Annotated in this window: 209 protein-coding genes and 4 pseudogenes; 98 read left to right on the top strand and 115 right to left on the bottom strand. The window is 71.9% G+C overall.

The annotated features are described in order from the left end of the window. Positions 1 to 152: 152 nt before the first annotated feature. Both ACIBEJ_RS24510 and ACIBEJ_RS24505 read left to right on the top strand, forming a co-directional pair. The gene (locus ACIBEJ_RS24510; RefSeq protein WP_397185112.1) at positions 153 to 818 is read left to right on the top strand and encodes a fasciclin domain-containing protein; all 666 of its coding nucleotides are present in this window, start codon (positions 153 to 155) and stop codon (positions 816 to 818) included. 43 nt (positions 819 to 861) lie between these two features. Next, a complete protein-coding gene (locus ACIBEJ_RS24505) occupies positions 862 to 1215 on the top strand; it encodes a hypothetical protein (protein WP_397185111.1) in 354 nt (117 codons plus the stop codon). A 24-nt stretch (positions 1216 to 1239) separates the two neighbouring features. On the opposite strand, the gene ACIBEJ_RS24500 is transcribed toward ACIBEJ_RS24505, so the two are convergent. Further along, positions 1240 to 1656, bottom strand: a complete 417-nt coding sequence (locus ACIBEJ_RS24500) for a hypothetical protein (protein ID WP_397185110.1) — start codon at positions 1654 to 1656, stop codon at positions 1240 to 1242. A 164-nt stretch (positions 1657 to 1820) separates the two neighbouring features. Here ACIBEJ_RS24500 and ACIBEJ_RS24495 point away from each other — a divergent pair, with 164 nt between their 5' ends. Beyond that, complete coding sequence (locus ACIBEJ_RS24495) at positions 1821 to 3071, top strand: FAD-dependent monooxygenase (protein WP_397185109.1); 1251 nt, start codon at positions 1821 to 1823, stop codon at positions 3069 to 3071. 222 nt (positions 3072 to 3293) lie between these two features. Here the strand turns inward: ACIBEJ_RS24495 and ACIBEJ_RS24490 are convergent, their stop codons facing one another. Then, positions 3294 to 4559 carry an arginine deiminase gene (locus ACIBEJ_RS24490; RefSeq protein WP_397185108.1) on the bottom strand — a complete coding sequence of 422 codons (1266 nt, stop codon included), beginning with the start codon at positions 4557 to 4559 and terminating at the stop codon, positions 3294 to 3296. A gap of 104 nt (positions 4560 to 4663) precedes the next feature. Further along, positions 4664 to 5149 (bottom strand): hypothetical protein, encoded by a 486-nt coding sequence (locus ACIBEJ_RS24485; protein WP_397185107.1) that lies wholly within the window; start codon positions 5147 to 5149, stop codon positions 4664 to 4666. Between the two features lie 115 nt (positions 5150 to 5264). On the opposite strand from ACIBEJ_RS24485, the pseudogene ACIBEJ_RS24480 reads away from it, so the two are divergent. Further along, a pseudogene (locus ACIBEJ_RS24480) lies at positions 5265 to 5393 on the top strand (alpha-N-acetylglucosaminidase N-terminal domain-containing protein); the annotation flags it as partial. A gap of 92 nt (positions 5394 to 5485) precedes the next feature. Here ACIBEJ_RS24480 and ACIBEJ_RS24475 read toward each other — a convergent pair. Together ACIBEJ_RS24475 and ACIBEJ_RS24470 are read right to left on the bottom strand one after the other, a co-directional pair. Next, a complete protein-coding gene (locus ACIBEJ_RS24475; protein ID WP_397185106.1) occupies positions 5486 to 6652 on the bottom strand; it encodes an acyl-CoA dehydrogenase family protein in 1167 nt (388 codons plus the stop codon). Then, the gene (locus tag ACIBEJ_RS24470) at positions 6649 to 6891 is read right to left on the bottom strand and encodes a hypothetical protein (RefSeq protein ID WP_397185105.1); all 243 of its coding nucleotides are present in this window, start codon (positions 6889 to 6891) and stop codon (positions 6649 to 6651) included. The genes ACIBEJ_RS24475 and ACIBEJ_RS24470 overlap by 4 nt, the downstream gene beginning before the upstream one ends. 63 nt (positions 6892 to 6954) lie before the next feature. On the opposite strand from ACIBEJ_RS24470, the gene ACIBEJ_RS24465 reads away from it, so the two are divergent. Then, positions 6955 to 7503, top strand: a complete 549-nt coding sequence (locus tag ACIBEJ_RS24465; RefSeq protein ID WP_397185104.1) for a hypothetical protein — start codon at positions 6955 to 6957, stop codon at positions 7501 to 7503. 117 nt (positions 7504 to 7620) lie between these two features. On the opposite strand, the gene dgoD is transcribed toward ACIBEJ_RS24465, so the two are convergent. The 3 genes from dgoD to ACIBEJ_RS24450 all read right to left on the bottom strand — a co-directional run bounded on the left by dgoD (position 7621) and on the right by ACIBEJ_RS24450 (position 10517). Beyond that, positions 7621 to 8766 carry a galactonate dehydratase gene (dgoD, locus tag ACIBEJ_RS24460; RefSeq protein ID WP_397185103.1) on the bottom strand — a complete coding sequence of 382 codons (1146 nt, stop codon included), beginning with the start codon at positions 8764 to 8766 and terminating at the stop codon, positions 7621 to 7623. Further along, entirely contained in the window at positions 8763 to 9494 is a 732-nt protein-coding gene (locus ACIBEJ_RS24455; protein WP_397185102.1) for an SDR family NAD(P)-dependent oxidoreductase, read from the bottom strand. The genes dgoD and ACIBEJ_RS24455 overlap by 4 nt, the downstream gene beginning before the upstream one ends. 291 nt (positions 9495 to 9785) lie before the next feature. Then, positions 9786 to 10517 carry a TetR/AcrR family transcriptional regulator gene (locus ACIBEJ_RS24450; RefSeq protein WP_397185101.1) on the bottom strand — a complete coding sequence of 244 codons (732 nt, stop codon included), beginning with the start codon at positions 10515 to 10517 and terminating at the stop codon, positions 9786 to 9788. Between the two features lie 85 nt (positions 10518 to 10602). Here ACIBEJ_RS24450 and ACIBEJ_RS24445 point away from each other — a divergent pair, with 85 nt between their 5' ends. Beyond that, complete coding sequence (locus ACIBEJ_RS24445) at positions 10603 to 12009, top strand: serine hydrolase domain-containing protein (RefSeq protein ID WP_397185100.1); 1407 nt, start codon at positions 10603 to 10605, stop codon at positions 12007 to 12009. 31 nt (positions 12010 to 12040) lie between these two features. On the opposite strand, the gene ACIBEJ_RS24440 is transcribed toward ACIBEJ_RS24445, so the two are convergent. Together ACIBEJ_RS24440 and ACIBEJ_RS24435 are read right to left on the bottom strand one after the other, a co-directional pair. Continuing rightward, complete coding sequence (locus ACIBEJ_RS24440; protein WP_397185099.1) at positions 12041 to 12670, bottom strand: TetR/AcrR family transcriptional regulator; 630 nt, start codon at positions 12668 to 12670, stop codon at positions 12041 to 12043. Between the two features lie 36 nt (positions 12671 to 12706). Next, entirely contained in the window at positions 12707 to 12850 is a 144-nt protein-coding gene (locus tag ACIBEJ_RS24435) for a hypothetical protein (RefSeq protein ID WP_397185098.1), read from the bottom strand. A 107-nt stretch (positions 12851 to 12957) separates the two neighbouring features. Here ACIBEJ_RS24435 and ACIBEJ_RS24430 point away from each other — a divergent pair, with 107 nt between their 5' ends. Together ACIBEJ_RS24430 and ACIBEJ_RS24425 are read left to right on the top strand one after the other, a co-directional pair. After that, positions 12958 to 13740 (top strand): hypothetical protein, encoded by a 783-nt coding sequence (locus tag ACIBEJ_RS24430; RefSeq protein WP_397185097.1) that lies wholly within the window; start codon positions 12958 to 12960, stop codon positions 13738 to 13740. A gap of 98 nt (positions 13741 to 13838) precedes the next feature. Then, positions 13839 to 15014 (top strand): aspartyl protease family protein, encoded by a 1176-nt coding sequence (locus tag ACIBEJ_RS24425; protein WP_397185096.1) that lies wholly within the window; start codon positions 13839 to 13841, stop codon positions 15012 to 15014. On the opposite strand, the gene ACIBEJ_RS24420 is transcribed toward ACIBEJ_RS24425, so the two are convergent. The 3 genes from ACIBEJ_RS24420 to ACIBEJ_RS24410 all read right to left on the bottom strand — a co-directional run bounded on the left by ACIBEJ_RS24420 (position 15015) and on the right by ACIBEJ_RS24410 (position 17729). Further along, entirely contained in the window at positions 15015 to 15386 is a 372-nt protein-coding gene (locus ACIBEJ_RS24420) for a hypothetical protein (RefSeq protein WP_397185095.1), read from the bottom strand. It abuts the gene before it with no gap. Between the two features lie 70 nt (positions 15387 to 15456). Next, on the bottom strand, positions 15457 to 16131 hold the full coding sequence (locus ACIBEJ_RS24415) for a response regulator (RefSeq protein ID WP_397185094.1): 675 nt from the start codon (positions 16129 to 16131) through the stop codon (positions 15457 to 15459). Further along, positions 16128 to 17729: an ATP-binding protein gene (locus ACIBEJ_RS24410; RefSeq protein WP_397185093.1), complete on the bottom strand. Its 1602-nt coding sequence runs from the start codon at positions 17727 to 17729 to the stop codon at positions 16128 to 16130. The genes ACIBEJ_RS24415 and ACIBEJ_RS24410 overlap by 4 nt, the downstream gene beginning before the upstream one ends. A gap of 103 nt (positions 17730 to 17832) precedes the next feature. Between ACIBEJ_RS24410 and ACIBEJ_RS24405 the strand changes: the two genes are divergently transcribed. Genes ACIBEJ_RS24405 through ACIBEJ_RS24390 form a run of 4 tightly spaced genes read left to right on the top strand, consistent with a single transcriptional unit; the run spans position 17833 to position 21279 of the window. Further along, on the top strand, positions 17833 to 18822 hold the full coding sequence (locus ACIBEJ_RS24405; protein WP_397185092.1) for a Bug family tripartite tricarboxylate transporter substrate binding protein: 990 nt from the start codon (positions 17833 to 17835) through the stop codon (positions 18820 to 18822). Continuing rightward, on the top strand, positions 18819 to 19313 hold the full coding sequence (locus ACIBEJ_RS24400; RefSeq protein ID WP_397185091.1) for a tripartite tricarboxylate transporter TctB family protein: 495 nt from the start codon (positions 18819 to 18821) through the stop codon (positions 19311 to 19313). Before ACIBEJ_RS24405 ends, ACIBEJ_RS24400 begins: the two co-directional genes overlap by 4 nt. A 50-nt stretch (positions 19314 to 19363) precedes the next feature. Further along, entirely contained in the window at positions 19364 to 20782 is a 1419-nt protein-coding gene (locus tag ACIBEJ_RS24395; protein ID WP_397185289.1) for a tripartite tricarboxylate transporter permease, read from the top strand. Continuing rightward, on the top strand, positions 20779 to 21279 hold the full coding sequence (locus tag ACIBEJ_RS24390) for a universal stress protein (protein WP_397185090.1): 501 nt from the start codon (positions 20779 to 20781) through the stop codon (positions 21277 to 21279). The genes ACIBEJ_RS24395 and ACIBEJ_RS24390 overlap by 4 nt, the downstream gene beginning before the upstream one ends. Here ACIBEJ_RS24390 and ACIBEJ_RS24385 read toward each other — a convergent pair. From ACIBEJ_RS24385 to ACIBEJ_RS24365, 5 genes are read right to left on the bottom strand one after another with little or no spacing between them, the layout of a single operon-like run. Further along, on the bottom strand, positions 21246 to 21554 hold the full coding sequence (locus tag ACIBEJ_RS24385) for a hypothetical protein (RefSeq protein WP_397185089.1): 309 nt from the start codon (positions 21552 to 21554) through the stop codon (positions 21246 to 21248). The two genes, ACIBEJ_RS24390 and ACIBEJ_RS24385, sit on opposite strands and share 34 nt — an antisense overlap. Positions 21555 to 21578: 24 nt before the next feature. Next, positions 21579 to 25184: a CHAT domain-containing protein gene (locus ACIBEJ_RS24380; RefSeq protein WP_397185088.1), complete on the bottom strand. Its 3606-nt coding sequence runs from the start codon at positions 25182 to 25184 to the stop codon at positions 21579 to 21581. A gap of 4 nt (positions 25185 to 25188) precedes the next feature. Continuing rightward, the gene (locus ACIBEJ_RS24375) at positions 25189 to 25479 is read right to left on the bottom strand and encodes a hypothetical protein (RefSeq protein ID WP_397185087.1); all 291 of its coding nucleotides are present in this window, start codon (positions 25477 to 25479) and stop codon (positions 25189 to 25191) included. Between the two features lie 10 nt (positions 25480 to 25489). After that, complete coding sequence (locus ACIBEJ_RS24370; protein WP_397185086.1) at positions 25490 to 26875, bottom strand: CATRA conflict system CASPASE/TPR repeat-associated protein; 1386 nt, start codon at positions 26873 to 26875, stop codon at positions 25490 to 25492. Continuing rightward, entirely contained in the window at positions 26872 to 27186 is a 315-nt protein-coding gene (locus ACIBEJ_RS24365; RefSeq protein WP_397185085.1) for a CATRA system-associated protein, read from the bottom strand. Before ACIBEJ_RS24365 ends, ACIBEJ_RS24370 begins: the two co-directional genes overlap by 4 nt. Before the next feature lie 168 nt (positions 27187 to 27354). On the opposite strand from ACIBEJ_RS24365, the gene ACIBEJ_RS24360 reads away from it, so the two are divergent. From ACIBEJ_RS24360 to ACIBEJ_RS24350, 3 genes are read left to right on the top strand one after another with little or no spacing between them, the layout of a single operon-like run. Further along, positions 27355 to 28689, top strand: a complete 1335-nt coding sequence (locus tag ACIBEJ_RS24360; RefSeq protein ID WP_397185084.1) for a macro domain-containing protein — start codon at positions 27355 to 27357, stop codon at positions 28687 to 28689. Positions 28690 to 28706: 17 nt separating this feature from the next. Beyond that, positions 28707 to 29003, top strand: coding sequence for a CATRA system-associated protein (locus tag ACIBEJ_RS24355; protein WP_397185083.1), 297 nt, complete (start codon positions 28707 to 28709; stop codon positions 29001 to 29003). After that, positions 29000 to 30577 carry a CATRA conflict system CASPASE/TPR repeat-associated protein gene (locus ACIBEJ_RS24350; RefSeq protein WP_397185082.1) on the top strand — a complete coding sequence of 526 codons (1578 nt, stop codon included), beginning with the start codon at positions 29000 to 29002 and terminating at the stop codon, positions 30575 to 30577. The genes ACIBEJ_RS24355 and ACIBEJ_RS24350 overlap by 4 nt, the downstream gene beginning before the upstream one ends. Positions 30578 to 30722: 145 nt before the next feature. Here the strand turns inward: ACIBEJ_RS24350 and ACIBEJ_RS24345 are convergent, their stop codons facing one another. Both ACIBEJ_RS24345 and ACIBEJ_RS24340 read right to left on the bottom strand, forming a co-directional pair. Next, the gene (locus tag ACIBEJ_RS24345) at positions 30723 to 31574 is read right to left on the bottom strand and encodes an amidohydrolase family protein (protein ID WP_397185081.1); all 852 of its coding nucleotides are present in this window, start codon (positions 31572 to 31574) and stop codon (positions 30723 to 30725) included. A 106-nt stretch (positions 31575 to 31680) separates the two neighbouring features. Beyond that, positions 31681 to 32250 (bottom strand): RidA family protein, encoded by a 570-nt coding sequence (locus ACIBEJ_RS24340; RefSeq protein ID WP_397185080.1) that lies wholly within the window; start codon positions 32248 to 32250, stop codon positions 31681 to 31683. 45 nt (positions 32251 to 32295) lie between these two features. Here ACIBEJ_RS24340 and ACIBEJ_RS24335 point away from each other — a divergent pair, with 45 nt between their 5' ends. The 14 genes from ACIBEJ_RS24335 (at position 32296) to ACIBEJ_RS24270 (ending at position 49242) form a co-directional block, all read left to right on the top strand. Next, a complete protein-coding gene (locus ACIBEJ_RS24335; protein ID WP_397185079.1) occupies positions 32296 to 33315 on the top strand; it encodes a LacI family DNA-binding transcriptional regulator in 1020 nt (339 codons plus the stop codon). 14 nt (positions 33316 to 33329) lie between these two features. Further along, positions 33330 to 34340 carry an Lrp/AsnC family transcriptional regulator gene (locus ACIBEJ_RS24330; protein ID WP_397185078.1) on the top strand — a complete coding sequence of 337 codons (1011 nt, stop codon included), beginning with the start codon at positions 33330 to 33332 and terminating at the stop codon, positions 34338 to 34340. Between the two features lie 147 nt (positions 34341 to 34487). Further along, the gene (locus ACIBEJ_RS24325) at positions 34488 to 35378 is read left to right on the top strand and encodes an NAD(P)-dependent oxidoreductase (protein WP_397185077.1); all 891 of its coding nucleotides are present in this window, start codon (positions 34488 to 34490) and stop codon (positions 35376 to 35378) included. Next, on the top strand, positions 35375 to 36622 hold the full coding sequence (locus ACIBEJ_RS24320) for a M24 family metallopeptidase (protein ID WP_397185076.1): 1248 nt from the start codon (positions 35375 to 35377) through the stop codon (positions 36620 to 36622). The genes ACIBEJ_RS24325 and ACIBEJ_RS24320 overlap by 4 nt, the downstream gene beginning before the upstream one ends. Positions 36623 to 36656: 34 nt before the next feature. After that, positions 36657 to 37628: a thiamine pyrophosphate-dependent dehydrogenase E1 component subunit alpha gene (locus tag ACIBEJ_RS24315; protein ID WP_397185075.1), complete on the top strand. Its 972-nt coding sequence runs from the start codon at positions 36657 to 36659 to the stop codon at positions 37626 to 37628. Beyond that, on the top strand, positions 37616 to 38590 hold the full coding sequence (locus tag ACIBEJ_RS24310) for an alpha-ketoacid dehydrogenase subunit beta (protein ID WP_397185074.1): 975 nt from the start codon (positions 37616 to 37618) through the stop codon (positions 38588 to 38590). The genes ACIBEJ_RS24315 and ACIBEJ_RS24310 overlap by 13 nt, the downstream gene beginning before the upstream one ends. Next, positions 38587 to 39999 carry an NAD-dependent succinate-semialdehyde dehydrogenase gene (locus ACIBEJ_RS24305; protein WP_397185073.1) on the top strand — a complete coding sequence of 471 codons (1413 nt, stop codon included), beginning with the start codon at positions 38587 to 38589 and terminating at the stop codon, positions 39997 to 39999. The genes ACIBEJ_RS24310 and ACIBEJ_RS24305 overlap by 4 nt, the downstream gene beginning before the upstream one ends. 23 nt (positions 40000 to 40022) lie before the next feature. Further along, positions 40023 to 41246 (top strand): amidohydrolase family protein, encoded by a 1224-nt coding sequence (locus tag ACIBEJ_RS24300; RefSeq protein WP_397185072.1) that lies wholly within the window; start codon positions 40023 to 40025, stop codon positions 41244 to 41246. Then, entirely contained in the window at positions 41243 to 42481 is a 1239-nt protein-coding gene (locus tag ACIBEJ_RS24295) for an amidohydrolase family protein (protein ID WP_397185071.1), read from the top strand. The genes ACIBEJ_RS24300 and ACIBEJ_RS24295 overlap by 4 nt, the downstream gene beginning before the upstream one ends. Then, complete coding sequence (locus tag ACIBEJ_RS24290) at positions 42474 to 44078, top strand: ABC transporter family substrate-binding protein (RefSeq protein WP_397185070.1); 1605 nt, start codon at positions 42474 to 42476, stop codon at positions 44076 to 44078. The genes ACIBEJ_RS24295 and ACIBEJ_RS24290 overlap by 8 nt, the downstream gene beginning before the upstream one ends. Before the next feature lie 2 nt (positions 44079 to 44080). Then, the gene (locus tag ACIBEJ_RS24285) at positions 44081 to 44935 is read left to right on the top strand and encodes an ABC transporter permease (RefSeq protein WP_397185069.1); all 855 of its coding nucleotides are present in this window, start codon (positions 44081 to 44083) and stop codon (positions 44933 to 44935) included. After that, positions 44932 to 45903 carry an ABC transporter permease gene (locus ACIBEJ_RS24280; RefSeq protein WP_397185068.1) on the top strand — a complete coding sequence of 324 codons (972 nt, stop codon included), beginning with the start codon at positions 44932 to 44934 and terminating at the stop codon, positions 45901 to 45903. Before ACIBEJ_RS24285 ends, ACIBEJ_RS24280 begins: the two co-directional genes overlap by 4 nt. Continuing rightward, positions 45896 to 47644, top strand: a complete 1749-nt coding sequence (locus ACIBEJ_RS24275) for a dipeptide ABC transporter ATP-binding protein (protein ID WP_397185067.1) — start codon at positions 45896 to 45898, stop codon at positions 47642 to 47644. Before ACIBEJ_RS24280 ends, ACIBEJ_RS24275 begins: the two co-directional genes overlap by 8 nt. Beyond that, positions 47644 to 49242, top strand: a complete 1599-nt coding sequence (locus ACIBEJ_RS24270) for an LVIVD repeat-containing protein (protein WP_397185066.1) — start codon at positions 47644 to 47646, stop codon at positions 49240 to 49242. The genes ACIBEJ_RS24275 and ACIBEJ_RS24270 overlap by 1 nt, the downstream gene beginning before the upstream one ends. A gap of 7 nt (positions 49243 to 49249) precedes the next feature. Here ACIBEJ_RS24270 and ACIBEJ_RS24265 read toward each other — a convergent pair whose 3' ends face one another. Beyond that, complete coding sequence (locus ACIBEJ_RS24265; RefSeq protein WP_397185065.1) at positions 49250 to 50848, bottom strand: ABC transporter permease; 1599 nt, start codon at positions 50846 to 50848, stop codon at positions 49250 to 49252. Further along, positions 50845 to 51744 (bottom strand): ATP-binding cassette domain-containing protein, encoded by a 900-nt coding sequence (locus ACIBEJ_RS24260; RefSeq protein WP_397185064.1) that lies wholly within the window; start codon positions 51742 to 51744, stop codon positions 50845 to 50847. Before ACIBEJ_RS24260 ends, ACIBEJ_RS24265 begins: the two co-directional genes overlap by 4 nt. Between ACIBEJ_RS24260 and ACIBEJ_RS24255 the strand changes: the two genes are divergently transcribed. Both ACIBEJ_RS24255 and ACIBEJ_RS24250 read left to right on the top strand, forming a co-directional pair. Continuing rightward, a complete protein-coding gene (locus tag ACIBEJ_RS24255) occupies positions 51728 to 52348 on the top strand; it encodes an FAD-dependent monooxygenase (RefSeq protein WP_397185063.1) in 621 nt (206 codons plus the stop codon). The two genes, ACIBEJ_RS24260 and ACIBEJ_RS24255, sit on opposite strands and share 17 nt — an antisense overlap. A gap of 15 nt (positions 52349 to 52363) precedes the next feature. Beyond that, complete coding sequence (locus ACIBEJ_RS24250) at positions 52364 to 52585, top strand: TetR-like C-terminal domain-containing protein (RefSeq protein ID WP_397185062.1); 222 nt, start codon at positions 52364 to 52366, stop codon at positions 52583 to 52585. On the opposite strand, the gene ACIBEJ_RS24245 is transcribed toward ACIBEJ_RS24250, so the two are convergent. Continuing rightward, positions 52572 to 53438, bottom strand: a complete 867-nt coding sequence (locus tag ACIBEJ_RS24245) for an AraC family transcriptional regulator (RefSeq protein ID WP_397185061.1) — start codon at positions 53436 to 53438, stop codon at positions 52572 to 52574. The two genes, ACIBEJ_RS24250 and ACIBEJ_RS24245, sit on opposite strands and share 14 nt — an antisense overlap. Before the next feature lie 84 nt (positions 53439 to 53522). Between ACIBEJ_RS24245 and ACIBEJ_RS24240 the strand changes: the two genes are divergently transcribed. Together ACIBEJ_RS24240 and ACIBEJ_RS24235 are read left to right on the top strand one after the other, a co-directional pair. Next, a complete protein-coding gene (locus ACIBEJ_RS24240) occupies positions 53523 to 54413 on the top strand; it encodes a phytanoyl-CoA dioxygenase family protein (RefSeq protein WP_397185060.1) in 891 nt (296 codons plus the stop codon). Positions 54414 to 54484: 71 nt separating this feature from the next. Then, positions 54485 to 56053, top strand: coding sequence for an RCC1 domain-containing protein (locus ACIBEJ_RS24235; RefSeq protein WP_397185059.1), 1569 nt, complete (start codon positions 54485 to 54487; stop codon positions 56051 to 56053). A 13-nt stretch (positions 56054 to 56066) separates the two neighbouring features. Here ACIBEJ_RS24235 and ACIBEJ_RS24230 read toward each other — a convergent pair whose 3' ends face one another. Together ACIBEJ_RS24230 and ACIBEJ_RS24225 are read right to left on the bottom strand one after the other, a co-directional pair. Beyond that, positions 56067 to 56900: an alpha/beta fold hydrolase gene (locus tag ACIBEJ_RS24230; RefSeq protein WP_397185058.1), complete on the bottom strand. Its 834-nt coding sequence runs from the start codon at positions 56898 to 56900 to the stop codon at positions 56067 to 56069. Between the two features lie 111 nt (positions 56901 to 57011). Further along, positions 57012 to 59783, bottom strand: a complete 2772-nt coding sequence (locus tag ACIBEJ_RS24225) for an AAA family ATPase (protein ID WP_397185057.1) — start codon at positions 59781 to 59783, stop codon at positions 57012 to 57014. A gap of 159 nt (positions 59784 to 59942) precedes the next feature. On the opposite strand from ACIBEJ_RS24225, the gene ACIBEJ_RS24220 reads away from it, so the two are divergent. Further along, a complete protein-coding gene (locus ACIBEJ_RS24220) occupies positions 59943 to 60485 on the top strand; it encodes a hypothetical protein (RefSeq protein ID WP_397185056.1) in 543 nt (180 codons plus the stop codon). On the opposite strand, the gene ACIBEJ_RS24215 is transcribed toward ACIBEJ_RS24220, so the two are convergent. The 8 genes from ACIBEJ_RS24215 to ACIBEJ_RS24180 form a co-directional block, all read right to left on the bottom strand. Then, complete coding sequence (locus ACIBEJ_RS24215) at positions 60475 to 63240, bottom strand: AAA family ATPase (RefSeq protein ID WP_397185055.1); 2766 nt, start codon at positions 63238 to 63240, stop codon at positions 60475 to 60477. The two genes, ACIBEJ_RS24220 and ACIBEJ_RS24215, sit on opposite strands and share 11 nt — an antisense overlap. A gap of 149 nt (positions 63241 to 63389) precedes the next feature. Then, positions 63390 to 64802, bottom strand: a complete 1413-nt coding sequence (locus ACIBEJ_RS24210; RefSeq protein WP_397185054.1) for a dihydrolipoyl dehydrogenase family protein — start codon at positions 64800 to 64802, stop codon at positions 63390 to 63392. 10 nt (positions 64803 to 64812) lie between these two features. Then, the gene (locus tag ACIBEJ_RS24205; protein WP_397185053.1) at positions 64813 to 66000 is read right to left on the bottom strand and encodes a macrolide family glycosyltransferase; all 1188 of its coding nucleotides are present in this window, start codon (positions 65998 to 66000) and stop codon (positions 64813 to 64815) included. A gap of 96 nt (positions 66001 to 66096) precedes the next feature. After that, entirely contained in the window at positions 66097 to 68877 is a 2781-nt protein-coding gene (locus ACIBEJ_RS24200; RefSeq protein ID WP_397185052.1) for a cation-translocating P-type ATPase, read from the bottom strand. Further along, the gene (locus ACIBEJ_RS24195) at positions 68874 to 70097 is read right to left on the bottom strand and encodes a low temperature requirement protein A (RefSeq protein WP_397185051.1); all 1224 of its coding nucleotides are present in this window, start codon (positions 70095 to 70097) and stop codon (positions 68874 to 68876) included. The genes ACIBEJ_RS24200 and ACIBEJ_RS24195 overlap by 4 nt, the downstream gene beginning before the upstream one ends. A gap of 14 nt (positions 70098 to 70111) precedes the next feature. Further along, entirely contained in the window at positions 70112 to 70297 is a 186-nt protein-coding gene (locus ACIBEJ_RS24190; protein ID WP_397185050.1) for a hypothetical protein, read from the bottom strand. Positions 70298 to 70315: 18 nt separating this feature from the next. After that, positions 70316 to 71335, bottom strand: coding sequence for a ferritin-like protein (locus ACIBEJ_RS24185; RefSeq protein ID WP_397185049.1), 1020 nt, complete (start codon positions 71333 to 71335; stop codon positions 70316 to 70318). Positions 71336 to 71452: 117 nt separating this feature from the next. After that, positions 71453 to 71863, bottom strand: a complete 411-nt coding sequence (locus ACIBEJ_RS24180; RefSeq protein ID WP_397185048.1) for a cupin domain-containing protein — start codon at positions 71861 to 71863, stop codon at positions 71453 to 71455. Between the two features lie 250 nt (positions 71864 to 72113). Between ACIBEJ_RS24180 and ACIBEJ_RS24175 the strand changes: the two genes are divergently transcribed. Further along, positions 72114 to 72881, top strand: coding sequence for an SDR family oxidoreductase (locus tag ACIBEJ_RS24175; RefSeq protein ID WP_397185047.1), 768 nt, complete (start codon positions 72114 to 72116; stop codon positions 72879 to 72881). A gap of 233 nt (positions 72882 to 73114) precedes the next feature. Here ACIBEJ_RS24175 and ACIBEJ_RS24170 read toward each other — a convergent pair whose 3' ends face one another. Then, complete coding sequence (locus ACIBEJ_RS24170; protein ID WP_397185046.1) at positions 73115 to 76015, bottom strand: LuxR C-terminal-related transcriptional regulator; 2901 nt, start codon at positions 76013 to 76015, stop codon at positions 73115 to 73117. Between the two features lie 212 nt (positions 76016 to 76227). Further along, positions 76228 to 79089, bottom strand: coding sequence for a LuxR C-terminal-related transcriptional regulator (locus ACIBEJ_RS24165; protein WP_397185045.1), 2862 nt, complete (start codon positions 79087 to 79089; stop codon positions 76228 to 76230). Positions 79090 to 79379: 290 nt separating this feature from the next. On the opposite strand from ACIBEJ_RS24165, the gene ACIBEJ_RS24160 reads away from it, so the two are divergent. Together ACIBEJ_RS24160 and ACIBEJ_RS24155 are read left to right on the top strand one after the other, a co-directional pair. Then, positions 79380 to 79676 carry an STAS domain-containing protein gene (locus tag ACIBEJ_RS24160; RefSeq protein ID WP_397185044.1) on the top strand — a complete coding sequence of 99 codons (297 nt, stop codon included), beginning with the start codon at positions 79380 to 79382 and terminating at the stop codon, positions 79674 to 79676. Then, positions 79673 to 79924 carry a WhiB family transcriptional regulator gene (locus ACIBEJ_RS24155; protein ID WP_397185043.1) on the top strand — a complete coding sequence of 84 codons (252 nt, stop codon included), beginning with the start codon at positions 79673 to 79675 and terminating at the stop codon, positions 79922 to 79924. Before ACIBEJ_RS24160 ends, ACIBEJ_RS24155 begins: the two co-directional genes overlap by 4 nt. Here ACIBEJ_RS24155 and ACIBEJ_RS24150 read toward each other — a convergent pair. The 8 genes from ACIBEJ_RS24150 to ACIBEJ_RS24115 all read right to left on the bottom strand — a co-directional run bounded on the left by ACIBEJ_RS24150 (position 79921) and on the right by ACIBEJ_RS24115 (position 86771). Further along, positions 79921 to 80826: a carbamate kinase gene (locus tag ACIBEJ_RS24150; protein ID WP_397185042.1), complete on the bottom strand. Its 906-nt coding sequence runs from the start codon at positions 80824 to 80826 to the stop codon at positions 79921 to 79923. The two genes, ACIBEJ_RS24155 and ACIBEJ_RS24150, sit on opposite strands and share 4 nt — an antisense overlap. Before the next feature lies 1 nt (position 80827). Continuing rightward, positions 80828 to 81814, bottom strand: a complete 987-nt coding sequence (gene argF, locus ACIBEJ_RS24145; protein WP_397185041.1) for an ornithine carbamoyltransferase — start codon at positions 81812 to 81814, stop codon at positions 80828 to 80830. Next, complete coding sequence (locus ACIBEJ_RS24140; protein WP_397185040.1) at positions 81811 to 83088, bottom strand: arginine deiminase; 1278 nt, start codon at positions 83086 to 83088, stop codon at positions 81811 to 81813. Before ACIBEJ_RS24140 ends, argF begins: the two co-directional genes overlap by 4 nt. Then, positions 83085 to 84431 carry an amino acid permease gene (locus ACIBEJ_RS24135; protein ID WP_397185039.1) on the bottom strand — a complete coding sequence of 449 codons (1347 nt, stop codon included), beginning with the start codon at positions 84429 to 84431 and terminating at the stop codon, positions 83085 to 83087. The genes ACIBEJ_RS24140 and ACIBEJ_RS24135 overlap by 4 nt, the downstream gene beginning before the upstream one ends. Then, on the bottom strand, positions 84431 to 85072 hold the full coding sequence (locus ACIBEJ_RS24130; RefSeq protein ID WP_397185038.1) for a sigma-70 family RNA polymerase sigma factor: 642 nt from the start codon (positions 85070 to 85072) through the stop codon (positions 84431 to 84433). Before ACIBEJ_RS24130 ends, ACIBEJ_RS24135 begins: the two co-directional genes overlap by 1 nt. A gap of 291 nt (positions 85073 to 85363) precedes the next feature. Then, positions 85364 to 85849 (bottom strand): Ohr family peroxiredoxin, encoded by a 486-nt coding sequence (locus tag ACIBEJ_RS24125; protein ID WP_397185037.1) that lies wholly within the window; start codon positions 85847 to 85849, stop codon positions 85364 to 85366. Between the two features lie 18 nt (positions 85850 to 85867). Continuing rightward, complete coding sequence (locus ACIBEJ_RS24120; protein ID WP_397185036.1) at positions 85868 to 86098, bottom strand: hypothetical protein; 231 nt, start codon at positions 86096 to 86098, stop codon at positions 85868 to 85870. A 94-nt stretch (positions 86099 to 86192) separates the two neighbouring features. Next, on the bottom strand, positions 86193 to 86771 hold the full coding sequence (locus tag ACIBEJ_RS24115) for a YceI family protein (RefSeq protein ID WP_397185035.1): 579 nt from the start codon (positions 86769 to 86771) through the stop codon (positions 86193 to 86195). A gap of 160 nt (positions 86772 to 86931) precedes the next feature. Here ACIBEJ_RS24115 and ACIBEJ_RS24110 point away from each other — a divergent pair, with 160 nt between their 5' ends. Further along, positions 86932 to 87744: an alpha/beta hydrolase gene (locus ACIBEJ_RS24110; protein WP_397185034.1), complete on the top strand. Its 813-nt coding sequence runs from the start codon at positions 86932 to 86934 to the stop codon at positions 87742 to 87744. Positions 87745 to 87901: 157 nt separating this feature from the next. Here ACIBEJ_RS24110 and ACIBEJ_RS24105 read toward each other — a convergent pair whose 3' ends face one another. The 3 genes from ACIBEJ_RS24105 to ACIBEJ_RS24095 form a co-directional block, all read right to left on the bottom strand. Then, on the bottom strand, positions 87902 to 91027 hold the full coding sequence (locus tag ACIBEJ_RS24105) for a GH92 family glycosyl hydrolase (RefSeq protein ID WP_397185033.1): 3126 nt from the start codon (positions 91025 to 91027) through the stop codon (positions 87902 to 87904). Between the two features lie 168 nt (positions 91028 to 91195). Next, entirely contained in the window at positions 91196 to 91774 is a 579-nt protein-coding gene (locus tag ACIBEJ_RS24100) for a dihydrofolate reductase family protein (RefSeq protein ID WP_397185032.1), read from the bottom strand. A gap of 54 nt (positions 91775 to 91828) precedes the next feature. After that, positions 91829 to 92836, bottom strand: a complete 1008-nt coding sequence (locus tag ACIBEJ_RS24095; protein WP_397185031.1) for an RNA polymerase subunit sigma-70 — start codon at positions 92834 to 92836, stop codon at positions 91829 to 91831. A gap of 480 nt (positions 92837 to 93316) precedes the next feature. On the opposite strand from ACIBEJ_RS24095, the gene ACIBEJ_RS24090 reads away from it, so the two are divergent. Genes ACIBEJ_RS24090 through ACIBEJ_RS24075 form a run of 4 tightly spaced genes read left to right on the top strand, consistent with a single transcriptional unit; the run spans position 93317 to position 97342 of the window. Then, positions 93317 to 94498 (top strand): Gfo/Idh/MocA family protein, encoded by a 1182-nt coding sequence (locus tag ACIBEJ_RS24090; protein ID WP_397185030.1) that lies wholly within the window; start codon positions 93317 to 93319, stop codon positions 94496 to 94498. Next, positions 94495 to 95307, top strand: a complete 813-nt coding sequence (locus ACIBEJ_RS24085; protein WP_397185029.1) for a glucose 1-dehydrogenase — start codon at positions 94495 to 94497, stop codon at positions 95305 to 95307. Before ACIBEJ_RS24090 ends, ACIBEJ_RS24085 begins: the two co-directional genes overlap by 4 nt. A gap of 35 nt (positions 95308 to 95342) precedes the next feature. Next, entirely contained in the window at positions 95343 to 96410 is a 1068-nt protein-coding gene (locus ACIBEJ_RS24080; RefSeq protein ID WP_397185028.1) for a glycosyltransferase family 4 protein, read from the top strand. Continuing rightward, positions 96407 to 97342: a DMT family transporter gene (locus tag ACIBEJ_RS24075; protein WP_397185027.1), complete on the top strand. Its 936-nt coding sequence runs from the start codon at positions 96407 to 96409 to the stop codon at positions 97340 to 97342. The genes ACIBEJ_RS24080 and ACIBEJ_RS24075 overlap by 4 nt, the downstream gene beginning before the upstream one ends. A gap of 7 nt (positions 97343 to 97349) precedes the next feature. On the opposite strand, the gene ACIBEJ_RS24070 is transcribed toward ACIBEJ_RS24075, so the two are convergent. After that, complete coding sequence (locus tag ACIBEJ_RS24070; protein ID WP_397185026.1) at positions 97350 to 97988, bottom strand: transcriptional regulator; 639 nt, start codon at positions 97986 to 97988, stop codon at positions 97350 to 97352. A 75-nt stretch (positions 97989 to 98063) separates the two neighbouring features. Here ACIBEJ_RS24070 and ACIBEJ_RS24065 point away from each other — a divergent pair, with 75 nt between their 5' ends. Genes ACIBEJ_RS24065 through ACIBEJ_RS24050 form a run of 4 tightly spaced genes read left to right on the top strand, consistent with a single transcriptional unit; the run spans position 98064 to position 102020 of the window. After that, a complete protein-coding gene (locus ACIBEJ_RS24065; protein WP_397185025.1) occupies positions 98064 to 99314 on the top strand; it encodes an ABC transporter substrate-binding protein in 1251 nt (416 codons plus the stop codon). Then, positions 99311 to 100174 (top strand): carbohydrate ABC transporter permease, encoded by an 864-nt coding sequence (locus ACIBEJ_RS24060; RefSeq protein ID WP_397185024.1) that lies wholly within the window; start codon positions 99311 to 99313, stop codon positions 100172 to 100174. Before ACIBEJ_RS24065 ends, ACIBEJ_RS24060 begins: the two co-directional genes overlap by 4 nt. Continuing rightward, positions 100168 to 100977, top strand: coding sequence for a carbohydrate ABC transporter permease (locus ACIBEJ_RS24055; protein ID WP_397185023.1), 810 nt, complete (start codon positions 100168 to 100170; stop codon positions 100975 to 100977). Before ACIBEJ_RS24060 ends, ACIBEJ_RS24055 begins: the two co-directional genes overlap by 7 nt. Next, positions 100977 to 102020 (top strand): ABC transporter ATP-binding protein, encoded by a 1044-nt coding sequence (locus ACIBEJ_RS24050; RefSeq protein ID WP_397185022.1) that lies wholly within the window; start codon positions 100977 to 100979, stop codon positions 102018 to 102020. Before ACIBEJ_RS24055 ends, ACIBEJ_RS24050 begins: the two co-directional genes overlap by 1 nt. 130 nt (positions 102021 to 102150) lie before the next feature. Here the strand turns inward: ACIBEJ_RS24050 and ACIBEJ_RS24045 are convergent, their stop codons facing one another. Genes ACIBEJ_RS24045 through ACIBEJ_RS24035 form a run of 3 tightly spaced genes read right to left on the bottom strand, consistent with a single transcriptional unit; the run spans position 102151 to position 103807 of the window. Then, the gene (locus tag ACIBEJ_RS24045) at positions 102151 to 102342 is read right to left on the bottom strand and encodes a hypothetical protein (protein ID WP_397185021.1); all 192 of its coding nucleotides are present in this window, start codon (positions 102340 to 102342) and stop codon (positions 102151 to 102153) included. After that, the gene (locus tag ACIBEJ_RS24040; RefSeq protein WP_397185020.1) at positions 102339 to 102923 is read right to left on the bottom strand and encodes an FAD-binding oxidoreductase; all 585 of its coding nucleotides are present in this window, start codon (positions 102921 to 102923) and stop codon (positions 102339 to 102341) included. Before ACIBEJ_RS24040 ends, ACIBEJ_RS24045 begins: the two co-directional genes overlap by 4 nt. After that, positions 102920 to 103807 (bottom strand): LLM class flavin-dependent oxidoreductase, encoded by an 888-nt coding sequence (locus ACIBEJ_RS24035; protein WP_397185019.1) that lies wholly within the window; start codon positions 103805 to 103807, stop codon positions 102920 to 102922. The genes ACIBEJ_RS24040 and ACIBEJ_RS24035 overlap by 4 nt, the downstream gene beginning before the upstream one ends. A gap of 64 nt (positions 103808 to 103871) precedes the next feature. On the opposite strand from ACIBEJ_RS24035, the gene ACIBEJ_RS24030 reads away from it, so the two are divergent. Beyond that, entirely contained in the window at positions 103872 to 104222 is a 351-nt protein-coding gene (locus ACIBEJ_RS24030; RefSeq protein WP_397185018.1) for a winged helix-turn-helix transcriptional regulator, read from the top strand. A gap of 161 nt (positions 104223 to 104383) precedes the next feature. Here the strand turns inward: ACIBEJ_RS24030 and ACIBEJ_RS24025 are convergent, their stop codons facing one another. Continuing rightward, complete coding sequence (locus ACIBEJ_RS24025) at positions 104384 to 104818, bottom strand: Lrp/AsnC family transcriptional regulator (RefSeq protein WP_397185017.1); 435 nt, start codon at positions 104816 to 104818, stop codon at positions 104384 to 104386. A gap of 143 nt (positions 104819 to 104961) precedes the next feature. Here ACIBEJ_RS24025 and ACIBEJ_RS24020 point away from each other — a divergent pair, with 143 nt between their 5' ends. Together ACIBEJ_RS24020 and ACIBEJ_RS24015 are read left to right on the top strand one after the other, a co-directional pair. Then, on the top strand, positions 104962 to 106128 hold the full coding sequence (locus ACIBEJ_RS24020) for a trans-sulfuration enzyme family protein (RefSeq protein ID WP_397185016.1): 1167 nt from the start codon (positions 104962 to 104964) through the stop codon (positions 106126 to 106128). Positions 106129 to 106144: 16 nt separating this feature from the next. Beyond that, positions 106145 to 107446, top strand: coding sequence for an amidohydrolase family protein (locus ACIBEJ_RS24015; protein WP_397185015.1), 1302 nt, complete (start codon positions 106145 to 106147; stop codon positions 107444 to 107446). On the opposite strand, the gene ACIBEJ_RS24010 is transcribed toward ACIBEJ_RS24015, so the two are convergent. From ACIBEJ_RS24010 to ACIBEJ_RS23965, 10 genes and pseudogenes are all read right to left on the bottom strand, one after another. Continuing rightward, complete coding sequence (locus tag ACIBEJ_RS24010; protein ID WP_397185014.1) at positions 107434 to 109611, bottom strand: ATP-binding protein; 2178 nt, start codon at positions 109609 to 109611, stop codon at positions 107434 to 107436. The genes ACIBEJ_RS24015 and ACIBEJ_RS24010 overlap by 13 nt on opposite strands. Continuing rightward, positions 109611 to 110297, bottom strand: a complete 687-nt coding sequence (locus tag ACIBEJ_RS24005; protein WP_397185013.1) for an alpha/beta fold hydrolase — start codon at positions 110295 to 110297, stop codon at positions 109611 to 109613. The genes ACIBEJ_RS24010 and ACIBEJ_RS24005 overlap by 1 nt, the downstream gene beginning before the upstream one ends. 10 nt (positions 110298 to 110307) lie before the next feature. Next, on the bottom strand, positions 110308 to 113001 hold the full coding sequence (locus tag ACIBEJ_RS24000) for an ATP-binding protein (protein WP_397185012.1): 2694 nt from the start codon (positions 112999 to 113001) through the stop codon (positions 110308 to 110310). Positions 113002 to 113042: 41 nt separating this feature from the next. After that, positions 113043 to 113420, bottom strand: a pseudogene (locus ACIBEJ_RS23995) (alpha/beta fold hydrolase); the annotation flags it as partial. A gap of 215 nt (positions 113421 to 113635) precedes the next feature. Beyond that, on the bottom strand, positions 113636 to 114439 hold the full coding sequence (locus ACIBEJ_RS23990; protein WP_397185011.1) for an alpha/beta fold hydrolase: 804 nt from the start codon (positions 114437 to 114439) through the stop codon (positions 113636 to 113638). 29 nt (positions 114440 to 114468) lie between these two features. Continuing rightward, entirely contained in the window at positions 114469 to 115149 is a 681-nt protein-coding gene (locus ACIBEJ_RS23985; RefSeq protein WP_397185010.1) for an alpha/beta fold hydrolase, read from the bottom strand. 104 nt (positions 115150 to 115253) lie between these two features. Beyond that, a complete protein-coding gene (locus ACIBEJ_RS23980; protein ID WP_397185009.1) occupies positions 115254 to 115985 on the bottom strand; it encodes an FAD:protein FMN transferase in 732 nt (243 codons plus the stop codon). Further along, a complete protein-coding gene (locus ACIBEJ_RS23975; RefSeq protein WP_397185008.1) occupies positions 115982 to 116374 on the bottom strand; it encodes an FMN-binding protein in 393 nt (130 codons plus the stop codon). The genes ACIBEJ_RS23980 and ACIBEJ_RS23975 overlap by 4 nt, the downstream gene beginning before the upstream one ends. Before the next feature lie 9 nt (positions 116375 to 116383). Beyond that, entirely contained in the window at positions 116384 to 117364 is a 981-nt protein-coding gene (locus ACIBEJ_RS23970) for a ferric reductase-like transmembrane domain-containing protein (protein ID WP_397185007.1), read from the bottom strand. Continuing rightward, complete coding sequence (locus tag ACIBEJ_RS23965; RefSeq protein WP_397185006.1) at positions 117286 to 117684, bottom strand: hypothetical protein; 399 nt, start codon at positions 117682 to 117684, stop codon at positions 117286 to 117288. The genes ACIBEJ_RS23970 and ACIBEJ_RS23965 overlap by 79 nt, the downstream gene beginning before the upstream one ends. A 109-nt stretch (positions 117685 to 117793) precedes the next feature. Between ACIBEJ_RS23965 and ACIBEJ_RS23960 the strand changes: the two genes are divergently transcribed. Together ACIBEJ_RS23960 and ACIBEJ_RS23955 are read left to right on the top strand one after the other, a co-directional pair. Next, positions 117794 to 118462: a response regulator transcription factor gene (locus ACIBEJ_RS23960; protein ID WP_397185005.1), complete on the top strand. Its 669-nt coding sequence runs from the start codon at positions 117794 to 117796 to the stop codon at positions 118460 to 118462. After that, positions 118459 to 119490: an ATP-binding protein gene (locus tag ACIBEJ_RS23955; RefSeq protein ID WP_397185004.1), complete on the top strand. Its 1032-nt coding sequence runs from the start codon at positions 118459 to 118461 to the stop codon at positions 119488 to 119490. Before ACIBEJ_RS23960 ends, ACIBEJ_RS23955 begins: the two co-directional genes overlap by 4 nt. 60 nt (positions 119491 to 119550) lie before the next feature. Here ACIBEJ_RS23955 and ACIBEJ_RS23950 read toward each other — a convergent pair whose 3' ends face one another. The 10 genes from ACIBEJ_RS23950 to ACIBEJ_RS23905 form a co-directional block, all read right to left on the bottom strand. After that, positions 119551 to 120228 (bottom strand): 2-phosphosulfolactate phosphatase, encoded by a 678-nt coding sequence (locus tag ACIBEJ_RS23950; protein WP_397185003.1) that lies wholly within the window; start codon positions 120226 to 120228, stop codon positions 119551 to 119553. Between the two features lie 43 nt (positions 120229 to 120271). Continuing rightward, on the bottom strand, positions 120272 to 121285 hold the full coding sequence (locus ACIBEJ_RS23945; protein WP_397185002.1) for a TerC family protein: 1014 nt from the start codon (positions 121283 to 121285) through the stop codon (positions 120272 to 120274). Between the two features lie 212 nt (positions 121286 to 121497). Then, positions 121498 to 122403: an endonuclease/exonuclease/phosphatase family protein gene (locus tag ACIBEJ_RS23940; RefSeq protein ID WP_397185001.1), complete on the bottom strand. Its 906-nt coding sequence runs from the start codon at positions 122401 to 122403 to the stop codon at positions 121498 to 121500. Between the two features lie 32 nt (positions 122404 to 122435). After that, entirely contained in the window at positions 122436 to 123527 is a 1092-nt protein-coding gene (locus tag ACIBEJ_RS23935; RefSeq protein WP_397185000.1) for a Gfo/Idh/MocA family protein, read from the bottom strand. 96 nt (positions 123528 to 123623) lie between these two features. Beyond that, a complete protein-coding gene (locus ACIBEJ_RS23930; protein WP_397184999.1) occupies positions 123624 to 128177 on the bottom strand; it encodes a ThuA domain-containing protein in 4554 nt (1517 codons plus the stop codon). A gap of 24 nt (positions 128178 to 128201) precedes the next feature. Continuing rightward, positions 128202 to 129029, bottom strand: coding sequence for a sugar phosphate isomerase/epimerase family protein (locus ACIBEJ_RS23925; RefSeq protein WP_397184998.1), 828 nt, complete (start codon positions 129027 to 129029; stop codon positions 128202 to 128204). Then, positions 129026 to 130231, bottom strand: coding sequence for an ABC transporter substrate-binding protein (locus tag ACIBEJ_RS23920; protein WP_397184997.1), 1206 nt, complete (start codon positions 130229 to 130231; stop codon positions 129026 to 129028). Before ACIBEJ_RS23920 ends, ACIBEJ_RS23925 begins: the two co-directional genes overlap by 4 nt. After that, the gene (locus ACIBEJ_RS23915) at positions 130218 to 131144 is read right to left on the bottom strand and encodes an ABC transporter permease (RefSeq protein ID WP_397185288.1); all 927 of its coding nucleotides are present in this window, start codon (positions 131142 to 131144) and stop codon (positions 130218 to 130220) included. The genes ACIBEJ_RS23920 and ACIBEJ_RS23915 overlap by 14 nt, the downstream gene beginning before the upstream one ends. A gap of 5 nt (positions 131145 to 131149) precedes the next feature. Further along, positions 131150 to 132406 (bottom strand): ABC transporter permease, encoded by a 1257-nt coding sequence (locus ACIBEJ_RS23910; protein ID WP_397184996.1) that lies wholly within the window; start codon positions 132404 to 132406, stop codon positions 131150 to 131152. Then, positions 132403 to 133839 carry a sugar ABC transporter ATP-binding protein gene (locus ACIBEJ_RS23905; protein ID WP_397185287.1) on the bottom strand — a complete coding sequence of 479 codons (1437 nt, stop codon included), beginning with the start codon at positions 133837 to 133839 and terminating at the stop codon, positions 132403 to 132405. The genes ACIBEJ_RS23910 and ACIBEJ_RS23905 overlap by 4 nt, the downstream gene beginning before the upstream one ends. Before the next feature lie 144 nt (positions 133840 to 133983). Between ACIBEJ_RS23905 and ACIBEJ_RS23900 the strand changes: the two genes are divergently transcribed. Continuing rightward, positions 133984 to 135117, top strand: coding sequence for an ROK family protein (locus ACIBEJ_RS23900; RefSeq protein ID WP_397184995.1), 1134 nt, complete (start codon positions 133984 to 133986; stop codon positions 135115 to 135117). A gap of 44 nt (positions 135118 to 135161) precedes the next feature. Here ACIBEJ_RS23900 and ACIBEJ_RS23895 read toward each other — a convergent pair whose 3' ends face one another. Further along, positions 135162 to 136367: an MFS transporter gene (locus ACIBEJ_RS23895; RefSeq protein ID WP_397184994.1), complete on the bottom strand. Its 1206-nt coding sequence runs from the start codon at positions 136365 to 136367 to the stop codon at positions 135162 to 135164. A 483-nt stretch (positions 136368 to 136850) separates the two neighbouring features. Here ACIBEJ_RS23895 and ACIBEJ_RS23890 point away from each other — a divergent pair, with 483 nt between their 5' ends. Beyond that, positions 136851 to 137822, top strand: a complete 972-nt coding sequence (locus tag ACIBEJ_RS23890) for a winged helix-turn-helix domain-containing protein (RefSeq protein WP_397184993.1) — start codon at positions 136851 to 136853, stop codon at positions 137820 to 137822. A gap of 9 nt (positions 137823 to 137831) precedes the next feature. Here ACIBEJ_RS23890 and ACIBEJ_RS23885 read toward each other — a convergent pair whose 3' ends face one another. From ACIBEJ_RS23885 to ACIBEJ_RS23865, 5 genes are all read right to left on the bottom strand, one after another. Beyond that, on the bottom strand, positions 137832 to 138323 hold the full coding sequence (locus ACIBEJ_RS23885) for a hypothetical protein (protein ID WP_397184992.1): 492 nt from the start codon (positions 138321 to 138323) through the stop codon (positions 137832 to 137834). Positions 138324 to 138418: 95 nt separating this feature from the next. After that, on the bottom strand, positions 138419 to 139417 hold the full coding sequence (locus ACIBEJ_RS23880) for an alpha/beta fold hydrolase (protein ID WP_397184991.1): 999 nt from the start codon (positions 139415 to 139417) through the stop codon (positions 138419 to 138421). Beyond that, entirely contained in the window at positions 139414 to 139857 is a 444-nt protein-coding gene (locus tag ACIBEJ_RS23875) for a MarR family winged helix-turn-helix transcriptional regulator (RefSeq protein ID WP_397184990.1), read from the bottom strand. The genes ACIBEJ_RS23880 and ACIBEJ_RS23875 overlap by 4 nt, the downstream gene beginning before the upstream one ends. A 30-nt stretch (positions 139858 to 139887) precedes the next feature. Next, positions 139888 to 140361: a DUF488 family protein gene (locus ACIBEJ_RS23870; RefSeq protein ID WP_397185286.1), complete on the bottom strand. Its 474-nt coding sequence runs from the start codon at positions 140359 to 140361 to the stop codon at positions 139888 to 139890. Between the two features lie 73 nt (positions 140362 to 140434). Next, positions 140435 to 140830, bottom strand: a complete 396-nt coding sequence (locus ACIBEJ_RS23865; RefSeq protein ID WP_397185285.1) for a RidA family protein — start codon at positions 140828 to 140830, stop codon at positions 140435 to 140437. A 99-nt stretch (positions 140831 to 140929) separates the two neighbouring features. On the opposite strand from ACIBEJ_RS23865, the gene ACIBEJ_RS23860 reads away from it, so the two are divergent. The 4 genes from ACIBEJ_RS23860 (at position 140930) to ACIBEJ_RS23845 (ending at position 144731) form a co-directional block, all read left to right on the top strand. Then, a complete protein-coding gene (locus tag ACIBEJ_RS23860; protein WP_397184989.1) occupies positions 140930 to 141898 on the top strand; it encodes a helix-turn-helix transcriptional regulator in 969 nt (322 codons plus the stop codon). Positions 141899 to 142029: 131 nt separating this feature from the next. Continuing rightward, complete coding sequence (locus ACIBEJ_RS23855; RefSeq protein ID WP_397184988.1) at positions 142030 to 142866, top strand: peptidoglycan-binding protein; 837 nt, start codon at positions 142030 to 142032, stop codon at positions 142864 to 142866. Between the two features lie 39 nt (positions 142867 to 142905). Continuing rightward, a complete protein-coding gene (locus ACIBEJ_RS23850) occupies positions 142906 to 143787 on the top strand; it encodes a peptidase inhibitor family I36 protein (protein ID WP_397184987.1) in 882 nt (293 codons plus the stop codon). Between the two features lie 17 nt (positions 143788 to 143804). Then, positions 143805 to 144731, top strand: a complete 927-nt coding sequence (locus ACIBEJ_RS23845; RefSeq protein ID WP_397184986.1) for a SpoIID/LytB domain-containing protein — start codon at positions 143805 to 143807, stop codon at positions 144729 to 144731. A gap of 43 nt (positions 144732 to 144774) precedes the next feature. On the opposite strand, the gene ACIBEJ_RS23840 is transcribed toward ACIBEJ_RS23845, so the two are convergent. Beyond that, positions 144775 to 145707: an NBR1-Ig-like domain-containing protein gene (locus tag ACIBEJ_RS23840; protein ID WP_397184985.1), complete on the bottom strand. Its 933-nt coding sequence runs from the start codon at positions 145705 to 145707 to the stop codon at positions 144775 to 144777. Between the two features lie 180 nt (positions 145708 to 145887). Then, the gene (gene vanY-N / locus ACIBEJ_RS23835; protein WP_397184984.1) at positions 145888 to 146445 is read right to left on the bottom strand and encodes a D,D-peptidase/D,D-carboxypeptidase VanY-N; all 558 of its coding nucleotides are present in this window, start codon (positions 146443 to 146445) and stop codon (positions 145888 to 145890) included. A 189-nt stretch (positions 146446 to 146634) separates the two neighbouring features. Here vanY-N and ACIBEJ_RS23830 point away from each other — a divergent pair, with 189 nt between their 5' ends. The 3 genes from ACIBEJ_RS23830 to ACIBEJ_RS23820 are packed head-to-tail and all read left to right on the top strand — an operon-like array spanning position 146635 to position 149262. Next, complete coding sequence (locus ACIBEJ_RS23830) at positions 146635 to 147309, top strand: response regulator (RefSeq protein ID WP_397184983.1); 675 nt, start codon at positions 146635 to 146637, stop codon at positions 147307 to 147309. A gap of 7 nt (positions 147310 to 147316) precedes the next feature. Beyond that, the gene (locus ACIBEJ_RS23825; RefSeq protein ID WP_397184982.1) at positions 147317 to 148735 is read left to right on the top strand and encodes an ATP-binding protein; all 1419 of its coding nucleotides are present in this window, start codon (positions 147317 to 147319) and stop codon (positions 148733 to 148735) included. Next, entirely contained in the window at positions 148732 to 149262 is a 531-nt protein-coding gene (locus ACIBEJ_RS23820; protein WP_397184981.1) for a hypothetical protein, read from the top strand. The genes ACIBEJ_RS23825 and ACIBEJ_RS23820 overlap by 4 nt, the downstream gene beginning before the upstream one ends. On the opposite strand, the gene ACIBEJ_RS23815 is transcribed toward ACIBEJ_RS23820, so the two are convergent. From ACIBEJ_RS23815 to ACIBEJ_RS23795, 5 genes are read right to left on the bottom strand one after another with little or no spacing between them, the layout of a single operon-like run. Continuing rightward, complete coding sequence (locus tag ACIBEJ_RS23815; protein ID WP_397184980.1) at positions 149248 to 150351, bottom strand: ABC transporter ATP-binding protein; 1104 nt, start codon at positions 150349 to 150351, stop codon at positions 149248 to 149250. The genes ACIBEJ_RS23820 and ACIBEJ_RS23815 overlap by 15 nt on opposite strands. Continuing rightward, positions 150327 to 151406: an ABC transporter substrate-binding protein gene (locus ACIBEJ_RS23810; RefSeq protein ID WP_397184979.1), complete on the bottom strand. Its 1080-nt coding sequence runs from the start codon at positions 151404 to 151406 to the stop codon at positions 150327 to 150329. The genes ACIBEJ_RS23815 and ACIBEJ_RS23810 overlap by 25 nt, the downstream gene beginning before the upstream one ends. 17 nt (positions 151407 to 151423) lie before the next feature. Further along, entirely contained in the window at positions 151424 to 152236 is an 813-nt protein-coding gene (locus ACIBEJ_RS23805; protein WP_397184978.1) for an ABC transporter permease, read from the bottom strand. Next, complete coding sequence (locus tag ACIBEJ_RS23800; RefSeq protein ID WP_397184977.1) at positions 152233 to 153144, bottom strand: ABC transporter permease; 912 nt, start codon at positions 153142 to 153144, stop codon at positions 152233 to 152235. Before ACIBEJ_RS23800 ends, ACIBEJ_RS23805 begins: the two co-directional genes overlap by 4 nt. A gap of 8 nt (positions 153145 to 153152) precedes the next feature. Beyond that, on the bottom strand, positions 153153 to 154292 hold the full coding sequence (locus ACIBEJ_RS23795) for a M28 family metallopeptidase (RefSeq protein WP_397184976.1): 1140 nt from the start codon (positions 154290 to 154292) through the stop codon (positions 153153 to 153155). A 149-nt stretch (positions 154293 to 154441) separates the two neighbouring features. Here ACIBEJ_RS23795 and ACIBEJ_RS23790 point away from each other — a divergent pair, with 149 nt between their 5' ends. Continuing rightward, positions 154442 to 155080, top strand: coding sequence for a helix-turn-helix domain-containing protein (locus ACIBEJ_RS23790; protein WP_397184975.1), 639 nt, complete (start codon positions 154442 to 154444; stop codon positions 155078 to 155080). Here ACIBEJ_RS23790 and ACIBEJ_RS23785 read toward each other — a convergent pair. Beyond that, complete coding sequence (locus ACIBEJ_RS23785; protein WP_397184974.1) at positions 155077 to 155589, bottom strand: alcohol dehydrogenase catalytic domain-containing protein; 513 nt, start codon at positions 155587 to 155589, stop codon at positions 155077 to 155079. The genes ACIBEJ_RS23790 and ACIBEJ_RS23785 overlap by 4 nt on opposite strands. A 93-nt stretch (positions 155590 to 155682) precedes the next feature. Between ACIBEJ_RS23785 and ACIBEJ_RS23780 the strand changes: the two genes are divergently transcribed. The 3 genes from ACIBEJ_RS23780 (at position 155683) to ACIBEJ_RS23770 (ending at position 157383) form a co-directional block, all read left to right on the top strand. Further along, a complete protein-coding gene (locus tag ACIBEJ_RS23780; protein WP_397184973.1) occupies positions 155683 to 156270 on the top strand; it encodes a TetR family transcriptional regulator C-terminal domain-containing protein in 588 nt (195 codons plus the stop codon). 6 nt (positions 156271 to 156276) lie between these two features. Continuing rightward, a complete protein-coding gene (locus ACIBEJ_RS23775) occupies positions 156277 to 156903 on the top strand; it encodes a VOC family protein (RefSeq protein ID WP_397184972.1) in 627 nt (208 codons plus the stop codon). Positions 156904 to 157053: 150 nt separating this feature from the next. Next, positions 157054 to 157383 carry an STAS domain-containing protein gene (locus ACIBEJ_RS23770; RefSeq protein WP_397184971.1) on the top strand — a complete coding sequence of 110 codons (330 nt, stop codon included), beginning with the start codon at positions 157054 to 157056 and terminating at the stop codon, positions 157381 to 157383. Between the two features lie 7 nt (positions 157384 to 157390). Here the strand turns inward: ACIBEJ_RS23770 and ACIBEJ_RS23765 are convergent, their stop codons facing one another. Genes ACIBEJ_RS23765 through ACIBEJ_RS23750 form a run of 4 tightly spaced genes read right to left on the bottom strand, consistent with a single transcriptional unit; the run spans position 157391 to position 161975 of the window. Continuing rightward, entirely contained in the window at positions 157391 to 159385 is a 1995-nt protein-coding gene (locus ACIBEJ_RS23765) for a hypothetical protein (protein WP_397184970.1), read from the bottom strand. Continuing rightward, entirely contained in the window at positions 159382 to 160518 is a 1137-nt protein-coding gene (locus ACIBEJ_RS23760) for a purine phosphorylase (protein ID WP_397184969.1), read from the bottom strand. The genes ACIBEJ_RS23765 and ACIBEJ_RS23760 overlap by 4 nt, the downstream gene beginning before the upstream one ends. 13 nt (positions 160519 to 160531) lie before the next feature. After that, positions 160532 to 161227, bottom strand: coding sequence for an NUDIX hydrolase (locus tag ACIBEJ_RS23755; RefSeq protein ID WP_397184968.1), 696 nt, complete (start codon positions 161225 to 161227; stop codon positions 160532 to 160534). 43 nt (positions 161228 to 161270) lie between these two features. Next, positions 161271 to 161975, bottom strand: coding sequence for a tRNA-dependent cyclodipeptide synthase (locus ACIBEJ_RS23750; protein WP_397184967.1), 705 nt, complete (start codon positions 161973 to 161975; stop codon positions 161271 to 161273). On the opposite strand from ACIBEJ_RS23750, the gene ACIBEJ_RS23745 reads away from it, so the two are divergent. The 11 genes and pseudogenes from ACIBEJ_RS23745 (at position 161887) to ACIBEJ_RS23695 (ending at position 174063) form a co-directional block, all read left to right on the top strand. After that, the gene (locus ACIBEJ_RS23745; RefSeq protein ID WP_397184966.1) at positions 161887 to 162846 is read left to right on the top strand and encodes a putative PEP-binding protein; all 960 of its coding nucleotides are present in this window, start codon (positions 161887 to 161889) and stop codon (positions 162844 to 162846) included. The genes ACIBEJ_RS23750 and ACIBEJ_RS23745 overlap by 89 nt on opposite strands. After that, positions 162765 to 163160 (top strand): putative PEP-binding protein, encoded by a 396-nt coding sequence (locus ACIBEJ_RS23740; protein WP_397184965.1) that lies wholly within the window; start codon positions 162765 to 162767, stop codon positions 163158 to 163160. The genes ACIBEJ_RS23745 and ACIBEJ_RS23740 overlap by 82 nt, the downstream gene beginning before the upstream one ends. Positions 163161 to 163220: 60 nt before the next feature. After that, positions 163221 to 164195 carry an aldo/keto reductase gene (locus ACIBEJ_RS23735; protein ID WP_397184964.1) on the top strand — a complete coding sequence of 325 codons (975 nt, stop codon included), beginning with the start codon at positions 163221 to 163223 and terminating at the stop codon, positions 164193 to 164195. Between the two features lie 26 nt (positions 164196 to 164221). Next, positions 164222 to 165135: pseudogene (locus ACIBEJ_RS23730) on the top strand (dihydroxyacetone kinase subunit DhaK); the annotation flags it as partial. Next, entirely contained in the window at positions 165118 to 165984 is an 867-nt protein-coding gene (locus tag ACIBEJ_RS23725; protein WP_397185284.1) for a DAK2 domain-containing protein, read from the top strand. The pseudogene ACIBEJ_RS23730 and the gene ACIBEJ_RS23725, both read left to right, overlap by 18 nt. Positions 165985 to 165988: 4 nt before the next feature. Continuing rightward, positions 165989 to 166306 (top strand): DAK2 domain-containing protein, encoded by a 318-nt coding sequence (locus ACIBEJ_RS23720; protein ID WP_397184963.1) that lies wholly within the window; start codon positions 165989 to 165991, stop codon positions 166304 to 166306. A 38-nt stretch (positions 166307 to 166344) separates the two neighbouring features. Then, positions 166345 to 168105 carry a hypothetical protein gene (locus ACIBEJ_RS23715; RefSeq protein WP_397184962.1) on the top strand — a complete coding sequence of 587 codons (1761 nt, stop codon included), beginning with the start codon at positions 166345 to 166347 and terminating at the stop codon, positions 168103 to 168105. Between the two features lie 105 nt (positions 168106 to 168210). Continuing rightward, the gene (locus ACIBEJ_RS23710) at positions 168211 to 169074 is read left to right on the top strand and encodes a hypothetical protein (RefSeq protein WP_397184961.1); all 864 of its coding nucleotides are present in this window, start codon (positions 168211 to 168213) and stop codon (positions 169072 to 169074) included. Further along, complete coding sequence (locus tag ACIBEJ_RS23705; RefSeq protein WP_397184960.1) at positions 169071 to 169664, top strand: hypothetical protein; 594 nt, start codon at positions 169071 to 169073, stop codon at positions 169662 to 169664. Before ACIBEJ_RS23710 ends, ACIBEJ_RS23705 begins: the two co-directional genes overlap by 4 nt. A gap of 157 nt (positions 169665 to 169821) precedes the next feature. Next, positions 169822 to 171192 (top strand): alpha/beta fold hydrolase, encoded by a 1371-nt coding sequence (locus ACIBEJ_RS23700; RefSeq protein WP_397184959.1) that lies wholly within the window; start codon positions 169822 to 169824, stop codon positions 171190 to 171192. A 633-nt stretch (positions 171193 to 171825) separates the two neighbouring features. Next, complete coding sequence (locus ACIBEJ_RS23695) at positions 171826 to 174063, top strand: transglycosylase domain-containing protein (protein ID WP_397184958.1); 2238 nt, start codon at positions 171826 to 171828, stop codon at positions 174061 to 174063. 708 nt (positions 174064 to 174771) lie between these two features. Here the strand turns inward: ACIBEJ_RS23695 and ACIBEJ_RS23690 are convergent. From ACIBEJ_RS23690 to ACIBEJ_RS23680, 3 genes are all read right to left on the bottom strand, one after another. Next, the gene (locus tag ACIBEJ_RS23690) at positions 174772 to 175749 is read right to left on the bottom strand and encodes an alpha/beta hydrolase (RefSeq protein WP_397184957.1); all 978 of its coding nucleotides are present in this window, start codon (positions 175747 to 175749) and stop codon (positions 174772 to 174774) included. A gap of 82 nt (positions 175750 to 175831) precedes the next feature. After that, positions 175832 to 177082 (bottom strand): hypothetical protein, encoded by a 1251-nt coding sequence (locus ACIBEJ_RS23685; RefSeq protein WP_397184956.1) that lies wholly within the window; start codon positions 177080 to 177082, stop codon positions 175832 to 175834. A gap of 40 nt (positions 177083 to 177122) precedes the next feature. After that, entirely contained in the window at positions 177123 to 181241 is a 4119-nt protein-coding gene (locus ACIBEJ_RS23680) for a thioester reductase domain-containing protein (RefSeq protein WP_397184955.1), read from the bottom strand. A 145-nt stretch (positions 181242 to 181386) separates the two neighbouring features. Between ACIBEJ_RS23680 and ACIBEJ_RS23675 the strand changes: the two genes are divergently transcribed. After that, a complete protein-coding gene (locus ACIBEJ_RS23675) occupies positions 181387 to 182943 on the top strand; it encodes a condensation domain-containing protein (RefSeq protein WP_397184954.1) in 1557 nt (518 codons plus the stop codon). A gap of 14 nt (positions 182944 to 182957) precedes the next feature. Here the strand turns inward: ACIBEJ_RS23675 and ACIBEJ_RS23670 are convergent, their stop codons facing one another. The 4 genes from ACIBEJ_RS23670 to ACIBEJ_RS23655 are packed head-to-tail and all read right to left on the bottom strand — an operon-like array spanning position 182958 to position 185555. Beyond that, entirely contained in the window at positions 182958 to 183962 is a 1005-nt protein-coding gene (locus tag ACIBEJ_RS23670; RefSeq protein WP_397184953.1) for a HEAT repeat domain-containing protein, read from the bottom strand. A 6-nt stretch (positions 183963 to 183968) separates the two neighbouring features. After that, positions 183969 to 184619 (bottom strand): HEAT repeat domain-containing protein, encoded by a 651-nt coding sequence (locus ACIBEJ_RS23665; RefSeq protein WP_397184952.1) that lies wholly within the window; start codon positions 184617 to 184619, stop codon positions 183969 to 183971. Positions 184620 to 184653: 34 nt separating this feature from the next. Then, complete coding sequence (locus tag ACIBEJ_RS23660) at positions 184654 to 184917, bottom strand: DUF3040 domain-containing protein (protein WP_397184951.1); 264 nt, start codon at positions 184915 to 184917, stop codon at positions 184654 to 184656. A gap of 44 nt (positions 184918 to 184961) precedes the next feature. Beyond that, positions 184962 to 185555 (bottom strand): TetR/AcrR family transcriptional regulator, encoded by a 594-nt coding sequence (locus ACIBEJ_RS23655; protein ID WP_397184950.1) that lies wholly within the window; start codon positions 185553 to 185555, stop codon positions 184962 to 184964. A 67-nt stretch (positions 185556 to 185622) separates the two neighbouring features. Here ACIBEJ_RS23655 and ACIBEJ_RS23650 point away from each other — a divergent pair. After that, positions 185623 to 185886, top strand: a pseudogene (locus tag ACIBEJ_RS23650) (SDR family NAD(P)-dependent oxidoreductase); the annotation flags it as partial. Between the two features lie 63 nt (positions 185887 to 185949). Here ACIBEJ_RS23650 and ACIBEJ_RS23645 read toward each other — a convergent pair. Continuing rightward, the gene (locus ACIBEJ_RS23645) at positions 185950 to 186297 is read right to left on the bottom strand and encodes a YdeI family protein (protein WP_397184949.1); all 348 of its coding nucleotides are present in this window, start codon (positions 186295 to 186297) and stop codon (positions 185950 to 185952) included. Beyond that, entirely contained in the window at positions 186294 to 186722 is a 429-nt protein-coding gene (locus ACIBEJ_RS23640) for a VOC family protein (protein ID WP_397184948.1), read from the bottom strand. The genes ACIBEJ_RS23645 and ACIBEJ_RS23640 overlap by 4 nt, the downstream gene beginning before the upstream one ends. 87 nt (positions 186723 to 186809) lie before the next feature. On the opposite strand from ACIBEJ_RS23640, the gene ACIBEJ_RS23635 reads away from it, so the two are divergent. Further along, positions 186810 to 187742 (top strand): helix-turn-helix transcriptional regulator, encoded by a 933-nt coding sequence (locus tag ACIBEJ_RS23635; protein ID WP_397184947.1) that lies wholly within the window; start codon positions 186810 to 186812, stop codon positions 187740 to 187742. A gap of 10 nt (positions 187743 to 187752) precedes the next feature. On the opposite strand, the gene ACIBEJ_RS23630 is transcribed toward ACIBEJ_RS23635, so the two are convergent. Next, complete coding sequence (locus ACIBEJ_RS23630; protein WP_397184946.1) at positions 187753 to 188406, bottom strand: TetR/AcrR family transcriptional regulator; 654 nt, start codon at positions 188404 to 188406, stop codon at positions 187753 to 187755. 212 nt (positions 188407 to 188618) lie between these two features. Between ACIBEJ_RS23630 and ACIBEJ_RS23625 the strand changes: the two genes are divergently transcribed. The 8 genes from ACIBEJ_RS23625 (at position 188619) to ACIBEJ_RS23590 (ending at position 196036) form a co-directional block, all read left to right on the top strand. Then, positions 188619 to 188996 carry a hypothetical protein gene (locus ACIBEJ_RS23625; RefSeq protein ID WP_397184945.1) on the top strand — a complete coding sequence of 126 codons (378 nt, stop codon included), beginning with the start codon at positions 188619 to 188621 and terminating at the stop codon, positions 188994 to 188996. A 64-nt stretch (positions 188997 to 189060) separates the two neighbouring features. Then, a complete protein-coding gene (locus tag ACIBEJ_RS23620) occupies positions 189061 to 189351 on the top strand; it encodes a putative quinol monooxygenase (protein ID WP_397184944.1) in 291 nt (96 codons plus the stop codon). Positions 189352 to 189714: 363 nt separating this feature from the next. After that, positions 189715 to 190077 (top strand): nuclear transport factor 2 family protein, encoded by a 363-nt coding sequence (locus ACIBEJ_RS23615; protein ID WP_397184943.1) that lies wholly within the window; start codon positions 189715 to 189717, stop codon positions 190075 to 190077. 326 nt (positions 190078 to 190403) lie between these two features. After that, entirely contained in the window at positions 190404 to 191534 is a 1131-nt protein-coding gene (locus ACIBEJ_RS23610; protein WP_397184942.1) for an N-acetylneuraminate synthase family protein, read from the top strand. Between the two features lie 9 nt (positions 191535 to 191543). Further along, positions 191544 to 192815, top strand: a complete 1272-nt coding sequence (locus ACIBEJ_RS23605; RefSeq protein WP_397184941.1) for an MFS transporter — start codon at positions 191544 to 191546, stop codon at positions 192813 to 192815. After that, positions 192808 to 194151, top strand: coding sequence for a hypothetical protein (locus ACIBEJ_RS23600; RefSeq protein WP_397184940.1), 1344 nt, complete (start codon positions 192808 to 192810; stop codon positions 194149 to 194151). Before ACIBEJ_RS23605 ends, ACIBEJ_RS23600 begins: the two co-directional genes overlap by 8 nt. Then, positions 194148 to 195464 (top strand): hypothetical protein, encoded by a 1317-nt coding sequence (locus ACIBEJ_RS23595; protein ID WP_397184939.1) that lies wholly within the window; start codon positions 194148 to 194150, stop codon positions 195462 to 195464. Before ACIBEJ_RS23600 ends, ACIBEJ_RS23595 begins: the two co-directional genes overlap by 4 nt. Before the next feature lie 98 nt (positions 195465 to 195562). Further along, a complete protein-coding gene (locus ACIBEJ_RS23590) occupies positions 195563 to 196036 on the top strand; it encodes a carboxymuconolactone decarboxylase family protein (protein WP_397184938.1) in 474 nt (157 codons plus the stop codon). Positions 196037 to 196093: 57 nt separating this feature from the next. On the opposite strand, the gene ACIBEJ_RS23585 is transcribed toward ACIBEJ_RS23590, so the two are convergent. Together ACIBEJ_RS23585 and ACIBEJ_RS23580 are read right to left on the bottom strand one after the other, a co-directional pair. Continuing rightward, a complete protein-coding gene (locus ACIBEJ_RS23585; protein ID WP_397184937.1) occupies positions 196094 to 199390 on the bottom strand; it encodes a S8 family serine peptidase in 3297 nt (1098 codons plus the stop codon). Positions 199391 to 199582: 192 nt separating this feature from the next. Then, positions 199583 to 200797 carry a helix-turn-helix domain-containing protein gene (locus ACIBEJ_RS23580; protein WP_397184936.1) on the bottom strand — a complete coding sequence of 405 codons (1215 nt, stop codon included), beginning with the start codon at positions 200795 to 200797 and terminating at the stop codon, positions 199583 to 199585. A 104-nt stretch (positions 200798 to 200901) separates the two neighbouring features. Between ACIBEJ_RS23580 and ACIBEJ_RS23575 the strand changes: the two genes are divergently transcribed. The 3 genes from ACIBEJ_RS23575 to ACIBEJ_RS23565 all read left to right on the top strand — a co-directional run bounded on the left by ACIBEJ_RS23575 (position 200902) and on the right by ACIBEJ_RS23565 (position 202897). Next, positions 200902 to 201198, top strand: coding sequence for a hypothetical protein (locus ACIBEJ_RS23575; RefSeq protein WP_397184935.1), 297 nt, complete (start codon positions 200902 to 200904; stop codon positions 201196 to 201198). 40 nt (positions 201199 to 201238) lie between these two features. Then, on the top strand, positions 201239 to 201676 hold the full coding sequence (locus ACIBEJ_RS23570) for an iron chaperone (RefSeq protein WP_397184934.1): 438 nt from the start codon (positions 201239 to 201241) through the stop codon (positions 201674 to 201676). 90 nt (positions 201677 to 201766) lie between these two features. Continuing rightward, positions 201767 to 202897 carry an MFS transporter gene (locus tag ACIBEJ_RS23565; protein ID WP_397184933.1) on the top strand — a complete coding sequence of 377 codons (1131 nt, stop codon included), beginning with the start codon at positions 201767 to 201769 and terminating at the stop codon, positions 202895 to 202897. 73 nt (positions 202898 to 202970) lie between these two features. On the opposite strand, the gene ACIBEJ_RS23560 is transcribed toward ACIBEJ_RS23565, so the two are convergent. From ACIBEJ_RS23560 to ACIBEJ_RS23550, 3 genes are all read right to left on the bottom strand, one after another. Beyond that, positions 202971 to 205652 carry an AAA family ATPase gene (locus ACIBEJ_RS23560; protein ID WP_397184932.1) on the bottom strand — a complete coding sequence of 894 codons (2682 nt, stop codon included), beginning with the start codon at positions 205650 to 205652 and terminating at the stop codon, positions 202971 to 202973. Positions 205653 to 205687: 35 nt separating this feature from the next. Next, positions 205688 to 206314 carry an isochorismatase family protein gene (locus ACIBEJ_RS23555; protein WP_397184931.1) on the bottom strand — a complete coding sequence of 209 codons (627 nt, stop codon included), beginning with the start codon at positions 206312 to 206314 and terminating at the stop codon, positions 205688 to 205690. Positions 206315 to 206390: 76 nt separating this feature from the next. Then, complete coding sequence (locus ACIBEJ_RS23550) at positions 206391 to 206771, bottom strand: winged helix-turn-helix transcriptional regulator (RefSeq protein WP_397184930.1); 381 nt, start codon at positions 206769 to 206771, stop codon at positions 206391 to 206393. Between the two features lie 96 nt (positions 206772 to 206867). Between ACIBEJ_RS23550 and ACIBEJ_RS23545 the strand changes: the two genes are divergently transcribed. Then, entirely contained in the window at positions 206868 to 207560 is a 693-nt protein-coding gene (locus ACIBEJ_RS23545) for an SDR family NAD(P)-dependent oxidoreductase (protein ID WP_397184929.1), read from the top strand. Positions 207561 to 207566: 6 nt separating this feature from the next. On the opposite strand, the gene ACIBEJ_RS23540 is transcribed toward ACIBEJ_RS23545, so the two are convergent. The 4 genes from ACIBEJ_RS23540 to ACIBEJ_RS23525 form a co-directional block, all read right to left on the bottom strand. Then, positions 207567 to 208151: a GNAT family N-acetyltransferase gene (locus tag ACIBEJ_RS23540; RefSeq protein WP_397184928.1), complete on the bottom strand. Its 585-nt coding sequence runs from the start codon at positions 208149 to 208151 to the stop codon at positions 207567 to 207569. A gap of 23 nt (positions 208152 to 208174) precedes the next feature. Further along, on the bottom strand, positions 208175 to 209641 hold the full coding sequence (locus ACIBEJ_RS23535) for an APC family permease (protein ID WP_397184927.1): 1467 nt from the start codon (positions 209639 to 209641) through the stop codon (positions 208175 to 208177). 20 nt (positions 209642 to 209661) lie between these two features. Next, positions 209662 to 210333 (bottom strand): GPP34 family phosphoprotein, encoded by a 672-nt coding sequence (locus ACIBEJ_RS23530; protein ID WP_397184926.1) that lies wholly within the window; start codon positions 210331 to 210333, stop codon positions 209662 to 209664. Positions 210334 to 210591: 258 nt separating this feature from the next. Next, complete coding sequence (locus tag ACIBEJ_RS23525; RefSeq protein WP_397184925.1) at positions 210592 to 211299, bottom strand: TetR/AcrR family transcriptional regulator; 708 nt, start codon at positions 211297 to 211299, stop codon at positions 210592 to 210594. A gap of 104 nt (positions 211300 to 211403) precedes the next feature. Here ACIBEJ_RS23525 and ACIBEJ_RS23520 point away from each other — a divergent pair, with 104 nt between their 5' ends. Beyond that, the gene (locus ACIBEJ_RS23520) at positions 211404 to 212786 is read left to right on the top strand and encodes a serine hydrolase domain-containing protein (protein ID WP_397184924.1); all 1383 of its coding nucleotides are present in this window, start codon (positions 211404 to 211406) and stop codon (positions 212784 to 212786) included. Positions 212787 to 212788: 2 nt separating this feature from the next. Here the strand turns inward: ACIBEJ_RS23520 and ACIBEJ_RS23515 are convergent, their stop codons facing one another. Both ACIBEJ_RS23515 and ACIBEJ_RS23510 read right to left on the bottom strand, forming a co-directional pair. Continuing rightward, the gene (locus tag ACIBEJ_RS23515; RefSeq protein ID WP_397184923.1) at positions 212789 to 213274 is read right to left on the bottom strand and encodes a pyridoxamine 5'-phosphate oxidase family protein; all 486 of its coding nucleotides are present in this window, start codon (positions 213272 to 213274) and stop codon (positions 212789 to 212791) included. Between the two features lie 26 nt (positions 213275 to 213300). Next, the gene (locus ACIBEJ_RS23510) at positions 213301 to 214248 is read right to left on the bottom strand and encodes an agmatine deiminase family protein (protein ID WP_397184922.1); all 948 of its coding nucleotides are present in this window, start codon (positions 214246 to 214248) and stop codon (positions 213301 to 213303) included. On the opposite strand from ACIBEJ_RS23510, the gene ACIBEJ_RS23505 reads away from it, so the two are divergent. The 3 genes from ACIBEJ_RS23505 to ACIBEJ_RS23495 all read left to right on the top strand — a co-directional run bounded on the left by ACIBEJ_RS23505 (position 214247) and on the right by ACIBEJ_RS23495 (position 215755). Then, positions 214247 to 214405: a hypothetical protein gene (locus ACIBEJ_RS23505; protein WP_397184921.1), complete on the top strand. Its 159-nt coding sequence runs from the start codon at positions 214247 to 214249 to the stop codon at positions 214403 to 214405. The genes ACIBEJ_RS23510 and ACIBEJ_RS23505 overlap by 2 nt on opposite strands. Before the next feature lie 121 nt (positions 214406 to 214526). Next, entirely contained in the window at positions 214527 to 214907 is a 381-nt protein-coding gene (locus ACIBEJ_RS23500; protein WP_397184920.1) for a TetR family transcriptional regulator C-terminal domain-containing protein, read from the top strand. Positions 214908 to 214966: 59 nt separating this feature from the next. After that, on the top strand, positions 214967 to 215755 hold the full coding sequence (locus tag ACIBEJ_RS23495) for an SAM-dependent methyltransferase (RefSeq protein WP_397184919.1): 789 nt from the start codon (positions 214967 to 214969) through the stop codon (positions 215753 to 215755). On the opposite strand, the gene ACIBEJ_RS23490 is transcribed toward ACIBEJ_RS23495, so the two are convergent. Beyond that, positions 215752 to 216156 carry a RidA family protein gene (locus ACIBEJ_RS23490; RefSeq protein ID WP_397184918.1) on the bottom strand — a complete coding sequence of 135 codons (405 nt, stop codon included), beginning with the start codon at positions 216154 to 216156 and terminating at the stop codon, positions 215752 to 215754. The two genes, ACIBEJ_RS23495 and ACIBEJ_RS23490, sit on opposite strands and share 4 nt — an antisense overlap. A 17-nt stretch (positions 216157 to 216173) precedes the next feature. Then, positions 216174 to 216362 carry a hypothetical protein gene (locus ACIBEJ_RS23485; protein ID WP_397184917.1) on the bottom strand — a complete coding sequence of 63 codons (189 nt, stop codon included), beginning with the start codon at positions 216360 to 216362 and terminating at the stop codon, positions 216174 to 216176. A 176-nt stretch (positions 216363 to 216538) separates the two neighbouring features. Between ACIBEJ_RS23485 and ACIBEJ_RS23480 the strand changes: the two genes are divergently transcribed. Next, positions 216539 to 217177, top strand: a complete 639-nt coding sequence (locus tag ACIBEJ_RS23480) for a class I SAM-dependent methyltransferase (protein ID WP_397184916.1) — start codon at positions 216539 to 216541, stop codon at positions 217175 to 217177. Here ACIBEJ_RS23480 and ACIBEJ_RS23475 read toward each other — a convergent pair whose 3' ends face one another. Beyond that, positions 217178 to 217672: a MarR family winged helix-turn-helix transcriptional regulator gene (locus ACIBEJ_RS23475; RefSeq protein WP_397184915.1), complete on the bottom strand. Its 495-nt coding sequence runs from the start codon at positions 217670 to 217672 to the stop codon at positions 217178 to 217180. A gap of 98 nt (positions 217673 to 217770) precedes the next feature. Here ACIBEJ_RS23475 and ACIBEJ_RS23470 point away from each other — a divergent pair, with 98 nt between their 5' ends. Then, positions 217771 to 218712, top strand: coding sequence for an NmrA/HSCARG family protein (locus ACIBEJ_RS23470; RefSeq protein ID WP_397184914.1), 942 nt, complete (start codon positions 217771 to 217773; stop codon positions 218710 to 218712). Positions 218713 to 218761: 49 nt separating this feature from the next. On the opposite strand, the gene ACIBEJ_RS23465 is transcribed toward ACIBEJ_RS23470, so the two are convergent. Beyond that, complete coding sequence (locus ACIBEJ_RS23465; protein ID WP_397184913.1) at positions 218762 to 219376, bottom strand: HAD-IA family hydrolase; 615 nt, start codon at positions 219374 to 219376, stop codon at positions 218762 to 218764. Positions 219377 to 219414: 38 nt separating this feature from the next. On the opposite strand from ACIBEJ_RS23465, the gene ACIBEJ_RS23460 reads away from it, so the two are divergent. Continuing rightward, a complete protein-coding gene (locus tag ACIBEJ_RS23460) occupies positions 219415 to 220635 on the top strand; it encodes an ROK family protein (RefSeq protein WP_397184912.1) in 1221 nt (406 codons plus the stop codon). Here ACIBEJ_RS23460 and ACIBEJ_RS23455 read toward each other — a convergent pair. After that, positions 220583 to 221323, bottom strand: coding sequence for an HAD family hydrolase (locus ACIBEJ_RS23455; RefSeq protein WP_397184911.1), 741 nt, complete (start codon positions 221321 to 221323; stop codon positions 220583 to 220585). The two genes, ACIBEJ_RS23460 and ACIBEJ_RS23455, sit on opposite strands and share 53 nt — an antisense overlap. 163 nt (positions 221324 to 221486) lie before the next feature. Between ACIBEJ_RS23455 and ACIBEJ_RS23450 the strand changes: the two genes are divergently transcribed. After that, the coding region (locus ACIBEJ_RS23450) for a carbohydrate-binding protein (protein ID WP_397184910.1) at positions 221487 to 221781 on the top strand (295 nt) is incomplete at its 3' end.

The following is a 221781-nucleotide window of genomic DNA, read 5'->3' as shown; positions in this document are numbered from 1 at the left end:
AGGGCGGTCTTCTCCGCCCTGATGGCCGCCTGATCCGCGCTGGTCGCGGCCCCGGCCGGGGTGACAGCCTCCTGCTGACGACTGGTTTCTGGAGGTATCCGGCTATGAGTCGAAATATCCGCCTTGCATCGGTTTTCGCGGCCTTTTTCGCGATGACGACCTCCGTGCCGCTCTCCCCGCCGAACCCCGCACCAGAGGTGACGACCGAGGCCCCGCCGGAGTCGACCCCGGAGCCTCCGCCCGAGACTCCGGAGATCACGCCCGACGACCCACCGGATCCCTCCCCCGACATAGTTTCGCCGCCCCCGTGGACCCCGAGGCCCTCTCCCCGCGTCAGCCGTCCCGACGTGGCTCCCATGGGCTGCGACGTCCTTCCGGACAGCGGGCCCGGGAGCCGGGACATGATGGCCGGGCAGCGTGTCGTCGGCGCCATGTCCGGCGTTCCGGAACTGTCCACCTTCGTCTCGGCCATCAACCACGCGTCGTACGCCGCCACGCTCGACACCTCCGGCGACATCACCGTCTTCGCACCGGTGAACTCCGCCTTCGACAAGCTCCCCGAGGAGCGGCTCAACCAGTTGCTGGGCGACCCCGACGCGCTCATCGGCCTGCTCGGCTACCACGTGGTCGACGGCCGCAAGACCCCGGCCGACCTCGAGGACGCCACGCTGACCACGCGGCAGACCGGCACCATCACCACCACGGTCACGGACGACGTGATCAGGCTGAACAACAGGGCCAGGGTGCTGTGCCCGAACATCCAGACGTCCAACGCGACCGTCTACCTCATCAACACCGTCCTGAAGCCGCCGAGCTGACCGGTGAAGTCGAACTGAATGCGGGTCGTGTCACGATGCGTGGATGCGATCCACGGGATTACTCCTGAAGAGGACAGCCGCCGTACTCGGCGGGACGAGCATGCTCATGCTGACCGGCCTGACCTGGAGCGCGAGCGCGGAACAGGCGGGTGGGAGCACGGCGCTGGCGGTGCCCTGCGGGAACGGCCCGTACACCGGCGGCTACTACTACGACTCCTCCTACAACAACCCCAACGCCTGCGGCAAGTGTCAGACGGCGGGCGCCGCCCTGGAGGCCACGGGCCGCTGGCGCGCCTATTGCAAGATGCGCTACAACCCCGCGGGCACCCTCACCCGCGTGGACCTGTACCGATTCTGCGTGGCCTGCCTGAGCGCGCGCGATGACGTGCGTCCATGACGACCACCGCCGCCGCGGGCGGGGTCAGATCGTGCGGGTGACGTACTTGCAGACCGGGTCGGTGGCGTGGTTCGTGTCGAAGACGGCTCCGCCACGCACGTAGATCGGATCCGAGACCGGCCGGCGGAACGAGAGGTTCACCGAGCCGGACCTCGAGACGTCGTTCATCTTGACGACCTTGAGCACGTGGTCCGGGCTGCCGTTCTTCCAGAACTCGAAGTAGACGTCGTTGTCACTGCCGACGGCGCCGGCGATGTTCCAGGTGAGCTTGGTGAAGATGTGCTGGGCTCCCGCGTTGGCGTACGTGATCGACGCGTTGAGCTGGAAGCCGCTCTTGGCGCAGCGGGCGCTGAGCACGGAGGCGGCCGAGGCCGGCGCGGCCGAAAGCGAGAACGCCAACCCCAGGGCGCCGACGGCAGCGGCGGATTTCAGGATTCTCATGCCGCCAGACCCTAGAGATGGGCGGTATGTCGCAGGTATGCCGCGTGACCACACCCCGCCGTGGCGGCGGCGGACGCAGGGGCTCGTCCCGTGACGCGGATTCCAGGTGCGGGCCCCCGCTCTCGGCGGCAACCGCGAGCCGGGCCGGGCCGAACACAGGAAGCATGACGCATCGCTTCGACGAGGTCGCCGACTGTGCCGTCGTGGGGGGCGGGCCCGGCGGCATGATGCTCGCCTATCTGCTGGCCCGCGGCGGCGCGCGGGTGACCCTGCTGGAGTCGCACGGCGACTTCAACCGCCGCTTCCGCGGCGGCTCCCTGGCGCCCGCCGTCCTGGACTTCCTCCACACCCTGGGCCTGGCCGAGCGGATGCTGGCCGATCTGCCGCACACGACCGTGTCGACGTTCGGCTGGCAGGCGGGCGAGCGCCTGTACACGCTGGCCGACTACCGGCGGGCCAGCCGCCGGCACCCCTACTACGCCCTCATCCCGCAGGCCAGGTTCCTGCCGTACCTCGCCGAACGGGCGGCCGCGTACGACGGTTTCGTGCTGCGCACCCGGGCCCGTGCCTGCCGGCTCCTGGAGGACGGCACCGGCCGGGTCACCGGAGTCGCCTATGCCCGCGGGGACGGCGACCGGACCGTCGGCGCCCGCCTGGTCGTGGCCGCGGACGGCCGCAACTCCAAGCTGCGCGCTCTGGGCGGTTTCACCGCGCGGGAACTCGGCGCGAGCCTGGACGTGCTGTGGCATGCGGTCCCCAAGAACGCCACCGATCCCGCCACGTCCGGACTCCGCCTGCACGGCGTGCCCGGCGCGCTGCTGGCCGTACTCGATCAGGACACTCACTGGCAGCTCGGCTACATGATCCCGGCAGGATCGTTCGCGCGGGTGCGCGAGCGAGGAACCGCGCCCATCCGCACCGCGTTCGGCGACGCGCTGCCCTGGCTGACCGGCCGCCTCGAAACCCTGCACGACGTCAACGAGCTCACCCTGCTGCCGGTCCGCATCACCACGGTCGACACCTGGTACCGGCCCGGCCTGCTGCTCATCGGCGACGCCGCCCACGTCATCTCCCCGGTCGGCGGCAACGGCATCAACCTCGCCATCGCCGACGCCGCCCAGACCGCCAACCTCGTTCTCCCCCACCTCCTGAACCCCGGCCAGACCGCCACCCTCGACACCGCCTGCCGCCAGGTGGAACTCCTGCGCCGCCCGCTCACCGACCGGGAGCAGCGCTTCCAGGCACGGGCCGAGCGCGGCGCCCGCGCCCGCCTGGAGTCGGGCCGCACCACTCCCCCGCTCCCGGTACGGCTGATCGCCGCCGTCCCCGGCCTGGCCACCAGGAACGGCCGCCGCAACGCCGCCCTCATCCGCATCCCCGCCCCCCTCGACCAGATCCTGCGCCACTCCCCATGACGCGGAGGCCAGGGCGCCGGGCGGCGGCTCAGGAGTTCAGGCGGGCCAGGACCAGGTCGGTCAAGCCGTTGGCGAACGTGGCGCCGCCCACGGTCAGCGGGAACGCCACCGGGGTGAAGAGGATGGACTGCATGTCGGGTGGCGGACCGGCCGGCTCGGTCTCGGGCCGGTCCAGCCACCGAACAGGATCAGCGCGGAATGGCTCATCGGCGTTCCCGGACCCTAGAGCGGGTCGCGGAGGATGGGGCAGGTCATGCAGTGCCCGCCGCCCCGGCCCTTGCCGAGTTCGAAGCCCTCGATCTCGATGACCTCCACGCCGTGCTCGCGCAGCTTGCGGTTGGTGAACTCGTTCTTGTGGTAGCCGATCACCACCCCGGGAGCCAGGGCGACGAAGTTGCTGCCCGAGTCCCACTGCTCGCGGGCCCGCTGGTAGTCGTCGCCTCCGGTGGGGATGACATCGAGGTGGTTGATGCCGAGCGCGTCCTCCAGCGCGGCGGCCAGGCTCTTGTCGCGGTGGATGTCGAGCGTGCCGTCCTTGTCGCCGGGGCGCAGCGAGTACACGACGGCGTTGTCCACGACGGGCGGGTAGCCGGTGGCCTTGTCGACGTCCAGCAGCGTGAAGACGGTGTCGAGGTGCATGTACGAGCGGTGCGGCGGGATGTTGACCGCGAGGACCCGGTTGGCCGCGCCCGCGGCAAACAGCGACCGGGCCAGTTCCTCGATCATGATGGTGGTGGTGCGCTCGCTCACGCCGATGGCGACCGCGCCGTTGCCGATCGGCATCATGTCGCCGCCCTCCAGGGAGGCGCGGCCGAAGTCCTCCTCGTCGAAGGTGCCGTCGTCGCCCATGGGCGGGTACCAGTAGGCGAACCCGTCGTCGGCGAACATCGGGTGGTGCTGGTAGATGACGCTCTGGTTGATGGTCTCCAGCCTTCTGGCGTGGAAGTAGAGCGGGTTCAGCGACACGCCGCCGTAGAGCCAGGCCGACGGGTCCCGCTGGTAGAGGGAGTTGGGCAGCGGCCTGAGGATGAACGAGCCCGGGTCGTCCATGGCCACGACCAGCGAGCGGGTGTCGAAGGCGCCCTCGGTCTGGTCGGTGAACTCCTGCTTGGTGAGCCCGCCGATCAGGTGCGTGGCCAGCTTCTGCCCGTCCCAGGAGGCCAGCTCGGCGCGGATCTCGTCCACGAGCATCGGGCCGACGGTCAGGTGGGTGACCATCCGCTCCACCGCGTGCCGCTTGGCCTGCTGCCCGGTGTCGAGCGCCTCGGCGAGCAGTTCCTGGTGGTAGAAGACCTCGACGCCGCGCTCGCGCATCACCTCGACGAAGGCGTCGTGTTCGAGCTGCGCCCGCCGGACCCACAGCACGTCGTCGTAGAGCAGGTCGTCCTTGTTGGCCGGAGTCAGCCGCTTGAGGCTGAGCTCCGGGCGGTGCACGATCACCTTCCGCAGCACGCCGACTTCCGAGTGCGCCCCGTACCTGGTCGTCACAAGATCCCCCTACGAGATCGGCCGGATCACCTCAAAGCAGGATCACATGCAAATATGATCATTTATCCCAAGAAGGGGTAGTTTGTCGGTAACGTCGGCCGCCCTCACGAGGACTTGGGCGCGGGGGCCACGGGCACCCTCACCGTGACGGATCCGGCGGTGGGGAAGCGAAAGGTGACCGGGACCGTGGTGTGGCCGAGCTGCCGGTTCACACCCACGAGCCGCAGGTACGGCCGGCCGTCACCCTTCTGCATGGACGTCTCGCCCTTGGGCGGTACGGTCACCCGGATCCGGTCCGCCGGAGCCGCGTCGCCGCCGACGTAGACGACCTTCTTGGCCTCGGTCGTGCTGACCGCGTCCAGGACCTGCTCGCGGTCGCTCTCGTTGACGATCGTGAGGTACAGCGGAAGCTCCCCGCCGACCTGCTGCTGGTCCATGGGCGGCGCCTCGATGTTGAGGTGCAGCAGGCGTACCGGGCCGACCTGGGCGTCGGTGTGGTTGCTTCGCCAGTCCGTCTCGTCGCGGATGGAGCTGGAGCCGCAGGCGGACAGGGCGAGCACGGCGACGATGCCGGAAATGAAGGATTTCATCGGACTCAGATCCCTGCTCGCGGGCTTGCCGGTCGGAATGCTGATACCCGCGGCCCTTCTCAACGCGAACGCGACGTTCGGTAGATCCTTCCGTCCCTGAAGAAGCCTTGACAGGCTGTCGACGGCATGTGCTCACGCCGGCCGGTTCGCCGTCACCGGCCGCAAGGGACGGATCACCATATCGGGCACCACCCCCGCCGTCCTCCTGACCGGCGTCAACGCCTACCTCCCCCAGGTCGCGCACGCCGGCATCACCCGACCGCGAGCAACTCGGCCTGGCCTGGACTCTGGGCACGATCGGCCTCGACGTCTGACCGGCCCGCGCGCGGCGGTTCGTCAGTCCACCAGCTCCATGAACGCCCACGTCTGGCCGGCGGCCAGCCCGGCCAGCTCCCGCCCGCACTCCCGCAGCGCCTGCGGGCCCGAGGTGATGTGCGCGCTGCCCGTGTGCACGTCGCGGAACAGCCGCTGGATCAGCCCGTCGCGCACCGCCGTGGTGCCGCCCGAGTCGTGGACGAACCTGGCCACCTCGGCCACGGTCGAGGTCGCGTGGTTGAGCGTGAGCCGTACCATCGTCTCCTGCCGCACGTCGAGCGCGCGGCCCGCGTCCAGGGTGCGCTCGGCGTCCTCCCAGGTCTCGTTGACCAGGGCCTTCGCCGCGCGGAAGCGGGCCTCCGCGCGGGCGAAGTCCGCGTGGAAGGCCTCGCTGCCGGCGATCTGGCCGGGGCGCCCGGCCTTCGCGACCGCGTACCCGATCAGCTCGTCGAGCAGGCGGCGGCCGACCCCCAGCGCCCAGCCGGTGTGGCAGATCAGCGCCTGGTCGAGCACTCCGAGCCGGTAGAGCGCGCCGCCGCGCAGCGGCCGGTCCGCGGTGAAGACGTGCGACTGAGACTCGGGCACATAGACGCCGTCGAGGCGGTAGTCGATGCTGCCCGTCGCCCGCAGCCCCAGGACGTCCCAGTTCCCGAGCATCTCGGCGTCCTCGATCGGGGTGATGAAGATCCGGACCTCGTCGGTGCCCTCGACCGCGCCGAGGCTGTGGACGTACTGCGCGTGCAACATCCCGGACGCGAAGCTCCACTGACCGCTCAGCCTGAACCCCCCGTTCTCCGGTACGGCCACGCCCGGCCGCGTCCCCTGCCCGGCGAACAGCGGGATCCGCGGTCCCTTGAAGATCCGCTCGACCGCGTCGTCGCCCAGGTAGGCGGCGGCCGTGCCGTTCTCCAGCGTGGTGGCCATGACCACCCAGCCGGTGGACGGATCGGCGTACGAGAGCTCCTCGAAGACGGCGATCAGCTCGCGCGGCGACAGCTCGGACCCGCCGAGCACCGTCGGCACCCAGACGCCGAACAGTCCCGCCTCGTGCAGGGCCTCGATCACGGGCTCGGTGAGCCTTCCCTGTGCCTCGGCGGCGTCCGCCTCGGCCTCGATCAGCGGGCGCAGCGCCCGCGCCCGGTCCAGCGGTCCGGTGCCGGCGGTGTGCAGTCGCGGCATGTCGCTCATGTCCGGTTCCCCTCGTCGTGATCGTCCGGGGCCTGTCCCGGCCCGGATCGGTGCGCGACCCACAGGTCTTCGACGGGCCACCCGGCGGCCCGGTCGTCGGTCGCCGGCTCGTAGGAGGCGTGCGTGGCGGCGTCCGGCGGGGAGTGGAGCTCGTGCGGGGCGTGCCGGTCGGTGTGGGCCGCGCTGACGCGGGTCCATCGGTCGCGGTCGGCCTCGGCATCGTGGTGTCGGCCCGCCATGGTTGGCACGGTAATCCAGACGGGCACGGCATTCCTACCGGTTTCTGTGGTCGAATATGCCGCATGGAACGGGCGCGGCAGTTGGTCGGCGACATGCTCATCTACTGCTTCGTGGTCGTCCTGGTGACCGGCGGGTACCTGGCCTGGTTCCACGTCCCCTCCGACGCCGCGGTGGTCTACGACGGCAGCTACGCGCCCCTGCGCGGCACCCCGATGAGCGAGTCGTACGCCTCCGCCCTGGAGATCAGCTTCGAGGTGCGCGGCGGCCTGCTCTCCCGGCAACTGCACCACACCTCCGCGGTCCTGCTCGGCGTGGGAACCGTCATCTGGGTGGCGCTCGGCCACCTCAGGTACGTGCCCGCGCTGCTCGGGCTCGGGCTGGTGCTCCTCACCGGCCTCGCCGGCTACGGCTCCGTGGACGACGTGCTGTCCGGCACCGTCTTCGGCAGTGTCCCCACCCCGCTGTGGTACGGCCTGCACCTCGTGGCGGCCCTGGCCATGGCCGCCACCCTGGTGGTCTCCGCCGTCCGGGAAGGGGCCCGCAGGCCCAGGACCCCGGGCTTCGTGGCGCTCGGCGTCGTCCTGACCGCGGTGGTGTTCCTCTGGCGCTGACGGGTCGTCATCCCGATCACCGGCTTCGCACGAGTCGGCCGCCGTCCAAGCGGCGTGGGCGGGGCTGCTCCGTCCACCGGCCGCCCCGGGCGAGGTCGAAGCGCGCGGCAAGGGGGATCACCACTCGGCCGGCCCGCCGTCCTCGTGTCTCCAGACCGGGTTGCGCCACGCGTGTCCCGCCTGGTCGGCGCGCCGGACCGCGGCCTCGTCGATCTCCACGCCGAGCCCCGGCGCCTCGGGACGCGCGACGTAGCCGTCGGTGAAGCGGAACACGGCGGGGTCGGCCACGTAGTCGAGCAGGTCGGCGCCCTCGTTGTAGTGCAGGCCGATGGACTGCTCCTGGATGAGGAAGTTCGGCGTGGCGAAGGCGACCTGGAGGCTGGCGGCCAGCGCGAGCGGGCCGAGCGGGCAGTGCGGGGCGAGCTTGGCGTCCCACACCTCGGCGAGCGCGGCGATCCGCCGCGTCTCCGAGATGCCGCCCGCGTGCGACAGGTCCGGCTGCACGACGGCCACCCCGGCCTCCAGCACGGGCCGGAAGTCCCAGCGCGAGTACAGCCGCTCCCCCGTCGCGATCGGGACGCCGCTGGCGGCCACCACGCCGGGCAGCAGGTGCGGGCGGTCGGGCAGCACGGGCTCCTCGGCGAACATCGGCTGGAACTGCGCGACGAGCGGCAGGATCCGCCGGGCGTCCGCCGCGCTGACCCGGCCGTGGAAGTCGAGCGCCAGGTCGCGGGCGGGGCCGAGAAGCTCCCTGGCCAGCGCGACCCGCTCCACGACGCCCGCGAGGTCGGCGGGGGTGGCGAGGGCGGGCATGCGGCCGGTGGCGTTCATCTTGATCGCGGTGAACCCGGCCGCCAGCCTGGCGCCGATGCCGTCGGCGAGTTCGGCGGGCTCGTCGCCGCCGACCCAGGAGTACACGCGGACCCGGTCGCGCACGTGCCCGCCGAGCAGCGCGTGGACCGGCACGCCGTAGGTCTTGCCCGCGATGTCCCACAACGCCTGGTCGAGGCCCGCCAGGGCGCTGGAGAGCACCGGCCCGCCCCGGTAGAAGCCGCCGTTCGCCATGACCTGCCAGTGGTCCTCGACGCGCAGCGGGTCCCGGCCGATCAGATACTCCGCCAGCACGTGTACGGCGGCGCGTACCACCTCGGCACGCCCCTCGACGATCGGCTCACCCCAGCCCACCACGCCCTCGTCGGTCCGCACCCGGCAGAACATCCAGCGCGGCGGCACGAGGAACGTCTCGATTCCCGTGATCTTCACGCGGAGTCCTTCATCGCCGTCCAGCCGCCGTCCACCACCAGGGAGGCGCCGGTGACGAACGAGCTCTCGGCGCAGGCCAGGAACGTCACGGCGGCGGCCACCTCGTCGGGGCGGCCGAAGCGCCCCGCGGGGGTCGCGGCCACGCTGCGCCGCCGGTCCTCCTCGCCGACGCCGTCCCAGGCGGGCGTGAGGATCGGCCCGGGGATCACGGTGTTGACCCGGATCTCCGGCGCGTACTCGACGGCGAGCTGCCTGCCGAGCGAGACGAGCCCGCCCTTGGCCGCCGCGTACGCCGGGTGACCGGGCAGCCCCACCAGCGCGTGCACCGAGGAGGTCAGCACCACGGCGCCCCGGCTCTCCTTCAGCATGCCCGCGCAGGCGGCGACCGCGAGATAGGCGGCCTTCAGGTTGACCGCGAGCTGCCGGTCCCAGTCGTCTTCGGCCAGTTCGTGCACCGGGGCGCGGACCACCGTGCTGGCGTTGCCGTGCAGCACGTCCAGGCGGCCGAACTCGGCCCGCGCCGTGTCGGCGACCCGCCGCCAGGTCGCGGCGTGGGAGACGTCGCCCTGGATCGACCGCACGTCCGGCCGGTCGGGGCCGGGTCCGGTCAGGTCCACGGCGATCACGTGCGCGCCCTCGCGCAGGAAGCGTTCCACCACCTCGGCGCCGATGCCGGAGGCGGCGCCGCTGACCACGGCGACCTTCCCCGGCAACAATCCTCGTCCCACTGTCTCCACCTTTGTCATGTCATCGAGGGTCACGCTTGCGCCGTACCGCCGGCGGGACTTCGCAAAGCGCGTCAGCGCCAGTCAATCTGCGCCCGCCACCCAGGGGAATGTCCGATCACCTGGACGACCGGACGCACCTGACATAACGGGGCGCTGCCGATCCAGGACGGCAACCGCGGCCAATCCCTGGACGATCTGGTGGTGTCATCCGCGCGGCGCCGATTCGGTCACCGGCAGGCAGGCGGAGAGGCGGCTCGGCGAAGCGCCCGCGTACCGGCTATGGAGGGGGTGTCAGCGTCGCGCGAGTTCGGCGCCGATGCCGTCGAGGATGCGGGTGAGGCCGCGCTCGAACTGCTCGTCGCCGGCCGCGCGGTTGTCGAGCCGGCGCACGAAGGCTCCGGCGTCCCCGCCCTCCAGGAGCTGCTGGATGTGCGGGTACTCCCCGGTTTCCAGGCGTGAGGTCACGAAGGCGGCGACGCCGTCGATCCACTCCTCGCCGGGCTCCTCGGCAGCGTCCGCCTGCGCGGTGAAGCCGGCCACGTAGTAGCTGACCAGCGCGATCAGCTCCAGCTTCTCCGCGGCGTCGAAGGGCGTGCCGGCCAGCGAGGCGAGGACCCGCTCAAGGGCGCGCATGCCGTTCGGGCCGATGTCCTTGCTGCCCAGGACCGTGATCGCCCACGGCCGGTGCCGCGAGATCGCGCGCAGTCCCCGCCCGAGCCCGGCGAGGGCCTCTCGCCAGCCGATGTCGGGCTCGGCGTCGGGGCCGACCAGTTCGCCCAGGATCTCGTCGTTCATCAGCGCGAGCAGGTCCTGCTTGCTCGGCACGTAGTGGTAAAGCGTCATCGTGCCCGCGCCGAGCTCCTCGGCGAGCCGCCGCATGGACAGCGCCGCGAACCCCTCCGTCTCGGCGATCGAGATCGCCGCCTTCGCGATCTGCTCCCGCGTGAACCGCGGTTGCCGGACGCCCGGGGCGGGGCGGACCCAGACGGGCGTCCGCGGCTGGTTCTGGTCGTGCGTTGACATCTCGCACAGCGTACCAATACGTTAATCGTACGCAATACGAAGAGCTAGTACAACGTACGGCTAGGAGTGGGAAACGATGGAATCGTTGAAGAGACGTCTTGCCGAGGTGCTCGGGGAGTCGCTGGCCGGCGGAGCCGTGGCGGGCGCGGTCATCGGCGTGGCAGTGGGCGACGAGCGGTTCACCCTGGCGCGCGGAAGCGCCAATCTCAACACCGGTCAGCCGTTCACGGAGGACACCGCGTGGCTGCTCGGCTCGGTCGGCAAGATCCTCACCACGACGCTGCTGCTCCGGCTGGTCGAGCGCGGGTCCGTCGACCTGGACGATCCGGTACGGCGGCACGTGCCCGAGTTCACCCTCCGCGACCCCGCGGCGGCCGACCGGATCACCGTGCGCATGCTGGTCAACCACACCAACGGCATCGACACCGACGGCCTCGTGCCCAGCGCGGTGCGGGGCAGGGACGCCCACCGGGCGTACGTCGAGCACCTGCGCGACCTGGACGTCCTGTTCGAGCCGGGCACGTGCATCCACTACTCGAACCCGGGATTCGTGCTGGCCGGTCGCATCATCGAGGAGCAGACCGGGCTGCCGTACGAGCAGGCGATCCGGCGTGAGCTGTTCGAGCCGTGCGGAATGCGGGACGCCACGGCGGTCCAGACCCAGGCGTTCCTCCGCAGCACGGCCGTCGGCGCCTTCTTCGACATGGAGACGATGGCGCTGCGCGCGACGTCGTTGTTCAGCGTCCCGGAGTCCATCGGGGCCGCCGGCGGGACGCCGATCGTCACCGTCGCGGACATGCTCGCCTTCGGCCGCATGCACCTGAACGCAGGCCTCGCGCCGAACGGCACCCGCGTGCTCGAGGCCGACTCGGTCAAGGCCATGCTGACCCCGACCTTCGACCTGGGCATTCCGCAGGCGCCGCCGGTCGGGCTGGGCTGGTGGCTGGAGCCCATCGCCGGAACCACCGCCGCCTTCCACGGCGGCACCTCACCCGGCGGCAACTCCGCCTTCACGCTCCTGCCGGAGTACGACGCGGTCATCACCAGCTTCGGCACCGGACCGGCCAACATCCTCCTCCAGGACCGGCTGCACCTCGCCGTGATCGAGGAGGTGACCGGGCGCACGGTGACCCCGCCCTTCGGCGGCGCCCCGGACCGCCCCGCGCCCGGCATCGCCGGGGAGTACGGCTCGTTCCAGAGCCGCGTCGTCGTCGAGGTCGAGGCCGACGCGCTGCGGCTGACCAGCCATTTCGAGCCGTACGACGACGACCACCGCGCCACCTACGAGGCCTGCGGGGTTCCGGCCGGCGCCGCCCCGCCGGTCACCTACCGCGGCCTCGCCCCCGGGCTGTACGCGCCGGAGGGCATGGAGGCGTCGGTCTTCTCCGGGGTCATCGGCAGAGGCGCACTGCTGACTCCCCTGCCCGCCACCGCCGGCCGTCCGGCGGGCCTGCACTCTGGACTGCGCTTCACGCCCAGACGCGCGCACTGATACGGCGGCCGCGAACGCGGGCGGGCCGATCTCACGGGCGGCTGAGAAGCTCGCGGGCCAGCGCCTCGCCCCACCACCGCTCGATCCGGTCGGGTGACCAGGAGCGTTCGATGTGCAGGGTGGTGTAGACGTCGATGTTGCACAGGGCGGCGTAGATGTCGACGGCGGTGGGGACGTCGAGCCCGGCGCGCAGGGTGCCGTCGGGCCAGGAGGAGAAGACCTGCACGCGGTGCTCGCCGACCTGCCGCCGGCCCGTCAGGTAGAAGTCCGCGAGGTCGGGTTCGGCACGGCCGGCCTCGCGCAGCAGCGTGATCAGGTCACCGGCGCGTTCGAAGAGCCGCCGGTCGTAGGCGGCCATCGCGGCCAGGTGGCGGCGCGGGTCGGCGGTGGACTCCAGCTCCTCGATCGCCTGGGGCAGGTCGGCGGCCAGGTCCGCGGCGTCGGCCAGCGCCCAGACGAGTCCCGCCTTGTTCTGGTAGGCCGCGTAGACGGTGGGGACGGCGACGCCCGCCTCCCGGGCGACGTCGCGGATGGTGGTGGCCGCCCAGCCCTTGGAGACGAACAGGCGGCGGGCGGCGTCGGCGATCTCGGCTCGCGTCTGGTGCGCCTGGGCCACCCGGCGCAGCGAGGTGTAGCGGCGCCGTCCTGTCTCGTTCTCCATGGTGGCCGCCAATCTATCCAATCGACGGCGGCGGCCTCACTCGTGGCGGATGGCCTCGTGGCGCGTGGCCGCGTTCACCAGGGGCAGCACCAGTGTGGTGATCGCCAGAGCGCCGAGCATCCCGCCGCCGAGCGTGAGACCGGCGGCGCGCGGCAGCAGGACCGCGGCCTGGGCGCACAAGCGTTCCTCGGCGGGGGATCGACATGCTCCCCGGAGAAGTTCCCGCACCGCGGATCGGGCGTGATATCACCTTGGGCGATCACTCATGCACAGAAAGTGAGACCCCCGTGTCGGTCGCCCTCTTCGGACTGCTCGTCGCCGCGACGGTCGCCGCCCTCGTCGGCCTGGCCGCGTACGTCGCCGGCCGTGTCATCCCCGACCAGACCCGCCAGGACTACCGCGACAGCAGCGGCCTGATCACCGGCATCGTCGGCACCCTGTTCGCCGTCAGCATCGGGCTGGTCGTCGTCGCGGCGTGGAACCAGGTCAACACCGCCACCGAGACCAGCGCGACCGAGGCCAGCAACCTGACCGACGTCTTCTGGTACTCCAGGACCCTGCCCACGCCCCAGCGCGCCACCCTGCAAACCCTCGCCACCGGCTACGCCACCACGGTCATCGACGAGGAATGGCCCCTCATGGCCGGGCAGCGCCGCCTGTCGCAGAACGCCTGGCGCGCCTCCGAGCAGCTCCGCAGCTTCTTCCAGACCGTCGAGCCGGAGGGCGGCGGCCCCTCCGCCCGCTACGGGCAGGCCATGGCCCGCATGCAGGCCGTCCTGGACGCCCGCCGCGCCCGCGCCCAGATGGCCGACACCGGCGTGCCGCCGCTGCTGTGGGTAGCGCTGGGCGGCTGCGGGCTGGTGGCGCTGCTGCCCGCGGTCCTGTGCGGCAGCGCCAACCGCAGGGTGCACATCACCCTGGCCGCGGCCGTGGGCGGCATGGTGGGGCTGGTGCTGTTCCTGGTCTACCAGCTCGACTTCCCCTTCAGCGGCGGCATCTCGATCTCCCCCGCCGCCTTCGAGCAGGCTCTCGACCGCTTCGACAGCATCCGCGCGCTCGACGCCGGTTAGCGGTACGCGGTGACGTGACCGTGACACGGCGCGGACGAGGCGGGCACACGGCTCTTCGATAGTGGGGCGGAGGCGGTCACGGAGAGGAGAGGGCCTTGGTGGACGACGGGCATGCGGACGCGCTCTACAGGTGGGGGAAGTTCGAGCGGGCCGGGCGCGCGTACGAGGAGATCCTGCGCAAGGACCCCGGCAACGTACGCGCCGCCCGCCGGCGCGGGCATGTGGCGCTGCTGGGCAACCGGTTCCCCGATGCCGAGAAGTACCTCACGATGGCCCTTGACCTGGCTCCGGGCGACAAGGAGACCAACCGGCTGCTGGCCGACTGCTACACCCGGCAGGACAGGTTCGCCCTCGCCGCGCCCTGCTGGCGGCTGGCCGGCGAGGAGGCGTATGCCAAACAGTTCGCGGCGGTGCGCGGCAGGCCGTACCAGATCCACGGCGACCACGCACGGCTGCCGTGGCTGCGGACCGACCCGTTCCCGCTGGTGGAGGCGTCGGTCAACGGCGGGCCGCCGAAGCGGTTCACCTTCTACACGCGCGTCGGCGGGCTGGGGGTGAGCGCGAAGGTCGCCGCGGAGGCCGGGCTGAGCGCCGTGGCCAAGCAGAGGATCGAGGCGTTCGGCGGCGTCATCTGGCTGTACTACGGGGTGCTGGAGTCGCTCAGGCTGGGCGGCATCGAGCTGCGCAACATCCCCGTGGGGTGGTCGGATCAGGAGGCCGAGGAGCACGACGGCATGATCGGCACGTGGGTCTTCTACCACCTGCTGTCCACGTTCGACTACGCGGGCCGGGCGCTGGTCCTGCGCCGCCGTACCGACGAAGCGGTCAGGAAGGCGCGGGCGGGCGCCAGGCCGCTGCCGCTGTGGCTGGCCGGTGAGCACCTGCTGCACACCGAGGGCAGCGTCGCCGGCTCCGCCACCGGGGTGGTGGCGCTGAACCTGGGCGGCACCGGCGAGCAGGTCGCGGGCATCTCCGCGAACACGGCCAGACGGCTGGGGGTCCGCGTCGACCGCGACCGCCCGATGGCCGGCTACGCCGGGGGTCAGCCGGTCGTCGCCTACCCCTGCTACCCCAAGGAGGTACGGCTCGGCGGGGCCACGGCCGAGGGCGCCTACTGCTACGCGGGCGGCGAGGACACGCTGGGCCAGGAGGGGTTCTACAAGCTGGCCGACATCGCCCACGCCTTCCACAAGCCCTACACCGTCACCCTCGACTTCACCGGCATGAACGTCTACATCGCACCCGGCGGGCGGCGCCGGGCACGTGTTTCCTGATCAGGTGGTGATGGAGCCCTCCACGGCGACCCCGTCGGAGTCGACCTTCACGCTGAACGAGCAGCTGAAGGCCGAGGCGACGGCGGGGACGTCGATGATGCGCACGGCGATGGGGTCACCCTCGCGCAGGGCCCGCGCCACCGGGGCGAAGGTCGAGCGGGTCCGGTCCAGGCGCATCCTGGACAGCCCGGTCTGCTGGGCGGGCGCCAGCGCGAACAGGCGGACGAACAGCAGCCGCGGGTCGCGGTCCAGTTGCTCGGCGACCTGCCCGGCCAGCTCCACGTCCGCGCTGATCTGGTCGACGACGCGCTGCGCGTCCTCGGTGGTGAGCGGGGTGGAGGTGGGGAGTTGCTTGGTCTGTGTCTCGGTCATGGCCATCTTCCTGTCGGTGTGTGGACACCGGTACTTCGGCGACGGCCCCTCCCCCGGATGAACCCTGTTTTCAGCGAGCCTGCCATCGGTAGCGGCGCTCGGGGCGGCCGGTGACGCCGTACTTGAGGGTGACGTCGACCTGGCCGGTGGTCATGAAGTGCTCCAGGTAGCGGCGGGCGCTGACACGCGAGAGGCCGACGAGTTCCGCGCACTCCGTGGCCGACAGCGACTCGTCGCTGCCGCGCAGGGCCTGCCGGACAAGTTCGGCGGTCTCGACGCTCAGGCCCTTGGGGAGGGCCGGGGCGCGGGCGGGGCCGCCTCCGGCCAAAACGCGGTCCACGTCCGCCTGGCAGCCGGCGACCTCGGCCAGGCCGGCGCCGCGCTGGGCCCGGTAGCGTTCGAGCCTGGTCCGCAGGTCGGCGAGGTCGAAGGGCTTGAGCAGGTAGCTGGTGACGCCGTGGCGGGCGGCGCGCCGTACCGTGTCGAGCTCGCGCGCGGCGCTGATCACGATCACGTCGCAGTCGACCTGCCGGGCGCGCAGGTGAGTGATGACGTCCAGCCCGAACACGTCGGGAAGGTACAGGTCGAGCAGCACCAGATCGGGGTGCAGGGTCTCGGCGGCGGCCAGCGCCTCCTTGCCGGTGTGCGCGGTGCCGATCACGCGGAAGCCGTCGACCTGGTCGACGAACGTGCCGTTGATGCGGGCGACCATGAAGTCGTCGTCGACGACGAGCACGTCGATCATCGGGGAACTCCCACGGAGATCCGGGCGGTGAACATGGCGCCGTGGTCGGTGTTGGCGACGGCCACCTCGCCGCCGCGGCGGCGGCAGACGAGCTGGGTGAGCGCCAGGCCGATGCCGCGTTCGCCCTGCTGGGCGGCTTTGGTGGTGAAGCCGCGGGTGAACACCTCGCGGGCGAGTTCGGGTGCGACGCCGGGGCCGGAGTCGCGCACGACGATCTCGACGCTGGAGGCGTCCTGGCGCAGCTCCACCTCGACCCACGCCTCGTCGCCCGCCGCCGCGCCCGCGGCGTCGATGGCGTTGTCGACGAGGTTGCCCGTCACGGTCGCGACGTCGGCGGCGTCGCGCGGGTCGAGCCGGTCCAGCGCGGTGCGCTCCGACAGGCGGAGCTGGACGCGGCGCTCGGCCGCCAGCGAGTACTTGGCCGTCAGCAGCGCGGCCACGGCCGTGTCGCGCACCAGGCTGGGCAGGTGGTGGTCGAGCGACTCGCGGTGCTCGCGCAGGGCGCGGATGTAGCTCACGACCTCGTCGTGCTCCTTCACCTGGATCAACCCGGAGATCACGTGGAGCTGGTTGGCGAACTCGTGCGCCTGCGCCCGCAGCAGCTCGGTGGAGCTGCGGAAGGAGCCCAGCTCGCGCTCCAACTGGGCCAGCTCGGTACGGTCGCGCAGGGTCGTCACGGTCCCGAGGCGGCGCCCGCCCCCGGTGATCGCCATCCGGTTGAGCACCAGGACGCGGCCGCGATGGATGACGATCTCGTCGCGCGCCTCGCCCGCCGAGGTCAGCACGTCGTGCAGGCGGTCCCTGATGCCGAGCGCGGCGAGGCTCCTGCCCACGGAGCGTTCCGGCAGGCCGAGCAGGGTACGCCCGACGTCGTTGACCAGCGTGAGCCGGTGCTGGACGTCGAGCGCCACCACGCCTTCGGCGATGCCGTGCAGCATGGCCTCGCGGTGTTCGGCCAGCCCGGCGATCTCGCGGGGCTCCATGTTCAGCGTCTGCCGCTTGATCCGCCGGGCCACCAGCCACGAGCCCAGCCCGCCCAGCGCGCTGGCGATGCCCAGGAAGATCGCCAGGTGGGAGGAGGCGCCCGCGAGCCGCTGCCAGACCGTGGGCGCGGCCACGCCCACCGACACGGTGCCGAGGTGGCGTCCCTGGGTGCGCGGCGTCGCGCCCAGCACGGGGACCTGCGCGGACAGCTCGTGCTCGCCGTCCAGCACGAGGTAGCCCGACCAGCCGCGCGCCCGGCCGACGCCCGGGTGCCCGAGGGGCAGCGGCGTGCCGATGACCGTGGCGTTGGTGGCCGCGACGATCTTGCCGCGCTCGTCGGCGATGGCCACCGACGAGACCCCCGACTGCGTCAGCACGGACTGCGCGAGCGGCGCGAGCACCTCCGCGGGCGCGGGCTCGTGGATCCGCGCCCGTACCAGCGGGTGGGAGGCCAGCATCTCGGCCAGCGCGGTCACCCGACGGCCCTCCACGCGGTCGAAGGTCACGCTCGACTGCCGCACCGAGATGGCCGCCACGACGGCGAGAACCACCACGACGATGGCCAGTTGCATGATCAACAGCTCGCCGGCGAGGGTGAGATGGCGCGGCTTCACGACCACAATGAACTTTATCTCCGCTGGTCACACAAGGATGACCGGTACATTTCCGGATCCGCACAATCATCGCGCCGGAGTTGCCGACGCGGAAGAGAAGACCGTGAAAATCCGAGCCATCACGCTGACGGCCCTGCTCGTGCTCGCCGTCACCGCCTGCGGGGCGACCGCCGACCGACCATCGGGTACGGCCGGCGAACCCCTGACCGGCCTGCGCATCATGGTGCCCAACACCCCGGGCGGCGGCTACGACACCACCGCGCGGACCGCGGCCAAGGTGATGGAGGAGGCCGGGATCGCCTCGGGGCCGCAGGTGTTCAACCTGCCCGGCGCGGGCGGCACGGTCGGCCTGCAGCGCACCGTCAACGAGCGGGGCAACGGCAAGCTGGCCATGCAGATGGGGCTGGGCGTGGTCGGCTCCTCCTACACCGCCAAGTCGGCCGCCACGCTCACGCAGACCACCCCGATCGCCAAACTGATCGAGGAGGCGGGGGCGATCGTGGTGGCGAAGGGCTCGCCGTACCAGAACATCGGCGACCTCGTCGCGGCGTGGAAGAAGGACCCGAAGAAGGTCACGGTCGGCGGCGGCTCCTCCCCCGGCGGCCCCGACCACCTGCTGCCGATGCGGCTGGCGAAGGCCGTCGGCATCGATCCCAGGCAGGTCGGCTACGTCTCCTACGACGGCGGCGGCGAACTGCTGCCCGCGATCCTCGACTCCAAGGTCGCCTTCGGCGCCAGCGGGTACGGCGAGTTCCTCGACCAGGTCCAGGCCGGGCAGGTACGGGTGCTCGCAGTCACCAGCGAGCGGCCGATCGGCGTGCTGAAGGACGTGCCCACGCTGAAGGACTCGGGCATCGACCTGGTCTTCACCAACTGGCGCGGCGTGGTCGCGCCGCCCGACATCAGCGAGGCCGACAGGAAGAGGTGGATCGACGTCTTCACCCGGATGCACGACGCGCCGCAGTGGAAGGCCGAGCTGACCAGGCGCGGCTGGACCGACTCCTTCCTGACCGGCGACGCGTTCGCCGCCTATCTGGTCGAGCAGGACAAGTCCGTCGCGGCCATCCTGGCCGAGCTCGGGCTGGCCCGGTGACCGCCGCGGTGACCGATCGCGCGCAGTACGGAGTGTGCGCCCTCCTCGCGCTCGCCGGCGCCGCGGTGATCGCCGACGCGACCAGGATCGTCCACCTGACCGGCGGCAACGACCCCGTCGGCCCGCGCCCGGTGCCGATCATCCTGGGCGCGGCGCTGCTCGTCGTGGCCGCCGTCTACGGCGCCGACGTGGCGCGCGGCGGCGCCGGGGAACCCGAGCCCGGCGAGGACGTCGACCTGGGCAGCCGCGCCGACTGGCGCACCGTGCTGCTGCTGGCCGGCGTCTTCCTGGCCAACGCGGCGCTGGTCGAGTGGCTCGGCTGGGTCATCAGCGGCGCCCTGCTGTTCTGGGGCGCCGCCTTCGCCCTCGGCAACCGCCACCACGTGCGCGGGCTCGCCGTCGCCGCGGCCCTGTCGCTGGTCACCTTCTACGCCTTCGCCGTCGGCCTCGGGGCCAACCTGCCGGCCGGCGTGCTCCAGGGAATCCTGTGAACCCGTTGCTGGACGGCTTCGTCCACGTCCTGACGCCGGGCAACCTGCTCATGGCGCTCATCGGGGTCGTCGCGGGCACGGCCGTCGGCGTCCTACCCGGTATCGGCCCCGCGATGACCGTCGCGCTCCTGCTGCCCCTCACCTACGGCCTGGAGCCGGCGCAGGCGTTCATCCTGTTCGCCGGGATCTTCTACGGCGGCATGTATGGCGGCTCCACCACCTCCATCCTCCTCAACACGCCGGGCGAGTCGGCCTCGGTCGTCACCGCCATCGAGGGCAACAAGATGGCGAAGGCGGGCCGGGCCGCCCAGGCGCTGGCGAGCGCGGCGATCGGCTCGTTCGTCGCGGGCACCATCGCCACGCTCCTGCTGGTGCTCGTCGCGCCGCTCGTGGTGAGCTTCGCCGTCAGCCTCGGCGCGCCCGACCACTTCGCGATCATGCTGCTCGCCTTCGCCGCCGTCGCCACCGTCCTCGGCGCCTCCCGCGTACGCGGCTTCGCCTCCCTGCTGGCCGGCCTGGTCATCGGGACGATCGGCATCGACCGCGTCACCGGCCAGCAACGCCTCACGCTGGGCATCCCGCAACTCGCCGACGGCATCGACGTCGTGGTGGTCGCCGTCGGGATCTTCGCGGTCGGCGAGGCCCTGTGGGTGGCCGCCCACCTGCGCCGCAGTCCCCCGCCGGTGATCCCCGTCGGTCGTCCCTGGCTCGGCCGCGACGACTGGCGCCGCTCCTGGCGGCCGTGGCTGCGCGGCACCGCGCTCGGCTTCCCGTTCGGCGCGCTGCCCGCGGGCGGCGCGGAGATCCCCGCCTTCCTCTCGTACGTCACGGAGAAACGCCTGGCCAGAAGGCCGGAGGAGTTCGGCTCCGGGGCGATCGAGGGAGTGGCTGGGCCGGAGGCGGCCAACAACGCCTCGGCCGCGGGCACGCTCGTGCCCATGCTGGCCATCGGGCTGCCGACCACGGCGGTCTCGGCGGTGATGCTGGCCGCGTTCGAGTCCTACGGCATCCAGCCGGGGCCGCTGCTGTTCGAGCGCGAACCGGTGCTTGTCTGGACCCTCATCGCCAGCCTCTTCGTCGGCAACCTGATGCTGCTCGTGCTCAACCTGCCGCTCGCGCCCGCCTGGGCCAGGCTGCTGCGCATCCCACGGCCGTTCCTGTATGCGGGCATCCTGTTCTTCGCCTCCATGGGCGCCTATGCCGTGAACGCGCAGCCGTTCGACCTGGTGCTGCTGTTGCTGCTCGGGCTGATCGGCCTGGGCATGCGCCGCTTCGGGTTCCCGGTGCTGCCGCTGATCGTCGGCGTCATCCTCGGGCCGCGCGCCGAACTCCAGGGCCGGCGCTCGCTGCAGTTGTCCGGCGGGGACCTGTCCGGGCTGCTGGGCGGCCCCGTCTCGTACACCATCTACGCGGTGATCGCGGTCATCCTCCTCTGGCCGCTGCTCACCCGCCTCCGGAGGCCGGCATGACAGTGCTCGTCGGATACATCCCCTCGGCCGAGGGCGAGGCCGCCCTGTGGACCGGAATCGCCGAGTCCTTGCGGCGCGCCGAGCCCCTGGTCGTGGTCAACGCCTCACGCGGCCGCGCTGCGGCGGGGGCGCGGCTGGCGACCGAGGGCGACATCGACCGGGTGGCCCGGGTGCTGGCCGATTCCGGGGTGGAGCACGAGGTCAGGTTGCTGCTGGGCGTGGCGGGCGACGCGGCCCGCGAACTCGTGGACCTGGCCGCTTCGCTGCCGGCCTCGGTGATCGTCATCGGTCTGCGCCGCCGTACGGCCACCGGCCCGCCCACGATGGGCGCCACCGCGCAGCGCGTTTTGCTTGAGGCGTCCTGCCCGGTGCTGACCGTCACCCGCTCGCCGGCGCCGCTCGAACACCTGGGAAAGGGAGCTCCAGCGGCCGTCGAAGCCGCTGGAGACCACTCGTCGTCGAGTCACCAGCCTTCGCGAGCCGATGCCTGCCGGTAGTGGGCGTCCCACCTTTCCGCGGCCATCCTCGAATCCGGATCGGTGGCCTGCCAGCCGCACAGGCACATCACACGCATGAGCCCGAGATTGTCGTCGAAGTCGTAGATGACGTCGTCGGCGCTGTGCCGGAACGCCGCCCGCTCCCTGATCAGGTGAGCCCGCCAGGTCGAGTGCGGGTCCTCGCCCCGCGCTCGCCGGCTCCACCCGCAGGAACAGACGACGTAGACCTTCTGCAGCCCGCCCTCTATCGACAGGTAGTGGCCTACCCATGGCATGATCGTGCCCCTTTCGCTGGTGGATCAAGGCCCCACGTGGACGTAGGGAGCCCATACGTGTGGGTGCGTGGGCTGGCGGGCGCGCAGTTTCGCGACCGCGGCGTGGAGGGCTTCGGCGGCCCTGTCGGAGGAGTGATCGATCTCCTGGTAGACCCAGTCGGCCATCATCGGCGCGAGCCAGTCGTTGATCGTCCACAGGGTCGCGATGACGTGGCGGTATCCGGCGAGTTGGAACGCCGCGGCGAGGTGGATGGCCTCGTCGGGCAGCCTGAGCCCGCCGACGAAGGTGTGGCAGGCGGACAGGTATACGAAGTCCGCGCCGGTCAGGCGGAGTTCGGCGATGTCCAGGACCGGCAGAGGGCCGTCGTGCAAGGTGATCGCGCCCTTCGCCGGATCGGTGACGTCCTGGGTGCCGTGGCAGATGAAATGCACCCACGGGTGCGCTGCCAATGCCGCACTCACCTGGGCACGCGTAGCGTCCTCCTGCAGCATGGTCACGGGCGTCTGGTGCTTGCCGATCCGCTTGATCTCCTCCTCGACGTCCAGGGGATGCTCACCTGGGGTCTCCGGAACGCCCACCACGAGGATCCGCTTCCCGTCACGCTCCGGGGCGGGCGACGCGATCAGCGCGCCGACGGTGGCCGTGTAGGACGAGATCACGTGATCGGGCGCGGCGGCGTGCAGGGGAAGCAGGGCGAGCGCCCCGGTCGGGCACCACCAGACCCGCTGGGGGCCTGGGCCCAGGTGGTCGAGCACCGGACGGACCACGCTGGTGGCGAGCCGGTCGAGGATGTGCGTCAGCAGCCGGTCGATCGGGGCTGGACCTTCGTCGTCGCGCTTGGCGATCGCCGCGTGCAGGTCGGTGGCCTGCCGGACGATGTCGTCATGCCGCAGTTCCGGCAGCGGAACGACCCGCACCGTCTCCTGGTCGATGACCAGCGCGTCGCAGCCGTAGGTGCTGGTGTTCACCATCACGACGACGCCACGCGCGGCGGCCTCACGCAGCTTCTCGAACGGCCGCGCCCGCAGGAAGTTCTCGAAGCCCGGCTTGTCGTGCACCTGCTCGACCAGGGACTCCCACTGTTCCGTGAGGCGACGTGCCGCCATCGCCGTGCGTTCCGCGGACTCGGGAACGGTCGTGACACCCAGGCGCGAGCCAGAGGCGTCGAGCGCGTTTCTCACCGCGTCCAGCGCCGTGCCGAGTTCAGGATCGGCCGCGCACAGGTCGGACAGGTCGGTGCGGGTATGCAGCTTCTGCGCCCAGAGAACCGAGCGGCCCTGTTCGAGAAGCTCCACCGCACGGCGCGGCCGGCCGTCGCGGATGGCCCACGCGGCGGCGTCGCAGGCGACGCCGTCCCAGAGCGCCAACTGCTGCTCCTGAGCCGAGCGTTCCAGCCCGCGCCAGGCCACGAGGGGAAGTAGTTCCACCGCCGCCGCGAAGCCCGTGGCGGCGTTGACCGGGTCGTTCTCGCTCGCCGCGCGACGACCCCAGCTGATCGCGGCGGCGAGCCGGGGCGCGGCGGGCCCGACCTTGGCCGTGGCCGCCATCCGCCAGTTCGCGTAAGCCGCCTGGAGATCCTCCTGCCGTCCGGTCGCCAGGTAGACGTCCGCGTGCGCGTTGGCCAGGTTGGCCAGGTGTGCTGCCCTGTCGTAGTGGTCGGCCGCCGTCTTCTCGACGCTCCTTCCGGCGAGCCGGACCGCCTCCTCCAGGTCCCCGGGGTGACCCCGCCCGCGCAGCGCGAGTCCGAGATTGTTCAGGTATCCGGGCAGAGCCTGGTGTTCCTCGGGTAGGGCTCGGATGGCCGCGTACGACGCCTCGATCACATCGGAGAGGTCTCGTTCCCGTTCCCCGGGAACGGACCTCCCGAGAAAGTCCTTGATCATGATCCGGGAGTAGAGGGCGACGAAGAGGTGCGCCGAGCACATCACCCACAGAGGGTGACGCTCCTGAGTGGCGGCGACGGCCCTCCGCGCCGCCTCGGCGGCCTCGTCGGCGTCACTGAGACAGTCGCCCATGGTGGCGGAGCCGAGGGACGAGCGGGTCTGCAGTGACGTGCTCAGATTGAGGAGGCGGCCGGCCAGCGACGGATGGCCCTGCGGCGTCAGCGCCGAGGCTCTGCGCCCGAGGTGGACCGCCTCGTCGATGTCGTGACGGAGCCAGACCCGTTCGAAGCGCGCCCGCAACATGCCGGCCAGATTGGTGAGGGCGACGAGCCTTCGCTCCTCGTCCTCCTCGAGCGCCTCGGCGTCACGGGAGCATGAGATCGCCTCGTCGAGATCGGCGAGAAGTCCAGAGCTCTGGTAGCTCACCCGCAGACTGTTGGCGAGGTTCCCGAGGAACCTGGGCCTGGCCTCGTGCGACCGGAACCGCTCGGCCACGGCCTCCCTGCCATGGCTGAGCGACTCGGCGAGGTCTTCGGGATCGCCGCCGAGGATGAACCTGTGCTGAAGAGCGACTCCGAGATGGGCTGAGACGGTGGAGTACTCCGCGTGGTCCGGTGGCGGGATGGACAGGGCCTGGCGCCCGGCGAGCACCGCCTCATCGGCGTCGGCGAGGTCGTTGCGATCATCGGCCCGGGCGGCGAGGGCGCCACACAGGTTGCTCAGGAATCCGGCCCGTGGGCCGGTTCTGTCGCACGGCAGCGTGTCCAGGCCGTACTGCCACAGCCTGATCGCTTCGTCGAGGGCGGCTTCGTCCCCGCTCGCCTCGAACCGGGCGGCGAGTCCTGCCGCGGTGACGTTCAGCAGCGCGAGATCCACGTCACCCTCCGCCGGCTCCAGCATCGCGGCCAGAGGGGGAGGCAGCAGCGACGCGTCGACACGGCGGATCACCCGCAGCCACATCATCGCCTGGTCGTGGTCCCAGGCGTCATCCTCGTCGGGCAGCATGCGGTAGCGCTGCATGTGGATCATGGACAGCACCATGGCGGCTTCGGCGTCGCAGCTGTATCGCCCCCCTACAAGCTTGGCGAGCCGCCGGGCCTCCACCACCGCCTCCCGATCGAGGACCCGTGGAGTCCGCGCGCCCGATGACGCGGCTTCCAGGCGGGAGGCCAGTGACGCCAGCAGACCCGCCCGGTCGGCCTGCTCGTCCTTCCGTGGGGTGCGGGGCGTAGGTTCCGCGTCTCCGGCCGCCCGTGCGAAGCTCTCGGCGAGAACCGCGCGGACATCCGCCCAGGCGCCTCCGAGCAGCGTTTCCTGCGCCAGTTCGAGCAGTTCCGCATAGGTCGTGGAGGCGCCCTGGGTCAGGGCCAGAGCAGCGGCGGTGTCCGGCTCCCCCATCAGGCACAGAGCCAGCGCCCCCGGCGGGACCGGCCGCATGCCGGAGCCTTCGCCCAAGACGACCGCCGCCCTGATCGCCGTCGCGCAGGTCGCCGTCACGAGAACCCCGGCCCACCGGCCACCGGCCGCAGGCGCGGGATCGGCGACCGACGCGGCGCTCACCTTGTCGATCCCGCCGAAGTCCAGTGCCAGGCGCTGCCAGTCGGCCGCGGTGTCCAGCAGCATAAGGGCCGTAAGAAGCGCACGCGTGTCCATCGGCCGGCCGCCGCATCGGCGAGCCGCCTCGTCGAGCGCCTCCTGCGCTCTCATCGTGAAGGCCGGGCGCAGGGGCTCCAGGTCGGCGCTCATCGTGTCAGCCCCCTTGGATCTCGTCGAACGCACGGTCGACGCCCACCATCCGGCATCGGGCAAGCAGGATCACCTGTGACTTCAGGAGCCGCTCCCGCCTGGCCCTCGGCATGCCCGGATAGATCCACTCGGCGAACTCCTCGCTCTGCGCATAGATGGAGAGCATTTCCGCCGCGGGAGGGCAGAGCAGTTCCTCCCTGTGGGCCTCGAGGACCTGACGGGTGTCGTCCCACGTGCTCGCGCGGAGAAACGCGACCACGCTGGTGAAGAATCTCTCCGGGAATCCGCCCTGCATCGTGGCCTCCTCAGGTACTGCGGGCAAGGGATCGGGTGAGGCGGTACATGATCGTGAGGCCCAGACCGAAGGCCGGCGCCACGACGACCGTGGTCAGCAGGGGTGCGGTCGGCCCACCGGCCAGCAGCGTGGCGACCAGCCAGGCGCCTGCCGCCGCGAGCAGTCCGGCGGACACCGCGCCGAGCAGGGACCGCCAGCCCCTGCCGTCTGGTGCCGACAGCACCAGCACCAGCGTCGCGAGCCACAGTGCCAGCGCGCTGAGCACGGCGATGAGCGGCCCGATAGCGGCGCGGTTGAGGCCCACCTTGTACTCGAAGGACTGGATCGCGGCCAGCGTCATGAGAACAGCGCCGATCATCGCGCCCTGGAGCAGGTTGACGTGGTCCCGGCGTCGCTGCGACGCCGCTTCCCGTGCCTGGGAAAGTTCCCGCGCCTCCTGCGTTGCGATCTCGGCCTGGACGGTCAGCGTGGTGAGGGCGTCCCGTACGCGGTCCCGGTTGAGCTCCAGATACGTGATCGTGTCGCCGAGCAGGTCGGCGAACCAGTGGGCCAGGGCGAGATCGTCGGCGAACAGGCGGGAAGACCCGTGTCGCCCTATCCGCGCGATCTCCCACTCCATGTTCGCGACCGTGATGCGGACGGTGTGGCGCATCTCCTGGCGGCCGATGATCCGCTCGACCAGGCCGTTGGCCCCGGACGTGAGTGCCAGCAGGCGGCTGTGCCAAGCGGTCAGGTCGCCGGGAGTGGACGTCCTCGCGTCCAGCGCGGCCAGTGCGGCGTCGACCACGGCGGAAACCTCCAGATTGCTTCCCGCGCGTTCGTAGACCCGCAACTGGTGCCTGATCTTGGCGGCTTGGGCGAGGTAACGCGTGAGAGGCGCGGGCGCTGCGCGGCTCTCCTGCCAGACCCAGCCTTCCGTCCGCTTCGGCAGGTCGCCCTCGTTCGGCGCGGTGACGCGGATGCGCCGCAGCCTCCGTCCGTCGGGCGCGTCGTCGGCCTCCTCCTGCAAGGTGACCACGGATGCCGTGCTCTCGTAGGACACGAACAGGCGGACCTCGCCCAGTGTCCACGCCTCGACGTCGCCTGCGGCCGTGGACCAGCGGTGCTCGGCCCTGTCCCAGTCATCGCGTACGGCCAGCGCCACGGACAGGAACAACGCGTCATGGCGACGGTGAACGAACGCCTGATCGTTCGTGGGCGGATCGAGTCGCACCGCAACCAGCCCGGAGGTGGGCAGATCCGCCACGGCGACCGGCAGGTCACAGGGGCCGACTCCCTCGATCGGGACGAATTCTCCGCACAGAGCCTGCCAGGCTTCGCGAAGACCCTGGTAGGCGTCGGCGGCCACAGGAGCGAAGGTGTGGACGATCAGGATCCGCTCGGCGGCGGCGCTCACGTCTCCTCCTCCGGCTTCGCGTCGCTCAGCCAGGTCCGCAGGGTGGCGACTCGATCACGAATCGGCTCCGGAGCCTGCTCGGGGAGTTCGGAGGGCGTGGTCCGGACGCGGCGCGAAGCCGCCGACAGCATCAGCTCGTCCGTGGCGGTGGCGAAGTCCACCGCCGAGCCGACCTGCCACGCCTTGGTCATCGCCACGAGGGAACGGTCCACCCGGTCCCAGCCCGACCGGGAGAGCCGCCATGTCAGAACGGCGTCCAGGAGCCTCAGCGCTTGGATCCGGAGTTCGACTGTGATTGCTTCGTCACCCACGATGAGCAGCCCGGGTATTAGAATCACGGTTTCGCATTTAACGGCCTTGTTACTGGAACGAATGTCATCGGCTGAAGCAGACACCGGATTCCGCTTCCACGGACAGCGCCCGACCGCTTCCGTACTGCTTCCGGTCCGCTTCCGTCGCTTGCCTTTGCGGGAGGCGATATGGCCCTGCCGTACGTGAGACTGTTCGGCAACGCGAGAGTCGAGATCGGCGCGCAGCAGATCAGGCCGCGGCCGACCACGGCCGCGGTTCTGGCCCGCCTGGTGATCGCCGACAACGAACCGGTGACCGTTGAGGAGATTTTCCACGACGTCTGGGCGGCGCGGGGACCCAGGGTTCAGCGCGAAGATCGGGTCTGCGTCCAGAAACGCATTCTCGAATTGCGGCGCATTCTCGATCCCGGGCGGCCTGGCGAGAGTTCCAGGATCCTGCGGACGGAACGCGGGCGGGTCTCGGCATACCGGCTGGTGCTGGATCACGAGCGGGTCGACATCCTGCAGTTCCAGGATCTGGTCAGGCGAGCCGGGCAGGCCGTACCTGCGACCTCGCTGGAACTGCTCACCCGGGCGATCGACCTGTGGCGCGGGCGGCCGCTCTTCGACGTCGCGGACCGCTCTTTCGCGGCTCCTGTGGTGAGCCGTCTAGTCACGCTGCGCCATGCGGCGCGCTGGCAGATGATGGACGCCTACGTCCACCTCGGACTCGCCGACCGGGCGCTGCGGGTCGGGGAGGAACTGTCGCAGGACTCACCGGGAAACAGCGAGCTCAGCGGCGTTCTCAGCGAGTTGCGGGGCAGGCTGCAGGGTGGTTCCGGCGGCGAGGTGCTGCGCCAGGACCTCGCCGGATCGGGCGCCTCGCTCGTCATCGCGCGCGGCGACCTGTTCGCACAGGACGACGCGCACCTCGTGGTCGGGTTCACCGACACCTTCGACACCGCCACCGATCATGACCTGATCATCAGCAGACAGAGCGTGCAGGGCCAGCTACTGCATCGGCTGTACGACGACGACCGTGCCAGGCTCGACCGCGAGCTGAAGACGGCCCTGCGCCATGTCACCCCGGAAGGCGTCGAGACCCGCTCGGCCAAACGGCGCGGCAAGCTCACCCGCTATCCCCCGGGGACCGTGGCCGTACTTCATCAACGGGGACGTTGTGTCTTCGCCGTCGCGTACAGCCACATGGGCAACAACCTCGTCGCGGATTCCAGCCTGGATAGGCTCGAACTCGGGCTCGACCTGCTCTGGAAGGCCGTGTATCTGCACGGTCAGCGAAAGCCCGTGGCTTTACCCTTACTCGGTTCCGGCCTGGCCAGAATCGATGGCGTTGAACGCGAGAAACTGCTCCGCACGATCACTCGATCATTCCTGCGGAGTTCGCGATCGAGGCCTTTCTGTCCAGAACTGCGCATCGTTATTCAGCCGGCGGAGCTCGGAAAGATCAACATGCTCAGCGTGGGAAAGATGATGCGGGAAACGGATAGTGTCCCGGGCCGGTGAATTCTAGTCTGAACGGTATGGACACCTCCGACGCGGCGGAGATTCGGGCCGAGGCCGTCAGCCTTCTGGAGCGCGTCACGCGTCTGAAGGCGACCGAGGCCGGTTGGAACGTTATAGAGACGGGCATCGACGCGCTCGTTCTGGCAGAAGAAGCGGGCGACCTGAAAGAATTCGAGCAGGCGACCAGGGAGCTCGAGATCCTCGCCGGCAACCATCGGGCCAAGGTGGGCACCGTTCCGGCGAAACCCGCGCCTCCGCCGTTACGCGTGCGGGTGGACCACCTGATCCACACCCTCAAGGGCCAGAAGAAGTGAGGATCCTCGACCAGCAACTCGTGATCCACTTGTTCGCGCCCACGGACGGCCCCGACGCGGACGCCGCCTTCCGCGCCCTGCGCGACCTGTGGCGGGGGTGCCAGGACCTGTTCGGCATGCACGACGCCGTAGACGCGACCGGCCTTCCGCGGTCTCTCCCCGAAACGCTCTCCGCCTTGGGCGGGGTCGAGCCGGAGGTGGCGCTTGCCGTACAGGAACGGCGAGACACCGAATGCCAGGCGATCCTACGGCGGCATCACGACGTGCTCGCCCTATCCGTCATGCTGGCCGCACCCTCCCCCGGAGGTTGGAAGGACCTGGACGCCCGCTGGAACGCGCTCGCCTACGGACGCACCGCGCCCATGATCGGCGAGGCCCGCCTCTACCTCGCCAAACACGACGGCGTCCCGTCCGGCGCCGAACTGGCCGACCTTCTGCCGCCCTCCTTCTGCGTCGAGTACGACTGGAGTCACGGCGTCACCGAGGACGGCCGCACGGTCGTGTGGGAACCGTCCGCGAGCCCGGAGGAACGTCAGGAGCGGCGCCTGGTCCTCGCCTTCACCGCTGAGGCGGCCGACGCCGCCGGTGACTGGGCTTGGTCGCGAGGAGACACCGCCATCCCCGCCCTGGCCCGCTATCTGCTCCACGCCGCGAAGCTCCGATACGAACTGCGGGTCTGGCAGCGCGACGGCCACACCGGGGACCTGCGGACCGCCATCGCGTCGATGGCCGGCGAAGCGGGCAGGCCGGATGGGCAGCAGGCCGAACACCTCCGTATCAACGCGTTGCTCATGTCCACCGACCTGCGCGAACTCCACCACACCGTGTCGATCTCCGCGGACAACCTGACCAGGATCGTCGCCCGCCCGGAACTCCTGGCGCCCGGCGGGCCGTTCGCCGACGACCTGGACCTCGCCCAGTGGTTTCTCACGCGACTCGACGACGAGATCGCCTACCTCGCCGCCTCCGCCGACAGGGCCGGGCACCTCGCCTCCATGAGCGGAACCGCCACGCGGCCGGAGGCGCCCTCGGATGACATCACCCGCAACGTCTTCGTGGTGCACGGGCGCGACGGCCAGGCCCGTCGCGCGGTCTTCGACCTGCTGCGCGCCCTCGATCTGCGGCCGCTCGAATGGGAGCAACTGGTCGCCGAGACCGGAAGCGCGGCCCCTTTCCTCGGCGAGGTCATCGCCCACGCGGTGAAACGCGCACAGGCCGTCGTCGTACTGCTCACGCCCGACGACGTCGTGCGGCTCCACCCCGATCTGCACACCTCACGCGAGGACGAGGCGGAAACCCGTTTCGCCATGCAGCCCCGGCCGAACGTCCTGCTGGAGCTGGGCATGGCCCTTTCCGCCTTCCCCGACCGCACGATCATCGTCACGGTCGGCACGCTCCGCCCGATCGCCGACATCGGCGGCCGCAACTATGTGCGGATCGACGACTCCCACGACTACCTCCACAAGATCGCCCTGCGTCTGGAGCGAGCCGGTTGCCGCGTCTCCCAGGTGGGCCAGGACTGGCTCTCCTCCGCCCGCTTCGACGCTCTCGACGCCCACACCCGCACGCCCTGAAACCGACAGCGGCCTGGAGAGGCCGTTCATCAAGCCGCAGACCCGTCGCGACGAACCCCTGTTCAGGTGAGCACGGCCCTCACGTCCTTGGACACGTACCGGCAAGCATCAACGTCTGGGCCGTCAATCCTCCAGGGCTCCATGCTCATGGGAGGAATGGTGAGAGCAGGGCTTGGGCGTTGTGGTGGGTGATGGCGGCGCGTTCGGCGGGGGTGAGGCCGGGGATGGCGGCGATGGTCGCGTGCGGGTTCCGGTCGCCCATCTCGAAGGGGTGGTCGGTGCCCAGCAGCAAGCGGGCGGGGTTCAGGTGGGCGAGCGTCGCCGGGTCGTGCAGGATCGTGTCGAAGTAGAGATCCGACAGGACTTCGCGGGGGCTGCGGGACAGCCTGGGGCCGAACACCTCTGCGCCCCGTTCCAGTCGTCCGATCTGCCAGGGCAGGAAACCGCCGCCGTGCGCCACGCAGACCCGCAGGCCGGGGAAACGGTCGAAGACGCCTCCGAGGATCATCCGGGCTATCGCGGTCGTGGTCTCGGCCGGGTTGCCTACCAGGTTGTCCAGTCCGTACGGCAGCGCGTCGCCGGTCCCCCTCGTCGGGTGGATGAAGACCAGGCAGCCGAGCTCCTCCGCCGCCGCCCAGAGGGTGTCGCGGTGTTCCAGCCCCGGGCCCCTCGGCGAGGCCGCCATCTGGACGCCCGCCATGCCGAGCTGGCGCACCGCGTACTCCAGTTCGCCCGGGCCGCCGTCGGCCGGGACCGTGGCCAGGGCGAGGAAGCGCCGGGGGTTGGCGCGCACGGTCTGCGCCATCGCCTCGTTGAACCTCCGCGCGTACGGCACCGCCGTGGCGGGATCCCGCAGGTCGGCGGAGAGGTTGACGAACGGGGACAGGACCTGGATGGCGATGCCCGCGCGATCCATCGCGAGCATGCGTTCCTCGACGTCCGCCAGCTCGGGCCGGACGGCGATCCCTAGCGAGCCGGGCACGTGATGAGCGTGCACGTCAACACCCCCGGAGCCGGGTGTCACGGACTCAGACGCCGCGGACTCACACGTCACGGGGTCAGACGCCGCGGACTCACGCGTCACGGGGTCAGACGCCGCGGACTCACGCGTCACGATCGCCCCTGCCCGACTCACGGCCGCCCAGGTCACGGGTCTCCGAGTCACGGGTCTCCGAGTCACGGGTCTCCGAGTCGCGGCCGCCCGAGTCACGGGTCCCCGAGTCGCGGCCGCCCGAGTCACGGGTCCCCGAGTCGCGGGCCCCCGAGTCACGCATGCCCGAGCCCAACACCGCGACCGCCTGGATCTCGATCATGGCGTTGAGCGGCATCAGCGACGACACCCCCACCAGGGCGCTGGCCGGGAAGCGGTCGCCGAAGTACTCCTTGCGCAGGCCGGTGAAGACCCGCCCCATCCGGGTGTCGGTCAGGAAGACGGTCATGGTCACGATGTCGTCGAGCACGCCACCGGCCGCCTCGACCGCGAGGCGGACCCGGTCCAGCGCCCGGCGGGCCTGGTCGGCGAAGTCGGGCGAGACGACCTCGTGGTCGTCGCCGAGGCCGCACTGCCCGGCCAGGTAGAGCGTGGGGCCGACCTTCACGCACTGGGAGTAGGCGAAGGGCGTGGAGTCCTCCAGCGCGGGCACCGGGACGATCTCTTTGAACGTGGGAGTCATGCCGAGAGGGTAGCCTGGTTCTACAATCGATTGCACGGGGTGAGGATGACGAAGGTCACGGTGAAGGACGTGGCGCGCCGGGCCGGCGTGCACCCGGCCACGGTCTCCAGGGCGCTGAACCCGGCGACGAGCGGCCTGGTCCGACCGGATACGGTGCGCAGGGTGCGCCAGGCGGCCAAAGCGCTCGGCTACCGGCCCAATCCGGCGGCGCGGACACTGCGGACGAGCCGCACGCACACGGTCGGCATGCTCATCCCCGACCTGACCAACCCGCTGTTCCCGCCGATCGTGCGCGGCGCGGAGTCGGTGCTGGAGGCGCGGGGCTACACCGTGCTGGTGGTCAACACCGACGACGACCGCGACAAGCAGGCCACCCTGCTCACCGCGCTGGCCGACCGGCGGGTCGACGGGCTGATCGTCTGCACGGCCTGGCGCGAGGACGCCGCGCTGGCCGCGACCACGTCCCCGCTGGTCCTGGTCAGCCGGGCGATCGACGGTGTGGCTTTGCCCAAGGTGCTCGCCGACGACGCCGAGGGCGTCGGCCTGTCCGTGGCCCACCTGGCGAGCCTGGGACACCGGCGCATCGCCTACCTCGCCGGCCCCGGCGAAACCTCCCCCGGCCTGGTACGGCTGCGCGCCTTCCGCCAGGCCATGGCCGACCACGGTCTCCCGCAGAACCCCCGGCTGACCGTGGAGTGCGCGGGCTGGAGCGAGCGGCACGGCGCGGCGGCGCTGGCGGCGCTGCTCGACGGCGGGGAGCGGTTCACCGCGGTCATGGCGGGCAACGACCTGCTCGCGCTCGGCTGCCTGGACACCATGGCGGCGCGCGGCCTGAGCTGCCCGGACGATCTCAGCCTGGTCGGCTTCAACGACATGCCGTACGCCGGCCGGCTCAGCCCGCCCCTCACCACGGTCACCGTGCCGCGCCGCGAACTGGGCGCCGAGGCGGGGCGCCTGCTGATCGAGCGCATCGAGGGATCGGACACCCCGGTCAAGGCCGTCACACTGCCCGTCACACTGGCCGCCCGGGGCTCAACAGCACCTTGTAGTGATATTTCGCCATAAATAGGATTCGGGCCATGGAGGACCTCAGCCTCGACGAACGCGATCTGGCCATCGTGGCGGCCCTCCACGTCGACGCCCGCGTCCCCTGGGGCCGCCTGGGCGAGGTGCTCGGGCTGTCCGACCGTACGGTGGCCCGCCGCGCCAGGCGGCTGATGGACCTGGGCGTGGTCCGCGTCGTCGGCGTGGCCAACCCCTACCACTCCGGCTACACCACGCCGATGATCGTCCGCGGCCGGTGCGCGCGGGGCTCGATCGTCACCATGGCCGGCCTGATCGCCCGCCGCCCCGACACGCTGTGGGTGGACATCCTGGTCGGCGGCACGGACCTCTGCTTCGTCACGTACGCGGGCTCGCGCGAGAGCCGCAACGCCTTCCTGCTCAAGGAACTGCCCGGCCTCGACCAGCTCACCGACGTCTCCGTGCACACCATGATGCACACCTTCAGCGACGCCACCCGCTGGTACCCGCGCTTCCTCAGCGACGACCAGTTCGCCGCCCTCGACGCCGAGCGCGAGGCGCACGAACCCGCCCGCCAGCGGCCCCTGACCGCCGACGACGTGGCCATGATGCGCACGCTGGCCCAGGACGGCCGCGCCGGCTACGTCGAACTCGGCGCCGCCGCGTCCTGCTCGGAGTCGACGGCCCGGCGCCGCCTCCGGCTGCTCACCGGCTACGGCGCGATCAACTTCCACACCGACGTCGAACTGTCGCTGCTGGGCTTCGAAGTCGAGGCCATGGTGTGGATGTCGGTCAAGCCGAGGGCGCTCGAACAGGTGGGCCAGGCCCTGGTCACCGACCCCACCGTCCGCTTCGTCGCGGCCACCACGGGCCCGTCGAACCTGGTCTGCTCGGTGGCCTGCCAGGACATCAGCGCGCTGTACCGGTTCATGGTCGAGGTGGTCGGCGGCCTGCCCGCCGTCACGCACGTGGAGGCGACGCCGATCGCCAGGACCATCAAGCGCGCCGGAGTGATCCGCCGCGACCGCAGCCCGCTCGCCGGTATCCGTCCCGTACGGGCGCGTTAGTGGCGCGATCCGGCGGCTGAGCCCGCCGGATGTCGCTTTCCTTCGATTGCCGTCCCGATGGTGGACGCGCCTGCGTGAAGCTCATCAGGATGAGCTGAGAAGGTGATTTCTGCAATCGTTCGCATGACGTTGAGGAGCTGGGTGCGCGTGACGAGCATAGGTTGGGCCGGCACCGGCCGCATGGGGTTCGCGATGGCCTCGCGGCTGCTGGACGCCGGGCACCGGGTGCGGGTCTGGAACCGCACCAGGGCCAAGGCGGAGCCGCTGGCCGGCAAGGGCGCGGTCGTCGTCGGCGAACTCGCCGACCTGGCCGGCTGCGACGTGGTCTTCACGATGGTCTCCGCCTCCGCCGACCTGGAGGAGGTGGTGCTCGGCGACGGCGGCCTGCTCGCCGCCGCGCCGAGGATCCTCGTCGACGGCTCCACCGTCTCCCCCGAGACCTCCCAGCGGGTACGGCAGGCCGCGGCCGACTGCGGCATCCACATGCTGGCCGCCCCGGTCAGCGGCAACGCCAAGGCCGTCACGGCCGGCCAGGCCAGCATGGCGATCTCCGGCCCGCGCGAGGCGTACGACGAGGTCGAGCCGCTCCTGCTGGCCATCGCGAGGTCCGTCACCCACCTCGGCGAGGGCGACGTGGCCAGGCTGGTCAAGATCTGCCACAACCTGCTGCTCGGGGTGGTGACGCAGTCGCTGGCCGAGGTCACCGTCCTGGCCGAGCGCGGCGGCACGAGCAGGGCCGCGTTCCTGGAGTTCGTCAACGGCTCCGTCCTCGGCTCCGACTTCACCCGCTACAAGACCCCGGCCTTCGTCAATCTGGACCTCACCCCCACCTTCACCCCCGAGCTGCTGCGCAAGGACTTCGACCTGGGCATGGCGGCGGGACGCGCGCATGAGGTCCCGATGCCGCTGGCCGCGCTGACCCACCAGCTCGTCCAGGCCTCGGCGGGCGCCCATGCCGGGCCCGTGGACTTCGCCGTGCTCCTGCTGGAGGTGGCCCGCTCGGCCGGCCTCGTTCTCGAGCCGGAAGAAGCCCCGTGAACCGCGTGCTCGCCCCCGCCCCCGCGCCCGGCCGTACCGCCGTCGACTTCGAGGACCGGGTGGACTTCGCCAGGCTGCGCTCCTACCGCCTGGCCAGGGCGCGCGAGGCCCTCCAGAACTCGGAGCTCGGCGCGCTGCTGGCCTTCGACGTCAACAACATCCGCTACCTCACCTCGACCATGATCGGCGAGTGGGCGCGGGACAAGCTCACCCGATACGCGCTGCTGACGCGTAGCGGCGAGCCGATGGTGTGGGACTTCGGCTCGGCGGCCAGGCACCACCGGCTGCACGCGAGCTGGCTGCGCCCGCAGGACTGCCGGGCCGGGCTGCTGGGACTGCGCGGCGCGGTGGCGCCGGAGGCGGGCCTGATGGAGGCCGCCGCCGCCGAGCTCGCGGCGATCCTGCGCGAGCACGGCGTGGCCGGCGCCCCGGTCGGCGTGGACCTGGTGGAGCCGGCGATGCTGTTCGCGCTCCAGCGGCAGGGGCTCGACGTCCGCGACGGGCAGCAGGTCATGCTCGACGCCCGGCTGATCAAGTCGGCGGACGAGATCAGCCTGCTGTCGACGGCGGCCGCGATGGTCGACGGCGTCTACCAGGACATAGCGGAGGCGCTCAAGCCGGGCGTGCGGGAGAACGAGATCGTCGCGCTGGCGAACAAGCGGCTCTACGAGATGGGCTCCGACGACGTCGAGGCCATCAACGCCGTCTCGGGCGAGCGCTGCAACCCGCATCCGCACAACTTCTCCGACCGCCTCATCCGCCCGGGCGACCAGGTGTACTTCGACATCATCCAGTCGTTCAACGGCTACCGCACCTGCTACTACCGGACCTTCGCGGTCGGCAGGTCCACCCCCGCCCAGCGCGACGCCTACACCCGCGCCCGCGAGTGGATCGACGCCGCCATCGACCTGGTCAAGCCGGGGGTCACGACCGACCAGATCGCCGCCGTCTGGCCCGCCGCGCGGGAGTTCGGCTTCGAGAACGAGATGGAGAGCTTCGGCCTGCAGTTCGGCCACGGGCTGGGGCTGGCGCTGCACGAGCGCCCGGTCATCAGCAGGCTCACCTCGCCCGGGCATCCGATGGAGCTGGCCGAGGGCATGGTCTTCGCCCTGGAGACCTTCTGCCCGGCCGCCGACGGCGTCTCCGCCGCGCGGATCGAGGAGGAGGTCGTCGTCACCGCGGAGGGCCCGCAGGTGATCACCCGCTTCCCCGCCGACGAACTCTACGTCGCCAACGCCTACTGAGTCGCCATCACCTACTGATCGGAAAGGAGCGGACATGGACGCGGGGCGGCGGCTGTACCGCATGCAACTGGAGATGCGGCTGTTCGAGAAACGTGCCTACGACCTGTTCCTGCGCGGCCTGGTGAAGGGGACCAGCCACCTGTCCATCGGCCAGGAGGCGATCGCCGCCGGCTTCGGCGCGGCGATGCGGCCGGACGACTGGACGTTCGCCACCTACCGGGGCCACGCCCACACGCTGGCACGCGGCGTGCCGATGGCCGCGGTCATGGCCGAACTGCTCGGCCGCGTGGACGGCCTGATGGCCGGCAAGGGCGGCTCGATGCACCTGACCAGCGTCGAGCACGGGGTCATGGGCTCCTACGCGATCATCGGCGCGCATCTGCCGATCGCCCTCGGCGCGGCCTGGAGCGCCCAGTACCGCGACAGCGGCCAGGTGGCCGTCTGTTTCTTCGGCGACGGCACCACCAACATCGGCGCCTTCCACGAGGCGCTCAACCTGGCCGCCGTCTGGAAGCTGCCCGTGGTCTTCGTCTGCGAGAACAACCTCTACATGGAGTACACGCCGATCGCCGAGGTGACGGCGGTGCCGCGCCCCGCCGCGGACCGGGCGGCCGCCTACGGCCTGGAGCCGCTGACCGTGGACGGCAACGACGCCGACGCGGTCCACGAGGTGGCCGTGACGGCGCTGGCCAGGGCCCGCGCCGGTGAGGGGCCGAGCCTGGTGGAGGCGCTCACCTACCGCCACGGCGGCCACTCGCGGGCCGATCCGGCCGCCTACCGGCCCGCCGCGGAGGTCGAGGAATGGCTGGCCCGCGACCCGGTGCCCGCCTACCGGGCCCGCCTGCTGGCGGCGGGCGTACCGGAGGCGGACCTGGAGGAGATCGAGGCCGGCGTACGGCAGGCCGTCGACGAGGCCACGGAACGGGCGGAACGCTCCGCCGTACCAGGAGAGGACCTGCTGCTCACCGAGCTGTGGGCGGACGGAGGCGTGTCATGGCGCAACTGACCTACAGGGACGCGGCCGCCCGCGCGATCGCCCAGGAGATGCGGCACGACGAGAGCGTGGTCTTCCTCGGCGAGGACGTGGGCGCGGCGGGCGGGGTGTTCAAGGCGACGAAGGGGCTGCTCGCGGAGTTCGGGCCGCGCCGGGTGCGGGACACGCCGATCAGCGAGCAGGCCATCCTCGGCGCGGCCATGGGCGCCGCGATGACGGGGCTGCGGCCGATCGCGGAGATCATGTTCAGCGACTTCTTCGCGGTCTGCTGGGACCTGGTCGTCAACGAGATCGCCAAGAGCCGCTACATGACCAACGGGCAGGTCTCCTTCCCGCTGGTCATCCGCTCGGCCAACGGCGGCGGGCTGCGGTTCGGCGCCCAGCACTCGCAGAGCGTGGAGAACTGGGCGATGGCGGTGCCCGGCCTGAAGGTGGTGGCGCCGTCGACCCCGGCGGACCTGGTCGGCCTCATGGCCGCCGCGGTCCGCGACCCCGACCCCGTGCTGTTCTTCGAGCACAAGGCGCTCTACCCGGTCAGGGGCGAGGTGCCGGACGGCGACCTGCTCGACTCGCTGGGCACCGCCAGGGTGCGGCGCGCCGGCGGTGACGCCACGATCGTCGCGCTGGCCAACATGGTCCCGCGGGCCATGGCCGCCGCCGAGACGCTGGCCGGGCAGGGCATCGAGTGCGCGGTGGTGGACCTGCGCTCGCTGGTGCCGCTCGACACCGCGACCGTGCTGGCCGAGGTCGCCCGCACGGGCCGGCTGTTCACGGTGGAGGAGAACCCGCGCCTGTGCGGGTGGGGCGCCGAGATCGTCTCGATCGTCACGGAGGAGGCGTTCGGCGCGCTGGCGGGCCCGCCGGTCCGCATCACCACACCGCACCTGCCGCTGCCGTCCGCGGCGACCCTGGAGGACCTCGCGCTGCCGTCCGCGGACCGGATCGCGGCCACGATCGCCAAGGCGCTGTCATGAGGACCGAGCTGTTCGTCGGCGGCGAGTGGCGCGCGGGCGCCGAGCGGTTCACCGTGTTCGATCCCGCGACCGAGGAGCCGATCGCCGAGGTCGCGGGGGCGGGCCTCGCGGACGGGCGGGCGGCCGTCGCCCTCGCGCAGGCCGCCCAGCCCGCGTGGGAGGCCACCCCGCCGCGGGTGCGCGGCGAGATCCTCCGGCGCGCCCACGAGCTGATGGTCTCCCGCATCGAGCCGCTGGCCACCCTGATCACCAGGGAGAACGGCAAGACCTTCGCGGACGCGCGGGCCGAGGTGGCCTACGCCGCCGAGTTCCTGCGCTGGTACGCCGAGGAGGCCGTACGCCTGCAGGGCACGATGCAGACCGCGCCGGGCGGCGGCCGGCGCATCCTGGTCACCCGCAAGGCGGTGGGCGTCGCCCTGCTGGTGACGCCGTGGAACTTCCCCGCCGCGATGGCCACGCGGAAGATCGGGCCCGCGCTGGCCGCCGGCTGCGCCGTGGTGCTCAAACCGGCCGGGGAGACCCCGCTGACCGCCCTGGCGATCGGCGGCCTGCTCGCCGAGGCGGGCGTGCCGGACGGCGTGGTCAACGTGCTGCCCACCCGCCGGTCGGCGGAGCTGGTCTCGGCGATGCTCGACGACCCGCGGGTGCGCAAGCTGTCGTTCACCGGCTCCACCGAGGTGGGCCGCATGCTGCTCGCGCAGGCCGCGCGCACGGTGGTGAACTGCTCGATGGAGCTCGGCGGCAACGCGCCCTTCATCGTCTTCGCCGACGCCGACCTCGACGCCGCGCTGGAGGGCGCGATGCTCGCCAAGATGCGCAACGGCGGCGAGGCGTGCACGGCGGCCAACCGCTTCCTGGTGCAGGAGCCCGTCGCCGAGGAGTTCGCCGCGCGGCTGGCCACGGCGATGTCCGAGCTGCGGCTCGGGCCGGGCCTGGCACCGGACAGCCAGGTGGGGCCGCTGGTCAACGCGGACACCAGGGACAAGGTGGCCGCGCTGGTCGAGAGCTCGGCGGGGACCGTGCTGACCGGTGGCCGGGTCCCCCGCAGGCGCGGCCACTACTACGAGCCGACCGTGCTGTCCGGGGTGGAGCCGGGCGACGCCGTACTCGGGGAGGAGATCTTCGGGCCGGTCGCGCCGGTCGTGACGTTCGCGACCACTGACGAGGCGGTGGCGATGGCCAACGACACCGAGTACGGGCTCGTCTCCTACGTCTACACCGGCGACCTCGCGCACGGCCTGCGGGTCTGCGAACGGCTGGAGAGCGGGATGGCCGGGCTCAACCAGGGGTTGGTCTCCGATCCCGCCGCGCCGTTCGGCGGGGTCAAGCAATCGGGGATCGGGCGCGAAGGCGGCCACGACGGCCTGCTGGAGTTCACCGAGAGCCAGTACATCGCGGTCGCATGGTGACCGCAGATCGAAGGAGGACGACAATGTCGCGGCTGGTCTTTCGCGGCGCCAGGGTGTTCGACGGCACCGGCGCCGATCCCTTTCTCGCCGACGTGGCGGTGGAGGACGGCAGGTTCGCCGAGGTCGGCCTCGGCCTGGAGGGCCACGAGGTGGCCGACGTCCACGGGCTGACGCTGCTGCCCGGCCTGATCAACAGCCACGTGCACGTGGTCGGCTGCGCGCCGACGCTGGAGCAGCGGCTGCGCACGCCGTTCTCCTACCAGTTCTACGCGGCGCTGCCGATCCTGGACCACCTGCTGCGCAGCGGGTTCACCACGGTCAGGGATCTGGCGGGCGCGGACGCGGGGGTCAAGAAGGCCATCGAGGACGGCGTGGTTGACGGGCCCCGGCTCCGCATCGCGATCGAGGCCCTGTCCCCCACGGGCGGCCACATCGACGCCTTCCTGCCGAGCGGGGTCGCGGCGTTCGAGTACTACCTGCCGCACCCGGGCCGCCCGCACGGCGTGGTCGACGGCCCGGAGGAGATCAGGCAGGTCGTGCGCCGCCTGGTCAGGGAGGGCGCCGACTGCATCAAGATCTGCACGACGGACGGCGGCGTGTGGCCGCGCAAGGACCACCTGCCCGCCCACTTCAGGGACGACGAGCTGGCGGCCGTCATGGAGGAGGCGCGCAACGCCGGGCTGCCGGTGGCCTCGCACGCCCACAGCGCCAAGGGCGCGGCCAACGCGGTGCGGGCGGGCGTCGACTCCATCGAGCACGGCACCTTCCTCGACCAGGAGACCGTCGACCTGATGGCCGAGCGGGGCACCTGGCTGGTGCCCACGCTGGTACGCACCTTCGGGCTGCTCGAACACGAGGACGTCGCCGAGCGGGTCGGCCCGGAGCACCTGGCGATCGCCAGGGAGACCGCGCAGGCGCACGGCGAGGCGTTCCGGATGGCGGTGAACGCGGGCGTGCCGATCGCCATGGGCACCGACATGCACGGCGGCGAGTTCCTCGACGAGCTGCGCCACATGAACCGGCTGGGCCTGTCCGCCGCGCAGACCATCGTCTCCACCACCTCGGCGGCGGCCGAGCTGCTCGGCGTGGCGGACGAGGTCGGCAGGATCGCCGCCGGGCTGCGCGCGGACCTCGTCGTCCTGGAGGGCGACCCCTACGACTTCACCGGATGGCCGGAGCGCATCCGCGCCGTGGTCAAGGACGGCCGGCTCGTCCGCGGCGGCCTGGACAAGGAGACGAACCGATGACCCGCACCGTTTTCAAGGGCGCCCGGCTGTTCGACGGGACCGGACACGCGCCGTACGCGGCCGACGTGGCCGTGGAGGGCGGCCGGTTCGCGGCGGTCGGCCCCGATCTCGCCGGAGACGTGGTCGTGGACGTGACGGGCCGCACGCTGCTGCCCGGCCTGTTCGACTGCCACGTCCACGTGCTCGGCGTCGCGCCGACGCTGGCGGAACGGCTGAACGAGCCGTTCTCCTTCCAGTTCTACAACGCCATCACCAACCTGGGCCAGCTGCTGGAGTGCGGCATCACCACCGTGCGCGACTGCGCGGGCGCCGACCTCGGCGTGAAGCGGGCGCTGGAGGACGGGCTGATCAAGGGCCCGCGCCTGCAGATCTCGATCACCGCCATCTCGCAGACCGGCGGGCACATGGACGGCGCCACGCCCTCCGGGCACTGGGTCGATCCCTACTACCTGCCGCATCCCGGCCGGCCCTCCTCCGTCGCCGACGGCGTGACCGGCGTGCGCAAGGTGGTGCGCGAGTCGCTGCGGATGGGGGCCGACTTCATCAAGGTGCTGGCCACGCACAGCGGGAACGCCCGCTTCGAGACGACCCGCTTCACCGTCGCCGAGCTGACCGCGATCGCCGAGGAGGCCAGGGCGGCGGGCGTGCCCGTCGCGGTGCACGCCTACGGGCCCGACGCGGTCAAGGACGCCGTCCGGGCGGGCGCCCGCTCCATCGAGCACGTCGCCTACTTCGACGGCGAGGCGCTGGAGCTGATGCGCGCCAGCGGCGCGTGGCTGGTGCCGACCGTCGCGATGGAGATGTACGAGCTGCCCGGCGCGCAGCTCACCACCGCCGAGGGCGAGCGTGAGGCCATCGGCCACCAGAACGACCCGGGCCGCGACACGGTGGCGGCCGCCAGGCGCGCGCTCGCCGAGCTGAAGCGCGCCAGGGACGCCGGCATCCGCATCGCGATGGGCACCGACTTCGGCAACACGGCGGGCGAGAACCTGGACGAGCTGGCCGCCATGGTGATCGCCGGGCTCACCCCGGCGGAGGCGCTGGTCGCCGCCACCTCCTCGGCCGCCGAGCTGCTCGGCCTCGACGGCGAGCTGGGCACGGTCGCCGTCGGCAAGCGGGCCGACCTGATCGTCGTGGACGGCGACCCGTACGACTTCAAGCTCCTCAAGGGCGCCATCGAGGCCGTCTACATGGACGGCGGGCTCGTGCACGCGAGGAACCCCCGCCATGAGTAGGACGCTGATCGTGCTGCTGCTCCTGCTCACCGGCTGCGCCGCGACGCCGCCCGCACGCGGCTCGGGCGGGACCGTCACCGTCGCCACCATCCAGCAGTGGAGCGGATTCAACCCGCACGTGCCCAGCCAGGGCGAGGCGATCGGGCTGGCCATCGGCAACCTCATCTACCCCTCGCCGTTCGTCGTCGGCCCCGACCTCAGCCCAGCGCTCAACACCGACCTGCTTCTCGGCGCGGAGGTGACGGACAAGGACCCGCTGACCGTCGTCTACACGATCAAGCCGGAGGCGGTCTGGTCGGACGGCGCCCCGATCAGCGCGGACGACTTCGTCTACCTGTGGCGGCACATGAGCGGCAGGGTGAAGGACGCCCAGGTCACCAGCGCGCTCGGGTACGAGTCCATCACCTCGGTCACCGGCTCGGAGTCGGGCAAGAAGGTCACGGTCGTGCTGGACAGGCCGTTCGGCGAGTGGCAGTCGCTGTTCGCCCGGCTGCTGCCGGCCCACTTCCTGGCCAAGCAGGGCGCCGAGCCCAAGAGCTGGAACGAGGGGCTCATCTCGGCGACGCCGCCGACGGCGGGGCCGTTCACCGTCTCGGGCCACCAGCGCGGCCAGACACTGACCTTCAGCCGCAACGCCGCGTGGAAGGGCAGCCGCGCGCAGGCCGACACCGTCGTCCTGCGCTACGTGAAGGACCCGCAGGCCGTGGTGCAGGCCATGGCGAGCGGCGAGGTGGACATCGCCACGCTCGACCCCGACCAGAGCGCGCTCACGCAGCTCAAGGCGCTGCCCTCGGTCAGGGCGGAGCTCGTGCCCACGACGACGGTGCAGTTCCTGGCCTTCCAGTTCGGCCGCGCGCCCGCCTCGGAGCTGCCCGTACGAAAGGCCGTCGCCCTCGCGCTGGACGTCAAGACGGTCACCGCCAAGACGCTGGGCGCGGAAGGCCGGTCCTTCCAGTCCGTCCACCACCTGTATCCGGCCGGCTCGCCCGGCTACACCGACAACCTCGGCGGCCGGTACGGCGCCGGCGACGCGGAAGCGGCCCGCGCCGTCCTGGAGAAGGCGGGATACGAGCGCGGCGCCGACGGCTACTACCGCAAGGCGGGCAAGCCCCTCGTGCTGCGCCACGCCCTGTCCTCGGGCGGCGTGACGGAGCAGCAGATCGCCGTGCTGCTGCAGGACATGCTGGCGAGCGCCGGCATCAAGCTCGACATCGTCACCTCGCCGGACAGCACCTACTTCGAACGGGTGCTGATACCGGGCGACTACGACACCCTCGCCTTCGGCTACCCGGGCTCGGCCTTCCCCGTCTCCTGGTCCGAGGCGCTGTACACGTGCGAGGGCGGCTACAACTTCCAGCGCTTCTGCGACCCCGCCGTGGACGAGCTCTTCGCCGCGGCCACCGGCGCGGTCGACGAGCCGGCCAGGCAGGCGGCGGCCGACACGATCGACAAGGAGCTGTGGGCGCGGCTCTCCCTGTTCCCGCTGTTCACCGTCCCCGACGTCGTCGCCCACAGCACCCGGATCGCCGGCTACCGGCCGCATCCGCTGATGGAGTGGCGTCTGGCGGCGGCGGGCTCCTGGTCGCGGCAGAGCTGACCATGAGTGTGCTCGCCGCCGACCAGGTCGTCCTCGGCCGCTTCCTGCGGCGCGGGAGCGCGGTGGCCGCGCTCGCCTTCCTCGTGCTCGTGGCGGCCGCCGCGTTCGCGGGACCGCTGCTGTGGCGCTACGGCTACGCCGACATCACCCCCGACACCCTCTCCCCGCCGAGCCTGGCGCACCCGCTGGGCACCGACGCGCTCGGGCACGACGTGCTGGCCCAGGTGCTGCGCGGCACCCAGCGCTCGCTGGCCATCGCGATGATCGTGGCGCTCGTCTCCACCACGATCGGCTCGGTGGCCGGCCTGCTCGCCGGCTACCTGGGCGGCTGGCTGGACGTGCTGCTCATGCGCCTGGTCGACGTCCTGCTGACGATCCCGCTCGTCGCGGTGCTCGGTCTGGTCGCGGTACGGCTCGGCACCCGCGAGGGCGCCTGGCTGATCGTCGCCTTCGCCGTCTCCGCCTTCTACTGGGCGCCCATCGCCCGGGTCATCAGGGGCATCACGCTGTCCCTGGCCACCCGGGACTTCGTGGCCTCGGCCAGGATCGTCGGCGCGAGCACGTCCCGCATCCTGCTGCGGCACCTGTTCCCGCACGTGATCGGGCCGGTCGCGGTCGTCGTCACGACGTACGTGTCCGCGGCGATCGCGCTGGAGTCGTCGCTGTCCTTCCTCGGGCTCGGCGTGCAGCCGCCGGACATCTCGCTCGGTCAGCTCGTCGGCGCGGGCACCGGCTTCGCGGCCACCGCGCCCTGGTTGTTCTACGCGCCGAGCCTGGTGGTCATCGCAATCGTCTTCGCCGTCTACCTGGTCGGCGAGGGGCTGCGCGGCTCCTACGACGCGGGGACCGCGCCGTGAGCGGGATCGTGCGCAGGGCGCTGCTGGCCGTACCGCTCGCACTCGTCGCGAGCATCGTGGTGTTCACCGCCGTCTCGCTCGCCGGGGATCCGCTGGCGAGCCTGCGCCAGCCCAACGTGCCGCAGGAGACGCTCGACCTGCGCGCCAAGGAGCTGGGCCTGGACCTGCCGCTGCCGGTGCGCTACTGGAACTGGATCACCGGAGTGCTCCGCGGCGACCTGGGCATCGGCGTCGAGGGCCAGGACATCGCCGCCGAGCTGGTCCAGCGCGGCCTCGTCTCGCTGCGGCTGATCACGCTGGCGCTCGTCGTGGCGGTGCTGATGTCGATCGGCGCCGGGTTCTGGGCCGCGGTGCGCGCGGGCCGCCCGGCCGACCGGGTCATCAGCGCGCTGGCGGTGCTCCTGCTCACGCTGCCCACCTTCTGGATGGCGGTCGTGGTCAAGCAGGGCGGCATCGCGCTCAACCAGCTCGCCGGCTCCGACCTGGTGGCCACGCTCGGTGACGCGACGCCCGGGACCGAGGGGCTCAGCCTCCCGGTACGGCTCGCGGACTACGCCGCCCACCTGCTGCTGCCCACGATCGTGCTGGTGCTGAGCCGGCTGCCGGAGTTCACCCTGTACCAGCGCTCGGCCACCGCCGAGGTGCTGGGCAGCGACTACCTGCTGCTTGCCAGGGCCAAGGGGCTGTCGCGGCGCCGCGTGCTGGTCAGGCACGCGTTGCGCACCTCGCTCGTGCCGATCACGACGATGCTCGCGCTGGAGATCCCGTGGCTGCTCGGCGGCCTGGTCGTCATCGAGACGGTCTTCGGCTGGCACGGCCTGGGAGAGATGCTCGTCGACGGCATCAAGCAGCAGGACGTCAACGCCGTCCTGGCCTTCCTGCTGGTCTCCACGGTCCTCATCACCGTGCTCAACCTCGCCGCCGACCTCCTGTACGGCGTGCTCGACCCGAGGGTGTCCCATGACTGACGTACTGGCGGTGGAACGTCTCGACGTGGCCTACGGCGCCACGCCCATCCTGCGCGAGCTGACCTTCTCCGTGTCCGCGGGCGAGACCCTCGCGGTGGTCGGCGAGTCCGGCTCCGGCAAGTCGACGCTCGCCCTGGCCCTGCTCGGACTGCTGCCCGAGCGCGCCCGGGTGGGCGGTTCGATCAGGTTCGGCGGCGCGGAGCTGACCGGCAGGACCGAGTCGGAGCTGCGGCACGTGCGCGGCGGCGGCATCGCCTTCGTGCCGCAGAACCCGCTCGGCTCGCTGAACCCGGTCTACCGCATCGGACACCAACTGGCCGAGGTGCTGCGCGCCCACACCCGGCTGACCAGGGCGGAGATCCCGGGCCGTTGCGCCGAGCTGCTGGCCGCGGTCGGAGTTGGCGACCCAGCCGCCTACCCGCACCAGCTCTCCGGCGGCATGTGCCAGCGCGTGGTGATCGCGATGGCGATGGCGGGCGATCCCGAGCTCATCGTCGCGGACGAGCCGACCAGCGCTTTGGACGTCACCGTCCAGGCGCAGGTGCTGGAGGCGCTGGACGCGGCGCGCGCGGCGACGGGCGCCGCGCTCATGCTGATCACCCACGATCTCGCCGTGGTGGCCAGGCACGCCGACCGGGTCATGGTCATGCGTGACGGGCGCGCCGTGGAGATCGGCGCGGCCGTCGAGGTCTTCGGCCGGCCGCGCATGCCGTACACCAAAGCCCTGCTCGGCGCGCTGCCGGGGGCGGCGCCCGCGCGCGAGCCGGAGGGCGAGGACGAGCCGGTCCTGCGGGTCTCCGGCCTCGTGCGGCACTTCCCGGTACGGCGGGGCCAGGTGCACGCGCTGTGCGAGGTCTCGCTCGACCTGCGCAGGGGCCGCACCCACGCGCTGGTCGGCGAGTCGGGCAGCGGCAAGAGCACGTTCGGCCGGTCGGTGGTGCGGCTGGACACGCCCACCGCGGGATCGATCGTGCACGACGGCGTCGAGGTGGCGCGGGCGAAGGAGCGCGCGCTCAAGGGCTACCGGCGCACCGTGCAGATGGTGATGCAGGACCCGACCGCCGCGCTCAACCCCAAGCTCACCGTCGGCGACCTGCTCGCCGAGCCGCTGCGCGTCCACGGCCACCCGGACCGGGTCGCCGAGCTGCTGGAGCTGGTCGGGCTGCCGCCGGGGCACGCCACCCGCTATCCCCGGCAGCTCTCCGGCGGGCAACGGCAGCGGGTGGCCATCGCCAGGGCGCTGGCGGTGGAGCCGCAGGTGCTGGTGCTCGACGAGCCGCTGTCCGCGCTGGACGCCTCGATCCAGGCGGAGATCCTGGAGCTGCTGGAGAGCCTGCAACGGCGGCTGCGGCTGGCGTACCTGTTCATCACGCACGACCTGGGGCTGGTGCGCCGGAGCGCCGACTGGGTGAGCGTGCTGTACCTCGGCAGGGTCGCCGAGTCGGGTCCGGCGCGCGAGGTGCTCGACCGGCCCGCGCATCCCTACACCCGGGCGCTGCTGGCGGCGGTGCCCCTTCCCGATCCGGTGGCCGAGCGCGGGCGCAGGCGGATCCTGCTGCCCGGCGAGCCGCCCAGCGCCCTGGCGCCGCCGTCCGGCTGCCGTTTCCGCCCGCGCTGCCCCGTCTACGCCGTCGCTCCCGAGACGGCCAGAACGCGCTGCCGCGAGGAGCGGCCAGAGCCCCATCCCCTCGGCACGGCCTCGGTGGCCTGCCATTTCCCGCACCAGGAAGGAGCCGCCTGATGTCTCAGGGCAGATCTGTGGAAGTGAAGGACGTGGGCGTCGGCCCGTTCGCGTACACGGCGGAGAGCACCGTCAGCGGCGCGCCGCGCCGCCCCGTCACCGAGCCGGAGCCGGGCACGTACGGCCTCGACCCCGAGACCGGCCGGTGGCGGCACCCGGAGGCCGCCGAGCCGCGCTGGGGACCGATTCCCAACGAGTGGAGCCTCGACCACTACGACGAGAACACCTACCTGCACAACACCGCGGTCGAGAAGTTCTACCCGATCGTCGTCTGGCCCCGGCACAGCTGGGCCGCGCTCGCCGACTTCGACGGCCGCCGCGTCATGTACCACTACTACCGGCGCAAGCTCGTCGTCATCGACGTCACCCTCCCGCAGGACGCGCGGGTGCTGCTGGAACGCGAGTACGACGACGTCGACGGCTTCGGCCCGATCGTCATCAAGGACAACCCCCGGCTCGGCAAGAAGATCATGATCCAGGCGCTGGAGATCCCGCGGTTCGGCGTGGTCGAGAACAAGTACACCGGCCCCGAGGGGGTCGCCACCGTGCGCGGCGACTGCATGCTGCGCGGCTTCAAGGTCTACGAGCTGCACGGCCCGCTGCCCGAGCAGTGGGAGCTGCTCAGCGAGGTCACCACGGACCCGGCGCGGACCGCGGACGAGCGGCCCCAGGAGGGCTCCGGCGCCATCGACGTCCCGGTCTACTTCGGCGGCGACCTTCTCTACATCGCCGCCGCGCCGGACGACACCTTCCGCCACAACGAGTACAAGACGGTCCTGTGGGCCGGCGCGCAGCTCGTCTACGACCTGCGCGACCCGCGCCACCCCCGCCTGCTGGACACCTGGTGGGCGCCGGGCTCGCGGGCGGGTGAGGAAGAGGAGTACGACCGCAACCCGCGCGCGGGCAACCAGACCTCGTGGATGGGCGCGCGGATGCCGGTCTTCGTGCCGAATGAGCACAGCAGGTACGGCTACGCCGCGATGGGCGGCTTCGGCATGTACGTCCTGGACGTCTCCGACCCGGCCGACCTCAAGGCCGTCGGCCACCTGGAACTGCCGCCCAGCGTGCCGGGCACCGAATGCGACACCGTCGTCGTCTCCCGCGTCGAGGAGACCGGCGTGGTCTACCTCAACGGCTATCCGCTGAACCAGGACGGGCACGAGCCGTACAAGGAGATCTACGCCGTGGACGTGAGCGATCCGGCCAACCCGGTCATCATCTCCACCCTCCCCCGGCCGGTCCCGCCGGAGGAGGCGCCGTTCACCGACTGGGTGCAGCGCGGGGGCATGTTCGGGCCCAAGCGGCCCGGCTACTACCTGAACGACACCGGCACCCCGCACCCCACCGTGATGCCGTACGTCTTCTACAACGCCGGGGTCCAGTTCTTCGACGTGAGCGATCCGCGCGAGGTGAGGATCGCCGGGTGGTTCGTGCCGAAGATGTGCGACCTCTCGGTCTCCGACGACATCGCCAACCCGGTGGGGAGCATGGTCATCGAGTGGGACCGGCGGCTGATCTGGGTCTTCAGCAACCACGGCATGTACCTGATCTCCAGCCCGCTGCTGGGCGAGCCGGTCCTGGGCCCGCCGCCCCGCTGAGGGGGTTTCACCGGCCGAAGTCCCGGCGGCGCAGGGCGTGCAGCCCGCCGTACAGGAGGATCGCGGTGACGGCGAGCAGGGCGGCCAGGGAGCCCGGGTGGAACGGCTCGTCGCCGAAGGGGTTGCGGACGTAGTGGAGCGGTTCCAGCGGACTGCCGCCCCAGAGGCCGTACAGGGGGCCGGCCACCTGGCCGAGGAGGGCGGTCAGGATCCAGGCGATCCAGGAGATCGCGATGCCGGCCCGCGGGAGCAGGCCGTACGCGAGGACGCAGACCGCCCCCACGCACCACGCGGCCGGGACGACGCTCAGCGCGCCCAGCAGGAAGCGGGGCAGGTCGGTGGACAGGTCGCCGACGAGCACGGAGAAGAGGGTGCCGAAGACGAGCCCGGCCACCGCCATCAGCGCGGCCGTGCCGAGCCCGGTCACGACCAGGTGCCCGGCGGCCCAGCGCAGCCGGGTCAGCGGGGTGGCCTGGACGGCTTCGGCCCGTCCCGAGGTCTCCTCCTCGCGCAGCCGCAGCGTCATGAGGACCGGGTAGAGCGTGACGACGTAGGCGAGGATGAGGATCAGGTACCAGGAGTAGCCGCCGACGGCCGCGGACGGCATGCCGAGCATCTTGACGATGCCGTCGGTGACGACGCTGGGCCGGGCGAGCAGGTCCTTGACGAAGGGGCTCAGTCCGGCCGCGGCGGCGGCGAAGAAGGCGATCCCGGCCGCCCAGGAGAGCAGCAGGGTGCGGTGCAGCCGCCAGGCGACGGCGACCGGGCCGCGCAGGCGGGTGGTGGTGGCGGGTCCGAGGCGTTCGGGCAGGAGGCCGGCGCCCAGGTCGCGCCGCTCCAGCAGGCGGTGGGCGAGCGCCAGCAGGGCGGCGCCGGCCAGGAGTGACAGGCCGAGCATCCACCACCTTTCGTCCTGGTACGGGCGCACCAGGTGGCTCCAGCCGATCGGCGACAGGCCCGCCAGCCAGTGCCGGCCCGTGGCGTCGCCGGCGTAGCGCAGCACGTAGGAGACGGCCAGGACGGACAGGCCGATCGTGGTGGCGGTGCGGGCGTTGCGGGCGAGCTGGGCGGCGACGGCGGCGACGCCGCCGAACACCCAGCCGGCCGCCGCCACGGCGCCCGCGTAGGCGAGCGAGCCGACCGGCTCGAACCCGATCCCGATCAGCACGGCGGCGACGGCCAGCCCGCTGGCCAGGCTGACGCCCGTGGCCACCAGGACGGCGGCGGTCAGCGGGGCGTCGCGGCCGACCACGGCCGAGCCGACCAGTTCGGCGCGGCCGCTGTCCTCCTCCCTGCGGGTGTGCCGGACGACGGACATGACCGCGGCCAGGGCGCTGAACACGTACAGGAATCCGCCGCTGCGCCAGGTGGCGAGGACGTCCAGCCGGGGTTCGACGCCGCCGCCGCCGAGCGCGTACAGGAAGGGGCTGCGCAGGATGGTCTGGGTGTATTCGACCTTGAGCGCGTACGTGCCCATGCGGGTGGTGATGTAGTTGACCATGATCAGGGCCAGGGTCACGATGAGCAGCACCCACCAGGGGGCGATGGCCCGTTCGCGGCGTAGGGCCAGGCGGGTGAGCCGGCCGGTGCCGGACAGGGCGCTCACCTGCGGGTCCTGGTGGTGTCGTAGTGGCGCAGGAACAGTTCTTCCAGCGTGGGCGGGTGGCTGACGAGGCCGCGTACGCCGGCCTGGGTGAGGTGGCGCAGCGCGGCGTCCAGCGCGGGCGCGTCGACCTCGAAGCTGACCTGGGCGCCGTCGGCGCGCAGGTCGTGCACGCCGGGCAGGGCGGCCAGCCCGTGCGGCGGCCCGGCCAGCTCGGCCCGAATGCTGGTGCGCGACAGGTGCCGCAGGTCGGCGAGGGTGCCGGTGTCGACCGTGCGGCCGTCGCGGATGATGGTCACCCGGTCGCACAGGGTCTCGACCTCGCTCAGGATGTGGCTCGACAGCAGCACCGTGCGGTCGCCGCGTTCCTTCTCCTCCCGTACGGCTGCGCGGAACACCTCCTCCATGAGCGGGTCGAGCCCGGAGGTGGGCTCGTCCAGGATGAGCAGTTCGGCGTCGCCGGCCAGGGCGGCGACGAGGGCGACCTTCTGCCGGTTGCCCTTGGAGTAGGTGCGGCACTTCTTGCGCGGGTCGAGGTCGAAGCGCTCGACCAGCTCGGCGCGCCGCTTGGGGTCGAGCCCGCCGCGCAGATCGCCGAGCAGGTCGATGACCTCGCCGCCGGACAGGTGCGGCCAGAGGGTGAGGTCACCGGGCACGTACGCGAGCCTGCGGTGCAGCGTGGTCGCCTCGGTCCAGGGGTCGCCGCCCAGCAGCCCGGCGTGACCGGCGTCCGCGCGGACCAGGCCCAGCAGGATCCGGATCGTGGTGCTCTTGCCCGCGCCGTTCGGCCCGAGGAACCCGTGCACCTCACCCGTGCGGACGACCAGGTCGAGCCCGTCCAGCGCCCGCGCGGAGCCGAACGCCTTGACCAGCCCGTCCACCATGACGGCGTCAGTCATCTTTCTTCCTCTTCGACGTGAGGGGTTGGAGCGCGGCCACACGACCACACAGAATGCTTCACGCGAAAGAAGCCTACTACACAGCCGTGTAGTCGTGTTCAGGCCCGGCCGCCCGACATCGTCCGCCCTTTCCTCTCCTTGTCAGGTGACCGGGACGGAGTGGACCGCGCTCTTCCGCATCCACAGCCGGATGGCCGACCGGCTGCGGGCGGGGAACACGTTCCTGGTCGGCGACGCCGCGCACACCCGACCGCGCGTTCGCGCTGGAGGCGACCGGCTCCCCCGTCGTCGCGTGGATCAGGGGCCACCTGGCCGGTCCGCTCATCGGCCCGATCATGCGGCTGAGCCGCCCGAGGGCGCGGGTCTGGCAACTGTTCGCGCAGACGTGGATCACCTACCGGGACAGTCCGATCGGCGCGGGCGCGCGGGCGCGCGGGCGCGCGGGCGCGCGGCCGGGCCGAGCCGGACGCCGTCCCCGCCGACCTCGGGCACCACCTCCTCGTGCCCTCGGCGGAACGGCTCCGCGCCGCGACGGTGGTCGCGTCCCTGCCGTTCGCGGTGCGCGTCCACGACGGCCCGCCGGGCGACCCGCTCGCTCGGCTGATCCGGCCGGGCCGCGATGGGCCAGGGCTACATCGCCACCCGCCGCGAGACGGTCGTGTCGGTGTTCGAGCGCGCGCGGGCGCGGGGGGAGCTGGCCCCGGAGGCCGACGTGGACCTGTTGTGGCAGCTCGCCTCGGCGACGATCTTCTTCCGTGAGTTCGTCAGCGGCGAGAAGGTGGACGACGAGCTGGTGCGGCGCCTGGTCGACAACGTCATCCTGCCCCTCACCCGCGGCTAGCGCGGGGGCCGGGGTTCGCCTGCTTGGTCTGCTCGCGGAAGGCGGCCGGGGACATCGCCACGCGGCGGGTGAACACGCGGGTGAAGTAGGCGTGCTCGGTGTAGCCGACCCGGCGGGCGATCGCGCCGACGGGCAGGTCGGTGTCGGCGAGCATCACCTTCGCGCGGTCCAGGCGGTGCCGGGTGAGGTAGTCGACGGGGGTCTCGCCGGTGACGCCGCGTACCGCCGCGATCAGCGTGTCGCGGGAGACCGACAGCCGCCTCGCCACCTCGCCGATCTTGACGGGGTGCTCCAGGTCCGCGGTGAGCAGGGCGATCGCCCGTTGGCCCAGTTGGGAGGCCGGGGTCCGGGTCGCCGAGGGGCCCTGTCCTGGGCCCACCTCGTGGATCAGGGCGTGGAGCGCGGCGCCCAGCCCTACGTGGTCGGACAGCGAGGTGGCCCGTCCGGTCAGCTCGACCAGGCTCGCCATCGCCGCCTCCACCATCGGCGGGTCGGCCACTCGCACCGGCGCCGCTCCCGCGCCCAGGTAGCCGAGGCTCTCGTAGCCGCCGGCGCCCGGACCCTCGAACAGGATCCAGTGTTCGTCCCAGGTGCCGTCCGAGGGTCCGTAGGTGTGCGGGACGCCGGGTGGGAGCCAGAAGAAGGTGCCGGGTCCGACCGGGTGCCGGCCGGGGCGGTCGTGCAGGGCGACGTGGCCGGCGCCCGCGAAGACCAGGACTCCGGCGTACTCCGTCAGGGTCTTCCTGGTGCAGGAGCGGTCCTGGCCGCGGATGGTTCCGGCGCCGGTGACGGCGAGGCCGAGGGTCCGTACGCCCTCGGGCGGCGTCCGGTAGTGGGCGATCTGTCCCGACATATCCGCCGCCCCCCGACAAAAGTGCAAAAGTCTCCGAAATCACTGCATATCATGGCGGCTCTTGGCGGCCTGAGCATGGGGGTCATGTCCACCATCGAGGCTTCGGCCGCTTCGACAGATGTCCTCACCTCCAACGGGCACCGGCTCGATCCCAGCCCCCGGCGGCTCGGCCGGCTTGAGCCCGTCCCCGACGCCGAGCGCCACGACCGGGCCGCGCTGCGGCGCCGGCTGGCTCGCGACGGCTTCCTCTTCCTGCCCGGGTTCCTCGACCGCGCGGAGATCCTGGAGTTCCGCCGCTACTACTTCGCCGCCCTGGAAGGGACCGGCGTCACCGCGCCGGGCAGCGACCCCCTGCTCGGCAGAGCCGCGTACGGCGGGCTCGACCGCGAGGCGATGCGCCGGGCGCTCTTTCGCGACATCGTCCCCGGCCCCGAGTACGAGGCGCTGTGCCGCCACCCCAGGATCGCCGGCTTCTACCGGTGGCTGCTGGAGGCCGAGGAGGTGCACCTGCACCGCAGGAAGCTGATCCGGCACGTCGGACCCGGCGAGTCGGGCGTCGGCACCGCCACCCAGGCCCACTACGACCTGGTCTACCTGCGCGAGGGCACCGGCAGGGTGCTGTCCTCGTGGATCCCGCTCGGCGACTGCCCGATCGCGCGCGGGCCGCTCATCTACCTGGAGGGCAGCCACCACCGCGTCCTGGCGGAGGAGGCCGCGGGCACGCTCCGGCGCCCCGCCGCCTCGATCACCGCGGACCTGCCCGCGCTGGCCGAGGAGTACGACGCCCGCTGGCTGGTCACCGGTTTCCGGGCCGGCGACATGGTGGTGCACAACGCGTACGTCATCCACGCCTCCCTCGACAACGCCGACCCGGAGGGGCTGGTGCGCCTGTCCACCGACATCCGCTACCAGTCGGCCACCGAGGTCATCGACCCGCGCTGGCAGAACCACTGGGCCTGGGACGACGGGCTGTAGGGGGCCCGTTCCGCGCGGTGGAACGGGGTGGAACGCCTCTCCGGTGATACCGACCGAAAGGCATTCTCTTCATGTCACGAACACCACGCTGGGTCGCCTGCGCGGCGGCCCTGCTCACCGTGGCGGCGCTGGGCGCGGCACCGGCCGGGGCGGCGGCAGCCGTACCGGCGGACACTCTGACCTGGGGCGCCACCCCCATCGCGCTGGGCGACGGCGCCTCCACGAGCAGCACCACGCCGCGTCAGGTGGCGGGCGGCCACGACTTCACCGACCTGGCGCACGGCGTCAGCCACAGCGCCGCGCTCCGCACCGACGGCACCGTCTGGACGTGGGGCGCCGACTGGGACGGGCAGCTCGGCAACGGGGCCGGCACCGTCCACGCGACGGTTCCCGCGCAGGTGCCGGGCCTCGCGCAGGTGCGGCAGGTCGCCACCAAGGCCGGTCACACGCTGGCGCTGCGCGCCGACGGCGAGGTGTACGGCTGGGGCCTCAACACCGCGGGCCAGCTCGGCGACGACACCCGAACGCGGCGCGAGACGCCGGTCCAGGTCAAGGGCCTCACCTTCATGAGCCAGATCGCGACCGGCAACGCGCACAGCCTGTTCCTCGGCTTCGGCAACGTCTACGCCACCGGGTCCAACAGCGTGGGCCAGCTCGGCGACGGCACGACCACGACCCGGCTGCGCCCGGTGTCGACCGTCACCCCGGCGGGCCTGCCGCTCGGCGGCTTCACCCAGATCGCCGCGGGCGGCTTCGGGCACAGCATGGCGTTGCGCAGCGACGGCACGGTCTGGACCTGGGGCAACAACGAGAAGGGCCAGCTCGGCGACGGCACCACCGTCAACAGGCTCACCCCGGTCCGCGTGAACGGGCTGAACGGCGTGGTCCGCATCGCCGCCGGGCTCTCGCACAGCCTGGCGTTGCGCGACGACGGCTCGGTCTGGACCTGGGGCGAGAACCAGATGGGCCAGCTCGGCGACGGCACCGCCGTCAACCGCTCCACGCCGGTACGGGTGAGCGGCCTGAGCGGTGTCACCAGGATCGACGGCGGCGGCGCCATGAGCATGGCCGCCCGCGCCGACGGCACCGCCTGGACCTGGGGGTACAACTTCAGCGGCGAGCTGGGCGACGGCACCACCGTCAACCGGTCCACGCCGGTCCAGGTGCCGGGTCTGTCGGGCGTCGTCGAGGTGGCGGCCGGTTCCGGCGCCCAGAACGGCGCCGTCTCCGCCCCCGGCGCGACACCCGACTTCACGATCACCAGCCCGTACCACCCGAGCGGGAGGTACGACGCCGGACACCGCTTCGCCGTCGGCGCGCTGGTGGCGACGGGCGCGCTCAACGGCTCCAACCAGGTCGTCAACCTCACCGCGAGCGTCAGCCCGCCGGCCCCCGGCATCCGGATCACCCCCAATCCGTCCGCCCTGGTCGCGGGGACGACCTCGACGGTGCAGATCGTGGTCGAGGCCGGCGTCCCGCCCGGGGTCTACACCCTGACCTTCACCGGTACGGCCGGCGCCGCCGTACACACGACCGCCTTCTCGTTCACGCTGGTCCCGGCCCCGCCCCCCGACCCGGAGCCGGAACCCGAGCCGGAGCCGGAGGAGCCGCCCTGCCACCCCAAGCTGGGCTGTCCGTGAGGCCCGGGGAGAGCTAGCCGGCGGTGGCCCTGGCGGCTCGTTCGATCACGCGGGTGACCGTCCTGGGGTCCGTCATCAGCCCGACGTGTCCGGCGTCGAACTCGATGATCGTGGCCCCGGCCTTCTTGGCCATCGCCCGCTGGGCGTTCGGCGGGATGATCCGGTCCTTGGTGCCGATCAGGCTCCAGGACGGGATCGTCCGCCAGGCGGGGGTGCCCGAAGGCTCGTCGATGCCGAGCGTGGCCGGTCGCTGGGTGGCCGCCACGACCGCCTTCTCCTCGCTGCTCAGCCCGAGCCCGAACGAGGTCATGACGACCGACTTCTTGAGGTAGAGGTCGGTCTGGAGGGTGGGCGGGAGGTTCGGCACGAGGTCGAAGACCGTGGCCGGGTCCGCGGCGAGTGCGGAGTCCGGGCCCGCCAGGCCGAGCGCGGACTCGCCGGCGTCGGGCGCGAAGGCGTTGACGTAGACGAGCGCCTTGACGTTCGGGTTGCCGGTGGCCGCGTTCGTGATGACGGCGCCGCCGTAGGAGTGGCCGACGAGGACGATCGGTCCGCTCAGCGTTCCCAGGAAGTCCTTGACCGACTTGGCGTCACCGGACAGCGTCCGCAGGTGGTTGGGGACGGCCCGGACCGTGTAGCCGTCGTAGTGGAGCTTCTTGATGACGCCGTTCCAGCTTGAGGCGTCCGCCCAGGCGCCGTGCACGAGGACGACGGTCGGCTTCGTCCCGCCCTCCTGGGCGACGGCGCCGCCGGCCGGGAAGAGGGCCACCACGCCGAGGGTGGCTGCGGCGAGGAGGGCGGTCACCTTCAACGGCCGCCTGCGGGTACGGGTGAAGCGAGTGTTCATGAGTCTGTCCTGTTCCACGTGAGGGACGGCTCGCCCGCGGAGCCGGAGCCGGGTGTGCTCCCGGCCCATATGTACGACAGGGCAGCGGGTCCGCCACGTGACAGCAGAGGTTCAGGGACGGTCGTGGCCCTGATCGGGCAGCGCCTCGGCGAGCTGGTGGCGGTTGGTGATGGAGAGCTTGGCGAACACCTTGCCCAGGTGGTACTCGACGGTGCGCGGGCTGAGGAACAGCCGGGCGGCGATCTCCGGGTTCGACAGGCCCGTCCTGGCCAGCCGGGCGATCTGGCCCTCCTGCGGGGTGAGCCCGTCGGCGACGGCGGCGCTGCGCCTGCGGACGGTCTCGCCGGTGGCCTGCAGCTCGCGGCGGGCACGCTCGGCGAACGCCTTGGCGCCGAAGCCCTGCAACATCTCGTACGCGGTGCGCAGGTGCTCGCGGGCGTCGACGCGGCGGCTCTCCCGGCGCAGCCACTCGCCGTACACCAGGTGGGCGCGGGCCAGGTGGACGCCGGCCCGGCAGCGTCCCAGGCGCTCGATGGCCTCCCGGTACAGCAGGTCGGCGGCCTCGCCGTACGCCAGCAGGGCCTTTGACCAGGCCAGCAGGCCGAGCGCCCAGTCCGTGCCGCTGGCGGTGGCACGTTCCTCGATCCGGCGCAGCGCGGCCGCGGCCACCTCGGCGGCGTTGCAACGGACCGCGGCCTCGACCAGCTCGACGAGGGCGAACCCGAAGACGCCCAGGTCGTCGTGCTCGCACGCCCGCTCCACGCAGGCGAGGGCCTCCTGGTACTGGCCGAAGCCGTTGTACAGCACGGCCTCCATGTAGTTGCGCACGCCGATCGCCCGGCCCTCGCCCCAGCTGCTGGCCATCTCGCCGCCGGTTTCGAGCATCGCCAGCGCCTCGATCTCGCCTGACCACACGAGGTGCAGGGCCGTGGCGTACAGGAGGAGCGAGTTGCCGGTCACCTTCAGGATCGCGTTGGATTCCTCGATGTACCCGACGGCCGCGTCGAACTCGCCGGCGTACACGTGCTCGGCGGCGCGGTAGGTGAGGGCGTGCGGCAGGAAGTTGAGCGCGCCGGCCTCGCGGGCCGTCCGGATCGCGTGGGTGGTCAGCTCGTGCCAGGTCTCGTCGTCCCACAGGTCCCCGGCGATCAGCCAGGTCAGCCACAGCCAGCGCATGACGTCGTCACCGCTCGCCCCGGCCTCCTGCCGGAACGCCCGCAGCACGCGCTTCAGCCGCGGCGCGCCCGCGACGTGGCCCTCGGCGAACCGTTCCACCAGGCCGTCGAGGAGCCCGTCGACCAGCCGCGGCGGCATCGGTCCCGGGGGCGCGGAACGGGCGGCCTCCGCCACCTTCCGCAGCGCGTCGGGCCCGCCCAGCCTGCCCGAGTGGACCGCCGATCCGATGGCTTCGAGGTACGCCTCGCGCGCCTGCCCCTGGTCGGCGGTTTCGAGCTGACCGGCGGCCTCCAGCAGCAGCGGCACCGCCTCGCCGCCGCGCCTGCGGGCGAAGACGATCTGGGCGCGCAGCCTGGTCAGCCGCCCGCGCTGGAGGTCGTCCAGGGGGCCCAGCCGCGCGTCGGCCAGGAGGTCGAGCGCGGCGTCGGGCGCTCCGGCCTCGAAGGTGGCCTGCGCCGCGGCCAGCACCCTGGACACACGGCCGGCCGGATCGGGCGTCAGCTCGGCCGCCCGCCGCAGGAACGCCGCCGCCGCCGCGAGGCCGCCGCGCGCCTGGGCCCGGCCGGCGGAGCGCTCCAGCTCGCCGGCGACGGCCTCGTCGGGTTCGACCGCCGCGTGGGCACGGTGCCAGGCGCGGCGGTCGGGGTCGGAGCCCGGATCGGTCGCCTCGGCCAGCGCGCGATGCACGTCCCGGCGGTCCTTCCGGTCCGCCGCCCGGTAGACCGCGGAACGCACCAGCGGATGGCGGAAGCGCGTACGGGGATCGAACTCGATGAGCCCCGCGGCCTCGGCCGCCGCCGCGGCGTCCGCACCGATGCCGAGCAGTTCGGCCGCCCGCCACAGCAGGGCGGCGTTCCCGACCGGCTCGGCCGCCGCGGCCAGCAGCAGCCGTTGGGCCGGGGCGGTCAGCCGCTCGATGCGCCGCAGGAAGCTCTGCTCGATCTGGCTGGCCAGCGGTCGCGCGTCGGGGCGGCCGAACCCGCCGGCCAGTTCCGCCACGGTCAGCCCGCGCGGCATCTCCAGCAGGGCCAGCGGGTTGCCGTCGGTCTCGGCGACGATCTGGTCCCTGACCCGCTCGTCCAGCCGCCCGGGAACCACCGAGTCGAGCAGCGCGCGCGCATCGTCGTCGCGCAGCCCGCCGATCACGAGCTCGGGCAGCCCGCGCAGGTCGTCGGCGTTCCCCTGCGCCGAGGTGCGCACCGCGAACACCAGCGCGACCCGCTCCGCGAGCAACCGGCGCGCGACGAAGGCCAGCGTCTGGGCGGAGGCCTGGTCGAGCCACTGCGCGTCGTCCACGACGCAGACGAGCGGGCGTTCCTCCGCCGCTCCGGCCAGCAGGCTGAGCACCGCCAGCCCGACCAGGAACCGGTCCGGCGCCCTGCCCGCGCTGAGGCCGAGCGCGACGGAGAGCGCGTCGCGCTGCGGGCCGTCGAGGTGGCCGACACGTTCGATCATCGGCAGGCACAGTTGGTGCAGCCCGGCGAAGGCCAGCTCCATCTCCGACTCGGTTCCGGAGGCCCGCAGGATCAGGCATCCCGTCGCGCCGGCCACCAGGTGGTCCATCAGCGCGGACTTGCCGACCCCCGCCTCGCCGCGCAGCACGAGCACCTGGCTCTGGCCCGCCGTGGCGTTCTGGAGGAGCCGTTCCAGCGTCTGGCTCTCGTCCCGTCTGCCACGCAGCTCACGACGCGGAGCATCGCTCGACATTCACCACCACCGCGCCGTCCTGATCAATTGGATCGCCCAATTATGCATGGAATGGGCGCTTTGCGGGCGTACTCGGGAGCCGACCGGGGTCTCCCCGATGCGACCGCGTCCGCCGCCCGGCCACAGTCTGGTGGAGATCCCTCGTCGCAAAGGACTCCCATGCACGACGACACCCCCTCCGCACGTCAGAGCCGTCGCGCCACCACCGCCTCGTTCGTCGGCACGGCGCTGGAATGGTATGACTTCTTCATCTACGGCACCGCCGCCGCCCTCGGCGTCGGGGCCAGCGCGCTGGGGATCTCCGCGGCCTACTTCACCAACACGTTCCTCGTGGCATGGGCCACCACCGGCCTCGGCGTCCCCCGCCAGCCGCTCCTGATCACCGTCGCCCTCGCGCTCAGCGTGGTCACCGGGGCGTCGTACTTCGCGTTGCTCGCCGGATTCCTCGCCCAGGTGTTCCCCGTGCGGGTCCGCTACACCGGCATCTCCGTCTCCTACCAGCTCTGCGGCACGATCATCGGCGGTTCCACCCCGCTGATCGCCCAGTGGCTGCTGACGGCCGGCGGCGGCGGCCACTGGCCGGTCGTGGGGCACTACGTCGCCCTGCTCGTCCTCACGCTCGGCTGCGTGCTCGCGCTGGCCCGCCGCACCACGCCGGAGCGGCACCGCGCCGAAAGGCCCGCCGCGCTGGTCAGCTCGTGAGCGGAGGGGCGTGACCGTTGTCGGGCAGCGCCTGGGCGAGCTGGTGGCGGTTGGTGATGGCGAGCTTGCTGAACACCTTGCCCAGGTGGTACTCGACCGTGCGCGGGCTGAGGAACAACTGGGCGGCGATCTCCGGGTTCGACAGGCCCGCCTTGGCCAGGTCGGCGATCTGGCGTTCCTGCGGGGTGAGCGGTTCCGGCGCGTCGGCGGCGCCCTGGCTGACCGCCTCACCGGTGGCCTCCAGTTCGAGGCGGGCGCGTTCCGCGAACGCCTTGGCGCCGAAGCCCCGCAGCATCTCGTGGGCGGTGCGCAGGTGCTCGCGCGCCTCCGGACGCCGCCTCCCCCGGCGCAGCCACTCGCCGTAGACGAGGTGGGTACGCGCGAGGTGTACGGCGGAGCGGCTGCGCTGGAGGTGCGCGATGGCCTCGCGGTAGAGCGGCTCCGCGGCCTTGCCCTCGGTCAGCAACGCCCTCGACCTGGCCAGCAGGCCGAGGGCCCAGTCGGTGCCGCTGGCGGTGGCACGGGCCTCGATCTGCCGCAGCGCGTCCGCGGCCGCCTCGGGCGCGTCGGCGTAGGCGGCCGCCTCGGCCAGTTCGAGCAGGGCGTAGCCGTAGACGCCCAGATCGTCGTGCTCGCACGCGCGCCGCGCACTGGACAGGGCGTCCTGGTAGCGGCCGAGGGCGTTGCTCAGCACCGCCTGCATGTAGTGGGTGCCGCCGATCGCCCGGCCCTCGTGCCAGGTGCTCGCCCAGTCGGCGGCGTCTTCGAGCAGCGCCATCGCCTGCTCCTCGCCGCGCCAGGCGATGAGCAGCGTCGCGGCGAAGCCGAGGGGCGAGTTGCCGGTCACGTTCAGGATCGCGTGGGACTCGTCGACCAGCGCGGCGGCGGCGTCGAACTCGCCGGAGTACACGTGGACCGCCGCCCGGTAGGTGAGCGCCAGGGGCAGGAAGTTGAGCGCGCCGATCCCCCGGGCCGTCCTGAGCGCGTGCGTGGTCAGGACGTACCACGTCTCGTCGTCCCAGAGGTCCGCGGCGACCAGGAAGGTCAGCCAGAGCCAGCGCATGTTGTCGTCGCTGTCGCGCCCGGCCTCCTCCCTGAACACCTCCAGCGCGCGCTTCATCAGCGGGGCGCCGTCGAGGTGGCCGTCGGCGAAGCGGGCCACCAGGCCGTCGAAGAGGATGTCGACCGGCAGCGGCGTCCGCGGCACCGCCGGAATGGCCCGCGCGGCCTCGGCCACCTCCCGCACCGCGCCGGGCTCACCCAGCCTGCCGAAGAAGACCGCCGATCCGATGGCGTCGAGGTAGGTCTCCCGCGCCTGCCCGGCATCGACGCGGGCCAGCCGTCCGGCGGCGTCGAGCAGCGGCGCCAGGGCGTCTCCGCCGCGCCTGCGCGCGAAGACGATCTGGGCGCGGAGCCTGGCCAGCCGCCCGCTCTGGAGCTCGTCGAGCGGACCGGTTTCGGCGGACAGGAGCAGTTCGAGCGCCAGGTCCGGCGTCCCGGCCTCGAAGGCGGCCTGCGCCGCCGCCAGGGCCCTGGCCACGCGGCCGGCCGGATCGGGCGTCAGCTCGGCCGCCCGCCGCAGGAACGCCGCCGCCGCGGCCAGGCCGCCCCGCGCCTGGGCCCGCCCCGCCATGTGCTCCAGTTCCCCGGCCACGGCCTCGTCGGGCTCGCTCGTCGAGTGGGCGCGGTGCCAGGCTCGCCGGTCGGGGTCGGACGCCGGGTCGGTCGCCTCGGCCAGCGCCCCGTGCGCCGCGCGCCGCTCCGCCTGCGACGCCGCCGAGTAGACGGCCGAGCGCACCAGCGGATGCCGGAACCGCGCCCGCATCGCGAACTCCAGCAGCCCGTCGGCCCGCGCCGGCTCCGCCGCGGCGGCGGGCACCCCGAGCCCCGCCGCCGCCCGCCAGATCAGCACCGGGTCGCCGGTGGGCTCGACCGCCGCGACCAGCATCAGCTTGCGCGTCTCGGCCGGGAGCGACGCCAGCCTGCGCAGGAAACCCTCCTCGATCCGCGCGGGCACCGCCTGCGCCTCCAGCCCGAACCCGCCCGCGAGCTGCGTGGGACTCAGCCCGCGCGGCAGCTCCAGCAGGGCCAGCGGGTTGCAGTTCGTCTCGGCCAGGATCCGGTCGCGCACCTGCTCGTCGAGCCGGAAGGGGACCACCGAGCGCAGCAGCGTGTACGCCTCCCGCTCCGGCAGCCCGCGCACCTCCAGGTCGGCCAGGCCGTGGAACTGCTTGCCCGGCTCGCGGGCCGCGAAGATGATCCCCACCCGCTCGGCCAGCAGCCGCCGTGCCACGAACGTCATCACCTGGGCCGACGACTGGTCCAGCCAGTGGGCGTCGTCGATGACGCACAGGAGCGCGCGTTCCTCCGCGGTCTCGGCCAGCAGGGTCAGCACCGCCAGCCCGACCAGGAACCGGTCCGGCGGCTCGCCCTTGCGCAGCCCGAACGCGACCGCCAGCGCCTCGTGCTGCGGGTCCGGCAGGCTCTCGATCCGGTCCAGCAGCGGCGCGCAGAGCAGGTGCAGGCCGGCGAAGGCCAGCTCCATCTCCGACTCCGCGCCCGTGCCGCGGACCACCCGCATGTCCTCGGCCTGCCCCATGGTGTGCCGCAGCAGGGCGGACTTGCCCACTCCCGCCTCGCCCCGCAGCACCAGGGCCCGCCCGCGTCCTGACCGCACGTCGCCGAGCAGGCCGTCGAGCTCGGCCCGCTCACGCTGCCTGTTCAGCAGCGGCATGCGACCGGTCAGCGTCCTCATCCCGTTCACGCCCCCGTTCGCGTGCCAATCCGTCGGCGCGGCCATGTACGCAGCCGTCGGGCGCGTGGACAGGATGTCACTCCTTCCCTTACTCGATCAAGACCCGCCGGCGACAGGCCATCCTTGCGGAGCGGCCGGTCAGAGGCCGGTTACAGGCCGTACTCCTCCAGCAGCCGCAGCCACACCTCGCTGATCGTGGGGAAGGACGGCACCGCGTGCCAGAGCCGTTCGAGAGGCACCTCCGATGTGACGGCGACGGTCGCCGAATGCACTAGCTCCGCCACCCCCGGCCCGACGAACGTGGCCCCGAGCAGCACCTGGCGGTCCTCGTCGACGACCGCCTTCGCGCGGCCCCGGTACGCGGGCTCGCGCACGTAGGCGCCGGAGACCGCCCCGAGGTCGTACTCCACCACGCGGACGTGGTGACCGCGCTTGCGCGCCGCCGCCTCGGTCAGGCCGACGGCGCCGACCTGCGGGTCGGTGAAGATCACCTGCGGCGGGCCGTACGCGGAGGCCACGTCGCGCATGGCGGGCAGGTCGTCCGGCTCACCCTTGGCACGGGCGGCGATCACGTCGCCGCAGACGCGGCCCTGGTACTTGCCCATGTGCGTCAGCCGGGTACGGTCGCCCACGTCGCTGACCGCGTAGAGCCAGCCACCCTCGACACCGGTGGCGCGCATGCTGTCGTCCACCTGGACCGGTGCGCCCGGCTTCAGCCCGACGGTGTCCACGCCGAGGTCCGCGCTGGCGGCGACGCGGCCGGTGGCGACCACCAGCTCGTCGGCCACGATCGGCGGCACGTCGGCCAGGTGGACGGTCACCTCGCCGTTGCCGACCCGCCGCTCGACGCGGGTCACCCCCACCCCGGTACGCAGGTCGATCCCGCCGGCGGCGAAGGAGTCGGCCACGAGCCGCCCGGCGAAGGGCTCCATGTTGCCCAGCGGCGCCCGGCCGCGTACCAGCACGACGGTCTGCTCGGCGCCGAGGCCGTGCAGGAGCTGAGCGATCTCGCAGGCGACGGGCCCGCCGCCGAGGACGGCCACGCGACGCGGCACGGAGCGGACCGCCGTGGCCTCGTGGCTGGTCCAGGGCCGCGCCTCGGCCAGGCCGGGGATGGCGGGGACCAGCGCCCGCGACCCGGTGGCCAGCACGACGGCGTGGCGGGCGGTGAGCCGGGCCGTGCCGCCGCCGGTCAGGTCGACGTCCACCTGTTTCGGGCCGGCCAGCCGGCCGCGCCCGCGGAACAACTGGGCGGGAACCTCCTTGAGCGCCACGGCGGCCCGCGAGTCGTCCAGGTGGGAGACGATCTGGTCCCGCCAGGCGAGCACGGCGCCGGTGTCGACCGGGACGGGCGCGAGGCCGGGCGTCCTGGCCGCCTCCGCGGCCAGCTCGACCGGCCTGAGCAGGGTCTTGCTCGGGACGCAGGCGAAATAGGAGCATTCGCCGCCGACCAGGCTCTCCTCCACGATCGCGACGTCCATTCCGCCTCGCGCGGCGCGGGCGGCGACGTTCTCCCCGGCCGGTCCCGCGCCGATCACGATCACGTCGAACTCTTCACTCATCGGTCTTCTCCTATGCTCGGGCTCGTTCGGTGCTGCCGTGGCCGACCGGCGGCAGGCAGGTCTCAAGCGCGTCGGCGGCGGCGACGAACCCGCCGGTCTCCCGCTGGGCGACCCGCACGCCGTCCGCCGCGGCCAGGAAGCGGGGTTCGTACATCAGCCGGCGGGCCAGCGCGCGCACCCGCCGCACGTCGGCCTCCCTGCGCGAGGCCGACAGGCCCGCGCCGAGCTCGACGACCCTGCGGGCCACGAGCGGCTGGTCGGCGCCGCGCGGGATCAGCAGCATCGGGACCCCTGCGGCCATGGCCTCGTTGACGCTGTTCATCCCGCCGTGGGTGACGAACAGCGCGGCGCGCGACAGCACCTGTAGCTGCGGCACGGTACGGCGGGCGATCACGTTGTCCGGCAGCGGCCCCAGCCCGGCTGGGTCGATCGTCCCGGTGGCGAGGACGACGGCGCCGCCCAGCGGGGCCAGCGCGGTGGCGAGGACACGTGGCAGCCTTCCGCCGCCGTCGTAGTCCGCGCCCAGGGAGGCGTACAGGACGGGGTCGCGCAGCCGCTCGATCGGGAACGCCGGGTCGGGCGGACGGGTGCCGAGGCCGGCGCCGACGAACTGGAACGACCGGCCGAAGGTGTCGGCGCCGGGCTGGAACTCGCGCGGGGTGAAGACCAGGTTGAGCGGCTGGCGCAGGTGCGCGAAGTCCAGCGGCAGCCCGCCGGTGTCGTGCTCGCGGCGCAGCCTCCATCGGGACCGCAGCAGGCCGGCGAGGGCGTGGGGCCTGGCCAGCCACTTCCACGAGACGCGGCTGGGGCTGGGCGCGTAGCGGTTGCCGGCGAAGGTGGTGAAGAGCGACGCCGCCGGTACGCCCAGCTCGCGGGCGGCGAGCGCGCCCCAGAGGCAGGCCGAGTCGTGCACGACGAGGTCGGGCCGGATGCCGCGCAGCTCGGACAGGACGCCGGGCAGCAGGTCCACGGCGGCCCGCGCGAGCCCGTCCAGCATCCTGACCGGCGGACGGGACGGCGTCAGGGCCGACTCGGGGTAGGGGAACACGGTCGCGCCGGTGGCCGCGATCTCCGCGGAGAAGGCGGGCGGGGCGTGGTAGGTGACGGAGTGGCCGCGGCGGACCAGCTCGGCCACCACCGGCACGGTCGGGTCGACGCGGCCGTGGATCGGGACGTTCAGAAACGCGATGGTGCTCATCTCCGGCCGCCATGGCCCGCGGCGTGCGATGTCCTTCCCCCGACTCTCATGTTCTCGCCCTTCTCACCACGACGCCGAATCGGATGTCTTCGCCAGCTATGACCGGGCGGCCGGTGCGGGTGTGACACCTTCCACGGCTCGACGGCGGTCACGGGCACGCAGGACGGCCTTGACGATCTCGCCGATCCACAGGATCACCGAGCCGACGGCCAGGCAGGTCAGCCACTGTCCCGGGGTCAGGTCGGTGGTGGAGAAGAAGCCGTGCAGCACGTCCAGCTCGACGATGAGCACGAGCAGGGCGAGCACCGCGCCGACCGCGAGCAGCGGGTGCGCGTTGCGCAGGCTGTCGAGGTGGAACAGGCTGCGGGTGGGGTGGCGCACGGTCACCAGGTTGAACGCCTGGAAGAAGACGAACGTGACCAGCCCCATCGTGCCCGCCACCCCGGCCTGGCCCGCCCCGCTGGGCGCCCAGGCGAGCACCGCGGCGGTGCAGGTCGCCATGATGGTGCTGGTCAGCACGATGCGGATGAGCCGCTCCCGGGTGAGGATGGGCTCGCGCACGGGCCGCGGCGGGCGGTTCATGGCGTCCGGGCTGACCGGGTCGACGCCGAGCGACATCGCGGGCGGGCCGTCCATGACGAGGTTCACGAAGAGGATCTGCAGGGCGGTGAACGGCGCGCCGCCCGCGATCCCGGTCACCGACGTGATCAGGAATGTGAGCACGAAGCCGAGCGCGGTGGAGACCTGGAAGCGGGTGAACTTGACCAGGTTGTCGTAGACGCCCCGCCCCTCGCGTACGGCCCGCACGATCGTGGCGAAGTTGTCGTCGGTGAGCACCATGGTCGCCGCTTCCTTGGTGACCTCGGTCCCGGTCACGCCCATGGCCACGCCGATGTCGGCCCGGCGCAGCGCGGGCGCGTCGTTGACCCCGTCGCCGGTCATCGCGACGACGTCGCCGCGCGCCTGCAGGGCCTGGACGATGCGGAGCTTGTGCTCGGGCGAGACCCGGGCGACGACGCCGATGCCGTCCAGGCGGCGGGCGAGTTCGGCGTCGCCGGTGATCCGGTCGAGTTCCGCGCCGGTGCTGGTCTCGCCGGGGATGCCGAGGTCGCGGGCGATGGCCGCGGCCGTCACCGCGTGGTCGCCGGTGATCATGCGCACCCGGATGCCCGCGTCGTGGCACTGCTCGACGGCCTGGCGGGCCTCGGGCCGCGGCGGGTCGACGATGCCGGTCAGCGCCATCAGGACGAGGCGGTCCAGCGTCGGCTTCATGTCGGCGCCCGGTTCGAGGCCGTCGGCCGGGAAGTCCTGGCGGGCGACGGCCAGCACCCTGCGGCCCTGCTCGGCGAATTCCGCGTTCGTCTCCTCGTAGCCGCGCCTGGCCTCGGGGGTGATCTCGGCGACGCCGTCCGGGCCGAGGTAGTGGGTGGCCCTGGTGACCAGGACGTCCGGCGCGCCCTTGACGAAGCAGCGCACGATCGGGCGGCCGTCGTCGTCGGTCCAGTCGTGGAAGGTGGCCATGAACTTGTGGTCGGCGTCGAACGGGATCTCGGCCCGGCGCGGGTTGCGCCGCCGCAGCTCCGTGACGTCGAGGCCGCCCTTCTCCGCGAGCACGATCAGCGCGGCCTCGGTGGGGTCGCCGACCACGTCCCCGTCGCGGAGCACGGCGTCCGTGCACAGGGCCATCGCGGTCAGCGCCTGGTCCAGGGTCGGCGGCGGCGGACGCCCGTCGGTGGACAGGATCCGCCCGGCGGTGTCGTAGCCGGAGCCGGAGACCGTGAAGCGGCGGCCCACGAGGGCGAGTTCCCTCGCGGTCATCTGGTTCAGGGTCAGCGTGCCGGTCTTGTCGGTGCAGATCTGCGAGGTGCTGCCGAGGGTCTCGACCGACGACAGCCGCTTAACGATGGCGCCGCGGCGGGTGAGCCGTTCCGTGCCCATGGCCAGGGTGAAGGCCACCACGGCGGGAAGCCCCTCGGGGATGGCGGCCACGGCCAGCGAGACGGCGGTGACGAACAGCACGTCCGGCTCCTGGCCGCGCACCAGCCCGAGCACGATCACGACGGCCACCACGACGGCGGAGATGAGCGCGAGCGTCCGGCTGAGCACGTTGATCTGCCGCTGGAGCGGCGTCGGCGCGGGCTTGGCCGCGGCGATCAGGTCGGCGATCCGGCCGGTCTCGGTCCCCATGCCGGTCGCGGTGACCAGCATCTCGCCCCTGCCTCGGGTGACCGAGGTGTTCATGAACAACACGTTCGACCGGTCGGCCAGCGGCGCGTCCTCCTCGACCTCGGCGGTGGCGGACTTGACCGCCGGCTGCGCCTCCCCGGTCAGCTCCGACTCGCGCACCTCCAGCGAGGCGGCCGACAGAAGTCTGCCGTCCGCCGGCACCCGGTCGCCGGCCTCGACGACGACCACGTCGCCGGGCACGAGTTCCCTGGCGTCCAGGCGGGCGAGCCTGCCCTCCCGCCGGACGGTCGCCGTGGTGACGGTCATCCTGCGCAGCGCCTCCAGCGACGCCTCGGCGCGCGACTCCTGGACGAAGCCGATGGTGGCGTTCAGCAGGACGACCACGGCGATCGCGACCGGCGTCTCCCACTCGTGCGAGATCAGCAGGCTGACCACGGCGGCGATCAGCAGGATCACGATCATCAGGTCCTGGAACTGGCGCAGGAACGCGCGCCAGCGCGGATCCCTGGCCACCTCCGCCAACTGGTTCGGGCCGTGGCGCTCCAGCCGCCGCGCGGCCTCGCCGTCCGGCAGCCCCTGCTCGGGGACCGCCTCCAGCCTGGCGACCACCTCGCCCACCGGCAGCGCGTGCCACGGCGTCAGGGCCTGCGCCGGGGGTGTTTCCGCGGCCGTGACGCTGCGGGCCCTCATCGGCCGTCCGCCAGGACGGGTCCCGGGACCCTGGCCGAGGTGCGGGCGTTGTTGAGGGCGATCGTGACCGCGACCGCCAGCACGCAGACGACCGCGATCGCCGCGACCACGCCGTGCACGCCGATCCAGGGCGTGGCGAGCGGCAGCGCCAGTACGGCCAGCGCGCAGGCCGACAACAGGACGGGGTGGATCACGGCCTGCGCCAGGACCCGGGCGTGCACCAGCCAGGTGAGCACCAGGAACACCCCGACGGGGATCGCGACGGCGTACCCGACGGTGAGCGCTCCCGCCACGACGGCGTGGCCGCTCTGCTCGACGGCGACCTCGAGTCCGGCGCCGAGGGCGGCCAGCGCGGCGAACACGCCGAAGTGCCCGTAGCCCCACAGATACGAACGATCCCGGCGGCCCTTGAGTCCCTTGCCCGCCTCCACCAGGAAGTACAGCCACCACAGCGCGAACAGCACCACCAGGCCGGACACCGCGATGATGACGAAGGGGCTGCTGATCGCGCTGGCGTCCAGCGCCGCCGTCACCCCCCGGGAGGCGGCGAGCACGCTCTCACCCAGCAGGATGATCGTGAACAGGCCGTAACGCTCGGCGATGTGGTGCGGATGCCAGGTGGTGGGCTCGGCCCGCTCCGCCCACAGCGGCACCGACAGCTCCAGGGCCGCCAGGAGGACGAAGAGCGGCAACTCGACGCTCATGGGCGCGACGAACGTGTGGAAGAGCCAGCCCACCGTGACGACGGAGATGCCCGTCGCATACCGCAGTCCGGTACGGCGGCGCGCCGGATCCTCCAGCGCGGCCCGCAGCCACAGGACGACCAGGCCGAGCCGCATGATGACGTAGCCCACGGTGACGAAGGTGTAGTCGGCGTGCTCGGCCGCCATCGGGACGCCCGCCGCCAGGACCAGCACGCCGCCCATCTGCACCATGGCCAGCACCCGGTAGCCGACGTCGTCGGTGGCGAACGACGAGGCGAACCAGGTGAAGTTCATCCACGCCCACCAGATCGAGAAGAACACCTGGAGGAACGGGATGATCCCCGCCACCGCGTGCCCCTCGGCGATCTCGTGGGCGAACTGGGCGGTGACGGCCGCGACCGCGACCACGAAGGTGAGATCGAAGAGCAGCTCCAACTGGCTGGCGACCCGGTGGGGTTCGTCGATGGGTCGTGCAAGCATCCGGATCCGGACGCGGATCCTGGCGAGGTCGTCCACCCGTGCTTCTCCGGTCAGTCTTCGGTGTCGGGCGCCGCGCCGAGCACGGCGATGGCCTGCGCGACGGCGCCGCTCGCGGCCGCGGTGGATCGGATGCGGGAGTGGGCCTCGCCCTCGTCGCGCAGCACGTCGTGCTCGTCGCCGATGACGAACGCCCGCGCGAGCTCCCCGGCGGCCGGTTCCAGGATGTGTCCGTTCATGACCTGCCCTTCTCCTGGTCAGCTACGTGACTGCGGTGCGACGTACTCGAAGGTGGGACCGGCGTCGCCGGGCAGCGCCATGAGGGCCTGCACCTGCGCCTTCAGCGCGAACATCTGGCCCACGGCGGCGCCCAGCCGCGGCTGGTCGCCGTTGAACGCCTGCTCCAGGAGGTGGAGGATCCCGCAGTAGGTGCGGTTGATCTCCTCCTGGGCGGCCCGCGCGGCGCCGCCCTGGCCGGCCGGACGGGGGTTGGCCACCATCGCCGCCACCCCGTCCGGATCCACCACGACCTTCTCCCCCGTGGGCCCGGACCGCGGCGTGTCTCCGCGCTGGAAACGGCGGCCGAGCTTCAGCTCCAGGAAGCGGTAGTAGTGCCCGACCTCCTCCCGCTCGGGGTGGAAGACGTCGTTGTCCCCGTCCCAGACCTCGCCGCGGTCGTTGCCCTCGCCCTGCTCGACGATCTCCGCCAGCGCGGCGAGCGCCGACTTCAGGTCCTTCACCTCGACGAGCCGTCCCGCCGTGTGACGGAACTGGGTGCCGCTCACCTGACGGGCCGGGTCGCCGCCGAAGACGGCCGGCTCGCCGAGCCGGTCGCACAGCTCCCGCATCCCCTGCTCGATCGCGGCGTAGAACTGGCCGATCGTCCGGTACCCGTCGTCCTGCGGCGCGTCGTTCGGCTGCGCGGGCCGTTCCAGCCGCAGGAACATCTCCAGCGCCTGCGTGCCGAACGGCACCAGCGACAGCTCGACCTCGCCGTGGGGCAGTTGCCGGGGATGCGGCGGCAGCATCTCCGGCATGTCCAGGCGCGGCCGGCCGCCGACCGCGTTGAGCAGGTTCGCCGCCAGCGCCAGGTGCAGCATCTCCTCGACGAAGACGCTGCTGACCAGTTCCACCGCCTCGGCGTTCCGCTCGGCGTCCAGCGAGTACAACGCCGTCAGGTACGGCGGCAGCGTCGCGTGCTCCAGTTCGACCGCCCACTGCAGGTGCTCGCGGAGGCTGTCGAGGGTGCCGATCCGCCCTGTCGTTCGGTGTGTCATGGGAGTCATCCCTCGGGGGTCGCGGGTCATGGCCCTGGGACGGACGGCAGGTGGTCCGGTGCCGGCCCAGGCTTCGCAGCTAAGACCGGATGGCCCCCGTACGTGTGACAGCGGACTTCACGCCGGGGCGACCCGCAGGTGCTTGCGCTCCTCCAGCTCCTCCGCGCTGACCACGGTGAGCACCGGGGTCCCTGGCAGCGCGAACATGGTCACCACGATCTGCGACCGGGCGTCGGAAAGGTTGTTGCCGCCCTGCATGTGGATCACGTCGCCCCCGGGCTCGAACAGGGCGTCACCGGCCTTGAGCACCCGGGGCGGCTGCCCCTCCAGCTCGAAGAGGATCTCGCCCTCGGTCACATAGCCGAACAGCGGCCCGGGGTGCCGGTGCGGGGGCGCGCCGGGGTCGCCGGGAGCCAGGGTGACCCGGATCGTCCTGGCCTCGGCGCCTTCCGGGATCAGGGTCGCCGCCCCCGGCAGGGTCTTGATGACCTCGACACCAGGGGGCATCTGCGCGTGCTCGTGGCTCATGTCATTCTCCATCCGCTGAAAGGACTGTCACAGCAAGGACCGGACCGCCCCCTCGTTTGTGACAGCCCTCCTCAGCCGTCCCCGCTCAGCCGTCGGCGGCCCACTGTGGTCCCCGGTCCTAGGGACACCAGTGACACTCCCTGATGCGACCGGGTGGCCGGCCGCGCGAGTCTCGTCACGCCGGGGTACGAAAAGCGGCCGACAGGCACGAGGCGCCGGCGGTCTTCCAACCGAGGGAATGAGGCAGACAATGTACGGTCAGACGCTGGACGGGGCCGTCGCGCTCGTCACCGGCGCGAGCAGCGCGATCGGCGCCGCCACAGCGCGCCGCCTGGCACTCGAGGGCGCGGCGGTCGCGCTGGTCGCCCGCCACCACACGCGCCTGGACCAGGTCGCGAGCGAGATCGCCGCACTGGGCTGCCAGACGCTCGCGATAGAGGCCGACATCACCGAGCCCGCGGGCGTCGAGGACATCGTGCAGGACACGCTGGACCGGTTCGGGCGCCTGGACATCCTGGTCAACAACGCCGGGATCATGCTGCTCAACTCGGCGCTGCACACCACCCTGGAGGAGTGGGACCGCATGATCTCGCTCAACGTGACGGCGTTGCTGCACGTCACGCATGCCGCCATCCCGCACCTGATCTACGCCGCGTCGACCTCGCCGCGGCAGGTGGCGGACCTGGTGAACGTCGGCTCGGCGGCGGGGCTGGTGGCCCGCCCGCGCGGCAGCGTGTACGGCCTGACCAGCACCGGGCTGAACGCGTTCGCCGAGTCGCTGCGCCAGGAACTGGTCGGCGAAGGGGTGCGGGTCAGCGTGGTGAACCCGGGCGCGGTGGACACCGACCTGGTGAACCCGCGCGGCGACACCTCCCGGGACGCGCCCGGCGGCCAGTTCGACGGCATCGAGCCGCTGCGTCCCGACGACGTGGCCGACGCGATCACCTATGTCGTCACCCGCGCGCGCCGGGTCGCGATCAACGAGATCCTGGTCCGCGCCGGCGACCAAACCTGGTGAAACCCACGCGACCAAACCTGGTGAAACCCACCACCAGCCACTCGCCCCCGCAGCCCGCCACCCCGCCCGCCACGCCGTCCGCCACCGCGCAGCCCGCCACTCACCACCCGCTGCCCGCCGTCATGCCGCGCCAAGCTTGCCGTCGTTCCGTTGTTCCGCCCGCCGTCTGCTGTTCGCCGTTGCCGGGGGCGGCTGTGCGGGGTTGCGGGGGGACGGCTGTGCGGGGTTGCCGGTCAGCCTGCGTTCGCCTCGCGTTCCAGGTAGGCGCGGGCCAGCTCCACGCGTGACTTCAGGCCGAGCTTGTGGAAGACGTTCATGACGTGGGTGCCGACCGTGGAAGGGGACACGAAGAGCGTCTCGGCGACCTGGCGGTTGGTCGCGCCCTCGGCGACGAGCGAGGCGACCCGCAGTTCGGCGGGGGTGAGCGCGTCCCAGCCCTGTGCGGGGGGCCGCTGCTGTGACCGGTGGCGGCGACCGGCGATCCCCAGCGCGCGCCTGACCCGCCCGGCCGGGTTCTCCGCGCCCGACCGCGCGTAGACGCGCTCGGCGTTCAGCAGGTGCCTGACGGCGGCGTCGCGGTCGGTCTTCTGGAGCAGCTTGCCCGCGTCCTCCATGGCGGAGGCGAGCTGGAGCGGCCTGGGGATGTCGCGCAGGATCCTGACGGCCCGCCGGATCGCCTGGACGTCGGCGTCCAGCAGTCCCCGCGCGTGCGCGGCGACCGCGGCGAAGATCGGGAAGCCGGGGTTCAGGGCGGCCCTGCGCTCCGCCTGGACGACCATGCGCTCGGCGAAGTCGACCGCGCCGCAGCGCAGCGCGATCCGTACGAGAGGCGGGTCCTCGGCCGGGTCCGCGGACCATATCGGCGGGCCGCAGCCCCGCGCGGAGTCCTCCAGCAGGACGCGCACGCGGTCCAGGTCACCCGACGCGTCGGCGATCCGCGCCGCCATGCGGGCGTTCGCCGCGCGCATCGGCCCGGCCTCGGTCGCCAGCACGTGCTCGGCGTGCGCGGCGGCACGCCGCTGGGCGTCCAGGTCGGCCGTCAGCAACCCGACGCGGCCGATCACGGAGATCGCCTCGGAGGAGACGCTGTCGCCCGCGCCGGACTCCTCGACCATCGCGAGCGCGGCCTCCGCCGCCGTCCGCGCCTCGGCCAGCCGTCCCGCCGCCAGGAGCAGCCGGGAACGGACCGTGAGCCAGAGGGTCAGCCCCTGGGAGTGGCCGGGCCGCCGAGCCGCCGCCACACCGTCGGCCGTCGCGCTCAGGCCCTCCGTGATCCGGCCGGTGAGACCGTACAGGGAGGCCCGCCAGGTGAAGGGGATGTACAGCGCCGAGGGGTCCGTCACGCCGGCGACCGACTGGACGGACAGCTCCTCCGCCGCGGTGAAGTCGAGCCGGTGAACCCTGGCCACGGACTCGGCGGTGCGCAGCAACGCCAGCGCGGTCTTGCTCCCGCTCCGCAGCGCGGTCTCCGCGGTGGGCGTGACCAGCAGTTCGGCCGCCGGAGCGTCACCGGTGAACACCGTGGCCAGGCAGCGCAGGGCCAGCAGCGGAGCGCGCAGCCGGTCCGGGACGCCGTCGAGCGCGGTGGCGGCGCTGCTGTGCCGCATCACCTCCAGGAAGGAGCCCTGGAGCGCCGAGAGGGCCGCGCCGAGCCGTACCCGCGCCTCCACGTCCGCGGGCAGCGGTCCTTCCAGGGCCGACTCGGCGAGCACCCGCGCCTCGCCACTGCGGCCGAAGCGCGCGAGCAGCGGGAGCGCGTCCGCGACCGCCTCCGCGCGTTCCGCCGATCCAGCGGGTACGGCAAGCGCCACGGTCTTGCGCGCGACCGCCACCGCGGCGTCGGGCGAGACGTGGGCCAGCTCGGGCAGGATCCTGCGCAGCAGGGCGAGAAGCTCGTGGTCGCCGGGCTCGGCCGCCTCGGCCAGGGCGGTGGCCACCTCGTCGATGGGCCTGCCCTGCGCCATGCTCAGCTCGGCGGCCCGCCTGCGCATCGTCTGGCGGTGCCGCGCGGGCACCGTCCCGCTGATGGCCTCGCGGACGATCTCGTGCCGGAAGGTGAGGGGGTCGGTGGGTTCGACGAGCCCGGCGTCGACGGCTTCCTGCAGGGCTCCGACCAGCTCGGCGGTGTGTCGCCCGCTGAGGTCGGCGAGCCGGGCGGCGTCCAGCTCGCGGCCGAGCACCGAGGCGAGGCGGAGGATCTCCCTGGCGACCGGGGACAGGTGTCCGAGGAGGCGGTGGGCGGAGCCGTAGAAGGGGACCGGGGCGTCCCGACCGGCCAGGTGCGCGACGCCGTTCTCCCAGGTGACGGCGTTCTCGCCCAGGAGCCCGCGGAGGGTCTCCGTGACCAGGAGAGGCCGGCCGCCGACCTGCCGCAGCAGGTCGAGGATGTCCGCGCCGGGTTCTGCGCCGAGCAGGTCGGCGGCGATCCCGGCGACCGCGTCCTCGGGCAGCGGGCCGAGGTGGATCGTGTGGGCTCCGGCTCCGGCGAGCCTGGAGACGGTGGTCCGCACCTCGGCGCCGGGCGAGCCGGTCCGGATGGTGAGCAGCCACAGGATCGCCTGCCCCGACAGCCTGGCCGGCAGAGCGCGCAGCGCCAGCAGCGTCCCGCCGTCGCACCACTGCAGGTCGTCGAGGCAGACGAGCAGGGGCCGGTCCCGCGCTGCCCGTGCGATCCGGTCCTGCAACGCCCTGATGACCCAGAACCGTTGTTCAGCGGGCTCGGCCGGCGCCAGGAGCCCGGCGGCCTCGGCGAGGGGTGGTTCACCCGACCCCAGCGCCCGCAGCAGCACCCCGAACGGGACGTCCTGCCGATGGCGCTCGCCGGTAGCACTGAGCACACGAATCGCCCGGCCCCGCGCGACACCCCGCCCCTCCCCCACGACAACCCGCGCCCCCCGCGCCTCCCCCGCCTCCCGCACACCGGCCCGTGCTTCCCGTTTGATGGCCCGTTCCCCCCGCGCCATGGCTCGTGCCTCTCGTGCGAGGCGGCTTTTGGCGTCGCCCGGCGCCCCCTCGACGAGGACGACGCCGCCCTGTCCTTCGCGCAGCCGCGCGACGTGCCCGGCCAGCCCGGCGAGTTCCGCGTCCCGCCCGCGCAGCTCGGGCTCCCTCTCGGCTTCCCTTCTCGGCGTCATCGCCCCTCCGTCCCCGGCCCGTCGGTGCCGCGCCACCCCCAGGTGGCGCCTACACCACCCACTGTGGCCGCAGCGGGGCCGGGACCGCTTCCGTGAGTGCCTGGCCAGGGTCCCTAGGCACCCTGGGGTCCACCCCGGGATGGTCACCCCAGGGAGTTACCCCGGGACGGTCACCCCGGGACGGTCACCCCAGGGGGGTCACCCCGGGGCGGTCACGCGGCTTCGTAGGCCAGCACGAGCCGGGCCAGCTCCAGCCGCGACCTGATATCCCATTTGGTGAAGATGTGGCGCAGGTGGGTGTTGACCGTGTGGCTCGACAGCGACAGTTGCTCGGCCACCTGCGGATTGGTGGCTCCCTGCGCGACCAGCAGGGCCACCTCGACCTCGGCCGCCGTCAGCCCCCACCGCCCCTCCGCCGACCTGGCGCGGGACCGGCGCGGCCGGCGCACGCCGAGCAGGCGGAGCCGGCTGCGCACCCGGCCGGCGTCCCGCGCCGCCCCGGCCTCCTCGTAGAGGTCGAGAGCGGTGTCCAGGAGCTCGGGCGCGGCGGGGTCACCGTAGGCGCCGAGGGCCCGGCCCGCGTCCTCGGCCGCCGAGGCGTGGACCAGCGGCCGTTCGGTGTCGGCCAGCAGCTTGACGGCGTGCTGCAGGAGGTCGGGGTCGCCGTCGACGAGCCCGCGCGCGTGTGCCGCGACGCCCCGCAGCAACGGGAATCCCGGCCCCAGCCCCGCCGCCCGCTCCGCCGCGGCGGCCGCGACCAGGGGCAGCCCGGCGCGCAGGGCGAGCCGGGCGAGCACCACCAGGTCGGCGGGATCGGGCGCGGCCCCGGGCAACGGTCCGTCTCCCAGGAGCCCGGCCGGCGATACGTCCCCCAAGAGCCCGATCTGCCCGGCCAGCCCGGGGAGCCCGGGGAGCCCGGGGAGCCCGGATAGTCCGGGGAGCCCGGCCAGCCCAGTCTGCCCGGTCTGCCCCGTCTGCCCGGGGAGCCCGGTCAGTTCGGCCAGGCGTGCGGTGTCGCCCATGGCGTCGGCCGCCAGCGCGGCCAGCCACGCGCCGGTGCGGCGTACGGAGAAGGACGCGGCCTCCATCATCCGCGCGCCGTCGGCCGCGCACCTGCGCAGGCCCTCCCGGTCCCCCAGGTGCACCGCCGCCCTGCCGAGCGCGTACCGGGCGGTGAGGTCGGCGAAGTCGCCGGAGCCCAGGTCGCCCGCGAGGACGTCCTCGGCCTCGGTACGGCAGGCCGCCAGCAGCCCGGCGTCGAGCAGGATCCGCGCCCGGTTCATCGACCACAGGTGCGCCGCGGCGGTGTGCCCGTCCCGCCGGGCCACCCGGACCGCCTCGTCGGTGTCGCGCAGCGCGTCGCCGACCTGCCCGGCGGCGAGCTGGAGAAACGCCCGCCCGCAACCCTCCAGCTCCCACGGCGCGTGCCGGGTGCGGGAACGGGCGGCGAGCGCGTCGGCCCGGTCCTGGTACTCGGCGGCGAGATCCAGGTCCAGCCGGGACAACTCCACCCGGGACAGCGCCGCCAGCGCGGTGGCCCTGGCCTCGTCGTCGGCGCCGCCGAGCGCCGGCTGCGCCGCGGCGAGGGCATGCGCGGTGTCCCCCGTCTGGGCGAGGTGCAACGCCTGGACGGCCGACAGCCGGACCCGCAGCGGCTCGGGCAGATCCGGCGAGGACTGCCCGATCCGGCAGTGGCGGGCCGCTTCGAGGAACGACGCGTGGCTGGCCAGCCGCGCCATGCTCAGGCGCAGCCGTCCCCCGGCCTCGGGGGTGAGCACGCCTTCGAGCGCGGTGCCCGCCAGCGTCCCGGCTTCGGCGAACCGGCCCTCGGCGGCCAGCAGGTCCACGGTTTCATCGACGCTCGCGGTGGTGTGGAGACCGGCTGGCCGCGCGAGTTCCAGCGCCCGGCGGTTCAGCGCCACCGCCGCGGAGGGCGCGGTGGCGGCCAGGTCCGCCGCCGCCTCGCGCAGCAGGCCGGCGGCCTGGAGGTCGCCCGGCACCGCGCTCTCGGCAAGCACGGCGGCGACGTCGGCCACGTTGCCGCCGTGGGCCAGGTGGACGTTGACCGCCCGCCGCCGCAGGTAGCGGCGCAGCGCCGCGGGGAGTGCCTCGTGGATCGCCTGCCGGAACAGGTCCCGGCGGAAGGTCAGGAGGTCCCCGGTGCGGGACAGGATGCCGGCGTCGATAGCCTCCCTGGTCAGGGCGGCGATCTCGGACGGGGTGGCGCCGGTGAGCGCGTTCACGTCCTCGGCGGTGAAGGGCCGGTCGAGGACGGCGACGACCTGGAGGCACCGCCGGGCGGAGGGCGACAACTGGTCGAGCCGGTTCCTGGCCATGGCGTGCAGGCGGCGGGGCAGGCTCTCCCCCGCCGTGGAGGCGACGCCGTCCGTGACGGTGACGAGCCCTTCCTCGCGCATTCCGCGCAGCAGCTCGACGACCAGGCGCGGTCCGCCTTCCGCGCGCCGGGCCACGCGCATCACCGACTCGTCCGGTTCGGCCTGGAGCAGGTCGGCGGCCAGGGCGGCGACGGCGTCGTCGGCCAGCGGGCGCAGGACGATCCGGTCGTCGGCGCGCGCGCGAATCCGGCGCAGCGCCTCGGCCGGCTCCGGCCCGACCGCCAGGACCCAGAGCACCGGGCCGGGCGGGAGCGTGGCCAGCGCGTCCAGCGTCCCCGGGTCACACCACCGCACGTCGTCGAGGCAGACCGTCAGCGGCCCGCTCGCGGCCAGCTCGTCCCGGAACTCCCGCGACGTCCACGCCCGCGGGCCGGGGGTACGGCGGCCCGCGTACAACGCCTCCATCAGGGGCCCGAAGGGAAGGACGAGGTCGTCGCGCGAGCCCGACCCGTGCCCGGAGGGCAGACCCGCCCGGGCGGCCTGTGCCCGGGTCTCCTCCAGCAGCCTGGTCTTCCCCGAGCCGGGCGGGCCCTCGACCGTCACCACACTGCCCGCTCCGCCGGCCAGCGCGGCCAGCCGTTCCGTGAGCAGTCCCATCTCGTCGCGCCGCCCGCGCAGGGGCGTGGGGTTCTCTCCCTCGCCGCCATCAGGCACGCTCTTCGTCTTCTCGACCGCCATGACTCCTCCGTTCGGCCCGGGGGACGGACGCTCGTCGCCGATACACACACGGTGACGCCGGAGGTGCCCCGGTCGCATCGGGGAGTACCTGGTCCCGGTCCCCGGTGACCCCCGGGGGTCCCGCAAAACGCGCCCCGGGGTGTCACAGCCTCCAGGGCTGCCAGGTCATAGCTGGCGTGTTGATGAGCAAGGGAGAGACCACAGTGCGCCACATGGATGTCTTTCCGCATCCCCAGTCTCAGGCGGTGTCTTGCGATGCGCTGACGCTGAGTCACCGGCGGTTGTCCGGCGTGAGCCTGATCTCGGTCGGCGGTGAGGTCGACCTCGCCAACGCCGATCTGCTCGCGGCGTTCATCGCGGGCAACTGCCGCCCGGGTGACGAGCTGGTCTTCGACCTGGCCGGGCTGTCGTTCATGGACTGCTCCGGCGTCAACGTCCTGGTGCGGTGCGCGCGCCAGGCCGCCGGCGTACGGCTGGCCGAGGCCCGCGGCGGACCGGCGAGGCTCCTTGAGGCGCTCAGGATGCACGTCCACGACACGGTCGAGCAGGCACTCGCCGCCCGCCCGACCTCCTGGAGGCGATCATGAAAACCCGCAAACCGTCAGGGTGGAGCGGCCACGCCGCCTGCCGGGACGCCGACCCGGAGCTGTTCTTCCCGATCACCTGGGAGGGCCGTCCCGGACCCGCCGCCGACGAGGCGCGGCGGATCTGCCAGGCGTGCCCGGTCCGCCGCGCCTGCCTCGACTGGGCTCTGGGGACCGGGGAGCCCGACGGCATGTGGGGTGGCACAACCCCCGCGGAACGCCGCAGGCTGCGCGCCCGGCAGCTCGCCTAGGCGGTGATGGTGGTCCCGGCGCTGCCGTGGAACACCGCGCCCGCCTCCTCCAGCGCGCCGATCGCGGCCTGCCGTCCGGTCGTGGTGACGAACCGGACGCACGCCTCGACCTTCGGCCCCATCGAGCCCGCGGGGAACTTCAGGGCGCGCAGCTCGCCGACGCCCACCGAGGTCAGCGGGCGCTCCGCCGGAGTGCCGAAGTCGCGCATGACGGCTTTGACGTCCGTGAGCAGCACGAGCCGGTCGGCGCCCAGCTCGACGGCGAGCAGCGCCGCCATGAAGTCCTTGTCGACGACGGCCTGAGCGCCCTCCATCCGCCCGCCGTCCCCGGCGAGCACGGGCACGCCGCCCCCGCCGCCACAGATCACGAGGGTACGGCCGGCCACCAGCGCCCTGATCGTGGGCAGCTCGACGATCCGGCGCGGCGGCGGCGAGGCCACTACCCGGCGCCACATGCGTCCTTCCTGGGCGACCGTCCACCCGTGCGCCAGCGCCAGCCTCGTGGCCACCGGCTCCGGATAGGCGGGCCCCACGTACTTCGTCGGCGTGCGGAACGCGGGATCGTCCGCGTCCACCTCGGTCCGGGTGACGACCGTGACGACCGGCCGTTCGACGCCCGCGTTGCCCAGTTCCTGCGCCAGCCAGTACCCGATCATGCCCTGGGTCTGGGCGCCGAGCGTGTCGAGCGGGTACGGGTGCGTCAGCGCCGGGTCGTTCTCGCTCTCGACGGCCAGCATCCCGATCTGCGGCCCGTTGCCGTGGCAGAGCACGAGCGTGTGCTGGGCGGCGAGCGGGGCCAGCGCCTGGGCGGCGGCCCGCACGCGGTGGCGCTGCACCTCCGCGTCCGGGCGCTCGCCCCGCTGGAGCAGGGCGTTGCCGCCCAATGCGACGACGGCCAGCATGTCAGCCTCCCAGCGCCGCGACCATGAGGGCCTTGATGGTGTGCAGCCGGTTCTCCGCCTGCTGGAAGACCACCGATGCCGGGGAGGTGAACACCTCGTCGGATACCTCGGCCCCTTCCAGCCCGTACCGCTCGTGGACGCGCCGGCCGGCCTGGGTGGTGGTGTCGTGCACGGCGGGCAGGCAGTGGAGGAAGCGGGTGTCGCGCCGGCCCGTGGCCGCCATGACCTCCGCCGTGACCCGGTAGGGGGTGAGCAGCGGGACGCGCCGGTCCCATTCGGCGTCGGCCTCGCCCATGCTCACCCAGACGTCGGTGTAGACGAAGGCGGCGCCGTCCAGCGCGCTCGGCAGATCCTCGGTGACCGTGACCTGGGCGCCGCTGGCCCGTGCCAGCCGCCGGGCCTCCTCGACCAGGCTCTGCGGCGGGCTCAGCGCGGCGGGCGCGGCGATCCGCACGTCCATGCCGAGCATGGCTCCGGTCATGAGCAGCGATCTGGCGATGTTGCCGCGGCCGTCGCCGGTGAAGCAGTAGCCGATCGACTCGACCGCGCCGGGGTGGTGCTCGCGCATGGTGAGCACGTCGGCGAGCATCTGCGTGGGGTGCCACTGGTCGGTGAGCCCGTTCCAGACCGGCACCCCGGCGTGCCTGGCCAGCTCCTCGACGGTCTCCTGGCCGAACCCGCGGAACTCGATCCCGTCGAACATCGCGCCGAGCACCCGCGCGGTGTCGGCGACGCTCTCCTCTCTGCCGAGGTGCGATCCGGACGGGCCGAGATAGGTGACGTGCGCGCCCTGGTCGTAGGCGGCCACCTCGAAGGCGCAGCGGGTGCGGGTGGAGTCCTTCCCGAACACCAAGGCGATGTTGCGCCCGGTCAGCACCGGGCGTTCGCGCCCGTCCCGCTTGGCCTCCTTGAGCTCCGCGGCGAGGTCGAGCAGCTTGTGGAACCCCTCGCGGCCGAGGTCGGTCACGGTGAGCAGGGAACGGATCACGAAGGCTCCTTCGCGGGGGTGAGCGGGTCACGCAGGACGGGGCAGGTCATGCACCGCGCGCCGCCGCGTCCCCTGCCCAGCTCGCTGCCGGCCAGCGGGATGACCTCCAGCCCGTGCTCGCGCAGCATGGTGTTGGTCGCGGTGTTGCGCTCGTAGCCGAGCACCACGCCCGGCGAGATCGCCAGGAAGTTGTCGGCGTCGTTCCACTGCTCCCGCTCCGCCTCGCGCCGGTCGCCGGCGGTGGTGAGGATGCGGACGCCGTCGTCCTCCAGCGCCTCGCGCAACCCGGCGGCGAGTCCGGGCAGGCGCCGCACGTCCAGGCTCCCTCCGTCGGGGTCCGGGGTGAGCAGCCAGACCCGCGCCGCGTCCTGGTCGAAATAGGGGTACGCCACGAAGGTGGCCACGTCGACCATCGTGAGCACGGTGTCCAGGTGCATGGTCGAGCGGGCCTTGGGCAGCTCGACGGCCAGCAGGCGGCGGGCATGGCCGCCGAAGAAGAGCCGCCTGGCCAGGATCTCCAGGCCCATGGGCGTGGTGCGCTCGCCCGTGCCGACCATGACGACGCCGTCGCCGATGACGTGGATGTCGCCGCCCTCCAGCGTGGCGGGCGCGTGGTGCAGGTCGTCGTCGCCGTAGACGGGGTCGAAGCCGGCCCCGGCGAACAGGGGGTGGTGGCGGTAGACCGTGCGGGTGTTGATCGACTCGCGGCTCCTGGCCGGCTTGGCCATGGGGTTGACCGCGACGCCCCGGCCGATCCAGGCCGCGTTGTCGCGCTGGAACAACGTGTTGGGCAGCGGGGAGAGCACGAAGTCGTCGATCCCGATGCTCTGCCACGCCACGCTGGCCTCGCCCCTGGCCCCGATCGGGCCCAGCTCCGACTTCACGACGCCGCCGATCAGGTAGTCGGCCAGCAGGGCGGGCTCGGTGTCCATGAAGAGCGAGCGCAGCCCGCCGGCCAGGGCCGGGCCGAACCGCTGGTCGGTGCAGACGCGGTCCACCGCGAAGCGCCGGCCGCCGGGCGTCGCCAGCGCCTGCGCCAGCAGTTCGGCGAACAGGTGCACCCGCACACCGTGGCCGGTCAGCACCTTGACGAACTCGTCGTGCTCGCGCCTGGCCTGGTCGGCCCAGAGCACGTCGTCGAACAGCAGGTCCGCGGCGTTGTCCGGGGTCAGCCGGTCCAGTTCGAGGCCGGGGCGGTGCACGATGACCTCGCGCAGCGGGCCGATCTCGGAATGCACCCCCACCCGCAACGTCACCTCGTGGTCCGTGGTCATCGCGTCACCGCCTCCGCCTCGCCGTACACGCCGCCGCGTGCCTTGACCCACACGTACACCGGGACGCCGAGCAGCAGGCAGAACATTCCGTAGTAGACGGCCTGGTAGCCGCTGCCCGCCAACGCCCAGAAGCCGAACACGAGCGCCACCGCCGAGACGGAGACGTCGCGGACCAGGTGGCCGGCCCGTGTCCGCCGGCCGTCCGTGCGCAGCCAGTAGATCTGCGCGGCGGCCGACAGCAGGTACGGGATCACCGAGGTGAGCACCGACAGCAGCACGACCGCGACGAACACCTGCTCGAAGCTCGTGTAGCTAACCACGGTGAGCCCCGCGGCCAGCAGGGTGGACACGACGATCCCGAACGCGGGGACGCCGCCGCGGCTCTGCCGGGCGAACGCGGCGGGGAACAGGCCGTCCCGCGCCGCCGCGCGCGGCATCTCCGCCACGATCAGCGTCCATCCGACCAGCGCCCCGAAGCCGGACACGATGGCGGCGGCGGCGACCGTCGCCCCCGCCCATTGGCCGCCGAACATGGCGTTGGCGGCATCGGCGAACGGCGCCGTCGAGGCGGCCAGGTCGGCGCGGGCGACGGTGCCGAAGACGGCGACGGTGCCGAGGATGTAGACGACGGCGCAGGCCAGGGTTCCGTAGACGGTGGCCCGGCCCACGTTGCGCTCGGGGTCCCTGACCCTCGCCGCGGCGACGGACGCGGTCTCGATGCCCAGGTAGCTGAACAGGGCGATGGCGCCCGCCGCGCCGATCGCGCCGAACCAGGACGTTCCGCTCGCGTTGAAGTCGCCGAAGTTGGCCGAGTCGATGAACAGCAGACCGACCGTCGCCATGAACAGCAGCGGGATGAACTTCAGCACGGTCGTCACGATCTGGAACGCCGCGAAGCTGCGCAGGCCCACGAGGTTGACCAGCGCGGGCAGGAACAGGCCGGTGAGCGCGATGACGATCGACCAGCCGACCTCGTGCCCGGTGTTCCAGAACACCTCGACGTAGCCGACCCACGCCACCACGATCGCCGCGTTCCCCGCCCACGCGGTGATCCAGTAGCTCCACGCGATGAGGAAACCGGCGAACTCCCCGAAGGCGTCGCGGGCGTAGACGTAGGGACCGCCCGCTCCCGGCAGCCGCGCCGCCAGGCCCTTGAAGGTCAGGGCGAGCGCGATCGCGCCGATCGTGACCAGCGTGAACGCCACCAGCGAGATCGGCCCGAACGCCGCCAGCGCGGACGGCAGGGCGAACACGCCGGTCCCGATGACCGAGCCCACCACCAGCGCGGAGGCCGTGCCGAGCCCGAAGCGGCGCCCGTCGGGGGCCGCGAGGTCCTGGCTCATCACGCGCTCCTCTTCAGGGGGAGGTCGGCGACGAGGAGCTTCTCAAGACTGTCGAGGTCACCGGTCTGCGCCGCGGTCAGGAACGCCTGCACGAGGCGCTGGTGCGCGACGGCGTCCACCGGACGGCACCGGTCGTCGGCCAGGCGCGCGTGCGCCCGCCGTACGAGCTGGCGCGTGTGGACCTCGGCCAGGCCGAGCACCTCGGCGATGCGCCGGTAGGGGTAGTCGAAAGCCTTGCGGAGCAGGTACGCGGCACGTTCGGCCGGTGACACCTTCTCCAGCAGGAGGCGGACCGCCAGGTCGACGGCCTCGTACCGTTCGGCCGCGGTCTCGAGGCCGGCGCCGCCGTACCCCATCTCGACGGGGAGCCAGGGGCCCACGCACGTCTCGTGGCGGCGCCTGGCCGAGCGGGCGACGTTGATGGCGAGCCTGGTGGCGGTCACGGCGAGGAACGCGGGCGGGTTGGCCACGACCGAGCGGTCGGCGCGGTCCCAGCGCAGCCAGGTCTCCTGGACCACGTCCTCCGCCTCGCCCACGTCCCGGAGGTAGCGGTAGGCGATGGCGAAGAGCCGGGGACGAACAGTGACGAACGCCGACTCGCCCGCCCGGTTTTGGGCGAGGGGCCTGCAGGTGGAAATCATGGAGTCTCCACTGAAAAGTGGGTGTCAGTAGGAGACTCAGCAAACGCCGGACGGGATCGCCGGACATCACACGGATACATGAAATCGGGTGGTGAAGATCCTGCGGCGTGATCTCACGCGTTCGTGCGATGTGTCCCGCCCGTGGTGCTGGAACCCTGGGACATGCACCGGGGCGGGAAGCCGCCGGCGGACGCGGCACCCTCACCGTCGTCCTCTGGTGCGGCCTCGGGGGTACGCACCAGGGGATGTCGCCGGCGGCTTCCATCCGGCGACCTGGCGGGGGCTCGGAGTTCAGGACGCGAAGATGATGCTGGCCGGGATGCCCTGGCGGGTCATCTTCGCGTAGGGGCACAACGCGGTCGCCTCCGCGAGCAACGGCGCGGCCGCCTTCTGGTCCACGCCCGGCCAGCTCACCACCAGGTCGGCGCGCAACTGGTAGCCGCCGTCGGCGGGGTCGCGCCCGAAGGCGACCGTCGCCTCGACCGACAGCTCCTCGGGATCCAGGAGGTGCCGCCTGGCCAGCAGGCTGAGCGCCCCGTGGAAGCACGCCGCGTACCCCGCGGCGAAGAGCTGCTCGGGATTCGGCCCGGGGTTGTCACCGCCCATCTCCTCCGGCAGCCGCAGTTCCAGCGAGAAGCCCCGGTCGGCGGTGCGCGCGCGGCCCGTGGCGCGTCCGTGGGCGAGCGGGCCGCCGGTCACGGTCACCCTCGTGCTGTACAGCGCCTTGAACTCCACGCCGTCGTAGTCGGCTTCCGTGGACAATGGGGAGTCTTTCACCGATGTGCCTTTCCGTGTTCAGGTGGCGTCGTCGTCATGGAGGAAGCCCTCCTCCAGGACCTCCACCGCGTCGCGCAGCCCCCTCAGGCCGATCTCCTCGCGCTCGGCCTCCGTCGGGTCGAAGAGCCACTCGGTGATGGGCTCCCGCAACTCCTCCTCGGGATGGCTGGCCTCGGCGATGGTCAGCTCCGCCTCGACCTCGACGTGGAGCTCGCGCAGGAACTCCTTCTCGCCGTCCGGGGTGCTCATGGTTCCTCCAAGGGATGTACGGCAGGCCACCGACCCCCGTCTGCCAGCTAAGACAACGCAGCCCCGGCCCGCGTGACAGCGCCACCCACCGGCCTCACGAACCGTCGTACGGCCGGCGCAGCACCGCCTCGATCTCCAGGGTGATGGTCACCTCGTCGCCCACGACGACGCCGCCGCCACCGAGCGGCAGCTTGATGTCGATGCCGAAGTCGTTGCGGTCGATCGTGGCCGAGGCGGAGAACCCGGCACGGGTGCCGCCCTTGTCGTCGGGCCCGAAGCCGTTGAGCTCGACGGCCAGCGGGACCGAGCGCGTCACGCCCTTGATGGTCAGGTCCCCGTCGACCACGAAACGGTCGCCGTTCACCCGGACGCCGGTGGAGCGGAAGGTCCAGAGCGGGTGGTGCTTGACGTCGAGGAAGTTGCCCGAGCGCAGGTCCTTGTCCCGCATGCCGTTGCCCGTGTCGATCGAGGCGGGGTCGATCTGCGCGGTGACGGAGGAGCCGTTCACATCCTGGCCGGTCACGATCTCACCGGAGAAGGTGGCGAAGCGGCCGCGTACCTTGCTCACCATCATGTGGCGGACGCTGAACGAGACGTCGGAGTGGACGGGGTCGATCTCCCAGAATCCCGCCCGGTAGCCCGGGATCGTGGAGGTGGTGGCTGGCGTGGTCATGGGCTTCTCCCAAGGTCGGCGTCACGTCGCCAGCTATGACCGGGCAGCCGGTGGGTCTTGTGACATCGCCGGAAATGCCGTCCCGGCTGTCACGCGGCGCCGGGCTGTGTGGTCAAAGAAGACAGCAGATCGGACACCTCGCCGGAAAGGCAGGCCCCGCATGAAGACCATCGTTCTCGTCCATGGCTTCTGGGTCACCCCGCGTAGCTGGGAACACTGGATCGACCGTTACCAAAGGGCCGGCTACCGCGTCCTCGCGCCCGCCTACCCCGGGTTCGAGGTGGAGGTCGAGGCCCTCAACGCCGACCCGGCCCCGATCGAGGCGGTGACCGGCGCGTCGATCATCTCGCATCTGGAGTCGGTGGTCGGCGCGCTCGACGAGCCGCCGATCATCATGGGCCACTCCGCGGGCGGCGCCTTCACGCAGGTCCTCCTGGACCGCGGGTACGGCGCCGCGGGCGTGGTGCTGAACTCGGCGCCCACCGAGGGCGTGCTCATCGCCCCGCTGTCCCAGATCAAGTCGACGTTCCCGGTCCTCAAGAACCCGGCCAACCGCCACAAGGCCGTCGGCCTGACGTTCGAGCAGTGGAACTACGCCTTCACCAACACCTTCACCGAGGAGGAGGCGCGCCGGCTCTACGAGCGCTACCACATCCCGGCGTCCGGGCGGATCGTCTGGGACGGCGTGCTGGCCAACTTCCAGCCCGGCCCGCAGGACGTCTACGTGAACTACCACAACGACGACCGGCCGCCGCTGCTGTTCATCTCGGGCAGCGAGGACCACATCATGCCGCCGAGCGTGCAGCGCTCCAACGCCAAGCACTACAAGTCCTTCAAGACCGTCACCGAGATCGAGGAGTACCCGGGCATGGCGCACCTGCTGCCCGCGCAGAAGGGGTGGGAGGAGATCGCCGACCACGCCCTGGCCTGGGCGGAACGGCACGCCGGCTGGCCGGCCACCACGCGGGCGTGAACGCCCTCTCGCACGCCTGGCCCAGGTCGGCGCGCTCGATCACCGAGCTGTCTGGAACTGGTCCGGCTCCCGCGCGGGTGCTCGGGCGGGGCCGGGTGCCGGTCTGGTGACCACAAGCGTGGGTACGGCGCGCGCCGTACCCACGCCCGTCAGGTCGTCAGGCGTAGACCTCCAGGTCGTAGATGCGGGTCGCGGTGTCCGAGGTGCCGGTCGGGGTGGTCACGTTCAGCCGGACATGTCGGGCCTGGGTGGCCGCGATGGTGTGTGTCGTCGTGCTGGCGGTGTTTCCGCTGACGTTCGCCACCGTGCTCCAGTTCGCGCCGTCCTGGCTGACCTGGATGGTGAACGCCGCGGTGTTCCAGGTCGTGGACTCGCCGCCGGCCCCCGCGTGGTGCACCACGAAGCGGGTCAGGCCGGCCGAGGCGCCCAGGTCCACCTGGAGGAAGCTCGGGACGGACGCGGAGCAGAACTTGTCGGTGTTGCCGCCGGACACGCTGCCGTTGACGGCCTTGGCGGGGCCCTCGTTGGCGTTGCACGCGGCCGAGCCCGTGGCGGTCTTGTTCAACGCCAGGTTCTGGCCCTGCTGGGCGTTGTACGCCTCGAACTCGTAGATGCGGCTCGCCCCGCTGCCGTCATTGGCCGGGGTGGTGACGTTGAGCCTGATCCAGCGGGCGGTCCTGGCCGCGACCGGGTGGTAGGTGCGGCTGGCGCGGCTGCCGGAGACGGTGGCCGCGGTGGTGTAGCCGACGTTGTCGGTGCTGGTCTGGATGGTGAAGGCGCCGGTGTTCCAGCCGGTCGACTCGCCGCCCAGCCCGGCGTGCTTGACCACGAAGGCGTTGACGGACTGGCTGGAGCCGAGGTCCACGGTGAGGACCTTGGTGCCGGCCGCCGACGAGCACCACTTGCTGTTGCCGGACAACGAGCCGTCCACGGCCTTGGCCGCGCTCTCGGCGGTGGCGCACGCCGTACTGCCCGTGGCCGGTTTGTTCAGCGCGAGGTTGGCGCCGAGCTGCGGCGCGGCGGGCGGCGGGGTGAAGCCGTCGCTGAACGACGGCGGCACGTCCGCGGGGTTGGTGCCCCAGGAGGAGGGCGAGCCCCCCATCGTGTACGACAGCGTCGCCCCGCCGGCCAGATCCGTGTAACGCAGCCAGGGCCGCTGGGTCGCCGTCCCGTTCACCGACAGCGCCTGCACGTACTGGGCCGACGGACCCGCGCCCGCGCCGTTGATCTGGATGTCCCCGCTCGGCCGGTCGATGAGCACCGAGGTGAACAGCGGCCCGTGCAACGCGAGCGTGTCCGCGCCGGGGGTGGGCGGGTACATGCCCATCGCGGCCCAGACGTACCAGGCCGAGGTGGCCCCGAGGTCGTCGTTGCCGGGCAGGCCACCGGCGCCGGTGGTGAACGACTCGTTCATGACCCGGCGCACCACGGCCGAGGTGCCCCGCGGCCAGGCCGCGTAGTGGTAGGCCCAGGGGACGCCGTGCTCGGGCTCGTTGCCGATGTAGAAGTAGGGCTGCGACAACCCGCCGTTCAACTGCGTGAAGTGGTGGTCGAGCCGCTGGATGGCCGTCTCCCTGCCGCCCATGAGGTCGATCAGGCTCTTGAGGTTGTAGGTGACCATCCAGGTGTATTGCGAGGCGTTGCCCTCGGTGTAGCCGCTGGGGTTGCCGGGCGAGAGCGGCCACGGCCAGGTGCCGTCGGCGTTGCGGTCGTGGACGTAGCTCGACTCGGTGTTGAACACGTTGCGCCACCACTGCGCGCGGGTCATGTACGTGTTGTACATCGAGGTGTTTCCCTGGCTCTGGGCGAACTTCGCGACGGCGAAGTCCGAGGCGGAGTACTCCAGAGAGTCCGACGGGTCCTCGTGGATGTACTGCCGCTGCACGTACCCGGACTGCCTGCCGCGGATCGGGCTGCCCTGGATGGTGCCGCCGTTGGAGCTGGCGTTCATCAGCGTCAGCGCCGCGGCGGCGTCGAAGGCGCGGGCGCCGAAGGCGTGCATGCTGGCGATGATGACGGGCCCCGGGTCGCCGGTCATGACGAAGTGCTCGTTGTGGTTGTGCGACCACTTGGGCAGCAGGCCGCCCTGCTGGCCGTCCAGGACCATCGACTTGGCCATGTCGCTCGCCTCTGCCGGGGCGATGAGCGCGATGAGCGCCGCCCACGAGCGGTAGATGTCCCAGCCCGAGTAGTTCTGGTACACCGTGTGGCTCGCGGTGTGGATCACGTTGTCGAAGCCGCGGTACTGCCCGTTGACGTCGCTGGCGATGTTGGGATTCATCAGGACGTGGTAGAGCGCGGTGTAGAACTTCTGCAGGTCGGCCGCGGAGCCGCCGCCGACCACGATGCGGTTGAGCATGTCGTTCCAGGCGGTGTCGGCCGCGGTCCGCACGGCGGCGAAGTCGAAGCCGCCCTGCTCGGCGGCGAGGTTCGCCTGGGCGCCCGCCTGGCTGACGAACGAGATCCCGATCTTCACCTGCACGACGGGGTTGCCCGTGGTGTCGAAGTTCAGCCAGCCGCCGGAGTTCACACCGCTGGCGCTGGTCGAGCCGTTGCTGATCGTCGCGCCCAGCCAGGTGCCCACGCCGCTCGGGGCGCGGTCGAACTCCATCCGGTAGAAGATCTGGTACGTCTTCGACGAGCCGCAGAACCCGCCGCCGGTGAAGGTGCCGGTGACCGTGGACCCGCTGATGTTGATCGAGCCGCTGCGGTTGCCCGTCGCGCTACGGCTGGCGTTGACCAGCACCTTCGCTGTGGTGGAGGACGGGTAGGTCAGCCGCATGATGCCGGTGCGCTTGGTCGCCGACAGCTCGACCTGGGTGTTGCCGTACGTGCTCAGCACGCTCTTGTAGTAGCCGGCCTGGGCGACCTCCTGGCTCTTGGTCTGGGTGGCCTGGTAGCCGGTCCAGCCGGTGCCGGGCGAGGCGCCGAGGTTGCCGGTGATCGGCAGGATCCCGATGTCCTCGTTGTTGGCGCAGCCCGCGCCGTTGAAGTGCGTCAGGCTGAATTCCTGGATCTGGGTGTCGCCGAAGCGGTAGCCGGACGGCGAGGCGGTGGGCGTGTCCGGGCTGAACTGCACCATCCCGAACGGGAAGACCGGTCCGGGGACGGTGCTGCCGCCCGCGCCGCCGGGGACCGGGTTGGGCGAGTTGCTGTCGTCGGTGCCGATGAACGGGTTGACGTGCTGGGTGAGCTGCGCGAGGGCGGCTGCGCCGGCGTGCGGGATCGGGAGGAGGAAGGTCAGTAAGAGGGTCAGGCTGCATAAGAGGGAGATTTTGGACATGTAAGTCCCCTTAGGTGACGTGAACTGGGGGGTGTGGGGGGCGAGTGCACGTCTGGGGGTGTTGGGGGCCCACGAATGTTCATCGGCCTCCCTCAGGGAGATGACAACGTTGTCACCTCGATTCAGCAGGCTCTTTTGCCTCGTGTCAACACACTTGTCACATACTGGTCAGAGGAGTCCGTATCTCAGCAGAACGAGCTGGGAGGACGGCAGCGCCCGCGCCTCCAGGAGCCGCAGCGGCACCGGCCCGGACGACTCGAAGGCGGGGGTGCCGCCGCCCAGGACCTTGGGCCCGACCACCAGGTGTAGCTCGTCGACCAGGCCGTGGGCGAGCAGGTCGTTCCAGAGCACGTGGCTGCCGAAGATCATGATCTCCCGGCCCGGCCCCCGCCTGAGCTCGGCCACCGCCTCGTGCGCCGCGGCGCGCCCGACGATGCGCGTCTCGTGCCAGGGCGCGGCCCGCTCCGGCGTCAGGCTGTCGGAGACGACGACCTTGTCCAGGGCGTTGATGAGCCGCGACATCTCCCGCAGGAGGGGGTGGGCGCTCGGGTCGCCGGCGACCCCCGGCCAGTAGGCGCTCGCCCCCTGGAACGTCACGCGTCCCAGCACGAGCGTGTCGGCGGCGCGCAGCCGTTCGGCGTTGTAGACGTCGAACGCCTCCTCCTCCGGCATCGCCATGAAGTCGTTGCCGGGGCCCTCGAAGTAGCCGTCCGGGGTGACGAGGTTGGTCACGACGACCTTGCGCATGATGCACTCCTTTTCTGGTGGTTCAGGAGTGCAGAGACAAGGGCCGCCGCGAACTCATCGCTCCTCGGGCGACATTTCCAGTGAAAGCCCGAAATATCGATACAGCAGCGGGTCCTGGAAGCCCACAAGCTCCACGATCTCCCCGTCCCGCAGGCTCAGCACGACGATCGCCGCCAGGAGGAACTCGCCTGACGTCCGCTGGTAGCAGGCGAACCCGAGCTGGCCGTTCGCCCCGACCGGCCGCAACCGCCACTCGGCCGCGAACACACGCTCCACCAGGAACCGGCGGACGTCCTCGCGCCCGTCGAACCAGGCGGGCAGCGGCGGCATCGTGAAGCGGGCGTCGCTCGCGAGCAGCGCCACCAGCGCGTCCACGTCCGCACGCTCCCACGCCGACACGAAGGACTCCACCAGCTCACCCCGCCCGCCCGCGCCGAGCTTGGCCAGTTCCTCCCGCTGGCTGACCGCGGGCACCCGCTGGCGCAGGGTCCTCGACGCCCGCTGCAGCGCGCTGTTCACCGAGGCCACCGAAGTGTCCAGGAGCCCGGCCGCCTCGGCCGCGGAGAACCCCAGCACCTCCCGCAGAATGAGCACCGCCCGCTGCGTGCCCGGCAGCCGCTGCAGCGCCGCGACGAACGCCAGCTCCACGCCTTCCCGCCGCAGATAGCTCGTGGCCGGTCCCGGCTCGTCCGACGCCAGGTCGTCCGGCCAGGGCTCCATCCACACCGGCCCGCCCACGACCTCCCCCAGCTCGTCGGTACGGCTGCGCGCCGCCGCCCGATCCGGCGACATCACCCTCGGTCCGCGCCTGCCGTTCAGCCGCAGGCAGGTGTTGGTGGTGATCCGATACAGCCACGTACGCAGCGAGCTGCGCCCCTCGAACCCCGCCAGCCCGCGCCAGGCGTTCAGCAGCGACTCCTGCACCGCGTCCTCGGCGTCCTGCGGCGAGCCGAGCATCCGGTAGCAGTGCGCGGCCAGCTCACCCCGATAGGCCAGAACCAGCCGCTCGAACGCCCCCTCGTCCCCGGCGCGAGCCCGTTCCAGCAGCACCTGCTCATCCATGCGCCCAGGCTAGAACCTCTCCCCCGCCCGACCACCGACCCGCGCGCGCGACGTCCCGCCCGCCCCACCCGTACGAGACGTCGCGACCCGCCCCCACCCGTACGCGACGTCTCGGCACCCCGGCCGGGGCGGCGAGTGAAACGAGCCCTGACGTCCGAGGACCTCTCGCGGGTGGGATCTCTCTGAGCGGCGGCGCTCGCTGGGGCTGACTCCCTTCCACCGCTGGAAGGCGGCACTGAAGCCGAACCACGCCGTCGTAGGCGGCTGGACGATCCATCGCGGACGCGGAGCCGACGCCCGAGGAGTACCGGGCCGCGCGGGACGGAGTATGGGGATGATCTTCGCATGTGCGCAAAAGAGCTTCAAGTCTTGTATTTATAAGCAGAATTAGGCATCTTTGGCGGCAACGGCACCCCAGTGGTGCGGGGAACACGCAGCTCGACGACTCAACCTTCGACCTGATGGGGAGCCTGACTGAGCATGGATGATCTCCGAATCGCCGCCATCGGGCTGGGACAGAGGCGCAGCCTCGCCGCAGCCGCCCACCGCGAACCCGGACAAGGATCGCGTATCACCGCGGTCTGCGATCTGGACGAGACCACCCTGCGCGCGGAGGCCGACTTCTTCGGCGCCACCGCCGCCGAGACCGACTACCGCCGCCTCCTGGACCGCGACGACGTCGACGCGGTCCTGGTGGCCACCCCCGACCACACCCACGCCCGGGTCGCGATCGACGCGCTCAGCGCGGGCAAGGCCGTCTACCTGGAAAAGCCCATGGCGACGACGGTGGCGGACGCCGACGCCGTGCTCCATGCCGCCAGGGCCTCCGGGGCCCGCCTGTACGTCGGGCACAACATGCGGCACATGGAGGTGGTGCGCCTGATGCGCCAACTCGTGCAGGAAGGCCGGATCGGCACTCCGAAGACGGTGTGGATCCGGCACTTCGTGGGCCACGGCGGCGACTTCTTCTTCAAGGACTGGCACGCCGAGCGCGCCAAGGTCAACAGCCTGCTGCTGCAGAAGGCCTGCCACGACCTCGACGCCATGCACTGGATCGTCGGCGGCTCCACCGCGGAGGTGCAGGCGATGGGCGGGCTGACCGTCTACGGCGACCTGCCCCGGCGCGCGGCGGGCGTGCCCAAGGCGGAGAACTGGCTGGACACCGCGAACTGGCCGCCCACGAGCCAGCGCGAGCTCAACCCGGTCATCGACGTCGAGGACCTGGCACTGCTCAACCTGCGCCTGGACAACGGCGTGCTGGCCGCCTACCAGCAGTGCCACTACACGCCCGACTACTGGCGCTCGTTCACGATCATCGGTGACGCCGGACGGCTGGAGAACCACGGTGACGCGCCCGGCGGCACGATCCGGGTGTGGAACACGGGCCGGCGCGACTACGACCCCGACGGGGACGGCGAGTTCCGCATCCCGGGCCCGGAGGGCGGGCACCACGGGGCGGATGCGAGAGTGATCGAGGAGTTCGTCCGGTTCGTCCGGGAGGGCGGGCACACCGACACCTCGCCGGTGGCCGCGCGCATGGCCGTGGCGGCTGGGGATCTGGCGACGCGCTCGCTGCGGGGCGGCGGAGCCGTACTGCGGGTGCCGGAGCTTGACCGATCGCTGCGGAACTACTTCGACAACGGGCAGGTGGAGGCGGCATGAGCGGGCGTCAGGACCGGTTCGACCTGAGCGGGAGGGTGGCGCTGGTGACCGGCGCGGCCGGCGGCGTGGGCCGGGTGACGGCCCGGCGCCTCGCGGCGGCGGGCGCGGCCGTGGCCGTCACCGACGTGGACGAGGCGGGCGCGGTCAAGCTCGCCGCGGACATCAGCGCTGAGGGCGGCCGGGCGGTCGGGCTCCTGCTGGACGTCACCAGCGCGGACAGCGTCTCCGCGGGCTTCGCCGAGGCCGCCGGCGAGCTGGGCGGCCCGGTGGACGTGCTGGTCAACAACGCCATCGTGGCCTGCCCGGTGCCACCGCACTTCCACGAGGCGCCGGAGCAGCTCTGGGACACCGACTTCGACGTCATCGTCAAGGGCGCGGTGCGCTGCACGCAGGCCGCGCTGCCCGCGATGATGGACCGCGGCGACGGCGTGATCGTGAACGTCGTCTCGGTCAACGCCTTCGCCTTCTTCGGCCACCCCTCCTACAGCGCGGCGAAGGCGGCGATGGTCTCCCTGACGCGCTCACTCGCGGTGGAGTACGGCGGGCACGGCATCCGGGTGAACGCGGTCAGCCCCGGCACCATCCGCACCCAGGCGTGGGACGAGCAGATCGCCAAGAACCCCGCCACCTTCGAGGCGCTCAAGCAGTGGTACCCGCTGGGCCGGATCGGCGAGCCTGAGGACGTCGCGGCCTCGATCTGCTTCCTGGCCTCCGACAGCGCGGCCTGGATGAGCGGGTCGGTCCTGACGGTGGACGGCGGGCTCACCGCGGGAAACGCCCTGATGGCCCGCTCCGTCGAAGGTAGCTGAGCGCCGAAGTGCCACGTCAGGAAAGGACGCAGGACATGCGTGTCATCCATCTGGTGCAGTGCGGCCCGACGACCGGTGGAACGGTCAGCCACGTCGCCACCCAGGTGACCCACCAGCTCGCCCGAGGGCTCACGGTCGGTGTGGTGGCCGGCAGTGACGGCGTGCTGACGGAACACTGCCGCAGGGCGGGCGCCGACGTGTTCGTCGACCCGACCCTGCTGCCGGTCTCCGCTCCGGGACAGGGCGACCCCGCGGCCCTGTTCGGGACCGGCGCCGGCTGGCGGCCGGACCTGATCCACGCTCACCTGATGCACGCCGGCTTCCGCGGCGCGGAGCTGTCGGCGGCGATCGGTACGCCGCTGCTGTACACGCAGCACATGTACCAACCGGTGGACCCGTTCCTCCAGGCGTCGCTGGCGACGGGCACGAGCTTCCCGGTCATCGCGGTGGCCGAGTTCGCCCAGCGGGCCATCGGCAAGTTCCTCGGCGACGCCGGTCGCGTCCACTACGTCCCCAACGGCGTAGACGTGCCCGCTCCCTCCGGTTTCCGGGTGGAGCCCGCCGGCGGGCCGCAGGTCCTGTACTGCGGCCGGCTGTCACCGGAGAAGGGCGCGGACACCGCCGTCCTCGCCTTCGAGCTCATCCTCGGCCAGTACCCCGAGGCGACGCTGCACGTCGTGGGGACGGGCCCGGACGAGACCCTGCTCCGCAGGCTCGTCTCCGCGCTCGGCATCGACGAGCGGGTGCGCTTCTACGGCAGCGTGTCGGGCGCGCTGACGTCGGAGATCGGCGCGGACGTGCTCATCGCGTCCTCCCGGGGGGACGCGGCCAGCCTGGTGATCATGGAGGCCATGGCCGCCGGCATCCCGATCGTGTCGACGGCGGTCGGCGGCATCCCCGAGCTGGTCAGACACGAGATCGAGGCGCTCCTGGTCGCCCCCGACAACCCGCACGTCCTGGCCAGGGCCGCGCTGAACGTCCTCATCCGCGAGGACCGTGGCGCGGCCATGGCCGCCCGCGCCCGCGAACGGCACGGGGAGCTCTACACGGGCGCGCGGATGGTGGAGCGCACCTGCGACGTCTACGAAACGATCGTCCGTTGAGCGGTGGCAGGGGCCGGTTGATCTGGCAGTCCGCCTGCCTGGTCCTCCTGCTGGCGTCGACCTGGCTGATCGTGGAGGCCTCCCTGCGCGACGCGAGCACCTCGATCGTGTCGGCCGGGCGTACCGCGTTCACCGTCCTCGGACTGCTGGCGCTCACGTGGTGGTCGCCCGCCCCGGGGACGCCGGACCGGAGGACCACGCGGTATCGGTGGTGGCAGGTCGTCCTGCTGGCGCTGACGGGGGTGACCGCGTACACGGTGCTGTCGACCGTGGCGATCAGCCTCGCCGGGCCGGCGCTGCCCGCGCTGGCCCTCTCGCTCACCCCCGCGGTGGTGCTGATCGCCGAGAGCGTGCTGTTGCGCACCTGGCCTCCGGCGCGCACCGTCGCGGGCACCCTGATCGCGGTCGCCGGCGCCGTCGTCTACACGATCCCCCGGCTGGCGGGCACGCTCGGCGACGACGTGGCGCTCGGATCCCTGGTCGCGCTCGCGGCCATGTTCTCCATGGCCTTCTACGGCCTGTACTTCAGCAGGACCAACCGCGGCTACGAGGGGCCGATGGCGCCGCGCATCCTGCCGATCTTCGCGGTCGGGACGATCCCGCTCGCCCTCTGGGCGGGCTCCGACATGGCGGCGGGCGAGCGGGTGAGCTGGACGGTGCTGGGCATGCTCGTCGTGCTCGGCATCGTCGTGTACGTGCCCGCCTACCTGCTCCAGCACCGCATCCTGCTGACCGGCGGGCCGTCCTACTCCGCGTTGCTGGGGCTGGCCGTACCGCCGCTGGTGGGTCTCAGCTCCGCGTTGCTACGGCCCGCCGGGGCGCCCGCGCCGCTCCAGATCGCGGGCATGGCGCTCACGCTGGCCGGGATGGCGCTGGTCATCAGGAGCAAGCTCGCCCGGCCCAGGAAGGAGGAACCCGCCCGGGCCTCATGAATCCCTTTCACTCCGGAGCGGCGCGGATCTGGTCGAGATAGTTGTACGCGGTGACACGGGAGACGCCGAGGCGGCGGGCGATCCGGTCAATGGAGCGTTTCACGAAGAAAGCGCCCTTTTTGTCCAGAAATTTCAGGACTTCTAGTTTGTCGTCCTTTGTCATCAATGCCACTGACCTCCCTCGGATCGCCGTCTCGATGAGATTGTCCAGAACCTCGACGATGTCACTGGCGAAGATCTCCCCGCGGTCGGTCGTGTCCCCTTCCAGGATCGCCTCCAGATTGGCCCTGGCGGCCTGCAGGGGCGTCATGTCCACGTTGATACAGAAGGCGGCGATGACCCGGCCCTCCTCGTCGCGGATGTAGACCGAGGAGGAGCGCAGCTCGCGGCCGTCCACGGTGCGGGCGCGGTAGCCGAACTCGTCGTGGTCCTCCGCCTCGGTCCTGAGCATCTCCAGGCCGAGGTTGGTGGACGGGCCGCCCACCTGGCGGCCGGTGACGTGGCCGTTCTCGATCGCGGCGATGGTCCTGTCCATGTCGTGGCGGGACAGGTCGTGCAGCACCACCTCGCAGTGCGGGCCCACGGCTGCCGCGATCGCCTTCATGACAGGGCGTAAGAGTGGTTCGAGGTCCTCAAGGGCGGTCACGCGGCCCAGCCTCTCATGTACAGAAATTCTGTCCAATATATTGATTCGTTGTACAGGTTCTGAGCACACTTGGCCATGCGCAAACTCGCAGCCTTACTAGCTGTAGTGATGACCGTGTCGGCCTGCGGCGGCGGCGGGGGCGAGGGCAAGTCGGCCGCCGAGGGCGGGGAGCTCGTCTTCGCGAACTTCCAATGGCTCGAACCCAACCGCGGCGAGCAACTCTGGAAGTCCGTGACCGGCTACCAGCAGGCCAATCCCAAGGTCACGATGAAACAGCAGGCGATCACCCGCAAGGATTACGAGAGCACGCTCAAGACGCAGATGGGCGCCCGCGGGGGACCCGACATCCTGGTCATCCCCGACACCTTCTTCCCCGAACTCGCCCAGAACGGCCTGCTCGAACCCGTCGGCGACGTCCTCGCCGCAGAGGACAAGGGCCGGCTCAACATCACCAACAAGGCCGCCGAGTACAAGGGCGAGCAGCTCGCGTACGCCTGGGAGATCGTCAACTACGCGCTGTTCTGGAACAAGGACCTGCTGGACAAGGCGGGCGTGAAGCCGCCTGCCGACATGCCCGGCCTGGTCGCGGCGGCCAAGGCCGTCAAGGAGAAGACCGGCAACCCGGGCTTCGCCGTACGTCATCAGATCAACGAAGAGGTCCCCTGGTGGATCGACTTCTCGAACTGGCCCTACGGGTTCGGCGGCGGCTGGTCGCGCGGCGGCAAGCTGACCATCGACTCCCCCGAGAACGTCGCGGCGGTCACGGCCTACAAGGAGATGTACGCCAGCGGCGCCATGTCCGTCGGCGACGACGCCTCCACGTTCCGCTCGAAGTTCAAAGAGGGCAAGATCGGGATGATGATCGACAACAGCTCCGCGCTGTTCACCATGGTCAGCGGCAACCAGGCGGTGCCGAGCGCGACCGGGGTGGGCGCGTCGCGGCTGCCGTTCCCCGGCCAGGGCTCCAGCCACGCGAGCTTCTTCATCGGCGTCAACAAGAACAGCAAGAATAAGGCGCTGGCCAAGGACTGGCTGAAGTGGTTCTTCACCGCCAAGGCGCAGGAGTCGGCCGCCGCCGCGCTCGGCGCCAGCGTCATCGGCACCGACGCGCAGCCGCCCCAGACGTTCCTGACCGAGAACCCGTGGGTCGAGACGTTCAGGAAGCAGGCGCCGAACTCCGCCGACGCGGTGATCGACGGCTTCGAGACCAAGACGCCGCAGATCAGGCGCATCGTGCTGCAGGAGATCGAGAAGGTGCTCGTGCAGAACGAGGATCCGGCGGCGGCGCTCAAGCGGGCCCAGCAGGAGGCGGAGAAACTGGCGTGACCAGGCGCTTACCGTACCTGTTTATCGCGGGGGCGGCGGTCTACCTGGTGCTGCTGACCGCCGCGCCCCTGCTCAACGGCCTCTGGCTGAGCTTCACCGACGCCAAGCTGCTCAACCCGACGGGCGGGGTGTTCATCGGCTTCGAGCACTACGTGAAACTGTTCGGCGAGCCCGGCTTCTACCACTCGCTGTTCGTCACGCTCGTCTACTCCGCGGCCACCGTCGCGGGCTCGCTCCTGCTCGGGACGCTCGCCGCCGTCCTGCTGAACCGCTCCTTTCCCGGCCGTACGGCCGCGCGTACCGTCCTCACGATGCCCTGGGCGGTGCCGACCGTCGCGGTCGCCCTGATCTTCGTGTGGATCTACAACAACGACAGCGGCGTGCTGAACAGAGGCGTGCGCGCGCTCGGCCTCGACGCCCAAGGCTGGCTCACCGACACGACCTGGGCCCTGGCCGCGGTCACCACGGCCTCCGTCTGGAAGGTCTTCCCCTTCGTCATGCTCGTCGTGCTGGCCGCGCTGCAGTCGGTGCCGGACGAGCTGTACGAGTCGGCCAGGGTGGACGGCGCCGACCCGGTCAACACCTTCAGGGACATCGTCTACCCGTACCTGACGCCCACGCTGCGGATCGTCGCGCTGCTGATGACGATCTGGTCGCTGCGGCGCTTCGACATCATCTGGCTGCTCACCCAGGGCGGTCCGGTCGAGGCCACGAACACGGTCGTGATCAGCGTCTACCGCGAGTCGTTCCTCAACTCCGACCTGGGACTGTCGGCGGCGCTCGGTGCCGTCGGGCTGCTGCTGTCCACGCTGGTGACGGTGGCCCACTTCCTGCTCGACAGAAGGGAGGCGGCGTGGTGATCGGCAGGATCCTGCGTGTCCTCGCGGTGCTGGTGCTGGTGATCGGCGCGGGCTTCCCGCTCTACTGGATGCTCACGACGGCCACGCGTACCACCGAGGAGATCTTCTCCGCCTCGCCGCCGCTGGTGCCCGATCCGGGCGGGCTGGATCTCGGCGCGCTCGGTCCGATGGCCGGGTGGCTGACCAACAGCGCGTTCGTCGCGTTCGGCACGACGTTGCTGAGCCTGGTGCTGGCCGTACTGGCTGGTTATGCCCTTTCTCGCTATCGCTTCCGCGGGAAGGGCCTGTTCGGCTTCGCGCTGTTCGCCACGCAGATGCTGCCGGAGGCGCTGGTCGTGGTGCCGCTGTACGCGATCTTCCTGGTGGTCGGGCTGCTGAACGACCTGGGCGGGCTCGTCCTCGCCAACACGGCCTTCGCGATGCCGGTCGCCGTGTGGATCATGAAGAGCGCGATGGACAGGATCCCGATCGAGATCGAGGAGTCGGCGCGGGTGGACGGCTGCCCGCAGTACGCGATGCTCCCCCAGATCGTCCTGCCGCTGGTGATGCCGTCGGTGGCGGCGGCGGCCGTCATCACGTTCTTCGACGGGTGGAACGAGTTCCTGTTCGCAAACACGTTCATGGTCGACAAGGAGAAGTGGCCCGCCTCCAAGGGCCTGGCCTCCTACGTCGGCGAATTCGTCACGCCGCTCGGCACGGTGATGACCGCCGCCCTGATCTTCACGGTGCCGGCCATCGTCTTCTTCCTGCTGGTCCAGCGCAGGATCGTCAGCGGGCTCACGTCAGGATCGGTGAAGGGTTAATGCCGAAGATTCGCTTCGACGGGATCACCAAGAGCTTCGGTGACACCAGCGTCATCAAGAACTTCGACGCGGAGGTTCCCGACGAGGAGTTCCTCGTCCTGCTGGGGCCCTCGGGCTGCGGGAAGTCGACCATGCTCCGCATGATCGCCGGGCTGACCGACATCACCGGCGGGTCGCTGGAGTTCGACGGGGTGCGGGTGAACGGGCTCGAACCGCGCGAGCGGCGCATCGCCTTCGTCTTCCAGTCCTACGCCCTCTACCCGCACATGACGGTCCGGGCGAACATCGCCTTCCCGCTGCTGATGAGCCGGTTCCACTGGTATCACCACTTTCCCGTCGTCAACCGGCTGATGCGACGGCGCTTCCTGCGCGACCCCTCGGTCAAGGAGAAGGTCGAGGAGGTGGCGGCGATGATGGAACTGACCGACCAACTCGACCGGCGGCCCAGGACGTTGTCCGGCGGCCAGCGCCAGCGGGTGGCGGTCGCCCGCGCCCTGGTGCGCGAGCCGTCCCTCTATCTCCTCGACGAGCCGCTGTCGAACCTCGACGCCAAGCTGCGCACGCAGATGCGCGCCGAGATCAGCGCGCTCTACCAGCGGGTCCGCAAGAGCTTCGTCTACGTCACGCACGACCAGGTCGAGGCGATGACGATGGGCACGCGCATCATCGTCATGAACGAGGGCGTCATCCAGCAGTACGGCACGCCCAAGGAGATCTACGACCGGCCCGCGAACACCTTCGTCGCCCGCTTCATCGGCAGCCCGCCCATGAACCTGTTCCCCCGCGACGGCAGGCTGCTCGGCGTGCGCGCGGAGAAGGTCACGATCTCCGGCGAGCCCGGCGGCCTGCGCGGGCACGTGGTGGTCGTGGAGCACCTGGGCGCGGAGACGGTGGTCGCCTTCACCCTGGACACCAAGGAACTGTTCTATGCCCGCATGCCGGGCGACGTGACCTTCCCGTCGGGCAGCGAGTGCCGCGTCGACCTGGACCTCACGGGCGCCTCCTGGTTCGCCCCGGAGACAGGCCGGCGCCAAGACGACTAGAGCCCCGCCCGAAAGTTCGTCAGGCCAGGATCGCGCCCGCGAAGGATAAGAACCACCGCCAGACCCCCGCGAGCCGGGCATCCGGGGGTCGTCCTGATGGGTGCGCCCACCAGGCTCTGACCATGGCCCGTCAGGCCAGATCCTCCGAGGGGGCGGCGCCGCCGGGTGTGCGGGGAAGCAGGCCGTCGAGGAGGCGCTGGAGGTTCTCGGCGAACCAGTCGCCGGGCGGGACGGTGCCTGGCTGTTCTGGGAGTGTCGGGGGGCGGGCAAGAGCACGCTCGCCCGATGCCTGGTGGGGCCTGCGGCTCCTGGACCCCGTCACCAGAGCGCCGTCCCGGAACCGGCGCCGCGTACCGCCCACAGCAGGTCGGGGTCGTGATCGGCGTCGGTCCGCACGAGCGAGCCGTCGGCCAGGACCACCTCGGCCGCGCGGATGCGGTCGGCGGTCAGCCCGTAGTGGCGCACCAGCCAGCCGATGCCGCCGCCGGTGGCCAGGCCGCCGACGCCGACGTTGCCGTGGTCGCCCGAGCTGATCGCCAGGCCGTGCGGGGCCAGTGCCTGCGCGACCTGGGCCCAGCGCGCGCCCGCCTCGACCCGGACGAGCCGCGCCGCCCGGTCGACGACCTCGACGCGGTTCATCGCCGACAGGTCGATGACCACGCCTCCGTCGTTGGAGGAACGCCCGGACAGGCCGTGGCCGCCGCTGCGTACCGACAGGGGCAGGTCCTGCTCGCGGGCGTATCCCAGCGCGGCGACCACCTCGGCGGCGCTCGCGGGAAGCAGCACGGCGGCGGGCGCGGCGACGGTCGTGTACGTGGAGCGCAGCAGCCGGTACCGCTCGTCCCCCGGCACCACGATCCTGCCCTGGAGCAGGCCGGGGACCGCGCTCAGCTTGGCCGTCATCGCCGCCCCACCCTCTCGCGTACGGCCGGCACGACCTCGGCGGCGAAGACGTCGAGCTGGACCCTGTGGTCGGCGACCGGCCAGAAGACGAACGTGTCGAAGCCCAGGCCGAGCACCCACTCGGTGAGCGTGTCCGTCCACAGCCGCACGTCCCCTACCAGGCCGGGACCGCCGCGGGCGTTGCCGATCACGCCGATCACGTTGTAGACGCGCCGGATCGCGGCCGGGTCGCGTCCCGCCGCGAGGGCCGCCTCGTCAATGATCTTCTGCTTGGCGGGGACCTCGCCGGGCGGGACGTAGATGTTGAGCGGAGAGATCCAGCCGTCGCTCGCGCGGCCGGTCACGGCGAGCATCTTGGGCCCCTGGGCACCCAGCCACAGCGGGACCGGAGCGTCCGGCACCGGACCGGCGGCGTAGCCCTCGATCGTGTGCTGCTCGCTGAGCAGCCGCAACCCACCACCGGCCAGCGCGGCCCGCATCACCTGGAGCGACTGCTCCGTATAGGCGACCATCTCCGCGCCGGCCCGCCGTCCGCCGCCCATGCCCGCGATGGCGTCGGCCGACGCGCCGCCGCCGACCCCGAGCGCCAGCCGCCCCCGGTTCATCACCGCGAAGGAGGCCGCGGACTTGGCCAGCATGGCGGGCGGGCGCAGTTGCAGGTCGGCCACGTCGGTCAAGAAGGAGATGCGCCGCGTCCGCGCGGCCAGGTGGGTGATGAGGGTCCAGGCGTCGAGGTGCCCCGGTTGGTAGGCGTGGTCCTGGACGGCCAGATGGTCCAACCCGCCTTGCTCGGCCGCCTGGGCCAGCCACATGGTCTCGTCAAGCCGGTCGGCATCCGGTTCGAGACTCAGCCCGAAGGTGAGGGAGTGCCCGTAATCAGTCATGCCTCAATGCTCCGCACGATCGGGCCATTGGGCAAAGCCGAGGTTAGCAGCTAATCTTTAGTAAGTGACCGTCGAACCGCCGCAGAGCCTGACCATCCACGAGCCGAGCTGCCGCAGCTTCCAGGACATCGTCGAACTCGTCGGCCGCCGCTGGACCAGCGCCATCCTGCTCGCCGGGCGGCGCGGAGCCCGGCGCTTCGGCGAGTACCGCCTGTCCGTGCCGGGCATCTCCGACCGCCTGCTCGCCCAGCGCCTGAAGGAACTGGAGGCGGAGGGCCTGATCACCCGCACCGTGATCCCCAGCCACCCGGTCCAGATCCGCTACGCCCTCTCCCCGGACGGCGAGGAACTGATGTCCATCCTGCAACCCCTGGTCGACTGGGGCTACCGCCGCGCGGGCCACGCTCCTCAATAGCGGCGGAACGCGTCCTCCATCAGATGTCAGAACGACCGGAAGCGGGTCGCGTCGAGCAGTCCCGGGATCGGGGGCGCCCGGCGGAGGGCCCGGGTGTGTGCGAGACGCGGGTCCAGCCGACCTCGGCGACGGGGGGCGTGCCGTCGAGAGGGTCGTTCACCTCAGGGGGTGAGGGTTTTCATGGTGACGTAGCTGGTGACGGTGGCCACGCCGGGCAGGGTGGCCAGTTGGTTGGCGTGGAAGTGTTCGTAGGCGGGCAGGTCGGCCACCTCCACCTGCAGCAAGTAGTCGAAGTTGCCGGTGATGTGGTGGCAGGCGGCCACCTCGGGCAGCCGGATGACGCCCTGTTCGAACGCGACCACGTCCGCGCGGCTGTGCCGCACCAGGCGTACGCCCGCGAACACCCGCAACGCCCGGCCGATCGCGGCGGGGTCGATCACGGCCCGGTAGCCGCGGATGATCCCGGCGTCCTCCAACTGGCGCACACGCCGCAGGCAGGGTGACGGCGACAGCCCCACCCGGGCGGCGAGGTCGCTGTTGCTGATGCGGCCGTGCCGTTCGAGCACGGCCAGGATCGACCGGTCTATCTCGTCCACGGAAGCAGATTATTGCGCGAGCGAACCGGCTAGCACAATCACGTGCCCCAGCAGCCGCGCAATTTGCTGCCAATATTGCCGAGAATCGGGCAGATCGGGGCGGTGGTCGGCGACGCTGGACGGGAGTCACAGAGAGGGCGGCCATGCCGGGCAAGAGCACCATCACCGTTCACGCCGATCGCGGCGTCCATCCCAGCCGCGCCGTGGCGCCGCCCATCTTCCAGACGGCGGCGTTCGCGGCCGAGGACGGGGAGGCGTTCGCGCGGGCCGCCGTCGCGCCGCGCGGCAAGGACTTCTACACCCGCTACGGCAACCCGAACCACGCGCAGGTCGCCGCCGTCGTCGCCGAACTGGAGAACACCGAGGCGGCCATGGTCACCGCGTCGGGGATGGCCGCGCTCACCACGGCCGTGCTGGCCCTGGTGTCGGCGGGTGACCACGTCATCGGGCAGCGGTCCACCTACGGCGGCACGGCGTCGGTGCTGCTCAACCTGCTGCCGCGCCTCGGCGTGACGACGACCGTGGTGGACCAGACCGACACTGACGCGTTCGCGGCGGCGCTGACCCCGCGGACCCGGCTGGTCCTGGTGGAGTCGCCGAGCAACCCGCTCCTGCAGATCACCGACGTACGCGCCGTCGCCGGCCTGGCCCGCGCGCACGACGTGCCGACCATGGCGGACAACACGTTCGCCACTCCCCTGAACCAGCGGCCCGCCGACCTCGGCGTCGACCTGGTCTGGCACAGCGCGACCAAGTACCTCAACGGCCACTCGGACGTCTCGGCCGGCGTGCTGGCCGGCCCGGCGGACCTCCTGGACCGGGTCTGGGACGTCGGCCTGCTCACCGGCGCCACGCTCGGCCCGGTCGACGCGTGGCTGCTGCTGCGCGGCCTGCGTACCCTGCCGCTGCGGGTGGAGCGGCACAACGCCAACGGCCTGGCGCTCGCGCGGGCGCTGAGCGAGCATCCTGCGGTGGCGCGCGTCCACTATCCGGGCCTCGCCACCCACCCGCAGCACAAGCTGGCCGCCGAGCAGATGAGCGGGTTCGGCGGGGTGCTCGGCATCGAGTTCGGCGGCGGTTTCGAGGTGGCCGACGCCTTCCTCGGCCGGCTGCGCTACGCCCGCCGCTCGGCGAGCCTCGGCGGCGTGGAGTCGCTGGCCGTGCATCCGGCGTCCATGTGGCGCGGCATGCTCAGCGAGGAACAGATCGCCGCCTCGGTCCCCCTGGGCCTGGTCCGCCTGGCGGCGGGCACGGAGGACCCGGCCGACCTGGTCGCCGACGTGCTCGCCGCCGCGGACGCATCACTGTGACTTTGGAGGTCTTCCGATGAGAACCCTGATCACCGGCGGCATCGTGGTCAGCATGGACCCGGCGGTGGGCGACCTCGCCCGCGGCGACGTGCTGATCGAGGACGGCGTGATCGTCGAGGTGGCGGCGCGCGTGGACGCGCCGGACGCCGAGGTGATCGACGCGACCGGCACGATCGTCCTTCCCGGCTTCGTCGACAACCACCGCCACTCCTGGCAGACCGCGTTCCGGGGAGCCGGCGCGGACTGGACGTTCCCGGAGTGGGCGGCGGCCATGCACGGCACGGTCAAACCCCACTACGAGCCCGAGGACGTCTACGCGGGCACCCTGCTCGGCCGCCTGGAGGCCCTGCACTCGGGCGTGACCACGATGCTGGACTGGTACCACGTCGCCGGGAGCCACGCGCACGAGGACGCCGCCGTCGCCGCCCTGCGGGACGCGCCGGGGCGGTCGATCTTCTGCCTGGGCGCCGGGTGGGGCACCCCCGATCCCGTGGACGCCGACCTGCGCCGCGTACGCGCCGAGCTGCCCGGCGACGGCCTGGTCACCATGGCCGTGGGCCTGCGCGGCCCCGAGGACACCGGCATGGCCATGCTCGCCCGCGAGCTGGAGCTGGCGGCCGAGCTCGGCCTGCGCACCAGCCTGCACATCGCCTCCGACGGGACCCGGCGCCCCATCGCCGACCTGCGCGAGCACAACCTGCTGCGGGACACCACCACGTACGTGCACGCCACCGGCATCACCGACGAGGAGCTGCGGATGCTCGCCGACGCCGACGCCTCGGTGTCGATCAGCCCGGACGTCGAGCTGAAGATGGGGTTCGGGTCGCCGATGACCGGCCGGGCGCTGGCCGCGGGACTGCGCCCGACGCTGTCCGTGGACGACGTCCCTTCGGTGGCCGGCGACATGTTCTCGACGATGCGGACGGCCTTCGCCGTACAGCGGGGGCTGGACGGCGGGCTGCGCTCGCGGGACCTGCTGGAGTTCACCACCGTTGACGCCGCGAGGTCCTGCGGGCTCGGCGAGCGCGCGGGCAGCCTCACGCCCGGCAAGGACGCCGACCTCATCCTGCTGCGCGCCGACGACCTGACCGTCTTCCCGGTCACCGACCCGGTCGCCACCGTCGTCAGCGCCGGGCACCCCGGGCTGGTGGACACCGTCCTCGTCGCCGGTCGCGTGGTCAAGCGCGACGGCGTGCTCGTGGACGTGGACCTGGCGGCGCTGCGGACCCGGCTGCTGGAGTCACGCGACCGGATCGCGAAGGCCGCCGGCGTCCCGCTCGACGGCACCTGGCGCCCGCGTGGCGATCAGGACCGCTGACGGCAGTGAAGGCTCGCCTCCGCCTCGCCGACCGCCTCGAACACCTCGCCCGCGTACGCGTACGCCCGCCGGCTCGCCACCGGGTGCCCCTCTTCGGCCAGGACGGCGGCGAGGTTCTCCAGGCAGCGGGCGAGCGAGCCGGAACGCGGCAGCCGTTCGAAGAGGGTGACGGCCTCGGTGAACGCGGCGATCGCCTCGGCCCCGCGCCCGAGCAGGCGCAGGCACAGCCCGGCGCCGGCCAGGGCGTTCGGCTGGGTGAGCGCCGCGATGCCCGGGTCCACCTCGGAGAACGCCAGGTCCGCCATCTCGCGGTAGCGGGCCAGCGCCTCCTCGTACCGTCCCGCGAGGCGCAGGCCCTCACCGGCCATGCCGAGGCACTGGCAGTACGCCTCGACGTCGCCGCCGGCCTTGAAGAGCTTGGCGGCCCTGGACACCGCCTCGACGGCCTCGTCGAGCCGGCCGAGCTGGAGCAGGGCACGGCCGACGAACAGGTGTCCCCACGCCTCCTCCCCCGCGGCGCCGCTGTCCAGGATCTCCGTGGCGCTCCGCAGCATGTCCTCCGACGCGGCGGGCGGCACCTGGTGGAAGACGGCCAGGTAGCGGAGCAGGCCGGCCGGCTCGCCCAGGGCGGCGGCCGCCCCCGCGCCGAGCGTGAAGACCTCCCGCCAGTGCGGCCAGTGCATCCAGCGTCCGGCGTACCAGCGCAGGTGCCAGGCGCAGTCGAGGACGACGGCGTGGTCGGCCCGGCCCGCCGCGTACCGCAGGGCGCCCAGCCAGTTGCCGGAGTCCACGCGCAGCCAGTGGGCGGCCTCCTCGGCCGAGGGCGGGCCGTTCTGGGCGCAGGCGGGCGGGCCGCTCGGGTCGAACCAGCGGCCGGAGTCGATGGCCATCCGCAGCAGCCACGCCGCCAGCCGCTCGGTCATCGCCTCGCGGTCGGCCTTCAACTCCTCCTCGACCAGCCGCTCGCGGGCGAACAGGCGTACCAGGTCGTGGAAGCGGTAGCGGCCCGCGGCGCCGTCCTGCAGCAGGCCGAGGTCGACCAGTTCGTCGAGGGCGTCCCAGGCGTCCTCGGCGGGGATCGCGCCGAGGACCGCGGCCAGCGCGGCGTCGAAGTCGCGGCCGGTCACGAGCGCGAGCCGGCGGAAGACCCGCCGGGCGGTTTCCGCGAGCTGCTCGTACGACATCGCGAACGCCTGGGCGACCTTGAGGTCACCGGCCCTGAGCTGGTCGAGGCGGCGTTCCTCGTTGGCCAGCCGGGCGACGAGGTCGGCGGCCTGCCAGCCCGGCCGGCTGGCCAGCCGGTTCCCGACGATGCGCAGGGCCAGCGGGAGTCCGCCGCAGAGCTCGGCCAGCTCGGTGATCGCCGCGTCGCCGGAGCGGTCGCCGAGGATCCCGGTCAGCAACCGCGTGGCCTGGGCCGGCGGCAGCGGGCCGAGGCTGAGCCGGTGCACGCTCTCCAGCCCGGTCAGCAACCGCCTGCTGGTCACCAGGGCGTGGCCGCCGCCGCTGCCGGGCAACAGCGGGCGTACCTGCTCCTCCGACGCGGCGTTGTCGACGACGACCAGCGCCTTGCGCCCGCGCAGCAGCGACCGGTACAGCGACGCCCGGTCCGCCCCGTCGGCGGGGACCTGGCGTTCCGGCGTGCCGAGCGCGCGCAGCAACTGCGTCAGGGCGTCGCCGGCCGCGAGCGGCTGCGGCGACATGCCGAACAGGTCGACGAAGAACACCCCGTCGGGGAAGCTCGGCCGCAGCGCGTGCGCGGCGCGTACGGCCAGCGTCGTCTTGCCCAGCCCGGCCGGTCCCGTGATGAGGGCCACGCCCCCGGCGCCCGCCTGGACGAAGTCCTGCGTCCAGGCCAGCTCGGCGGTGCGGCCGGTGAAGTCGTCCACCGACCGGGGCAGCTCGCACAGGCCGGTCGGCCGCATCCAGTGATCGCGCAGCCGGCCTTCCCTGGCCTGTTCGAGAAGCCGTCTGCGGTCGTCGTCACCGAGGGCCAGCGCGTTCGCCAGGGCGGTGACGGTCCGGTGCTGGGGTCCCGTGCTGCGTCCGCGCTCCATGTCCGACAGCGTCCTGGCGCTGACCCCCGACAGCTCGGCGAGCTGTTCGAGGGTCAGCCGCGCCGCCCGCCGGTGTCCGCGCAGGAGGTCAGCGAAGCTCGCCGGCATTACCGTACGGCTGCCGCGGCCTGGACGATGACGGCGGCCACGGCGGCCGGGTCGGAGACGTAGACGGCGTGGCTGCCGGAGGTCTCGCTCACCGTGGACCCGGCCCGCTCGGCCATGGCGCGCTGCGCGGGCGGCGGGATCATCCGGTCGTCGGCCGCGACCAGGTACCAGCTCGGCTTGACCCGCCACGCGGGCTCGGCGACGGCCCCGCTCAGCGCGCCCACGCCCCACGGGACCTGCGAGTCGGCCATGAACGCGGCCTGTCCGGCGGGCAGGTCGGCGGCGAAGGCGGCGTGGAACCTCTCCCGGTCCAGGTACAGGAAGCCGTCCACGGGCGGCAGGATCGGCGGCACCGGAGCGCCCGGCGGCGGGTCGGCGATGAGCGAGTTGACCGACTCGCCCTTGTCGGGGGCGAACGCCGCGATGTAGACGAGGGCGGCGACGTCGGCGTGGGTACCCGCCTCGCTGATCACCACACCGCCGTAGGAGTGGCCCACCAGGACGACCGGTCCCTCCCCGGCGTCGATGACCCGCCGGGTCGCGGCGGCGTCGCCGTCCAGGGAGATCGTGGGGTTCTGCACGACGGCGACGTCGTAGCCGTCGTTCTTCAGCAGGGCGTGGACGCCCTGCCAGCCGGAGCCGTCCACGAAGCCGCCGTGGACCAGAACGATGCGTGGAGTGGTCATGCCGCTCACCCTAGATTTCCGGGTCGAACTTGGATTGAGTCATCTGACTCAGCGCGTCGCGCAGCGCGGCCCGCGAGCCGACCCCGAGCTTCGGGAAGAGCTGGTAGAGGTGGTTGGCGACGGTCCGCGGCGACAGCGACAGCCGCTCGGCGATCTGTTTGTTGGTCAGCCCCCCGGCGGCGAGCATGGCGATCTCCCACTGCTGGGGGGTGAGCTCGGCACCGCCGTGGCCGGTGGACAGGCCCGTCGCGCGCAGTTCCGCGCTCGCCCTGGCCATCCACGGGCGGGCGCCGAGGCTGCGGAAGGTGTCGTGGGCCGCGGTGAGCTGGGCGCGGGCCTCGGTGGTGGCCTTGTCGCGGCGCAGGCGCTCGCCGTACAGGAGCTGCCATCGGGCGCGCTCGAACGGCCAGCGTTCCGCGCCGGGCGCGCTGAGCGCGGCCTCGAACCGAGGGCGGTAGCCCGCGCCCTCCGTGACCAGGGCGGCGCCGGCGCCGGCGACCATCGCCAGCCGCGGCGAGATGACGGCCACGCTCTGGACGGCGGCGGCGTGCGCGGCGGCCTCCGCGTGCCTGCCGCTCCTCCAGGCGGACTCGACCAGGTCGGTGATCACCCACAGCGCGAGCGGCACGTGCGAGGCCAGCTCGCCGGCCGGGCTGATCTGGGCGATCTGCCGGTACGCCGCGGCGAAGTCGCCCCTGCCCATCGCCACCAGCGAGTTGATGTGCCAGGCGTAGTTCTGGACCGCCCGCGCCCGGCGCGGGGTCGCCCAGCGGGCGGTCTGGCCGGCCAGGTCGGTGGCGATCTCCGCGTCCCCGCGCACGGCGGCCACCAGCGCCCGCAGGTAGACGCCCGGCCAGGACAGCAGCCGGTAGCCGTGCTGCTCGCACAGGGCCAGGCCCTCGTCGACGACCTCCTGCAGCTCCTCGTACTGCCCGACGAGGAAGGAGTCGTTGCCCACCGTGAACAGCGCCTCGATCGCCGAGGTGACGGCGCCGCCGTCGCGGCCGTGGCGGATGACCCGCCACAGTCCTTCCCTGCAGAGGCTCAGCCGGTCGACGAAGGCGGCGGCGATGGCGATGCGGATGATCCGGGCCGGGATGATCTCGTGGTGGATGCCGGCGATGGCCGCGTCCAGCCGGTCGAGGACGGCAGGGGCCAGGCGGGCGGGATCGGAGAAGGTGTGGGCGAGGATGTCCAGCAGCTCGGGAGGTCCCGGCCTGAGGCGGCCGATCGCGGTGTGGAACGGGCCCCAGAGCTCGGCCCGCCCGCCGAAGAAGCAGATCATGAGCAGGGTGTAGAGCCCCTCGATGAGCGGCTTGTCGCGGGCGTCGCCGGGGTCGCCGAGCATCTCGATCGCGCCGGCCATCAGGCGGTGGGCGCTGTCCACGTCGCCCTCGCCGTTGAGCAGGTGGTAGGAGCCGCCGACCGCGGCGGCCAGCGACTCGCCCCGCCGGTCGGCGCGGCGGGCCCGCTCCAGCAGGGGCGGCGCGTCGTGCAGGTCGCCGTTGACGATCGCGCCGAGGTAGGCGGCCTCGCCCAGGCGGCCGGCGCGTTCGAGGTCGCCGGGGCTCAGGTCGGCCGCGCGCAGGAGCAGGGTGATGGCGTGCACGCTCTCCCCGCGCCGGAGGTTGGCGTGGGCGACGGACTGCAGGAGGGCGGCGACCCGCTCGTCCGGGCCCGTGGCGGCCTCGGCCAGGTGCCAGGCCCGTCGTTCCGGCTGGCCGGCCAGGCGCTCGGCGAGCAGCCGGTGCGCGTGGTGGCGTTGCTCGCCGGTGGACATCTCCATCACCGCCGAGCCGATCAGCGGGTGGCGGAAGTGCAGCCGGTCCTTCTCGACCCGGATCAGCCGCGCCTGCTCGGCCGGCGCCAGCGCCTCGATGTCGAGGACGCTCAGGTCTCCCGTCCCATCGAGTACGGCCAGCAGCAGCGTGAGGTAGGTGGCCTCGGGAAGGTTCCTGATCCGCGCCGCGAACACCGCCTGGAGGCGCCCGCTGAGCGGCAGGACCGGCGGCAGCGCGCCCTGCACGTTGCCGAGCGCCACCGGCAGCTCCAGCAGCGCCAGCGGGTTGCCCTGGGCGTCGGCCAGCAGCCGCTGGCGGACCCGGGGGGCCAGCGCCGGGAAGTGCGTCTTCAGCAGGGTCGTCGCGTCTTTCTCGTCGAGTGGCTGCAGCTCGTAGCCGGGCAGCCCGCCGTACTCGAAGAAGCTCTCCTCGCCTGAGCGGGAGGCCGCCAGCAGACCGGCCCCGCTGCCGGCGAGGCGGCGCGCCACGAAGTTGAGGACGACGGCGCTGGCCCGGTCGAGCCAGGAGATGTCGTCCACGACCACCAGCAGGGGGCCGGCCTGGCGCAGGAGCGTCAGGGCGGCGTTGGCCACCAGGAGCCGGCCGGGCGCGGCGCCCTCGCCGAGCCCCAGGGCGACGGTGAGCGCCCGCGCGTGCGCGGGGCTCAGCGCCGGCAGGTCGTCGAGGAGCGGGTGGAGTACCTGGTGGAGCCCGGCGTAGCTCACCTCGCCCTCGAACTGCGAGCCGGAGGCGCGCAGCACCCGCTGCCCGGCCGTCTCGGCCCGTGCCGCGGCGGCCTCCAGGAGCACGGACTTGCCGACCCCCGCCTCGCCCAGGATCACGAAGGCGCCGCCGCGGCCGGCGAACGCGCTCAGCCGGGCCAGGTCCTCGTCGCGGCCGATCAGCAGGCCGTGGTCCGTCACGAGCTGACTTTACGCCCGCTTCCGCCGGGTTTCAGCCTGGGTCAGGCGCGGGCGAAGCTCCTGACCGCGGCGGCGAACACGGCGGGCTCCTCGGCGTGTCCCATGTGCCCGCTGTGCTCCAGGAGCACGAAGCTCGACCCCGCGATGCCCTCGTGCAGCATCCGGCCCCAGTGCGGGCCGCAGATGAAGTCGTGGGCGCCGCTGATGACCAGGGTGCGAGTGGTGATCTCGGCCAGCCGGTCACGTACGTCGAAGGGCGGCTCGCCCGCCCGCATCGGGTCGGCGGAGGCCCGGACCTCGGGAAACCCCTCGGGGGGCGGGCCGGCGAAGTAGGCGGGCAGCACCTCGCGCAGCCCCCGCGTGCAGGTCTCGTCGTCGGTGGCCGCGGCCGCCCGCTGGAACGCCTCCAGGTGGCGGGGCGCAAGGCCGGTAGACCATCGTCAGATCGGTCTCCAGCTCCGGCATCCGCAGGTACTCCCAGCCGATGCCCGGACCGCCCGAGTGGACGACGCACACCGGACCGGCGCCCGCGACGTGGTAGCGCTGCCGGACTCCCTGGACGCTGACGGTGTGGGTGCCCGGCAGCAGCGGGTCGGTCGTGATGCTCATCTGCGCTCCCCCAGACCCCGCGGGGTCAGTCCACGGCGCGGGCGGCGTCCTGGATGACGCGGGTCACCAGGCCCGGCTGGCTGATCATCGGCACGTGCGAGGCGCCCTTCGCCTCGTAGACCTTGGACTTGGCGCGCTTGTAGAAGAAGCGCTCCAGCGCGGGCGGGATCGCCTTGTCCTCGGTGGCCACCAGACCCCAGGACGGGATGGTACGCCAGGCGGCGCCGGTGGTCTTGTCGGTGAAGGAGGACGCGGCGAACGGGCGCTGCCCGGCCTGCATGAGGCGCGTGGTCGACACCGGGAGGTCGGCGGCGAACGCGGCGCGGAACTTGTCCGGCCTGAGGTACAGGTCGACGCCGCCCGGATACGGGACCTCCTTCACGGCGGCGGGGATCTCGGTTCCCGGATACTTGTTGATCAGGACGCCGAGCTGCTCGCCCTCGTCGGGGACGAACGCCGCGATGTAGACCAGCGCCTTGACGTTGTCCGCGCCGGCCGCCGCGTTGGTGATCACGGCTCCGCCGTACGAGTGGCCGACCAGCACGATCGGCCCCTCGATCGACTTCAGCACGCTGGCGATGTACGGCGCGTCGACCGGCAGCCCCCGCAGCGGGTTGGCCGGCGCGATGACCGGATAGCCCTTCTCCTGCAGCCGGGCGATCACGGCGTTCCAGTTGGAGGCGTCGGCGAAGCCGCCGTGGACCAGCACGACCGTCGGCTTGTCACGGGAGGACTCGGCGGCGGAGGCGGGCGGAGCCGACAGCAGCGCGGCTGCCAGGACTCCGGCGGAGGCGGCGAGCACGCCGCGGCGGGGCAGGGAACGGTTCATCACGTACTCCGGGAGCTCTTCTTCGGTGGTCAGGCGGCGGCCTGGCGGATCAGCCCGGCCACCGCGGCCGGCTGCGAGACGTAGACGGCGTGGCTGCCGATGACCTCGACGACCGTCGCGCCGGCCCGCTCGGCCATGGCGCGCTGCGCGGGCGGCGGGATCATGCGGTCCTCGGTGGCCAGCAGGTACCAGCTCGGCCTGCCGCGCCACGCCGGTTCGGTGACCGTCCCGGTCAGCGCGTCCACGCCCCACGGGACCTGGGAGTCGGCCATGAAGGCGGCCTCGCGCTCGGGCAGGTCGGCGGCGAAGGAGGCGTGGAACTTCTCCCGGTCCAGGAACAGGAAGCCGTTGACCGGAGGCAGGATCGGCGGCACGGGCGCGCCGGGCGGCGGGTCGGCGATGAGCGAGTTGACCGACTCGCCCTTATCGGGGGCGAAGGCCGCGATGTACGCCAGGGCCGCGACGTTGGGGTGCGTGCCCGCCTCGCTGATCACGACGCCGCCGTAGGAGTGACCCACCAGGACGGCGGGGCCGTCGAGCCCGTCGAGGATCTGGCGGGTCGCGGCGACGTCGCCTTCGAGGGACAGGGTCGGGTTCTGCACGATGTGGACGCGGAAGCCGTCCCTGGTCAGGTCGTCGTGGACGCCCTGCCAGCCGGAACCGTCCACGAAGCCGCCGTGCACGAGCACGACGTTTCCGATGGTCGTCATGGTCACTCCTGACCTGGAGGAACAGGCCCTGCGCCTGTCCGACGCCCCTCATTCAAGTGACCTGGAAGATCACCGACCATGCAGAACAGCACGCAGAAGTACGCTCACGCGGCACGGGCCGACAGTCCCGCGGTGCTGGTGGCGGCGCCCGTCTCGTCGATGAGCAGGAGCTCGTAGCCCGCGGGCAGGGGGAAGGCGGGGCGGCCGGCGGCGAAGATCGCGGTGGCGTAGGCGTCGGCCAGGGCCAGGTCGGGGCCGGTCACGGTGACCGAGGCCAGGCCGTGCGCCGGCCGGCCGGTGTGGGGGTCGAGGATGTGCGTGCCTCTCTCGTAGGCGCCGGAGGTGGCCACCCCCAGGTCGTGGGCGAAGAGGATCTTGCAGACGGAGTCCGCGCGCGGGTGCCTGATGCCGATGCGCCACGGGCGGCCCGGGGCGGCGGAGCCGCGTACCCGGATGTCGCCGCCGGCGTTGACGCAGTGGCTGAGGGCGCCGGCCGAGGTCAGGGCGCGCGACAGCCGTTCCACCGCCCAGCCCTTGACGTAGCCGGAGGGGTCGAGCGTGCCGCCCGCCCGCGCGGAGAAGTAGCCGCCCGTCTCCTCGCGCAGCTCGGCGCAGCGGGCGAGGACCTCCTCCACGTCGGGGCCGGGCGTGCGGCGCTCGCCGCGCGCCAGGCGGCTGATCTGGCTGTCCTGCCGGTAGGTGCTGAAGGTCTCGTCCACCCGCCGCAGCCAGGCGAAGGAGGCGTCCAGCAGCCCGACGAGCTCCCGTTCCGGGAGCGGCGTGCGGATCTCCACGCAGACGGGCATACCCATGACGTGCTCCACGCGCTTGCTCACGCGAGCCGGTCCAGCGCGCTCTGCAACGAGGTCTCGTACGCCTCGCTGGTGAGGGTGGCGCCGCTGACGGCGTCGAAGCCGTCGCTCTCCACGGTCAGCGCCTCGGCGTCGAGGCGAGGGAGCGCCCGCTCGCTGATCTCCCTCGACCGCGCCGACGTGGACTCCTGTACGGCTGCCGCCCTGACGACCTTCCCGCCCTCGACGTACAGGGTGACCACGAGCGGCCCGTGGTCCTCCACCTGGACGGTGTCCCCGGTGATCGTCTCGCCGGTCGAGCCCGGCGGCGCGGCGGCCGCCGGGGTGGCCGAGGTGAGCGGGACGGTCTTGTAGGTCAGGAGGTAGACGACCACGGCGACCGTGGTCACGAGGGCGAGGATGGTGCGCTTCATCGCAGGCTCCTAGAGTTCGAACGGGTCGAGGTGGACGTTGCGGACGCCGAGCGTGCCCAGCACGCCGCGCAGGTGCCGCACCAGGCCGGGCGGCCCGCACACGAAGGCGTCCCTGTCGGTGATGTCGGGGACGAGCCCGCGCAGCCCCCGCGGGGTCAGCGCCTCGCGGGCGTGCGGGTCGCGGTCGTCGCCCAGCAGGTAGACGAGGCGGGCGCCGCGGGTGTAGGCGAGTTCTTCCAGCTCGCGGGCGAAGACGATCTCGTGCTCGGTGCGGGCCCGGTAGATGACCACGGCCCTGGCCTCGCCCGGCGGAAGGTCCTCCAGCAGGGCGCGGATCGGGGTGATGCCGATGCCCGCGGCCACCAGCACGACCTTGTCGTTGACCCGGGAGCCGGCGGTGAAGTCGCCGTACGGGCCCTCCATGATCACTCTGGTGCCGGCCGGCAGCGTCTGCAGGTCGCGGGTGTGGTCGCCGAGCGCCTTGACCGTGACGCGCAGGCCGTCGGCCGAGGGGGCCGCCGACAGGGAGAACGGGTGTGCCTGCCACCAGCCGCCGCCGGTCAGGAAGCGGAAGCGGAAGAACTGGCCGGGCCTGGCGTTCAGGCCGCGCAGGCGGCGGCCCACGATGTGGATGGAGGACACCCCAGGCGCCTCCTGGACCACGCGGCCGACCCGGAAGCCGTGCCTCAGCGTCAGGCGCAGCGGGCGCAGCAGCCGTCCCCAGACGGCCGTCGCCAGGGCCGTGCCGTACAAAGCGATCCAGAACCAGCCCGCCGGGCCGGTCAGGTCGGCGCCCGCGGTGATCTGGTGGGCGAAGGCCAGCGCGGCGGCCAGGTAGGCGTACAGGTGGAGGTGGTACCAGGTCTCGTAGCGCAGCCGCCCCTTGACCGCGCGGATCGAGGTCAGGCCGATCATGGTGAACAGCCCGAAGGCCACGTACGCGGCCAGCAACCAGGGGTAGCTCCTGATGAAGCTCCAGGTCTGCTCCACGACCCGCCACCGGCGGCGTAGCCGAAGGTGATGAAGACCATGTGCGCCACCAGGAAGGCGAACACCGTGCCGCCGATCCACCGGTGCCAGGTGGAGCTGTGCCGCTCGCGCCCGCTCATGAGGAGCAACTGGACCGCGATCAGGTAGCCGGACACCATGCCGGCGAGGCGGCCGATCCCGGTGATCGGGTCGTCGAGAAGCTCGGCTCCCGAGCCCGTCAGCCAGGGCACGAGCGCCGCGGCGGCCCCCGCCCAGAACGCTCCTGCCCGCCATCGGACCGGCCGCGGCCGGGCCGTCACGGCGCGAACGCCGTCCGTCATGATTGCCATGGCGTCGAGATTCGGAGGAGGTCCTGAACCGAATCTGAGAAACGGCCTGAGCTGCGAATCTCTTAGAAGATTCTCAGGAATGCCGCTCACAGTGGAGCGCGTGAGCGTGCTTGTGGTCGAGGACAACGAGGAACTGCGCAGAGCCCTCTCCCGCGCCCTGCGCTCGGAGGGGTACGGCGTGGCCGTCGCCTCCGACGGCGCCGCCGGCCTGGCGGCCATGGCCGAGCAACGGCCGGACCTGGTGGTCCTGGACGTGATGATGCCCGAGATGGACGGTCTGGAGGTCTGCAGGCGGCTGCGCGCCGAGGGAGACCGGCGGCCGGTGCTGATGCTCACCGCGCTGGACGGCGTGCGCGACCGCGTCGCCGGGCTCGACGCGGGCGCCGACGACTACCTGGTCAAGCCGTTCGCCCTGGAGGAGCTGTTCGCCCGGGTGCGCGCGCTGCTGCGCCGTACGACCGTCGTGGAGGAGCTGACCTTCGGCGACCTCGCGCTGATCCCCAGCACCCGGCAGGGACGGCACCGCACGCGGCCGTTCGACCTGACCAGGACCGAGTTCTCGCTGCTCGAACTGCTGATCAGGAACGGCGGGCAGGTGCTCACCCGCGAGGTCATCCTCGACCGGATCTGGGGGTACGCCTTCACCCCCGGCTCCAACTCGCTGGAGGTCTACATCGGCTACCTGCGCCGCAAGACCGAGGCGGGCGGCGAGCCGCGCGTCATCCAGACCGTGCACGGCGTCGGCTACGTCCTGCGGAACCCGTCGTGAGCCTGCGCTGGCGGCTGGCGCTCGTGTCCGGCGTCGCCGCCGCGATCAGCGTCGTCACGGTGATGACCGTGGCCTACTTCGTCGCGTGCAACAGCTTCGAGAGCACCTACGGGCCGACCGTGCTGGACCGGGTCGCGGAGTTGCAGAACACGCTCGGCTGGCCGTTCCTGGCGGTGACCTCGGGTGGCCTGGCGCTGGCGGCGCTGCTGGGCTGGTTCGCCGCCCGTACGGCGCTGCGCCCCGTCTCCGAGCTGACCGTGGCCGCGCACCGCATCGCCGACACCCGCGACCTGGCCCATCGCATGGACGTCAGCAGGGGCGACGAGCTCGGCAGCCTGGCCGAGAGCTTCAACACCATGCTCGACGCCCTGGAGCGTTCGGCCGTCGCCCAGCGCAGGCTCGTCGCCGACGCCTCCCACGAGCTGCGCACGCCGCTCACCGCGGTGCGCACGAACGTCGAGCTGCTCGTGCGCGCGCAACGGCTGTCCGAGCAGGACCGCGAGGAACTCGGCGCGGCGGCCGTGGGCGGGCTGGCCGAGCTGACCACGCTGCTGGCCGACCTCATGGAGCTGACCAGGGACGGGGAACCGGAGATCCTGGTCGAGGACGTCCGGCTCGACGCCCTGGTGCGCGAGCAGGTGGACCGGGTGGCCGCCCGCTGGCCGCTCATCTCCTTCACGACCAGCCTGACGCCGACCACGGTACGCGGGGTGCGCGACCGGCTTAACCGGGCGCTGGCCAACATCCTGGACAACGCCGCCAAGTACAGCCCGCACCCCGCGGCCGTCGAAGTGAACCTGACCAGCGGCGTGCTGACCGTCCGCGACCACGGCTCCGGCATCCCGCCCGGCGACCTGCCCCACGTCTTCGAGCGCTTCTACCGCGCCGCGACCGCGCGATCGATGCCGGGATCGGGGCTCGGCCTGGCCATCGTCAAGCAGATCGTGGACAGCCACGGCGGCACCGTGTCGGCCTCGCCCGCGCCGGGAACGGGCACGGTCATCCGGCTGGCCCTGCCCGTCACCTGACCGAGCCGTCCACGTCAGGGGCCGATGTGCGGGCGGGGAACCATGAGCCCGCCCCCAGGCTCAGGGGCCGGTGTGCGGGCGCAGGACCATGAGCCCGTCTTCGACGCTCGCCACCACCGCGAACGGGAACCGGTCGAGCTCCAGGCAGAGTGCCAGGTCGTCGGGGTGGGAGCCTTCGCGCACGCCCTCCGCCAGCTCGGCGGCGGCCCGCGAGGCGGCGGCGCGGTGGAGGAACCCGGCCGCGTCCGCCCCTCCCCCGCCGGCCCGCTGGGCGATGTACTGCGCGCAGGCCAGATCCTCCTCGGCCTGCCCGTCCTCGCCGGTCACCACGTACGTGACGCTGTCGCACCCGCGTGCCCGCAGCAGCCCGGCGGTCGCCTCGGCCACCACGAAGCTCGCGCACAGCACGAGCGGCGCCTGTCTGACCGCGAGCGCGCCGACCGTCCCCGCCGTGGTCTTCTGCACGACCGTCCGGCCGCCGAGGTCGGCGGTGCGCAGCAGAGCAGGCGAGTTGACGGCGTCGAACCCGGGAGCGGGCGGGCCGTCCTTGAGCGCCACCCACTCCGGGTTGCGGGCCTTCAGCGCGAGGGCGTCGTCCAGCGACTCGGCGAGGACGATCCTCTCGGCCCCCTGGGCGAAGGCCCAGGGGGCCACGGTGAAGGCCCGCATGACGTCGACCACGACCGCCGCGGACGGCGTTCGCGTCACTTCGGCGATCCCGAGAAAGCGGCTGTCCATCCGGACATGATGCCGCACACCCGGCAGCGCGCCCGCCGCGAACCTACTCGGCGGGCTCGCGCACGGCGTCCTGACGGGCGTCGCGCCTGGACTTGACCAGGCTGGCCGCCGTGGTCACCGCGAGGACGGTGACGATGACGGCCAGCGAGAGCCAGTTGTTGATCTCGGGAACCCAGGTGACGTGCTCGCCGCCGTTGATGAACGGCAGCTCGTTCTCGTGCAGGGCGTGCAGAACGAGCTTCACGCCGATGAACCCGAGGATGACGGCCAGGCCGTAGGTGAGGTAGACGAGCTTCTCCACCAGCCCGCCGAGCAGGAAGTAGAGCTGCCTCAGCCCCATCAGCGCGAACGCGTTCGCGGCGAAGACCAGGTAGGCGTCCTGGGTGATGCCGAAGATGGCGGGGATCGAGTCGACCGCGAAGACCAGGTCGGCGCCGCCGATGGCGACGATGACGATGAACATCGGGGTCAGCATGCGGCGGCCGTCCTGCCGGATGGTCAGCCGCGAGCCGTGGTAGACGTCGGTGACCGGGAACAGCCTGCGCACCAGCCGTACGACGCCGCCGTTGGGGTCGTACTCCTCCTCGTCGTTGTTGTTGAAGGCGAACTTCCACGCGGTGTAGATGAGGATGGCGCCGAAGAGCCAGAACACCCAGCTGAACCGCTGTACGGCCTGCGCGCCGATGCCGATGAAGACGCCCCGCATGACCAGCGCCATCACGATGCCGATGAGCAGCACACGATGCTGGTGGATGGCGGGCACGGCGAAGTTCGCCATGATGAGCATGAAGATGAACAGGTTGTCGACGCTCAGCGTGTATTCGGTGATGTAGCCGGTGATGTAGGCGGCCGCGTGGTCGCCGCTTCCGAAGATCCACACTGCCGCGCCGAACGCGACGGCGCAGCCGATGTAGAAGGCGATCCAGCGGGCGGACTCGGCGATGGTGACCCGGTGGGGTCTCCTGTTGACGACGATCAGGTCGATCAGGACCAGTCCGAGCAGGGCGGCGATGGTGGCCGCCCACAGCCAGGCGGGCACGGGCAGGGGTGGGGGCATGCGAAAATCGCTCCTCCGACTTGGCGTTGACACGTCCGTCGGAGGTCTTCTCCGCCCGCGTCGTCGCGGACCGACCGCGCCGGGCCCCGAGGCGGGTCCGTGATGACGACGTGGCCGCGAAGGAGTACTCCCCTCCACTTTCGCCTGTGATCATACATACGGGACGCGGCCGCACAACACCTCTCGGATCGAACGGCGCACGAACCGGCAAGTCAGCGCAATGTCACGATTCCGGTGAGGATCCGGTGATCGGAGCACGCCTTGCCGCCGCATGTCGTGGGTGCCGGCTTCGCGTCGCCCGAGGAGGAGGCGGCCACGTACTCGGTGTCGTGCGTGAAGATCATGTCGATCTTCGTTCCCTTGCCGCACGGGCCGCCGCCGTCGGAGGTCTGGAGCGTGGTCTCGCCGTAGCCGGGACAGGCGGCGGGGTCGGCGTCGTCCACCTCGCGGAAGTGGCCGGTGTTGCCGTCGTTGTTCGGGGTGTCGACCTGGGTGGAGTAGAAGCGGTTCATCCGCGCGAAGTCGGGGGCCGCGTTGAAGTCGCCCGCGACGATGACCCGCTCGCCGGCCGCCCGGTAGGCGTCCATCCGGTCGAAGATCGCGGTGAGCTGGGGCAGGCGGTAGGCGTCCACGAACGTGGAGTGCGTGGTGCAGAAGCGCGGGCCGGACCCGTCGCGCGGCGGCGCGCAGAGCAGCTTGCGCACCTCGTTGCCGTCATCGGGCAGGGTGATCCGGTCGGCCGCGCCGAGCGGCTTCTTGCTGAACAGCCCGATCCCGTACGCCTTCCCCTGGCACGGCCCGCCCGTCCTGCCGGGGATGGTCGCCTCGAACCTGGCGAAGTTGGCCGGGTCCTCCGGCCAGCCCGCGCTCCGCAGCCGCTGGATGAGGGTGTCGAACTGCTGCTGGCACAGCTCGTTGACCGAGGCGAACACCGCCCCGCTCGCGGTGATGGAGGAGACGGCCGCGGGCATGAGCCCGTCGGTCGTGGACCCCTTGTGCATCGTGTTGCCCGCGACGTTCCAGTGCCAGACCCGGTAGGAGGTGGCGGCCTGCGCCGGAGCCGCGAGCAACGACGCTAAGACCACGACAAAGGCCAGAATCCATGACGGCTTTCGCATGGTGCGCAAGCATGCCACGGATCCCGATCTCCCTAAAGGATCTCCGTGTAGGCGCCGTCGCTCCGCTCCACGGCTTCGAGCACCCGCTGCACCCGCAGCCCGTCGGCGAAGGAAGGAGAGGGGTCCGTGCCGTTGCCGATCGCCTCCAGGAAGTCCTTGATCTCGTGGGTGAAGGTGTGCTCGTAGCCGAGGCCGTGGCCGGGCGGCCACCACGCGCCGGCGTACGGGTGCTCGGGCTCGGTGACCAGGACGCGGGTGAAGCCGCCGCCGCCCTTCGACACCCACAGCTCGTTCATCGCCTCGAAGTCGAACGACAGGCTGCCCAGCGAGCCGTTCAGCTCGATGCGCAGCGCGTTCTTGCGCCCGCCGGCGAGCCTGGTGGCCTCGAAGGAGGCGGTCGCCCCGCCGGACATGCGCCCGATGAACAGCGCCGCGTCGTCCACGGTCACCCGCCCGCCAGGCCGTTCCTTGATGAAGGTCTCGGTCAGCCCCGACACGCCCACGATGTCCTGGCCGGAGACGAACTGGGCCACGTCGATGATGTGCGCGCCGATGTCGCCCAGCGCGCCGGAGCCCGCCTTGTCCTTCCGCAGCCGCCACACCAGCGGGAGCTCCGGATCCATGATCCAGTCCTGGAGGTAGACCGCCCGCACGTGCCTGATCTCGCCCAGCTCGCCGGCGGCGACCATGCGCCGGGCGAGGGCGAGCGCGGGCACCCGCCGGTAGTTGAAGCCGACCATGCTCCTGCCCGTCGCGAGCGCCGCCGCCTCGGCCATCCTCTCCGCCTCGGCGACGGTGTTGGCCAGCGGCTTCTCGCACAGCACGTGCTTGCCCGCCTCCAGCGCCGCGATCGCGATCTCGGCGTGGGAGTCGCCCGGCGTGCAGACGTCGACGATCTGGACGTCGTCGCGGCGGATCAGCTCACGCCAGTCGGTGGTGAATCCGGCCCAGCCCATGCGCGCGGCGGCGGCCTCGGCGGCCTTCTCCGACCGCCCGCAGATCACGCGCATGGCGGGAGTGACCGGCAGGTCGAAGAAGGCCGTCACGTTGCGCCACGCCTGGGAGTGCACGCGCCCCATGAACGCGTAGCCCACCATGCCCACGCCGATGGTCCTGTCAGTCAATGCCCCGCCCCGATCACGATGAGAGATGCCGGTGGATCTGCCTTTCCGCGCACCCGCGCCGCGCCGCCGCGGGGGCGGCGCGGCACGGGTGACGGCTCACCTCAGACTCGCGATCACCTGGTCGGCGTCGCGGTTGAGCACCTGCCGTACGTCCGCCCGTGACACCCGGGCGACCTGCGCCTTGAAGGACTCCAGATGCCGTACGGCTTTCGCCTTCTGCCCCTTGGCCGCCGCCTTGGCCGCCTTGGACAGCTCCGTCGTCAGCCGCCGCTGCTCGGCCACGGAGATCCAGCTCGTCGCGGCGAACCGGTCGACCAGGCGCTGCAGGTCCTTCATGGAGGTGACGACGGTGAACCCGATGGTCGAGGTCGTGGTGTTGCCCGCGCCGTCCCGCGCGGTGACGACGACCGTGTGCCTGGCCAGGCTCAGCGTGAACAGCGGCAGCACCGCGTCGTCCAGCAGCGTGGCGCCGTCGATGGCGCCCGACTCGGTCTTGACGCCGGAGGAGCTGTCCACCGCCTCCCAGGAGATGCGCAGGTCCTGTGCGTCGCCGTAGGTCTCGCCGTCGGCGACGCCCGACACCAGCAGCGTCGGCCTGGTCTCGTCGATCTTCAGCGTGGCCGCCTTGTCCTGCTCCTTGGTCCCGGCCTTGTCCACGGCCCGGTAGAGCAGTTCGTGCGCGCCCTCGCCGCCGACCACGACCGGCTCGGTGTACGGCTTCCACGCGCCGCCGTCGAGCGCGTACTCGACCCGGTCGACGCCCGAGTGCCCGTCGGTCGCCGTCAGCACGACCGGTACGGCCGCACCGTGCCAGCCGGAGTCGGTGGGCGGCGCGAACGACGCCCGAGTCTGCGGCGCTGTGGCGTCGATCCTGACGGTCAGCGCCTTGGCCTCCTCCACGTTGCCCGCCCCGTCGCGGGAGCGGTACTCCAGCTTGCGCTCCCCGTCCCCGCTGACCGGGAACGGACCGAGGTAGGAGGTCCACTCCCCGCCGTCGAGGCGGTACTCGGTGGCCGCCACCTCGGAGGCGTCGTCGGTCGCGGTCAGCCTGATCTCGACCGGGCCGGTGTGCCAGCCGTCGGAGGCGCCCGCCGCGGTCGTGACCGGCGGCGTCCGGTCCCCGCCCGCCTCGGTGAAGACGAACTGCTGGTTGGGCGCGTACACGCAGGTCCACTGGATGATCGGGGCCTCGTCCTCGTGCGAGACCCACTTGACGTCCAGGCAGAGCCCGCTGACCTCGCTCGCGACCTGCCAGGCGCTGTCCACCTTGGAGGCGTGGAAGGTCTGGTTGCGCTGGTGCGCGTGGCCGTCGGGGTGGCACGACCACTGGACGAGCTGGACCTCCGGCGACGTGGAGCCGTCCGGCACGTCGAGGCACTTGCCGGTGGCCTGGTTCTTTAGCTGGAAGCCGCCGCCGGAGAGCGGCATGACCTGCCAGCGCTGGTCGGCCCCGCCGGAGGCGCCGCGCTGCACGATCTTGGCCTCCTCGTCCATGCTCACCGGGGTCACGTTCTTCCCGCTGTGCTGGGCGGTGACGGTGTAGGTGCCGGCCTTCAGCTCCTCACCGGGGACCGCGTCGCCGCCGAACTGCACGGCGTCGAGGTCGAAGGCGTTGCTTGCGCTGTTCTTGAAGACCACGTAGATCGTGGTGCTCCGCACGCCCTGCTGCAGCGCGATCGACTGGGTCATCTGGTAGTTGTCCCAGCCGCCCGTCCGCGGGACCGGCGTCCTGGCCAGCAGCGTTCCGGTGGGCGAGCCGGCGCGCAGCTCGATCGCGCCGCCGCCGGTCGGGCTGGACAGCCGGTAGGACACGGCGCTGATCGCGCTGAGGTCCATCGGCGTGAAGGCGATCCAGTCGTTGTCGCTGATGTCGCCGATGCGCTTGCCGCTCTCCGCGCCCTCCTGCTCGACCACACGCACGCCGGACTGCGCCGAGAAGTACTCGGCCTGCTTCCTGTGCGGCTGCAGGATCGCCTTGGCGTAGGCGGTGAGCGGGATCTCGCCGCCGTCGGTGTACTGGGCGTTGATCACGTAGTAGAGGTTGGCCCCGGCCGGGTGGCCGCCCAGGTCACCGGTGTCGACCGTGCCCTCGCAGCCGCGGATCTGGGTGGTCTCGTGCTCGTGGTCGTCGTGGCCGAGCGCCGGCGCGACGATCACCTTCTGGCAGTCGATCGTGCCGCCGTCCGGGTCGGTGACCTTGATCTTGTACGGGACGAGGTGCCCGCCGAACTCGATCGGCGTGCCGCTGATCGGCGTCTCGATCGTGATCACCGGCTTGGAGTTGCCCGAGACGATCTCGATGTTGGAGAAGCCCTCCTTGCCGGTGCTGTCGGTCACCTTCAACTGGGCCGTGTACTTGCCCTTCGGGTAGGTGTGGCTGGGCTTGACCTCGCTGGAGTCGAAGGTGCCGTCACCCTCGAAGTCCCAGGCGAAGGTGAGCGCGTCGCCGTCGGGGTCGAAGCTGGCCGAGCCGTCGAACCGCACCGCCAGCGGCGCGGGCCCGTCGGTCACGCTGGCCACCGCCTTGGCGACCGGCGTGCGGGCTCCGGCGGAGTAGTCGATCCGGTACAGGCCCGAGTCGTTGTTGCCGCCGCCGAACTCGGTGCCCCACTCCGCGACGTACAGGGAGCCGTCGGGGCCGAAGGTCATGTCCATCGGCTTGAGGAACGTGCCCAGGAACGGGTTGATCTTCAGCACGCCGGTGGAGTCGTCGTTGGGGTGGATCTCCTTGACGTAGTGGCGCGACCACTCGTAGAAGAAGTTCACCCCGTCGAAGTACTCGGGGAACTTGGTGGCCGACGGGTTGTCCGGGTTGTAGCGGTAGACCGGACCGGCCATCGGGGCCGAACCGCCCGCGCCCATCTCGGGGAAGGCGGGCGAGGTGCCGTAGCCGTACCACATGACCGGCTTCTGGATCGGCTTGAGCTCGGTGAGGCCGGTGTTGTTCGGCGACTCGTTGACCGGCGCCGCGCAGTCGAACTTGGGCCCGACGACCTTGGTGTCGGGGTTGTACGGCGCGTACGCCTGGTTGTCGCCGTGGCAGAACGGCCAGCCGTAGTTCCCCGCGGTCTTGATGATGTTGTACTCGACCAGGCCCTCGGGGCCGCGCTCGGTCGTGGGCCCGCCGCGGTCGGGACCGTAGTCGGCCATGTGCACCCAGCCGGTCTTCTGGTCGACCGTGAAGCGGAACGGGTTGCGGAAGCCCATCGCGAAGATCTCCGGGCGCGTCCTGGCCGTGCCCGGCGGGTAGAGGTTGCCCTCGGGGATGTCGTACGTGCCGTCGGCCTTGGGCTTGATCCGCAGGATCTTGCCACGCAGGTCGTTGGTGTTGCCCGAGGTACGCGCCGCGTCCAGCATCTGCCGGCCCGGCCGCCAGTCGATCGGCGAGTAGCCCTGCCAGTCCGAGGACAGGTTCGGCGGCGTGTCGTCGCCCGTCGAGAGGTAGAGCGTGCCGTCGGGGCCGAACTCCACCGCGCCGCCGGTGTGGCCGGGCTCGGGGTAGGTGCGGTCGCGGTAGGCGGGCACCTCCAGGATCTTCTTCTCGCTGGCCAGGTCGATGGTGTCGCCGGTGACGGTGAAGCGGGACAGGCGGTTGACGTCCTGCGTGCTGTCAGCGGGCGACCAGTAGAGATAGATCCAGTGGTTCTCGTCGAAGGCGGGGTCGAGTTCCATGCCGACCAGGCCGTCCTCGCCGCCGCTGTAGACGTTGAGCTGCGCGGCGGTCACGGTGGTGTGGGTGTCGGGCTTGTGGATCTTCACGGCGCCCTGGCGCTGGACGTAGAAGACGCGGCCGTCCTTGGCGACGTCGAGCTCCATCGGGTCGGCGGTGTTGTCGTCGAGCGTGATCTTCTCGAAGCTGCCGGTCACGGTGCCGCCGCAGTCGCCCGCCTCGGCGCCGGCCGCCCAGGCGATGCCGCCGCGCACGTGCTCGCGGAAGAGCGGCTCCGAGTACGCCGCCGCCTCGTGCCCCATGGCGGTGGCCCAGACCTTGCCGCCCTCGGCCTTGCGGCACCAGGAGATGGGGTGGTCGGCGCCCATCGCGTCAGGACCCGGGTTGTAGGTGGTCTCGTCGGCCGTGACCAGCACGTGGACCTTGCCGCGGTTGTTGGGCGCGAAGTTGTACCACTCTTCGGCCCTCGGCCAGACCCTGGGCAGGTTCTTGGTCGAGGGGTGCGCCCGGTCGGCCACCTTCGCGGTGCCCTGGAGGGTGCCGGGCGAGTGGGTCGGCATGTGGGAGCCGCCGTTGACCAGTTCGTCCCACCAGGGGAACTCGTTGTCGATCCCCATGTCGAGCGCGTTGTGCAGGGCCACCACGCCCTTGCCCGCGTTGACGAAGCGCTGCAGGGCGGCGCGCTGCTCGTCGCTCGTCCACACCATGCCCGAGGTGTTCAGCATGATCAGGGCGTCGAACTCGGCGAGCTTGGCGTCGTTGAAGACGGCGGGGTCCTCGCTCCGCTCGACCGCGAAGTGGTGTTCGGCGGCCAGCTCGGTGACCATCTGGATGCCGGCCGGGATCGACTCGTGGACGTACCCGGCGGCCTTGGTGAACAGCAACGCCTTGAACAGGTCGTGGTTGGCCGCGGCCGGAGCCGTCAGGACCGATAAGAGCAGCAGAAGAGGGAGGAAGAAGGCGGCAAGAACTCGGCGCATGGCGAATGCACTCCCGCGAGAGGGTCAGAGCGTGCGGAGGAAGGCCAGCCCGTCGATCGCCAGGGCGTCCTGGCTCGGGGCGAGCGGCCGCCAGATGGAGGCCGCGGTGGCGATGGTCTGGTTGTGGGCGGTGAACGACTCGATGACCAGCGGCCCCCGGTAACCCGCGGCGCCGAGCGCCGCGGTGAACCCGGGCCAGTCGAAGCGGTCCTGTCCCGGCGTGCCGCGGTCCGTCCCGCACACCTGCACGTGCGCGATCCGGTCCCCGGCCTGCCGTACGGCTGCCGCCGGGTCCTTCTCCTCAATGTTCAGGTGGTAGGTGTCCAGGGCCAGCCCGCACTCCTTCGGCAGGGCGTCGAGCGCCTGCTCCACGGTGTTGATCAGGCTGGTCTCGTAGCGGTTGAGCGGCTCGACGCCCAGCCGGACGCCGCGCTCGCCCGCGTGGTCGAGGACGGGCTTCAGGTTCTCCTTCAGCTCGGCGTAGGTCGCCTTCCTCTCCGCCTCCTCCATCCGCCAGGTACGGCCGACCGAGGCGTAGGCAGGTCCGGCGATCACCGGCGAGCCCACGGTCACCGCCACGTCCACGCAGTGCCGCAGGTACTCCTGGGTCTCCCCGACCGTGTCCGCGGCGACCAGTTCCCTGCCCGGCGGCATCACCAGCACGACCGTGGCCCGCAGGCCGTGCTCGGCCAGGAGATCCTTGGCCCGGTGGGGATCCCAGTCACCGGGCCGCTCGACGGGCAGCTCGATGACGTCGAATCCCCAGCCGGCGATGCGGGGCGCCAGCCGTACGAGATCGTCGTCGGTCAGCGGCGAGACCCACACCCAGGTGTTGACCCCGATCCGGGTCACTTCCCGCCCCAGGTCTGGGGGAAGCCGGGCAGGCTCTCGCAGCCGCACAGCGCGTAGTGCAGCGGCGGCATGTTGGGCTGGAGGTAGGTGTCGAGGTTCTCAGCGGTGATCTTGGGCTGCGGCAGCTTCCAGGTCTTCGGGACCTCCTCGCCCTTGAGGATCTTCACCGCCGCGAGGACCGGGGTGCGCCACTGGTAGGTGGGGTAGGTGGGCGCGACGGCGGTCAGGTTGTTCTGCTTCCACTTCTGCAGGAAGTCCTGCTGGTCCTCGCCGACGACGGGCGGCACCGGCTGACCCGCGTCCTCGAAGGCCTCGATCGCGGCGACCGCGGTGGCGCCGGCGTCCATCCAGATGCCGTCGATCTTGCCGTGCCTGGCGAGGTAGTCGCTGACGATGCTCTTGGTCTTGGCCGCGTCGCCGTCGGTGAACTCCACGCCCACGACCTGGAGCTGGCTCTTGTCGAAGGCGACCTTCGCCGCCGACCAGCGGGTCTCCAGCACGTCCACGCCGGGCAGGATGCGCAGCGCGAGCACCTTGCCGCCGGCCGGGACCTTCTCCGCCAGGAACTCCGCGCCGTCGGCGCCGAAGGCGTACCCGCCGATGGGGTTGATGAAGGTGACCGGGCAGTCGGTCTCGACGCCACGGTCGAAGACGATCACCGGCACCTTCTCGCAGGCGGCCTTGACCGCGGGGGTGAGGGTGGCGGTGGTGTTGGGCGAGATGATCAGCGCGTCGCAGCCCTTGCCGGTCAGCTCGGCGATGTCGGAGATCTGCTTGTCGTCCTTGCCCTCGGCGTCCAGGGCGGTGAACTTGGTGATCTCCTTGTGCGTGGAGACCTCGGCCTGCATGCTCTTCCAGCCGACCTGGCGCCAGGGGTTGTTCACCGCGGCGTTGGAGAAGCAGAGATGGATGTTTCCGGACTTCTTGTACTTCGCCGTGTCGACCATCTGCGGGTCGATGGCCTGCTCCCACGGCTTGTCCGCCGGGCCGGTCGCCGACTTGGTCCGCATCGCCAGTTGCGCGTCGTAGTCGGCCTGGACGAAGAACTTCGACTGCTCGCCCGTCCCCGACGCGGGGGTCGTGCTCGCGGCGGGAGCCTGGCCGCCCGGGCTCTGGCTCACGCTCGCCGTGGGCTTGTCGCTGGTGCATCCCGCGGCGAACAGCACCGCCGCCAGCAGGACCAGGGGCTTATGACGCGGCATGTGCGTCTCCTTTTCGGGGGGATTTCAGCAATCGAGGCAGCCGTACGGCTCCCGCCGCCACGGCGGCGACGATGATCACGCCCTGCACGGTGTACTCCAGCGCCCCGGAGATCCCGTACAGGTTGAGCAGGGTGAACAGCGCCTCCAGCGTGAAGGCGCCGCCCATCGCGGCCACGACCGAGCCCGCGCCGCCGCCGAGCACCACGCCGCCGAGCACGACCGCGGTGATGGCGGAGAACTCCAGGCCCTGGCCGACCTGGGCGGAGACGCCCGCGAAGCCGCCGAGCATGATGCCGGCGACGGCCGCGGCCACGCCGGACAGGGCGAAGGCGAGGATCCTGGTCCGGTTGACGCGCACGCCCGACAGGGCCGCGGCCCGCTCGTTGTCGCCGGTCGCGATCAGGGTCCTGCCGAAGGTGGACCTGGTCAGCAGCACCGCCGCCACGGCGACGGCCAGCAGGATGAGCACCGCCCAGAGGGTGTCCCTGCCGAAGATCCGGAAGCCGGCCGACAGCGCGCCGCGCGGCGCCCCGCCCGTCCAGAGGAACACCGCGCCCGACAGGACCAGCATCATCCCCAGCGTGGTGATGAACGACGGGACCCGCAGCAGCGTGGTGATCGCCCCGTTGACCAGGCCGACCAGGAGTCCGAGCCCGATCAGCACGGCCAGGACCGGCCAGGTGGCCGCCTCGTTCCCGTCGATCAGCCGGGCCGCCACCACCACCTCGACCGTCACCAGCGAGCCCACCGACAGGTCGAACTCGCCCGAGACGATCACGAAGTACTGCCCCGCCGCCAGGATCACCAGCGGCGCGGCCCGCTTGACGAAGGCGAGGAACCCGGCGGGCTCCAGGAAGAACGGGTTGGCCACCGCGATGGCCACCAGCAGCACCGCCAGCACGACGAAGATCATGCGTTTCACTGCTTCCGCCTCCTGGCGTAGATCGCCACGGCCGCCACGATGACCACGCCGCGGACCACGTCCTTGAAGAAGGAATTGACCTCAAGCTGGTTGAAGAGGCTGTCGAGCACGGCCAGCAGCAGCACCCCGCCGACCGTGCCGCCGACGCCGCCCCTGCCGCCGGCCAGGGCGGTGCCGCCGAGCACCACGGCCGCGATCGACTCCAGGTCGTAGCCGCCGTCGGTGCCCACCGTCGGCGCGCCCGCCCCGAGCCTGCTGGCCAGCAGCAGTCCCGCGATCCCCGCGCACAGCGAACAGAGGACGTGGGCGACGATCACCACCCGGTCGGTCTTGACGCCGGAGAGCCTGGCCACCTCGACGTCGCCGCCCACGGCGTACACGCGGTAGCCCAGGCGGGTCCTGGCCAGCAGGAACCACACGGCCAGCGCGACCGCGGCCCAGAGGATCGCGGAGACCGGGACCGGGCCGATCCGGTCGTAGCCGAGGTGCTGGAACGACTCCGGCACCTTGCCGGCCGGGCCGTCGTACAGATGGTCGAGCACGCCCTTGATGACCAGGCCGACGCCCAGGGTGGCGATGAAGGCGTGCACTCTCAGCTTCGTGATCACCACGCCGTTGACCAGGCCGACCAGCGCGCTGACCGCGAGCGCCGTCCCGACGGCGGCCGGGACGTTGCCGCTCGCCATGATCTCCGCGGCGACCAGCGAGACGAGGCTGATGAGGTAGGCGACGGACAGGTCCAGCGAACCGGCCAGGATGGCCAGCGTCTGGCCGACGGCGACGATGCCGAGGGCGGCCGAGCGCTGCTGGACGCCGACGACCGTCTCCAGCGACAGCCACTCGGTGCCGGCGAGGATCGTGCCCACGACGACGATCACGCCCAGCGCCAGGAACACCACCTTGGTCGGCGTGAGCACCGCCCACCCACCACCACGCTTCTTGTCACGATCAACGCCGCGGCCCCGGTCGCGATTCAGTCCCCGGCCCCCGCCCGCGCCCTCGCCTCGGCCCCCGCCCCCGCCCTCGCCCGCGTCCTCGCCTCGATCCTGGGTCTGCCCCTGGTCCCGGTTCCGGCCCTGGCCGGGGTCCTCGCCGTGGCCCTGGTTCTGGTCCGGGCCTTGGCCGGGGTCCTTGCCGTGGCCCTGGTTCTGGTCCGGGCCTTGGCCGGGGTCCTTGCCGTGGCCCTGGTTCTGGGTTTTCGCGCTGGTGGGTGCGGGTGTGTTGGGTTGGGTGCCTGTCTCGTGGTCGGTCATGCCGCCTCCTCACCGGCGGCCAGGTGCATGATGGCCTCCTCGGACGATCCGGCGGGCAGGACACCGGCGATCCGGCCGTCCCTGAGCACCACGATCCGGTCGCTCATCCCGATCAGCTCCGGCAGTTCGGACGAGATCATCAGCACCGCCATCCCGTCCCTGGCCAGTTCCCGCACCAGGTCGTGGATGGCCGCCTTGGCCCCCACGTCCACCCCCCGGGTCGGCTCGTCGAAGATCAGCACCTTCGGCGCCACCGTCAGCCACTTGGCCAGCACGACCTTCTGCTGGTTGCCGCCGGACAGGTAGCGGACCTCGCGCTCGGGGTCGGGCGGGGCCAGCCGTACCCGCTGGAGGAGCTCGCGCACCCGGCCCGCGCGCCGCCCGAGCGCGCGGGCGACCAGCAGCGCGTTGTCGCCCGCCGACTGCCGCAGCGCGAGGCCCTCGGCCTTGCGGTCCTCGGTGACCAGCCCGATGCCCGCGGTCACCGCCTCGCGGACGCCGCGCGGACGCAGGGGCGTCATCTTCCCGGTGGTGAACGGCTCGGCCCCGAACAGCGCCTTGGCCAGTTCGGTGCGCCCCGAGCCCTGCAGCCCGGCGACGCCGGTGATCTCGCCCGCGCGCAGCGAGAGGGAGATGTCGCGCAGTCTGGCGTTGCCGCCGCCGGTGACCTCCAGCAGGACCTCGCCGAGTTCGCCGGGCCGCGCCCTGGGCGGGTAGTAGTCGCTGAGCTCGCGCCCGACCATGAGGCTGACCAGCAGGCCCTGGTTCACCTCGGTGATGGGCAGCGTGTCCACCCTGGCGCCGTCCTTGAGCACGGTGACGCGCTGGGCCAGGTCGAAGACCTCGCGCAGGCGGTGGGAGATGTACAGGACGGCGATGCCGCGGGCCTGGAGGCGGCGCACGAGCGTGTAGAGCAGATCGACCTCGTGCTCGGCGAGCGAGGCGGTGGGCTCGTCCATGACGACGATGCGCGCCTCCAGGGAGAGCGCCTTGACGATCTCGACCACCTGCTGCTGGGCGACGCTGAGGCGGCCGACCTGGTCGCGGGGGCCGAAGGAGGTCTCGCCGAGCTCGGCGAGTAATCGGCCGGTCTCGCGTTCCATGGCGGCGCGGTCCACCAGGCCGCGCCGTACGGGCTCGCGCCCGAGGAAGACGTTCTCCGCGACGTTGCGCTGCGGCAGGAGGTTGAACTCCTGGTAGATGATCGCCACCCCGGCCCGCTGCGCGTCGCGGGGATGGCCGAAGGAGACCGGGGCGCCGTCGATCGCGATGCCGCCCTCGTCGGGGACGTGCACCCCGGCGAGGATCTTCATCAGCGTGGACTTGCCCGCGCCGTTCTCGCCGACGACGGCGTGCACCTCTCCCGCCTGCGCGTCCAGGTCGACCCCGGACAGCACGCGCACCCCGAGGAAGCTCTTGCCGATGCCTCTCATGCTGAGCACGCAGCCCTCCATGGGGGAGATATGACGATTTACGACATAACTTCGACCTGTTCTGGATGCTAGAGACGGCTTATGTCGATGGTCAAGCAAAAGTCATGACATAATCGCGATATCGTTGACCGGAGGGAGACGCGCGTGACCCAGGAGGCGCCCGGAGCGGGGGAACTTCTCTCGATCCTCAGGGACGGGCAGGCCCGCACGAAGGCCGAGTTGGTGCAGCTCACGGGGCTTGCCAGATCGACGGTCTCCCAGCGCCTCGACGCCCTGCTGAGCAGTCGGTGGGTCGTGCCCGCGCAGGACGCCATCGCCTCCGGCGGGCGTCCGGCGACCGCCTTCTCCTTCAACCGAGCCGCCCGCGTCGTGCTCACCGCCGACCTCGGCGCGACCCACGACCGGCTCGCGGTGACCGACCTCGGCACCACCGTGCTCGCCGAGCGCACCGCCGACGTGCCCATCGAACGCGGGCCGGAGACCACGCTGACCTGGCTGGTGGAGGCGTTCACCGAACTGCTGGCCGAGAGCGGCCACACCCTGGCCGACGTGTGCGGCGTCGGCGTCGGACTGCCCGGCCCGGTCGAGCACGCCTCGGGCCGGCCGGTCAACCCGCCGATCATGCCGGGCTGGGACGGTTTCCCCGTGCCCGAGTGGCTCGGCGAACGGCTCGGCGTACCGGTGCTGGTCGACAACGACGTGAACATCATGGCGCTGGGCGAGCACTGGATCGCCCACCCCGGCACCGACCACCTGATCTTCGTCAAGATCGGCACCGGCATCGGCTGCGGCATCATCTCCGACCGCCGCCTGCACCGTGGCGCCCAGGGCGCGGCGGGCGACATCGGCCACATCCGGGTGCCCAACGGCGAGAACGTCTCCTGCCGCTGCGGCAACACCGGCTGCCTGGAGGCCATCGCGGGCGGCGCCGCGCTGGCCGCCCGCCTGGACGACGCGTCGAGCAACCGCGACGTGGTCGACCTCGTGCGCTCGGGCAACCTTCAGTCGATCCAGCTCGTACGGCAGGCCGGCCGCGAGATCGGCACCGTGCTGGCCTCGATCGTCAACTTCTTCAACCCGGCCACGGTCGTCCTCGGCGGCGCGATCGCGGAGGCGGGCGAGCACGTGCTGGCCGGGGTGCGCGAGGTGGTCTACAGCCGCTCACTGCCGCTGGCGACCCAGCACCTGCGCATCCAGGCCAGCGAACTGGGCGACCGCGCGGGCGTCATCGGCGCCGCGGTCATGGTCGTCGAGCACGTCCTGTCCAGAGTCGACTGACCCGCGCCCGCCGCCCGGCCGGAACCGTGGCGGCGAGCACGGTCTCATCGGCTCAGGCGGTGCCAGCCCAGTCCCATCACGGCCGACACGGCGACGCCCGCGGCGGCGAAGACGGCGATGGTCGGGCCCGGGTCCAGCAGTTGGGCGACGCCGCCCGCGAGCAGGATCGCCAGCCCCTGCGCGGCGAGCAGTCCCGCGGAGGCCAGGCCGACCGCCCCGCCGCGCACGTCGTCCGGCACCGCCCGCACATAGGCGGCGTGCACGCTCACCAGGTACGCCGAGGCCAGCCCGGACAACGCCAGCAGCCCCAGGGCGGGCACGAGGGAGGGGTTCAGCGCGAAGAGCACCAGGGGCGCCCCGCACAGCGCGGGCAGCACGGCGATCAGCCTGGCCTGCACGGACGCGGGAACCCAGCGCACCAGCAGCCACGCCCCGACGGCCCCGCTCAGCGGGTCGGCCGCCATCAGCACCCCGACCACCGCGGGCCCCTCCCCCATCTCCGCCGCGTACGGCGCCGCCAGCGCCTCGGGCACCACGTAGAACCCCCACGCGCTGCCGAGCACGAACAGGGTCCTGAGCCGGCGATCGGCCCAGACCAGTCGCATGGCGGCGAACATGGAGCCCGACGCGGTCCCGGTCTTGCGCACCGACGGCGCCGGGCGCAGCCGCATCCCCACGCCGATCACCAGCGCGGAGACGGCGAAGGTCCCCGCGTCGATCACCAGCGCCGTCTGCGCCGAGGTGGCGGCCACCAGCACGCCGCCCAGGCCGAAGCCGAGCAGTTGCACGCTCTGCTGGGTCATGCTCGTGACCGCCAGGCCCGCCTCGTAGGCGTCGCCTTCGAGCGCGTCCGGCATCGTCGCCAGCCGGGCGGCGTTGAACGGCGCGTTGGCCAGCACGACCAGCACCAGCAGGACGCACAGCACCGGGAACGGCATGCCGGGCAGCGCCATGGCCGCGACCAGGACGGCGCGGACCACGTCGGCCACGACCATGACCGTCCGGCGCGGGAAGCGATCGGCCAGCCCCGACAGCAGCGGACCGCCGACGACCGCCGGAACGTACGTCAGCGAGTAGGTCACCGCCGTCGCCCCCGCGGAACCGGTCCTGTCGAAGACCAGGATCGCCAGCGCGACCCGCGCGAACTGGTCCCCGATCAGCGACAGGGAATGGGCGAACCAGAGGGCCCGGAATTCCGGGACCGAGAACACCCGCAGGACGGCCGTGCCCCGGCGCCGGTCAGCTCGCACGGTGTTTCCCGCCCAACCTTTCTCCGGAAAATCAACGGGCCCTGGCATGACACACCGGTCCCGAATTCCTGTCGAGACCGGCGGAAAAGCCATTCACCATTCAGTAGTCCCTGCCACGACGCATCGCGAGCACCTCCCTTTTCCGGTAGACCGCATTTCCGATCGTAGCCAGACAGGCGCGGGGCCCGGCGGGTCAATGCCCGGCGAAAACTTCGGAATCCGTCGAACCGTCCGCTCTGCGGGGCGCGCCGGGCACACCCGGGGTCCGGTCGCGTGCGCTCTGACGAGCATTCATGCAGGAGTCGATATGGCTTTCTTCTCGTTACCACTATTAGACGGCCGCCGGTCACTTCTGCTTTGCTCCTGACCTGTGGCAGACGCCCGGTTGCCGAGGGCCCTGCGCGAGCGCGTCCCGATGCCGTCCGCGCTCGACGGTGGCGCCCCGGAGCTCGGTGACCTGGACGAGCCGGGGGATGGAGTGGGATGCGGACGAGTCTGGTAGTCGGGCGGCTGGAGCGGGTGCCGGTGTCGGTGACGTTGTCGCCCGGCCTGACGATGCTGGCGTTGATCACTGACGCGCTGTCCGGCCGGGCCAGGGGCGCTCCCGAGCCGTGGCGGCAACTGGTCCGCTCGGCGGCCGGCGCCCAGGACGCGATGGTGGTCAGGTCGCTGGCCTCCCCCGGCTTCAGCGTCCTGCCCGACGTGGTGCTGCCGGGCGAGTTCACGCGCGACCTGGAGGTCCCCGAGCAGGTGGAGATGCTCCGCGACCTGCCGCCCGACCTGCTGCTGAGCGAGCTGGAGGCGATCAGCGGCGGGCCACCGGCGCCGCACTGGCGGGGCGCGGTGGACAACCCCCGGCGGTGGCTGGGCGGCTACGCCGACCTGCTGCAGGCGGCCTGGTCGGCGATGAGCCCGCTGTGGCGGCGGATGCTGCCGGTCATGGAGCGCGAGGTGGAGCGGGTTGCGGTGGCCGCCGCCCGCCGCTGCCTGGACGTGGTGCTGGACGACCTGCACGTGGGCTGCCGCTACCAGGAGGACGTGCTCAGCTTCCCCGACGTCGAGCCGGAGACCTTCACGATCGGCTCGCGGTCGCTGGTGCTGATGCCGATGCTGGCCGGGCAGAACGCCCTGATCGCCCGCCTGGACGGGCCGGGCGCGGTGTGGATCGGCTACCCGCTGCCCGGCCTGACCGCCGCCCCCGCGCCGGAACGGCAGCGGCCAGACCTGCTGCGGTGCTTCATGGGCGAGGCCCGCGCGGCCATCCTGACCTGCCTCGACCGGCCGCTGACCATGGGCGCGCTGGGCCGGCGCGTCCAGCACGCGCCGAACATGGTCTCCTACCACTGCGACCGGCTCGAGTCGGCCGGGCTCATCACCCGCGTCCGGCAGGGCCGCGAGATCTACGTGCGGCGCACCGCGCGCGCCCAGGTCCTGATCGACCTGTTCAGCACCTGATCGGCGGCGCTAGCCCTTGACGTAGCCGAGCTTGAAGTCGCTCTTCACCGGGTTGGAGCCGGTGCTCTCGCACGTGGACTTCAGCGAGAAGAAGTGGCTCTGCGCCTTCGCCCAGTGGCAGCGGTAGATCGGGCGGGTGAAACCGGGCACCGGGCTGCTGTAGAGATAACCCTCGACCCGCAGGAACGCGTTCTTGCTGCCCTCGCAGGACTGGTTCAGGCTCAGGAACTGGTCGAGCGGCGCGTGCCCCGCCATGCAGCCGTAGAGCGGGACCGCGCCCGGCTCCTGCTTGGCCAGGATCGCCACCTTGAGTTCGCTCTCGTAATTGCCGCCGGGGGCCGATCCGGTGGTGCTCCAGTGCTTCGCGCCGCTGTAGTAACGGGTCAGCGTGAGCAGCCCCGGAGTGGAGGACGCGGACGCCGCCACCGTCCCTCCCGCCATGAGCGCGATGCCCGCCGTACCGGCGGCCAGAAGGGAAAGTGCGGTGCTGCGAATGGTCATATCCATATCCCTCGAAAGTTCGTCAACGACGGCGCCGACATTAGCGAGAGATGCCGGAATGAATGGCCGACTTCCAGGAAAACCGAAACGATGGGTCAGTTCTCCGGCGATTCGAGAAAGGCGGTGACCGCCTCGACGTACCGGCGGGGTTCGTACATGTGGATCACGTGGTTGGCGTGGATCCTGCGGTAGTGGCTGTGCGGGACGAGCCGCCTGATCCGGGCCGCGTCGTCGTCGTCCATCGCGCCGATCAGGCCGTGGCCGGGCAGCCGCCGCCAGTCGCCGTGGAGCACCAGCATGGGGCACGACACGCGGGTGAGCGCCTCGGCGTGGTCGAGACCGTCGTAGAACCGGCCGTCGACGAAGGCCCGGGCGAAGTCCGGGTCGTACATGGACAGGCACTTGAGCAGCAGGCGGAGCCTGCGGGGGAAGTAGGGGATGTCCACCGGGCGGCCGGGGTGGCGGGCCTGGAACGCCTTGATGCGGCGCGACAGGTAGGAGATGAACCAGTCCGGTACGCGCTTCTCCCGGGTTTGCGAGACCGGGAGCGTCAGGCCGCGGAAGTACTCGGCGAGGTCCCGGTGGGCGGGGTCGCCGAGCACGTCCGCCACGTGCTTCAGCCCGCCGTACACGTAACGGTCGCGGTCCCGGAAGCGGGGCAGCTCCGCGGAGAAGACCGGGGCGTCCTCCAGGATCACCCCGGCGACCTGGGCGGGCAGGTTGGCCGCGCACCACAGGGCGACGAGCCCGCCGGAGGAGTTGCCGGCGACGACGGCGGGCTCGCGGACGACCTCGGACAGGAACGCGGTCATGTCCGCGCCGAGGTGACGCCAGGAGTACGCGCCGGGGGTCCAGCTCGACTTGCCGTGGCCGCGCAGGTCGAGCGCGTAGACCCGCGAGCGGCGCGACAGCGGGGCCAGGACCCGCTGGTAGCTCTCCCAGATGCCCATCTGCGCGGGGAGCAGGACCAGCGGCGGCCCGTTGTCCGGGCCGGCCACGTAGTTGATCCGCACGCCGCCGGCGTCGAAGTGGTGTTCGCGGAAACCGGGCACCTTGACCTCGGTCGTACCGGATAAATCCTGATACGGGTTCATGAGCGCCCCTTCTCCGGCAGATCAGCTGAGACGAGGTCGATCAGCTCGGTCAGGGCCTCGGCCAGCGCGGCGCGGCCCCGCACGCTCATCCGGCCGAGGACCGCCGCGAACCGGTCGGCCGAGCGCCGGTCCACGGCGGTCAGCATCTGTTCCGCCTCGCCGGTGAGCCGCAGCCGGATACGGCGGCGATCGTCCTGGTCGCTCACCCGGTCCAGCAGCCCGGCGCGGACCAGCCGGTTCACCAGGGCGGAGGTGGCCGCGAGCCGCCGTCCGAGCGTCTCGGCCAGCTCCGACACCGTGCAGCCGTCCCGGCGGCGGACCGCGAACAGCACGCGGAGCTGGGGCAGCGTGAGGTCGAGGTCCAGCCACGCGTCGGAGCGCTGCAGGGCCAGCGTCCGCAGCCGGGACGCGAGCCGCTCGACGTCAGGAGTACTTGCCATGATGTAGATAGTCTACATGGCGTTGACTATTTACGGCCGCAGGTGCTCGACCGTCACGCGGTGCCGCTCGGCCAGCCGCCGCGCGATCAGCGAACGGTGACACGCCTCGGCGTCGCGCTCCACGCAGAGCAGCGCCGCGCTCCCGCTGCCCGGCAGCTCCGCCACGATCGGCACGAGGTCGGCGTGATCGAGGATCTCGCCGGTGTAGCGGCGGGTGTACTCCGGGGCGAGCTCGCGGCGCGAGCGCTTGCCGACACCCTGACGCGCGTCCTCGGCGTACTGCAGGTGGCGCAGTTCGGTGGTGGGCGCCAGCTCGCGGTGGTGCTCGTAGGCGATCCGGGCGTCGGCCAGGGCGGCCTGCAGCCGGCGCGCGTTCGCCCAGGCGTACTCGGGGCCGCGGACGCCACGGCGCTGGCGCACGTCGAGCAGCACGCGCACGTCCGCCTGCCGCAGCGCTCGCAGGAAGGTCTCGGCGTCGAAGCCGTAGACGCCGATCGTCACCATTCCGCGCACCGGAGATCCCCCTTTCCCCTGTTCGTGCCGCCTCCGGCAGGGCTGCCGGAGGCGGCGGGCCGCCTCACGCGACCGCGGTGCCCTCCAGCTCGACCATCAGGCCGGGGATCGCCAGCCGCGTCACCCCGAGCATCGTGGTGGTCGGGGCCACCCCGGCGGCGCCCAGCCGTCCCGCCAGCACGCCGTAGTGCTGGAAGAGCAGGTCCACGTCGGTGGTGTAGACGTTGAGGCGGACGAGGTTCGCCAGGGACATGCCGGCCTCGCCGAGCACGGCCTCCAGGTTGCCGAGGCTCAGCGCCAGTTGCGCCGCCATGTCGTCGTCGTGCTGGGGCTTGCCGTCGCCGCTCATCGCGGTCTGCCCGGATATGTACAGGGTCCTGGCCTGCCCTGACACCACCTCGCCCTGGTTGTAGCCCAGCTCCACCGACCACGGCCACGGGTTGACGGCCGTTCTCTCTATTGCCACGTTCACTCCGTTTCGATATGTCTTTGCCTCGCGTCGACCAGCCTGCCAACCAATCACGACAACCTGTGTCGTGTATTTGGATAAAGTTCGCGCATGCGCGCCGACCGGTTGGTCTCGCTGGTCCTGCTGCTGCGGCGGCACGGCCGGCTGTCGGCGTCCGCGCTGGCCCGCGAGCTGGAGGTGTCCACCCGGACCGTGCTGCGCGACATCGAGGCGCTGTCCGCGGCGGGTGTCCCGGTCTACGCCGAGCGCGGGCGGCTCGGCGGGTTCGCGTTGCTGCCGGGCTTCCGCACCGAACTCACCGGGCTGAACCCCGACGAGGCCCTCGCCCTGCTCGTGGCCGGATCGCGGCGCGGCGGGCAGGCGTTCGGCCTCGGCTCCGCGCTCGCGTCGGCGATGCTCAAGGTGGTCGACGCGCTGCCGGAGAGCTACCGGGAGACCGCGGCGGGCGCGGCCGAGCGCCTGCTCATCGACCCCGAGACCGACCTCTTGTCCCGCCGGCTGGCCGCCGAGGAGGTGCCCGACGCCATCGCCTCCGAGGTCCTGCGCGCGGTGTTCGCGGGACACAGACTGCGCATCCAGTACGCCGCCGCGGGCCGGCCGCCGGAATGGCGGACCGTGGACCCGATCGGCCTGGTCACCATCCGCGACCGGGGCTACCTGCTGGCCAAGAGGTCCGGCGAGGACCGTACCTACCGGCTGTCGCGGGTCCTGGCCGCCGAGGAGCTCGACGAGCCCGCGCAGCGACCGGACCGCGTCGACCTGGACCGGGCCTGGCAGGAACGCAGCACGCGTTTCCGGGCCGGCGGCGACCAGGTCAGCGTGGTGGTCCGCATGAACCCGGCCCGGCGGGAGGAGCTTCTGGGCACGGCGCTGGCCGTACACGCTGAGGAGACGGAAGCGGACGGGTGGCTGCGGATGGAGGTCGGCTTCCAGGACGCCCGGCACGCCGAGTGGGCGCTGTGGCAGCTCAGCACGAACGCCGAGGCCCTGTCCCCGCAGTGGTTGCGCGAGGCCCTGCACCGGCGGGCCGCCGCGGTCGTCACCCGGTACGAAACCTGACCTTTTTCATGATCCCGCTTGTCAGGCGGCTCGTGCGTACAGGCTGACAACACAGAACCGCTACCGGACAGCTTCGTGGTCCGGGACCTTGATTCCGCCGCACCGAGGAATCCGCGAATCAAGGAGTACCGATGAAGCTGCCCTCAAGCGCCGCCGCACTCACGGCGGTCGCCCTGGTCACCCCACTGACCGGGATGTCGGCGGCGCACGCGTCCGGCGTCAGGTCCCTTCCCGCGGTGAACATGGAAGCCACCGTCAAGGCGGCGCAGATCGACCCGCGCCGGGCTGACGACTCGCTGACCCCGGGTGCCAAGGGCAGCGTGCTCCTCGTCGAGCAGGCGCTGCACGATCGGGGGCTGCTCGACGCCAGGTGGGTGGACGGCTACTTCGGCACCACGACGGTCGCCGCCTACGCGGGCTTCCAGCGGTCACTCGGCCTCACCGGTCTGGCCGCCAACGGCCTGCCGGGCAGGGCCTCGCTGGCCAAGCTCGGGGCCGGCCGCTTCAGGGTGACCGCCGTCATCACCCCCGGGGCCCGCGTGTCCGTGGACGGCTTCGCCGTCAACACGCGTACGCGGGACATGCTGGCCGAGGCCGAGCGGCTGACCCGGCGGGACCTCAAGCTCGACCAGGGCTCGTACAACCCCGGCGGCGACCCGACCTCCGCCGGCACCCACGACGGCGGCGGCGTCCTCGACATCTCGGTCAAGGGGATGAACACCGCCACCAGAACGGCGGTCGTGCGCGGGTTGCGGCGGGTCGGTTTCGCCGCGTGGGTGCGCGACCCCCGGCAGGACGACTGGCCGTGGCACATCCACGCCGTCGCCATCAGTGACACCGATCTCTCCGGCCAGGCCCAGCACCAGGCCGGCGACTACTACCTCGGTCTGAACGGCCTCGCCGGCCGCGGCCAGGACGACGGGCCGAAGGTGACCATCCGCACCTGGGAGGAGTACCAGCGCCGCTGACTCCCCCGAACGACCATCACCGCAGACAGGAGAACGACCATGACCACGCTCACCAGGATCCTCACCGCGATGGCGCTCGGCGGGACGGTGCTCGCCGCCGCCGGCCCCGCCTCGGCCACCAACCGCAACGGCGTCTGCGAACCCGGCGAGTTCTGCTACTACTTCAACAGCAACAACCAGGGATCGGTCTCCGACTTCACCGGCTCGGTCGGCGACTACGCCACCAAGCAGCCCTCCTGCTACGACTTCAAGGGGCTGGGCAACGGCAAGGGCAAGTGCATCAAGAACTCCGCCGCCTCCGTCTGGAACCGCAGCGCCAAGACCGTCCGCGTCTTCTTCAACAGCGGCCACACCGGCACGTACCAGGACTTCGCCGCCGGGGCGAGGGGCAACCTGAACCCCACCCTGAAGAACCAGAACGCCTCCCACCTGTTCGGCCCGTCGTCGTCGGCGCCGCGCGGCGCGATGTCCTACTCGCTGTACGCGGCGAGGGGCCGGATCTCCGCCGGATTCGACGGCTACCGCAACACGCCCGGCCGCCACGAGGGCATCGACATCGTCAGGAGCGTGGACGCGAACGTTCGTTCCCTGGTGTCAGGCCAGGTCATCAACGTCGTACGCGGCAAGCCCGGCGGCCGGGGCCTGTCCACGATCGCCATCTACCTGCCCTCGCTGAACAAGACGGTGATCTACCTGCACTCCGCTCCGCTGGCGTCGTTGCGCGTGGGCCAGCAGGTCAGGCGCGGCCAGATCATCGCCAAGGAGTCGTGGCACGGGGTGTCGAGCAAGCGGGCCGCGCACACCCACGTGGAGATGCGCCCCGGACGCCACCTGCGCGCGGCCAAGAGCGTCGGCGACCCGCATCTGCAGAACCCGAACCCGACCTCGTTCTGGAACTCCCAGGGCTACAGCATCCGATAACCATGAGGAGAACGACTGTGCTCTCACGAACGGTACGGCTGATCTCCGCGATGGCGCTCGGCGGCACGGTGCTCGCCACCGCCGGCCCCGCCTCGGCCACCAACCGCAACGGCGTCTGCGAACCCGGCGAGTTCTGCTACTACTTCAACAGCAACAACAAAGGCTCCGTCTCCGACTTCACCGGCTCGGTCGGCGACTACGCGACGAAACAGCCCTCCTGCTACGACTTCAAGGGACCGGGCAACGGCAAGGGCAAGTGCATCAAGAACTCCGCCGCCTCCGTCTGGAACCGCAGCGCCAAGACCGTCCGCGTCTTCTTCAACAGCGGCCACACCGGCGCCCACCAGGACTTCGCCGCCGGCGCGCGCGGCAACCTGAACCCGACCCTGAAGAACCAGAACGCCTCCCACCTGTTCCTGACCTCCGGTCCGCCGACCGGCTGCAAGAGCGACGGAACCGACACCAGGCCGCCCACGACGATCCTCGTGTACCGCAAGTCCCTGAACCGGGTCGAGCGGGTGGACTTCAGGACGTACGTCAAGAACGTCCTGCCCAACGAGTGGGTGTCGAGCTGGCCCCGGGAGTCCCTCAGGGCGGGGGCGCTGGCCGTCAAGAACTTCGGCTGGTACTGGGCGATGCGGTCGAACCGCAAGACGCCGGGCGGCCAGTGCTTCGACGTCTACGACCACACGTCGAGCCAGGTCTACAAGCCCGGCTCGGCCAAGCCGTCGACCAGCGCCGCGGTGGACGCGACCTGGGGCCTGCGGCTGACCCGCGGCGGGAAGATCTTCAAGGCCCAGTACTGCTCGACGACGACGGCGTGCGGCAACTGGGTCACCGGTGACTGGATGTCGCAGCGGGGCTCACGCGACAAGGCCCGAGCGGGCTGGAGCTACGCCAGGATCCTCCGGAGCTACTACACGGGGATCGCCATCGGCCGCTGAAGCCCCCTACGGTTCCCCGCCCGCGCACCCGCGCGGCGGGGAACTAGCGTCTGTTGACGATGATCTGGAAGGTGACCGGCCTGCTGCCGGGGAACACGACCTTCCCGGATTTGTCCACCATCTTGAACCGCGCGTAGCACAGGCCCGGCTTGCTGGGTGTCGTGACATCGGTCCCGATGTCGACCATCTGGCCGGGCCGCGTGTCCTTGATCGGCACGCTGGAGACGGTCCGGCAGTGGTCGGCCTGCTGCGCGGGGTCGAGGCGGCGCAGCGAGTACCCCTTCCACACCACGCTCCCGGCGTTCTTGAGCCGCCACACCTTGGCCAGGGTCTCCTCGGGGCCGACGTGCATGCAGTCGGGCAGCGTGACGTCCGCGACGAACACGGCCGCGTCGCCCTTGTATAAGGGCGGAGCCGGAGGCGGATTGCCCGACCGCACCGGACAACCGGCCGAGGACAGCGCGATCGACGGATCGGGCACCGGCGTCAGCGGTCCCTCGGGTGTGGATTCGCGGTTGAAGACCACGACGACCAGCACCACCGCCCCCAGGACGACGGCCGTCGCCCCCGCGACCACGGCAGGATGGAGCCACCGCGCGCGAGGCGAGGGCCGGACGTCCTGCGCGGCCCAGGCCGCTCGCACGTCGGCCGGTCGCACGTCGGCCGGTCGCACGTCGTCGGCGACGACCACAGGAAGCTCGGCGGTGCCGCCCACCGACTTGACCGCGAGGTTCGCCGCATCCCAGCGTTCCCGGTACGCGGCCGGGTCCGCGCCACAAGCCTTGACGAACTCGACGGTCGTCTCCCAGCTGGGCAGCCGGTTGCCCTTGACGGCCTCGTGCAACGTCGTGTGGGAGATCGCCCCGGACCGGCCGGACATTTCCCGAAAAGGTGGGTTGCCGACGGAATCGCGCAGTTCCCGCAGGGCCGCCGCGAAGTCCTCGATCGCCTCCGCCCGTGCACGCCTGTCGTCCACCGTGCGAAGCTAACAGCCCCCATACCCTCCCCTCAACCCAAACCGTTGACACGCGTCCTGCGGCCCCAACGGACTTCACCGCGTGGAACAGGTTCTGGCACCAGTCCCCCCGGAGAAGCCATTCCGTGCGGGAAAACCTCGCTTCGCGCCTCGTTCCGCGTCGCCGGCTTCCGCTGACGGCTAGTCGACCAAGGAGCGGACGCCGGGGTGGGGGCGGCGGCGCGGGGGCAGGCCGCCGCGGTCGGGGCGGTACTCGAAGTGCCACCACTCGTTGTCGTAGATGCGGTAGAGGTCGTAGCGGGCGCCGTGCTCCTCCAGCCAGCGCGCCCCCTCGTGCGGGCGCACGTCCAGCGCGAGACCCTTGACGTGGTTCGACTCCGCCGGGGGCAACACGAGCATCCGCGCGAAGATCGGTGAGCCGGAGCGGCGTACCTCCTCGTCGAACATCCGCTGCTGGACGGCGGGGTCGCGGTAGCCGGAGGTGAGGCCGATGAGCTGGCCGTGCCGCCAGAGCGCCTCGGTGCGCGCCGCGGAGAACGCCGCCAGCGCGCCCTCGGTCAGGCCGGTGAGGTCCTCGGCCGGGAAGCGCAGTCCCAGCGCCCAGCGGCAGGCCGTCTCGCGGCCTCGGCCGGGGCGGCGGACACACGCCACGGGCAGCAGGAGCACCGCGAGTACCAGCGTGACCGCGGCGAACACCCGGTCTCTGAGCCGGGGTGGGAGTGTGCGTGGTTCGCTCATGCGGACTACGATTGGCGGCGAATGTGCGTGAGTTGTCTGCCGTATGTCTCGGTTTCTCGACGACGGCCACCCCCTGAGCGACCGTGACACAACCATGACACGGCGCGGACGAGACGGGGATGCGGCCGGCCGACAGTGGATGGGTTGGCCTGCGGAAGAGGTACGGAGCGTGCTGTGAAACTCGGCGGCGTGTCGCGAGTGTTGCTGATCGAGGACGACCCCGCCGTGCGGGAGGGCCTGGAGCTTGCCCTGACCCGGCACGGGCATCGGGTGGGGGCGGTGGAGTCCGGAGAGCAGGGGCTTGACCGGCTCCGCACCGACCTGCCGGACGTGGTGGTGCTCGATCTGATGTTGCCGGGGATGGACGGGTTCGAGGTCTGCCGCCGCATCCGTGCGTTCCGGGAGATTCCGATCATCATGCTGACCGCGCGCGGCGACGACATGGACGTGGTGGCCGGACTGGAGGCGGGCGCCGACGACTACGTGGTCAAGCCCGTGCAGCCCAGGGTGCTGGAGGCCCGCATCCGCGCGGTGCTGCGGCGGATCGGCCGCGACCAGGCGGAGCTGGAGCGGCACGGCGACCTGACCATCGACCGGGCCGGGCTGGTGGTCTCCCACCGCGGCGAGCCGGTCAGCCTCACGCCGACCGAGCTGCGCCTGCTGCTCGAACTGTCCGGCACGCCCGGCCGGGTGCACAGCCGCCAGCAGTTGCTGGAGTCGGTGTGGGAGCACGGCTACTTCGGCGACTCGCGTCTCGTGGACGCGTGCGTGCAGCGGTTGCGGGCGAAGATCGAGGACGATTCCGCGGCGCCCGTCTACGTGCAGACGGTACGCGGCTTCGGATATCGCTTCGGGCCGGTTTGAGCGGCTCGTGACGCCTCGGCCGAGCCTGGGACTGCGTGCCCGGCTGCTGTTCGCGTTCGCCCTGCTGTGCGTGGTCACGGCGGTGGCGGTGGCCGGCGGGATCTACGTCCAGGCCCGCAACGCCATCCTGCAGCGGACCCAGGACGCCGCGATGCAGGCGATGACCAGCCGCCTCCAGGCGCTCTACCCGCTGCGCAACCCGGCGCCGGACGAACAGGAGCTCCAGGAGATCGCCCGTGCCGTGGGCGAGGAGGAGAGCGTGGTCGCCGTCTACGAGGAGGCGCGCTCGCCCGGTCCGCTGGACCCGTCGATGATTCCGGCGGCGATACGGCGGGCGGTGGCCGAGGGCGACTTCGCCTGGCAGCGCGTGATCCGGCAGGGCAGTCCCTTCCTGGTCATCGGCACGCCGTTGCTGGTCGTCGAGGACGGCGGGGAGACGCGGGCGTCCGGCATCGAGGTCTACAACGTCCGCAGCCTGGCCCCCGAACAGCGCAGCATCGACGACCTGGCCACGCTCGCCTGGCTGACCGGCACGGCCGCCCTGGCCTTCGCGATCGTGCTGGCGTCGCTGGCCATCCGCGGCGTCCTGCGTCCGGTACGCGAGCTCGGCCGGGCCGCCCGCCTGCTCGGCGAGGGCCAGTTGCAGACCAGGATCGAGGTCCGCGGCGCCGACGAGCTGGCCGACGTGGCGCGTACCTTCAACGAGACCGCCGCGGAGCTGGAGCGGCACGTCAGGCAGCTTCGCGAGATGGAGGCCGACGCCCGCAGGTTCGTGGCCGACGTCTCCCACGAGCTGCGCACCCCGCTGGCCGCGCTCACCGCGGTCGCCGACGTCCTGGACGAGGAGGCGGCCGAGCTGCCCGAGCCCGCGGGCAGGGCGGCCAGGCTGGTCAGCCAGGAGACGCTCAACCTCACCGGGCTGGTGAACGACCTCATCGAGATCAGCAGGTTCGACTCCGGCGTCGCTGCCCTGGCGCCCAACGACGTCGACATGGCGGAGCTGGTCCGCGCGACCCTGCGTACCCGGGGCTGGTCGGAGCAGGTGGAGACCGACCTGCCCGCCGGGGTGACGGCGCGGCTCGACCCGCGCCGCGTGGACGTCGTCCTCGCGAACCTGGTCGGCAACGCCCTGCGCCACGGCGAGCCCCCGGTGTCGGTACGCCTCGCCGCCGACCCCCACTGGATCACCCTGGAGGTACGCGACCACGGACCGGGCCTGGACGAGGCGGTGCTGCCGCACGTGTTCGACCGGTTCTTCAAGGCCAGCGCGGCCAGGGCCAGATCCGAGGGCAGCGGGCTCGGCCTCGCCATCGCCATGGAGAACGCCCGCCTGCACCGGGGCGATCTCACCGTCACCAATGCCCGGGACGGCGGCGCCCTGTTCACGCTGCGCCTGCCGCGCGACCTGGACGGAGGCCGGGAATGAGGCTCGCCCGCCGCGCGCTCGCCGCCGCGCTCGTCTCGACGCTCGCCGTCGCCGGCTGCGGCGTGCGGCCCACCGACGTCGTCAGGGACGGCTATCCCCCGAGCGGAGGCGTCGCACCGCGCACGACGAACGCCCTCTACCTGGTCAAGGACGGCCGGCTCATCCGGGTGACGCGGCCCAGGGGCCGGCCGTTGTTCCCCGGCGAGCAGTTGGCGCTGCTGACGGAGGCGCCCAGCCCGAGCGAGCGGGCGCAGGGGCTCACCACCAAGGTCCCGCGCGAAGCGGGCCCGTTCACGCTGACCGTCAAGCCCGGCCGGATGGAGGTGACCCAGTCCGTGCCCGCCAAGGAGCTGTCCACGCTGGCCGTCGACCAGATCGTCTGCACGGTCAGGGCGATGCGGCCGGACGGCCCCCAGCAGGTCACCGTGATGGGCGGCGGGCAGAGCGCCGGCCCGCGCACGTGCAGGAGCCGCGACTGGCCCGGCACCCCTCCCGGCGACGAGCCGGTCCCCTCAGGCGGAGGGTAGCGGGACGGCGTGGTCGAGGTGGAAGGCCAGCCGGACGTTCTCGTTCTGGCCCGGCGCGGGCTGGGTGACGGGCATCGTGACGCGGAGCGTGGCGCCCGCCTCGGTCTCGGCGGTGACGCGGATGTCGGAGGCCACCCTGATCACGTCGAGGGTGCGGGCGGGCACGCCGTACCAGCCCTGGGGTGGTTCCTCGGCGGCGCCGAGGACGCGCAGGCGTTCCGGGCGGATCGCGACGCCCTCGGCGGGCAGGCGCTCGGCGGGCACGGGGAGCGTCACGCCGCCGAGACCGGGCACGACCAGGCCGGCCTCGCCCGTCACGGCGGGCAGGACGTTCGACTCGCCGATGAACCCGGCGACGAAGGCCGTCTCCGGCCGGTCGAAGATGTCGCCGGGGGTGCCCGCCTGCTCGACCCGGCCGCCGCGCAGCACCGCGATCCGGTCCGACAGCGTGGCGGCCTCCTCCTGGTCGTGGGTGACGAAGACGAACGTGGTGCCGCGCTCGCTGTGCAGCGCCCGCAGCTCGCGCTGGAGCTGCCTGCGCAGTTGCAGGTCGAGGGCGGCGAACGGCTCGTCGAGCAGCAGCGCGCGCGGCCGGCACACCAGGGCCCTGGCCAGGGCGACGCGCTGGCGCTGGCCGCCGGACAGCGCGGCGGGACGGCGGTCGCCGAACCCGCTCATGCCGACCAGTTCGAGTGCCTCGCCCGCCAGCGCGTGCCTGGCCCTGCGGTCCATCTTGGTCATCCTCGGCCCGAACGCCACGTTGTCCAGCACGCTCATGTGCGGGAACAGCGCGTAGTCCTGGAAGACCGTGTTCACCGGGCGGCGGTGGGGCGGGGTGGCGGCCACGCTCACCCCGTCGATGAGGATGTCGCCGGCGTCGGGGCCGATGAACCCGGCCAGCAGGTTCAGCACCGTCGTCTTGCCGCAGCCGCTCGGGCCGAGGAGCGTGAGGAACTCCCCTTCCGCGACGGTGAGGTCGACGTCGTCCACGACGAGGTGGCTGTCGTAGCGCTTGCTGACCTTCCGCAGCTCCAGCCGGCCGCCGGCGGTGTCGGTGGTGGTGGTCATCGCGGCACGGTCCTGGTCCATGCGTCCGTCCATTTCGATTTGTTCTGGTTGACCATGTTCCAGTCCACGTAGCGCAGGTCGTCGAGCGAGCCGTCCGGCCCGTACGGCATGCGTGCGCGCACCGATTCCGGGATCACCGCCGTGGTGTTGGCGGGAGCCAGGTAGAGCGTCTTGACCAGTCCCTCCTGCGCCTGTTTACGCGAGGCGAAGTCCAGGAACCTGTAGGCCGCCTCCACGTTGTGCGCCTTGGTGGTGACGTGCCAGCGGCTGTCGGCCGCCAGCGCGCCCTCCTTGGGCGCCACCCACGTGATGGGCAGACCCTGGTCGGCCAGCGGCCAGGCGCCCGAGTTGTAGTGGGCGGCGACGGTGGCCTCGCCGGACTGCAGCAGGTTGCTGGCCGCGCCGGAGGAGTCGAAGAAGGACACCGCGTTCAGGTCCTTCAGTCTGGTCAGGCCCGGCGTGATGTCGGCGCTGCCCTTGGCGTCGGCCTGGCCGGCCGCCAGCAGCGCCAGCGGCAGCCCGCCGGTGGTCGCGGGGGCGGGGATGGCGACCCGGCCGGCGTTCGCGGGCGCCCACAGGTCGTCCCAGGAGGCCGGCGGCGTCTTGACCTTCTCGGTGTTATAGGCCAGCCCCAGCGCCCAGTAGCCCATGGTGAGGGCCCAGACCCCGTCGCCGTCGCGCAGCTTGGCGCGGTCGGCCAGCTCGGGCAGCGCCGGGATCTTGTTCTCGGGCAGGCTGGCCACCAGCTTCTCCGCGCGGGCGGTCTCCGAGATGCCCGAGTCGAGCAGGGCGACGTCGACCGCGTCCGGCGACTGGCGCAGCTTGCCCAGCGTCACGGTCGAGGTGCCGATCTCGGCCTGCACGCGGATGCCGGTCTCCTTCTCGAAGGGGGCGATCACGCTCTGCCTGATGCCCTTCTCCCAAGAGCCGCCGAAGATCGCGACGCGCAGCAGCTTGCCGCCGCCGTGGTCGTCGCCGGACTTGGCCTCGTTCTGCGCCTCGATGACGTTCCCGCACGAGCTCACCAGCAGCGTGGCCGCCGCGAGGGCGGCGAGCGCGTGACGCCTGCGTGCCATCTTCCGTCTCCTCCCGCTCATGAGGGTGCTCCCGCCGCCTTGAGGCCGGCCACCCGGTCCACGATCAACATGGCCGCGAAGGCGAGCGCCACGGTCAGGGTGGAGACCGCGGACACCCCCGGATCCACCGTGTACGCGACCTGGTTGAGCAGCTTGACCGGCAACGGGTTCAGCGCCGGCGTGGACAGGAACATGCTGACCTCCACGTTGACGTAGCTGGCGGCGAAGCCGAGCAGGCATCCCGCGCCCAGCCCGGTGCGCATCAGCGGCAGCGTGACGTGCGCGAACCTGCGCCACGGGCCCGCGCCCAGGTCGGCCGCGGCCAGTTCGAGCGACCTGGGCGCGCCGCGCAGCGAGGTGAGCACGCTGCGCAGGACGAACGGCAGGGCCAGGATCGCGTGGGCCAGCACGAAGCCCGGGTAGGTCCTGCCCACACCGAGGACGAGCAGCAGTTGGAGCAGCCCGACGCCGAGCACGATCTGCGGCACCAGCATCGGCAGCGTCAGCAGCGCCTCGATCGTGTCGCGTCCCGGCATCCTCGGCGAGGTCAGCGCCAGCGTCGCCGGTACGGCCAGCACGGCGGCGACCACGGTGGCGATCAGCGCGATGTTGGTGGAGGCCACGATCGAGTCAACCCAGGCCGGGTCCGACAGCACGAGCGCGAACCACTTCAGCGTGAATCCCTCGGGCGGGAAGGCCAGGTACCCGGTCGTGGTGACCGCCGTGCCGAGCAGCACCACCGCGGGCGCGAGCAGGAACAGCGCCACCAGGACCAGCCACACCTTGCCGGCGGCCCTGGCCGCCCGGCCGGTCTCCATCTCGTGGCTCATCGTGCTCCTTCCGTCGCGTAGCGCCTGAGCATCCGCAGGTAGAAGACGACCGCGGTGAGCGAGAGGACCAGCAGCAGCACCGCGAGCACGCTGGCCGTCACCCAGTCGAAGGTCACCAGGGTCTGCTCGTAGATCAGCATGGACAGCACCCGCACCTGGCCGCCGGAGAGCACGGCCGGGGTGACGTAGCCGGTCACCGCCATCGCGAACGCCATGAGCGCCCCGCTGGCGACGCCGGGGACGGTCAGCGGCAGCGTCACGGAGGTGAACCGGCGCCAGGCGGTCGCGCCCAGGTCGGCCGCCGCCCGTTCGAGCCGGCCGTCCAGCGCCTCGAAGGCCGCGAGGATCGACAGCGTGGTGTAGGGCAGCAGGATGTAGACCAGGCCGATGATCACGCCGGTCTCGTTGTAGAGGAGGGACCAGCCCTCCCGCGACAGGCCGAGCGCCCTGACGACGTCGTTGACCAGCCCTTCCTTGCCCAGGAGTACCAGCCAGGCGAACGACCTGACCACGGCGGAGATGAACAGGGGGGTGACCAGCAGCAGGAGCAGGGCCCGCCGTACCGACGCGCTGCGCACGCAGCGGGCCATGCACCAGGCGGTCGCGTACCCCACCACGACGGTCACCGCGGTGGCGATCAGCGAGACCCGCAGGGTGGTGACGGTCACTTCGAGGTAGAGCCCGTCGCTCAGCACCCGCCCGTACGCCGACGCGCCGCCGGTGAAGCTGGCGGCGACCATCTGCCCCAGCGGCGCGACGAAGAGCAGAAGCGTCGCGAGTACGGCCGGCGCCGCCAGGGCCCACTGCCGCCACGACGGCCCGGCCCCCGCGGCGCTCCGCCGCCCGGCGGGCCGGGTGGCGGGCGGCACGTCGGCGGACCGTACCGGCGTTCGTGTGCTGGTGGACATGCGGTTCCTCACATCTGCTTGGCGAGCGAGGCCAGCAGCCTCCCCGCCGCATCGACGGCGACGTCGACCCGGGTGAAGTCGACCTTGTCGTAGGTGTCGCCGGGCTTGTGGTAGTCGGCCTGGCGCCACCACATGAGCAGCAGGGCGGGGATGCCCCGCTCGTGGAAGGCCCAGTGGTCGGCGCCCGGCTTGTTGTCGTCCACCCTGACCTCGCCGATCTCGGCTACGTTGGCGGCCTCGATGGCGTCGAGGGCGGTGGCGCGCAGGTCGGGGTCGGTGCACCACAGCCAGAAGAAGTCGCCGCCGGAGATCTGGTCGAGGCAGACGCAGTAGCGGACCTGGCCGAGCAGGCCGCGTTCGGTGAGGTCGTTGACGAAGAAGTGGGAGCCGAACATGCCCACCTCCTCCCCCGCGATGCCGACGAATTTCACGTTCATCGCGATGTCGTTGGCCCGCAGGTGTTCCAGGACGCCGAACATGCCGGCCGTACCGGAGGCGTTGTCGTAGGCGCCCGGGGTGTCGAGCTGGGTGTCGTAGTGCGCGCAGACCACCACGTAGTCGCTGGAGGACGGGTCGCCCTCGTAGGTCGCGATCACGTTGTAGGAGTACGCGTCGGGGTCGAGCCTGGTGCCGATGGACACCTTCGCGGTCACCGGGGTGCCCGCGTCCACGGCGGCGAGCAGGCGTTCGCCGTCCCGGGCGGAGACCACGACCATCGGGACGCGGTACAGCGCGTTGGGGTTGATCAGCGGGATCGCGTCGCCGCCGGCGTTGACCACGACCTGGGCGACGGCGATGCCGTCGTCGTCCACGAGCTCCAGGGTGGGCATCTCGTACAGGCCCGCGATGAGCACCTTCACGCCGTACCTGCGCAGCGTCCCGGTGAGGTCGTCGGCCGGCGCCGAGTAGACCACCGGGGCCACCTCCAGGGGCTCCTCCAGGCCGCCGATCGTCACGGTCAGGGTGGGCGCCCGCGTCACCGACCAGCCGACGAAGCCCAGGCGCTGCAACGTGGTCGGCAAGCCCTGCTCGCGGAAGCACTCGGACAGGAATTCGGCCGCCCGGTGCTCGCCCTCGCTGGCCGAGAATCGGACACCGATGGTCTCCGAGAGGCCGGACATGACCCGGGCAACGATCTCTGACGGCATATAAACTCCCTGCTCGTAGCTCTGCAATTCGACGAATCGAACGATGACATCGCATACTGAACGCCGAGCACCCCAGCCGTCAAGCCCCTTACCGCCCAGAGGAGCCTTCGAAGGGCGCGAGAATTCACCCGGAGGTTGTGATGGGTAACGTGGAGATCATTGACTTGCTCGCCGCGAATCTGCGGCGGTTGCGGCGGTTGCGCGGCCTGTCGAGCGCGGAGCTGGCGCGGCGGGCCGGCGTCGGCCCCGCCACGCTGTCCTTGCTCGAACGCTCGCAGGGAAATCCGACCCTGGAGACGGTGACGTCGCTGGCCGCGGCGCTGGGCGTGCCGGTGACCGACCTCATCGACGGCGCCAGACGGCCGCCCGTCACCGTGGTGCGGGCCGACCAGGGCGCCCGGGTCACCCGGCCGAACCTGGACCTGCGCTTCGTGCACCGGTTCAGCTCCAGCGGGCTGGACACGGTGGAGTTCTACGAGATGACCGTGCTGCCCGGCCAGGAGTACCGCTCGCGCGGCCACGCCGGCGTCGAGAACATCGTGGTCACCTCGGGCACGCTGGTCGCCGGGCCGGTCGACCAGCCGGTCACGCTGTCGGCGGGCGACTTCGTGGCCTTCTCCGCCGACGCGCCGCATGTCTACTCGACCAGCGGGGACGTCCCGGCCAAGGCCGTGCTGGCGCTCCGCCACGCCCAGGGCGACCTGGGGCCGGAGCCGGTCAGCGGCTCGGTCATACTCTCGCTCGCCGACGAGGTCCCCGACGCCGACTGGCAGGAGGAGCAGCCTTAGGCGGCCAGCGCGCCCGGCCGTGCCTGCGCCTGCCGCAGCGCCGTGAACATGGTCAGCCCCGCGCACAGCAGCGGCGCCGCCTCCACCGCGCCCAGGCCGTCGGGTATCCGCACCAGCCCGCTGCTCCTGACGTGGACCATCTCGGCGTAGCCGCCGTCGATCGTGGTGCCGGTCTGGGGCTGGTCGGTGCAGTTGACGAAGTCGCCGCGGCGGCACTGCTCGCACTGCCCGCAGTGGCCGCCGAGGTATCCGATGCCGACCCGCTCCCCCGCCCGCCAGCCGCGCACGCCGTCGCCAACCGCGTCGACGACGCCGACGATCTCGTGGCCGGGGACGATCGGCGCGTGCGGGTCGGCCCGCACCCCCTCGACCGCCAGGACGTCGGAGTGGCACACCCCGCAGGCCTCGACGCGGACGCGGACGTGGCCGGGTTCGGGCTCCCGCGCGGGGCGGGTGACCAGGCGGAACCTGCGGGCGTCGGAGACTTCGAAGGCTTGGTACGCAGACATGTCGTCCTCCTTTTGGTCCTTAAAATATGACCGGTCGTCTTAGACATGGTCAAGGGGTTGACAGGCATAAGACGACCGGTCATATTGGGAAGTATGGCAAGGAGAAGCGTACGCCGCCAGATCGTGGAGGCCGCGCTGGAGCAGTTCCACACGCTCGGCTACAACGCCGCCGGGGTGAAGGTCATCACCGACGCCGCGGGGGTGCCCAAGGGGTCGTTCTACAACCACTTCGACAGCAAGGAAGCCCTGGCCGTCGAGGCGCTCAGCCGCTACGGCGAGGGCCGCCTGGACGATCTGACCTCCGGCGACGCCGATCCGCTGCTCCGGTTGCGCGGCCATTTCGAGGGTCTCCGGGAGGAGTTCACGCGCCGCTCGTACACGCGGGGCTGCCTCATCGGGAACTTCGGCGCGGAGATCGCCGACCACAGCGAGACGATCCGCACCGCGGTGCGGGGCGGTCTCGAACGGTGGGCGGGCGCCATCGCCACCACCCTCGCCGAGGCCCAGCGCGCGGGCGCCGTCCGCGCCGACCTCGACCCGCAGATCACGGCCCGCTTCCTGCTCAACGCCTGGGAGGGCACGCTGATCCGGGCCCGCGCCGACCGCTCGGAAGAGGCGTTCGACGCGTTCTTCACCACCGCGTTCGGGCCGCTGTTGCTGCCCGGCTCACCACAGAGGTGAAATGACATGACCACCACGCTGAAGATCGAGGCCGTTGTCGTCCCCGTCGCGGACGTCGACCGGGCCAAGGCGTTCTACGGCGAGCTCGGATGGAGGCTCGACGCCGACTTCGCCTTCGACAACGGCTTCCGCATCGTCCAGTTCACGCCGCCGGGCTCGGAGACCTCGGTCCAGTTCGGCACCCACGTCACCGCGGCCGCGCCCGGCTCGGCCCAGGGCCTCTACCTGGTCGTCTCCGACATCGAGGCCGCGCGTGACCAACTGGCCGCCGGCGGCGCCAAGGTCAGCGAGGTCTTCCACCCCGCGGCTCCGGGCGCCCAGTTCCGGCCGGACGGCGCCGGCCGTACGCCGGGACGCGCGGACGACGGCGCCAGCTACAGCTCCTTCGCCACGTTCAGCGACCCGGACGGCAACGGCTGGCTGCTGCAGGAGGTCACCACCCGGCTGCCGGGCCGGGTCGACGCGGCGACGTCGTTCACCTCGTCCGACGACCTCGCGCAGGCGTTGAGGCGGGCCGCGGCCGCCCACGGCGAGCACGAGAAGCGCGACGGCGGCGCCTACGACGAGAACTGGCCGGACTGGTACGCCACCTACATGGTGGCCGAGCACTCCGGCACGAAGCTCCCGCAGTGATCGCCCTGGACATCGACGGCGGCCGGCGGTTCGTCTGGTGAAACCACCGACCGCCGGCCGCTGAGCGGCGTATGCTGAACCAAGGTCCAGAGACGTGGCCGCAACTCCAGGCAGATGCCCGCGGAGGCGATGTTCCACATGTCTCGATCCATGCTTTCCACTGACGACGCCCTCCTGGTCCACGTGACCGGAGAGCTGGACCTGGCCACGATCGGCCTGCTCGACCAGGCCCTGCTGCCGCTGCTGGGCCGCGGCCCGCGCCGGATGATCGTGGACGCCTCGCGGCTGCGCTTCTGCGACCTGCGCGGCTACCGTGCGCTGACCGCGATCCAGACCATCGGGGCCGCCTCCGGCGTCGAGGTGAGCACGGTCTGCCCCGCCGGCCAGGTCCGGCGCCTGATCGACTTCCTGCAGCCCGGCTCCAGCCGATCGCCGCTGCGCGTCCACACCACCCTCGAACAGGCCCTCGCCCACAACTAGCACGGAGTCAGGCGAAGATGGCGTTCACGGCACTGCTCACCTCCGCGAGGGGCGCCTTCTCACGTTCGCGTTCTAAGGCGATCCACGCCTTGCCCTCTGCGGCGACGCCCTCCAGCACGTGCAGGGCGTTGCCGAGGCCCGCCGTGCCGAGGGTGAGCTGTGAGGCGCTCTGCGGATCCTTCGACTCGTGCTCGGTGACCTCCGTGGGCGGATCGGTCACCTTGACCCTGATCGGATCGCCGTTGGTCAGTGTCAGCTCGAAGACGTTCTCTCCGTTGTCGGTCTCAGCCACCTGGACGAAGGTGAACGCGTCGTAGCGGTAGTTCGTCCGAGCCGTTCTGCGGCAGGTGACCTTCTGGAAGTCGAGGTGCACGGTGTACTGCCGCACGCCGTCCTTGGTGAGCAGGAAAAGCAGGATCTTGTACTTCGAGTAGCGCCACGGCCCGTTCGGGTCGCGTGCCCTGCTGTACGACGGCGTGGCCGGCGCCTCGATGAAGGCATGGGCGAGAACGTCCTGCCGCTTCAGCCGGTAGAGGGTCATCGCCTGCTCCATCAACGCCTTGCGGTCGCACTCCAGCCAGCGGGCCATCTCTAGATCGTCCGGCCGGTCGGCGAGCTTGCGCTTCCAGCGGTTGTAGGCCGCCTGACGATCGGCCAGCAGGGTCTTTTCCTCCGCCTTGTCCGCGGCGTGCTGCTTGTACCGCACGGCGATGCGCAGCCAGAGACGAGCCGCCGACCAGATCGAGGCCGCGGCGACCAGCGCGGCGGGGACGACGATGAACGGGCTGACGTGCGCACCGCTCCACACCAAAAAGGCGCCCGCCACAGCCGCCGCAATCGCGGCGAGCACACACCTCACCCTCAGCAGGAAGGGGACGCGCAGTTCCTTGCGGTAGTCCCACAGCGTGCCCGTCTGCCAGCGCCGAGCGACGTCCGCGACCAGGTATCTGATGAGCCAGGAGACCCGCTTGGCGTTGACCGTGCTCTCCCGGTAGACGGTGACGACTTCGTCGCGCAGGGCCCGGCGGACGCCCGCCGTATCGGCGAGCCAGCGGGCCCGGTCCGCGCCACGCGGGGTGTACAGCGCGGAATAGTGGTCGAACTGATGGTCGATCTTGCTCGCGAACCCGTCGCCACGCGCGGTGGCGGCCGGTTGGCGCGCATACGCGCGATCCTTCGCCAGGCGGCGCTCCCTCCTGTAACGCCACCTCACACCGCTGCGCACGCTCGCCCACAAGGCGACCGCGAGCGCGAGCAGCGCGGCGAGCGCCGCCGTCCCGGTGTGCTGCCATGCCGTGACGCCCACGAACCCGGCGCTCACCAGGGTCAGCACGCTGGTCGCGGCGGCTCCGGTCCAGGCGCCGAATCCGATGCCGACGGGAGCCGCCGGTTCGACCCTCGCGCCGATGGGCTCCGGCTGGAAGAACTTCCAGGCCCGGCCCTCCCGGTTCTTCGCATATCGGTCGTTCTTGGCCGCCTCGAAGGCGCTCGCCCAGAGAGCGTCCTCGGCGGAGCTGTCCAGGAACATCTCCATGTGCTGGAGAACGTCGTTGCGCTGCTCGTCGGTCAGTTTCTGGAGTTCCTGCTCGACGTCGGCCGTCCCGCGCGCCGGAGGACGGGACGTCAGGAGGTGGTCGACCAGCTTGATCGCGTCGGCCCACGCGTCGTCCTCGTTCACGGCGCCGCGCACGCACCGCAGCATGGCGATCTCCGTGTACGGCACCTGCTGCAGCGTGCGCCCGCTGAGCAGGGCCAGCAGCAGATAGAAGCAGGAGCGGCCGTTGACGTAGTTGTGCCGGACCACCGCGTCGCGGAAGTGGTCACGTGCCTCGGCGGCCATCCCGCCGCGCAGGGAGTTGAGCCCCACGTCGAAGGTCTCCTGAGGCGAGAGGACTCCCTCCGCCTGGTAGACCGTGACCGGTCCGTGGATGGCCTCGGCCTGGACGGCGACGTTCGCCGAGTCCGTGGCGAGATTGGTCGGTCCGGGGTGGGGATCGTTCACAGCAGGCCCCGGATGGCCGTGATGACGGCCGACACGTGCGCCGCCAGCTCCGCAGCGTCCGCCAGGAGCCCGCGGAGTTTCTTGAGCGCGATCAGCGCCTTGCTCCTGCCCGCCGTGGTGCTCTCCGACAGCGACTCGGCGGCGACCTCGATCTCCGCCTCCGCCGCGATGAAGGTGTCCTCGTCCACCTCCTGGGCCTTGCGCGCCTCGGCCAGCCGCTCGCGCAGTTCGGCGAGCTGGGCGGCGGGGTCGGCGACCCTCGCCGGGGGCGGCGTGCCGATGGTGACGTCGCCGTGGATGTGGCCGGCCTGCACGCCCACGCGGGCGTGGTCGCGGGCGACGTTCTTCGCGCTGTCGGTCATGCTCTTCGCCTCTCTCGACGTGCCCACCGGACGGTTCTCGTGCTCCGCGGCCAGTTCCTGAGCGAGGGCCACGGCGAAGGCCGCCGCGTTGGCCGCCGCCCTCGGCTGCCAGTTCAGGCCGTCGCTCGCGGTCTTGGTGCCGTCGGCGCGGTCGCTGACGCCGCGGATCACGGCCATGGGCAGCGACCTGTTGTGATGGGCGGCCTGCGCGACGCCGGCCGACTCCATCTCGATCGCGAGCGCGTCGTTGTAGGTCTGGCGCACCCATTGGGCGTGCGCGGAGATCGCGGAGTCCTGGACGACCTCGCCGGCCGCGATCGGGCCGAAACGCACCGCGGGTACGGCCGCGCCCGCGGGCAGCCGGCGGGTCCAGGTGCCGGTGCGGAAGAGGTGGCGGGCGACCTGGTCGGTTTCGTGGGCGATCTCCCACACCCGCGGGCGGGCTTTGAGTCCGCCGTCCTCGCTGGTGCCGCCGTGGTAGGCGTACACGTGGGTGGCCACCACGACGTCGCCCAGCCCGATGCCCGGCCACAGAGCCCCGGCGACCCCCACGAACAGCAGCGCCGACGGCGAGAACGCGGCGATCGCCCGTTCGGTGATCACCGCGGCGGGATGGTTGCCCTTGCCCACCAGGCCCAGGCCCACCCGGCGCCCGCCGAGACGGCCGAGCTCGAAGCGGGTGCCCGCGGTGTGGCGGTGTACGCGCGGGTCGGTCAGGTGCCGGCGAACGGCCTGATACTCCAGATCCAGCGCGGTCAAAATCACGATCATGACCATCGACCTCCTAAGGCCGAGTCATCGGGGGGTTGAGGACGTGAACCGGACCGGCCTTGAAGAGCCGGGCGGGCCGTCCGTTGGGGGTCTTGCGCATCGGCCCGTCGGCGACGATGAATCCGCGGGCGCCCTGGACTTTGCGGTAGAAGTTTCGGGGATCCAGACGGATGCCCCAGACCGCCTCGTAGACCTGCTGGAGCTCCGAGATGGTGAAGGTCTCGGCGCAGAACGCGGTGGCCAGGGCGGTATGCTCCAGCTTCGCACGCGCGCGCTCGACCCCGTCGGCGATGATGCGGCGATGGTCGAAGGCCAACTCCGTATCCGGTGCCAGCGCGTCGTCCACGGACGTCCAGGAGGCGTCGGCGGCGTCGGTGCCGGCGATCGGCTCCGGCAGGCGGGGGGCGATGGCCAGGTAGGCGACGGACACGACCCGGCCGCGCGGATCGCGGCCCGGCTCGCCGTACACGGCCAGGGGTTCCAGGTGCACCTCGGACAGGCCCGCCTCCTCCGCCAGCTCGCGCCGCGCGGCCGCCTCGATGTCCTCGTGCTCGTCGAACAGGAAGCCGCCCGGCAGGGCGAGGGCGCCGAGGAACGGGTCGATGCCGCGCTCCACGAGCAGGACGTGCAGGCGTGCGTCCCGCAAGGTCAGGATCACGAGATCGACGGCGAGAAGGATGCGCGGCGGCTGCCATGGGTCGTCGGGCATGCGCCAACCCTAGCTTTTTGTCAGATAGACAGAAAGTCCCCGATCAGGAAGGTGACTGTTCCCGCCCGACGTGGAGGGCGGCGTAGCCCTGGCCGGGGAAGGCGCGGAACTTGGCGTCCTCGGTGAAGAAGTAGCGGGTGTCCGGGGTGGTGCGGCTGCAGGCGGTGACCGTTTCGGCGACGCCGAGGATGCCGACGGCGTTGACGATGAACGGCAGGGTCCGCTCGGTGTGGACCTGGCCGATGTCGATCTGCCGCGGGGTCGGTTCCCAGCCGTCGGGCATCCTGGCCATCAGCGCGGCCCGGGTCGCGGCGCGCGTCAGGAGGCCGTAGCCGGGGTCGGCGACGGCCTCGCGGGTGTAGGCCAGGGCGCGGCGGTACTCAGGGGTGCCCGCCCACTCGGCGAACTCGCTCACCCGCAGGTCCGGCCGTCCGGCGTCGTCGCGGGCGCGGCGGATTCTGGCCGCCATCTGGCTGATGTCGGCGCGGGCCCTGCGGTAGGCGTGCTGTTCCGCGCGACCGCGGGCGAGGTAGGTCGCGACGGTCATCTCCAGGTCCGCGACCACCACGTCCACCCTCTTGACCGCCTGTACGGCCCAGCGGAACGTCTGCGCGAGCCGGGCCGCGGAGAAGTAGGGGTTCCCCGGGCTGACCAGCAACGTGAGGTGTTCCCGCCCGGCCAGGATCCGGGCGCAGCGGGGACTGCACGGCTCGACCTCGACGGGCGGGCCACCTGCGAGAGAATTCACGACCTCGGGTCTTCCCCGCGTACCCGGTCCTGACGATCGGGCGACGGCAAAGTCCGTTACTCGGCCGCGGCGAGGATCCCGGCCAACTCGGCGACCGCGTGGCAGGCGGCGGGGCCGGTGGCCCGGATGGTCACCGTGCTTCCCGCCGTGGCGCCCGGCTCCCCCGCCCGACCGCCCGCTCGTCCTGGTCGCCCACGAGATCGGCGCCGCCGACCTGCTGGAGCCGGGACGGACGGTGACCGGCGCCGTCTCCGTCACCGGCGGCTCCAACTCCCATGCCGCCATCGTGGCCCGCGCCAGGAACATCCCGCTTTTGCTCGCCGTGGACGCCGATCTGCTCGACCAGGCCGACGGCCAGGAGACGCTCCTGGACGGCGAGCAGGGGCAGGTCGTCGTCTGTCCTGAGCAGGCGGAACGGGCCAGCGCCCAGACAGCCATGGACACCGCGCGGCTCCGCCGCGAGAGCCTGGCGGCCGGCCGCCACCTGCCCGCGGAGACCGTGGACGGCCGCCGGATCGGCCTGCTGGCGAACGTGGCCGACGCCGCCGACGCCCGCGCGGCCGTGTCCGCGGGAGCCGACGGGGTTGGACTGCTCCGTACCGAGCTGCCCTTTCTAGGACATTCCGCCTGGCCCACGCGGGAGCGGCACGAGGCCGTCCTGGTTCCGGTTCTGCGGGAGCTGGCCGGCCGTACCGTGACCGTGCGGACGCTCGACTTCGCCGACGACAAGCTCCCCCCTTCCTGCTGGCGGGCGCCGAGCGGGGACGCATCGGCCGCGGCCTGCCGCTCATGCTCGCCCAGCCCGACACCTTCGCCGACCAGTTCCGCGCACTGCTGCGCGCCGGGGCGCCGACGGACCTACGCGTCATGATCCCCATGGTCGCCGACCTGCGGGAACTGCGAGCCTGCCGCCGTCTCCTGCACCGCGCCGCAGACGACGCCGGGCTCGCTCCCCCGCCGCTCGGCATCATGGTGGAGCTGCCCGAGGCCGTCGCCGTCGCCGCCACCGTGGCGGCCGCCCACCGGCACGGCCGGACGGTCTCGGTCTGCGGGGACGCCGCCGCGCATCCCCTGGTGGTCCCGCTCCTGCTGGGGCTCGGCTGCGACAGCCTGTCCGTCGCGCCCTCCCGCCCTCGACGAGGTACGCGCCCTCGTGCGCCGGCTCGACTCCGTGACCTGCGGTGAGCTGGCCCGCGACGCCCTCCGCCTGGGAACGGCGCCGGAAGTCTGGGAAGGGTGCTCGGCATGACGCTGAATCTCCGGGCGGCCTCGCCCGTGCCCATCGGCCTGGGGCTGGCCGCCGTCGGCAGGCCCGGGTACATCACCCTCGGCCGGGGGGTGGATTTGCCTGCCGTACGCACGGAAGAGGCTCTGCGCGAGCGGGCCTTCGCCCTCATGGACTCGGCCTACGCCCAGGGCGTGCGCTACCTCGACGCCGCCCGCTCCTACGGCCTGGCCGAGACCTACCTCGCCCAATGGCTGCGATCCCGGCCCGACGTCACCGACGTCGTGGTGGGCAGCAAGTGGGGCTACACCTACACCGCGGGCTGGCACACGCAGGCGGAGGTCCACGAGGTCAAGGACCACAGCGCCGGCGCCTACGACCGCCAGGTCGCCGAGACCCGCGCCCTGCTCGACGACCGGCTCAACCTGTACCAGATCCACTCCGTCACGCCGGACAGCCCCGCGCTGGGCGACACCGCCCTGCACGAACGGCTGGCGCGTCTGGCGCGGACAGGGGTGGCCGTCGGCCTGTCCACCAGCGGGCCCCGCCAGGCGGACACCATCCGCGCGGCGCTGGCGGTCACCGTGGACGGCAGGCCGCTATTCGAGAGCTTCCAGACGACCTACAACCTGCTGGAGCGCTCCACCGGCACCGCCCTGGCCGAGGCGCACGCCGCCGGTCGCGCGGTGATCGTCAAGGAGGCCCTGGCCAACGGGCGTCTGACCGGTCCCCACCTCGTCCTGCCCGAGATGAACGCCTTGCTGGAGATCGCCCGGGAGACCGGCGCCACGTGCGACGCCGTCGCCCTCGCGGCCGTCGCCGTGCAGCCCTGGGCCGACGTGGTGCTCTCCGGCGCCGCCACGGTCGGCCAGCTCACCAGCAACCTCGCCGCGACGCGTGTCCGGCTCGCTCCTGCCCAGGTGGAGCGGCTCGGCGAGCTGGCCGAGCCCCCCGGCGCGTACTGGACGCGGCGATCGCAGCTCGCCTGGGAATGACCCTTCACACCTGACGAAGCCTTGCCATGACGTACTTTCTTCCGCAATCCGACCCGGTCCTGAAGGCCGCGCGCGGGCTCGCGCTGGCCCACCCCGGCCTGATCGAGGTGAACGCGAGCCCGCTGTACCTACGAGCCCGCACCAGCCATCCCGATCGCACGGTCGCGTTGATCTCCGGAGGCGGCTCCGGCCACGAGCCGTTGCACACGGGCCTGCTCGGCCCCGGCGGCCTGGACGCGGTCTGCCCCGGCGAGATCTTCGGATCCCAGCACAACCGGCAGATCTACGAGGCCGGCGTGGCCGCGCCAAGCGTGACGGCGTCCTGCTCATCATCAAGAACTACACCGGCGACGTGATCAACTTCAGGATCGCGGCGGAACGGCTGCGCCACGACGGCATTCCGGTGGCCACCGTCCTGGTCGACGACGACCTCGCCACCGACCAGACCGGGGCCGCCACCGGCCGCCGTGGCACCGCCGCGACCGTGGTGCTGGAGAAGCTGCGCGGCGCCTTCGCCGACCGGAGCGCCAAGCTGGACGAGCTCGCCGCGCTGGGCCAGGAGGTCGTCACCCGCTCCCGCAGCCTCGCCGTCGCGGCCCGCGCCCAGACCTCTCCCTCCACCGGTGCCCCGGCCTTCGACCTGAGCCCCGGCACCCTGGGCTACGGGGTCGGGATCCATGGCGAGCGTGGCGTGCGTACCGTTGCCCACCTTCCGATCGAGCAACTCGTCCGGCAGATGACCGACGACCTGCTCGACGCCCTGCCTGCGGGGCGGGACAAGGTGCTGGTCGTCGTCAACGGCCTGGGCGCCACGACCGGCCTGGAGCTGCACGCCATCGGCTCCCTCGTGCACGACCTGCTGACGGCCCGCGGCGTCGAGCCGCTCGCCATCGTGCCGGGCACGTTCACCGCCGCCTTGGACATGGCGGGCTTCTCCCTCACCTTCACCCACATGAAGGCGGAGTGGCACGAGCTGTGGACAGCATCCGCCGAAACCCCACTCCACTTTCCCGCCCTCAGCCCCCTCACCCCTGCGCCCGCCGTCACTCCCGAGCCCCACACACCCGAGGCCAGCCGCGCCCTACCGAAGAAGAGCACCCCGGTCACCCGCGCACCGCTCGACCCGCACGAGGAGCAGGGCACCCCGACCACCCACACAGCGCCCAACCGATACGCGGAGGCGGGCACCGCGACCAGCTACGCGGTGCTCGACCGCTATGCGGAGATCGTCTCCCAAGTGCGCGACAACCTCACCACCCTGGACCAGCTCGTCGGCGACGGCGACTTCGGCGACAACCTGGCCGGAGGCGTGCGCCGGGCGGTCAAGCTGAACGAGTCGGGCACCGACGGCATGTCCGCCCTGGTAGACGCCTTTCTGAACGAGGTGGGCGGCACCAGCGGTCCACTCTTCGGACTCCTCTTCCAGCACCTGGCCACCGTCCCCTGGCCCGACGACCAGGCACCCGACGCTCTGGCCGTCGCGGAAGCGGCCAGGTTCAGCCTCGCAGCCATCCACCGGGTAGGAGGAGCCGAAGTCGGCGACTGCACCCTCGTAGACGCACTCGCCCCCGCCAACACCGCCTTGGCATCCGCCGTCCCCTCCACCAGCCCCCTGTCCCCCGACGCCCTCTCCACCAACCCGGCGTTGTCCGACGCCCCGTCCACCAGCCCCTTGCCGCCCAGCGCCCCCTCCCCCAACCCCCTGCCAGCCGACGCCCCCTCCAGCAACCCCTTGCCAGCCGACGCCCCCCTCGACCGACGCCCGACCGGCAGGCGGTCCATTTGCTGACGCCGTGGCGGCAGGCAGCCACCTCACCGACGCCTTGGCCGCCGACGCCCCTTCCACCGACACCTTGGCGGCCGACGCCACCGACACCTTGGCATCCAGCGGGCCTTTCACCGCTGCTGCCGAGGCCGCCGTGCGGGGCGCGCTGGGCACCGCTTCGCTCACCCCCCGGCGTGGCCGGGCCAGCTATGTGGGCGAGCACGCGATCGGCGTCCCCGACTCCGGGGCGTTCGGCGTGGCACTGCTGTTCAGTGCGCTCGCCGCCGTCTACGAGCCGGTCGCCGCCACCCGCCTGCCCGACCCGGTGCGCCTCACCTCCCACTGATCACACACCGGTTCGCCCGGCCCGATATGGTTCGCTCCGTGTCGACTCTCGGGCCACGTCAGCCCCTGTTCTGGTGGTGGCTGGCGGCCACCTACGCCTTATGGGAGATCGTCCGGGAGGTGCTGACACCCAGGCGACGGGTCCTGTGTGCCGGGCAGCCGATCGTGGAGCCCGTGGGCGCCTTACGTCGCACGGCCGCCGAGATCGCCCAGATGCTCTCGGACGTGCTGTATGTGGCGGGCCCGTTCCTTCTGGCCACGATCGCCCTGTTCCTGGCCAGGCGCGCCCAGCCCCGCGTCCGCTTGACGGCCGCGGTTCACGCCGAGCCCCGCGTCCACCTGATGGCCGCGGTGCTCGGATTCGGGCTCGTCGCGCTGCCGGAGGCGCTGGCGATCGCCGCCGACGTGCTGAAGCCGCCCGCGGAGCCACCACCGGGCTGCCTGCCCGACCCGGCCCCGTTCCGCATCCTGCCGATAGCTCTCTCCTGGCTGATCTCGCCGCTGACAATGATCATGTTCGCGGGAGCCGCCGGAACGCGCGTACGCCCGGATCTAGGCTCCATCCTCCGGCTGGTGGCGGCGCTGGCCGTGCTCGCGCTCGCCGTACAGGCCGTCAGAATCCTCCCCGAACGGCTGGCGCCGCCACCGATCGCCGACGACGGCACCCCCCGCTACGCGCTGCTGGCCACCGGCTCACTCGAGACGGTGGACCTGGAGACGGGCCGCGTCGCCCACGACTACTGGCCGCGCATGGGCAGGCGGCTCGCCAATATCCAGGCGGTGGCCGCCACGGGGAAGCCAGGCGAGTACGTGGTGAGCGTGACCCTACGGCAGGGCAGGGACACCTGGTCGCCACGCGGTGTCATCTCACGCCTGCACCGCCTAACCGTGGACGCCGACGGCCAGGCAAAGCTGGGCAAGGCCCTGTCAGGCCGGCTGACCGGCAACGTCGACCGAATCCGGGTCTCCCCCACGGGCCGCGTCGCGTACAGCCGCAAAACCGAAAGCCGCGATCACCAGACGACCACCTACGCCGGCGTCCTCAACCCCGACGCCCTCACATCCGACGCCCCCGCACCCGCCACCCTCACACCACACGTCCTCAACCCCGACACCCCTACACCCGACACCCCTACACCCAACGCGCCTACAACCGGCGCTCCCACACCCAACGCCCTCACACCCAACGCTTTTGCACCCGACTCCCCTGCACCCGACACCCCCGCGGCCGACGTCCTCAAGGCCGACGTCCTCACGCGCGGCGTCGAGTGGCGGGTGCCCTCGTACGGTTTCTACTGGAGGGACGGCCACACCCTCGTGCTCCCCGACGACATCCACTTCACCGGTGTCACCTCCCCGCCAAAGCCCGAGCTGGTGAAGTCCTGGGAAGGCGCCCTCGACGTGCGCAAACCCGCGTCGGAACCGGCCGGTCTCGTGCGGGCGCCCCGCGAGAGCGGCAGCCACACGCTCCCCCATCCGCTGCCCGACGGCCGGACCCTGCGGGTGCGCCAGGGCAGCTACGAGCAGCCGTCCGAGCTGCTGCTCTATGACGGCGCCCGCAAGGTGGCGACGGTGCTCAGCCTGAAGTGCGGGGAGATCGTGTCGATGGCGGCGGACCCCTCCGGACGGCACCTCCTGGTCGGTAAGGACAACGAAAACGATTCGGCGGCTGGCAACCGGCCGTGCGGGGGCACCGGCCACGAACTGCTCCGCGTCGCCCTCACCCCGGCCGCCACCGGCGCCTTCCCGCACAAGGTCGTCTGGCGAGGCGGCACCTATCCCCACGACATCACCTGGTGACCAGACACGCTTCTCACAGATCTGATGCCGCACTGTCACCAACGATGGCTTTACGTGTGCTTAGGTGATGCTTTGACAATTCTTGTGCCGGAGTGAGGTTGACGGGTGTCAAGGTACGACTGGCGTCACTCGGTGTTCGCACCCGTGGCCGCCCTGATCGTCTCTGCGCTGCTGATGGTGGCCGGAGTTGTGGAATCGCTGCTGGTGTCGGTGGGGGCGACCACGGCCCCTGCGGCGGCGGAGTTCGTGGTCACGCTGATCTTCGCGGTGTTCCTGACCACCGTGCTCAGGATCGCCCGGGCAGTGCCGGACATCCGGCGGGAGAGCGCGGCCACCGCCCGGGCCAGGGCGAACGTCCAGTCCGTCAAGGCGAACGAGGACACGCTGGTTGCGCGGCGGCTCAAGCTGTTCCGCGAGGCGGCGGAGGCGGGCAACGACTGCGAGGCGGTGCTGAGCGCGCGCTCCGCCCTGGACGACAGCGAGATGGCCAACAAGCACCACCTCGACCACACGCTCATCTGGGCGCTGCCGGTGTTCGGCTTCATCGGCACCGCGCTGACGATGGCCGCGATGGTCAGCTCCTTCTCCGACGCCCTGGACAGCCAGGGCGACCCCTCCGTGCTGATCACCGCGCTCAAGCAGCACGTGCTGCCCGAGCTGGCCTCGGCCTTCGGCGTGACGCTGATCGCGCTGCTGCTGAGCGTGCTCGCGTTCGGCGCGATGGCGCTGGTCGAGCGCGCCGAGCGGGCCGGGGTGGTGGCCGCTGACGAGGTGTTCCTGACCTACGTCGCGCGGCTGCCCGCCAAGCAGGCCGCGCCGGCGATGCACGGGCTGACGCAGGAGTTGGCCCAGTCCAGGGGCAGGACGGAGGAACTGGTCAAGGGCCTCGACGCGCTGCGTACCGCAGTGGAGCGGCTGAGCGCCGCGGAGAGCAGGCCGCACCGGTACACGCTGGTGAGGGAGCCGTGAGGAAGCGGCCGGCCAGGTCGTTCGCGCCGCCGCTCGACCTGCGGTTCATCGACCTGTTCATGGCGATCGTGCTGGCGCTGGCGTTCGTCGCGATCATGCTGACCGTCGTGGCGCGCATGCTGCCGACGGAGAACGTCACGCCGCCCGCGCGGCAGGACAAGAGCGTGGCGCAGCTCAAGAAGGAGCGCGACGCCGCCGTCGCGGCCCAGCGCGCGGCCGAGGCGGAGCTGCGGGCCACGCAGGAGCGGATCGCGGAACAGCAGTCGTTCGCGCTGCCCTGGTGGCTGATCGGGTTCTGCGCGCTGCTCGGCGTGCTGGCGGTGTTCATGACGTGGCGGATCCGGCTGTGGAACAAGGGGAGCCTCCCGAGGCTGTGGAGCTGGTTGATGGTCACCGTGGTGGTGGCCGGGGTCACGATGGTGATCAGGTCGTTGAGCGGGGGTGACGGTTACCTGCTGCTCGCTGAGATTCCATGGTGGGGCGCCGCTGCTCTGTGTCTCGGGCTGCTGCTGGTGGCGTACGTGCTGATCTCCGACATCCGCGCCAGCCGGCTCACCCTGATCGAGATCAGAAGGCGTCACGCTGGATGATTGATTCGTGGCTGTCCGTCGCGCAGGGCGAGCTTACGTGGGCTGCCGCGCCAGCGCGTCATACCGCGGGCTGACATGCCTCGGTCTGATCACAAGCCCCCGCAGCCAGACCACAGGCCGACGCGCAACCGCACCTCACCCGGCCATCCTTGTCGGCGTGTTCAGATCAATCACCCTCGCCCTCACCCTGGCCGCCACTCCCACTCCCGCCCCGGACCCCGCCCTCACCTGGTCCCCGTGCCCGGACGACAAGCTCGGCATGGTCTGCGCCGACGTATCCGTACCCGTCGACTGGACCAAGCCAGGCGGCCGGAAGATCACCCTCAAGGTGGGCAAGCTCAAGGCGACCGGCCCGTCCGAGGGATCGGTCTTCATCTCGTACGGCGGGCCCGGCTCACCAGGCATCGCCTGGACCCAAGGCCTCCCCCCGGGCCGCTGGGACGACCTGCGCAAGCGCATGGACCTCATCGTCTGGGACCCACGCGGCTACCCGTATCCCGGCACCCTGAGCACGGCCCTCAAGTGCGGCTGGCCCACACGACCGACCCCGCAGCCGCCGCGCACCGACGCGGAGTTCGCCCGCCTGGCCGAGACCAACCGCGCCTTCGCGGAGATCTGCCGGAGCACCGATCCCGAGCTCTTCGACAACATGAGCTCGGCCGACGGCGCCCGCGACCTGGAGGCGATCAGGAAAGCCGTGGGCGCGAAGCAGATGAACTACTACGGCGCCTCCTACTCGGGCATGCTCGGGCAGGCGTACGCCCGGCTCTACCCGGAGACCGTCCGCACGATGGCGCTCGACGGCACCTGGAGCCACAGCCCTGCCAAGGGCTGGGAGGCCGAGACGGAGGCGCTGGCCCGCGACAACGAGGCGTCCATGCGGCGCTACTTCACGTGGGCGGGCAAGGGCGCGGAAAAGGACTGGCGCCGCCTTCTGGCCAGGGCCGACCGTTCCGAGATCCCGGCGCGGCAACAGCCCGGCGTCGCCTTCACGGGCGAGGACCTGCGAGCCCTGGGGCTGCTCCTGGCAAGAAGGGGCCAGGCGTCGTGGGAGACGTTGAAGCAGGCCGTGAAGGCCGCGTCGGCAGGTGACGCCTCCGGCTTCAAGCCCGAGCGCACCCGCCTGAATTACCCCTACAGCTTTCCTGGTGTCACCGAATGCACCGAATTCCCCCGCCCAGCGACACGTAAGGAGGCGGCACTCCAGGACGCCAGGCTGGCCAAGATCGCCCCGAACACCGGCGCCGCCGGGATCGGCACCGTCCGAGGCATGCTGACGTGCGTCGGCTGGCCCACCCCGGTCTCGAATCCCCCGAAGCCCCTCCCGAAGGGCCTTCCCCCACTGTTGGGCGCGGGCGCCTGGAGTGAGTCGGACGCCGTGGGACGCGTTGTCGAACAGGTGCCGGGCAGCGCCGTGATCAAGCACGAGGGCCCGGGACACACGCTCCACCAGTTCAACGCCTGTGCCCGAGCCCACCTCGACCGCTACCTCACCGACCGCGTCATCCCCACCGACCGCACCTGCTGACTCCCGCCCCAGCCAAGCGCTCCACCTGCATAAATATGCGATTCGCTATCTTCCGCTGATTCATATCAGTCTTGGACGGGTCCGACCGGTTTGTGCTGTCATGGCCGCCATGTTCAGCTCGCGCAGCCGTACCGCCGTGTCAGACCTGCTCCACCCGGCCGCCGCAACAGCCGCCAGAGCGTGCCGCGCTCCCACCGGATCGCCCTCGGCAGCCACAGCAGGGCCGTGCCCCGCGGACAGCGCATCGCGCACTTTCTGACCACCCTGTCACCCTCGGACCCGGAGGACTCTGTGCAACCGTCCCGGCGCAGGCGCACCCGCGTCAGTCCCGACGTGCCCCCGGAGCGCGCTACCGACCGGGCCGCCACCAGCATCTCAGGAACAAACAGCCCCGGACAGGCCAGCTCCAGACGGAACGGTTCGCGGCAGGACGGTTCAAAGCAGGACAGCCCCAGACGGGACAGGTCCGCGCGGCGGGGCGGCTCACCGCAGGTCGAAGCCGGGCGGGACGACTCCACGCAGCGGAGCGGCTCAAGGCGGGACGGTCACGGAGGGGACGGCTCCGTGCGGCGCGATGGCCGGAGGCAGGGTGGGCGGTTCGGGTGGCGGCGGGTTGTGCCGAGTTGGAAGGCGGTGATCGTCGGTGTCGTGACCCTGGCGGCCGGGCTCTTCGGCATGGCGGCGGTCGGCTACGCGCTCACCCCGGTGCCCGCGCAGAGCCAGAGCAAGGACAGCGTCGACGACACCGGCAGCGTGATCACGTACGCCGACGGCTCGACGCTGGCCAGGCTCGGGGTCAAACGCAAGCTGGTGACGTACGCCCAGATCCCGCGCCCGGTCCAGGACGCGGTGATCGCCGCCGAGAACGACTCCTTCCGCGAGGACCCGGGCATCTCCTTCTCCGGCATGGCCCGCTCCCTGCTCAACACCGTCACCGGCCGACAGGTCCAGGGCGGCTCCACCATCACCCAGCAGATGGCCCGCAACTACTACGACGGCTTGTCCCAGGAACGTTCCGTCAGCAGGAAGTTCAAGGAGATCTTCGTCGCGGTCAAGGTGAGCAAGAGTCTGAGCAAGGAAACCATCCTGGAGCAGTACCTCAACACGATCTATTTCGGCCGCGGCGCCTACGGCATCGGCGCGGCGGCGGAGGCGTTCTTCAACGTGAAGGACGTGGCGAAGCTGACCCCCGAGCAGGGCGCGTACCTGGCAGGACGCATCCAGAACCCCGTCCGCTTCGACCGCGCGGAAGCGGACGGAAACAGCGCCGCCACCGAGGAACGCTACGCCTACGTGATCAGGGAGATGTCCACGCTCGACCCGGCCGCCTACGGCACGCTTCCGACCCGGTCGCCGTCCTCCCCCAAGCGGGTCAAGGAGCGCAACACCGACTACTACAAGGGCCTGCGCGGCTACATGATCAACGCTGTGCTCGACGAGCTCAAGGCCAGGACCGGTCTGACCCTCGACGACGTGGAGAAGGGCGGTTACCGCATCAGATCCACGTTCGACAAGAGGCTGATGAAGGCGGCGAAGGACGCCGTACACCGGCACACCCGGGCGCTCTCCAGCGAGTTCACCACCACGGTCGCCTCCGTCGACCCGAGAAACGGCCGGGTCAATGCCTTCTACAGCGGCGACGACTACACCACCGACCAGTGGAACGACGCCTTCGTGTCGCAGAAGCAGGCCGCCTCGGCCTTCAAAACGTACGTGCTGGCCGCCTGGCTGGAGCAGGGCTACAGCCTCGACAGCCTTTTGCCCGCCTCCAGCCCGATCAAGCTGGCCGGCACCTCGCCCATCAAGAACGACCACCCGTCACGGGCCACAGCCGTTGACGTCCTGGACGCCACGGCGAACTCGGTCAACACCGCGTACGCCAAGATGGGCGAGAAGGTGGGCCTCGACAGCGTCATCGACATCGCCGCCCGCGCGGGCCTGAACAAGTCCAACCTCGAGTCCGCCCGCGACCGCCACCGCTATCTGATCACGATCGGCAGCAACCAGGTGACGGCGGTGGAGCAGGCAGGCGGCTACTCCATATTCGCCCAGGGCGGCACGCACCACGACAACCACGTCATCATCAACGTCACCAAGAACGGCAGGAACCACTACACGGAAAAATCCACCCCCACCCAGGTGATCTCCCCCGAGGCCGCCGCCGACGCCACCTCGGCCCTGCGCGAGGTGGTCACCAGGGGCACCGGCCGCAACGCCGCCCTGCCCGGCCGCCCGGTCGCCGGAAAGACCGGCACCAACAACGAGAACAAGGAAGCCTGGTTCGTCGGCTTCACCCCGCAGGTGTCCACGGCCGTCGGCATGTTCCGCCAGGAATGCCGCACCAAGACCGGCAAGGTGATCCCGCCCCGCCACAAGACCTGCCCGTGGTTCCGGGGCAAGGACCCCGCCAAGGAGACCAGGTACACCAAGGACAACCCCTACACCCGTCCGTACGAGGTCCCGCTCGGCACCACCTTCGAGGGCGCCACGTACCCGGCGGCCATCTGGCGCACCTTCATGACCGAGGCCACCAAGGGCCAGCCCGTAGAGCAGTTCCCACCCCGCGCGGGCATCGGCATCACCGAACACCTGGCCCCCAAACCCACCCCAACCACAACCCCCGCGGCAGACCCCTGCACCGGCCCCACCTGCCAAGCCACAACCCCACCCCCTCCGGACACCACCACTTCACCCGAGGAGTACGACTCGACCCGAACACCCGAGGACGACCCGGCTCCCCAGGAGGACTCCGCGGACTCCGCCCCAATTCCCGAGGACGACACCGACCCGGTCCCTCAGAACAACACCAACCCCGCACCCCCGGAAAACCAGGACGCGTCCACGGGCAACGCCGCCGACTCGGCCCCATAGCGCAGCGGACGGCCAACCCTGACAGGCCTTCGGACCGCCCCGATGCCGGGCAGGGCTGGAACGGTTGGCCGACGTGCGCGGTTGGCCGACGTGCGCAGTTGGCTGGCGTGCGCGGTTGGCGGGCGTGTGGGGTAGGCGTGCCCGCGTAACCGGGTGGCGGTGCCGGGTGCGGCGGGCCGAGCTGGAGTGAGCCGAGCTGTGGCGGGCCAGGCCGAGCTGCGGTGGGCTGGGTTGTGGCGGGCCGGGCCGGGTGTGATTGGTGGGCCTGTCGACGGAACGCGGTGGCCCGGCCAGGCGGGCTTGCAGGGCTTGCAGGGCTTGCAGGGCTTGCGGACAGGCGTAGCGGACCTGGCTGGTGGACAGGGTTGTGGCGGTCCGGGCTGGGTGTGGTTGGTGGGCTCCGTCGGCGGAACATGGTGCCCGGTCGGGCGGGGTTGCGGGGCTTGCGGGCGGAGCTTGCGGGCGGGCATGGCGTCTTGGCTGGTGGGCGGGGGGGTGGTGGGCCGCGCTGTGGCGGGTGGGGCTGCAGTGGGCGGAGCTGTGGGGGGTCGGGCTGGAGTGGGCGGGCCCGTCGTGGTCGTGGCCGGCCCGGCCGTGGGTCGTGGCGGGCCTCGTGGCGAGCCGGGTCGTGGCGGGCCAGGGTGGGCTGGGGTGGGCTGGGGTGGGCTGGGGTGGGCTGGGGTGGGCTGGGGTGGGCTGGGGGTGGAGTTAGGTGGGGAGGGTGGTTAGCCAGGTGGTGAGGAGGTTGTTGACCTCGGTTCGGCGTTCCTGCTGGATCCAGTGGCCGCAGCCTTCCAGGAGGTGGGAGCCCATTAGGGCGGGCAGCGTGGTTGGGTAGGCCTGGATGGCTGTGCTCAGCCACATCGTGGAGGAGTCCTGGGCTCCGCCTATGAACAGGGACGGCTGGGTTATGGGGCGGCCGGAGTAGGGGGCCAGGTCCGCCCAGTCGCGGTCCATGTTGCGGTAGCGGTTGAGGGCGCCGGTCAGGCCGGTGCGTTCGAACTCGGCCGCGTATTGGTCGAGGTCGGCTTCGGTCAGCCAGGACGGCAGGACGCCGGTCGGGAAGCGGTCGCGGAGGGTTCCGCCGGGGCTGACGAAGTGCGGGTCCGGGGCTCCGGGGGGCGGCATGGTGTCGGCGGACAGGGCCGAGTAGATGCCTGCCAGCCAGCCGCGGACGTCCGGCTCGATCTCCGCCTCCGCTCTGCCGGGCTGCTGGAAGTAGGAGACGTAGAACTCCTCGTCCCCGCCCATCCCGGCGAAGGTCTCGCTGGGCCGGGGCCCGCCGGGCGGCGTGTAGGGAACGCTCAGCAGGGCGACGGCGCGGAAGACGTCCGGCCGGGTGAGGGCGGAGTTCGCGGCGATCATCGAGCCCCAGTCATGGCCGACGATCACCGCGCTGGAAGCGCCGAGCGCCTCCACGACCGCCACGTTGTCCTCGATCAGGTCGAGCATCCGGTACGCCGCCAGTTCCCCGGGTTTGGACGATCGCCCGTACCCGCGCACGTCGATGGCGACGGCGCGGTATCCGGCGGCGGCGAGAGCGGGTAGCTGGTGACGCCAGGAGTACCAGGACTCGGGGAAGCCGTGCACCAGCAGCACCAGCGGGCCGTCACCCTGCTCCACGAGGTGCGTCCGTCCGGCGGGGCTGGGAACCAGCCGATGGGTGATGTTCGGGATCTGCGACATGAAGGCTCCATTCAAAAGGACGGCCATCATGGGACCACGGCGGAGCTCACCGCAAATGCCTTTGCCATTTCGGCAAAGAACCCTAGGAGTACATGGCCCGCAGCTCGATCAGCTTTTCCCTGGCCACATCGTCAAGCGCCCGGCGCCGCTCCGGATCCTCCTCCCACGTCGCCTCCGCACACAGAACACGGGCCGCCTCGTGAGGTTCGGCGTCGCGGACCACGTACCAGACCACGTCCCCGCCGCCGTGCCGCTCGAAGTCGCGCCGCAGGATGGTCACGATGCCGGAGACGAGGATCTGCCTGGTCCACGGGTTCTTGGCGAGGACCTGCCGGTCGACCGTCAGGCCGTCGTCCATCAGCTCGCCGCCGAGATAGTCGTCCTCCCACCGCCACAGACGGCGGCTGACGCCGGACTTCACGTACAGGGCGCCGCGCCCTTCGACGGGCATGGAGAACGTCCGCGACTCCCGCCGGGTCAGCTCCTTCGCGATGCGCTCGCCGTCGGCCTCCTCTCGCAGCCACTCCCCGTGGTCCTGTCCGTCTTCCTCGGGTACGGACCGTCCCACCGAGCCCCGCCGCAACTGCTCGGCGTAGTAGCGGTCGATCAGCGGATCCCGGAACCGCCCGGGACGCGGCCCCGACAATCCCCAGATCTCGGGGGTGAGCTCCACGCCGTCCTCGACGTCGACCCCGCGTCTCCGCAGGTACTCATAAACGCTGATGTTCTGCGCGCCGGCACGGGTACGCGCCTGATGCAACCTGCCCTCGAAGCCGTCCGGGTCCAGGCGCAGCGACACCCAGTCCCCCACGGCGGAGACCGGCACCGGAACCTCCCGTTCGGACGGCGGCTGCGCCAGTTGCTCCGGTTCGAGGTCGATGGAGTAGTACAGGACTCCCCGGGTGATGTAGGTGAACGGCACCGCGTGCCTGAGCGGGTCGAAGACGTCCCGGATCGGCCAGAAGCGCAGCAGCCACGTCTGCGCGCACTCGTCCGTGGTGTGACCGTCTCCGGGTCGGGGCTCGCGGATGTACATGGCCACGCCGTACTCGAAATGCGGTGGTCCGATCAGGAAGTCGTGGCCACGGTCCTCCATCATGGTGACGACGGAGACGACGCCGCTCTCGGCGACGAAGGTCTCGCTGACGGCGGGGGTCCAGGACGCGTCGGGGGGTCCTGGCTCGGCGTCCCAGGCTTCGAGGCGGAGGGCCGCGGTGAAGTGGTAGAGCTCCGGGGTGGGTGTCCGCCACGACTCCAGATCGGTTCCTTCCAGGCCGAACGTGCCGTATTCGACGTAGACCTCGTCGTCGATCCGCCGGAGTAACTGGGCCATCTCCCCGCCTTCTGCAGAACTGGTTTCGGAGGAGTATGGCCTACTTGGCCGACAGTTCTCCGGTGGCGATCAGGTGGGTCAGGAGGCCGTCCAGGAGGGCGGGGGCGGGCGGGCAGGTGAGTCCGGCTTCGGCCAGCGTGCGCTCGGTGCGGGAGCAGTCGAAGTCGGGGCCCTTGACCTGGCCGGACTCGGTGAAGGAGCGGGGGTAGGCGGCGACGGGGAGGGGTTCGCCCTCGGCCAGCCGGCGGCGTACCTCGGCTCGCCAGTCGGCGCCGGGGACCAGACGCAGCGGGAAGCCGCGTTCCCGGAGACCGGCGACGATGTGGGCGGAGTTGAGCGTGTGCGGGTTGTGGTAGTGGAAGTCGCCGGTGACGCCGCCCCGGGCGAGGTGGACGATCGCCGCCGCCACGTGGTCCACGGGCGTCATGTCGAGCCGCTCGCCGTCGGGAACGGCGCCCAGCGTCACGCAGGTCGCGAAGAACCTGCCGAGGAAGTCGCCGGACGGACAGGCGCCGGTGGCGGTGGCGCCGCTGATCCTGGCCGGCCGGTGGATGCCCACGGGCAGCCCGGCCTCGCGCGCGGCCGCGGCGAGCCGGTCGGCGGCCCACTTGCTCTGGTCGTAGCCGGGGTGGAGCCGGTCGGGGTCGGGCAGCGGGTCGTCCTCGCGTACCAGCCGCTCGCCCGGCGCGAGGTGCACGCCGAGCGTCGAGACGAGGTGCACGGGGATCGCGCCCGCGGCGGCCAGGCGGAGGATCTCAAGCGTGCCGCCGACGTTCGCCGGCCGCAGCCCCGCGTACGGCTTCGCGAAGTCCACCAGCCCGCCACTGTGCACGACGAGATCGACGGCCAGGTGGGCGAGCCGGCCCGCGAGCCCCTCCGCCGCCAGGTCGCCCTGCTCGGCCACGATCCGGCCGGCCAGCTCAGGCCGCCAGAGCCCGAAGCGCTCCAGTGCGGCCCGCAGCCGGGCATCCGGATCGGACCCCCTGACCAGGCAGTACACGGTCACGTTCGGATCCGAGGCCAGCTCCGCCAGCAGGTACGCCCCCAGGAACCCGGTTCCGCCGGTCAGCAACACCCGCCGAGGCGGCGAGGCGGCCACCGAGGCGCCCGCCACCACCACGTCGCCGGGCAGGACCGCGTCCGCGCGCACGTCCGGCCCGCGCACCGCCTGCCCGTCCATGCGGGCGGCCAGTTCGGCGAGGTCGGCGGCGGCGAAGAAGGCGTCGAGCCCGACGCTCAGCCCGGTGCGCGCGGCGATCCTGCCGACGGCCTTGGGCGTGAGCAGCGAGTGGCCGCCCAGGTCGAAGAAGTTGTCCCGGCGCCCCACGGACACGCCGAGCAGTTCCTCCCAGACCGCGGCGACCGCCCGTTCCGTGGGGGTCCGCGGGCTCTCGTACGGGACCGCCTCCACCGTGGGCACCGGCAACGCCCGGTAGTCGATCTTCCCGTGCGGCGTCATGGGAACCGCGTCGAGCATGACCAGGTCGTGCGGCACCATCGCGGCCGGGAGCTTGCCGGAAAGGAAGGCACGCAGCTCGGCCCGGGTGAGGACCCGATCCGCGGTGAGGTAGGCGACCAGCCGCCCGCCCACGCCGGTGACCACGGCCTCGCGCACGCCTTCGAGGGCCAGGCAGGCCGCCTCGACCTCGGCCGGTTCGATCCGCACCCCGTTGATCTTGAGCTGCCGGTCGTCGCGCCCCAGGAACTCCAGGTTCCCGTCGGCCCGGCGCACGGCCAGGTCGCCGGTGCGGTAGACCCGCTCGCCGCGGAAGCCGACGAAGCGCTCGGCGGTCAGCTCGGGCCGCCCCAGGTACCCCTCGGCCAGGCACGGCCCGCCCAGGTGGAGCTCGCCGGGCACGCCGATGGGCGCGAGCGCGCCGTGCCGGTCCAGGACGTACGCCCGCACGTGCGGCAGCGGCCTGCCGATCGGCAGGTGGGCACGCGGGCCCACCTCCGATCCGTCGACGGTCCGGTAGACGGTCGCGCACACGGTCGCCTCGGTGGGCCCGTAGTGGTTGAAGAACGACAGCCGCCCGCCGGTGAGTCCGGCCCAGGTACGCAGCCGGTCCACGGGCACGCTTTCCCCGCCGACCATGACCGTGGTCAGCGGGCCCGGGTCCACCGTGCCCAGATCGGCCAGTTCGTCCACCCACTGCCGCCAGAGCGCGGTGGGCGCGTCCACCATCGTGATGCCCTGCCGGGCGCACAGCTCCAGCGCCTCCGGTCCGGTCAGCGCGAAGGGCGAGGGGTGCAGCACGATGGCGGCGCCGCTGAGCAACGCTGGATACAGGTCACCGGCCGAGGCGTCGAAGCTGAGCGGCGGCACCATGAGCACCCGCTGGCCGGGGCCGAACCCGTGCAGGTCGATGAAGGCGCGCGCGAGCCGTACCACGGTGTCGTGCGCGACGACGACGCCCTTGGGCGCGCCCGTCGAGCCGGAGGTGTAGATCACGTACGCGGCGCCGGCGGTCGGCTCGCCGTGCGGCGCGGGCAGCGCGCGCGGCGACGGGTCGATGGCGACCGCGGCGCCGCAGTCGGCCAGGAGGGCGGCCAGCCGTTCCGCCGGTTGTCCCGGGTCGAGGGGCACGTAGGTCGCGCCCGCGCGCAGGACGCCGAGCAGCGCGACGATCGCCTCGGGGCTCGCCTTGAGGCAGACGGCCACGCGCGCGCCGGGCCGTACGCCCAGGGCGTGCAGTTCCCGCGCGAGCTCGCCCGCCCGCGCGTCCAGCTCGGCGTAGGTGAGCGCGCCGTCGGGCGTGATCACGGCGGGCGCGTCCGGTGTACGGCGGGCCTGCGCGTTGACCAGCTCCTCCAGCCGGGGCGTAGGCAGGGCCGCGGGAGCGGCGGGCCCGAGGAGCAGGGCCTCCTCCTCGGGCGTCAGCATGTCGAGCTCGCTCAGCCTGGCCTCGGGCCGGGCGGCCATCGCGCGCAGCAGCCGCTCCAGATGCGTGGCCAGCCGGGCTACCGTCTCGGGCTCGAAGCAGTCGGTGCTGTAGGTGAGCACCAGCTTGAGCGCGTCGGCGCCGACGACCACGTCCAAAGCCAGGTCGAACGTGGCACGCTCCGGCCCGGCCCCGACCGTCTCGCCGACCAGCCCGCCCAGCCGCAGCGGCTGCTCGCCGACGAGGCCGAGCATGAGCATGGTCTGGAAGATCGGCGTGCGCGCGGGGTCGCGGCCGACGCCGAGGTCACCGACGACCTGCTCGAAGGGCACCGCGGCGTGCGAGAACGCCCGCAGCAGCCGCCTGCGCACCCGCTTGAGCAGCTCGCCGACACTGGGGTCGCCCGCGAGTTCCGCGCGCACGGCCAGCGTGTTGATGAACAGGCCGAAGACGTCCTCGAACTCCTCCTGCTCACGCCCGGCGACCGGCGTGCCGACGCAGAAGTCCTCCTGGCCGGTGTGGCGCATGAGGAGGGTCTGGTAGGCGGCCATCACCACCATGAACGGCGTGCACCGCCGGGTCCTGGCCAGCTCGGCGACGCCGTCCCAGACCTCGATGGGCATGACGTGGACGTGCTTCGCGCCCGCGCTGCCCCTGACGGCCGGTCGCGGACGGTCGGCCGGGAGCTCCAGCGCGGGCGCCCCGTCCAGCTCGGCCCGCCAGAACGCGCGCTGCTCCTCGTGCTCCTGCCCGCGCCGCATCGCGGCATACTCACGGTACGGCGGCGCCGCCCGCCCCGGCGGCGCCTCGCGACCTTCGGCGAAGGCGGTGTAAAGCTCGTCGAGCTGCGGGAACAGGACCCGTTCCACTGACCAGGCGTCACCGATCAGGTGGTGCATGGTCATGACCAGCACGTGGTCGGCGGGCCCCAGGCGAAGCAGCGAGGCCCGGAACAGCGGCCCCGCGGCCACGTCGAAGGGCGCGTCGGCCAGGGCGGCGACCCGGAGTTCCAGCTCGGCCTCGGCGACGTCGGAGATCTCCAGCCCGACGGGTACGGCCGGCCGTACCTCTGCCATGGGTGTCTCGCCCACCTCGGGGAAGACGGTGCGCAGCGACTCGTGCCGGGCGGCCAGCTCGTCCAGGGCTTTGGAGAGGGCGGCGGCGTCGAGCGGGCCCCGTAACCGGGCGGCGGCCACCATCGTGTAGCTGGAGTCACCGCCCGCCAGCCGGTCCAGGAACCACATCCGCTCTTGCGCGGGTGACAGGGTGGCGAACATCGTGGCCGTACTCCCTTTGCGGGTGTGTGCGTTCTGACCCCGAGCCTGACAAATTTTCTTATAGGAAAGTTTCCTATTTGTTTGTTAGCGTGATGCTACACAGCTCCAGTGGACGCGGACAAGGCGGGCTCCGTTGAATCTGATCGTGCACTTCGATGGCCTGCCGGACCGGCAGGGCGCGCTGACCATGGGCCAGGCGAACATGGCGCGCTGCGTGCGGCGGGATCCTCCCGAGCACATGAACTTCCTCATGATCAAGCGCTTGCCGCGGCGGATCGGCCTCGACCGGATCGCCGACGCCACGCACGCGCTGCTCTCCCGGCACGAGGGCCTGCGCACGACCTTCATCGGCGACACCCAGCACGTGCACGGCAAGGGCCTGCTGGAGGTCATGCTCGTACCCGGCCAGGGCCGGCCGCCCGCGCACGCCGCCGAGGAGACGGGCGCGCGATTACGCGCCCCGCGCTTCGACCTCGAAGCCGAGTTCCCGCTGCGGATGGCGGTGATCCTCGCCGGCGACGAGCCGCGCCTGGCGGTGTTCGTGCTCCCCCACACGGTCGTGGACGCCATCAGCCTCGCCCACCTGCTGCGCGAATGGGAGACGCTCCTGTACGGCCGGCCGCTCCCAGGCCCGGAGCCGACCCAGCCCATCGACCTGGCCGACAGCGAACGCACCCCGGCGGCGGCCCGCCGGGCGCAGGCCGCGCTCGAACACTGGCGCGACGGCCTGGCCAGATCGCCGCAGACGATGTTCCCGATCGCCTTCGACACCGAGCACGCCATGGTGCCCCGGCTGCGCGTCCGCTCGGCGGCCGTCATGCCTGGCCTGGAACGTGCCGCCGCCCGTACCGGGGCCAGCCCGTCGATGATCGTGATGGCCGCGCTGGGCGTCCTCGTCGGCCACCGCACGGCCCAGCCGACCTGCCTGCTGGCCTCGCTGTCGAGCAATCGCGCCCATCCCCGGCTGCGTACGCACGTCGGCCCACTGGCCCAGGACGCCCTGGTCGTGGCCGACCTGGACGCCGGCACCTTCGACGAACTGATCGGCCGCTTCCGGGTGGCGGCGCTCGCCGGGTACCAGCGCAGCCGCTTCGACTCCGAGGCGCTGTGGGAGGCGATCCACGCCCTCGACGCCGAACGCGGGACCCGCTACGCCAGGGACTGCGTCTTCAACGACATGAGCGCCCAGATGCCGCCCGACGACGACGAGGACCCGGTCGAGGAGCCCGAGCTGACCTGGCTGCCTGACGCCGCGTTGCCGGCGAACCTGTCGCTCTGGATCAACCGGCTCGACACCGTGCTCGACCTGACCCTGTGGGTCAATCCCGCGGCGTTGTCCAGGGACGAGGCCGAGGTGTTCGGCAGGGGGCTGGTCGGGTTGCTGGGGGCGGCGGGCGAGCGGGTGGTGGACGTCGCGGAGATCGGGGCGGTGAGCGGGGTGGCGGCCATGCCGTACGGGCCGGAGTGGGTTCGTTCCGGCACGTCGTGGGTGCGGCCGGACTCGGTGCGGCGGCTGGTCGAGCGCGCGGTGCCCGGCGGCAGGGCGAGCGTCACGCTCGACGAGGACGGCGCCTTCACCTGCCACCTGGTCACCGACACCGCCATCACCCCCGGCCAGGCCCACCGAGCCTGCCTCGACCTCCTGCCCGGCCACCCGGACGCCGTCGCTCCCCGCCGCTACGTCATCACACCCCCGCCGTGACCAGTCAGCCCGCGTCAGTTCGCGTCGCGTAGCCCGAGGATGTAGGTCGCGGTCAGGGCGACGGCGCGGTCCTCGTCCTGGGACAGTTCGGTGAGGGCGCGGGAGGCGGTGGGGCCCGGGATGTCGGCGAGTGCCTGTGTCAGGCGACGGCGGGCGGGCGGTTCGGCGCCCTCCTCGGACAGGCGCTCGACGAGCATGGCGGCGATGCGCTCGGCCGCGGCGGGACGGGCGGCCAGCGTGCTCAGGGCGTCGGCGGCGTCCACGTCGTTGGCCCCCGCCACGACCATGTCCACGAGCGTCGGCACCGCCTCGGCCGCCCCGCGTGACCCGAGCGCCAGGGCGGCGTGCCTGCGGACCACCACGTCGGGGTGGGTCAGGGCGTCGCGCAGCAGGGCGCCGGCCTGGTCGTCGGCCATCTCGGCGATGGTCTGGACAGCACGTTCGCGTACCTCGGCGACGGGTGAGCCGAGTCCCTCGGCCAGCAGCGCGGAGCCGTCCGCGCCCGAGTGGGCCAGAGCCCAGCGCAGGGCTCCGGCGACGTTCGGGTCCGGTTCGTTCAGCGCCGCCTCGACCAGCGCCTCCACCGGTACCGGCCCCTCCTCGGCCGAGGACAGTGCCGCGTGCTGACGGTTGGCCGCGCTCTTCGACCCCAGACCCTGCAGCAGCGCGACGATCTGAAGGACGTCCTCCCAGCCCGTGGGCTCGGCGGCGTCGATCCTGCGCAGCCGCGTGAGCAGTTCGGTCTCGGCCGCGATGCGTTCGCGCGTCTGGCCGATGAGGTCGGCGACGAGACCGGCGGGCGTGAAGCCGGGGTCGTCGAGCGCGCGCCCCACGTCGCGCAGCGACAACCCCAGCGAGCGCAGGCTCTCGATGTGGAAGATCCGCCTGATGTCCTGGCTGGAGTACTCCCGGTAGCCCGCGCCGCTGCGGCCGGTCGGCCGTACCAGGCCGAGCCGGTCGTAGTGCCTGAGCATGCGGGCGCTGACCCCGGACCGCCGGGCCACGTCACCGATCAACACGGCCCATCACTCCTCCTTGCTCGCGCCGCCGAGTGCGACGACGCGCTTGGCCTCCTCGATCGCGAACGCGAATCCGGCGTCCGGGTCACGCAGCAGCTTTTCGGTGGCGATCGCGTGCGCGCGTACGCGTGGGTTCTGGTGTGTCATCGCGGCGCGCAGCGCGGGCAGCATCGCCTCGCCGAGCGCGACCAGCGCCCGGCTGAGGCTCAGTTGCGTCTCGCGCTCGCCGCGTCCGAGCTGCGCCGACAGGGCCGCCGCGAGTTCGGCCTTGTCGGCTTCGGGGACCAGGACGACCGCGGCCCGCCACGCGCTGCGCGCCACCTCGTCGTCGGCGTCGGCCAGCAGCTCCGGGGTGATCTCCGGCCACGCCCGCCGGTCCCCGATCTTGGACAGCGTGTGCAACGCCTGGCTGCGGGCCTGCGTACGCGCCGAGCGCAGTTCCCCGAGCAGCTCCGGAACCGTCATCGCCGCAGGGTGGCGGGTCAGCGCCCAGGTCAGCATGTCGCGCACGTAGAACTCCGGCTCGACGGCGCTGCGTTCGACCAGCTTGCCGACATAGCTCGGGTCGGGCGTGGTGCCGACGGCCATCGCCGCGCGCAGCCGTACCGAGGAGTCGGGGTCTTCCAGCCCTTGGAGGGCTCTGTCCTGTTTCTGCATGTTCGTCAGTGAAGACCTTGTCACAGTGTCAAGGTCAAGGGGCGGTCTGCCCCAGGGCGATGATCACAAGCACGCCGAGGACGACCACGGACAGGCTGACCATGACGCTGACCCATCTGGCGCTCATCTGGACGGGGAAGAGCGCGAACCCCGCCCCCAGCCACAACGTCAGCAGGGCCTCGTCGGGCCCCACCACCTGACGTCCGCGTCCGGCCAGCGCCGCGTCCAGGTCCGGGTCCTCGCGGGCCAGGCCCTCCTCGATCCGGGCCAGCGCCCGCCGTTCCTTACCAGTCAGCACGGTGACCTCCTTCACCGCACTGTTCCCCACCGGACTCGCTCCAATCAGGCGAATCGCCCGGCCGCCCTGCGGACGACGCCGGGCAGCGCGGCCGCCTCCCCGCCGCTCTTCAGATGGCTCGCGGCGGCGCCGAGCACCGCGCCGATCACCGCGCCGCACAGCGCGGCCGCCGCGATCTCGTCCAGCTCTTCCGGGTACGCCGCACGCAGCGCCAGCGCCCAGGCGGAGTGCAGGTCGGCCACGCGGAGCAGGGCACGGGCCCGCAGGGCCGGTTCGGCGGCGATCAGCCGCGCCCGGACCAGAACGAGATCGCTGCCGGGGTCCACGCTCCAGACGGGGGCGGCGAGCATCCGCTCAACGGCCTGGAGCAGAGCCTCGCGGGGCGTCGGCGGGCGGTCCGCGGCGGAGAGGAACTCGCGCAGCAGGCCCTCGTGCGCCTCGTTGTCGGCGAAGATCACGTCCTCTTTGTCGGTGAAGTAGTTGAAGAACGTGGCCCGCGAGACGTTCGCCGCCGCCGCGATCTGTCCCACGGTGGTCGCTTCGTAGCCCTGCCCGGCGAACAGGCGCAGGGCGGCCTCGGTGAGTTCGTTGCGCGTGCGCAGCTTCTTGCGGGCCCGCAGGCCCGGCTCGGTGTCCATGCCGCGATGTTACTAGACATCGACTAAAATTCGACACCATCTAATATTTCTTCACGGAAGGGCGATCATGGACAGCTTGCGGGAAAGACGGCGTTCATCACCGGTGGCGCTCAGGGCATGCGACCGCGACCGGTTCGCCGAGGCCGCCGACGAGGCCGAACGCCGCCTCGGACCGATCTCGGTGCTGTGCGACAACGTCGGCATCGCCTTCCCCGAGACCATCGACGACATGACCTACGACCTGTACGACCTGACCTTGGGGATCAACCTCGGCGGCGTGGTCAACGGCATCCAGACGTTCCTGCCCCGGATGCCGGAACGCGGCGCCCCCGCGCACATCGTCACGCCGGAGGGCCTGTCCACGGCCGGGCGGCGGGGTGAACTCCTGAACGGCTCAGCCCGGCCAGCGGCCGTCGGCCTGGGCGCGTTCGACCTCGGCCAGCCCGCCGGGCCGCATCCTGCCCTGTCGGCGCAGCCGTTCCACTCGAACGACGTTCCGCTGCGACCAGCCGCTGCGCGGACGGCGGGGCGTGTAACGCTGGGTGTAGGTCGTCTCGTCACGGCGGCGGGTGAGCCCGTCGATCCAGCCGTGGCAGAGAGCCTCCTCCAGTGCCTGCTCGTAGGTGAGGCTGGTCGGCTCGGTGGTGCCCTTCTTGGCGAGCACCACCCACACCTCCGTCTCGGAGGTGTGGTGGTCGTTCAGCCACGCGCTCCAGGCGGCGGCATCGGTGAAGATCTTCACGACGCGCTCCTCAGGGAGGCCAGGATCTCCAGGTAGTGCGGGTTGTACATCAGGCCCAGGATGTTGCCCCACGGGTCGATCACGGTGGCGGTGATGAACCCGGTGCCGCGGTCGCGGGGCGCGTCGTGCTCCTTCGCCCCCATGGCCACGAGCCTTTCCAGGGCGGCGGGCACGTCGTCGACGTGCCAGAAGACCACGGCGCCCGCCGGAGTGCCGACCGCCTCGGGCGACGGCGTCCTGGCCAGCTCGCCGCCCGCGTAGGCGCTGTCGATCACGCCGAACTCGTGCTGGTAGTCCCCGATGCGCCACTCCAGGTAGGCCGGGGTGTCCATGTAGGGCGCGATCCCGAACAGCTCGGTGTACCAGCTCTTCGTCGCGGCCAGGTCGGGCGAGTAGAACGACGTGGTGGTGAGTCCTCGCAGCATGGGTGTTTCTCCTTCTCGCGGTTGGTGATTCCATCATCCCCTTCAAAGTGCTCATCAACTGAGCACTTTGTTTGCGAAGATGAAAACATGCGTGCTGACCGCCTCGTTGCCGCCCTCCTGTTGCTCCAGAGCCGTGGCCGGGTGACCGCCGCGGAACTTGCCGCGGAACTGGAGATCTCCGTCGCCACCGCCCGCCGCGACCTGGAGTCACTGTCCGCCGCGGGCATCCCGGTCTATCCCCAGGCGGGCCGGGGCGGCGGCTGGTCGCTCGTGGGCGGAGCCCGTACCGACCTCAGTGGGTTGAACGCGGCCGAGTCCCGCGCCCTCTTCCTCCTGCTCGGCCCCGCCAGCGCCGCAACCCCCGAGCTCACCTCCGCGCTGCGCAAGCTCGTCCGCGCCCTGCCCGCGACCTTCAGGGCCGACGCCGAGGCCGCCGCGCACGCCGTGGTGTCCGACCCCGCGGGCTGGGGCGAGGCCGACCGCGAGCGTTCCGTCCCGCACGAGTCGCTGCAGACCGCCGTGGTGCGCAGACTCAAGGTACGGCTGGCCTACTCCGGGCAGGAGCGGCTCGTCGACCCGCTGGGCCTGGTCGACAAGGACGGCATCTGGTACCTCATCGCCGGCACCCCCGCGGGCCGCAGGACCTTCCGCGTCGACCGGGTGACCGAGGCGGTCGTCACCGACCTGCCCGCCGAGCGACCCGAGGACTTCGACCTGGCGGCCGAGTGGTCGGACATCGTCGCCCGCATGGAACAACGACGCTCTCTGGTCACCGCGGACGTGCTCATCGACGCCCGCTTCCTGCCCGTGCTGCGCACACACTTCGGCCGCCACCTGGAGGTCGTGACAGAGGAGCCGGGCGAACGCGTCCGCGCCCGCGTGGCCGCGCACATGCCCCGCGCGATCGCCGAACAACTGGCCGGCTGGGGCGCCATGGTCGAGGTCGTCGAGCCGGAGTCGGTACGCGCCGAACTCGCCAGAATCGGCCAAGAACTGACCGCCCGCTACGCGACGCGGTAGCAGGCGCGGGCTACTGCGACTGCGTCGTCCGGGCGCGGAGCTTGTCGAGGGCGTCGCGCATCGTGGCGGCGGTCTCCGGGCTGAGCAGGGGATGGGAGTAGATGTCGAGGAGCGTCACCGCGAGCAGGTGCGCGCCCTCCGGGGTGGCCAGGTCGACGCCCAGGCCGCGGGAGATGTGCTGGTAGAGCACCGGGACGGTCAGGGCCATGGCGGTGGCGAGCGTCGCACGGGCCTTGCGGTCGGCGAACGGCGGGTCGGTGCGGGCCCGGTCGGCCTCCTCCAGCCACCGCTCACACAGGCGCGTCATCTCGTCGAACACCTCGGTGGCCCATCCCTCGGCCAGGGCGCGGGCGAGATAGCGCTGATACGGCCCCAGCCTGGCCAGCCCGGCGCCGACCGGGTTCACCTCGGCCGGGGCGACGTGGACGTCGGTCTCCTCGGCCAGGCGGCGGATCTCCTTGACCAGGTACTCGTCGCACGCCTCACGCAGTGCCAGCTTCGAGCCGTAGTGGTGGCGCACGAGGCCGGAGGAGACCCCGGCGGCCTCGGCGATGTCCCGGATCGTCGCCTTCTCGAAGCCCTGCTCGCCGAACAGGCGCATCGCGGCGTCCCTGAGGCGGGCACGAGCGTTCAAATCTTCGAGGTCCGCCTCGATCCTGGCCATCACCAAGCTCCTCCTACCCATCCGTGCAGCAAACTGTCTCCACACCCACAATACTGTCCCGAGGTATAGCCGCCAGCGGGACCACCTGCGCGCCGCCGTCGCCTTCGCCCGCGGCCACGAACGCGTCGATCCCGACAGGGTCGTGTCTCCTGGTCGTCATCCTCTGGGACACGATCCGGGGCAAGCTGGGCCTGCGGCCGTACTACATCCCTATGGTCGGCGGGCCGGGCGAACTGGCCGTCACCACCACCTACGAGGCCGAGCAGCACATCCGCACCCTCACCGGCGGCGGCGACACGCTGTGGCGCAACAGCGTCGCGCCCAGGGCGTTCATCCCGATGATGCGCTACCGCCCGGACCGGGACGCCGTCCGGCTCACCCAGCCGCTCCTGGTGTGCATCGCCACCGAGGACCACGAGACCCCCGGCGAGAAGACCCGCGCGCTGGCGGCGAGGCGAGGTCCTCGAGTACCCGGGCACCCACTTCAGCTTCTACACCGACGCCGCGATCCGCGCCCGGGTGGCCGCCGACCAGATCGCCTTCCTCCGCCGTCACCTGCAGTCGGCGCCTCCCGCGCGGTGAACCGATGAGTTCCGCCCGCTCGCGGTGTCTACACGGGCGACAGGAAACCCATCGTGCAGAACGGAACGCCCCATGGTCATCGTCGCAGGACACCTCACCGTCGAACCCCGGCAGCGCGAGTCCTACCTCGCCGGGTGCGCGGACGTCGTACGGCAGGCCCGCGAGGCGCCCGGATGCCTCGACTTCGCCCTCACCGCGGACCTTCTCGACCCCGGCCGGGTCAACGTCTACGAGCGCTGGGAGTCGGTGGCGGCCGTCGAGGCGTTTCGCGGCAGCGGTCCGAGCGATGACCAGAACGCGCAGATCCTCGGGGCGTCCGTCGCCGAATACGATATTTCCGAGGTCCGTTCGCTGACCGGATAACACTTGCGCCGGGAAAGCCGGTCATTAGTCCGCCGGCCATTCTCTCAATGGCCCGGCTCGACGCGCCCCGCGGCGATGACGGTGGTCGGCGAGCCCGCTTTCACATTCCTCGTGGCGGACCCGCGCCTTCCGGTGGAGGTGGTGTTCGCGCTCGGGCTGGTAAGCGGAAGCGTGCGGGCTTTTGGGCTTTTCCGGATTTCACGCCCGCATCCGCTGGTGGCGGCCGGGTGGGGCGTCCCGCACGTGTGGTTGACCATGGCGATGGGCCATCTGATGATGTTGCAGGCCCGATCCCCTGGCCGTGCCGCCGGCGGCGGGGCTCCCGTCCAGCGGCCGGCCGACACCGGACAAGGAGTCAACGGCATGTCCCATGACGAGGCACGACGGGTGTTCCAGGCGGTCGACACGTTCGAGGTGGACGCGTTCGTGCGGTTACTGGCCGAGGACGTGAGCATGGTGTTCGGCAACGCCGCCCCCATGGTGGGGCACGAGGGCGTCACCGAGGGACTGCGCGCGTTCTACGCCACCATCGGCGGTCTCACGCACCGGATCGTCAGAACGTGGCGCAACGACTCCGGCACCGCCGCCGAGACCGAGGTGACCTACCGGCGTCTCGACGGCTCCGACGTGAGCATCGCGGCCGTGTCGATCTGGCGCACCCGCGACGACGGCCTCATCTCCGACTACCGCGTCTTCATCGACCTGGCGCCGCTCTATTCGGCGTAGCCGCACATATAGGCGGAACGGTGAAATATTCTGTCCCCCCGGTTGAAGCGCCGCTTTAAAGCCACGCGCTCCCGGCCGCCCGCCGGTCGGGCGCGGCGACCGTATCTCGGGTAACGCCGATGGTCGCCGCGCCTGCGGGCCCGCGGGAACACCGCAACCCAGGAAAAGGGTCATCCCTATCCGGGGATTTCCGTCCAATCGCGCGAATATGGCTTCTGTTGACAGTGCGATGAGCCGTCATGTATCTCTTGAGCCGGGTGCCCGCATTGCGCCAAGGCGTCATTATAAAAGGCTGAAGAGAAATGCCCTCATTTTAAAGGGGTAAGATGAGTTCGCGGGAACTGACAATTGCCGACAGGGTGATCTCCGACCGCTCCGGCGCCTATGTGATAGCCGAGATCGGGCACAACCACGAAGGCGATCTGAAAAGGGCCGAACAACTCGTGCTGAGCGCCGCCGCCCAGGGCGCGAGCGCCGCCAAACTGCAGAAGCGCGACAACCGGACCCTGTTCACCAGGGCGATGTACGACCAGCCCTACGAGGGACGCAACAGCTTCGGCCCCACCTACGGCCGTCACCGCGAGGCCCTCGAATTCGGCCGGACGGAATACACCCACCTCGCGCAGGTGGCGAAAGAGGCCGGGATCGACTTCTTCGCCACCGCCTTCGACCACCCGAGCGTCGACTTCCTGATGGAGTTCGACCCGCCGGCCATCAAGATCGCCTCCGCCGACCTCACCAACACCCCGCTGCTCGCCTACGCCGCCAAGACCGGCAAGCCGCTGATCGTCAGCACCGGCGGCGGCACCGGCGACGAGGTACGGCGGGCCTGCGACACCGTCCTGCCGATCAACCAGAACCTCGCCCTGCTGCAGTGCACGGCCGTCTACCCCGCGGGCCCCGCGGACCTGAACCTGTCGGTGATCACCCGCTACCGTGCCGACCACCCGGACGTGGTGATCGGCTACTCCGGCCACGACCTGGGCGTGGAGGCGAGCCTGGTCGCGTACGCCCTGGGCGCGCGGGTCATCGAGAAGCACTTCACGCTCGACCAGAGCCGGCCGGGCAGCGACCACCACTTCTCCCTGACCCCGCCGGAGCTGGGCGCGCTCACCGCGGGGCTGGAGCGGACGCGGGAGATGCTGGGCTCGCCCGACAAGCGCTGCTCGGCGCAGGAGCTGGCGGCGGTGCGCAAGCTGGGCAAGAAGCTGGTCGCCGCCCGCGACCTGCCGGAGGGCCACCTGCTGACCGAGCGCGACGTCGCCTGCAAGTCGCCCGGCGACGGGCTCAAGCCGTACGAGATGGACCGGCTTCTGGGCAGGCGCCTGGCGGCGGCGGTGCGCGCCGACGAGGCGTTCACGCTGGAACTGCTCGCCGCCGACGCCCCCACCGTCGGCGGAGCCGCAGACGTCCCCGCCGTGGACGGAGCCGCCGACGTCCCCACCGTCAACGGATAGGTCCGCGGAATGACCACGACGGAAAAGGTCCCCTCCCTCTTCTCGCACCAGGCCTTCCGGCGGGTGTTCATGGCCGCGGCGGCCAGCCTGGTCGGCGTCGAGATCGCCTTCGTCGCGCTGCCGCTGGTCGCCATCACCGCGCTGAACGCCTCCCCCGGCCAGGTCGCGGTCATCGGCGTGCTCGACACGATGGCGTTCCTGCTGATCGGGCTGCCGGCGGGCGCGTGGCTGGACCGTACGCGGCGCCGCTGGGTGATGGTCGTCGCCGACCTCGGCCGCGCCCTGATGATGGCCTCGATCCCGATCGCCTGGTTCCTGGGCGTCCTGACGATCTGGCAGATGTTCGCGGTGGCGCTGCTCACCGGCGTGGGCCGGGTCTTCTTCGACGTGGCCAGCCTGAGCTACCTGCCGACGGCCGTGGGCCGCGACCGCCTGGTCCAGGCCAACTCCTACCTGCACTCCTGGGACGCCGGGGCGACGGTCGCGGGGCCCAGCCTCGGCGGCTTCCTGGTCCAGCTCGCCGCCGCGCCCGTCGCGATCGCGGTCACCGCGGTCACGTACCTGTGGTCGGCGCTGTGCCTGTTCGGCATCCGCGTCAAGGAACCCGAGCCCGAGCGCAAGGCCCAGCGGCACCTGGCCCGCGAGGTCGGCGAGGGCGTCTCGTTCGTGCTGCGCCATCCGCTCCTGCGGCCGATCGCGCTGCAGGGCGCGGTCACCAACCTGTTCCTGATGGTCGGCATCACCTCGATCCCGCTGGTGTTCACCCGGCTGCTGAACCTGAACGCCGGTGACATCGGCATCTTCTTCACCTTCGGCGGCGTGGGCATCCTCATCGGCTCCTCAACGGCCAGGCGGGTTGCCGACCGCATCGGCTACGGCCCGTCGCTGTGGCTGGCCGGGCTGGTCGGCGCGCCCCTGTGCCTGCTGGTGCCGCTGGTCCAGCCGGGCGTCTGGCAGTGGGTCACGTACGTGTGCTGGCTGGCGGTCACGCTGCGGATCGGCATGAACAACGTGGTCCTGGTGAGCTTCCGCCAGCGCGTCACCCCCGACCGGCTGCTGGGCCGGATGAACGCCACGATGCGCTTCCTCATGACCGGCGCGCTGGCCGTGGGCGCGGGCGTCGCGGGCCTGGTCGGCCAGTTCGCCGGGGTGCGCGCGGCCCTGTGGGTGTCGGTCATCGGCCTGACGGTGGCCTGGCTGCCCGTCTACTTCTCGCCGCTGCGCTGGATGCGCGAGCTTCCGTCGGAAGAAGGAGGTTCAGATGTTCGCTCCGATGACTGAGCGCTACCTGGACGAGGTGTCCTCTGGCAACCGGGCGCTGCTGGAGGCCAAGGAGGCCACGCCGTTCGGACCGGCCTTCCTCGCCGCCCACGGCGGCGACCTCACGCTGGCGCGCCCGCTGTTCCTGGACGCCGAGCCCACTCTGGCACTCGCCGCCGACCTGCACGCGCTCTACGAGCTGGTCTTCCAGCTTCCCGCGCGGCTGTTCGCGGGCGACTTCGACGCGTACCTGAAGGAGCTGGGCCTGGAGCCGGCCAAGCACGCCGTCCTGCGCCGCTACCGCGCCACCCCCCTCCTGTACGGCAGGGCCGACGTCTACCACGACGGCGACTCCTACAAGGCACTGGAGTTCAACGTCGGCAGTTCCCTCGGCGGCATCGACAGGTCGGCGGTCGAGGCCGGGCTCATGCGCGTGCCGGCGTTCCGCGACTTCGCCGAGCGGCACGGCCTGACGTACGTGAACGCGGCCGAGCGCCTGGCCGAGGAGTGGCGCGCGGCGGCGGCCCCGATCACCGGCGGCGCCGACCCCGTGGTGGCGTTCCTGGAGTGCGACGGCGGGCTGGAGGTCTACCTGCCGATGGTGGAGTCGCTGCGCGAGGCGATGGCGGGCCAGGGCATCGAGATGCTGCTCGGCGAGATCGGCCAGGTCACCGAGCGCGACGGCCGCCTGTTCCTGCACGGCCGCCGGGTCGACGTCGTGCTGCGCTACTACACGGAGAACGAGATCGTCTCGGGCGAGGCCCCGATGGCGGCGGTCGAACGCGTCGAACGCCTCCACGACGAGGGCAGGGTCCTGCTGTGGGCGACGCTGGACAGCGCGCTCTACCACAGCAAGGGCTGCCTGGCGATGCTCTCCGACGAGCGCTGGCGGGCGGCGTTCACCGCCGAGGAGATCGCGCTGGTCGACCGGGTGCTGCCGCTGACCCGCACGCTCAGCACCGACCGGTCGGTGATCGAGGGCGAGCAGGTCGACCTCGTGGACTACTGCCGCGAGCACCGCGACGAGCTGATACTCAAGCCGCGCGCGAACTTCAGCAGCACCGGCATCGTGGTCGGCTGGGAGACCGGCGAGCAGGACTGGAAGGCGGCGCTGGACGACGGCAGGAGCACCGGCGCCATCGTCCAGCGCCGGGTGCGGCCGAAGCCGTTCGAGGTCATGGACCCGGCGACGGAGCGGGTGTCGCGGTGGGTGGGCGTGCTGGGGCCGTTCGTCATGCCCGGCGGACGCTACTCCGGCTGCTACGCCAGGGCGATGCCCGAGGGCGCCAGCATCGTCAGGGGCCTGGGATCGGGACCGTCCACCGGTGTCTTCCTGGTCGAGGGAGCGGCGTTATGACCGACCACGTCACCGCGGCCTACATCGAGCGCTGCGAGGCGGGCCGCGGCGAGCTGGCCAAGGCGATGAGCGACATCCGGCTGACGGAGAAGTTCGCCGCCTCCTGCGCGCACCGGCTGCTGCCGCGGCCGTTCTTCATGGCGCGCGAGCGCATCCTGGGCTTCGCCGACGATCTGACGCGCCTGTTCGACGTGCTGGTCTCGCTGCCGGAGCGGCTGCACGACGGCGACGTGGCCGCCTTCTGCGCCGCGCTCGGCTTCGACGCGCGCAGCTCCGCGCTGCTCGCCCGGTTCCCCGAACGCCCCACCCTGTACGGCAGGGCCGACCTCTACCACGACGGCGACTCCTTCCGCCTGCTGGAGTTCAACTTCGGCAGCGCGCTGGGCGGCGCCGACCGGGCCCAGATCTCCGCGGCGCTCCTGGAGGTGCCCGCGTTCCGTTCGTTCGCCGTCGAGCACGGCCTGGACTTCGTGCACACCGGCGAACGCGTGGCCGCCGCCCTGCGCGCCGCCGCGGCCCCGGTGACCGGCGGGCGCGACCCGGTCGTCGGCTTCGTGGAGGCCGACGGTGAGCTGGTGACGTACCTGAACCTGGTCGAGTCGTTCACCGAGGCGCTGACCGGGCTCGGCATCGAGGTGGTGCTGGGCGAGCTGAGCCAGACCGCCTACGACGGCCGCGCGCTGACCGTCGCCGGGCGGCGGGTGGACCTGGTGCTGCGGTACTTCAACATCGGCGAGATCATGTCGGCGGCGGGCGGCCGGCAGGCGGTGGAGCCGGTGCTGCGGGCGCACGCCGACGGCGCGGCGGTCCTGTTCACGACGCTGGCCAGCGAGATCTACAACAACAAGGGCTGCCTGGCGCTGCTGTCCGACCCGGGCTGCCGGGCGACGCTGTCGGCCGAGGAGCTCGACCTCGTGGACAGGGTGCTGCCCTGGACCAGGCGGCTGGTCCGCGGCGAGCTGGTCGAGCAGTGCCTCGACCAGCAGGAGGACCTGATCGTCAAGCCGTGGGCCGACTTCGGCGGCAGCGGCATCGTCGCGGGCTGGGACGTGCCGCCCGGCGCCTGGCGGGCCGCCGTCGAGCAGGGGGCCGCCACCGGCGCGGTGGTCCAGCGCCGCGTACGGCCCCGCCCCGAGCCGGTCGTCAACCCCGACACCGGCGAGCTGGAGCTGTGGGCGGCGGCCTGGGACGCCTTCCTCACCCCGGACGGCTACGCGGGCTCCCACATCAGGGCGCTGCCGCACGCGGAGGCGCCGATCATCGGCATGGGCGTCACCCCGGCGACCAGGACCACGGGCATCTTCCTGTACTGACCGCGCGTGGTGACGCACGTCACAGCCGTGGCGGGTCCCCTGCCCCCAGGCCGGTTCGTGGTCTGGGCGTAACACCCGCCACGGCAAGGAGACCTCCCATGGACGCCCGTTTCGACTACGCCGCCAACCCCGTCGGAGCCAAGGTCGCGAAGGCCTTCGTCTCGGCGAGCAGGGCCGCGGCCGGCTCGTCGCTGCCGGCCAAGACCCTGGAACTGGTGCAGCTGCGCGTCAGCCAGATCAACGGCTGCTCCGTCTGCGTCGACCAGCACACCAAGGACGCCGCCCACGCGGGAGAGTCCTCGGTCCGGCTCAACCTGGTCGCCGCCTGGCGGGAGGCGGCGGTCTTCACCGACGCCGAACGCGCCGCCCTGGAACTGGCCGAGCAGGGCACCCGCGTCGCCGACGCCGCCGGTGGCGTCACCGATGAGGCGTGGGCGGAGGCCGTCAAGCACCACGACGACGACCAGCTCGCCGCCCTGGTGTCCGCGATCGCCGCCATGAACGCCTGGAACCGCATGAACCTCATCACCCGTCAGGTGGGCGGCGACTATCAGCCCGGCCAGTGGGGATGAGCGGCTCCACAAGGATGGCCCGGGGAGCGTGCGCCCCCGGGCCACCCGGCCTTTCGCCTACTTGACGCTGTAGGCGCGGATCACGGTCGCGGTGTGCTGGTCACCGACGGAGTCCGCCGTGGTGGTGCGCAGCGAGACGAACCCGCCGGCCGGGTTGAGCACGACGGCCAGCCAGGAGCCGCCGGCCTTGATCACGGGCGCCCGCTTCCAGGTGACGCCGTCGTCCGCGGAGTACTCGACGCCCACGCCGGTGACCTTGGCCGTGGTGGTCGACCAGGGCTGGCGCAGCACGTCCACGGTGATCGGGAACAGTCCTCGGCGGGCCCGGTTGAGCTCGTCGAACGGGCCCGTGGTCCGCGCGTACATGAGCGGCAGCACGCCGTCCCCCTCCGACGAGCGGAACGTCCAGCTCGCCTCCGTCTTGGTGGACAGCGTCGACCACGGGATCCAGTCCGTGCGGGTGGCGCTGGCCTTCAGGACGTAGCGGGCCGACTCGGGGGGCAGACCGCCGAAGCTGGCGATGCCCGGTGTGCCGCTGGAGACCGGGTCGTAGCCTTCGAGCTGCAACGAGGTGTCGCCGGTCGCGGTGATGAACTGGAACGGCGCGAAGTTGCCGGTTCCGGCCTGCGCCGGGGAGAACATCGGGATGCCCACGGTGAGGTCGCCGTCGGAGCGGAAGATCCCGGAGCCGTGGTTGGGCGCCAGGGCCAGGGACGGGCCGACCGCCGCGCGGTTCCAGTACTCGGCGACCGTCTTGCCCGCCTGCGGCTTGCCGGTCATGGACAGCGCGAAGCCGAACGGGCCCGCGACGGGCTGGCCCGCCGGGCGCTGGAAGTTCATGGCCCCCGTCCAGTCTCCCTGCGCGGAGAGGTAGTCCGTCCGCGAACTCGGCATGCTGACCTCCGAGTACGGGGCGAACGCGGCCGACTGACCCGGCAGGAAGTACGCCAGGCGGGCGAACCGGGAGTCGGCCGGAACCCCCTGAGCCTGGAAGGCGACGTTGAAGCGGGCCTGGTCGCGGGTGCGCACGCGCCAGGACGGGTCGGCGGGGATGGTGTTGGAGGGCAGGGCGCCGGTGGCGTAGTACCGGTACGGGCGGGCGGCGCCGGGCGGCGACTGCAGCTCGGAGAACAGGCCGAACTCGAGCCCGGTCCCCTCGGCGACGGTGGTCGGCACGGCGTAGAGCTCGTCGCCGGCGGTGAGGGTGGTGAAGCCGGTGCCCCTGCTGTTGCCGATGCGCAGCACGTAGAACAGCGTGTGCTTGTCCTGCGTCGCCTCCGGCCGGTCCGCGACCGTGATCGCCGACTTGGCGCCGCGGCGGGCGTCGAAGGTGAGCGACTTGTCGGCGTCGAGCGCGACCCGGCTCTGGACCTCGAACGTGAGGCTGGCCCCGGCGTCGGCGGCGGTCGCGGTGAAGGCGTGGACGTGGTAGTCGCCCTTGGGCAGGCGTACGGTGGCGACGCCGTCGACCACGCGCGGGGAGGCGTTCGTCCCGCCCGGGGTGAGCGCGTTGATGAACACCTCCTGCTCCAGCTCGCCGTCGGCGGGCTTGCCGGCGCGGTCGGTCAGGGAGACGCGCATCGTGAACGACTCGGGCTCGGCGCTGACGCCCAGCGCGGTCTGAACCGAGACGCCCGCGGCGCTCGCGGCGAGCCTGGCGCTGAGGGAGCCGCCGGTCGAGGGGACCTTCGCCGGAGTCAGGGTAACCGGCGCCGTCGCGGTGCCGCCGGCGGGGACGGTGAGCGTGGCCGAGGCCGTCTCGAAGGCGTCGCTGCCGGTGATCGTGAGGTCGAGCGTGACGGGGGCGGAGCCGGCGTTGGTGTAGGTCACGTTCTTGGTGACCGGCTCGCTGGCGCTGTGCGGCCACGTCAGCCTCGCGAAGCTCAGACTGCCGTCGGCGTACACCTGCTGGGTGACGGCGCGGCCGACGTCCACGCGGCCGGCGCCGACGTTGAACACCGACTGCCCGCCGACCGGCGCGCTCGTGCTCATGAGCGCGGCCTTGAGCTGGGCGGCGGTCCAGGCCGGGTGGGCCTGTGCCAGCAGCGCGGCGGCGCCGGCGACGTGCGGCGCCGCCATCGAGGTGCCGCTGGCGGCGGTGTAGTACGGCCCGGCCGGGGTGCCCATGCCGGTGCCCTCGGCCCGGCCCGCCACGATGTCCTCGCCGGGGGCGGCGATGTCCGGCTTGACCGCGTCGTCGCCGACCCGCGGGCCCTTGCTGGAGAAGCCGCTGACCTGGTCGGTACGCCCGACGCTGCCCACCGCGAGCGCCGCGTTCGCGGCGGCGGGGCCGCCCACGGTGCCGGGCCGTGCGGAGTTGCCCGCCGCGGCCACGAACAGGGTGCCGGTCTCCTCGGTCAGGTTGTTGACCGCCTGCGAGAGCGGGTCGGTGCCGTCGGTGCCGAAGTTGGAGCCGAGGCTGAGGTTGACGATCTTCGCCTTGCCGGCCGCCCACTGCATGCCGGCGATGATGTCGGCGTCCTCGCAGAAGCGGGTCTGGCACACCTTGCCGACCAGGACCTTCGCCTTCGGGGCGACGCCGGCGTTGGCCGCGGTGACCGTGCCGGTGCCGGCGATGATCGAGGCGACGTGGGTGCCGTGCCCGACGGTGTCCTTCACGCCGTCGGGGCTGCCGGTGAAGTCCACGCTCTCGCCCAGGACGCTCAACAGGTCCGGGTGGTTCGCGTCGATGCCGGTGTCGAGGACGGCCACCGACACGCCGGTGCCGTCGTACCCGGCGGCGCGGGCGGCGGGGACGCCGATCTGCGCGTTCGAGCCCTCGTCCACCACCTCGTTGCGGCCGTTGAGCCACACCTTCGTGCCCTTCCCGGCGGCGGCGAGGCGCTGCCACAGGGACGTGGCCTCGGCCTTGGGCTGTTCGAGCGCCACCGCGCCGATACTGCCCAGATTGTGCGTCACGCGCGAGCCCGAGCCACGCGCCAGCGACGTGGGGTTGCCGGTGACGATCAGGGGGATCTCGTTCGTCGCCCTGTCGTCGAAGCCCGCGTCGGCGAGCGCGGTGACGTCGAACAACCGAGGGTCGAGCCGGCCCGCGGCCAGCAGCGGCGCGGCGTCGGACGGCACCACGCGCAGGTGGCCCTCGACGGTCCTGGCGGAGAAGCGGATCTTCTCCCGTCCCGGCCCGCGCGAGACCGCGCCGACGGTACGCCCCTCACGGTCCTGCGAAAGGGTGACCCGGTCGCCGGTGACCAGGGTGACGGACTTGGCGGACTTGCCGGCCTCGCTGACGGGTTTGGCGGTGATGACAGGTTCCGCCGCGCTCGCAGGCGACGGTAACAGGCCGAGCGTGGCGGCGAGTACCACGGCGGCGGCCGTTCTGAGGGGTGTGCGCATCGTGCGGCTTCCCTTCGGGCGGGGAAATCAGGGACATGAACGCCCGAGATGGCAGCATGGGCGCCGCACGCCGCTGTGCGGTCACCCACCGAGGCTCACGCGAGATCCCTGACTGATGTCAATGCGATCTTGACCACGTGGCAGGGACCTGTGAAGACCGGGTTCCCAGCAATGCTGTAAATGCGGCAGCGCTCAGATCCAGCCCCGCTTGGCGGCCTGGAGGCCCGCCTGGAAGCGGGTCCTGACGCCGAGTTCGGCCATGAGCGCGCGCATCCTGCGCTGCACGGTCGTGACGTGCCAGCCCAGGCGGCGGGCGGTCGCCGCGTCGGTCATCCCGGCGGCCAGGTAGCCGAGCAGTTGCCGGTGCTCCGCGCTGGTCTCGTGCGCGCGCTCGCCCGCGGTGATGGGCACCGACGACACCCAGATCAGCTCGAACAGGGTGCGCATCGCCACCAGCAGCGACGAGGAGTGCACGACGATGACCGCGTCCGGCGTGGCCGGGTGGTGCAGCGGGATGAAGCCCACGCGGTCGTCGCTGAGCTGGAGCTTGACCGGCACGTTGCCCACGCGCGCCTGCTCGCCGTGGCTGACGCGCTCCTCGATCCAGGCCATCCGCTCGGGCGACTCCATGGCCGAGGCGTCGTAGACGGTGCGCAGCCGTACGCCCTCCGGCAGCGGGCGGAAGCGGCCGAGCTCCGGCGAGATCAGGTACGGCGGGCGGCTCAGCCCGCAGATCTGCGACGTGGCCGCACTGTTGATCTGGCCGCAGCGCAGGCCCACGGCCTCAGAGCCGCGGACGATCTCCACCACGTCCTCGGGCCCCCGGTCGCGCCCGCCGGAGCGGTAGCGCCGCATCGCCTCGTCGGTGAGCAGCCTGACCTGCCGCAACTGCTCCTCCTTCGCCTGGACCAGGGAGCTGAGGGCGGCGTCGGGGGCGGTGACGGTGTAGAGGGCCGGTCGGCCGGCCAGCCGTACCACCAGGCCCTTGTCCTCCAGGGAGGAGAGCACGGCGCGGGCGGCGGCGCCCGCCAGCGAGCGGACCTGCGTGAGCGTCAGCGGAGGCTGGTCGACGAGCGCCAGCCACAGCCGCTCCTCCGCCTCGGTGAGCCCGACGGTGCCCAGCACGCCCGGTGGCGCGGCGGGTCTTCCGCCCGTGGTCCGCAGGGAGGTGGCCAGCGACAGCAGGTCCTCGCGCTCGGCCTCGCTGGTTCCGGTCGCGTCCAGCCATCTGCGCACGACCTCGGGACTGGCCCGGCAGCGGGCGGTCTCCATGCGCGAGACGTAGGACTGGCTGATGCCGATCTTCTCCGACAACTGGTATCCGGTCAGCCCTGCGCGGAGCCTGAGCTCCCGCAGCCCCTCGCCTAATCGCCGACCGGCCAGGGCGGATGCGTGTGGGGTGCGCACGTGATGAATCTAGGCGCTCGAACATGCATAGTCGACGCACAGCGGATGTATTAACGCGGGCGCCCAGTCTGTTCTCACACGCAGGAAACAACCTAGGAGCACAGATGAACCGTTCCGTCGTACGCGCCCACCGCTACTCCGTCGCCGAGTCCGACCTCGAGGAGTTCCTGGCCCGGCGCGGCTCGCTGATCGCCACCATCCGCGAGGCCCACCCGGGACTCACCCACGCGGTGCTGGTCAGGCTGGAGGACGGCACCTACAGCGACACCTGGCACTGGGAGAGCGCCCCGCAGATGGGCGCCGCCTTCGCCGACCTGCCCAACTTCCCCGAGGCCCCGCTGACCATGGCGCTGACCAAGGACGCCACCGCCCTGAACGGTCAGGTCGTCGACGAGGTCTGACGGTACCTTTCCATAGTCCGGTTCACGAAGGAGATCTGTGATGAGCACGTACGAGGGATTCTCGGCCGAAGAGCGGGCCGCGATGAAGGACCACGCGACGGAGATGAAGAAGGCGGCACGGCGCAGCACGAAGGCGGACAAGGCGGCGGAGGCGCTGAAGGACGTCCTGGAGAAGATCGCCGAGATGCCGGACGACGACAGGGCCCTGGGCGAGCGCGTCCATGCCCTCGTGACGGCCGCCGCCCCGTCCCTCGCCCCCAAGCTCTGGTACGGCCAGCCGGCGTACGCCCTGGACGGCAAGATCGTCTGCTTCTTCCAGGGCCGGGCCAAGTTCAAGACCCGCTACGCGACGCTCGGGTTCAGCGAGGACGCGAAGCTGGACGAGGGCCCGATGTGGGCCACCGCCTTCGCGCTGACCGAGATGACCCCCGAGGTCGAGGACCGGATCACCGCGCTGGTGAAGCGGGCCGCCGGCTGAGCCCGGTATCCTCGGGACCTCCCCTCCCCGGATTTGGTGATCTTGCTGCGTACGTCATCGGCCGCCGCGCCTGTCGTCTCGGGTCGTCGCGTGATCGCGGCCGTGGTGTGCGTGCAACTGGCCGCCTCGCTGGGCTACTACGCGGTCATGGCCCACCTGGTCACACACCTGCGCGACGACGTCGGGCTGCTCGCCGGCACGATCGCGCTGGTGCTCGGGCTGCGGGTGGGCCTGCAGTACGCGCTGTTCCTGCCCTTCGGCTGGCTGGTCGACCGGATCGGTCCCGGCCTGGCGGGGGCGGTGGCGTGCGTGTTCAGGGTCGGCGCGTTCGCCCTGCTCGGGCTGGCCGACCAGCTCGGCGGGTTCGTGGCCGCCGCCCTGCTGCTCGCGATCGGCGGGGCGCTGTTCCACCCCGCCGCCCAGACCTTACTGGCCAGGCTGCCCGGTGAGGTGCGGCCCAAGGGCTTCGGCACGTACGTGGTGACCGGGCAGATCGCCGCGGTCGCCGGTCCGCCGGTCGGGCTGCTCCTGCTGGGCGGCGGTTTCACGCTCGTGGCCGGCGCGGCGGCGACCGCCTGGGCGGTGTCGGCGGCGCTGTTCTGGACGCTGCGCGGGTGGGGCGGCCCCGACGGGAAGGCCCAGGGCCTCATGCTGGCGCGCGGCGTGGCCGAGGTCGTGCGCGACCGCCCGTACCTGCGCTTCGCCCTCGTCACCGCGCCCGGGACACTGCTGGTCAGCCAGACCGTGTCCGTGGTGCCGCTGAGCGTCCGCGACGCCGGTCTGACCACCCTCTTCTTCTGTACGGTCGCCGTCGCGACGGCAGGCGTCCAGCCGCTCGTGGCCAGGAGGGCCGCGCGCCCCTGGGTGATGCGGAGCGGCATGCTCTGCCTCGGGGCCGGCTACGTGGTCCTGGCCGCCTACCCCCTGCTGGCCGGCTGGGAGGTCGCGGTGCTGGTGGCGGCGGCCGTGTTCAACGGGCTGGGCAACGGGCTGACCACGCCCGCCGCCTTCCAGACGATCGTCGGCCGCGCGCCGGAGGGGCGGGTCGGCGTCTACAACGGCATGTACGCCTTCCTGTCCGGTCTGGTGGCCTTCGCGGGCGGGCTGGTGGTCGGGCGGCTGTTCGACGCCGGGTCGGTGACCGCCGCGCTGCTGGGCCTCGCCCTGCTGGCGACGGCCTCGGCGGCGGCCCACCGAGCGGGTCCTGCCGCGCGTCCCTGACGGATCCCGGACGGGCCGAGCCGTCCCGCGTCCTCCAGGGCCGCCCTACGCGACGCCCTGGACGCGCTCCTGCCTAAGCCCCCGGAAGGACGGCGTTCAGAGCGGTACGGGTGGTGATGCCGAGCTTGGGATAGATCCGGTGCAGGTGCGAGCTGACCGTGCGGTGGGACAGCCGGAGCCGCTCCCCGATCTCCTTGTTGGTCAGGCCCGCGGCGGCGAGCGTGGCGATCTGGTGTTCCTGCGGGGTGAGCCGCGTCGAAGGAGCCTTGCCCCGCGAGGTGGTCCGGCCGGTGGCGCGGATCTCGTTGCCCGCCCTGACCGCCCACGGCTGCGCGCCGAGCCACTGGAACGTGTCCAGCGCCGCCGTCAGGTGCTCGCGGGCCTTGGCCCGCGACTGGGCGCGGCGCAGGCGCACGCCGTAGGCCAGGTTCACCCGGGCCAGCTCGAACGGCCGGCGGTCCGCCCCCGGCACCGCCAGCGCCCGCTCGAACAGCGGCCAGGCCCGCGAGTCGGGGGCGACCATGGCGGCCGAGGCCGTCACGGTCATCGCCAGCCGGGGCGACAGCTCGGCGAGGCCCGCCTCACGCATCGCGCGCACGTGCGCCTCGGCCTCGGCGTGCCGGTTGGTGTGGACGGCCGCCTCGACCAGGTCCATGGCGGCCCAGAGGGCGAGGGGGACGTGCCGGGCCAGTTCGCCGGGCGGGCTGATGGCGCCGGCCTGGAGGAAGGCGTACTCGAAGTCGCCTTCGCCCAGGGCGGCGAGGGTGCGGGCGTGCCGGCCGTACCAGCGGGCCTGGTGCATGCCGCGTGACTCGGCCCAGCGCGCGATCTCGTCGGTCAGCGTCCTGGCCCGGTCGAAGTCGCCGCGGGCGGCGACCAGCAGCGCCTGGACGTGCTGGGCCGGCCACACCATCCGGTAGCCGAGCACCCGCGACAGCGAGAGCAGCTCGCCGAGCAGTTCGTCGGCCTGCGCCCACTGGCCGGAGAAGAAGTCGTCGATCGCCAGCGCGATCAGCGCGGTGTGCGTGGAGGTGCTTCCGCCGCCGGCGCGGCCCTCGTTCACGATCTGCCACAGGGCCTGCCTGCAGCCGCCGAGCCGGTCCAGGAAGATCGCCGAGTCGGCGATCCTGATGACGTCGGCGGGTTCGCCGGTCTCGCACAGGGCGCCGATCTCGGCGTCGAGCCAGCTCAGGTCCGCGGCCGAGGCGCGGGCGGGGTCGGCGTAGAAGCCCGTGCAGCGCACCAGGGTCTGCGGCAGGCCGGGACGGTCGAGCGCGGCCTCGTACCGCTCCCACAGCTCGGGACGGCCGGCGAACCAGCAGATGTACAGCAGCGTCTGGTACGCGTCGGCGAGCACCTCGCCCTTCGCGTCGCCGGCGTCGAGCGCGCCGAGCAGGTGGTGGAAGGCGGCGTCGACGTCGCCCTGCTCGGTCAGCAGCAGGTACGCGGCGGCGACCGCCGCCTCCAGCGCCTCACCCGAGGCGGGATCGGCCCGCCTGGCCTCGCTGAGCAGCAGGCCGAGGTCGCGCCGGTCACCGGCGAAGCGTTCGGCGTAGGCGGCCCGCGACAGGCGGCGGGCGCGGCCGGCGCGCTGCGGGCTCAGCTCGGCCGCCCTGCGCAGGACCGCCGCCGCGGCCGGCGCGTCGCCCCGGAGCAGTGTCGTGTCGGCGACCGTCTCCAGCAGGGCCGCGACCACCTCGTCGGGCCCGGTCGCCGCCTCCGCCAGATGCCAGGCACGGCGGTCGGGCCGGTCGGCCAGCGCTTCGGCGAGGGCGAGGCGGGCCTGGCGGCGCTCGCGGGCGGTCGAGGCGCCCATGATCCCGGAGCGGATCAGCGGGTGGCGGAAGAGCAGGCGCGGGGCGTCCTCGTCGATCTGGACCAGGTTCGCCCGCTCGGCGGGGGCCAGGCCCAGCAGTTCGTCGTCGCCCGAGGCGGCGCGCAGGACGCCGAGGTCGCCGGTGCCGTCGAGCACCGCGAGCAGCAGCAGGGTCCTGGTGGGCGGTGGGAGGTCGGCCACGCGGGAGGCGTACAGGGCCTGGACGCGGTGCAGCGGCGGGCGGGCGGCGTGGTCGGTCGCGCGCGGGTACGCCTGCCGGCCGCGTAAGGAGCCGGCCAGCTCCAGCAGGGCCAGCGGGTTGCCCTGCGCCTCGGCCATCAGGCGGGTCCGCACCCGGGGGGCGAGCAGGGGGTAGCGGGCGCGCAGGAGTTCGCCGGCGGCCTCGTCGTCCAGGCGGGGCAGCTCGTGCGTGGGAAGGGCGCCGTGGTCGAAGTGGCCGGGTGTCTCGGAACGGGCGGCGCCCAGGAACCCGGCCCGGGAGCCGGACAGGCGCCGGGCCACGAAGCTCAGCACCACCGCGCTCGACCGGTCCAGCCATTGCAGGTCGTCCACGACGAGGACGGCTTCGGCCTGCCGTACCAGGGAGAGGGTGGCGGCGGCCACGGCCATGAGGTCGGGCGGCGGGCGGTGGGCGCGGCCGAGGTCGAGCGCGGCGGCCAGCGCGGGGTCGCGGATCTCGGCGGACAGCGGCAGGAGCGCCTGGTTCAGTCCGGAGAAGGCGCCCTCCGCCTCGAACTCCACGCCCTCGGCGCGCAGGACGCGGCGACCGGCGGCCGAGGCCGTCGCGGCCGCCGCGTCGAGCAGCGTGGACTTGCCGATGCCCGGCTCGCCGACGAGGACGAGGGCGCGGCCGTCGGAGGACGCCTGATCGAGGAAGGCCGCGATCAGTTCCCGCTCCTCCGTACGGCCGAGCATCATCGCCTTCCACGGTACCCGGCGAGCGGGCGGGAGGGTCACGCCTTGTTCTGGGCCATCACGTACTGGACCGCCATGGAGATCGTGCCGCCGTGCCTGATCATGGGCTCGGTGAGAAGCGCGCGCTCCGGCGAGGTGTAGTCGGGGGTCCACTCGCTGATCACGACCGACACGTTGATCGGCACCGCGCCGGCCTGGATCATGCGGGCCTTGCCGTCCTCGTGGCCCTCGACGGTGACGCCCGCCGAGCAGTCGCTGGCGAAGTAGACCTCGAAGCCGTCCTTGAGCGCGGCCAGGACCGTCTGGGCCAGGCAGACCTCGGTGGACAGGCCCGCCATGATCAGCTTCCTGCGGTCGGTGGCCTCGACGGCGGCCCGCACGTCGGGGTCCGACCACGCGGCCGTCGTCGTGCGGTCGATCGGGGTGATGTCGGGGAAGACGTCGCTGATCTGCGTGAAGATCGGGTCGGGCAGCGGCCCGCCCTCGGCGCCGACCGTGGTCAGCACAGTCGGCACCTCCAGCAGCTTGGCCGCGCGGGCCAGCAGGGTGACGTTGTCGAGCAGGGCGTTGCCGTCGGTCTGGAGCATCGAGGCGACCCAGGGCTGGTGGTCGATGAGGACCACCGCGGAGTTGTCGATGGTGAGTTCGGTCGCGGTGTTGGTCATGGCTGTCCTTCTGTGCGGCGATGTGTCAGCGGATCTCACCGCCGATTGTCGGAAAGCCAGGAATCGGTCACTAGCGTCAAATGACGCTGTCGTGCGAAGCGTCGTAGCGGCGGCGGTTGTCGTTGATCTCGTGGCGGTGCGTGAGCGCCCATTCGCCGAGGCGGACGACGGAGTCCAGCAGGGTCGTTCCGAGCTCGGTCAGCGCGTAGTCGACCCGCGGCGGCACGCTGGGATGGACGTGGCGCGAGAGCAGGCCGTCGCGTTCGAGCTGGCGCAGGGTCCTGGTGAGCATGCGCTGGGAGATGCCGGTGACCGCGCGGTGCAGCTCGCCGAAGCGCAGGGTGCGGTCCTGGAGCCGGCCGATGACCAGGATGCTCCACTTGTCGCCGATCAGCGCCAGGATCTGGAGCACCTCCCTGCACGCCGTCAGATCGGGCTCGTCGAGGGTCTCCAACACTTACCTCCGTGTACGTCACTGACACAGATGTGCCGTCTTGTCCCCCACTTTAGTTACCGGCCATGCTGCTACGAACAAAGAGTAAGGGAGCAGGTCATGGCGAAGACATTGGTTGTCGTGGGTGCGGGTCCCGGGCTGGGAATGGGGGTCGCGCGGGCGTTCGGGCGCGCGGGCTTCCAGGTCGGGCTCGTCGCGCGTACCCCGGAGAAACTGGACGCGATGGTCGCGGAGCTGACGGGGCTGGGCATCGGCGCGGCGGCCTTCCCCGCCGACGTCCACGACCACGACGCCCTGTCCGCCGCGCTCGGCGCGGCGCGGGAACGGCTGGGCGCCGTCGACGTCCTCGAGTACGGCCCCAGCCCCACCGGCCCGATCACCGGGGCCGCGGCGACCACGGTGGAGTCGGCATCGGCGCAGGTGGAGCTGAACCTGCTCGGCGCCGTGCACGCGGTGGGCCGGGTGCTGCCGGACATGCGCGCCCGCGGCGACGGCGCGATCCTGCTGACCACCGGCGTCTCCTCGACGGTCCCCGCGCCGTTCCTGGCCAACGTGGGCGCGGCGATGAGCGGCCTGCGCAGCTGGGCGCACGCGTTGCACGCCGAGCTCAGGCCCGAGGGCATCTACGTGGGGACGATGACGATCGCCACCGCCATCGCGCCCGGCGGCGGGGAGGGCGACCCGGACGCCGTCGGCGCCCGCTACCTGCGCATGTACCGGCAGCGGGACCGGGCCGAGGAGGTCGTCGGCGACGTGGACGCCTTCCGCGCCCTCGTCGCCCGACGCTCCTGAGTCCGCTCAGGGCCGCCACATGGGCCAGAACTTCGCTCCTTCCGGCAGCAGGAGCGGGCGGCGTTCGACGTAGCCGTGCCTGGCGTACAGGCGGGTGCTCTCCGGGCTGCCGGACTCCAGGTAGGCGGGCAGGCCGTTCAGCGTGGCGTGGTGGTGGTCCATGAGGGCGCTGCCCAGGCCCTGGTTCTGGTGGTCGGGGCGCACGGCCAGGAACAGCAGGTGGTGGTGCGGCGCGTGGGGGTGGTTCTCCTCCAGGAGGTCGTCCACGACGCGGAAGCGTTCCACGTGCTCGCCCACCGCCTCCTCCAGGCGCCGGTCGTAGTCGTCCGGCGCGGGCACGGGCTCCTCGCGGTGGAACCAGACGGCGGCCCCCAGCAGCCCGGACTCGCCGGTGATGAGGTCGATGTGGCCGTGTTTGAGGGCGTCCTCGACGAGGATGGCGGCCCAGGCGGACATGACCGGCGCGCGCCGCTCGGGGTCGGGGATCATGTACGCCACGACCCCCAGACCGGCGAAGGCGGTGCCGACCAGGCCGGCCACCTGCTCGACGTCGGTGTAGGCGGCCCGTTGGACGACTCGGGACTCGGACACGGGGTGTGTTCCTTTCGGGGGTGTCAGGACGCGACGGCCTTGGCGCCCTGGCCGATCTGGAGGTAGACGCCCGGGCGGTGGAGTTGCAGGACGTAGGCCCAGATCAGGCCGAGGACGGCGGCGATGCCGTACAGGCTGGGCAGGATGATCGCGAGCGGGTCGCCCTCGGGGACGCCGAGCAGGGTGGAGAAGTTGGTGATGGCCAGCCCGAGCATGACGACCAGGATGACGGCGGCGGCCACGGGGGCGTAGAGGGTGTGGGTGCGGGACTCGTTGTGGGGGTTGCGGGCGAAGTAGATCGGCACGGAGATCGCGGTCACGGTGAGCAGGACCAGGATGCCGAAGCCGCCGAGCGTGCCGCCGAAGTAGAACAACTGGACCATCGGGTCGAGTCCGAGGATCGCGTAGACGGCGACGACCAGCAGGGCGAGGCAGCTCTGGGCGATGGATCCGGTCTTGGGCGCCCCGGTGCGGGCGGTGGTGCGGCCGAACACCTCGGGCAGCACGCGTTCGCGGCCGAGCGCGAACAGGTAGCGGGCGCTGGTGTTGTGGAAGGAGAGCATGGCGGCGAAGGTGCTGGTGATGAACAGGACCCGGCCGATGGTGGCGATCACGCCGCCCATGTGGTCGGCGGCGAGGACGAAGATGGTCTCCGCGCTGTCGCGGCGGGCGACGGCGGCGACGTTGGCGGGCCCGATGGCCACCTGCATGGCCCACGACGACAGCGCGTAGACGCCGGCGATCACGGCGACGGACAGGTAGGTGGCCGCGGGGATGGTACGGCGCGGCTCCCGCGACTCCTCGGAGAACACCACGGCCGCCTCGAACCCGACGAACCCCAGGATGGCGATGACCAGCAGCGCCCCGATCCCGGGCGAGAACAACGCGGCCGGCGACAGCGCCTCCCAGGCCAGCGACGCCCCCGCCGGGTTCAGCAGGTCGGCCAGGTCGAACAGGAGGATGACGCCGATCTCGGCGGTCAGCAGCACGGCCAGCACCCGGCCGTTGAGATCGACCCTGGACAGGCCCAGCACGAGGACCAGGACCCAGGCCAGCAGCGCGACGACCCACCACGGCACGGTGACGCCGAGCCAGGCGGCCAGCAGCGGTACGGACGCGGCACCGAACACGCCGTACAGGGCGATCTGGATGGAGTTGTACGCCAGCAGCGCGCCCCAGGCGGCGGCGACTCCGGCCGGGCGGCCCAGGCCGTGGGTGACGTAGGTGTAGAACGCCCCGGCGTTGGCCATGTAGCGGGCCATGGCCACGTACCCGACGGCGAACAGCGCGAGGACCGCGCCGACCACGAGGAACGCGATGGGCAGGCCGGTGATCCCGGTGACGGCGTAGCCGGTGGTCACCACGCCGGCGATGACGCTGAGCGGCCCCGCGGCCGACAGGACGAAGAACGCGACGGCGGGCACGCCCAGGCGGTTGGCGGCCAGCGCGGCGGTGATCCGGTCGCCTGGGGGGTGGCGATGCTGGGTCACGGGGGTTCCTTTCCAGGAGGTCAGAGACGGCGGGTGCGATAGGTGAGGACGGCGTTGCCGACGGCGGCGCGTACCTGGCGGGCGAGGACGGTCAGCGGCGTGGGCAGCGCGCGCACCACGGTCGCCAGGTACGCCTCGCCGCTGCGGCGCATGTCGGGGTCGTTCAGCAGCACGGGGGTCAGGCCGCAGGCGTCGACCAGGGCGAGGAGCATCATGTCCTGGTCGGGGACGGGCCGGTGGGAGACCAGGCAGCCGCGCAGCCGCTCCGGCGGCCAGGCGGCGCGGGCGAAGACGGCACGGGAGGCGTAGCGGTAGCGGCTCTGCCGGTTCTTCAGCAGGCGGGGCTGCTCGCGGACGAGCAGGCCGCCGCCGATGAGCCGGTCGGCGACCAGCGTGGTGGACTGGCTCTCCAGGTAGGCCAGCCAGGTGGGGATGGAGGTGTGCTGCGGGTGGGCGAGGAGTTCCGCCAGCACGCCCGCGGCCAGGGGATCCTGCACGGCGCCCCTGCCGACGACGGCGAGCTGCTCCTCGCGTACGGCCAGCCGCCCGGCGAACACCAGCTCGCCCAGGAGCGCTCCTGCCAGCGCGAGGGCGATGCCGTGCGGGTGCAGGCGGGGCTGGCCGGAAATGGTGACGTCCCAGGCGACCAGGAACAGATCATCGGCCAGCGGAAGGCTAGGTCGGGGTGCCATGATCCATTCAGGGGCCTCCTGTCGGGATTTGCCAGCCCGCAAATCCGCATTTTTCCAACCCGGCCGATCATGGTGAATACACACACAAGGCGTCAAGCATCACTTGACTCTTCAGACGTATCGGCATGAACATAAATCACGATATGTCTCTCCGTTAGCGGAGATGGCGGTTTACGTGGGGTTCTATGCCAAGCTCGCAGCTTATGAGGCCACTATGAGGGCGATGGGCTATTCAGCCCGGTCAAATGGGACTTGCGGTCACCGCAGCCGGGTCTCCAGGCCGTCCAGGACACATTCCAGCCCCTCCTCGAACTCCCGGTCACGGGATTCTCGCTGGTCCTGGCCGCGCTGGGCGGCGTACAGGGCGGCCAGCCTGGGGTAGGCGCCGACGGCCCGCTCGGCGGCGGGCCACAGGCGCTCCGCCCATTCCTGCTCGCTCTGCCCGCTGCGCGCCAGCCGGGTCAGCCACGCGGCCTCGCTGGTCGCCCGGCCGATGACGTAGGCCATGACCGTGTTCAGCGCCCGGTCGGCCCCCTCCAGGGAGAAACCGCCCGCCTCGAACACGGCGAGCGTGCTCTCCGACAGCCGCAGCACGTTCGGCCCCAGGTAGGCGACGCCCGCCTCGCCGAGCACGGACCCGATCCAGGGATGGCGCAGCAGCCCCGCGCGCACGCCGCGCGCGTACCGGGTGATGGCCGCCCGCCAGTCCTTTCCCGGCACCGGCGGCTCGACCTCGCCGTAGACCTCGTCCACGACCAGTTCGAGCAGTTCCTCCTTGCTGGCCACGTGCGTGTACATGGAGGTGGCGCCGGCTTTGAGCCGCGTGCCCAGCTTGCGCATGCTCAGGGCGTCGATGCCCTCGGCGTCCAGCAGTTCGAGCGCGGCGGCGACGATCTGCTCGCGGCTCAGCGCCGGCTGCTCGCGCCGCTGGGGGCGCGGACGGGTCCACACCGACAGCTCCTTCATGCCTTCTCCTCGCCTCGCGCACTCCCTCCGCACAGTGTACGGCTTGCGCACACCCATCTCACTCCGTACAGTGTTCGGACACCGCACACTGTACGGAGGCAGCCATGACATCCCCTTTCGACACCGACCGGTGGCAGGCCAGGCTCGACGAGCTGCGCGCCGCCCACCGCGTGCCAGGGGCGACGCTGGCCGTGCTGACCGGCGGCGACGTCCACGAGCTGGCCGGCGGCCTGCTCCACCGCGGCACCGGCGTGGCCGCGACGCCCGGCTCGGTGTTCCTGGCCGGGTCGCTGGCCAAGGTCTACACCGCCACCCTCGTGATGCAGCTCGCCGGCGCGGGCGAGCTGGACCTGGACGCGCCCGTGGCGAGCGTGCTGCCCGAGTTCGGCACCCCGGACCCGGACGCCACCCGGGCGATCACGGCCAGGCGGCTGCTGTCGCACACCGGCGGCATGACCAACGACTTCATGTACGACTCGGGGCGCGGCGACGACTGCCTGGCCCGGTACGTCCGCGCCCTGCGCGAGGTGCCGCTGGACTGCCCGCCCGGCTCGGTGCTGTCCTACGGCAGCTCCGGGTACGTGGTGCTGGGCCGGATGGTCGAGGTGCTGACCGGCGGCACCTGGGACCGGGCGCTCAGGGAGCGGGTGTTCGAGCCGCTGGGGCTGGAGCACTCGATGACGCTGCCCGAGGAGGCGTTGCGCTTCCGCGCCGCGATGGGCCACGTCGGGGAGGATCCGGAACCGGCGCCGCTCTGGGACGTGATGCCGCGTTCGGCGGGGCCGTACGGGAGGGTGATCGTCTCGGCCGGTGACGTCGTGCGCTTCGCCAGGATGCACCTGGACGGCGGGCTCGCGCCCGGCGGCGCCCGCGTGCTGAACGCCGGCGCGGTCGCCGCGATGCGGCGGCGCGAGGCCGACAGCCTGGACAAATGGTCCATGTCGGCCGACGGCTGGGGCCTGGGCTGGACCCTGTACGACTGGGACGGGACCCCCGGCTTCGGCCACGAGGGCAGCGCCGTCTCCCAGTTCTCGTTCCTGCGCGTGGTCCCGCACGCGGGCGTGGCGGTCGCGCTGCTGGCCAACGGCGGGGCGGCCGGCCGCCTGTACGCAGAGCTGTTCGCCGAACTGCTCGGCGAGCTGGCAGGGGTACGGCTGCCGCCGCCCTTCGCCCCACCGGCGAACCCGCCGGAGGTGGACCTGGAGCCGCTGCTGGGCACCTATCCCCGGGCCGGGGTCGTCACCACCATCACCAGGGGCGCCGACGGCGGCGGCCGGCTCCGCTACGAGTTCGTCGAGGAGATGCGGCATCTGGCCCCGCCGATGGAGGCCGATCTGGTGCCGGTCTCGCGCACGGCGGCGAGCACGGTGTTCGCCGCCGTGGGCATGCCGGCCGGGGAGGAGTGCTGGCCCGTGGTGTGCGCCAGGTTGCCGGACGGCCGGCCGTACGTGCAGGTCGGCATGCGGGTCGCGGTGAAGGCTTCCTGACCCTAGGGCGCCACGGCGCCGTCCAGGGCCACGCCGTAGATCCGTGCGACCCTGATCCTGATCACCACCCGCCGGTCACGCACCATCCGCTCGAAGAACTCCTGTTCGTCGGCCGGATCGGTGATCCCGAAGATCGGCAGCAACTCCCGGGTCGTGGCGTCGCCCGGCTCGGCGGCCACCTCGGAGAGCTCCGCCGCGCCCTCCACCACGGCGTAGGCCAGCGGCGTCTCGCCCTGCACGTGGAAGGTCGCCCGAGGGTCCTTCAGCAGGTGCTTCACCTTGATCCGGCCGTCGACCGACGGCACCCGGACGATCCGCTCCACGGGGTCCCAGGCGAAGACCATCGAGGCCAGATGCGGCTGCCCGCTGCCCTTCAAGGTCGCCAGCACCCCGAACCGCTGCCCGCCGAGGATGCCCAGCGCCTCCTCCTCGGTGATGGCCCGGGGTCCGGGGCCCTGTCCAGGACGGAGCTCAGTCTTCTCTGTCATGGTCACCAACGTAGGCGATCACCGGGTCAGCTCGGCCTGGGCATCTGCTGGGTGGCGCAGTGAATGCCGCCGCCCTCGCCGAGGGTGTCCACGGGCACCTGGACGACCTCGCGGCCCGGGTAGAGGTCGGCGACTACGGCGGCGGCGTCCCTGTCGGCCTTCCCGTCGCCGAAGCGGGGCAGGATGACGCCGTCGTTGACCACGTAGTAGTTGACGTAGGTGGCCAGGAAGCCCTCGCCGCGGCGGCCGATGTCGACCGGCTCGGGCAGCTCGACGAGCTCCAGCCGCTTGCCGCGGGCGTCGACGGCCGTGTTCAGCACCTTGCGGGCCTGCTTGTAGGCGGCGTTCCAGACGTCCTGGGGAGCGTCCTCCGGCGGGGTGCTGATCACCACGACGCCGGGCTCGGAGAAGCGGGCGAGGGCGTCGACGTGGTAGTCGGTGATGTCCTTGCCCTTGATGCCCTCGACCCAGATGAACGTGGTCGCGCCGACGGTCTCGGTCAGCGCGCGCTCGATGTCGGCCCGGCTCTTGCCGGGGTTGCGGTTGTCGTTGGCCAGGGAGCTCTCGGTGGCCATCAGCGTGCCCGCGCCGTCGACCTCGATCGAGCCGCCCTCTCCGACGATCGGCGCCTGGATCCTGGGTACGCGCTCCCTGGCCAGGATCCGGCGGGCGACGTCCTTGTCCCGCGCGTGCTCCTGCTTGCGTCCCCAGCCGTTGAAGTTGAAGTCGACGCCGGCCAGTTCCTTGCCCCTGAGCACGAACGTGGGGCCGGTGTCGCGCATCCACAGGTCGTCGACCGGGATCGGCACCACCTCGACCTGGGAGCCGCAGGCGCGCTGGGCGGCCTTGACGTCACCCGGGTTGGCGAGGAGCACCAGCGGCTCGAACTCGGCGACGGCGCGGGCGATCCCGGCGATGTCCGCGCGCACCCCCGCGGTGTCGGACTCCCAGATCAGCTCGGTAGGCCAGGACATGAACGTCTTCTGGTGCGGATGCGTCTCCTCCGGCATCACCCACCCGGCGGCCCGCGGGGCAGGCCCCTGGTTCGCCGCCCCCGCCCCCGTCACGGACGTGCCGCACGCGCTCAGCGCGCCGCCCATGGCGGCCAGGATCGCCGTTCGCAGTGTCTGACGTCGAGATATCCGCACCTCAGTGCCCCCACCCTGTCTGAAAATTCAGTCAGTGCTATCGTGCTCATCGACTGAAGATTTAGTTCGTCAGCGAGCGGGCCGGCCGCTACACCGACGAGGCCATGGAGCTCGGCGAGGACCCGCGCGAACAGCTCGAACTGCTCCTGCTCCTCGAACTGCAGGACATCCCCGCGGTCCGGGAGAACAGCGCGGCCTGGGGCGAACTGCGCGCCAGCGCCGTCTTCAACCCCGGCCTGCGCGAGCCGCTCAACGCCTCGACGCGCGCCTGGGCCGACGACGTGGCCGGGCTGGTCGGGCAGGCGCGGGCCGCGGGGCTGGCCGCCGCCGGAGCCGATCCGCTCGACGTCGCGGAACGGCTGACCGCCCTGGTCGAAGGCGTGAGCGAGCGCTGGCTCAGCGGGTCGGCGACCCTGGAGCGCGCCCGCGAACTGGTGAAGGGCGCCGTCGTCGCGGAACTCGGCCCGAGGCAGGAAGCTCCCTGAACTATGGTGGATCTTGAGTGGGGGGCAGGAGACCACGACCCGGAAGGCGGAATCCGGATATGCCAGACACTCCGATCGACCTGCAGAACGACCGGCCGCACTCGGCGCGGGTCTACGACTACATCATGGGCGGCCGGGCCAACTTCGCCCCCGACCGGGAGACCGCGGCCAAGGTGCTGGCCGACTGGCCGGGCCTGCGTACCTCGATGCTGGCCAACCGGGCCTGCATGCACCGGATGGCCCGCCACCTCGCCGGCGCGGGCCTGCGGCAGTTCGTCGACATCGGTTCCGGCATCCCGTCCTCCCCCAACCTGCACGAGGTCGTCCAGGAGAGCGCCCCGGAGTCGCGGATCGTCTACGTGGACAACGACGTCATCGTCCTGGCGCACGCGCGGGCCCTGCTGGCCGGCACGCCCGAGGGCCGTACCGTCTACATCCAGGCCGACATGCGCTCACCGCGGGCGCTGCTCGGCGATCCGGCCCTGCACGAGGTGATCGACCTGTCCCGGCCGGTCGCGCTGACGGTCATCGCCATGCTGCAGTTCGTGCGCGACGCCCAGGACCTGGTGGAGACCCTGCTCGACCCGCTGCCTCCCGGCAGCCACCTGGCCGTCACGATCCCCACCGCCGACCTGGCCCCCGAGTCGGAACGGCTGGCGCGCGAGTACACCGACCGCGGCATCCCCATGTACCTGCGCACCCGGGCCGAGGTGGAACGCCTGTTCACCGGTCTGGAACTCCTGGAACCCGGCGTCGTCCCGATGCCCCGCTGGCGCCCCGACCCCGGCGACCCGCCCCTGCCCGACGTCGCCACCAACATGTACGCCGCGGCAGGCCGTAAAACCTAGGAAGGTTCGTCGACGACGGCCACCGCGTCGACCTCCAGCAGGTACTCGGGCCTGGACAGCGCGGCGACCCCCACCAGCGTGTCGGCGGGCTTGTGGTCGCCGAACAACGCGACCCTGCCCTCCTCGATCTGCGCGAGGTGCTCCCGCCGGTACCCGGCCACGAAGATCGTCAGTTTCGTCACCTGGTCAGGACGGGCGCCGGCGGCGGCGAGCGCGTGGCCGATGTTCGCGAACACCTGGCGTGCCTGGACCGCCATGTCGCCAGACCCGATGAGATTTCCGGATCTGTCCTCGGCCACCTGCCCGGAGACGAAGACCATCCGCGTGCCGGTCGCGATCACGACGTGGCTGTAGGTCTCCGGCGGCTCGAGCTCTTCGGGGTTGACGGACTCCAATGCCATGGCGGCACTCTATGCGATCAAGGGCGGCGACCGGCGTAGTGGTGGATGATCAGGGCCGCGACGAAGCCGACACAGGCGACCCCGGCCACCAGGCCGACGACCTGGGCGGCGCCTCCGGTGCTCCTGCCGATCGAGTTGCCGATCACGTTGACGGCGGCCGAGACGAGGAAGCCGATCCACAGGGCCAGGCGGCGGGGGTCGTTCATGCCGCCACTCTAGGAAGCGCTTCGCCGGGGAGGAAATGCCGCTGCCTGCCCCCTCGTGGTGGTGCTGGCTGCAGCTCCGCCCGGACCTCCCCGGTGTTCGGGTACGGCACAGCCGGGCATAAGTCTTCATTGCCCTGACACCGCCAGAAACATGCTGTTCGACGATGGAGGCCATCATGGGCTTGGGCAAGCTTCTGCACCGGCACGAGGAACACGCCGAGCACGGCGGCACGATCGACCGCCCCCGCGCGTACGGCGTGGGCGCCGCGATCGGGTTCCTGGGCCGGCGGCGCGAGGTGTTCACCCGCCTGGCCGCCAGGTCCGGGGTGCGGACCGGCGACCGGGTGCTCGACGTGGGCTGCGGCACCGGCTACCTGACCAGGATTCTCGCCCCGATCGCGGCCGAGGTGACCGGCGTGGACCCCTCGCCGGCGATGGTCGAGCACGCCCGCTCGCGCGCCCCGCGCAACTGCTCCTACCTGGTGGGCGAGGGGCAGGCGCTGGCCCTGCCGGACGGCTCGTTCGACGTGGTCATGTCGACGCTCGCGGTCCACCACATCCCGGCCGACCTGCGCGGCGCCGCCGTACGGGAGATGTTCAGGGTGCTGCGTCCCGGCGGGCGGCTGCTCATCGCCGAGTTCCGGCCGCCGACTGGTCCGGTGGCCGGGCGGATCGTGGGCGTGCTGAGCGGGCCCGCCATGCGGCACAGCCCGCGCGATCTGCTCGGCGACCTGATCCCCGACGCGGGCTTCCGGGTCGACGGCGAGGGCGAGCTCAGCCCGATGATCTACTACGTCACCGCCGTGCGCGGCTGATCAGGGCCACTGCGGATCGGGGTCGACGCGCTGGCCGATGCGGCGGCCGATCTGCGTCAGGGCCGCTACCTGCTCGGCGGTCAGGACGTCGAAGATGAAGTGGCGGACGGCCGCGACGTGGCCGGGGGCGCTGGCCACGACCAGGTCCCATCCGGCCTCGGTCAGCACCACGTTGGTGTAGCGGCCGTTGTCGGGGCAGCGCTCCCGGCGTACCCACTCGCGTTGTTCGAGGCGTTTGACCACGTTGGACAGGCGGGACAGCGAGCCGTTGACGATCGCGGCGAGGGCGCTCATCCGCATGGTCCGGCCCTGGGCCATGGACAGCGCCGACAGCACGAAGTACTCGAACATGGTCAGCTCGGCGTCGCGCTGCAACTGGGCGTCGAGCGCGGCGGGCAGTTTCACCATGAGCTCGGCGAGCGCCATCCAGGCTTCCAGCTCGGTGCCGTCCAGCCATCGGGGCTGCTCGGCGGGGCCGTTCGCGGGTTGCTGCACGCCTTCGATCCTATGGCCGGGTTGACGCGACGGCCGCTCACACTTCAATCTTGAAGTCATCAACAGAGTTCAAGCTTGAAGTGTGAGGGAGACGAGTGGTGAAGGTCATCGCGGTTGTGGGTGCGACGGGGGCCCAGGGTGGCGGCCTGGCGCGGGCGATCCTGGGCGATCCGGCCGGGGAGTTCGCGGTACGGGCGCTGACGCGCGACCCCGGCTCCGAACGGGCCAAGGAACTGGCCGCCTTGGGCGCGGAGGTGGTCGAGGCCGATCTCGACGCTCCGGCCGGCCTGCTTCGTGCCTTCGAGGGGGCACATGGGGCGTACGTCATGACGAACTTCTGGGAGCCGCGCACCCCGGAGCAGCAGCAGGCGCGCACGCCCGCCGAGATGGAACTGGCGCAGGCGGCCAACGCCGCGCGGGCGGCCGGTGAGGCGGGGCTCCGGCACGTGATCTGGTCGACGCTCGCCGACACACGGCCCTACTTCCCGCCCGGCGACGCGTACCGGGTGCCGCACGCCGACTCCAAGGCCGACGGCGACCGGTTCTTCGCCGCGTCGGGGGTGCCGACCACGTATTTGCGGGCCTCGGTGTACTACGAGGCGTTCACCAGCCTCTTCGCCCCGAGCAGGAACGAGCGGGGCGAACTTGTCCTCGCGCTCGGCTTCGGCTCCGCGCGCGTCCCCGCCCAGGCGGCCGAGGACGTCGGCAGGACCGCGTACGGGATCTTCCGCGAGGGTACGGCGATGGCCGGCGAGGTCGTCAGCGTGGCCGGATCGACCCTGACCGGAGCCCAGTACGCCGAGGCGCTCACCACGGCGCTCGGCGAACCGGTGACCTACCAGCCGATCAGCCCCGAGGCGATCCGCGCCTCGGGTGCGCCCGGGGCCGAGGAGGTCGCGAACATGCTCACCTACTTCGCCGCCGCCGAACAGGACCTCCTGGGCACGATCGACGACGCCCTGCTCCGCCGCCTCAACCCAGGACTACTGTCGTTCCCCGCCTGGCTGGAGAACCACAAGGAAGCCTTCAGCCGGATCTGACCGCCGAACAGGGCCGGCCGTGGGTTGCGAGGGGCGCCTTCGGCAGGATCTAGGCGCCGAGCAGGGCCGCCAGCCGTTCCAGATCGTCGATCGCGAGGTCGGCGGGGACGCCCTTGAGCGCGGCCACCACGGCGCCCGCGGCCTTGCCCGCCGCGACGCCCGGGGCGGTGTCCTCGACCACCAGGCACCTGGCCGGATCCACGCCCAGCCGGGCGGCGGCGGTCAGGTAGCCCTCGGGGTCGGGCTTGCCGTGGGTCACGTCGTCCAAGGTCAGCAGGAGCGGCGGGGCGATGTCCGCGATGGCCAGCGACGCCTTGGCCGTCCTGGCGTCGGCGCTGGTGACCACCGCCCACGGCAGCCCCCGCCGCTCCAGCGTCGCCAGCAGCGCGGCCGCGCCCACCCCCGGCACGATGCCGGACATGTCGGCATGCTGGATGGCCTGGAGGCGGGCCGTCGAGGCGTCGGCCGCGGCCTCGTCCAGGTGGGGCAGCAGCCGCCGCACCGTGACCTCGCCCGGCCTGCCGTGCGCGATCGCCAGCACTTCCTCGGGCTCCAGCCCGTGCTCAAGCGCCCACGACGTCCAGGCGCGCTCGACCGACCGGTCGGTGTCCACCAGCGTGCCGTCCATGTCGAGCAGGACGGCTTCGACATCCGTCAGGTTCATGGTTGCTCCTAATATCCTCGTTGTACGAGGATAATGACATGGCACGTGATCGATCGGAAAGGGCACGGTGGCGCAGCGCGGCCGACCTGCTGGCGCTGGTACGGCGGGAGCCGGGCATCACCAGAGCCGAAGCCGCCCAGCGGCTGGACCTCAGCACCGGCTCCGCGACCGAGATCACCGCCAGGATGCGCGAACTGTGCCTGCTGGACGAGGCCCCGGCCCCCGCCTCGGGTCGCGGCCGGCCCACCACGCTGCTGCGCCCCCACCCGCGTGGGCCGATGGTCGTGGTGGCCGACCTGCGCCAGGAGGACTGGCGGTGCGCCGTGGCGGCGGTGGACGGACAGGTGCGCATCCTAGAATCCGCCCGTCACGACACCCGCGACCCCCGCCTCGTGCTGGGCAGACTCGGCCAGGCGGTCGAACGGGCACGACGACGCTTCCCCGACCGGGTGCGCGCGATCTCCGTGGCCGTACCGGGCGTGGTCAGCGGCGGCCGCCTGGTCCAGGCCGCGACACTCGACTGGAGCCCGGAAGACCTGGCCGATCTCACCGATCTCGTGGATCTCGCCGGGAACAGCGGGGACGCGGACGAGCCCGGGGGCGGTGGGGGTGTTTCGCTGCTGGTGGGCAACGATGCCACGCTGGCCGGGGTGGCGGAGGCGCGTACCGGATGTGCGGCGGGGGCTGGGACGGCGCTGCACCTGCTGGTCGAGGTCGGCATCGGTGGCGCGCTCATCCACGACGGGCGGCCGGTCCCGGGCCAGGGCGGTGCCGGGGGCGAGTTCGGCCACCTTCCCTTCGGGGACCGGAGCCTGAGGTGCCCGTGCGGGGCCCGAGGCTGCTGGGATCTGGAGGTCGACGGCCGCGCCCTGGCCCGCCACCTGGGCGAACCGCCGCCCGCCGACCCGCGGACCTTCACCCGCACCGTCCTCGACCGGACCGACGCCGCCGCGCGCCGGGCGGTCGGGAGCGTCGTGGCCGCACTGGGGTCGGGCATCGCCGGGCTGGTCAACGCGCACGACCCCGAGCTCGTCACCCTCGGCGGCCTGGCCGTGCCACTGCGCGCCGCCAACCCCACCGCGTTCGACGCCGCCTACACCGACGGCCTCATGACCTTCCTCAGAGCACGGCCGCCCGCGGTGCTCGACGCCCGCCACGGTGACGCCGGCGCGCTGAACGGCGCCGCCGCCGTCGGCCTCGACCAGGTCACGGGCGAGTCCGCGCTGGCCGCATGGGCCCGGGAGCGTCGCCCCCGATAGGCGTGGACGCGGGAGCGGTGCCGTCCGCGGGGGCCTCCAGGCGGGACACCACCTCCACCACCTCGGGGAAGGCGTCGATGAACGCGTCGACGTCATAGGCGGCGAAGTCCTCGCGCCGCCTGACGCCGCTCTGCATGCAGGCGACGAACCGCAGCCCCGCGCCGTTGGCGGCCTGGGCGTCACCGGGTGAGTCGCCGACGTACACGCACTGGCGGGGTTCGAGGCCGGTGGCGGCGAGGAGTTCGTCGAAGGCGCGGGAGTCGGGCTTGGCGTGGCGCATGTTGCCCGCGTGGTAGACGGCGGCCAGGCGGCCGGTCAGCGCGTGTCCGGGCGCGAGCAGGTGCTCGACCTCCGTCTCCGTGCGCGAGGTCAGGAGCATGAGGGCGCGGCCCTGGGCGGTGAGCGCGTCGAGCGCGCCGAGGTTCTCGCCGGCCACGACGTCCAGCCGCCCGTCCTCCACGTACGCGCGCAGCACGGCAGGGTAGGCGGCGGAGAAGGCGGCGAGGTCGACCCCGGGCGAGCGCAGCGGCATCGCCTCCAGCAGCGGCTGTCCCCAGGTGGCCAGGTGCGCGGCCCGGGACATCGGCGCAGCGCCGATCAGTGCCAGGACCTCGTTCTCGAGGTCGAAGCAGGCCGCCTCGGTGAGGCAGAGCGTGTCGTCGACGTCAATCACCACGGCGCGGATCATTCCGGACACGATACGGAAGCCTGGAGCCCCCGACGCCTCTGATCCAGATATTGACGACCTGGCGGGCAGGGGTTAACGTCGCATGTAATTAAAAGGAAACTTTCCTAAGAGTTTCTGACGCTTCTCTTCATCCCACCCCCCAAGCATCGGATGTCGGAGCACCATGAAGCATCGCAAGGCACTCGCAGTCCTGGCGGCCTTACTCCTGCCACTCGGCGCAGCGGTGGTCGCCCCGCCCATGGCCTACAGCGCCAGCAGTACCACACAGGTGGCCTTCGCCGAATGGGCGCCGTGGACCGCCTACACGACAGGCACCCGGGTCACCTACAACGGCGTCGAGTACGAATGCCGCCAGAGCCACACCTCCCAGCCCGGCTGGGAGCCGCCCAACGTCGGCGCCCTGTGGAAGACCACGGGCGGCGGCGGTGGTGACACGACCGCACCCTCGGTCCCCGGCA

Source organism: Nonomuraea sp. NPDC050790 (assembly GCF_044456745.1).
In the GTDB taxonomy this organism is placed as follows: Bacteria; Actinomycetota; Actinomycetes; order Streptosporangiales; family Streptosporangiaceae; genus Nonomuraea.
The sequence above is the reverse complement of the archived record's forward strand: the minus strand, read 5'-3'. Positions and strand labels throughout refer to the sequence as shown.

What these genes read in the sequence shown, in the direction of transcription:
- ACIBEJ_RS24510 (WP_397185112.1), top strand. Translation starts at nt 153, where the DNA reads ATGACGACCTCCGTGCCGCTCTCCCCGCCGAACCCCGCACCAGAGGTG.
- ACIBEJ_RS24505 (WP_397185111.1), top strand. Translation starts at nt 862, where the DNA reads ATGCGATCCACGGGATTACTCCTGAAGAGGACAGCCGCCGTACTCGGC.
- ACIBEJ_RS24500 (WP_397185110.1), bottom strand. Translation starts at nt 1,656, where the DNA reads ATGAGAATCCTGAAATCCGCCGCTGCCGTCGGCGCCCTGGGGTTGGCG.
- ACIBEJ_RS24495 (WP_397185109.1), top strand. Translation starts at nt 1,821, where the DNA reads ATGACGCATCGCTTCGACGAGGTCGCCGACTGTGCCGTCGTGGGGGGC.
- ACIBEJ_RS24485 (WP_397185107.1), bottom strand. Translation starts at nt 5,149, where the DNA reads ATGAAATCCTTCATTTCCGGCATCGTCGCCGTGCTCGCCCTGTCCGCC.
- ACIBEJ_RS24475 (WP_397185106.1), bottom strand. Translation starts at nt 6,652, where the DNA reads ATGAGCGACATGCCGCGACTGCACACCGCCGGCACCGGACCGCTGGAC.
- ACIBEJ_RS24470 (WP_397185105.1), bottom strand. Translation starts at nt 6,891, where the DNA reads ATGGCGGGCCGACACCACGATGCCGAGGCCGACCGCGACCGATGGACC.
- ACIBEJ_RS24465 (WP_397185104.1), top strand. Translation starts at nt 6,955, where the DNA reads ATGGAACGGGCGCGGCAGTTGGTCGGCGACATGCTCATCTACTGCTTC.
- ACIBEJ_RS24450 (WP_397185101.1), bottom strand. Translation starts at nt 10,517, where the DNA reads ATGTCAACGCACGACCAGAACCAGCCGCGGACGCCCGTCTGGGTCCGC.
- ACIBEJ_RS24440 (WP_397185099.1), bottom strand. Translation starts at nt 12,670, where the DNA reads ATGGAGAACGAGACAGGACGGCGCCGCTACACCTCGCTGCGCCGGGTG.
- ACIBEJ_RS24420 (WP_397185095.1), bottom strand. Translation starts at nt 15,386, where the DNA reads ATGACCGAGACACAGACCAAGCAACTCCCCACCTCCACCCCGCTCACC.
- ACIBEJ_RS24415 (WP_397185094.1), bottom strand. Translation starts at nt 16,131, where the DNA reads ATGATCGACGTGCTCGTCGTCGACGACGACTTCATGGTCGCCCGCATC.
- ACIBEJ_RS24395 (WP_397185289.1), top strand. Translation starts at nt 19,364, where the DNA reads ATGGCGCTCATCGGGGTCGTCGCGGGCACGGCCGTCGGCGTCCTACCC.
- ACIBEJ_RS24390 (WP_397185090.1), top strand. Translation starts at nt 20,779, where the DNA reads ATGACAGTGCTCGTCGGATACATCCCCTCGGCCGAGGGCGAGGCCGCC.
- ACIBEJ_RS24385 (WP_397185089.1), bottom strand. Translation starts at nt 21,554, where the DNA reads ATGCCATGGGTAGGCCACTACCTGTCGATAGAGGGCGGGCTGCAGAAG.
- ACIBEJ_RS24380 (WP_397185088.1), bottom strand. Translation starts at nt 25,184, where the DNA reads ATGAGCGCCGACCTGGAGCCCCTGCGCCCGGCCTTCACGATGAGAGCG.
- ACIBEJ_RS24375 (WP_397185087.1), bottom strand. Translation starts at nt 25,479, where the DNA reads ATGCAGGGCGGATTCCCGGAGAGATTCTTCACCAGCGTGGTCGCGTTT.
- ACIBEJ_RS24360 (WP_397185084.1), top strand. Translation starts at nt 27,355, where the DNA reads ATGGCCCTGCCGTACGTGAGACTGTTCGGCAACGCGAGAGTCGAGATC.
- ACIBEJ_RS24355 (WP_397185083.1), top strand. Translation starts at nt 28,707, where the DNA reads ATGGACACCTCCGACGCGGCGGAGATTCGGGCCGAGGCCGTCAGCCTT.
- ACIBEJ_RS24340 (WP_397185080.1), bottom strand. Translation starts at nt 32,250, where the DNA reads ATGACTCCCACGTTCAAAGAGATCGTCCCGGTGCCCGCGCTGGAGGAC.
- ACIBEJ_RS24335 (WP_397185079.1), top strand. Translation starts at nt 32,296, where the DNA reads ATGACGAAGGTCACGGTGAAGGACGTGGCGCGCCGGGCCGGCGTGCAC.
- ACIBEJ_RS24330 (WP_397185078.1), top strand. Translation starts at nt 33,330, where the DNA reads ATGGAGGACCTCAGCCTCGACGAACGCGATCTGGCCATCGTGGCGGCC.
- ACIBEJ_RS24315 (WP_397185075.1), top strand. Translation starts at nt 36,657, where the DNA reads ATGGACGCGGGGCGGCGGCTGTACCGCATGCAACTGGAGATGCGGCTG.
- ACIBEJ_RS24310 (WP_397185074.1), top strand. Translation starts at nt 37,616, where the DNA reads ATGGCGCAACTGACCTACAGGGACGCGGCCGCCCGCGCGATCGCCCAG.
- ACIBEJ_RS24305 (WP_397185073.1), top strand. Translation starts at nt 38,587, where the DNA reads ATGAGGACCGAGCTGTTCGTCGGCGGCGAGTGGCGCGCGGGCGCCGAG.
- ACIBEJ_RS24300 (WP_397185072.1), top strand. Translation starts at nt 40,023, where the DNA reads ATGTCGCGGCTGGTCTTTCGCGGCGCCAGGGTGTTCGACGGCACCGGC.
- ACIBEJ_RS24295 (WP_397185071.1), top strand. Translation starts at nt 41,243, where the DNA reads ATGACCCGCACCGTTTTCAAGGGCGCCCGGCTGTTCGACGGGACCGGA.
- ACIBEJ_RS24290 (WP_397185070.1), top strand. Translation starts at nt 42,474, where the DNA reads ATGAGTAGGACGCTGATCGTGCTGCTGCTCCTGCTCACCGGCTGCGCC.
- ACIBEJ_RS24285 (WP_397185069.1), top strand. Translation starts at nt 44,081, where the DNA reads ATGAGTGTGCTCGCCGCCGACCAGGTCGTCCTCGGCCGCTTCCTGCGG.
- ACIBEJ_RS24275 (WP_397185067.1), top strand. Translation starts at nt 45,896, where the DNA reads ATGACTGACGTACTGGCGGTGGAACGTCTCGACGTGGCCTACGGCGCC.
- ACIBEJ_RS24270 (WP_397185066.1), top strand. Translation starts at nt 47,644, where the DNA reads ATGTCTCAGGGCAGATCTGTGGAAGTGAAGGACGTGGGCGTCGGCCCG.
- ACIBEJ_RS24255 (WP_397185063.1), top strand. Translation starts at nt 51,728, where the DNA reads ATGACGGCGTCAGTCATCTTTCTTCCTCTTCGACGTGAGGGGTTGGAG.
- ACIBEJ_RS24260 (WP_397185064.1), bottom strand. Translation starts at nt 51,744, where the DNA reads ATGACTGACGCCGTCATGGTGGACGGGCTGGTCAAGGCGTTCGGCTCC.
- ACIBEJ_RS24250 (WP_397185062.1), top strand. Translation starts at nt 52,364, where the DNA reads ATGGGCCAGGGCTACATCGCCACCCGCCGCGAGACGGTCGTGTCGGTG.
- ACIBEJ_RS24245 (WP_397185061.1), bottom strand. Translation starts at nt 53,438, where the DNA reads ATGTCGGGACAGATCGCCCACTACCGGACGCCGCCCGAGGGCGTACGG.
- ACIBEJ_RS24240 (WP_397185060.1), top strand. Translation starts at nt 53,523, where the DNA reads ATGTCCACCATCGAGGCTTCGGCCGCTTCGACAGATGTCCTCACCTCC.
- ACIBEJ_RS24235 (WP_397185059.1), top strand. Translation starts at nt 54,485, where the DNA reads ATGTCACGAACACCACGCTGGGTCGCCTGCGCGGCGGCCCTGCTCACC.
- ACIBEJ_RS24230 (WP_397185058.1), bottom strand. Translation starts at nt 56,900, where the DNA reads ATGAACACTCGCTTCACCCGTACCCGCAGGCGGCCGTTGAAGGTGACC.
- ACIBEJ_RS24225 (WP_397185057.1), bottom strand. Translation starts at nt 59,783, where the DNA reads ATGTCGAGCGATGCTCCGCGTCGTGAGCTGCGTGGCAGACGGGACGAG.
- ACIBEJ_RS24220 (WP_397185056.1), top strand. Translation starts at nt 59,943, where the DNA reads ATGCACGACGACACCCCCTCCGCACGTCAGAGCCGTCGCGCCACCACC.
- ACIBEJ_RS24215 (WP_397185055.1), bottom strand. Translation starts at nt 63,240, where the DNA reads ATGAGGACGCTGACCGGTCGCATGCCGCTGCTGAACAGGCAGCGTGAG.
- ACIBEJ_RS24210 (WP_397185054.1), bottom strand. Translation starts at nt 64,802, where the DNA reads ATGAGTGAAGAGTTCGACGTGATCGTGATCGGCGCGGGACCGGCCGGG.
- ACIBEJ_RS24205 (WP_397185053.1), bottom strand. Translation starts at nt 66,000, where the DNA reads ATGAGCACCATCGCGTTTCTGAACGTCCCGATCCACGGCCGCGTCGAC.
- ACIBEJ_RS24200 (WP_397185052.1), bottom strand. Translation starts at nt 68,877, where the DNA reads ATGAGGGCCCGCAGCGTCACGGCCGCGGAAACACCCCCGGCGCAGGCC.
- ACIBEJ_RS24190 (WP_397185050.1), bottom strand. Translation starts at nt 70,297, where the DNA reads ATGAACGGACACATCCTGGAACCGGCCGCCGGGGAGCTCGCGCGGGCG.
- ACIBEJ_RS24185 (WP_397185049.1), bottom strand. Translation starts at nt 71,335, where the DNA reads ATGACACACCGAACGACAGGGCGGATCGGCACCCTCGACAGCCTCCGC.
- ACIBEJ_RS24180 (WP_397185048.1), bottom strand. Translation starts at nt 71,863, where the DNA reads ATGAGCCACGAGCACGCGCAGATGCCCCCTGGTGTCGAGGTCATCAAG.
- ACIBEJ_RS24175 (WP_397185047.1), top strand. Translation starts at nt 72,114, where the DNA reads ATGTACGGTCAGACGCTGGACGGGGCCGTCGCGCTCGTCACCGGCGCG.
- ACIBEJ_RS24170 (WP_397185046.1), bottom strand. Translation starts at nt 76,015, where the DNA reads ATGACGCCGAGAAGGGAAGCCGAGAGGGAGCCCGAGCTGCGCGGGCGG.
- ACIBEJ_RS24165 (WP_397185045.1), bottom strand. Translation starts at nt 79,089, where the DNA reads ATGGCGGTCGAGAAGACGAAGAGCGTGCCTGATGGCGGCGAGGGAGAG.
- ACIBEJ_RS24155 (WP_397185043.1), top strand. Translation starts at nt 79,673, where the DNA reads ATGAAAACCCGCAAACCGTCAGGGTGGAGCGGCCACGCCGCCTGCCGG.
- ACIBEJ_RS24150 (WP_397185042.1), bottom strand. Translation starts at nt 80,826, where the DNA reads ATGCTGGCCGTCGTCGCATTGGGCGGCAACGCCCTGCTCCAGCGGGGC.
- ACIBEJ_RS24140 (WP_397185040.1), bottom strand. Translation starts at nt 83,088, where the DNA reads ATGACCACGGACCACGAGGTGACGTTGCGGGTGGGGGTGCATTCCGAG.
- ACIBEJ_RS24135 (WP_397185039.1), bottom strand. Translation starts at nt 84,431, where the DNA reads ATGAGCCAGGACCTCGCGGCCCCCGACGGGCGCCGCTTCGGGCTCGGC.
- ACIBEJ_RS24130 (WP_397185038.1), bottom strand. Translation starts at nt 85,072, where the DNA reads ATGATTTCCACCTGCAGGCCCCTCGCCCAAAACCGGGCGGGCGAGTCG.
- ACIBEJ_RS24120 (WP_397185036.1), bottom strand. Translation starts at nt 86,098, where the DNA reads ATGAGCACCCCGGACGGCGAGAAGGAGTTCCTGCGCGAGCTCCACGTC.
- ACIBEJ_RS24115 (WP_397185035.1), bottom strand. Translation starts at nt 86,771, where the DNA reads ATGACCACGCCAGCCACCACCTCCACGATCCCGGGCTACCGGGCGGGA.
- ACIBEJ_RS24110 (WP_397185034.1), top strand. Translation starts at nt 86,932, where the DNA reads ATGAAGACCATCGTTCTCGTCCATGGCTTCTGGGTCACCCCGCGTAGC.
- ACIBEJ_RS24105 (WP_397185033.1), bottom strand. Translation starts at nt 91,027, where the DNA reads ATGTCCAAAATCTCCCTCTTATGCAGCCTGACCCTCTTACTGACCTTC.
- ACIBEJ_RS24100 (WP_397185032.1), bottom strand. Translation starts at nt 91,774, where the DNA reads ATGCGCAAGGTCGTCGTGACCAACCTCGTCACCCCGGACGGCTACTTC.
- ACIBEJ_RS24095 (WP_397185031.1), bottom strand. Translation starts at nt 92,836, where the DNA reads ATGGATGAGCAGGTGCTGCTGGAACGGGCTCGCGCCGGGGACGAGGGG.
- ACIBEJ_RS24090 (WP_397185030.1), top strand. Translation starts at nt 93,317, where the DNA reads ATGGATGATCTCCGAATCGCCGCCATCGGGCTGGGACAGAGGCGCAGC.
- ACIBEJ_RS24085 (WP_397185029.1), top strand. Translation starts at nt 94,495, where the DNA reads ATGAGCGGGCGTCAGGACCGGTTCGACCTGAGCGGGAGGGTGGCGCTG.
- ACIBEJ_RS24080 (WP_397185028.1), top strand. Translation starts at nt 95,343, where the DNA reads ATGCGTGTCATCCATCTGGTGCAGTGCGGCCCGACGACCGGTGGAACG.
- ACIBEJ_RS24065 (WP_397185025.1), top strand. Translation starts at nt 98,064, where the DNA reads ATGCGCAAACTCGCAGCCTTACTAGCTGTAGTGATGACCGTGTCGGCC.
- ACIBEJ_RS24050 (WP_397185022.1), top strand. Translation starts at nt 100,977, where the DNA reads ATGCCGAAGATTCGCTTCGACGGGATCACCAAGAGCTTCGGTGACACC.
- ACIBEJ_RS24040 (WP_397185020.1), bottom strand. Translation starts at nt 102,923, where the DNA reads ATGACGGCCAAGCTGAGCGCGGTCCCCGGCCTGCTCCAGGGCAGGATC.
- ACIBEJ_RS24035 (WP_397185019.1), bottom strand. Translation starts at nt 103,807, where the DNA reads ATGACTGATTACGGGCACTCCCTCACCTTCGGGCTGAGTCTCGAACCG.
- ACIBEJ_RS24020 (WP_397185016.1), top strand. Translation starts at nt 104,962, where the DNA reads ATGCCGGGCAAGAGCACCATCACCGTTCACGCCGATCGCGGCGTCCAT.
- ACIBEJ_RS24015 (WP_397185015.1), top strand. Translation starts at nt 106,145, where the DNA reads ATGAGAACCCTGATCACCGGCGGCATCGTGGTCAGCATGGACCCGGCG.
- ACIBEJ_RS24010 (WP_397185014.1), bottom strand. Translation starts at nt 109,611, where the DNA reads ATGCCGGCGAGCTTCGCTGACCTCCTGCGCGGACACCGGCGGGCGGCG.
- ACIBEJ_RS24005 (WP_397185013.1), bottom strand. Translation starts at nt 110,297, where the DNA reads ATGACCACTCCACGCATCGTTCTGGTCCACGGCGGCTTCGTGGACGGC.
- ACIBEJ_RS23990 (WP_397185011.1), bottom strand. Translation starts at nt 114,439, where the DNA reads ATGAACCGTTCCCTGCCCCGCCGCGGCGTGCTCGCCGCCTCCGCCGGA.
- ACIBEJ_RS23985 (WP_397185010.1), bottom strand. Translation starts at nt 115,149, where the DNA reads ATGACGACCATCGGAAACGTCGTGCTCGTGCACGGCGGCTTCGTGGAC.
- ACIBEJ_RS23975 (WP_397185008.1), bottom strand. Translation starts at nt 116,374, where the DNA reads ATGAAGCGCACCATCCTCGCCCTCGTGACCACGGTCGCCGTGGTCGTC.
- ACIBEJ_RS23965 (WP_397185006.1), bottom strand. Translation starts at nt 117,684, where the DNA reads ATGACGGACGGCGTTCGCGCCGTGACGGCCCGGCCGCGGCCGGTCCGA.
- ACIBEJ_RS23950 (WP_397185003.1), bottom strand. Translation starts at nt 120,228, where the DNA reads ATGGACAGCCGCTTTCTCGGGATCGCCGAAGTGACGCGAACGCCGTCC.
- ACIBEJ_RS23945 (WP_397185002.1), bottom strand. Translation starts at nt 121,285, where the DNA reads ATGCCCCCACCCCTGCCCGTGCCCGCCTGGCTGTGGGCGGCCACCATC.
- ACIBEJ_RS23940 (WP_397185001.1), bottom strand. Translation starts at nt 122,403, where the DNA reads ATGCGAAAGCCGTCATGGATTCTGGCCTTTGTCGTGGTCTTAGCGTCG.
- ACIBEJ_RS23930 (WP_397184999.1), bottom strand. Translation starts at nt 128,177, where the DNA reads ATGCGCCGAGTTCTTGCCGCCTTCTTCCTCCCTCTTCTGCTGCTCTTA.
- ACIBEJ_RS23920 (WP_397184997.1), bottom strand. Translation starts at nt 130,231, where the DNA reads ATGCCGCGTCATAAGCCCCTGGTCCTGCTGGCGGCGGTGCTGTTCGCC.
- ACIBEJ_RS23915 (WP_397185288.1), bottom strand. Translation starts at nt 131,144, where the DNA reads ATGATCTTCGTCGTGCTGGCGGTGCTGCTGGTGGCCATCGCGGTGGCC.
- ACIBEJ_RS23910 (WP_397184996.1), bottom strand. Translation starts at nt 132,406, where the DNA reads ATGACCGACCACGAGACAGGCACCCAACCCAACACACCCGCACCCACC.
- ACIBEJ_RS23905 (WP_397185287.1), bottom strand. Translation starts at nt 133,839, where the DNA reads ATGAGAGGCATCGGCAAGAGCTTCCTCGGGGTGCGCGTGCTGTCCGGG.
- ACIBEJ_RS23890 (WP_397184993.1), top strand. Translation starts at nt 136,851, where the DNA reads ATGCGGACGAGTCTGGTAGTCGGGCGGCTGGAGCGGGTGCCGGTGTCG.
- ACIBEJ_RS23885 (WP_397184992.1), bottom strand. Translation starts at nt 138,323, where the DNA reads ATGACCATTCGCAGCACCGCACTTTCCCTTCTGGCCGCCGGTACGGCG.
- ACIBEJ_RS23880 (WP_397184991.1), bottom strand. Translation starts at nt 139,417, where the DNA reads ATGAACCCGTATCAGGATTTATCCGGTACGACCGAGGTCAAGGTGCCC.
- ACIBEJ_RS23875 (WP_397184990.1), bottom strand. Translation starts at nt 139,857, where the DNA reads ATGGCAAGTACTCCTGACGTCGAGCGGCTCGCGTCCCGGCTGCGGACG.
- ACIBEJ_RS23870 (WP_397185286.1), bottom strand. Translation starts at nt 140,361, where the DNA reads ATGGTGACGATCGGCGTCTACGGCTTCGACGCCGAGACCTTCCTGCGA.
- ACIBEJ_RS23860 (WP_397184989.1), top strand. Translation starts at nt 140,930, where the DNA reads ATGCGCGCCGACCGGTTGGTCTCGCTGGTCCTGCTGCTGCGGCGGCAC.
- ACIBEJ_RS23855 (WP_397184988.1), top strand. Translation starts at nt 142,030, where the DNA reads ATGAAGCTGCCCTCAAGCGCCGCCGCACTCACGGCGGTCGCCCTGGTC.
- ACIBEJ_RS23850 (WP_397184987.1), top strand. Translation starts at nt 142,906, where the DNA reads ATGACCACGCTCACCAGGATCCTCACCGCGATGGCGCTCGGCGGGACG.
- vanY-N (WP_397184984.1), bottom strand. Translation starts at nt 146,445, where the DNA reads ATGAGCGAACCACGCACACTCCCACCCCGGCTCAGAGACCGGGTGTTC.
- ACIBEJ_RS23820 (WP_397184981.1), top strand. Translation starts at nt 148,732, where the DNA reads ATGAGGCTCGCCCGCCGCGCGCTCGCCGCCGCGCTCGTCTCGACGCTC.
- ACIBEJ_RS23815 (WP_397184980.1), bottom strand. Translation starts at nt 150,351, where the DNA reads ATGGACCAGGACCGTGCCGCGATGACCACCACCACCGACACCGCCGGC.
- ACIBEJ_RS23810 (WP_397184979.1), bottom strand. Translation starts at nt 151,406, where the DNA reads ATGGCACGCAGGCGTCACGCGCTCGCCGCCCTCGCGGCGGCCACGCTG.
- ACIBEJ_RS23805 (WP_397184978.1), bottom strand. Translation starts at nt 152,236, where the DNA reads ATGAGCCACGAGATGGAGACCGGCCGGGCGGCCAGGGCCGCCGGCAAG.
- ACIBEJ_RS23800 (WP_397184977.1), bottom strand. Translation starts at nt 153,144, where the DNA reads ATGTCCACCAGCACACGAACGCCGGTACGGTCCGCCGACGTGCCGCCC.
- ACIBEJ_RS23795 (WP_397184976.1), bottom strand. Translation starts at nt 154,292, where the DNA reads ATGCCGTCAGAGATCGTTGCCCGGGTCATGTCCGGCCTCTCGGAGACC.
- ACIBEJ_RS23785 (WP_397184974.1), bottom strand. Translation starts at nt 155,589, where the DNA reads ATGTCTGCGTACCAAGCCTTCGAAGTCTCCGACGCCCGCAGGTTCCGC.
- ACIBEJ_RS23780 (WP_397184973.1), top strand. Translation starts at nt 155,683, where the DNA reads ATGGCAAGGAGAAGCGTACGCCGCCAGATCGTGGAGGCCGCGCTGGAG.
- ACIBEJ_RS23775 (WP_397184972.1), top strand. Translation starts at nt 156,277, where the DNA reads ATGACCACCACGCTGAAGATCGAGGCCGTTGTCGTCCCCGTCGCGGAC.
- ACIBEJ_RS23770 (WP_397184971.1), top strand. Translation starts at nt 157,054, where the DNA reads ATGCTTTCCACTGACGACGCCCTCCTGGTCCACGTGACCGGAGAGCTG.
- ACIBEJ_RS23760 (WP_397184969.1), bottom strand. Translation starts at nt 160,518, where the DNA reads ATGATCGTGATTTTGACCGCGCTGGATCTGGAGTATCAGGCCGTTCGC.
- ACIBEJ_RS23755 (WP_397184968.1), bottom strand. Translation starts at nt 161,227, where the DNA reads ATGCCCGACGACCCATGGCAGCCGCCGCGCATCCTTCTCGCCGTCGAT.
- ACIBEJ_RS23740 (WP_397184965.1), top strand. Translation starts at nt 162,765, where the DNA reads ATGCTCGCCCAGCCCGACACCTTCGCCGACCAGTTCCGCGCACTGCTG.
- ACIBEJ_RS23735 (WP_397184964.1), top strand. Translation starts at nt 163,221, where the DNA reads ATGACGCTGAATCTCCGGGCGGCCTCGCCCGTGCCCATCGGCCTGGGG.
- ACIBEJ_RS23725 (WP_397185284.1), top strand. Translation starts at nt 165,118, where the DNA reads ATGGCGGGCTTCTCCCTCACCTTCACCCACATGAAGGCGGAGTGGCAC.
- ACIBEJ_RS23690 (WP_397184957.1), bottom strand. Translation starts at nt 175,749, where the DNA reads ATGTCGCAGATCCCGAACATCACCCATCGGCTGGTTCCCAGCCCCGCC.
- ACIBEJ_RS23685 (WP_397184956.1), bottom strand. Translation starts at nt 177,082, where the DNA reads ATGGCCCAGTTACTCCGGCGGATCGACGACGAGGTCTACGTCGAATAC.
- ACIBEJ_RS23680 (WP_397184955.1), bottom strand. Translation starts at nt 181,241, where the DNA reads ATGTTCGCCACCCTGTCACCCGCGCAAGAGCGGATGTGGTTCCTGGAC.
- ACIBEJ_RS23665 (WP_397184952.1), bottom strand. Translation starts at nt 184,619, where the DNA reads ATGCAGAAACAGGACAGAGCCCTCCAAGGGCTGGAAGACCCCGACTCC.
- ACIBEJ_RS23655 (WP_397184950.1), bottom strand. Translation starts at nt 185,555, where the DNA reads ATGGACACCGAGCCGGGCCTGCGGGCCCGCAAGAAGCTGCGCACGCGC.
- ACIBEJ_RS23640 (WP_397184948.1), bottom strand. Translation starts at nt 186,722, where the DNA reads ATGCTGCGAGGACTCACCACCACGTCGTTCTACTCGCCCGACCTGGCC.
- ACIBEJ_RS23635 (WP_397184947.1), top strand. Translation starts at nt 186,810, where the DNA reads ATGCGTGCTGACCGCCTCGTTGCCGCCCTCCTGTTGCTCCAGAGCCGT.
- ACIBEJ_RS23630 (WP_397184946.1), bottom strand. Translation starts at nt 188,406, where the DNA reads ATGGCCAGGATCGAGGCGGACCTCGAAGATTTGAACGCTCGTGCCCGC.
- ACIBEJ_RS23625 (WP_397184945.1), top strand. Translation starts at nt 188,619, where the DNA reads ATGGTCGGCGGGCCGGGCGAACTGGCCGTCACCACCACCTACGAGGCC.
- ACIBEJ_RS23620 (WP_397184944.1), top strand. Translation starts at nt 189,061, where the DNA reads ATGGTCATCGTCGCAGGACACCTCACCGTCGAACCCCGGCAGCGCGAG.
- ACIBEJ_RS23615 (WP_397184943.1), top strand. Translation starts at nt 189,715, where the DNA reads ATGTCCCATGACGAGGCACGACGGGTGTTCCAGGCGGTCGACACGTTC.
- ACIBEJ_RS23610 (WP_397184942.1), top strand. Translation starts at nt 190,404, where the DNA reads ATGAGTTCGCGGGAACTGACAATTGCCGACAGGGTGATCTCCGACCGC.
- ACIBEJ_RS23605 (WP_397184941.1), top strand. Translation starts at nt 191,544, where the DNA reads ATGACCACGACGGAAAAGGTCCCCTCCCTCTTCTCGCACCAGGCCTTC.
- ACIBEJ_RS23600 (WP_397184940.1), top strand. Translation starts at nt 192,808, where the DNA reads ATGACTGAGCGCTACCTGGACGAGGTGTCCTCTGGCAACCGGGCGCTG.
- ACIBEJ_RS23595 (WP_397184939.1), top strand. Translation starts at nt 194,148, where the DNA reads ATGACCGACCACGTCACCGCGGCCTACATCGAGCGCTGCGAGGCGGGC.
- ACIBEJ_RS23590 (WP_397184938.1), top strand. Translation starts at nt 195,563, where the DNA reads ATGGACGCCCGTTTCGACTACGCCGCCAACCCCGTCGGAGCCAAGGTC.
- ACIBEJ_RS23585 (WP_397184937.1), bottom strand. Translation starts at nt 199,390, where the DNA reads ATGCGCACACCCCTCAGAACGGCCGCCGCCGTGGTACTCGCCGCCACG.
- ACIBEJ_RS23575 (WP_397184935.1), top strand. Translation starts at nt 200,902, where the DNA reads ATGAACCGTTCCGTCGTACGCGCCCACCGCTACTCCGTCGCCGAGTCC.
- ACIBEJ_RS23570 (WP_397184934.1), top strand. Translation starts at nt 201,239, where the DNA reads ATGAGCACGTACGAGGGATTCTCGGCCGAAGAGCGGGCCGCGATGAAG.
- ACIBEJ_RS23560 (WP_397184932.1), bottom strand. Translation starts at nt 205,652, where the DNA reads ATGATGCTCGGCCGTACGGAGGAGCGGGAACTGATCGCGGCCTTCCTC.
- ACIBEJ_RS23555 (WP_397184931.1), bottom strand. Translation starts at nt 206,314, where the DNA reads ATGACCAACACCGCGACCGAACTCACCATCGACAACTCCGCGGTGGTC.
- ACIBEJ_RS23545 (WP_397184929.1), top strand. Translation starts at nt 206,868, where the DNA reads ATGGCGAAGACATTGGTTGTCGTGGGTGCGGGTCCCGGGCTGGGAATG.
- ACIBEJ_RS23530 (WP_397184926.1), bottom strand. Translation starts at nt 210,333, where the DNA reads ATGGCACCCCGACCTAGCCTTCCGCTGGCCGATGATCTGTTCCTGGTC.
- ACIBEJ_RS23525 (WP_397184925.1), bottom strand. Translation starts at nt 211,299, where the DNA reads ATGAAGGAGCTGTCGGTGTGGACCCGTCCGCGCCCCCAGCGGCGCGAG.
- ACIBEJ_RS23520 (WP_397184924.1), top strand. Translation starts at nt 211,404, where the DNA reads ATGACATCCCCTTTCGACACCGACCGGTGGCAGGCCAGGCTCGACGAG.
- ACIBEJ_RS23515 (WP_397184923.1), bottom strand. Translation starts at nt 213,274, where the DNA reads ATGACAGAGAAGACTGAGCTCCGTCCTGGACAGGGCCCCGGACCCCGG.
- ACIBEJ_RS23505 (WP_397184921.1), top strand. Translation starts at nt 214,247, where the DNA reads ATGAACGTCTTCTGGTGCGGATGCGTCTCCTCCGGCATCACCCACCCG.
- ACIBEJ_RS23510 (WP_397184922.1), bottom strand. Translation starts at nt 214,248, where the DNA reads ATGTCCTGGCCTACCGAGCTGATCTGGGAGTCCGACACCGCGGGGGTG.
- ACIBEJ_RS23500 (WP_397184920.1), top strand. Translation starts at nt 214,527, where the DNA reads ATGGAGCTCGGCGAGGACCCGCGCGAACAGCTCGAACTGCTCCTGCTC.
- ACIBEJ_RS23495 (WP_397184919.1), top strand. Translation starts at nt 214,967, where the DNA reads ATGCCAGACACTCCGATCGACCTGCAGAACGACCGGCCGCACTCGGCG.
- ACIBEJ_RS23490 (WP_397184918.1), bottom strand. Translation starts at nt 216,156, where the DNA reads ATGGCATTGGAGTCCGTCAACCCCGAAGAGCTCGAGCCGCCGGAGACC.
- ACIBEJ_RS23485 (WP_397184917.1), bottom strand. Translation starts at nt 216,362, where the DNA reads ATGAACGACCCCCGCCGCCTGGCCCTGTGGATCGGCTTCCTCGTCTCG.
- ACIBEJ_RS23480 (WP_397184916.1), top strand. Translation starts at nt 216,539, where the DNA reads ATGGGCTTGGGCAAGCTTCTGCACCGGCACGAGGAACACGCCGAGCAC.
- ACIBEJ_RS23465 (WP_397184913.1), bottom strand. Translation starts at nt 219,376, where the DNA reads ATGAACCTGACGGATGTCGAAGCCGTCCTGCTCGACATGGACGGCACG.
- ACIBEJ_RS23460 (WP_397184912.1), top strand. Translation starts at nt 219,415, where the DNA reads ATGGCACGTGATCGATCGGAAAGGGCACGGTGGCGCAGCGCGGCCGAC.
- ACIBEJ_RS23455 (WP_397184911.1), bottom strand. Translation starts at nt 221,323, where the DNA reads ATGATCCGCGCCGTGGTGATTGACGTCGACGACACGCTCTGCCTCACC.